Raw genomic sequence first — 230,686 nt, forward strand, 5'->3', positions numbered from 1 at the left:
CGTAGCGGAGGTGGTAGGAGCCTCACATTTTAATTTCGACAGGGTGAAGGAATTGGTGTCCCAAAGGCCGGAACTGGCGAGGGCTACCTGGGACTGGGCCTTTGGCGACTGGGAAACAGCACTGGGGGCTGCCTCTCATGTCGGAAGAAGGGACATTGCAAATTTTTTAATGGCAAATGGTGCTAGGCCGGATATTTTTACTTTCGCCATGTTCGGAAAATATGAAGTCGTTAAGTCAATGATCGAATCCACCCCGGGGATCGAATCCATTGCCGGACCCCACGGGATCTCCCTGCTCAGCCATGCCAAAGCCGGACTGAGATCGAATTACGGAATCACTCTCACTGACCAAGAAATACAGGCATCTGAACAATTGATCGCCTATCTGGAAGAGCTGGGGACGGCCAACAGAAAGGAGAAGGACATCCCCATGAGTGCGAATGACAAGGAAAAATATCTCGGAGATTACCGCTATGGGGATGGGGAAAACGAAGGTTTCACCGTTAGACTCAACATGAGGGAAAACCTCTCTTTGGGTAAACTGGGCAAATCTGGAGGAGCCCTCTTCCAGAAAGAGCCGAACGTCTTTACCTATAATGGGATCACCTCAGTGGAGGTACATTTTGAGGTGGAGGGCGACAAGGTCATTTCACTGACCGTTTATGAACCCGATCTGATTTTGAAAGCTGCAAAAACGTGAGCCATTTCTCAATGGTATATCATTAAAATCAGTCCTTAATACTTCATTATTAGGAGCATTTAGTCTAACAGACAACTATTTATTTCAGAAGATCAGATCTTTATAAGGACGTAAGAGTACACTTACCTAAGAGTTCCAAAATAAGGATCATGACCTTTACTTGTAAAGGTTTATTTTGAATGTATGCGGAGGGCATCTCCTGGCAAAAAAATTTATTTTTAAAACCGGTCAGGCTCTTTTGTAGTGATAATAAACTTGCGTGGGTCCCCATAGGGAGTTCGGAAATGCCCAGTCGTATTTAAGGATCAACTCCGTTGCGGAAAGGTTGACCAGGAATATGTTGTCGTATACATAGATCTTTAAGCGATCAGAATCAATAAACTCGTATGTGTCGATCTCAGAGTAAAGGATACAGTCTTCGGTATTATTGTAATAACTGTTTTCAAAGACTACACCATCGCTATTGAATTGAAGAAAACTCTCACCGCAATCTTTATGATCATAGTCCTCATATCGGTAGTAGACTATATTTCCATCGTTCGCCTCATCTATTCCCAGTTTCGTGATTTGCCATTTACCAATCAGCAAATTCGCTGAAGAACTCTCCACAGGCATTTCCATGTAAGTGTTGGAACTTCCCTCCCCATCCAGAAACCCAAAATAAGGTATTGTGCCCGAACTTATTTTACCCGGATCGACCAGCATATCAGGATTCAATGGGGTTTGAGAATCAGTGGATGAGTCTTTTGAACAGGATTCCATAGCGATAAAAAACAATAACGCTACAGGCATTGCAACTTTGTTTTTCATACGTGTATTCGATTAGATTTCCTTTACTAAATGTAGTTCAAATTCCAATCCAATTTTGGATTTCTAAAGAAATATTTTATTGATTTAAATAGGTCCAAAAATTCCTTTCAGGGCTTCGATTTCCACATTGAAAATATTTTACATGTAATCATTACATCTTATCCTTTTTTACAAGATATTTATCTTGGTATCAGTAATTCAATTAATGGAACAACCCAGATTCAACGAATTAAAAGTGCTTTACCAAACAGCCTTTGGCCTCGCCATCTTCACTATTATCTATAACATAGCCGAAGGCCTGATCTCCACCTACCTGGGCTTTGAGGACGAGAGCCTGGCACTCTTTGGATTTGGGACCGACAGTTTCATCGAAGTGATCTCAGGCCTCGGGATTGCCCATATGGTCGTCCGGATCAGAAAAAACCCTGACAGCAGTCGGGACCCATTTGAAAGGACCGCACTGAAGATCACAGGAGTTGCCTTTTACCTTTTAACAGCAGGTCTGGTAGTCACCTCTATCTTCAATATCTGGACGGGACATAATCCCATTACAACCTTTTGGGGCGTGGTGATCTCCCTGATCTCCATCCTGGTGATGTGGATTTTGGTGGCCTGGAAAAGGAAGGTTGGAAACCGGCTGGATTCAGCTCCCATCCTGGCGGATGCCAACTGTACCATGGTTTGTATCTACATGTCCGTCATCCTGCTGATCAGCAGTGGGATCTATGAACTTTTCGAAATAGGGTATGTTGACAGCATTGGTACCCTTGGTCTCGCCTATTTTTCTTTTAAGGAAGGAAGGGAATGTTTTGAGAAAGCGCATTCAGACATCCACTGCAGTTGTGACTAAAACCACTGCCCCCCTTTAATTACTGTTAGGCCCAATCCTCTGATAGCCTGGTTCCCTGAAGGCTATTTCTACTTCCCCCGTGCACATAAATCTGTTAACAAAACTTTAACACTTCAAACTGAACCTCCCTACTATCACTGCGTAGGTAAGGTGAAACTTTTTCAAACTAAAAACATATTCAACATGAAAAAAACAAGAAAATTACTAGTGGGGCTTGGGGTATTGGCTGTTGCCGGCCTGGTACTGATAGCTGCCGACCACATTGACGCCCCTTCCTCGGCGGGCACCTCGGCTGATATAGCCGACTTCTTTGCCTTTGAACCTTCGGAGGGTTCAGACAACACCGTGTTTGTCGTAGACGTTCAATCAAACGTCCTTCCGGATCTCGCATATGGCACCTTTGACGAGGACGTACTAACCGAGATCAATGTCGATCTCGATGGAGACCTTGTCGAGGATGTGGTCATACAGGCCATCCCCAGAAATGGCAGGATGTACTTCTTCGGACCTGCTGCACCCAGCCAAACAGGCTTAACCGGAACAGTCCTGGTCGATGCTCCCCTGGGAGATGTAGAGATCTCTGGTACAACTGCTATTGTCGAGACAACATCTGAAGGAGTTTCCCTCTTTGCAGGACCCCGTCAGGATCCTTTCTTTTTCGACTTTTTTCAATTCAATGCGGTCATCAATCCGGATGTGAATTCGGCCCCCAGAGGTTTTTCAACCCCGGAAGAAGCAGAAGATACCTTTGACGGCGCCAATACGATGTCTATCGTAGTGGAGATACCCAATAGTCTTCTGGGCAGTCCGACAGCAACCAATGCCTTAGGACTTACGGTTTATAAAACATGGGTAACCACTAACAGAAAACAATAATCAAACTGAAAAAGAAAGTAAAGATGAAAACAAGTAAAATAGTATTAAATGTAATATCAGTTGTTACCCTGGCCTTTCTGGTCTCATGTAGCAACGATGATGCCGATATTGTGATGGAGCCAATGGCCACATGCAGTGACGGGATCATGAATGGAGACGAAACAGGAACGGATTGCGGCGGTTCCTGCAACCCCTGCGACACCATGTCCATGGACCCCGACTTCAGTGGCACATATGCCCAGGTTGATTTTATGGGCCGTCCCGGGATCAATACCGTTCTCAGCTTTGATATGGATGGCGAGCCCAGTGTAAAAGATGTTCACAACAATTCCATCCCATCGGAGATGACAGCGACTTTCCAGGCAGGTTTTCAGGCGAGGCTGGAGCAATATCACGATGTCTATGCGATGAAATTGGGCCTGGACCCGGCTGATGTGAACTATGAGCCCAATATCCTCGGACTTGATGCGGCCACCCTTACAACCGTTCTGGCAACTGATGTGCTGGAAGTGGCTCCGGATCTCCCAACTACGTATTTTGATCCGGGAACCGACGCTGACAATGACGGAAGGATCCTTGTTCCAGACGGGGATGAAGTGGCCCTGACCGGAAGAAGACTTACCGATGATATTATCGATGTTTCCCTGATCCTTCTCTTTGGAGGAGCAGAGGGAGACCGGTTCAGCGGACAGGACCTGGACAATGATGGAATGGCAGATCTGCCACGCCTCACTTCTGATGGTGTAAGCCTAACCGCTGACATCTCGGCCCAGTTCCCCTACGTGGGCAATCCTGAATAAAAAGGAGCTATGAAATGAAATAGGAGAGGGTTATCCCTCTCCTACTTCTAAAATCTCATTAATCCACTAATCCACAACCATGAAACCTTATATCTTACTCATTATTCTTCTGGCGGTGATCTCATGCCAGACAGAGACTGAATTTTCCAGTAAATCTTCAGACTACGAGAAGTTCTTGTCATCGGAAAGTCCAAAGGTTACTTCCAAATATTTTGAGCTTTGGAACTCGAAAATTAAAGCCGACAGTCTTCAACTCCTTAGCCTGGGGAACGTAGCCAGTGAATACGCGCGATTCTTTTCAGAAAACGGAAATATCAATTACCTGAAGAAGGCCGAAAAAGCACTGACAAAGGCCGTGGAGATCGCAGCGGTCAACCGATCGGGATACATGAGAGCCTTGTCCAGAAACTACATCTCTCAGCACCGTTTTAAAGAGGCCCTGACTCTTGCAGAATCTGCCAGAGATCTGGGAAGCGGGATCAGAGAATCACAGAGTCTGCTCTTCGATATTCACATGGAATTGGGAAACTACCGGTTGGCAGAAAGATACCTGGACAGCATCAGGAACATCTCGGACTTCGGATACCTGATCCGTGCGGCTAAATGGAATGACCATAAAGGCGATCTCGATACCACCATCATGCTGATGGAAAAGGCCATGCAAAAGGCAGAATCTGCAAACAACAGAACCTTGAAGATATGGTCCTACTCCAACATTGCAGATTACTATGGGCACGCAGGTCGAATAGCCGACTCCTACCGGTATTATCTGAAAACCCTGGAATTGGATCCCGGCAACGCCTATGCAAAAAAAGGCATTGCATGGATCGTTTTTTCTCATGAAAAAAACGGGATGGAAGCGCTGAGGATCCTCAATGCCATAGAACGTACTTACGCCTCACCGGATCACTATCTGCTGAAATATGAGATTGCTCAATACTCAGGATTGGAAGAAGAGGCTGCACTGTACCTGGACCAGTACTACAACCTCGTACAGAACAAGGCTTACGGAAGTATGTATACCAGCCATCAGGTTCAATTCTATATCGATGAGACCACAAACTATCAAAAGGCACTAGAGCTTGCCATGCAAGAGGTAAACAACAGGGCTACTCCTGAAACGTACAGCCTCCTGGCCTACGCCTACTTCAATAAAGGAGAGCTGCAAAAGGCCATGGAGATCGTCCGAGAGCACGTGGATGGTAAAACGTATGAACCGGCAGTTCAATTGCGTCTCTATGAGATGTACAGGACCATTGGCGAGAAGGATCGATCTGTTGAACTGGAAAAGGCGATTGTGGAAGCCCGGTATGAACTGGGTCCCTCAGCGATAACCAAAATAGAATCCCTCGCGAGGCTATAAGCAGACTACTCCAACTCCAGTCTATTTTATAAAACCTTTCATCATGAGAACCATTCTCATCACCTTTTGTCTTTCACTGCTTGCGACAAATGTCGCCGGGCAACAGATATCAGGTACACTGGTCAGTAGCGAGAATACTCCTCTGGAAGGAGCTTATGTGTTAAATCAGAATTCGAACACTCACGCACACACCAATGAGAATGGTTACTTTACTATAAGGGATACACGGGCAGGAGACACTCTGAAATTAGGAGCTTTGGGATACCAAAAACTCGTGTTGCCCTTGAGTGAGGAGCAGATCTCGGAGGGTCTCACCGTTGTCCTGGAAGAGGCTGCACTTCAATTGAGCGAGGTGGTCATCCAACCCGAGATCAATGCTCTGTCAGTCCTGGCTGAGGTCGACCTGAAGGTACAACCCGTGAGTTCCTCCCAGGAAATTCTGCAAAAGGTGCCCGGTCTGTTTATAGGTCAGCATGCCGGAGGCGGCAAGGCAGAACAACTTTTCTTGAGGGGTTTCGATATAGATCACGGAACCGATATTGCCCTCAGTGTAGACAACATGCCGGTGAACATGGTTTCCCATGCGCATGGTCAGGGGTATTCCGATCTTCACTTCGTCATCCCGGAAACACTGGAAAACATAGATTTCGACAAAGGTCCGTACCATGCAGACAAAGGCAATTTTGCCACTGCGGGCTATGTGGATTTCAGGACCAGGGATCGACTTACCAAGAATTCGTTGCAGGTAGAATACGGGGACTTTGGATGGAACAGGAACCTGGGTCTGTTCAACATTTTAGATGAGGGACAACAGAGCGCTTATGTTGCTACTGAATTTCTTCAGTTTGACGGTCCATTCGAGAGCAGCCAGGATTTCTCCAGGATCAATTTATTTGGTAAATACACCCTTTCTTCAGACCGGGATTCCCGTTTCTCGGCTACTATCTCTTACTTCACCAGCAGCTGGGACGCTTCGGGGCAGATCCCTCAAAGAGCTGTTGATCGAGGGCTCATCAGCAGGTTCGGCGCCATAGACGATACAGAAGGGGGTACTACCTCGAGAGCCAACCTCAACCTGGAATATGTCAAGGCAGCCGAAGATGGAAGTATTTTCAAGGCTAATGCTTTTTGGAGCCGATACGACTTCGAACTTTATTCGAATTTCACCTTCTTCCTCGAAGATCCGGAAAATGGCGATCAGATCGCTCAGCGGGAGTCACGGGACGTATTTGGCTTGAATTCGTCCTGGAATAAGGACTTCAATCTTGGCAATACTGATATTGAATTGAGAATAGGTTCAGGCTTCAGGAAAGACCTCATCCAAAACAATGAGCTTTCCAGAACCGCTAACCGGAGGGAGATCCTCGAACGTTTGCAATTGGGGGATGTGAAGGAATCGAACCTGTATGGTTATGCAGATGCACGAGTAAGGTGGCAACGTTTTACACTGCTCTCGGGACTTCGCCTCGATCACTTCGAATTCGGCTATGTAGATGCATTGAGCAATGTGTATGAGAACCAGCGCGAGGTCAAAACTATTGTTTCTCCCAAATTGAGTTTACTCTATAACCCTAGTAATAACTGGCAGCTGTTTTTAAAATCGGGTATCGGATTCCATTCCAATGATTCACGGGTCGTACTTCGGGAAAATACGGATGAAATACTGCCAAAAGCATATGGTATAGACGCCGGGACGATTTTTCGCTCGGGATCCCAATGGGTGTTCAATGCAGCCCTCTGGTATCTCTATCTGGAACAGGAATTTGTCTATGTTGGGGATGCCGGAATCGTAGAACCCAGCGGGCGTTCTGAACGCCGGGGAATAGATCTCGGGCTGAGGTATCAGATCAGCGACTGGTTGTATTTTAATTCGGACCTTACCTATTCAGACGCCCGAAGCCTGGATGATGAAGATGGAAATGATCACATTCCCCTGGCACCAAAAATTACTCTTGCAGGAGGATTATCTGCCAGCGGTCTTCGCAAATGGTCAGGAGGCATCAGATATCGCTTTCTCAGTGACCGGCCTGCTAATGAAGATAATTCCATCGTAGCAGAAGGGTATTTGGTCTTCGATGCCAATTTAAATTACGAACTTCTACCTGATCTCACTCTGGGGATCTCCGTTCAAAACCTGTTCAACACTGATTGGAATGAGACCCAATTCGCAACTACTTCGCGCCTGCGGGAAGAAGCCCAGCCTGTTGAAGAGATCCATTTTACGCCCGGGGCTCCTTTCTATTTACAGGGAAGGATCCGATACACCTTCTAGGAAATCGGTACGAAAATCTCTTATTCTTTATAGGACTGTGACTAGGAGGATACCTTCCCGAGGACATAGAGTTGTTCCAAAGTCGGGAATTCACTACCTCCTTCAGGCTCCAGAGTGATCCCAAAGGCCTGGGAGTCATTTGGATTGCTCAGAGCAAAAATTCCGTTGTCATCATTGGCAAAATCTTCCAGGAGTCCCACGCTGGTAGGGCTAAGTGGATCCAGTTTTAGCGACCACACCTGGTAGGTCATGCCTTCCGGTGGTTCAGGCAGCCCTTTGGCATCGATAAACAATTGGGATTCTTCCTTATTCCAATACGCCTTTGCGTAAGATTCCGGCGAGACTGTTTGCCCCCCGAGGGCCACGACTACCACATTTTTATCCCGAATGGTGTTGAGGAGTCTTTCTGAGTTTTCCAGAGAGTTTTCTGCTTCCGCAATCTGCTCTTCCATCATGAGGATCTCAGTTTCAGCCCCTTTTACTCGATCACTTAGTTCGCGGTTTTGAAAGTACAGATAAGTGGTCCCGATAGCCAGGAGGAAGGAGGCTGCCCATCCCAGATACTCCCTTCTTAAAATTCGGGAACCGCCTATGGACCTGACATTGTTGTCATCCCCTTCAGACAAGGATTGGGATATCTTGTCGAAAGAAGGTTTGAATCCCGGTGCCGCTTCCCTGCTCAAAGCGAGGATGGCCTTTTCGATCTCGATGATCTCGGCCTTTATCTCCGGATATTCTTGAGCATACCTGGCAACTTCCAGATTTTGCTCTTCTGAAAGTTGTCCTGCAACGTAGAGTTCCAGAATACCAGATTCTATGTAAGCCTTAACGTCTATCATGATGCCGACATATTTTTCCTCAATTGGGAAATACAGTTTCGATTCCTTGTTTTAACTGTACCCACGGGAATTTGGAGAACTTCAGAGGCGTCTTGTTGGGTATATCCCCGGAAATACAACATTTCAATAAGCTCTATGCATTTCTTTTTGAGCTTACCGAGCATTTTTTTCAATCGGGTGCTATCGAAATCCCTTTTATCATCCTCCTCCGGACGTTCCAAGATACCTACGAAGAAATCTGTTGAAAGGTTCAGTTTTTCCCGTTTATGCGATTTTGAGCGCAGTTCGTCTATGGCCGCATTCCTGGCGATATTCAGGATCCACGTGAAAAACCTCCCCTTGGAAGGATCATACCGGTCTGCATTGTCCCAAACCTTGATAAAAACATCATGACAGATCTCCTCAGCCCTGGCCTCATTCCTGACAATGGTATTGATCACCCCGCAAATGTTGACCGCATACATCTCGTAAAGCTTTCCAAAGGCCTTTTTGTCCTTTTTTTGGAATTGTGAGATCAGTTCTTCAAGTCGCATTCACAGATTTTGTTTAAAATTAGGTGTTGGGATTTATTCAGACAAAAGGAGAAACCTCTGCAAGGTAGTTAAATTACCCGTTCGTAATGGATAATTTGACAGGAAAGAGTACAAAAAAACCCCTGAAAATTCAGAGGTTTTACTTTGTACAGGCGGAGAGACTCGAACTCTCACACCTTTCGGCACTAGATCCTAAGTCTAGCGTGTCTACCAATTCCACCACGCCTGCATCAATAAATAAAAAAAGGCACTAGTCTTCTTAAGTCTAGCTGGCTACCTCCCGATAGCTATCGGGACCACCAAGCCTGCATTTCCCGTTTGATCGGGCCTGCAAATATAACCCAATTTTTCAACTTTAAAATCCCCGGACTTCAAATTTAATACCCGCGGTTTTCGTAATTTTAGCCCCAATCAACGAACACACCATGCAAGGACCTAAAGCCTATATCGAACAGAACAAAGACCGATTCCTCAATGAACTTATGGATCTGCTTAAGATCCCTTCCATCAGCGCCGACTCTGCCTTTAGCCACGATGTACTCCACATGGCCGAGACCGTGGAAGAGGCCCTGAAAGCCGCCGGGTGTACCCATACAGAGATCTGTGAAACCGATGGATATCCCATCGTATACGGAGAAAGGACCATAGATCCATCCCTACCCACCGTACTCGTCTACGGACATTATGACGTACAACCCCCGGATCCGCTCAACCTGTGGACGTCCCCTCCCTTTGAACCCGTTGTCAAAAAAACAAACCTCCATCCCAATGGGGCCATTTATGCCAGGGGCGCCTCTGACGATAAGGGTCAAATGTACATGCACGTAAAAGCACTTGAATATATGGTGCAGAATGACAAACTGCCCTGTAATGTTAAATTCATGATCGAGGGGGAAGAAGAAGTGGGCAGCAACAGCCTTGTCACCTTTGTAAAAGAAAATCAGGAGAGGCTGGCCAACGACATCATCCTCATCTCAGATACCGGGATGATCGCCAAGGATGTACCTTCGATCACAACCGGACTCCGGGGATTGAGTTACGTAGAAGTGGAGGTCACCGGACCCAACCGCGACCTGCATTCGGGCCTTTACGGTGGCGCCGTGGCCAATCCCATCAACATCCTCGCCAAGATGATCGCCTCCCTTCACGACGAGAACAACCACATCACCATACCGGGATTCTACGACAAGGTGCAGGAGCTTTCCAAAGAAGAAAGGGAAGCAATGGCCAAGGCGCCATTCGATCTAAAAGCGTACCAGGATGAGATTGGGATCGAGGCTGTATACGGAGAAAAGGGATATACTACCAACGAGCGAAATTCCATCAGACCCACACTCGATGTGAATGGGATCTGGGGCGGATATACGGGGGAAGGCGCCAAGACCGTGATCCCGAGCAAGGCCTACGCCAAGATCTCCATGAGGCTGGTCCCCAACCAGGACTGGCACGAGATCACCGAACTCTTTTCAAACCACTTCAAAAGTATAGCGCCTAAAGGGGTGACCGTAAAAGTGACCCCGCACCATGGCGGACAGGGGTATGTCACCCCAATCGATTTTGTGGGATACAGGGCAGCCGAAAAGGCGTACGAAAAGACCTTTGGCAAAACACCCATCCCTCAACGAGGTGGAGGAAGTATTCCTATTGTAGCCCTCTTTGAAAAGGAACTGCAAAGCAAGACTATCCTGATGGGCTTTGGCCTGGACAGTGATTCCATCCACTCCCCCAATGAACATTTTGGCGTGGAGAACTATTTAAAGGGGATAGAGACGATACCGTATTTCTACCAGTATTTTACGGAAATGTCTAAATAAGGAAGCTTTAACACATTTACTTCCCTTTTTATGTAACAATTTTACCGGGGTTGCGTTCTAATAGTCTATCAATCACTTGAGAACACTATTATGATACAACGCTTTTTTATCCTCTGCTCAGGGGCAGACGCCTCTATTCTCGAAACTTGTTCCCCCGGAGAACGCAACAAATACGCCGGTATTGGTGCGACCGTTTTCTTTACAGCGGTCATGGCGTTTCTCGCTGCGGGTTATGCGCTTTACACCGTTTTTGACAACGTCTACACCGCCCTGGGCTTCGGGCTTATCTGGGGTCTTCTCATTTTCAACCTCGACCGTTTCATCGTGTCCACTATCAAGAAGCGAAACAGTTTTAGAAGTGAGTTCCTCCAGGCCACCCCGCGGATCCTGCTGGCGGTCATCATCGCCGTGGTGATCTCCAAACCCCTGGAGATGAAAATATTTGAGAAGGAGATCGACCGTGTACTGCTCGAACAAAAAAACGAGTTTACCCTGGCCAACAAGAACCAGATCGCTCAGCAATATACCCCGGTGGTGGAGGATCTGGAACAGGACATCGCTAACTTGAAGGCAGAAGTGGCCACCAAGGAAGCTGAGACCAATGCCCTGTACGATATCTATATCTCCGAGGCAGAAGGTACCGCCGGCACCATGCTGCTCGGAAAAGGTCCGGTCTACAAAGAGAAGAGGGAAAAGCACGATGCAGCCCTCCTGGAACTGAGGGAACTCAAAGCAGACAATGCCGAACGCATCGCCGCTATCGAATCCCAGATCCAGCAACTCAACACCGATTACGAAACCGCGGTAACAGACTCCCAACCCATCATCGACGGGTTCGATGGCCTGATGGCCCGGATCAGCGCCTTAGGTGAACTCCCCTGGTTCCCCTCCTTTTTTATCTTCCTCCTCTTCCTCGCCATAGAGACCGCGCCTATTGTCGTCAAATTACTGGCTCCTAAAGGACCCTATGATTTTAAACTGGAAGAAGAAGAGAGTACCGTAGAGGCCTGGGTGACCCAAAAAGTGGAACAGCGGCAACACATTATGGCTACGGATGCTGCCTTGAATGAAAAGATATACGGGGAGATACGGGAAGAGGAAAGAGTGTACGCCCACAAGAAACAAAAGGCCGAAGAACTCCTCAGGCTACAGGCCGATGCCTTCCACGAATTGCAGGTGAAGAGTCTATAGCTCAGAGCGCGTCCAGGGCAGCCTTAAGTTTTTTTGTGAATCCGGCCACCACCAGGTCATAGCTGAGATCAGTGAGTTCCCTGATCAGAGTTGCAGGTAGCTGCTCCAGATAAATTGTATTCCAGTGGGTCTTGCTCATGTGATAAGCGGGCATGACCACCCCGTCGTATTCCTCCCTGAGTTGTACTGCCCTTTCGGGTTCACATTTCAGGTTGGCCTGGGAAGGTATCCGCTCAAGGGGGACCAGGGCAAACATCTTGCCCATCACCTTGAAGACCAGGGTGACCTCATCAAAGGGAAATTCTTCAGTGACCCCTTTTTTAGCAAGGCAATATTGCCTGAACTCTTCCACATTCATCTAATGCAGTTTTCTTTATTCTGAGGGCAGTCCCAGGGCATCATAGATGACGATCTTATCCCAAAGGTGGTTAGACTCCTCTATAAAGTCGAGGTGTGCCTTTTCTGTTTGATATCGATCCTGATCTTCCGCGGAGGCAAAGGTGACAATGAGGTTGTAGGTATAAGAGTCGTCCACGATCTCCCGGGTGGCCTTGGGCGGTGTTCCCAGGAATTTGGTCTTGGCGTAAAGGGAATGCTCCATAAACCGATCCATGGATGCCTCAAAGGCTGCCCTGTCTTCCGCACTATCCGGATTCTTCAACCAGATGTAGACCGAATGCACAAAGGCAGGATCGAAATCAGAAGCGGCCTTCTCTTCCCTGCAGGAAAAGGAAGCCGTTAGTAAGACTACAATGAGGATGATCTTTTTCATATGGTGAGGTAATTAAATAGTTCCGCTTTCCAGGGACTGCCGTTCGCTTTCCCGAAGTTCCAGGGCGGAATAGTCGAGTTTCCAGCCGATGGTCTCTACCAGTTTGCTCATCAGCAGCACTGCTTCCAGGGCCTCCCTCCGGGCGGTATCCATGAGTCCGCTTTTCGGTATCTTTTCCCTTATGTGCTGTATGGCTTCCTGGTTCAGGGCCGTAAGGTCGTTGGGTTTAAAGGCGTTGAACAGGCCGTTCTGTATATCGTAGAATTCGAGGTTAGGCTCTATGGAGAGGACCTGAGGTTGCGGGAAATTTGCCAGGATGATCTTCTTGTTCGCGGCATCTGCCCGGAGTTCGATCTGTTGCAGGTCGTAGCCGATATGGGCCTTGGCATTAATCACGATCAGGGCTTTTTTGGTACTGCTCACCAGGCTCAGGAACCGTTCCCTCCTGTTTTCGTATTTGTAGATCTCGGCAAAATCCCCTTCCACGGAGATCAGTTTGCAGACGCTTTTGATGCGTTCCAGCAGGACGGTAGACTGCCTTTCGGTGGTCTCCCTATTCTGTCTTTTCCTGAAAAAGGAATACACCCAATACATGGTAATTGCCCCCAGTATCAGGCCTAATACCGCTTCTATAAAGCCATCCATAATGCCGACTATTCTGTGTTGTCCTTAAAGGTAAGGAAAGGTGCAGACATAGGACTTCCTTACCGAATTTTATAGAGTACGGGCCGACTTGGGCTGGCATCGTTCTCGATAGGGGCGAATTGTATCTCCAGCAAATACTCCCCGTCTTCGATCATGTGGGGTACGTAGATAAATTCGGTGATAGTAGATCCTGGCCGCATTTTGGCATTGAGCCCCCAGAAGGCCTTGTGGGCGAGTAATTTACCCTCATCCTTTTCCCTGTCTACCGAAGGCAGGTCTACCAGGAGGTGCTCAACCCCTCTCTCCACCAGGAGTTCCATTGCCTCTTCCGTGAAATAGGGCGGATTGGTATGGGAGTACTGTCTGTTCAACTTTCCCCGGGTATTGGGAAGTGTCCTGATCACGAGTGCCTCGTACCGGTCCTCTTTAAGGGTTCTCTCCAATTGTTTTCGGGATATGATGTGATCATCCCCCTTTTTTTCCGGAGCAAGGGTGATCAGCCAGGCGTGGAAAAAGAAGTGTTTCAGGGTCTGGTTTACAGACTGATTCTCCGGGGTGATATGGCCCAGGCATTCCGTATGCGTTACATGGGCGTGGGGGTTAAAGGAGATGTCATTGAAATTCGTGCTGGCCCCTTCCCGAATGCTGCCCGTAAAATCCCCTTCCCGGTGAGGTTCGATCCTCGGTGGATCCACATACCAGGCATTCACGTTCTCCGGGCCGCTGCGCAAGGGGATAGAGATGTCCATGGGTTGGTTCAGGTCTGCCTCTACGCTACGCTCCCCGATCTTAAAGGAAATGATCATCTCTGATTATGTATCAGGGTTTATTTTTTCTTTTCTAAAGGTAGCATAAATAAATCGGCCGCCAGTCCGTCACTCAGGAACTTCCCTTTTTGGGAGACCCTCAGGACATCCCCATCGAGATAAAGATACCGGTCTGCAATATGCCTTTCAGCCTGCTCCAGGAGGTACTGCCGGAAGTGGTCTCCAAACTCATTTTCAACCCTATGAAGAGAGACCCCCCACATCGTCCTGAGGCCGGTCATCACGTATTCATTATACCGGTCTCTCTGACTCAAACTTTCTACCTCTAAAGGCAGCTCGCCGGTTTGTATACTTTTGATATAAAGGGAATTGTTTGAAATATTCCAGGCGCGTTCCCGTCCGTTGAAGGAGTGGGCTGAAGGTCCGATCCCCAGGTAGGTTTTCCCCTGCCAGTATGCTGTATTGTTCCGGGAGAAATACCCGGGCTTCCCGAAGTTCGACAATTCATAATGTACGAACCCTTTTACCTCTAGTCTGCGAACCAGATGTTGGAACTGGGCTTCGGCCTGTTCATCATCGACCCCGGGGACAACCCCTTTCTCGATAAATTTCTTAAGGGCTGTGCCCGGTTCTACCGTCAGGGCGTAACTCGAAATGTGAGGCACCTCATAGCTGAGGGCAATAGAGATGTTCTCCTCCCATCTCTTGTCATCAGAGATGGGGATACCGTAGATCAGGTCGATGCTGATATTGTCGAATTTTTCTCTGGCATTGTGAAGGGCAATCCTGGCCTGCTCTGCATTATGAGCCCGGTTCATGAACTTGAGGTCCTCTTCAAAAAAGGACTGAATCCCAATGCTCAATCGGTTGACTTTTGATGCCGCGAGTCCCTGAATTTTTCCCTCTGTCAGGTCGTCGGGATTGGCTTCCAGGGTTATCTCCGGGTTTGACCCTACTGCATAGTGTTGCAATACGGTTTCTATGAGTCGGTCCGTCTCATCTATGTCCAAAACCGAAGGGGTTCCGCCTCCGAAGTAGATCGTTTCCACAACCTGGTCCTTTAGCTCATCCCTTCGCATCACTAATTCCTTTTCGAGAGCCTGCAACATCTCTTCCTTCTTCTTCAGACTCGTGGAGAAGTGGAAGTCGCAGTAATGACAGGCCTGTTTGCAGAAGGGGATATGGATGTAGATACCTGCCATCAGCCTTGTCTTGACAAAACGATGAGATAGGACAGACCAAAGGATGTCATCCCATAGGTTATAAAGGCGAGGAGAAAGACAAAGATGGATTTCAGACCCACCCAAAATGCCGGTCGCTGGAGAAAAGTAACCATCGCGAAGATAAAGTACAGCCACATGATGGTGATACCCAATGGCTGCAAATAATCTCCCACATACTGGACCATAAACATATTGCCGGTCACGAGTATCGTATAGATCCCCAGCAGGTAGAAGGAAACTGCGATATATTCCGCGAGGGAATACCTCTTAAAGAAAAACAACTTCATAAATAAGGCCAGCGTCATCACGAAGACAAACAGAAAATTGTTGATGTTGATCAGCATAAAATTCCTGGCCTCAGTCAGGAGGCTGGCAGTCACCTGATCTCCTTCTACCACCACCGTGCTGTCCCTGAACGGATCGAAACCTATAAGGGATCTTATCACGATATATAGAAAAGTCATCAGCAGAAAGAAGGCCACCGGCCGGTAGTACCTTCTACGCTTGCCATCCAGATAATTTCTAAGGAGGTTCCCCGGCCTTAGGATCATGTCCCGGACAGTACGGAACAAGGGTGCATTTACCGAGAAAAAGGCGTCGGCCAGATCTTCCAGGGTCTCCCGGAATGTTACCTTGTGCACACTCAGGCGCTGCCCGCACTGCGTGCAATACCATCCTTCGGAGACCGTACCGCAATTTTTACAGGATCTTGCTTCCTCTGCCATTACTAATCGATTCTGTCTCCGTTCTGTTTCACAAAAGCGGCCCACCCTGTATAGGACTTACCCTGGCTTATCTTCCCCTGGTTGTAGAAATGGCAGACAGCAGCCGCAAGGCCGTCCGTGCTATCTAGATTTTTAGGAAGTGTCTTCAGTTTGAGTAACTGCTGCAGCATCTTAGCCACTTGTTCCTTGCTGGCGTTTCCATTTCCTGTGATGGACATCTTGATCTTCTTGGGGAAGTACTCCGTGATGGGGATCTGCCTGCTGAGGCCGGCAGCCATAGCCACCCCCTGGGCCCGACCTAATTTCAACATGGATTGTACATTCTTGCCGTAAAAAGGAGCTTCAATGGCTATCTCATCCGGGTGATAGGTCTCTATAAGGGAGATCGTCCGGTCGTAGATCATCTTGAGCTTGGTGAATGGGTCATCGTATTTTTTTAGGATGAGTTCATTCATCTGAATAAAGGTCATTTGCGATCCCACCACCCTGATGATCCCGAATCCCATGATCGTGGTCCCCGGGTCTATTCCCATGATGATCTTCTCCTTCTTCACCCGTTTCTGTTTGTGGTTATTTCCATAGGCAACCTGAATCTACTTCTCACCGGAATCCCTCTTTTTAAGGCCGGTTCAGGCCTTGGCATGCTCCTCAGGCTTTTTATGATGACCTCCCGGAACTGGGGGATCTGTCCCTGCAGCACACTGTCATTCTGCATCTCGACTACCTGTAATTCACCCGTGGTCTCCACCATAAAGTCGATATAAACCGTACTCTGAAGATCAGAATCAGAAGTGAACCTGAAATCCTGCAGGCTCATCGACAGGTTTTCCATGAGGTTCCTTTCAAAGCACAGTCGCTGGTCGGTCTTTGATGCGGTTTCATCACATGCCTCGAACAGGGGATACTGATCCACATCATTCCAGTCGATCCCCCTCAATTCATCCTCAACCAGCTTTTGGGTCCTGGTTTCAGTATTGGTCAGCCAGTCACAAGAAAGCAGGAGGAAAAAACTGCAGCATAATATGAGGGTCCTCATAGAAGTCTGTATTCAGGAGTGAAAATTACGCTTTTTTAGTCAAACCGAATTCACAGCCCCGGTGTAACAAATCTGCATTACCTTAGTCTTATCGGAAAAACAGGGATATGGACATCTTCTTGCTGCTCTTGGGATTTATCCTCATGCTCACAGGTATTCTGGGTAGTTTTTTGCCAGTTCTGCCGGGTACGCCGGTGAGCTGGGTGGGCCTGCTGCTGCTCTATCTGACAAGTGCAGTGCCAAACGATTGGTGGTTCCTCGGGATCACTTTGGTAGTGGCCCTGGTCGTCTTTGCCATGGACTATATCATCCCGGCTGTAGGGACCCGGAAATTCGGGGGTACCAGATCGGGGATGATCGGCACCACCCTGGGACTCGTGGTTGCGATCATTTTTCCCGTACTCGGGATATTCGGTATTGTCTTTTGGCCCTTTCTGGGTGCTTTCCTGGGAGAATTGCTCAATAAGGCCGACCAGAAATCAGCTCTGAAAGCCGCCTTCGGATCCTTTATTGGATTCCTGACCGGGACCTTCCTGAAATTTGTAGTCACCGTCATCTTTTTTGGTCTTTTTATCGCAAAAGCCTGGGAATTCAGGACTGAGCTCTTTCCCTGGTTCAATTGATCCGTTTTTTTTACCCTAGTTAAGCCAGACCGTTTTGTCCTCAATGGGTGTTCTGACCCCGGGTTCAGGATCTTCCTCATAATACCCCATATAGAAAAATCCCAGACATCGTTCTCCTTTTGCGAGGGGAAAGAACTCGTCCATAAATTGGATGAGGGAAGGCGAACTCCAGTAGGCCCCGATCTTCATGGCCGTACAACAAAGCCACATGTTCTGAACGGCCATGGCCGTTGCTGCGATCTCCTCCCATTCAGGGACGCTCTCAGCAGGGTCTCGCTGCATGCAAATAGCGATCATAGCAGCCGCTTGTTGAGTCTTCTCGATCATTTTCCTGGCCTTGAGTTCCTTGGGTTTGGGGTCTGTTTCCCTGTACTTTTGTGAGAGAAAGTACCCCAGGCTTTCCTTGGAAGCACCCGTAAGCACTTTAAAGCGCCAGGGTTCGGTCTTTCTGTGGGTGGGCGCCCAGTTGGCCGCCTCGAGTATTTTTTCCAGGTCTTTCCGATCTATGGTTTTGTCGTTGTACTGGGCCGGGAATACTGCCCGGCGGTCTTTGATAAGGTCAAATATCATAGCGATTTTTCAGGTCTTCATTTAGTGATGGCCCTTCTTAGAGGGCACAATGCATTTTCTGGCTCATCTCAAACTTAATGAATACATTTAGGGTATTCAAATAATCAGCCGAGGTGGAAAAAAATTCAGTGTTTTATTACGGGGAAGACCGACTGACAGCAGGGTTGGCTCTCTCTCTAGCCAGGCGTGAAAGGAAGGGCGAAATCAGGGAGGAGACTTGGAAAAGGATAGGGGAAAGCCATGAGGTCGTCCAGCAGATCGTAGATGCAGGAGAACCTGTATACGGAATCAATACGGGGTTTGGACCCCTCTGTACTACAAGTATATCCAGAGAAGAAACACGGATCCTGCAGAAAAACATCCTGCAAAGCCACAGTGTAGGTGTTGGAGACCCCGTAGACCCTGAGATCGCCGGGCTTATGCTGGTGCTCAAGATCCATTCCCTGGCCAAAGGATATTCAGGGATCTCTGAAGCAACTTTGAAGAGGTTACTCTGGCACCTCGAGAACGATGCCATCCCTGTGGTACCCTCCAAAGGATCCGTCGGGGCATCGGGAGACCTCGCTCCCCTGTCACACCTCTTCCTCCCTTTGCTCGGTCTCGGTAAAGTACAGTACAAAGGAGAAGTGATCACCGGAGAAAGGCTGCTGGAAAGAACAGGAATGAAACCGGTAGAACTGGGGCCAAAAGAAGGCCTGGCCCTGATCAATGGCACTCAGTTCATCGCCTCTCATGCCGTTAAAGTACTTGACGGATTCCACAATTGCCTGACCCACGCAGACATCATAGGGGCCATGATGATAGAAGGGTTGCAGGGCTCCATCAAACCATTCTACAGGGAGCTGCACGACCTGAGGCCTTTCAAAGGCACTCAGCATGTGGCCAAACGCATCAAATCCCTCCTTGAAGGATCAGAGATCATGGAGGACCATATCGATTGTGAGCGGGTACAAGACCCTTATTCATTGCGCTGTATTCCCCAGGTGCACGGAGCCTCCCGAAATGCATGGCTTCACCTCAAAGAACTGCTCGAAGTAGAACTGAATTCGGTAACCGACAATCCCATTATTATAGACAGGGATCTGACCATCAGTGGGGGAAATTTTCACGGACAGCCCCTGGCCATGGCCCTGGATTATGCTTGCCTGGCGGCCGCGGAACTGGGCAACATATCAGACAGGAGGGTGTATCTGGCCCTGGAAGGCAACAGTCCGGGTATACCCAAACTCCTGATGAAAGAGACCGGAATCAATTCGGGTTATATGATCCTCCAATACACCTCAGCGGCACTGGCCAGTGAAAATAAAACACTTTGTTTCCCCGCGAGTGCAGACAGCATTCCCACCTCCCTGGGGCAGGAAGACCATGTGAGTATGGGCTCCATTTCAGGAAGAAAGGCACTGCAGGTCATAGAGAACGTTGAGAAGATCCTGGCTATAGAATTGCTGACTGCAGCCCAGGCTTTCGAATTCAGGAAACCTCTGAGGTCGGGGGCTATCCTCGAAAAGGTCCACATGGAAGTGCGGAAACGGGTCTCTTTCGCCTCTCATGACCGTGTCTTTGCAGACGACATAGAGGCAGGGATTCAGTTGATCCGGGAACGCTCAGCCATTGAGGCCGTAAAAGCAATCAGCAATAAGAAGGGGTATTCACTGAAAACGCCTTTTTCTAAAGAATTTGAAGTATACTGACCTATGGCTGCGTATTCCTATTTTGGTCCGATCACCGAACTCGTTTCAATGGATGCCCTCCCGCTCAAAGGGGCCATACCGGAGGATCACCTGCGCATTTTAAAACAACAGGGTATCCTGACCCGTGATGGGATGATACAAGAGATCGGAGGGCACGAAAAACTACTTCCCCTTGCAAAGGAGAACGGAGCAGAGGTCACGATTTTTGATACACCGGTAGTAGCCCTTCCGGGGCTCATCGACTGCCATACCCATATCTGTTTCAGCGGCTCACGGGCCAGGGACTATGCCCTCAGGAATGCCGGCAGTACCTACCTGGAGATCGCCAAAGCCGGGGGAGGGATCTGGGACACGGTGACCAGGACCAGGCTAGCCTCAGAGCAAGAACTCATAGAAGGTATAGCTGCACGAGCCGGGAAGCACATCACTCAGGGCGTGACCACAATCGAGGTCAAAAGCGGATATGGCCTCACCGTTGAAGAGGAACTCAAAATGCTCAGGGCTATCAGGAAGGCAGATCATTTGGTTTCTGCAGACCTGATCAGCACCTGCCTTGCGGCTCATATGCTGCCGAGGGATTACCCAGGTTCATCCAGAGAATATCTGGAGATGCTGGGGAATGAACTCCTTCCCCGGATCACTAAAGAAGGCCTCTCCAAAAGAGTAGATGCCTTTGTTGAAGAGGGCGCTTTTTCTCCTGCTGACATCCTTCCCTATTTTGAAAAAGCAAGGGATCTGGGTTTTGAGATTACCGTCCACGCCGACCAGTTTACGACCGGAGGAAGCCAGGTGGCCATCGACTGCGGGGCACTCAGTGCGGATCACCTGGAGGCCAGCACGCCAAAGGAGGTTTCTGCCCTGGCTCAAAGCGACGTAATCGCCGTGGCCCTTCCGGGTGCAAGCCTAGGCCTGGGTTGCGATTTCACCCCGGCCCGTGCTCTCCTGGATGCCGGTGCCGGCCTGGCCATAGCCAGTGACCATAATCCCGGTTCTGCCCCAATGGGTCAGCTCCTGACCCAGGCAGCCATACTCGGGGCTAAGGAAAAACTGACCACCCCTGAGGTCATCGCAGGGATCACTTGCAGGGCTGCCGCAGCCCTTAACATTTCAGACAGGGGCATCCTCAGAAAAGGGATGCTTGCAGATCTCGTCCTGTTTCCTACCCATGACCATCGAGAGATACTCTATCACCAGGGGAGTCTCCAGCCCGCTTACACCGTTAAAAAGGGAAAAATCATCCATTCCAAACCAGAAGCATGAGAACTACCACAGATAGATCGTTCAGAGAGCAACTGCTCGAGGGAATACCGGCCAGCCTTCCTCCCAGGCCCAAAGGCAGGAGTGCTCTGAGCCATGCTCCCGCTCGAAAACAGATCCTTTCCAGGGAGGAAAAACGCCTGGCAGTGCGGAATGCACTTCGCTATTTCCCAAAAGCCTGGCATGAAGAACTGGCACCTGAATTTGCAAAGGAATTAGAAGAGTACGGAAGGATCTACATGTACCGGTTCAAGCCCGCTTACGCCATGTACGCCAGACCTATTGCAGATTATCCTGCCAAGACACCGGAAGCCGCCGCCATCATGCTGATGATCCAGAACAACCTGGACCCCGCAGTGGCCCAGCATCCGGATGAACTCATCACTTATGGGGGAAACGGAGCCGTATTCCAGAACTGGGCCCAGTACTTACTTACCATGCAATACCTGGCGACCATGACAGATACCCAGACCCTGCATATGTATTCAGGCCATCCCATGGGCCTATTCCCTTCCTCCAAAGATGCTCCCAGGGTTGTGGTCACCAATGGGATGATGATCCCGAATTATTCCAAACCAGACGACTGGGAACGCTACAACGCCCTGGGTGTTACCCAGTACGGACAGATGACCGCTGGATCTTACATGTATATCGGCCCTCAGGGTATCGTTCACGGAACGACGATCACGGTGATGAATGCTTTCAGAAAGGTTCTCAAAACCGGGGAAAGCCCCAGGGGCAAACTCTTCCTTACCTCCGGTTTAGGAGGTATGAGCGGGGCCCAACCCAAGGCCGGGAACATTGCCGGATGTATTACCATTTGCGCCGAAGTAAATCCTGCGGCAGCCAGGAAAAGGCATGAGCAGGGATGGGTGGACGAGCTTCACGATTCCCTCGATGAGCTTGCCCTGCGAACACACCGTGCCATGGAAACTGAAGAAGTGGTTTCCCTGGCCTATGTGGGCAATGTGGTGGATGTATGGGATCGCTTCCTGGAAGATAACATCTACATCAGCCTGGGATCAGACCAGACCTCCCTCCACAATCCCTGGGCCGGGGGATACTATCCCGCCGGTTTGAGTTTTGAGGATGCCAATGTACTGATGGTGGAAAATCCCGAAGCCTTTAAGATCAAGGTGCAGGAATCACTGAGAAAACAGGTCGACCTGATCAACGCCCATACCGCAAGGGGCACCTATTTCTTTGATTACGGCAATGCCTTTCTGCTGGAAGCGGGTAAGGCAGGTGCAGATGTGATGGCAAATAATAAGATCGATTTCAGGTACCCTTCCTATGTTCAGGATATCCTCGGGCCTTTGTGTTTCGACTACGGCTTTGGTCCATTCCGATGGGTCTGTACCTCCGGTGATCCCGAAGATCTGAAGAAGACAGACCGGATCGCCCTGGAAGTCATGAAGGGGATTCAGGATAAAGCCCCTGAGGAGATCAGGCAGCAGATGCAGGACAATATCCTGTGGATAGAGCAGGCTGAAGAGAACAGACTTGTAGTGGGGTCCCAGGCCAGGATCCTCTATGCCGATGCCGAAGGGAGGACAGCCATTGCGCTGGCCTTCAACGAGGCGATCAAAAAAGGAGATCTGAAAGCACCCGTGGTCCTTGGGAGGGACCACCACGACGTAAGCGGAACGGATTCCCCTTTCAGGGAGACCAGCAATATCTACGACGGCAGTAAATTCACGGCAGACATGGCCATCCACAACGTGATAGGCGACAGTTTCCGGGGTGCCACCTGGGTATCTATCCACAATGGGGGAGGTGTTGGCTGGGGAGAAGTGATCAACGGGGGCTTTGGAATGGTCCTCGACGGGAGTGAAAGTGCCGACCGGAGGATCCGCAGCATGTTGTTTTACGATGTAAACAACGGAATTGCCCGCAGAAGCTGGGCCCGGAATCCCGAAGCTCTGTTTGCAATCCGGCGGGAAATGGCAAGGACTCCGGAGCTGAAGATCACCCTGCCATCCCTGGTAGATGATGGGATCATAGATAAGGCCATTGAAAAATAATCTTTCGAGAGAAACCTAGTAGGATGAATGAGCTCCATAGTAAAACGAACCCCGCCCTTTGGTCGGGTCGCACCTCAGACAGGCAGGAGTACCTGCACGAAAAGGTCCGCCTAGCCGGCCCCGGCTTGAATACAAAAGTCAGGACTGATGCCCATTCCTTTGTCCTCCTGGGTTATGCCTGCGATGAAGGGGTCAGGCGGAACGGGGGACGTGTCGGCGCTGCAGAAGGGCCGGATGCCATCCGCAGAGAATTGGGGAAAATGGCCAACCACCTCCCATCGCGGGTCGAGTTGATCGATATGGGAAATGTAGTCTGTCCTGAAGGTGATCTGGAAAAGACCCAGGAGGTCCTTTCGCGCCTTGTTGCAAAGACGGTTGGACAGGGAGGTATCCCCCTGCTCCTGGGAGGCGGACATGATATTTCCTACGCCCATTACAGTGGCCTACGATCGGCCCTGCCGCGATCACAAAGCCTGGGCATCATAAATTTCGATGCACACTTCGACCTCAGGACTAACCAAAATGGCAACCATTCTGGCAGTCCGTTTTATCAGATCGCCATGGATTGCCAGAAGGATGATCTCGACTTTCATTATCTCTGCCTGGGGATACGCAGGGAGGCAAACCCACCGGAGTTATTCCAACGGGCAGAGGAACTTGGGGTAGACTATATGGAATTGCAAGAATTCAGTATGCTCCGATGGGATGAAGTCTCAAAAAGGCTTGGCAACTTTCTAAGTACAACAGATAAGGTGTATGTCACCGTAGATATGGACGGCTTCTCCTCAGCGTTTTCGCCAGGGGTGAGCGCCGCCTCTCCAGTAGGCTTTAGCCCGGAGATCGCATTGGCCTGCCTGCATCAAATTGTTATATCAGGAAAATTGCTGGGGATGGACGTGGCTGAGACCAACCCTAAATACGACAGGGACCAGCAGACCGCTAAACTCGCGGCCGGGATCATTCATCGCGTCATGCATGAGACAAGTCTACTCTAGCCAGGACTTGTAGTACTTCCCGTCATCCAGATTGAGGGCAGTCTGTGTGAGCTGTAGAGGTTTGAAGGTGTCGATCATCACCGCCAGCTCCTCCGTGCCCTTCTTACCAATACTCGCCTCATAGGTGCCCGGATGTGGCCCGTGAGGTATCCCCGCCGGATGCAGGGAGATATACCCCTTGTCTATCCCTTTCCTGCTCATAAAGTCCCCGTCCACGTAATACAGTACCTCATCCGAATCGATATTCGAGTGGTTGTAAGGGGCTGGAATCGCCTCAGGATGATAATCGTACAGCCTGGGGCAGAATGAGCACACCACAAAGGCACCTGTCTCAAAGGTCTGGTGTACCGGTGGTGGCTGGTGAACTCTACCGGTGATAGGCTCAAAATCGTGTATGGAAAAGGCGTAGGGATAATTATATCCGTCCCAGCCTACAATGTCGAAAGGATGGGTGGCATAAACCAGGTGGTGCAGATGGCCCTGTTTTTTGACCTTGATTACAAAATCTCCTTTTTCGTCATGGGTCTCCAGGTTTTGTGGCAATCTGAAATCCCTTTCGCAAAACGGCGAATGCTCCAGGTGCTGCCCAAACCAGTTGCGGTATCTCTTCGGGGTATAGATCGGGTGGTAGGACTCTGTGATCAACAGGCGGTTGTCCTCCGAATCGAATTGGATCTGATAGATCATGCCTCTGGGGATCAGGATGTAGTCACCATATCCAAAGGGGATCTCTCCCAGCATGGTCTTCAGGGTACCCGAACCCTGGTGGATAAAAAGCAACTCATCCGCGTCTGCGTTCTTGTAAAAGTAATCCTTCATGGACTTTCTCGGAGCCGCCAAACCTACGTGCACATCCCCGTTGAAGAGGATCACTTTCCTGCTCTGCAGGTAATCATCCTCAGGGGGGAGTTCCAGGCCCTTCAATAAACGCGATTTCACGTGGTATTGCACGGCGGCCTTTGGACTGATATCGATCGTCTTTTCTATCTCTTTCACCTGCGTAGGCCGATGGATATGGTACATAAGAGAAGACATCCCATCGAAACCTATTGTTCCGAATAATTGTTCGTAATACAGACTGCCATCAGGCTTTTTGAAGGTGGTGTGTCTCTTGTGCGGAATCTTCCCTAATTTGTGATAAAGCGGCATGGTGCAATGGCTTTTAATTAGGCTATAAAATTACAACAATTACAGGCGACTAAAAAATTGGAGACCTCTCTATAAACCCGGGGAAATTTTGCTGCTTCAAGCGGGAAAAATAGAACCGTATCCCCCTGAAAAGAAAAAAGCCTCCCAACTTGGAAAGCCTTTCATTGGTGGTCACTGATCGCTCAGTGTACAACACCGGTCCCACTCTCGTGGAACCCAACACAACAAGGCAAAGATAGGAAAGGTTTTCTAATCGCACGATATTGCTTCCATTTATTTATGGCCATCTGGCCGATTAAATGACAGAATTCTCAGACAAACTCATTATAACTTATTGATTATTAGCGCTATTTGACTGTCACACATCGACAAAGTACAGCTGTTCACTGAATTTAGAAATTCGGTCTATGTCGATGAAAAACCCTCCTTCAGGTTTAATCGCAGTTTTAGTATTCCTTCACCGAACAACCTGGTCCATTCATCGATAGCTTAAATTTTTTGAGAACACCAAAGTTAATTTTAATGAAGGTTGACCCCAAATCGGCCTGTAAACACCTACAACTATGAACACAAGAAATTTTATAATAGGGATTATCGCATTCTCCATGATTTCCTGTATGGAAGACGTGACCACAGTATACGAGCAGCCCTTGCCTGAAACTGTTGTCCCGGATATACCCGAGGAAGAATCCGCACAACCAGCCCAGGAAGCCAATCCCGAAAAGGCATATGAGTGGCTGATCCACATGCAGGGCACCAATGGACTGGTAGAAAGCTCTGAGTTCACAAACTTTGTTTCACTCTACGACAACGCATTAGCGGCCCTGGTCTTTATGGCTGAAGGAGATCTTGAGCGTGCAGAACAAATCCTTGATTTCTTTAATGACAGGCTACATTCAGAATTTGAGTCCAATCAGGGAGGGTTCTTTCAGTACCGGGATACCTCTGGCGAACAGGGATCCAGAATCTGGATGGGAGACAACGCCTGGCTCTTGCTGGCTCTGAACCAATATCACGAAATCTCCCAAACCAACCGATATGAAATCCTGGCAAATGAACTGGAGACCTGGTTGCGTTCCCTGCAGGAAGAAGACGGAGGACTTAAAGGTGGTACAAATGAAGACGGGAGTGCCATTCCCAGGGTAACGGAAGGGATCATCACTGCTTTCAACGCAGTAAAGGGTTTTGATGAATTTCACGAAAAGATACTCCTGTTCCTCAGTGAACAGAGATGGGATACCGAATGGCAGGTGCTTACCACAGATTCTGAGAATCCAGCATACGAACATGCCCTGGATCTTTACTCCCTTGGCTATCTCATTCTGGAGGATTTCCCAAAATCAGTCCTGCACAAAGCAGATCGATTCCTCACAGCACATACTCCTGCTTCACGGAGTACGATGATTACCGGTTATTGCTTCGATGAAGACAGGGACGTCGTATGGCTTGAAGGTACTGCCCAGATGGCTCTGGCTTTTCAAACTGCACAGGAGACTGGGAAAATGGAAGAAATTCTGTACGACCTTGAAGGGACATTTTTAGTCAGTGAAATTAATCAGGAGGTCATAGGATTACCCTACACCACCAATCCCGGAACTAACTTTGGTGCCGTTGCCTTATGGGATCACGCGGATAAAGCCGCCACTGTTTCCTCCACGTCCTGGTATTTATTTGTGAAAAACAACTTCGACCCCTTCCGGTTAGAGAAAAACAAACAAATTCCCGAGCATTTGAAATTCTGGTCGGCTACGGAAGCTGATTAATGCGGGCTCGAATTTTGCCATTTCCTTAACAGCAAAGCCCTTTCAAATCCTTTAATTTTACGAAAAAGAGGCTATGAAAGATTCTGCAATGTTCTGGGTAGGGAGTACCACTCTCGTCCTGCTGACCGTCACCATCATGGCAGCTATGGACTTTCCCTTTAACTGGGTATTCTATATCACCGTCTTGGGTCAGGTTATGATCGTCTATATGGTATACCGTGTCCTGACGGATAATTACACCACCTCAAAGACCTTTGAGGATTTCTATGAAGATCACCCGATCAGGGAGTAATTTACTTTGCTAATTGCAATTCCTTATCCTTCTTTGATTTACCGGGGGCATTCATGCCGAGTTCAGGGATCACTAACAACGGCACCTGGGTGTGGAAGGCCATCCTGCGAACCACGGGTTCTCTGGTCATTCGTTCCATATAGCTGTGCTGGTAATTCAGCATGGCCAACAGGTGAATATCCAACTCGTCTGCAAAGACTTCCAGGGTCTTGGAAACGGAATTGAGTTCGGAAACGGTGTGGACATAATGATCGATCTTATCGAAATACTTCCTCAGCATGTTGAGGTTAAACTGCTGTATCTCTGATAGCGCGCGAATTTTGTTCTGAACATAGACGATCCTAATCGAGGCCTTAAAGCTTTTGGCCAGTTCAATAAGAGGCTGAAGTTCCGAACGACTGTAATAACGCTTGAAATCCGTCGCAAAGACCAGTTCCTGTGGTTTTACGTAATCAAAATCCTTAGGGATGGTCAGCACCGGACATTCCTTTACTGCCTTGATGATCCGAACCGTGTTACTACCCAGGAAGACCTCATCTACTCCTGAGGCTCCTTTGGTCCCGGTTACCACCAGGTCGATCCCCTCATTCTCCACCATATTCCTGATCTCTTCCACGAGGATGTTAAAAGACGATCTGAGTTTAAAGGTGTGCTTTTTATTCCTGAAATTCTCTTTGATCTTGGTCAGGATCTCTTCCAGGCCTTTTTGGGAGTTCTCCCTACTACCCTCATCCAGTGGGCTCGACTGGGCATTGGAGGCCATAAACCTGCTGCTGGGAATCACAGGGGTGTAGGTGTTCAACAAATGGAATTCACATTCCTCTTTCTTAGTCAGCTCAAGGATATACCGGATGGCATTCCATGAATTATCCGAAAAATCTGTGGGTAATAAGATGCGTTTCATAGGGATTTCTCTACAGTCACAGGGGTAAAAATAGAGAAGCCGTCCAGCGGAAACAATGACATTTATCAGGTTTGACAGGGGCTCCCGGGAGATGGAGAAATTGTGATATTAAATCGGTAAGGAACTAGGTAGAGAAGATCCTGTCAGAAGCCGTCCACCAGATCGCGGAGTTTCTTTTCATCCTGGACTCCGATCTTTTTCCCGGAAGTCTTGATGTATTTCTTCTTCTTGAATTCAGAAATGATTCTGATACAGGACTCTGTGGCGGTCCCCACGACATTGGCAATATCTTCCCTGGAAAGGGTAATGCTCAGGTAACCCTCTGCGTCTTCCCCAAAATTGTCTCTGAGATATAAGAATGCCTCTGCGATGCGTTGTTTCACTGTTTTTTGCGACATGTTTACAATCACGTCATCAGCTTCACGAAGATCATGCGCCATGTGCCGGAGTACCTCCACCGTAAAATTCGGGTTTTGATGCAAGGCGTCGACGATTCCCTCTTTAGGGATGTAACAGACCTCCATATCGCTCACAGCCACAGCGCTAAGATTGGAAGATTCCTCAGCGATCACAGAGCGTTGTCCCATGACCTCGCCCTTGCTGGCGAGTTTAACGATCTGGTCCTTGCCATTGGCGCTGAGTTTGGAAAGCTTTGATACCCCATCTCGAACACAAAAGACACCATTGAGTTTTTCACCTTCGGAAAATATAGGATCTCCCTTCTTGATGATCTTGGTGGTTTTGGTATCCGAAACCCGTTTTAGCTCTTCTTTGCTCATAGCCCGCAAAGAATTGAATTGCCTGATGATGCAATTCTCGCATCTGCTTTTCATGAGGTACTTATTTCAATATTCTAAGGTACGACAATTTGAAGATTTCCCCATGGAACTCACGGGATTTTTCTGATTGGTAATACCGATTCGCCCGAGGCGAGGTGAAACGCTTTAACCTGACTAATATCATGTTTTAGGGCTTCTCTTAATCGCATCTTTGCACCCAGGTATGAAGCAAATCTATGGATAAAGAGCTCTGTTTTCACTGTGGGCTCCCCTGTGATGATGATACGGTCCTGTTTCAGGACAAGTCTTTTTGTTGCCCGGGTTGCAGAACAGTGTATGAGATATTCGACTCAAATGATCTCAGGTATTATTACGACCTGCAATCGGCTGCGGGAATCACTCCCAATTACACTCCGGGGAAATTCGATTTCCTGGGTGAACCCGAGATCGCAGAGCAACTGCTCGAGTTCAATGACGGAAGGCACGGGATCATCAACCTCTACATCCCCACCATGCATTGCAGTTCATGTATTTGGGTCCTGGAGAACCTGCAAAAACTGGCACCCGGGATTGTTCAGTCCCAGGTCGACTTTCCCAAAAAGACCGTAAGGATAACCTTCAATACAGATGAAGTATCCCTAAAGGATATAGCCATTTTGCTCGCCCGGATCGGGTATGAACCCACTATATCTCTTGCGGATTCAGGGCGAAAGGAAAAAACGGAGGACAAGAAACTTATCTATCAACTCGGGGTAGCGGGTTTTGCGTTCGGGAATATCATGTTCCTTTCCTTCCCTGAATACTTTGAAGTTGAAGAGTTCTGGCTAGAGCAGTATAAAGTTCTTTTCCGATGGCTGATGTTTGCCTTCTCCCTTCCCGTAGTATTCTACGCGGGACAGGACTATCTCATATCAGCCTACAAAGGTCTCAGGAGCAAATTCATGAATATAGACGTGCCTATTGCGCTCGGGATCCTCGTCCTCTTCATCCGCAGCACCCTGGAGATCACATTCGACTGGGGCAGTGGATTTTTTGACAGTTTGAGCGGACTCGTCTTCTTTCTCCTGCTGGGGAAGTATTTTCAAAAACGCACCTATTCCTTCCTCTCTTTTGAAAGGGATTATAAATCCTATTTCCCGGTAGCAGTTACCCGAATCGACCAGCAGGGTAGAGAGGAGATCGTACAGGTGAATCGGGTGATCAAAGGCGACCGACTCCTGATCAGGCACGGGGAGATCATACCTGTGGACGGGGTACTCGAGACCGGAGATGCAGAAATTGACTACAGTTTTGTCACCGGGGAGGCCAGGCCTGTCAACATAACAAAAGGTGAAAAGCTGTTTGCGGGCGGTAAGCAGCTCAGGGGACCCATAGAATTGCTGGCTACAGAAAATGTCTCACAAAGCTATCTCACCCGGCTGTGGAGCCACTCCGTTTTCGGTGAGAAATCTGAAAGCAAGTTCAAGACCCTGACAGACCGCATCGGAAAAAGTTTTACCCTGGCGGTCCTTACTATTGCCCTTGTATCAGGGCTTTATTGGGCATTCACCGATCCTGCAGTGATCTGGAACGTCGTCACCGCCGTCCTGATCATTGCCTGTCCCTGTGCCATTGCCCTGGCTGCACCCTTTACCATGGGCAATATGTTGCGCATTTTCGGCAAGCGCAAATTTTACCTCAAGGATGCTGTCGTGATCGAAAAATTGGCAACAATAGACACAGTGATCTTTGATAAGACCGGGACCCTGTCCACCCGAAGATACGACCAGATAGAGTACGAGGGGAATGAACTTTCACCCCGGGAGAAATCCCTCTTGAAAAGTACCCTGAGAGCTTCCAACCACCCCCTGAGCCGTTCCCTGTACAACATGCTGAAAGAACAGGATATCACTGTTCTCGACTCTTATGAAGAACACATGGGACAGGGGCTTTACGGGAGCAAAGGGGATGCCTCTATCAAAATAGGGTCTTCGGAGTTTGTCGATAACTGCACCTCTGCTACTCCTGACAAATCGGTGGTTCACCTGAGTACAAACGAACAATACAGGGGACATTTTATCCTTCACAGCCAGTACAGGGACGGGGTCTCCCAACTCATGTCAGAACTTGGAGAGCAGATGGAAATAGGGGTACTTTCAGGAGATCACGAGGGGGAGAGAAACCGCCTGGAAGCCTTGTTGCCGAACCTGACACCCATGTACTTCAACCAGAGTCCGGAAGATAAATTGTTCTTTGTCCGATCCCTGCAGGATTCAGGCAAAAAGGTCATGATGGTAGGTGACGGTCTGAACGATGCTGGAGCCCTGGCACAAAGCGACGTGGGCATCGCCCTCTCAGAGGATATCAATGTCTTTTCCCCTGCTTGTGACGGTATCCTCGATGCGTCTAAGTTCAAATTCCTGGGCACCTATGTTGATGCCTCAAAACAGGCCATGCGCATTGTCAAAATTAGTTTTGTGCTGTCTCTGTTCTACAACCTCATCGGTTTGTATTTCGCCGTAACCGGCCAGTTGATGCCCGTTGTGGCAGCCATCCTCATGCCCCTGAGTTCGATCAGTATAGTGGCCTTCACCACCCTGGCGACCAACTGGGCAGGAAGAAAAATTAAATAAGAAAACCTGATTTATGTCATTTTTTAAGGGTTTGAGCCAAAGTAGTTTTACGCCGGAATTCAGGTAGGTATGAGTGTTATTTATGTGTTACTCACCATTAGTATAGTGGTAGCAATCCTTTTTTTTATTGCCTTCATCCACTCTGTAAGGAGCGGCCAATACGAAGATTCCTATACCCCATCGGTAAGGATGCTCTTTGAGGATGAATTGCTCAAAACCGATGATTCCAAAGACCCCACCGCCCTTGAAACCCAAAAGACCAATTCTAAAAGCAAACAATTGTAATTATGGAAGTACAGCAATTTAGTTACGACAACCAGATCGTAAAGAAATTTATCTATGCCACCCTTTTCTGGGGGATCATTGGTATGCTGGTAGGCCTTCTGCTGGCCTTTATGTTTATGTTCCCCAACCTCACGGATGGGATCTCCTGGCTCAGTTTCGGGAGGCTGAGGCCGCTGCACACCAATGCAGTCATCTTTGCCTTTGTCGGTAATGCCATCTTTGCCGGGGTCTATTATTCCACCCAGCGATTGCTCAAAGCTCGCATGTTCAGCGACTTTCTGAGTAATCTGAATTTCTGGGGATGGCAGGCCATCATCGTGGCTGCGGCTGTTACCCTGCCCCTGGGATATACGACTTCAAAGGAATACGCAGAACTGGAATGGCCTATAGATCTGGCCATTGCCGTGATCTGGGTCGCCTTTGGCTTGAACCTCATAGGCACCATGATCAAGCGGCGCCAAAGGCACCTGTATGTAGCCATCTGGTTCTACCTGGCCACCTTTGTGACCGTTGCGGTGCTTCATATTTTCAACAGCCTGGAACTACCCATCAGCGCCCTTAAGAGCTATTCGGTTTACGCTGGTGTACAGGACGCCCTGGTGCAGTGGTGGTACGGGCACAATGCTGTTGCCTTCTTCCTGACCACTCCCTTCCTGGGGCTTATGTATTACTTTGTTCCCAAAGCAGCCAACAGGCCGGTCTATTCCTACCGCCTGTCTATCGTGCACTTCTGGTCCCTGATCTTTATTTATATCTGGGCAGGACCCCACCACCTGCTGTACTCTGCCCTGCCAGACTGGGCACAAAACCTGGGAGTTGCCTTCTCCGTTATGCTGATCGCACCTTCCTGGGGTGGTATGATCAACGGACTGCTGACTCTCAGAGGAGCCTGGGATAAGGTTCGCGTTGATCCTACCCTGAAATTTATGGTGGTCGCTATCACAGGATACGGGATGGCCACTTTTGAAGGCCCCATGCTCTCCCTGAAAAACGTAAATGCAATTGCGCATTTCAGTGACTGGGTCATTGCACACGTGCATGTGGGAGCCCTCGCCTGGAACGGATTCCTGACCTTCGGTATGATCTACTGGTTGGTGCCAAAGATGTTCAAGACCCGCCTCCATTCGCTGCCCATGGCCAATTTCCATTTCTGGATTGGCACTCTTGGGATCATCCTCTACGCCCTGCCCATGTATGTGGCTGGATTCACACAGGCCCTGATGTGGAAGGACTTCAACCCGGATGGCAGCCTGGTGTACGGAAACTTCCTGGAAACTGTAAATGAGATCATGCCCATGTATTGGATGAGAGCCATAGGAGGATCCCTCTACATTATCGGCTTTATCGTAATGCTGTACAACATTGTGGTCACCGTACGCTCGGGCAGTGCCGTGGTCGATGAGCAAGCAGAAGCCCCTGCCCTCACCAGGGTGTCCTCCAGAAGAACGGTTGGAGAGACCTTCCACACCTGGCTGGAGCGCAAACCTATACAGCTGACCATTCTGGCCACTATCGCCATTCTCATTGGAGGGATCATACAGATCGTTCCTACCATCCTGGTGAAATCCAACATCCCGACCATCACCAGCGTAAAACCCTATACGCCTCTTGAATTGGAGGGGCGCGACCTCTATATACGCGAAGGCTGCGTCAGCTGCCACTCCCAAATGGTTCGTCCTTTCAGAAGCGAGGTGGAGCGATACGGGGAATACGCCAAAGCAGGGGAATTTGTCTATGACCATCCCTTCCTCTGGGGCAGTAAGCGCACCGGGCCAGACCTGCTGCGCGTGGGAGGCAAGTACTCCGATAACTGGCACCTGAACCATATGTACGACCCACAGAGTATGTCTGCCGGTTCCATTATGCCTGCCTACCAGTGGCTGGTAAGGGATGAGCACGACCGAAGTGCAATTCAGGACAAGATGCGGGCCATGGTATCCCTCGGTGTTCCTTATACGGAGGAGGACATCAATAATGCCTTCGCCTCCATGGAAGAACAGGCATTGCAGATCGAGATGAACCTGTATACAGATCCCGATTTTGCCAGGACATACGAAGAAGACAAGGCCAGGGCCTTGGAGGAAGGCAGGGAATTCGTGGAAATGAAAAACCGGGAGATCGTAGCCATGATCGCCTATCTCCAACGCCTGGGCACGGATATAAAGGTCAAGGAGACCGATCAACTCTTAACTGAAAACAAATAAGTCATGCTGAAATTCGTCAAAAACCATATGGAGAGTATAGATGGAATAGCCACATATCCCATGATCTCCCTGCTGATCTTTTTTGTCTTCTTTGCCCTGTTGTTCTGGTGGGTCTTTACGGCCTCCAAAGAGCATATCAAAGAAGTAAGTGAAATCCCATTAGATGATAATCAACCAAAATAAAAGGACATGAGAAATTCAACACCCTGGTGGATCAGGATCCCATTAATTTTCTTCTTTATTTTCGGCCTTGTCGAATACTACGTGGATTCGGGCGATAAGCCAGCCTTTATCGAATACCCCATGGTACAGTTGTTCCTGTTCATGGTGCTACTTATCCTGATCGCCATTGAACTCATCGTGAATTCGGTAGAAAATGTGCTCTTTCAGACCCTGCCGGAAGACGCCAAGGAACGATACCTCAACGCAAAGTCCGGTTCCTGGTCCTGGGCTTGGGGCAAGAGGATGTACAAAAAACTCCTGGGATCAAGGCCTATTGAGGAAGAAGGGGAGATCATCCTGGACCACAACTATGACGGCATCAAAGAACTCGACAACAAACTTCCGCCCTGGTGGGTGTATCTCTTTTATGCCACCATCCTGTTCGGGGTGGTCTATATGGCCCGCTTCCACGTGTTCAATGACTACACACAGGATCAGGAATACGAGATGGAGGTAGCCTCGGCCCAGGCCGCTATAGAAGAATACCGAAGGACCGCCAAGGATCTGGTAGACGTCAATACGGTGACCCTCCTGACAGATGCATCCGACCTGAATGCAGGTAAGGTGATCTTCGAGACCAATTGCGTGGTGTGCCATATGGCAGACGGTGGCGGGGGTATCGGACCGAACCTTACAGATGATTACTGGATCCTCGGAGGAGGCATAAAGAATGTCTACCGGACTATCTCAGAAGGGGGACGGGACGGAAAGGGAATGATCGCCTGGAAACAATCGCTTAAACCGGCCGAAATAGCGCAGGTAGCCAGCTACCTGCTCACCTTCCAGGGCACGACCCCTGCCAATCCCAAGGCTCCTGAAGGAGAGATCTGGATAGATGAAAACGCCCCGAAAGAGGTGAGCCCACAGGAAGAGACTCTATCGGATTCTACTGATGTGGTCATGAACGAATAAGAGAGTAAAGGGCTGTACTTGTGGCTGATAATGAACGATTCCGGGATTCCATAGGGACCATCAATGAAGAAGGCAAGCGAGCCTGGGTGTTCCCAAAAAAACCTGCAGGCAGGTTTTACGAGTATCGGAAATACGTCAGTTATGTGCTGCTGGTATTCCTTTTTGCGGCTCCCTTTGTCAAGATCAACGGAAACCAGTTCCTGATGTTCAACGTGCTGGAAAGGCGGTTCAATATCTTTAGCTACCCATTCTGGCCCCAGGATTTTCACTTATTTGTCATCTCCATGATCACAGGGGTGATCTTCGTGGCCCTGTTCACTGTGGCCTATGGCAGGATATTCTGCGGATGGATGTGCCCCCAGACTATTTTTATGGAAATGGTCTTCAGACGGATAGAGTACTGGATAGACGGGGACAGGGGAGCCCAGATGAGACTGGCCAGGCAATCCTGGAATGGGGAAAAGATCCGGAAGCGAGTCTTGAAATGGAGTATTTTTTTCCTTATCTCCTTTCTGATCGCCAATGTGTTCCTCGCCTACCTCATCGGCAGCGATACCCTGATCCGTTATATAACCGAAGGGCCATTGCAACACCTCAGTACCCTGGCCTCCCTCCTGATCTTTACGGGAGTATTCTACTTTGTCTTTGCTTGGTTCAGGGAACAGGTCTGCATCATTGCCTGCCCCTACGGCCGGTTACAGGGGGTTCTGCTCGATAATAAATCCATCGTTGTGGCCTATGACCACAAAAGGGGAGAAGCGGAAAAGGGCAGGAAGAAATTCAGGAAAGGAGAGGACCGCGAAGCCCTTGGATACGGGGATTGTATCGACTGCTTTCAATGCGTACACGTCTGTCCGACAGGGATAGACATCCGCAACGGCACCCAACTGGAATGTGTGAATTGTACGGCCTGTATTGATGCCTGCGATGAAATCATGGAAAAGGTAAATCTTCCCAAAGGGCTGATCCGCTACGCCAGCGAGGATAATATAGAAAAGAAAGCAAAGTTCTCCTTTACGCCGAGGATGATGGGATACTCCGCAGTGCTTGTTGTCCTAACCGGGATTTTGGTCGGGATGCTCTTCCTCAGGAACGATCTGGAAGCTGCTATTTTGCGCCTACCGGGTCAGTTGTACGAACGAAAGGAGGGGAATATCATCAGCAATGTGTACACCTTCAAACTCATCAATAAGACCACCCGGGATGTGGAGGATGTCAGCTTTAAACTGCTCTCCCACCCCGGTAAGATCGAGGTGGTCACGCACAGGAATTTCAAGGTTCCAGCAGAGCAGTTAACGGAAGGCACATTATTTATAGAAATCAACACCGGAGACCTGGATACAGATAAGGATAAACTGAGTATTGGAGTGTTCAGCGGGGAAACACTGCTGGAAACTGCTACGACGCGTTTTCTAGGGCCGAGGAATTATTATTGAAATCAAAATTGAACTGGTAAAACAAAGATTATGAAACTGAATTGGGGAACGGGTATCGTACTGGCCTTCGTAGGATTTATAGGGTTTATACTGTTTTTTGTAGTCAGGATGAGCCTGGATGACAGGTCGAATCACGACCTGGTGACGGAAGACTACTACAAAAAAGAACTGGTATTCCAGCAGGATATCGATGCGATGAAAAAGGCGAAGGCTCTGTCCTATCCACCCCGAGTGGAAAAGACCGAAGCCGGCATGCTCATCCATTTCCCGGAAAATATGTCTCCTGAAAAAATAGAAGGTAAAGTGTCCCTGTACAGACCGTCCAATAAACACTTGGATTTCGACTTACCCATAAGTGTATCCAAACCAAATTTGCTCATACCTGACAAACGTTTATTGGATGGTCGCTGGGACATGGATGTAAGGTGGACCTATGAAGGAGAAACCTATCTATTAAGGGAGCATTTTACCTATTGATTAAACGTAATGATCTACACTGCATTTCTATTAGGGTTACTTGGAAGCCTCCACTGTGTGGGAATGTGCGGCCCTATTGCCTTTATGCTTCCTCTTGATCGGGGCAGCAAGCCCAGGATGTTCGGGCAGCTATTCCTGTACCACGCTGGCAGGATCTTCTCCTACAGCCTGATGGGGCTCATTTTCGGTTACTTTGGCAAGGGACTTTACCTCTTTGGTATACAGCAAAACCTGTCCATAGCAATTGGTATCCTGATCCTTCTGGTCCTGGTGATCCCCAAGAAGTTTGTCCGGCGTTTTGAGATATCCCGACCTGTCTACCGGTGGGTCGGCAAACTCAAATCCGGTCTTGGAGATGCGTTGAAAAAAAGAACAGCTGATACCTTTCTCACAATCGGAGTATTGAATGGCTTTTTGCCCTGTGGACTCGTCTATATGGCAGTCTTTGCTTCCATCGCAATGAGTTCTCCTGTACTCGGAGCTTCATATATGGCCTTGTTCGGTCTCGGAACCATTCCGCTCATGAGTTCTGCCGCCTATATTGGCGGAATCCTTCAGCCTGCGGTCCGGGCCAGGATCCGAAGACTAATTCCTATCTTCGTGGCAGTATTGGGGCTTCTGTTTATCTTAAGAGGCATGGGTCTTGGCATACCCTATGTTTCACCCAAACCGGCATCGCCCCAGGTCACAGCTCAAATGGAATGTCATCAACCCTAATGTACCCGTGTGATACAAACCGTATTCTGTAATAAAATTAAACTTACCCTATGAAAATAGTTTCCAAGACCGAGGCTGCTGCCATGGTCAAATCAGGAGACAGGGTGTTCCTTCAGGGAGCAGCCATGACCCCAAACACCCTGATGAATGCTGTCTGTGAACGGTATCAGGAATTGTCGGATGTAGAGATTATTTCCATCCATACCGAAGGAGATGTCCTCTATGCCACTCCACCCTATAACAAGGCTTTCAGGATCAATAGTTGCTTTGTCGGCGGGAATGTGAGGAAGGCTGTGAATACCAATAAAGGAGATTATATTCCCATTTTCCTCAGCGAGATTCACCTCCTATTCAGAAGGAATATACTTCCACTGGATGTTGCTCTTATTCAGGTATCGCCTCCGGACCGGCACGGGTATTGTTCCCTGGGTGTTTCTGTAGACGTGACCCTGCCGGCCATTCAGACCGCCAAACTCGTCATCGCCCAGATAAATCCCAGGGTACCGAGGACTCATGGAGATGGGATCATCCACCAGAGTGCGATTGATGCTGCCATAGAGATAGATAAACCCCTTCACGTGCATCCCATGGGATCCATTTCGGAGATAGAACACAAAATTGGTAAACATGTGGCCGAGCTGATCGATGACGGAGCCACCTTGCAGTTGGGAATAGGCAATATCCCCAATGCGGTACTGACGAACCTGGATAATCACAAGAGGCTGGGAATTCATACCGAGATGTTCTCTGATGGTCTCTTGCCCCTTGTGGAGAAAGGGGTGATCACAGGGGAGGAAAAAACCTTGAAATCAGGTCGAATCGTTACTTGTTTTGCGGCAGGTTCCCAAAAACTATATGATTTTGTAGATGACAACCCCATTGTTAATTTCAAGGAAGCAGCCTATACCAATGACACTAATGTCATCCTCCAAAACCCGAAAGTAACAGCTATCAACAGTGCCGTGGAAATTGATCTCACCGGACAGATCTGTGCTGACAGTGTGGGAACCAAACAGATCTCAGGGGTTGGAGGGCAAATGGATTTTATCCGGGCAGCCTCCCTCTCCAATGGGGGTAAACCCATCTTTGCCTTCACCTCCCAGACCAAGAACGGAGCTTCCAAGATCGTTCCCCTCCTCAAGAATGGAGCGGGAGTCACCACCACCCGTGCCCACGTGCATTATGTGGCTACGGAATACGGGGTGGTGAATTTATTCGGCAAGAACCTCCATCAAAGAGCCAAGGCCCTGATCTCAATTGCACATCCTAATCATCAGGAAGAGTTATCCAGGGCTGCATATGACAGGTTTGAACGCGACTAAAAATACAGAGATGGGACCTTTGAATACTTACATTGACCACACCCTGTTAAAACCGACTGCCACTGCAAAAGAGATCATCGATCTCTGCGAGGAAGCCAAAACGAACAGGTTTTTCGCTGTCTGCGTCAATAGCGGTTACCTGTCGCTGGCAGACAAAAACCTCCGTAATTCCGGAGTGAAACTCGCTGCGGTCATAGGGTTTCCCCTGGGTGCAATGGCGACTCAGGTCAAACTGAGTGAAGTACGCTATTGCCTGGACCAGGGTGCAGAGGAGATCGATATGGTCATAAATTTAGGCTGGCTGAGGTCCGGGATGCATGAAGAGATCGTTGAAGAGATCCGGCAGATCAAGGAACTCATGGGATCACACACCCTCAAGGTCATCCTTGAAATATGTTACCTTTCGGAAGAAGAAATCCGGAAGGCCTGCGACCTTGCCCTGAGGGGAGGGGCCGACTTTGTCAAAACCTCCACGGGGTTTGGACCGGGCGGCGCAACCCTGGAAGCAGTTCGCATTATGAAAGAAGTAGTTGGTAATCGGGCAGAGATCAAGGCCTCCGGAGGTATCAGGGACAGGGAGACCGCCCTCGAATACATCAAGGCCGGGGCGACCAGGATAGGTACATCATCGGGAATAGAGATTGTAAAGGAACAATAAGAGAAATTATGGGTACGCATATCAATGCCCGCAAAGGGGATGTAGCCGAAACAGTATTATTACCAGGCGACCCTCTTCGGGCAAAATGGATAGCAGAAACCTTCCTGGAAGATGCCATATGTTACAACCAGGTAAGGGGCATGCTGGGTTTTACAGGGCATTATAAGGGGAAGCGCATTTCCGTGCAGGGAAGCGGCATGGGCGTTCCGTCTGCCTTGATCTATTACCACGAACTGATCACAAATTACAACGCCAAAACCCTGATAAGAGTGGGTACAGCAGGGAGTTTCCAGAAAGACATCGGTCTCAGGGATGTGATCCTCGCTATGTCTGCTTCTACTACCTCATCTATCAATGACGAGCGTTTCCCTTCTGCCCACTTCGCACCCACAGCCGATTTCGAACTCTTTCAGAAGGCCGTGGAATTCGCCAGATCGCAAAAAATACCCATCAAAGCCGGGAATATACTCACACACGACATGTATTATGAAGATGATATGGAGGATTACAAACGATGGGCTGCCTATGGAGTATTGTGCGTGGAGATGGAGACAGCCGGGTTGTACACGATTGCTGCCAGGCAGGGAGTAAAGGCACTTTCTGTCCTCACAATTTCAGACTCCCTGGTAACCGGCAAGGTTACCTCCCCTGAAGACAGAGAGCAGAGTTTTAGCGATATGGTAAACATCGCTTTGAATATTGCCTGAAATACATCTCATGCATTTATGAAATGAAAGAAAACCGAGATAAGTACCGCCTTCAAGCCCCTGAATCAGCATTCCTGGAAGGTCCCTTATCCCGAATCCGGGAGCTTTTGTTCACCTTCAGGGTGCAGTGGAGTTTTATTAAAGGTTTTCGCAAGATGCACTTTATCGGGCCCTGTGTGACTATTTTCGGGTCTGCGAGGTTTGATGAGGAGAACCCCTATTACAAGAAAGCTGAAGAGATCGGAGCGGAAATGGCAAAGCTGGGATTTACGGTCATGACGGGCGGAGGACCCGGGATCATGGAAGCGGCCAACAAGGGGGCCTACGAGGCCGGAGGGTATTCGGTAGGGTGCAATATAATCCTCCCTTTTGAACAAAAACCCAACAGATTCCTGCATCGCTGGATCGATATCCGCTATTTCTTTGTCCGCAAGTTCCTGCTGTTGAAATATTCTTACGCCTTTGTGGTCATGCCCGGAGGGATGGGGACCCTGGACGAGCTGTTCGAATCCCTCACTCTGATACAGACCAAAATGATCCAGAATTTCCCGGTGGTCATCTTCGGATCTGAATACCACAAAGAACTTTGCCAGCACATTGAAGTGATGGCAGAAAATGAAAGTATCAGCCCGGAAGACATGAAGCTCCTCTTTGTTACAGATTCCGTGCCCGATCTAGTGGAACACATCAGGCTCTACGCCATTAAACGTTTTCACCTCGTGAAAAAACCTGTATCCCCAAGCTGGTGGTTGGGGGAAAAGAAAAAGAAAGGGACTTTGCATTCCCTCCCAGTGGAATAATGATATACCGCCACCTCCCAAATATTGGTGTGAAAGCTGTATTCTCTGAGTGCAGGAGATTCAGATACCTCCTGAACCTCACCGATACCACTCGTCATCCTTCTAAAACGGTTTGTGTGGTCATGCAGAACCCGAGTATAGCGGATGAAGAAGTGGCCGATAAATCTGTACAATTCCTTGAACAACTGATCTTTAAAAAGGACTTGCCTGAATTCAAGGGGGTCCATAGTTGCAGCATCGTCAACCAATTTGGGAAGGTACAGACCACAAACTTCCGGGGCGGAACGGGGGATATCGGCGTGGAAAACGACCGGCATTTGGAGGAGGCCATTGAAGAAGCAGACATCGTTCTTATCGCCTGGGGAAAGAAAAATGCCTATGAGTCACGGAAGGAGTTCATAATGGAACTCCTCAGGAGATCGGGTAAAAAGACTGTTCTGGAAACAAGGAAGCATCCCTCCAGGGGCCATTACCGGGACTTTATCGTTCCCCTGGCTCTTTAAAAATCTTTTCTTTTAGCAACAAATACAATCCGCCATACAGGAAGGACCGTCCACATCAGTAGCATTAGGGCAGAAATGACCAGGCCGGCATTCGTCCCGAAGAATTGTTTGAATACCGCACCTGTGTATCCCAGCAAGGCAGAGATATCGAGCTTTAGGAGAATGAGTGTCCTGGACAGGTCGACGGGATTCAGCAAAGTAGCTACCAGCGAAAAGTTGTCGAGGGGATATTCTTCAAATAGGATGAGAGAGATCAGGAACAGGCCGTCATAGATCACTGCCATAAACAGCCAGAGAAGCACCGCATAGCCAAAGCCTTTAATCCTGTTCTCATTGGAGATGGCAATATTGAAAGCCAGGGCCGTAAAGATCATGGTCAGGAACGCCCCGGTAACCAGAAGAAGGGTAAAGTCGAATATAGCATTACTCTTAAACAAGCCATAGATCACAAAGGGTATCCCCAGGCCAAAAACCAGACTAAACGTAAGGGAGCCGGCCACTCCTAAATACTGTCCTAGAAAAATGGATCGGCGGGGAATTGGCTGGGCGAGCAGGAGTTCTGTGAATTCCTTGGAATTGTAGCAGTACATGATCCCAAAAATGGTCCCGATCAGAGGGACCAATACAATGATAATATTCATCAGCGTAATCACGGCCTTGGAAACATCGTTATTCAAAAAGAGAAGCACGAATCCCAGCAAGAGGTAAAACAAAAAATAGACGTAGCTCCACCGGCTTCGCATCAGATCGTAAAAACTGTATTTCAGTATTTTAAGCATCAGCAGTGGTGGTTGTTAAAGCCGCTATGGCGTGTTCCAGATTCTTCTGTTTGGTCATCTTTTTCAATTCCTCCACGCTGCCCTGAAAGTAGATTCGACCCTCCAGAAGGTAGATGACCTCATCCGCTATCTCCGCGACGAATTCCATGATATGCGAGGTGATCAGGATGGTCTTCCCCCGGGAGTGTTCTTCCCGGATCAATCTCTTCAGCCGGATCAGCGCAGCAGGGTCGAGTCCGGTCGTAGGTTCATCGAGGATCAGCAGGGGGCAGTCGAACATAAAGGTAAGGACGATATTCACCTTTTGTTTCGTCCCTCCTGAAAGGGTGGAAAGCCGTTTCTGCATATGGGGCTCAAGGCCAAAAAGCTCCACGAGTTCCTCCTGCCTGTCGGGCCTTTGCCTTAGGTCCCTGATCATGTCGAAGAGTTCCCTGACCCTCACATTTCCGGGAAAGTCAGCGATCTGAGGCATATAGTTGATCTCCGACCTGTATTTCCAGGTACGCCTGATCGGGGTATCCATGACCTCTATAGAACCCTTATCGGGGATGACCATGCCGAGTATACACTTGATCAATGTGGTTTTACCCGATCCGTTTGGCCCCAGGACAGCAATGATGCCACCCTTCCCGATTTGAAGGTCCAGTCCGTCGAGGACCTGATTCTTACCAAATTTTTTATAGAGGTTTTCTACTTTGATCATTGCTGTTTCTTCATCATTGGGTTCGCATCTACCAGGTTATCCGGGGTAAAGACAGGAGATACTTTTTCTGAAAAGTCGATGATATCCATAAAAAGGCTGCGCAGTAAAATAATGGTCTCCGGTGTTCGATTCACAATATAGGAAAACAGTTTTACCGGGCGATAGGGCACATCCCCTACCCCGTCCTTATCCAGGTCATAGCCTGTGTATTCACTCCAGTAATTCCCGTCGAATATATTGTCGTTCATCTTGCTATTGTATGAAATATCAAAGGAGTTGTAGAGGAAGTTGTTCCTGCTGAAGGTATTCGTGTAACAGGCCCCCAGGACTTTCACGGCCCAGCCGTTCTTGATAAAGTCATTGTCTGAATAGACCACCCTGTTGGATCCGTCTATATTGATGCCAATCGTATTTTCCTCAAAGGTATTCCCGCTGATCTCCGCATCGTTGATCTCCTTGAGTAACAAGCCGAAGGACGCACTGCCCCAGTTCTTGCGAAAGGTATTCCCGACCATCCGGATATTCCTCGAGAACATGACGGCTACCCCAGCCCCGTTATCCTCGAAGGTATTCCCTGTATAAATGTCGTTGTTTGAAAACATAAAGTGCAGGCCGTACCTGAGGTTTTTGGTGCTGACATTATCAGCGATCCTGACCTCATCGGCAAACTCTAGGTAGATCCCATCCCTCACACCCTGTACGTGATTACCTTCTACATCCACATGTTTGGAATACCAGAGCTGAATCCCATTGCCCGAATTGTATTCATCAGTAGCATCTCCAAGGATCCTGTTGTTCACGACCACGCCGTGGTCGGATCTTTCCAGGTAGATTCCGAAAAAGAGGTTCTCGAGGGTCACGTTCTGGATGCGGTAATGCCGACTTTTAACCACACGAATGGCTGCCCAGTCGGTCATATAGCTGGTGCCTACATTCCTGATCGTCAGCCCGTCAACGGTTACACTGTCGGAAACGATCCTGAGGATCTCCCCCCTGTCTTCCCCATCTATTACAGATCCGGGTTCACCCTGGAGGATTAGGGGTTTGTTTACCACGATATTGAATTCTTTATAAATTCCCTCACGGATCAGCAGGGTATCCCCCTTCATCCCAGCCTCTATTCCGTCTTTCAATGTTTTCACCTCACAAGTGGGACAGATTTCAATACGCCCGGGATTTTGAGCGAACACAGAAGTCGCAAATGAGAAAATCAGAAAGTAGAAGGTGGCCTTCATCCGTTCTTTATCAATTATTCAAGGTATTTCTTTTGAAGTTCGGCCCAGCTTAACAGGATCCCGGTATTGGCTTCCCGCACCCTTTCTGCATCCACCTGATTCTCAAACGCCGAGAGGAAGGCTCCCATCGGACTCGGAATGTCCTCACTGATCAGGTAGGTGGCTTCCTGAGCGCTGACTAGCTTCCCGGGGGTCACATAATCATTTACCAGAAACAGGGCGATCTCAGAAATATCCTCTTTGTTTAACTGATTCATCATGCACTCTACTGCATCAAATTTGAACACCTTGCCCTTGGAGGTTACAAATTCTGCGGCGTGCTGCCTGTCTACAATGGTCATGCTGCAAAAATGGCAACCGTCCATCCCGTACTGAATGGGTTCAGGCTTGATCTCACAGGAGGTCAATAAGATCAGAAAACTTAGGAATAGGTATCTGAGTATTTTCATTTCTTCTCAAGTTCAGGTGAACAATCGTTTCGATCTCTGGTGTTTCCGCCCGAGGAAAAAGGCAACAACCGTCAGCATCATCCCTGTGAACATGAACCAGGCTCCTGTTGCAGGCAGGGAGGTGACATCGAAATTCAGCATCTTCGTATGCCCAAACAGGGGTGGCTTATAAGTCATGGGCGTACCGTCCGGATTGGCGAGCTTCATAATGGCATTGGGATCCAGATTGGTTCCATAATCTACCATCCAGGCGTTGAAGTCATACATCCCCAGTACCCCCAGGACAGACATGATGAGGAACCAGCCCAGGAACCATGGGTATTTCAGCTTACCGATTAATGCCAGCAAGCCGATCAGGGATCCCAAAAATACCATGACACCTATGATGATCGGAAAGGTACTGAATTCCCACATGTCTTCAGGTTTGGGAAGTGTCTTCATCCCTATATAGTGGTTCAGGCCATCGATATTCTGGATATCGAATTCATTGACGTCCCTGATCCCGTCTATGTGGATATGGATCCCCAGAGGATCGGGATATTGGGGCGCCCCGAGCATGATTGTCCACAATGGAAAGACATACAATCCGACCAGGAACAAAGGACCCAGGATCATCAGTATACTCGCTTTTTTCATGATCTTATTGCATTTGAAAGATTCTTTTACCCAGCAAAAAAGCGGGCAGGCTTACGCTTCTACCCGCTTTTCAACTCATGGGAAATCAATATTATTCACCCAGTGACCAGGACAATTCCACATTGGAATTAGCCGGAGATACGCGAACATATCCCTGCATTTCCTGGTGCAGAGCCGAACAGAAGTCGGTGCAATAGAATGGCCATACCCCTACTTGTTTGGGTTCCCAAAGCGTGGTCTTGGTCTGGCCCGGCATCACCAGGATCTCAGAGGTATTTTGCCCGATGATCGAAAAACCATGGGGGACATCAAAGTCCTGTTCGTGGTTGGTAATATGGAAATACACCTTATCCCCTACCTTGATACCCTCTATATTATCAGGAGTGAAGTGGCTTCGGATGGTCGACATATAGACATGTACCTCGTTTCCACTGCGCTCTACTCTTGCCTGATCCGGACTCGGGGTGACGTATGCGTGCTTGTTCTCGTCTAACCGGTAAATTTTCTTGGATCTTGGCTCCAGCAACTCAGCAGGACAACCCGCAGCATAGTGGGGTTCCCCGTGGGTTGGGAAGTCGTACAGCAACTCCATCTTTTCACCGGAAATATCATAGATCTGGGCAGAGTGCTCCATTTCCGGACCTGTTGGCAGGTAGCGGTCCTTGGTGATCTTATTCATGGCCACCAGATACTTGGCAAAAGGTTTCCTTGAATTTCCTCCCGGGATCATCAGGTGTCCCACGGAGTAATAAGTGGGTTTCCTGTCGAGTACTTCCCAGGTACCCACATTCCATTTCACAACTTCGGAAGAGATGAAGAAGGTGGTATAAGCGTTACCTCTGTCGTCAAATTCGGTGTGTAATGGGCCTAATCCTCCACTTTTTACGGTTCCTGCAAGTACCTCTTCGAACTTGAGAATAGGAATTCCATAGGCCTCTCCGTCAAATTTTTCACCTTCTATCGCTGCCATCATCTTATCAAAGGAATGTACAGTTATATCGGCAGACAACTTACCGCTACCAATGATATACTGACCTGTGGGATCCACGTCACATCCGTGAGGGGATTTTGGAGTGGGAAGCAGGTAAATCGCTCCGGGTACTTCTGTTGGATCAACGGTAATGACCTCTTTTTTCATCGTAGAGGTACCTGTATGGGTGTGTTCATCGTAGACGTTATGGGCGTAATTGGCAGCCATCTTTGTACCGCCGCCGTTCTTCACATACTCTTCTATCTTCATCCAGTTCACAGCGGCAATAAAATCCTTGTCATTCTGTGAAGCCATAACTTCCAGGAGGGAATTGGCCTCTTCGGTATTATAGGTGGAGAAGAAGAACCAACCGTGAGATTTAGCTCTTCCCGGACGAGAAAGGTCATAATTGAATCCGGGCATCAGAACCTGAAATTCAAGGTTGAGACGGCCATTATCAGGAGCCACACTCACAAAGGAAAGGGCTCCCTTGAAGTTGCCTTTGTACTCATTGATCGGCATATCTCGTTGTGGAACTGGTACTGAAAAACGGGTTCCCGCCACGACATACTCTGTATTCTCAGTGATAAAGGAAGAACTGTGGTTCCCTGCACTATTGGGGATCTCGATGATCTCCTCGGTCTCAAAAGTGCTCAGGCTCACCCGGGCCAGACGGGGCGTATTGTTTCCGTTTACAAAGATCCAGCGACCATCGAGTTCTCCATTGGTCTGGGAGATATCAGGGTGGTGCAGGTCATCCCAGGGCACAAAACCAAAGGAGGTGTTGAGCATGGGCTTGGTCTCTTCAGAATAGCCATATCCGGAAGTTGGGAACTGCGAGAAAACGGGGATTTCTTTGAACATACGTCCGGAAGGTAATCCGTATACTGTTAGGTTACCACTATAACCCCCGGACAGGAAGGCGTAATAGGTATCCCTTTCACCGGGCGCGACGTACACCTTTTCGGCCGCACTGGAGGATAAGGCCCCATTTGATTTGCCCGAGTCGTTACAGCCGATGAAGACCATCGCCAGTCCGAGCAATCCAAGTATTGAATATCTGACTTTTTTCATTGTATTTGATTTAATTGATTCATGGTTTCTTTATTATTCTGAAGGAGGCAACATTACCTTGTCTACGACATGGACAATTCCGTTCCCAGCTTCAATACTGGCAACGATCTTTGCACCGCCTACATAGACTTCACCGTCTTTCACTTCGATACCTACACTTTGGTCGTTGGCCTGCCCCAGCTTTTTGAATTTCATCAGGAAATCCTTGCTATAGTTACCAGGTGTAACATGGAATTTGAGGATGTTGGCCAGGGCATCTTTGTTTTCCGGTTTCAAAAGGTCTTCAACGGTTCCGGCAGGCAGGGCGTCAAAAGCTGCGTTGGTTGGTGCGAATACCATTAATGGTCCCGCGTTTACCAGCGCATTTTCCAGGTCAGCTGCCTGAACCGCGGCTACCAGAGTGGTGTGGTCCGGCGAACCGATAGCAATCTGAAGCACGTTGGGAACAGATTCATCATCTTCGATAAAGGCCTGTCCCTGTTCTTTGGCTTCAGAGGTGGTCGCCGAGGGAGAAGCGGTGTCTCCCGAGGTCTTTCCTTCATTCTTGCAAGCCGTAAAAGCTACCAGAACCAGGAAGGATACCAGTATCAGTTTTAAAATGTTGGAAGTTTTCATAGGAATGTATCTTAAAGGGTTCTGAAATATTCTAGGATAGCACGGGCCTGTTCCTCGGTCAGATTCTGATTGGCCATGGCCGCTCCGTTAAACTCAACCAGGAGGTCTTTAGCGCAGCGGTCCTGCTCTACCATCAATTGTGGGTCCAGTATCATATTCATGATCCATTCAGGGCTGCGCCTTTCCATGATGCCTTTTGGGCTTGGGCCGATAAACCGCTTGTCTATCTTGTGACAGGCCGTGCAATTGGTCTTGAAGATAGCTTCGCCTTGGGCGACCATCTCGGTATTGATCTCAGGGTCCAGGGTAAGCTCTTTGATAGGCCCCACCCCTTTTTCATCCAGGGTGATTCGCTGGGAAGCAGGTACCTCATTGGTGGTCGCAGGTGTTTCTGTATTGACCTCAGAGGATTTGCTCCTTTCGACGCTGAATCCTTCTTTTTTTTCTTCTTTGTCCCCACAAGCGAACAGTAGCAGGGAGCATAATAAAACAATAGATCTTACAATGATTTTCATGGATTTACGGATTAATTTTCGGGGCTAAATTAGGGGTGGAGGAAGGGATAAAGTATGATAAATATCATATTTCGGATAATAATATCCTTTTATATTTTTCCTGAATTTTTAAGTAATACCCTTACCTTTATCACATGCTGAGTAACTCCTCAAAATACGCCCTCACAGCCGTCCTTTACCTCGCAGCGCATACGGATGACCGTCAAAAAAAAATGGTGAAGGACCTGAGTGCCTCCACCAATATCCCAAAAGCCTATCTGGCTAAACTGTTGCAACAACTTTCGAGACATAACATAATTTCAGCCACCAAAGGACCAAAGGGAGGGTATTACCTCACGGAAGAGAACAGAAACCTGCCGGTCTACAGCCTTATAGAGGTGATCGACGGCACGCAGCGGATGGAATCCTGTGTACTGGGAATTGAAGAATGTAATGCAGAACGGCCCTGTCCCCTTCACGACCATGTGTATCCGGCTCGAGATGCATTTCTGGGGACATTGAAGAAAATGACGATCGGAGACCTGTCACGGGACCTGAAGAACGGGAGTTCTTTTTTAACCGCGCAGCAATAGAATCACATCCGACATATAACTAATTATGCCGGAATCAAATACTGGGTTCAACCCCCATGATCTTATTTACAGAAAATCCTAGATCTTAAAAGTGATCACAGGCACCTTGGAATGGTTAGTGATGTCTTCCCCTATACTGCCCATAAAGAAATGTGACAATCCCTTTCTGCCATGGGTGGGAATACCGATCAGGTCGGCATTGATACTCTCACTGAAATTCAGTACGCCCTTCTCCACACTGTAGTCATTGTAAATAGTCACTTCCTGTCCGGCACCTGCCATTTCCAGGTATTTGTTGATCTTTTCATAGGCATCATTGGTGCTGAGAAAATCATCTCCCGGGGTATTGATATAGACCATGTGCAGTTTAGCCCCGAGCTTGGAGGCGAAGTCCCTTGCCTTTTGGAAAGCGCTCAGGCTTTCGCTCTTGAAGTTACAGGCAAAGACGAAGTTGTCTATCTTGAAACCCGGTAGTTCACTCTTTACGACCAGGACGGGTATCTCGGAATGCCTGACCACCTTCTCGGCGTTAGATCCCACAAAAATCTCCCTAAGACCGTCTGATCCGTGAGACCCCATGATGATCATATCGGCATTGTGTTTCTCCGCAATCTCATTCACCTCTCCAAAAACTTTAAAGTGCTTGATCACCGGAGTGAGCTTGATCCCTTTCAAATAGTCCTTATCCAGAAATTCGCTCAGCCTTTTCTCTGCGAGCTTCAGCAGGAAAACAGTTTGTTCCGGATGGAAGCCTTCTGAGGAGGTAATCATGGCCTCGTTCAATTCGAGCATGTGCAGTACCAGGATCTCAGACTGTTGTTTTTTAGCAAGGGAGGCTGCTACTTTAAGGGCGTATTCTGATTGTTCTGAGAAATCGACAGGAACGATAATAGTTTTCATGGATTAGGATTAAAGGGTTAAATCGTCATTGAAAATACTCTTTTTTCCGGAGCTTTTCTATGCAGTAACAGGTCAAATGCCATACAGACATTCCGGATAAATGGACGCCCCGCTTCAGTAACGCGAAGAGTGGCATCATTAGTATCCACCAGTACGTCTAATTTCATCTCTTCCAGATGATCCAGGACGAGGTCGAGTTCGTCAAATTTCATGTAATCCTCTTCCCAGGATGTCTCCAGCCTGCACATCAAGTTAAGGATGTGGCGGCGGATTACCAAATCTTCCCTGTTGAGAATGTGCCCCCTGTAAATGGGGATGATCCCATTCTCAATCAGGTGCTGGTATTCCTCTATACTCTTGACATTCTGGGCAAATCCATACCAGCTGTCGCTGATACTTGAAGCTCCAAGCCCTATCATCAACTGGGTCTTTGAAGCCGTATAACCCATGAAATTACGATGCATTCTCTTCTCGGTGAAAGATTTGTACAGGCCATCCGACTGCAGTGCAAAATGATCCATACCAATCTCAAAGTAACCCGCCTCCGTCAGTCGTTTTTTTCCATATTCATATTGCATCCTCTTCGCTTCGGGAGAGGGCAGGTCCTCGTCTCTGAATCCTCTCTGTCCATTCCCTTTCATCCAGGGCACATGGGCATAACTGTAGAAGGCCAGCCTGTCTGGAAGCAATTCCAGGGTACGGGCCATGGTCTCCTCAATATCTTCAATCCTCTGGTGAGGCAGGCCAAAGATCAGGTCGTGCCCTACGGATGTATACCCTATTTCCCTTGACCATTCAGTTACCTTTTTTACATTTTCAAAGGGCTGGACCCTCGAAATAGCTTTCTGTACCTTTAAACTGTAATCCTGTACCCCGTAACTCACCCTGCGGAAACCGAGGTCGTACAAGGTCTGCAAGTGTTCCCGGGTCGTATTGTTGGGGTGTCCTTCAAAGCTGAATTCACAATTTTTGTCGATCTCCGCGTTGCGAAAGAGGCCTTTTATCAGCACCCCCAGGTGTTCGGGTGAAAAGAAGGTGGGAGTTCCTCCCCCCAGGTGCAACTCCTTTATTTTGGGCTTGGAAGAGAATAGATCGCAGTACAGTTGCCATTCCCTGAGAACAGATTTTATATAGGGGATCTCTACTTCATGCCTCTTGGTGATGCGTTTGTGACACCCGCAAAAAGTACACATGCTCTCACAATAGGGCAAGTGGATGTAAAGGCTTATACCCTCTTTGTCATTGCTCTCCTCAAAGCTCCTTTTCACGGATTCTTTCCAGGCCTTACCGGAAAATGTGTTGACATCCCAGTAAGGTACGGTGGGGTAACTGGTGTACCTCGGACCCTGAACATTGTACTTCTGGATCAGATTGCTCATAGAAATCGATTTCTTTCAAAATTACACAGAGGCCGGCAGGTAAAACATGACAAAAATCATCTGAGGTCGACGCTCGTCGAATTGTGTTCAGGACAGTTCCCAGGGAAAAGGCTAATACGCATCCTTCATCCAGGAATAGGGCTCCCGCTTTATCCACGACCCACGCGTAAAATCAGGAAAATCCTGGGGTTCCCCTTTCCTGTTGATAGATGCTTCTGATAGAGGGGTTACCGCACTCCAGGCTGCCGCATCATAGGCATCCATCGGTGGAGCCACATTGGCCTTGGCCGATTCCACAAATGCGTTGAGCACAAAGAAGTCCATCCCACTATGGCCCGCGCCGGCCGCGTATTCCCCGTACTTCTTCCATAGAGGGTGATCGTATTTCTCCAGCCAGGCGGTCGCCTCATCCCACTTGTGGGGTTCAGACATGCCTTCGATATAGATGCGGTTCCCATCGACCTCCCATAAACCATTAGCTCCCTGAACCCTGAATCCCAGGGAATAAGGCCTGGGCAGGTTACAGTCGTGCGTAATGATAATGGTCTCTCCCCTGGCTGTATCTACAGTCGTGGTGATCACATCACCCTGTTTAAACTTTACTCTGGCGTTGGGATGGTCTTCTCCCCCCTGCTTTACAATATGATTGTGCAGACCTATGGCCTTACTCGCATGGGAAGTGAGAGATACCAAGCGGTTCCCCCTGTTGATATCCGCCATCACGGCCACCGGACCCAGTCCGTGGGTAGGATAGACATCGGCATTCCTCTTTACAGAATGCAGGGTACGCCAGCGTGCTTCTGAAACGGCCTTTTCTCCGAATTCAACCCCACCCCCGTAGGGTTGTTTCCCATTGTTGAATTTCACTTCCCGCAAATCGTGCTGATATCCGCAACGGAAATGAACCAGTTCACCAAAGATCCCCTGTTTCACCATGTTGAGTACCGCCATGACATCCCTTCTGTAGTTGACGTTCTCCAGGATCATCATATGGGTGCCGGTGGCCTCATGGGTATTGACCAGGTCCCAGCACTCCTCCAGGGTATTGGCCGCAGAAACCTCGACCCCAGCATACTTTCCGGCCTTCATGGCATCGACGGTCATTCGGGTATGCCAGAGCCAGGGGGTGGAGATAATTACCGCATCCACCTTATCTGAGGCCAGGAGGTTTAGGTAATCATGATCATTTTTGCCAAATACCAGTGCTTTTGACTTTCCCATTTCCCTGATAAGGGCTTCACAAAGGGTGATCCGATCTGGGTCGATATCACAGATGGCGGTCACCCTGACATCTTTCCGCTGCAGGAGGTTCCGCAGATGGTTGGTTCCCCTGAGCCCGACCCCGATAAGTCCGACCCTTAGTTCTTCCCTGGCGGATTGCTCGTGCATGGCTGCCACGTACTGCGGCAGGATACTCATCCCCGCCCCCGCAATCGCGGTATTTCGGATAAAATCCCTTCTGCTTGTCATATTCCTATTTGATTTGATGGGTTGCTCATCGATGAAAATATGAAATTCTCCCTGTCCCCCTTCGTTTTCTTTTCTAAAAACTTATTTTTGGGCCCAAAGAAAAATAGATGACCTTATTACTGATGGCTGCCGGCAGAGGCAGTCGATACGGAGCCCTCAAACAGTTCGATGGGCTTGGCCCAAAGGAAGAATTCCTGATGGAGTTCAGCATATACGATGCCCTGGAGAATGGCTTCGACCATATCGTGGTGATCACCCAGAAAGACAATGTCAGTTTCCTGCAGGAATATCTGTCGGCCAGGATCCCGGCCGGAATAAAACTCGATGTGGTCTCCCAGGACCTCAATGATCTCCCGGAAGGAGTGTCCTATTCGGGAGAAAGGGCAAAACCCTGGGGTACCGCCCATGCCGTTTGGTCTGCCAGAAAGGTTATTGACGGTCCTTTTTCCGTTATCAACGCCGACGATTACTACGGAAAGAAGGCCTTCGAAAATGCAGCGGCCTTCGTGGAGAGGGATGAGGATAACAACTCCTTCGGCCTTGTTGCCTACACCCTGAAGGATACACTGTCCCCCTACGGTTCTGTCTCCAGAGGCGTCTGTAAACAGGAAGGGAAGTACCTGAGTTCGGTACAGGAGCGGACGGAGATCGCAGAAGGTGAAAACGGGATCGTGGATGCCGATTCGGGAATTGAATTTAAGGGAGATGAGCTGGTCAGTATGAACTTCTGGGTGTGCAGACCCTCTGTTTTCGACCGGATCGAGCAGGACCTCAGAAGCTTTATCAAAAAAGGTGAGAACCTCGAAAAAGGGGAAGTCTACCTGCCCTTTGTGATCCAGGCTATGCTGGAGGAAGGTGCCACCCGCGTGGAAGTCATTCCCTCTAAAAGTATGTGGTTTGGGGTCACCTATGCCAATGACAAGGAAACGGCCATGGACCACCTCAGGAAGATGACGGAGGCAGGACAGTACAGGTCGCCCCTCTGGAACTAACCGGTTAGTCTTTATAGCGATGGGAGGTATCACCCCGAAAATGGCCCTGGATCATTTTGTGATCGAAAGAAAAACCTACGGTGTAAAACCCCTGTCTACGGGCTATATCAACGATACCTACACCATCTTTGACGGACATGTCCCGGTTTTTCTCCTTCAGCGTGTAAACGAAAAAGTTTTCCATGACATTCCCGGACTCATGGAGAATTTGGAGGCTGTTTTACCCGCTCTCAAAGGTATGGGCTATCACCCCGTATCCTTTTACTACACCAAGGCACGTCATCCTTATTATTGCGATAAAAATGGGCAGTACTGGCGCCTGATGTCCTTTGTGCCAAACGGAGTTTCTTACGATTTCACTACCGATCCGGATATTGCCTTTGAATCAGGCAGGATCCTGGGAATATTTCATCGACTTACCGAAAAAATCGCTACGAAATCGATCAAAGAAATACTGGTGGGTTTCCACCACCTCAGTAAAAGAGAAGGAGAATTCAAAATGGCAGTTGAGAATGCTTCAGAGGAAAGGAAACAAAAAGCCCGGGAAGAGATCTCATTTGCAAACGATTTGCTCGAGAAATTACATGGGAATAGACCCATTGACCTTCCCCTCCGCATTTGCCACAATGACACCAAGCTCAATAATTTCTTATTCGATTCCAAAACAGGGAAAGGGCTGTGCCTGGTCGATTTGGATACCGTCATGCCGGGTTACCTGCACTATGACCTGGGGGATGCGATCCGGATCCTGGCCAACCCAAACCCGGAGGATGAGCGGGATTTAGAAAAGATCACCTTCGATCTGCACATGGTCAAAACCTTCCTGGAAGGGATAAGGGAAAGCGGACTGGAACTCAGCGAGAGCGAAAGACTCGCAATACCCTATGGTGCAATCCTCATGCCTTTTTTGCACGGGATCAGGGCACTTACGGATTATCTGCAGCACGACCGCTATTATCGGGTGACCTACCCGCAGGAAAACCTCAACCGAGCCAGAAGCCTCTTCGCAGTGGCTCTCAAAGCCTCAGAGAACAGCGCAGCGCTCGCTGGGATCGTAAAAGAAGTATTTTGAGAAACAGATATTTTATTTGAATGCCTGGTGACCGGTAATGTCTGCTCCTGTGATCAACAGGTGAATGTCATGGGTCCCTTCATAGGTGATCACCGATTCCAGGTTCATCATATGCCTCATGATGGAGTATTCTCCGGTGATGCCCATTCCGCCCAGTACCTGCCTTGCTTCCCTGGCGATCTTGATCGCCATCTCCACGTTGTTCCTTTTGGCCATGGAGATCTGCGCCGTGGTGGCCCTGCCCTCGTTCTTCAGTTGTCCCAGCCGGAAGGCGAGCAACTGGGCCTTTGTGATCTCGGTGATCATCTCTGCCAGTTTCTTTTGTTGCAACTGGGTAGCCGCAATAGGCTTGCCGAATTGTACCCTCTCCTTGGCGTACCTCAGGGCGGTATCATAGCAATCCATTGCCGCTCCTATCGCTCCCCAGGCAATTCCGTATCGGGCAGAGTCCAGGCACCCCAGTGGAGCCCCCAGGCCATTTTTACCGGGAAGGAGGTTTTCTTTTGGTACTTTGACATTGTCGAAGATCAATTCCCCGGTCGCTGAAGCCCGCAACGACCATTTGTTGTGCGTCTCGGGGGTTGAGAAGCCTTCCATCCCTCTCTCGACGATCAGGCCGTGGATCCTGCCTTCCTCGTTCTTGGCCCATACAATAGCGATATCGGCAAAGGGAGAATTGGAGATCCAGAGTTTTGCCCCGTTGAGAAGATAATGATCCCCTTTATCCTTGAAGTTCGTGGTCATCCCACCGGGATTGGAACCGTGGTCTGGCTCCGTGAGCCCGAAGCATCCCATCAGTTCTCCCGTTGCCAGTTTAGGCAGGTATTTCTTTCGCTGCTCCTCTGTACCGTATGTGTATATGGGATACATCACCAGGGAGGATTGTACGGAAGCTGTGGACCGTACCCCGCTGTCTCCCCTTTCGATCTCCTGCATGATCAGACCATAGCTGATCTGGTCCAAGCCTGCACCTCCGTACTCTTCCGGGATATAAGGGCCAAATGCCCCGATTTCAGCCAGGCCTTTAAGGATCTGGGTGGGGAATTCTGCCTTTTGTGCATACTCCTCGATAATGGGCGAAATATCGCGTTTCACCCATTGGCGGGCAGCATCCCTAACCAGCAGGTGCTCCTCGCTCAACAGATCGTCCAAATTGTAATAATCAGGTGCTTCAAAAAGGTCGGGCCTCATAATAGAAAATTTTGTCAAAGGTACTCAAAGAAACCCATGGATAAAACAGATTATCGGGGGAAAAAGATAACCTCAATACTCCCCTTCACGATTGAGGTAATGCGCCAGAAGGGAATGGAAATGGTGCACTCCTCTCTCCCGTGTAGGGGAAAAACGCCCGGCCTGATAGAAGCGGGAACGTATCCCCTTATGTACTCCTTCCACCACCGCCTCGTCTTCCATCTCCACCTTGTCCAGACCGGTACCCGCACCCTTATCGAGCTTAGAGGCATCGTATACATAGGTGAGGAATGACACTTTAGTCTTGGAAAGGTCGATGGGGTTGACGATGTTGACCGAGAGTCCCCAGGGATAAAAATTGAACATCATGTTAGGAAAGACCCAAAAGTAGTAGGCAGCCACTTTTTTACCGTGATCTACATGGCCTTCAGGCAAGTCGAATATATCGTCTGTCCCTTCGGCGTAGCCGATCTGCAGATTACAGTGGTCAAAGAGAACTGTCTCGTAATTGCCGTAATCCAGTACCTCATTGAGATCCTCGTGAACAAAGGGAATGTGAAATCCCTCGAGGTAATTATCGCAATACAGGGCCCAATGGGCGTGGATCGCATATTCTTTGTCCCTGGATGCATCCCTTTTAAATTTATCCAGGGGCATGAATCCTATACGCTCTTCCATACGGTCGATGACCGATTGAAAGTCGAATGCCGGCGTGAGTCCGGCAAAAATGAAGGGACCCCATTGGCGCACTGGAAAGGCATGGAGATCGTCGCAGGTCCTGGGAAAATCAAGGGTTTCCGCGAATTCCGGCATAAATTCGAATTTGCCGTCAAGGCCGAATCGTCTGCCGTGGTATCCGCAGACCAGTTTTCTGTATTTGCCTGCATTCTCAACGACCAGGTTCCCCCGGTGGGTACAGACGTTGCTCAGGCAATGGACCCTCCCTTCCCCGTCTTTTGAAAGCAACAAAGGTTCATCCAGAAAGCCCGGAAGGAGGGTTGAAGGAGTCGCATAGCCCTTTTCTTTCAGGCTGGATGTGTCACCCATCCAATGCCAGGATCGATAGAATACCTTTTCCCTCAAGGCTTCAAATACTTCAGGATGGCGATAAAAACTGGTAGGCAGGGTACTGGCTTTCCGAATATCCGGATCGATAGAGAATTTTGGGATCACAACCCTATTAATTTGTACTTTTAAAAGTATGGAATTCTTTTCGATTAACTGCCCGTCTGATGTCATCGAAACCTAAGAAGGGCAAATTAGGAATCTGGATGGCCACCTCTCTGGTCATCGGGAATATGATCGGAGCGGGGGTCTTTATGATGCCGGCCGCACTCGCAGAATTTGGCGGGATAAGCATCTTGGGCTGGCTGGCCTCCTCCATAGGAGCTATCCTCCTCGCCCTGGTTTTCAGCAGACTTAGCAACATGGTCCGTGACAATAATGGCGGACCTTACGCCTTTGCAAGACAAGGGTTCGGAGACTATGTGGGTTTTATGGTCGCTTGGGGATACTGGATCGCCGTCTGGACCGCAGTCGCAGCCCTCTCCATCGCCTTTGTCAGTGCTATGAGTATTTTTTTTCCGGTTTTAAATCAGGAACCTGTGGCGGCCCTGATGACCGGCCTTTCTGCCATATGGTTCCTCAGCTGGGTCAATTCCAGAGGAGTTCGGTCTTCCGGAAAGATGCAGGTTCTGACCACCATTCTTAAGCTTTCTCCAATACTGATTATCATACTTGGAGGATTTTTCTTTTTTAATGCGGATAACTTTATCCCGTTCAATGCCAGTGATACATCCTCCTTCAATGCCATTGCCATCACTGGAACAATGACTCTTTACGCCTTCCTCGGACTCGAATGTGCAACAATCCCGGCAGATAATGTCAAGGACCCGGAAAAGACCATCCCCAGGGCTACCCTTCTCGGAACATTGATCACTACCGCGGTATATATCCTCGGTACTGTGGTGGTCATGGGTCTCGTTCCACTCGATAAATTGACGAATTCTCCGGCTCCCTTTGCCGATGCGATGAAGGTCATGACCGGAGAAACAGGAAGTTATATTGTGGCCGGAGGTGCTGCCATTGCTGCCTTTGGCGCACTCAACGGTTGGATCCTGATACAGAGTCAGCTGGCCAGGGCCATCTCCAATGATGGACTTTTCCCTAAGGTATTTCAGAAAGAAAATTCTAACGGGGTCCCGGTCTGGGGAATTGTCATTGGCAGTGCCCTCAGTTCCCTGGTCATGCTGATGAATTATACGGAAGGACTGGTGGAACAGTTTAAGTTCATTATTCTTCTCTCTACCCTTTGTACCCTGGTACCCTATCTGTTCTCGGCCGCTGCCTATGTAGCTATTTCCCTGGACAGGACCGGAACCAACAGGCCGGGGTTGCGGATCTTTATCCTGGGCGGACTCACATTTTTGTATGCGATGTGGGCCGTTTTCGGTGCCGGGGAAGAGGCTGTTTTCTGGGGCTTTATCCTGTTGCTGGCAGGCACACCGTTCTACGTCTGGCTGAAATGGAAAAACGACCTATCAAACAGGTAAAGATGCCCGAGAAATATACAAGTCAATCCGAATACTTACCCCTGGACCAGGTGTTGGTCATGCCGGTCGCTGAGGCGTTTCAGGATAGGAGTAAAATAGAAGCAGAATGGGAAAAGCTGAATTACCTGGAGCTTCCGGACCTGCCACTCGCGCTGGCAGAATATCAGGATTTCATGAGCCTTTTGCGTAAGAGCGGAGCGGAGATATTCTCTTTTGCCAAAGGGGATTCCCTTACCCTGGATGCCGTTTATTGCCGGGATGCCAGTATTGTGACCGACCAGGGAGTGATCCTTTGCCGGATGGGAAAGGAACAGAGGCAGGGTGAGCCTTTGATCCAGGAAAAAGTCTTCGAAACATTGGATATTCCCATTCTGGGGAGGATCGAGGCGCCGGGTACCCTGGAGGGGGGTGATGTGGCCTGGCTCGACAGACAAACCCTGGCCGTGGGCCGTAGTTACCGTACAAATTCTAACGGGATTGAACAACTGACCGGTATGATGAGGGCGATAGGCGTTGATGTGATTACGGTCGCCCTGCCCCATTTCAGGGGTCCTTCGGACGTATTTCACCTTATGTCTATCCTGAGTCCCCTGGACCGGGATCTAGCCGCGGTGTATTCTCCCCTCATGCCGATAGCCTTCCGGAATATTCTGCTGGAACGCGGGTATCAGCTGGTTGAAGTGCCGGAATCCGAGTTTGACAGCCTGGGATGCAACATCCTGGCTACCGGACCCAGACAGTGTGTGATGGCCGAAGGAAATCCCATTACGGAAGCGGCCCTTCGCAAGGAAGGATGTACGGTATCCACCTATACGGGAAATGAGGTCAGTGTTAAGGGAGGGGGCGGACCTACCTGCCTGACAAGGCCCTTGAGAAGAAGAATATAGGCTACATTTTCAGATAGAAATCCCTGCACAGGGCCTTGTAATCCTTCGTATACTCGTGCCGCCGTTTTTCTATGGTCAATTGGTCTTCCTGAACCTCCTGTTCTCTTCTTGAAAACGCGAGCAAACTGCGTTTGATGGGGGATTTGGGAGTACCTTTTACCCTTGTAGCCTTGAAAAGGTTAAGTCCGGCTTCACGGGCCATCTGCCGAAATGAAGTTTCTGTATGGAAAGGGATAATAGTTGCAAAGACCCCCTCGTCTGCTAAAAGCATCTCCACCCCATGGATGAGTTCACTGAAAGGCAGGGCGATGTTTTGTCGTGCCCTGTCCCGGGACTCGGAACCACTGGTCACGGTCTCGGAATGGAAAGGAGGGTTGGAGACGATCAGATCATAGGACGCATCGCATTCTTCAACCATCTCATCCAACCCTGCGTGGTAACAAAAGAGTCGGTCTGACCAGGGTGATGCCTCAAAATTTTCCACACATTGCTCAAAAGCATCTCCATCGATCTCCACCGCATCGATGGTATCAGCCATAGTGCGTTGTGCGAGCATAAGAGCAATGAGGCCGGTACCTGTGCCTATATCCAATATAGATGCCGGTTCAGTATCCACCGGTGTCCATGCACCGAGAAGGACTCCGTCCGTGCCAACCTTCATGGCACATCGGTCCTGACAGATCTCGAATTGCTTAAAACGAAACGGACTTTCCATTCCCTGCATTAATCCTCCAGATATAAGGAGACCAGTCCTTCAGGAGTTTTGACAAAGATGGTCTTTTCTGTGCGATCGATCTCGGTAATGATCTCGTCGTTTATGGGGATGAGGAGCTGTTTACCGTCCTTGTCCGCAACGAACAGTGCCTGTGCAGCTGAATCATTGATGGAAACGATAGTCCCAATATCTCCATATTCACTGTCGACAAGACTGAAGCCGATGACTTCATGGTAGTAAAACTTCTTCCCGCTTAAGGGGGGTAATCGATCCAGCGGCAGGTAGACCTCTGAGCCAATGATCTTGTCTGCTTCTGCCTCATTGCTGATCTCCTCAAAATCTACTCGCAGGAGATTCGACCTGTGGAGTCGGCTTTGCGCAATAAAAAAAGGAACCAGGCTATTTCCGAGGGAAATGAACACTGATTCCAGATTTTCGTATGTTTCGGGTTCGTCTGTATCTAATTTGATAAGAACTTCCCCTTTAAAGCTGTATTTGGAAACGATCTTGCCCAGGTAGAAACACTCTTCCTTTCGCATAGACCGGGTTGCCATTACTCCTTCTCCTCAGCCGGCTTGGTTTCCTCAGCGGCAGGGGCTTCTTCTACAGCGGCTTCAGGAGTTTCCTCAGCGGCTTCGGCAGCTTCCTCTGCAGGAGCCTCAGCTTCCTGTGCTACAGAGTCTTCTGGAGTCGGAGCGGCTTCAACAGCAGCCACTTCTTCTTCAGCAGAAACGGCTTCAGGTGTCTCCGGAAGTTCAGCTTCTGCGGCAGCCTGGGCCCTCTTCTCAGCTACTTCTTTTTCGGCTTCCAGGGCTTTTTTCTTAGCCTCCTCCTGAGCTTTGCTCAAATTCTTTTCTTTATCGGCTACTTTTTTCGCCTTCTCATCCAACCAGGCCTGGAATTTCTTTTCAGCCTCTTCTTCCGTCAGTGCTCCTTTGCGGACACCTCCCATGAGGTGATGCTTTAAAAGGACACCTTTATATGAGAGGATCCTGCGAGCGGTATCGGAAGGCTGAGCCCCGTTGTTCAACCACTGTACGGATTGATCTACATTGATGTCGATAGTAGCAGGATTGGTATTGGGGTTGTAGATCCCTAATTTCTCAAGGAATTTCCCATCCCTTTTTGCACGGCTGTCGGCGGCTACGATCCAATAAAAAGGCTTTCCTTTTTTACCGTGTCTTTGAAGTCTGATTCTAACTGGCATATCACATTAATTTTGCAGGGTACCCGACCCTCGGTTATTAATTCTTTCACTCGCTTTGTCCTAAAGCGGGTGCAAATATACATTTTCTTATCCAAATTACACCAAAGAGTTCCCAAGAAAAATCAGGGCTTATAAATAACTCTAAATGTCCTTGGTAATCCTATTTTTTGGCGCGTTTCTTTTTTTCCCTTTTGGACATTTCCTGGGTAATTAACTCCTCACTGATCGCAGCTGTTGCAAAATCTCCTTTTTTAAGTTTACTCAGGCCTTCTGCGGTAAGAAAGACGGGGTTCACATAAGAATAAAAGACATTGCCATCAGCCACAGTTCGGGGGTTATTTAATACAACCTTGTCTACCTTGTTGAGATAATACACATAAAAACGAAGCTGTTTATTTTCCAGCTTGTCATAGGTTCCGGCCATGGCAAGGAAATCTCCGGGGAACACTTCATCTCCTACTTCAGGAACCACACTGTTCTTTTCCAGCACTCCATACCTGGCCAGGGTGCCATCCCTGTGCTCTATGATCACGTAGTTCGCCTCTTGTTTAAAGGAGTACTCCTGATTGTAATCCCTGTTCATGTCTTCTACCACTTCAACAACAAGGCCTTTTCTGGCCACGAAAACGCTGTCTGTTCTGGACGAAGTGGTGAACTGAAAGGCCTTCCAGTTTCCCTTTTTAGCAGCACCTGCACTTTCCCGAATGTTGGATAACTCATCAACCTTTATCTCCTTCCCGTTCCGAAAAGGCAGGGCGTAGACAAAATCGAAATCGGGTTTTGGATTGTATTCTCCCCTGAGGTATCCATAGCTGAACCTGAAATTTATTCCCATCTTTTCATTGATCGGTTTCAAGGTAAAGAGGTTGCCACTCCGCCCGGATACAGTCATGAATTCTCTGGGGGCTATCGCGTTGCCGATCTGTTGGATATCCAGGTATATAAAATGACTTCCAGGAGTATTTTTCTGATAGGAATACGTGATGGAATTATCATCATTACGCTTGGAAGTGATTGTGATCTTATCCTGAAATGAACCTTCAAAAGGCAACAGGGCTATCAGGATAAGTAGTGGTCTTGAGAAAAATTTGATCGGCTTCATAAAAATGATTTAAGTAACGGAAATTCAATTGAGACGGCACTAATGCACGAAAGCTCAAAATAGAAAGATTTCCGTACCCGGTCCTGTATGAAAACCATAAAATAATTAAGGGATTTATTTATTGTAATGATCTCTTTCACAAGAGCGAAGAAGTGCTTTAACATTCATTAAGAGAATCCGTTAAATCCCTTTTAAAGTCCCGTAATTCCTTGGTTTTCTGAGGATTTCTTATATCTTATTAACAGTTGTCGAGAGTCGATAACACTTGAATTTTAAAATGACGATTGATTAATGAAGTATTCTGAAAAAATTTCAAACAAATTAAATGATTTACTAACTCTCACCTATGATGCTAAAAGGGGCTATTCTCTGGCAGCTGAAAAGGTAGAGAACCCATCCATTAAAAAATTCCTTGAAGACAAAGCGAATCAGCGATACAATTTCGGACAGGAACTTAAATCCGAAATCCTGACCTATGGAAACCTGCCCGAAGACAGTGGAAGTATAAAAGGAGATTTTCACAGGCTGTGGATGAAATTCATTTCAGGAATAAGTTCCAATGAGAGTGAAAAGATCCTGGATGAAGTAGAGCGAGGAGAAAAGAAAATCCTCAACGCCTATAAAGATATCCTCGAGAACAAGGAATGGATCCTACCAAATTCGACCCGCGATCTGCTGAGCAAACAGCGAAACGCGATCGAGAAGGCACTGCAGACTTCCAGAATGTATGAGGAAGCAGTCTCCTAGTTTAAGGTAACACCCAAATCGAAAGATCCGGCTTCGGCCGGATTTTTTTGTGGTTGATAACTCCTGAAAAGAAGGTTTTCCCGGGCCTCCTTAAATATGTATTTTTAACCCTTCGATCATCCCACGAAACACGCCTTATGTACCTTATTTTTGATACAGAGACTACCGGATTACCCAAACGCTGGAACGCCCCTGTCACCGATGTGGACAACTGGCCGCGATGCGTGCAGCTCGCCTGGCAGCTGCACGACGAGATGGGAGAGCTCATCGAGCAGCAGGATTTTCTGATCCAGCCGGAAGGGTTCGACATCCCCTTTGATGCAGAACAGATCCACGGCATCTCTACAGAACTCGCGGCAAAGGACGGGATACCACTGCTTGAAGCCCTGGAACTATTCAACGGTGCACTGGAAAAGGCCAGCTTTGTCGTGGGCCAGAACGTGGGCTTTGATATCAACATCACAGGAGCCGAATTCCACAGGGCTGGAATAGACACCAAACTGCTGGAATTGCCGGTACTGGATACCTGTACTGAAGAGACCGCAGCCCTGTGCCAGATCCCGGGCGGACGCGGCGGGAAGTTTAAACTCCCCACCCTGACCGAACTGCACGAACACCTTTTTCACGATTCCTTTGCCGAGGCGCACAACGCAGCAGCGGATGTGGAGGCAACCAGTCGCTGTTTCTTCGAATTGATACGGAAACAAGTATTCACTATTCAGGAGCTGAATACCCAGCCCGACTACTTTGTAAGATTCAAAAAGGAAAATCCTGATACCATTCCTTCTTTGGGCCTGAGTCACAGAAACCTGAAAGAAGCTTCTGATAAGATCAAATCGAAACAGGAGAGCGATCAGCCTGAAATATCCAGGGAAGACATCAGGGCAAACCTCAAAAGCCTTGAAGAGACTCCCTTTGTCCACCTTCATAACCACTCCCAGTTTTCCGTCCTTCAGTCTACAATCAGGATTAGGGACCTTGTGGCGGTTACTGCAGAACAGGGGATGCCCGCCGTGGCCCTTACAGACCACGCCAATATGATGGGTGCCTTCCATTTTGTCAAGGAGGTCAAGGCTCATAATGCTTCACTCGAAAACCGTAGGGCAAAAGCTGAAGAATCAGGTGAAGAATTTCAGGAGAAGCCGATCCTGCCGATTCTGGGTTGCGAATTCTTTGTATGTGAGGACCATCAGAATAAGAATCAAAAAGACTACGGCTACCAGGTGGTTTTCCTGGCCAAGAATAAAAATGGATACCACAACCTGGCAAAAATGGCCTCCCTGGCGTACACGGATGGGTTCTATTATGTCCCCAGAATAGACCGGGAGATCATTACCCAATTCAAGGATGATCTCATCGTCCTGAGCGGAAACCTATACGGGGAGATAGCCTCCAAGATCCTGAACACGGGAGAAAAACAGGCCGAGGAAGCCCTGGAATGGTGGCATGGCATGTTTGGGGAGGATTTCTATATCGAACTCATGAGGCACAACCAGGAGGATGAAGACCGGGCCAACCCGGTTTTGCTCTCCCTTGCCCGAAAGCATGGCATCAAGGTTGTAGCCACCAACAATACCTATTACTGCAAGAAGGAAGAAGCGGAAGCACATGACATCCTCCTATGTGTAAAGGACGGGGAAAAACAGGCCACGCCTATCGGAAGAGGTCGCGGGTACCGCTATGGCCTGCCCAACCAGGAATACTATTTTAAGTCGGCCGACGAGATGAAAGTCCTCTTCAAGGACATACCCGAGGCCATATCCAACATCCAGGAGATCGTAGATAAGATTGAACCCTATGACCTGGCAAGGGAGGTACTGCTACCCAAATTTGAGATCCCTGCTGAATTCAGGGTGGCTGAAGATGAGGAGGACGGAGGCAAGCGGGGAGAAAATGCCTATTTGAGGCATATCACCTATGAGGGTGCCAGAGAGCGCTATGGGGAGATCTCTTCAGAAATAGAGGAGCGAATCGACTTTGAGTTGGCTACCATAGAGAATTCCGGCTACCCGGGATATTTCCTCATCGTGGAGGATTTTATTCGGGAGGCGAGAAACATGGGTGTATCCGTAGGTCCCGGGAGGGGTTCTGCCGCCGGATCCGTTGTGGCCTATTGCCTGAAGATCACCAACATCGACCCCTTGAAATACAACCTCCTGTTCGAGCGGTTTCTCAATCCGGACCGGGTATCCATGCCCGATATCGATATCGACTTTGATGACGAGGGCCGGGGCAAGGTTATGGACTACGTGATCCGCAAATACGGGGCGAACCAGGTGGCACAAATCATCACCTATGGCACCATGGCCGCCAAATCCTCCATCCGGGATACGGCCAGGGTATTGGATCTGCCGTTGCCTGATGCCGATCGCATTGCCAAACTCATCCCGAACATGTCAAAACTCGGCAAGATCTTCGGCGTACCTGAAGAAGACCTGAGAAAGAAATTCAGGGCGGATGATATGGAAAAGATCAATCAGCTTCTGAATATCTCAGAGGGAGACGACCTGGAAGCTCAGACCGTCAATATGGCCAGGGTACTGGAAGGATCTCTGCGAAACACCGGGATCCATGCCTGCGGGGTCATCATCACCCCTGATGATATCACCAATTTTGTCCCTGTGGCCACTGCCAAGGACTCCGACCTCTACGTCACCCAATTCGACAACTCCGTGGTGGAAAGTGCAGGTCTGCTCAAGATGGATTTTCTCGGGCTGAAAACGCTGACACTCATCAAGGACACTGTAAAGATCGTCAAGGCCAAGCACGGGGTAGAACTGGTCCCTGATGATTTTCCGCTGGATGACCAAAAAACTTATGAACTCTTCCAGAGGGGGGATACGGTCGGGATATTCCAGTATGAATCCCCCGGGATGCAAAAACACCTGAAGGAACTCAAACCTACGGTATTTGACGACCTGATTGCCATGAATGCCCTGTACCGTCCCGGGCCCATGGAGTACATACCGAGCTTTATCGCCCGAAAACACGGAAAGGAAGAGATCACTTACGACCTCCCGGAGATGGAGGAATACCTGCAGGACACCTACGGGATCACTGTATACCAGGAACAGGTGATGTTGCTTTCCCAGAAGCTGGCCGGATTTTCCAAAGGCGAGGCAGACATTCTCAGGAAAGCCATGGGTAAGAAGATCTTTTCCCTCCTGCAAAAACTTAAACCTCAGTTCCTCGATGGAGGGGAAAAGAACGGTCATCCAAGAGATGTTCTGGAGAAGATCTGGAAAGACTGGGAGGCCTTTGCGTCCTATGCGTTCAACAAGAGTCACTCTACCTGTTATGCTTACATCGCTTACCAGACGGCTTACCTGAAAGCCCATTATCCTGCGGAATACATGGCAGCCGTACTGTCCAACAACATGAATGACATCAAACAGGTTACCTTCTTTATGGAGGAATGCAAGCGCATGGGGCTGGAGGTACTGGGCCCGGATGTCAATGAATCCTATTACAAGTTTGCCGTGAACCAGGAAGGAGCTATCCGCTTTGGAATGGGAGCCGTCAAGGGAGTCGGGCGTTCTGCGGTAAGGACCATCGTTGAGGAACGAAAAGCCAACGGAGCGTACAAATCGGTTTTTGATCTGGCTAAGCGCATCGATCTCAGGGCAGCCAATAAAAAGGCCTTCGAAAACCTGGCCCTGGCCGGCGGGTTCGACTCGTTCGGTGATACGCACAGGGCACAATACTTTCACATGGAAGGAGAGGGAATCACCTTCCTGGAAAAAGTGATCCGGTACGGGGCCAAATACCAGGAGAATGAGAACTCTGCCCAGGTCAGTTTGTTTGGTGAGGCCAGCGAAGTACAGATCCCGGAACCTGTGGTACCCCCCTGTACGGAATGGGGGACCATGGAAAAACTCCGCCGCGAAAAGGAGGTAGTGGGAATCTATATTTCTGGCCATCCTCTGGACGATTTTAAAGCAGAGATCAAGGCTTTCGCCAATGCCAACATTTCCTTTTTCCACCATTTGGATGACCAGATCAACCGGGAATTGAGCTTTGCAGGCGTGATCACCGATGTCCAGCACCGGGTTAGCCGTAACGGGAAAGGATGGGCCCTGTTCACCCTGGAAGATTATACAGATTCTATTGAATTCAGGATCTTCGGGGAGGAATACCTCAAATTCCGGCATTTCCTGATGATCAACTCCTTTGTCTTTATCAAGGTCTTCGTCAGGGAAGGATGGGTGAACCGGGAAACCGGGAAAAAGGGAGATCCCAGGCTGCAGTTCAACCAGTTCTTATTGCTGCAGGATGTGATGGAAAATTTTGCCAAGAAACTCACTATCAAACTCGATATAGATCAACTAAGAGAAGAGCGTATACTGGACCTGAAAGACACGCTGAGGTCCCATAAAGGAAAACAACCCCTGCATTTTACGGTTTACGAAATGCAGGAAGAGATCAAGGTTACTCTTTCAAGCAGGAAGCAGAAGGTAGAGATCAGCAGTGAACTGCTGGCCACCCTCGAAGAGAAGGAGGTACATTACAAACTCAACTGATAGCCTCGGGTAATGGTGTTATAGGGAAAACGAATATATCTCATGTAAGGAATTAGGTAATTAATTGTCTAAATTTGCGTAATCTAAATCAAAAAAACATGGCATTAGAAATAACAGATGCAACCTTTGACGAAGTGGTTTTGAAGAGTGATAAACCGGTGGTAGTCGACTTTTGGGCGGCCTGGTGTGGTCCATGCCGAATGGTTGGACCCATCATTGACGAGGTGAGCAGTGAATACGAAGGCAAGGCTGTAGTCGGTAAAGTGGATGTAGACAGCAATCAGGAGTACGCGGCCAAATACGGCGTAAGGAACATTCCTACCGTACTCGTCTTCAAGGATGGCGAGATCGTGAGCCGGCAGGTTGGGGTCTCTCCCAAAAAAGTATACACAGACGCTATTGACGCGGCGCTCTGATTATAATTTTCAAATTTTTAAAAGCCCGGATTCTCCGGGCTTTTTTTGTTTCCGAACGGTATGCCGAAATGATGGGTAAGAATTGGGACCCTCTCCGTATCTTTGAAATATGGACCTGCAGCAACAGATAGAACAAAGCGGTTTATTTCAAAACCTGGAACTCCTGGCTAGGCAGGTAGTGGAGGGCTTTATCAGTGGGATCCACAAAAGCCCCTTCCACGGGTTCTCGGCAGAATTCGCCGAGCACAAGATCTACAACACAGGGGAAAGTACCAAGCATATCGACTGGAAGCTCTACGGCAAAACAGACAAACTCTACACCAAGCGATATGAGGAAGAGACCAATCTGAGGTGCCATATGATCCTGGACAACTCGGCCTCCATGTATTATCCAGAGGTGAAAGAACTCCGTTTAGATTCCCTGAATAAGATCGGTTTTGGGGTACTGGCCATCGCAGCCCTGATGAATATATTAAAAAGGCAGAGGGATGCCGTGGGGTTGAGTATCTATTCGGATAAGTATTCGCACTATTCCCCCGAAAAAGGGAGCGAACGTCACTACCAGATGTTGTTGGCCAGATTGAACGAAGTGGGTAAAATCAAGGGAAGCGGAAGTGGAACAAAAACGTATACCTACCTCCACCAGATCGCGGAAAAATTAAAGCGTCGCAGCCTGGTCTTTTTATTTACGGACATGTTTCAAACGGAAACCGAGGACGAACAGTTATTCGATGCCCTGCGCCATATGAAATTCAACAAGCACGAGGTCGTACTTTTCCATTTACTCGACAGGGAGACGGAACTCTCTTTTAATTTTGAAAATACTCCTAAGCGATTCAAAGATGTAGAAACAGGCGTGCATGTAGACCTCTTTGCAGATACCATCAAGGACGCATATGAGGAAGAGGTAAAGACATTCATGGCCGAATTAAAACTGACATGCGCCAAGTATAAGATCAAGTATGTACCTGTGGATATCAGGGAGTCCTTTGCCAAGGTGCTCAACACCTTTATGATTGAAAGGCAGGCATTTGGATAGGGGGTTTATTTTGAAGAAATTGTTTGTGTAATTCGAGAAGCGACGTATATTTGCAACCTCTTAAACACCTAAGCAGGTGTGGCGGTACATGAACTGGCTTTTTCGGAAGCAGTTGCAGCAAGATTTGAACCTGACTGTCGTCAGGATTCCGATAAAAAGGAGTAAAATCATTGGTCTGGTAGTTCAGTTGGTTAGAATACCTGCCTGTCACGCAGGGGGTCGCGGGTTCGAGTCCCGTCCAGACCGCATAGAAGTAGAGCCCTTCGCACTATGTGCGAGGGGCTTTTTCATTTCGCAGCGCGCAAGCTCGCTTGCGAAAGCGGAGAAATGGAAAAGTCTCTAAGGCTGCGCAGCAGCCGGAGGGGCTCGGGCACACTTCTCTGCAGGACCACCTCCTTGGGCCGTTTCCGAGCTGGAAGCGAGGAAACAATCCCAACCTTTTATTCCCTTGAATCGCGGAGAAATGGAATAGACTACTGCCTGCGCAGCAGGCAGAAGGGCTTTGATTCTCTGCAAGGCCCCTTATTGGGAGGCTTCCGAAGTGAAACGAAGGAAGCAATCCCGTGCTCAAAATCGGTTGGATAGACAAAAAGAAAAAAACTACCGGCTGCGAAAGCAGTCGGAAGGGCTCGGGCACACTTCTCTGCAGGACCACCTCCTTGGGCCGTTTTCCGAATATAGTGAGGGAAACAATCCCATCAAAGGGGCATTGGCAACGATCAATATGCCGGATTTAAGTATCTTTCTCGTAATTAATCAGAGATCATGAAGAAGTTAGCCTGTTTGCTCTCCCTATTATTTTTGGTTGTCAGTTCCATCAGGGCTCAGGACCAGGTATATGAACTCAGGATGTATGAGCTGGAATTCTTTCGGCCTGCGGAGGTGCTGCACTCGTATTTTGAAGATGCACTCATCCCCGCCTTAAACAGACAGGGAGTAAGCAATGTGGGAGCCTTTGAAGAGATCGGCGAGTCACTTCCCAAAAAGATTTACTTGCTTATCCCCTATAAGGATATCACTTCCTTTCAGAATAGCAGTAGTGAGCTGTCCACAGATGAGGCCTACCAACAGGCCGCGAGCCCCTATCTGACCTCAGGCCAGGACATGATTCCTTACAAGAGGATTAATGTGAGTCTCATTCATAGTACAGAAAGCTTTCCGGAACTTCAGGTCCCCGCAGATCCAGGATTATTTGAGCTCAGGATCTATGAAAGCCATAATGAAGATGCCTTGAGGCGAAAGTTGAAGATGTTTGAAAGCGAATTTAACATCTTCGAGGATGCCGGATTATCCATGGTATTCTTTGGCAAGAATATTACCGGAGACCAGATGCCTTGTCTGACCTATATGCTGGCTACTGCTGATATGGAAGAAAATAAAAAGGGCTGGGCTAATTTTGTTGAACATCCTCAATGGAAAAAACTTCTTGCTATGGAAGAGTTTAAAAATTCCATGAGTGACATCACACGTGTATTTTTAAAACCATTGAATTATTCCCAATTGTAATATGTAGTTCCGTTTTTGTCTTTTTGTTTCTAACACGGTCCATTTTAGCCGATTAGGTTCTGCTTTGTGATTCCACGACGATCACCTTTCTTCCTGCTCCTCACCTTTATCGATTACTTCTTCCCTCCTGTCATTCAGCAGCCTGCTTTGAGTAGCCGTCTTCATTTCCGCATATCTCGGATCCTGTATATAATCCTCCTTCTGCATCTTCATCACCTCAATGCTCAGAAACCCGAATTCACTCACCACCTTTCCGTAAAAACGATAAATACCCCGCCCCCGGAACCGGTATTTGGCGGCCACAGGCGGGAAGAGGACCGTGTCGAACACCTCCCCCTGCTGGTCGACCAGGGTGGCGAAATTCATCCGCTTGCCGGTATGGGTCTTGGTATTCTTGACCGTGACCAGGTAGCCATAGATGTCTATATAACGCCCCTCGTACCGGGGGAGGTCCTTGCTGCCATGGTCGTTCTTCGGAGGCTCCTTCAGCAAACGAAAGGGACTGCACAGGCAGAACCCCAGAAGTTCCCACTGGGTAAAGGCTGTCTCCAGCTCCGTAGAGTGGAGATGGGGAATACTGAAATCCTGGTGGACGGGCGGGAACAGCTTGGGGTGGTCTATGGCATTGCCTTTGTTCAGAAACAGATGAGCCTCCCACAGGAGTTCGTGCTTATTAATGCCCGTAAAGCGGAAGGCATCGATACGGATCAGGATGCTCACCTGCTCGATAGAGATCATCACCCGGTCCAGGAAATCTTCCAGGGACAGGAAAAGGCCGCGGGCCTTCCGCTCCTTCAGGATGCGGTCCATCACCCGGGCCTCCAGTTCCTTAAGGTATGCAAAGCCCAGGTAAATCTCTTTTCCGTAGATGCAGTTCACCGCTATACTCCTGTTGATACAGGGAGCATGGATCACCGCGCCCAGCATCCGCGCTTCATGCACGTAGAATTCCGGCCGGTAAAAACCACCCCCGTTGTTAAGTACGGCTACCAGGTACTCTAACGGGTAATACGTCCTCAAAAAGAGGCTCTGGTAGCTTTCCACAGCATAGGAGGCCGAGTGGCCCTTGGCAAAGGCATAGCCCGCAAAACTGGCCACCTGGTGCCAGACCTCGTCGATCAGGGAGTCTTCGTACCCCTTCCGACGACAGTTCTCCACAAACTTGTCTTTGATCTTCTGGAACTCCTCCCGGGACCTGTATTTCCCGCTCATCCCCCTGCGAAGGACATCGGCTTCCCCCAGGGTAAGGCCCGCAAAATAGTGGGCCACCTTGATCACGTCTTCCTGGTAGACCATCACCCCATAGGTCTCGGGCATAATGTCTAGCATCACGGGATGCCCCTTCTCCTCTGCCCTTCCGGGATTGCGGTGCCTCATGATGTACTCCCGCATCATCCCGCTCTGGGCCACCCCCGGCCTGATGATGGAACTGGCCGCCACCAGCCCCAGATAGGTGTCTACCTCCAGTTTCCTGAGCAGCATGCGCATGGCGGGCGATTCCACATAGAAGCAGCCCATACACTGGGCAGACCGGATCATGCTGTTGACCTTCGGGTCCTGTTTAAAGGCCTTGATGTCGTGTATGTCGACAGAGGCGTATTCCTCCGGGCGGTTCAGGGCCAGGATCTCTATGGTCTCCTTGATCTTGGCCAGGCCCCGTTGCCCCAGGATGTCGAACTTATACAGGCCTACGTCCTCCGCGATCACCATGTCGAACTGGGTGGTGGGAAAGCCCTTGGGCGGAAGGTGAGTAGCTGAGAATGCGTGCAGGGGTTTCTCGCTGATCAGGATGCCCCCGGCATGAATACTGAGATAATTGGGCATGTCCTTGATCAGGTTGCCGTATTTGAGGACCAGGAGGGAGACCCCGTCCAGTTCCGATGGGTTGTAATGCCCCTCGCACAGGAAGTCGATCTCCGCCTTGGGCAGGCCAAAGACCTTCCCGAGTTCCCGGATCACACCCCTTGATTTAAAAGTGACATAGGTCCCCAGCAGGGCGACATGCGGGAAGCGATCGAAGATGTACTGGGTGATCTCCTCCCGGTCCTTCCAGGAAAAATCGATGTCGAAGTCGGGCGGGTTGGTCCGGTAGAGGTTGATAAATCGCTCGAAGTAAAGATCGAGTTCGATGGGGTCCACATCGGTGATACGCAGCAGGTAGGCCACAATGCTGTTGGCGCCACTCCCCCGACCCACATAATAAAAACCCCGTTTTCGGGCCTCGGAGACGATGTCCCAGTTGATCAGGAAATAGGAGACAAACCCCTTGTCCCTGATGAGCTCCAGCTCCTTGGCCAGGCGGTTGCGGATACGGTCGTCTACTTCCGGATACCGATAGGGCAGCCCCTTTTGGCAGAGCTCTTCGAGGAGGGCCTCATCTTCCTCCCGGCTCCCGAGGTAGGTCCTCAGGTTCTGCGACTCTCGCTCCGGGGAAAAATCGAAGTGGATGCTGCAGGCCTGCATGAGTTTTTCAGTATTCTTCAGGATAAAGGAGTGTTCGGAAAAGACCTCCGCCAGGTTGCGGACGGGGAACATCTTCTCTTCGGGGGAGGCCTGTTCCTCTTGGGGCAGTTTGCTCAGCAGGACGTTGTTGTCTATGGCCCGCAGGAGGCGGTGGGCATTAAAATCCCGCTTGTTCCTGAAGGTAACAGGCTGCAGGACCACCAGCTTGTCTTTGTATTCGATAAGCCTGGAGAAGGGCAACCGCCTCAGGTCTGCCACCGAGATCCCGATATACTCGTGGTCCGAAAAGTGATACTGGTCATTGAGGAGGACCTTCTCGAAGGGATAGATCACAAAAGCGTGTTGAAAAACCGGGGCCTTTGAAGGGATCTTTTTCTCCCGGTGCAGGTGGTGAGACAGGAAATCATTGAGCTCCCGATACCCTTCATTGTTTTTAGCGATCCCCACAAAGCAGGAGTCCACCCCGTTCCGGAAATCGATGCCCAGGATGGGCTGTATCCCAAAGTCGGCTGCCCGGCGGACAAAGTTGAGGCAGGCCGAGGTGTTGTTGATGTCGGTAAGGGCCAGACGGGCGACCTCGTTCTCCCGGGCGAGTTCCAGGAGGGCCACCTCGGAGAAGGTGCCGTAGCGGAGACTGTAGTATGTATGGCAATTTAAATACACAATAATCTTTTTTTCTTTTCATTTCTTTTGCTTGCCCAAAAGAAATGAAACAAAGAAAAGGGCACTTTCTCGTAGGCGATTTTAATGCAAGCATTAAAACCAGAGCCAATCTCCTAGATCGCCTCCAAGGCTTCGGCGATCCTTAACGGAGTTTGCCTCTTTCGCTGACGAGAAAGGATCTTTTTTTCAAAATTTTGGATCAACATTTATACTCAGCAGAGTTTGTTTATCTCCCTTATCTGCAGAATAGGCTGAGAAACTTCGGTGGTACTCGTCCTGCCGAAGGCGGGATGGCGAAGTTTCGATGCCGGTTTTAGCTACCCTGTGTAGCTAAAAATTCCTCAGATAAGGCGTCTTTTCTTTTCTCCCTTTTCTTTGGACGAGCAAAGAAAAGGGATGACAATAATTATTGTTTTCGATGTGCCAGTACAATGGGAGGTTGTCCATTAAACGGATTCACCATCCTCCCTATGGTCTTCGCCCCCATGCCCGAGGCGCGGATGACGCTCTTGTCTCCGAAGCGCTCCCGGATGCGGTCCATGGCCGCATAAAGGTTCAGGGCCTCTTCCGTATCCTCAAACAGGTTGATCTGGTAATTCCCCGGTACCAGGTGACTGAACCTGATCCCGACCAGGCGGACCAGCATCCGCCTGTTATAGAGGGCATTGAACAGCTCCAGTATCCTCGGGATGAGGATGTGGTCTGCACTGGTATACGGGATGCGCATCTGTTTGGAATAGGTGTTGAAATCCGAATAGCGCACTTTTACCGCGATGCAGGCGGTGAGCTTTTCCCCCCGCCTGAGCTGGTAGGCCAGGTTCTCCGTCATGGCGATGAGGATCCCCCTGAGCCTGGCCACATCTATGGTATCCCTGTCGAAGGTGCGTTCCGTAGAGATGGACTTGCGGTCCGAAAAGGGGATGACGGGGGTATTATCTACCCCGTTAGCCCGCTTCCAGATCACCTTCCCGTTGGCTCCCAGCACACGCTGCATCACATCCACAGGCATTTCCTGTATGGTCCTTACCTGCCTCAGCCCGAGGTTGCGAAGAGTCTGGTAGGTCTTGTCGCCCACCATGGGAATCTTCTTGATAGAAAGGGGGGCCAGAAAGGGCTTTTCATAACCAAAATCTACCTTGAGCTGGTTGTTGGGCTTGGCCTCATTGGTCGCCACCTTGGAGACCACCTTGTTTACGGAAAGGCCGAAGGAAATGGGCAGGCCCGTTTCCTTCATGATGGTCCGCCTCAATTCCGTGGCATAGCGGTAACAGCCAAAAAAGCGGTCCATGCCCGAGAGGTCTGCGTAAAATTCATCTATGCTTGATTTTTCGAAGACAGGCACCTTCTCCTTGATGATCTCGGTCACCAGGTCTGAATGCTTGCTGTAGGTGCCTGCATTACCGCGGATCACCACGGCCTCAGGGCAGAGTTCCCGGGCCATCTTCATGGGCATGCCGGAATGCACCCCGAAACCCCGGGTCTCGTAACTGCAGGCAGCCACCACCCCCCGGTCGCTGGTACCCCCCACCAGGATGGGTTTGTTCTTCAGCTCGCTGTTGATGAGCCGCTCCACGGACACAAAAAAAGTGTCGAGATCCAGATGTAAGATCGTCTTTTGCATACCATGAGAAAAGGATAGCTAAATTATGGAATATTTCCATTTATTTGGATTTTTTCCATGTTAAAATTTGTATGCAAAAATGAGAAAGGCCGTGCACTGGGTACACGGCCTGTAGGAATATTGAAACGTTTGGTCGTTATCGCCTAGAGCGACTGAAAAGCCTGGATGATCATGAACACCATAAAGGAGATGAACACGCATCCCACCAGGATAAACAGGTCGATCAGGTCAAATTTCTTTCGCACGGAGCAAACGCGAATCAAATTCAGTTTTTAGTCGAAGGGATATCCCGTCACAAGGCGAAACACAAAAGCGTACACCACCACCAGGAACATGATAAAGCTAAACCAGGCAAAGATTTTAAAGAATTTCCTGAGGAAGAAATTCTCCAGAGCCTTGAACGCTTCCATGTAAATCTCCTTCATGAGTAAAAGTGTCTTCATACCTAACATTTAAATGGTTAAATTCATAATTGTTTGTACCTCCAAAGCTATAATAGAGCCCAAAGTGAAGGGGGAAAATTGGCTGATCGTACCTGAAATGCAGATTAACGACCTATGCACAGACCTTTATCCCCGGGATAACGCTGTTCATCGACAGGCCCCGATTTCTCCTCATCCGTTGTATAGCTGAAGATGATCGATGAACTGCATCAGTGCGAAAATCGTTCTGGAAGGATTTTAAATAATAAGATTGACTGCCACTACAGGTGTGGACTTGTAAATCCAAGAGCAGTTAGCCCTGTCTTTACCTCGGGACAGGACATAAAGAGCTCCCACAACAACCCGGTCCGGTGGTTTTCGATCATGACCACGATGGGTCCCTGATCAATGGCCAGGTAATTGTCCGCATACCAGTCCTCGGTAAGGTTAAAGGCATCGTAAAATCCGTAGGGGCCCCACAACCGCTCCCTGTGGTTCTCATAAAAATTTCGAAGGGCCTCCATGGAGTATTCAGGGGTATAGGGCAGTGATGAAATAGCGGCAGTCGGACTAATCACTCCCAAGTCGTTGGTGGGGCTGTGGGCCGAATATCCCTGGTGGTTGTCGCTGGCCGTCAGCCCCCAGTTTAACCTTCCGTATCCGACATAGCCCCTGGGATTCTCCACACAGTACGCCCGGTTGATCAAACTGTGGTTCACGTTCTGAAGCCAGTAATCGGCGTAGGCGTCCTCAAGCCCCCTGGGATCGAGCCCAAGAAATGAATAATGCGCAAAGAACAGAGGTCCCCCGTAATCCGGTCCAAGCGGCAAGGTCCACTGGCTGTAGTATTCCTGCCCGTTGGTAAAGTCGGCTCCCGAGGTCCACCCATTGTGATACACAGAAGGCGATATGGGATGGGTAGGTGATGATGCAGCGAGGACATAGGTGATCAGGGCTTCGTTATACCCTTTTATCTGGTGGTTGATGGTCCATTCGTATTCCGGCGACCAGTGCCAGGTAAGCACTTCCTGCCCCTGGGTGTACCAGTCCCATTCCACCTCCTGCCAAAGCCGGTTGATCTTTTCCCTGAGGAGAATTTCCTCTTCCGTATCCCCGTCAAAATACTGGCGGGCGGTGAGTAATCCCTGTATCATAAAGGAGGTCTCCACGATATCTCCCCCGTTGTCCTCGGTAAAAAAAGGCCGTACTCTTCCGGTACTGCCATAGTACCAGTGAGGGAAGGCCCCGTGAAATCGATCGCCCGTAAGCAGGAAATCGACTATCGTATGCAGGCGTTCTACGGCTTCGGTTCGACCTATATAGTTGCGCTCCACTCCTACGACCAGTGCCATCACCCCGAAACCGGACCCTCCTGAGGTCACGATCTCATATCCTTCAACCCCGTATGCATCCTTGTTAGACCGCTCAAGTGCCATCCCGCTTACAGGGTGGGCAAAATCCCAGAAGTACTTGAAGGTTTGGGACTGGACCAGGTCCAGCAGTTCTTCGTCAGTCAGTACTTCGGGCGTATTTGATTGTTCCTCTTTAGTCTCCGGGCTTTTCTCTGAACACATCAGGAACAGGGCAGACAACAGCCCTATGGTAAACAAACGAAGCCCCGATACGTATTGTTTCACTTGATCTAGCATTTAGTGCCCCTAAAGTTAGGCCATTATCTGATCAATGTCATATTTCTGTTCCTCAGAAGGACTTAGATTTAGAAGTTACGCCCGTGTCATGAAAAGAAAGGAATATTTTCTGTACTGGTCGCCCCGCGTCCTGGGGATCCTGGCCATCCTGTTTATCAGCATGTTCGCTTTGGACGCCTTTGAACCAGGGCTGACGATCTGGCAACAGCTCGGAGGTTTTCTGATGCACCTCATTCCATCTTTTGTTCTGCTGCTGGTGCTTCTCATCGCATGGAAACGCGAAATGCTGGGTGGCATCATCTTCCTCGTCCTGGGGCTTGGCCTGAGTCCGATTGTCTTTACCCTGAACTACAACATGAATCACTCGGTCCTGATAAGCCTGGGGATCATTGCGCTCATTACCCTTCCCTTTGCCATTGTGGGCATCTTGTTTATTTGGAGCGCCAGATATCAAAGAAGACAATAGAATTAAGGTGCCAGCAACCTGTAATCCGAGGATGCTCTGCAAAGGATGTCAATTCACAGGCAGTCAAGAAAGGATTCAAATGACAGAAATGAGAAGTTGCAAATTCAACAAAGCATGTTGGCTAACCCACAAACAGAGAAGCCGTTCAAGCTATGATAAGCTCAAACGGTATGGGTGTACCTCCGGCGACAATCAGAAGTGGAACCTTTAATTCTTGGTATCTACTTCTTCGTGATTTTGGTTCTTCTTTTTCCTGCACGCGGCGATCTCTGCCGGAGTACAAGGTCTGTTGGGACAAATCAAACATTTATCAACGATGTTGTCATCACTAATCTCATCGTATACAACTTCGTCATTGTTTGTACATGCCAGGGCCAACAGGAGGAACAAGCCATAAACATAACGAATAGGAGAGTATCTTAGCTTCATAGGCAAGTTTTCTAATTAAGATTTGGATCTCTAAGAACTTGTAATCTACCTAAAAAAGCGCCAAAAAGCACAAAAGCCCCGCCCAAAGGTCCAAATTCAGGACAAAATGCACGATATCCTGTGAGGATCAAGGGTTTATAATACCTGCCGAGTCTTCACACCCTCTTTGCGGGACATGAGGTTTTGAAAGCTTATTCCCCGCCCATCTGCCTTTCAAGTTGGCCTGCATCCCGGGTTCGGAATAGAAAAATGAATATGAAATTAGAGTAGCGGCCAATGGCGACCCTGAGGTACTCTGCAAAATTTAGTTTTCCGTCAAAACTCCAAGGTGGGAGCAAAATCATCACTACCAGGGGCTTTCAACCCCAACCCCTTCACTTTCTATGATTATGAGCCCAACTATAAGGAACAGAACAGGTGCACTAATAAGTCCAACCGTTAGCCATGTAGAGGCTTTTTTGTTTTTGGTAAGGACCTCAGTAATATATTCCTCATCCAAAGGGGTTTTAATAAATTTCCCCGATTCCTCATTAACACCATAATAAACCCCATCCTCATAGGAGACGTATTGATACTTGAAACGTTCCCCGTTGGTGTTGGTGATTTTGGTTTTTAATTGTTCCTGAGAGGCCCTTTGCAGTGTTGTGGGCGTCTTGTGATAAACCACACAGCTTTGGAGTAGGATTAATCCAGAGAGAAAAAGCGCAATGACCTTTAGTCTTTTCTTTATCTTTTTCATGACCCCAGTATTTCTATAAAGGTAATGTTGAGATCAAATTTTTCCTATGATATTTGTCATAACGACCTAAAAATCAATGGTCAAAAAGAGACGCTAAGTTCAATAAACGAGGGATCCGTGCTAGAAGAAACAGCAAAACTGGCCGGGATTGCTCGCCTGGCGGCAAGCTTCCCTTCAAGCTCGTTTTGAAAACCGCAAAAAGAAACGCTTTGATTGCTTCAAAAAAAGAAGGAGATCAAACGGCCAAAAGAAGCTGTCAAAACTCGCAGGGATTGCTTGCCTGGCGGCAAGCTTCCCTTCAAGCTCGTTTTGAAAACCGCAAAAAGTTACGCTTCGCTTGCTTCAAAAAAAGAAGTGATCGATTGACCAAAAGTATATGTCAAAACTCGCCGGGATTGCTTGCCTGACGGCAAGCTTCCCTTCAAGCTCGTTTTGAAAACCGCAAAAAGAAGTACTGTATTAAATCGAGGAAAATCTCACTGCCAGAAGTCCGCATCAAAACTCGCCGGGATTGCTTGCCTCTCGGCAAGCTTCCCTTCGAGCTCGTTTTGAGAATCACAAAAAGAAACGCTTCGCTTGCTTTAAAAAAAACCCACTGCACAACTCTTGCATCAAAACTCGCCGGGATTGCTTTCCTCAAGGAAAGCTTCCCTTCAAGCTCGTTTTGAAAACCACAAAAAGTTACGCTTCGCTTGCTTCAAAAAAAGAAGTGATCGATTGACCAAAAGTATATGTCAAAACTCGCCGGGATTGCTTGCCTGACGGCAAGCTTCCCTTCAAGCTCGTTTTGAAAACCGCAAAAAGAAGTACTGTATTAAATCGAGGAAAATCTCACTGCCAGAAGTCCGCATCAAAACTCGCCGGGATTGCTTGCCTCTCGGCAAGCTTCCCTTCGAGCTCGTTTTGAGAATCACAAAAAGAAACGCTTCGCTTGCTTTAAAAAAAACCCACTGCACAACTCTTGCATCAAAACTCGCCGGGATTGCTTTCCTCAAGGAAAGCTTCCCTTCAAGCTCGTTTTGAAAACCACAAAAAGAAGCATTTCGTTCGCTCCAAAAAAAGAAGCGAGCTTCTTTTTTGAAGCTCGCTCATACTTCCACCTTTTTGTGGTTTATCCGTACCTCGGGTGGGAATCGAACCCACACGATATTGCTATCACTGGATTTTGAATCCAGCGCGTCTACCAATTCCGCCACCGAGGCTATTCAGTCCCTATAAAGGAACTAAAGTATTTTTAATTTTTCTTTACCAGAACCAGACTTCCAGTACTTCTCTCTTTGTCTGGCCAACTTTCTACTTGCACATTCCTCTTTATAGATCAGGTTAAAAGGTGCATAAGGCCTGGTTGTCTTTTCCCAACCTCTATTATGCCTTCTCAACCGATCCTCCAGATTGGAAGTCATTCCCACATAAATATATTCATATGAGATACTCCTAATGGCATATACCCAAATCATACATCATCATCTCCAGCGCGCCTGCCTGCCGGCAGGCAGGTCTACCAATTCCGCCACCGAGGCAAATGGGTGTGCAAAGCTAAAAAATAATTTGGTTTGCACCCTGAAAATTCTGCCCATTAATCAGCGGTAACACAAATAATTGTTTAAATTTGCACCTCCTTTGAAAAAAGGCGCTGTAAAAAACTAGCGAACAAGCATTTAACCATGCCGTATCAAGTACCAGAACCGAAGATCTTTGCCTGTACCCAGAGTATGGAACTGGGGCAGAAAATTGCCAAGTCCTATGGAACGGACCTGGGGAAGGTTCTGTTCTCTCGCTACAGCGACGGTGAGTTCCAGCCCTCTTTTGAGGAATCCATCCGCGGGACCCGCATCTTTATCATCGGCTCAACTCACCCGGGCCCCGAAAACCTGATGGAGATGCTGTTGATGATCGATGCTGCCAAAAGGGCTTCGGCCAGGCACATCACCGCGGTAATGCCATACTTTGGATGGGCCCGCCAGGACCGCAAGGACAAACCCAGGGTACCCATCGCTGCCAAGCTGGTAGCCAAAATGCTGGAGACAGCCGGTGCTACCCGCATCATCACCATGGACCTGCACGCAGACCAGATACAAGGGTTTTTTGAAAAGCCGGTAGACCACCTGTTTGCCTCTACCCTTTTCCTGCCCTACCTGAAAAAATTAAAATTGAAGAACCTGACCATAGCCTCTCCGGACATGGGCGGTTCTAAAAGGGCATACGCCTATTCCAAAGCCCTTTCAAGCGATGTAGTGATCTGTTACAAGCAGAGGGCGAAGGCCAACAAGATCTCCCATATGGAACTCATAGGGGAGGTGACTGACAGGAACGTGGTCCTGGTAGACGATATGGTGGACACGGCAGGTACGCTGACCAAGGCCGCAGACCTGATGATGGAAAGAGGAGCGCTGAGTGTTAGGGCTATCACCACCCACGGCCTGCTCTCCGGAAACGCCTATGAAAGGATAGAGAAGTCGAAATTACAGGAACTGATCATTACAGATTCCATTCCGACAGATGCTAAAAGCGACAAAATAAAGGTATTGAGCTGTGCAGACCTGTTTGCAGATGTGATGCACCGGGTACATCACAACACCTCAATCGCCTCAAAATTTATTATGTAAATTTTTATCTAAATCAATATAATGAAGTCAATTACAATCAAAGGATCAGAAAGAGAAAGCGTGGGCAAGAAGGCAACGAAGGCCCTACGTAATGCTGGAAAGGTCCCTTGCGTGGTATACGGAGGGGAAAAGCCATTGCACTTTGCAGCAGATGAACTATCGTTCAGAGATTTGGTGTACACCCCAAACGCCCACACTGTTGTGGTTGAACTGGAAGACGGGAAAAAAGTGAATGCCATCATGCAGGACATTCAGTTTCACCCTGTGACGGATAACATCCTTCACATCGATTTCTACCAGCTGTTCGAAGACAAGGAGCTCACCATGAAAATCCCCGTACGCCTGCACGGAAACTCCCCGGGGGTACGGAATGGAGGCCGACTCTTGTTCAGGAAACGAAAGCTGGCTATCAGGGCCCTCCCCGGGAACCTGCCGGATTTCTTCGACGTAGACATCTCTACGCTCAAGATTGGGGACAACATCACTGTGGAGTCCCTGCTGAGTGATAAATTCACCATCCTTCACCCAGACACTACCGTTGTGGTACAGGTGAAAATGGCCCGTGCTGCTGTGGTGGTCGAAGAAGAAGGTGAAGACGAAGAACTCGAAGGAGCAGAAGCTGCTGCTGAAGGAGAAGCCGCTCCTGCAGAAGCTGCCGAAGCCGCTGCTGAAGAGAAGGAATAAATTTTCCAGCGAACATTCACAAAGCATCCCCGGATTTTTTCTTGGGATGCTTTTGTATTTTAGCAGAGTGAGATCCATTTTATGCGCTCCTTACTCTCTTTCCTGTTCGGTACATCTTCATCCCTCCTTAAAGAAGAAGACCCCATGAAAAAATATCTGATCGCAGGCCTGGGCAACATAGGGCCTGATTACGTGAATACCCGTCACAACATTGGCTTCCAGGTGCTCGATGCGCTTGCAGAAAAAAAAGAGATCCCCTTTGCACCCAACAGGCTCGGAGAAACAGCCACCTACAAAATCAAAGGCCGCAGCGTTCTACTGCTCAAACCTTCGACCTTTATGAACCGGAGCGGGAAGGCCGTGCATTACTGGCTGGAAAAAGAAAAGATCCCCCGGGAACATTTATTGATCATCACTGATGATATCAACCTGCCTTTCGGGACGCTCCGACTCAAGACCAAAGGCAGCGATGGGGGGCACAACGGCCTGGCCGATGTACAGCAAACCCTCCAAACAGCTAACTACAACAGGCTGAGGTTCGGGCTCGGCTCCGATTTTCCGAAAGGGAGACAGGTAGAATACGTCCTTGGGAGCTGGAATGAGGAGGAAATTAAAGCCATGCCTGAACGCCTGAACAGATGCGTAGATCTTGTGGAATCATTTGTATTGCAAGGGGTGAATATCACCATGAATACCTTCAACAATACCTGATCAGCGGATCACCCTGAAGGAATACACTCCGGAATCGGAAGTGTTTCCTTCCCTGTCGATGGTTACGACCCTCCAGTAATAGACCGCGTCTATCGCTACGCTCGTATTCACCTGGGTGATGCTTACCGATGGTGAAGCCACCAGTTGCTGGGGATCCGGATCTGTGTCCAGATAAACCTCGTAAGACTGTATATCGTTATCTGCGTCGGCCCCTGTCCACCTCAGTGTAACCTCATTGTTGATATCCCTCACGACCGAGGCTCCTGAGGCCGGTTCCAGCAACCTTGCCGGAAACGGCGGGTAGGTGGTCTGTGTCCCCGCATTGTAGAAGTACCATTCCTCACTTACCGCGATCTCCTGCGTCTCCGCATTTCTGGTAGTAACCCTCCATTTGTAAGGTGTACCTTTCAGGATCGGAACGCGAGCACTTAAGGCAGTAGTAGGTGCATTGGTAATGGAAATCCCCGTGAGAATATTGGTCACCCTCAGCTCATAAGTGTCGGCATACCTGGCTTCCTGCCAGCGGAATTCCACCTGGCTCGTCGTAGTGTTCAGGCTAACGCCTGTTGTACATTCCGAATTCTGCAAAGGAAAACTGAGCAAAGTAGCCTCCGGCGGTTTGGGCGAATCCTTCCCGCAAGCCATCGACAATAACAACACGAATAGATTAAGCTCTTTTCTCATCGCTTTATGACCTTAGTTGTGTAGTTGATTTGCTCCCCGCTTACTCTCAGAAGATAAACCCCTGCTGGCAAATTGCTGAGTTCCATCCTGACGACCTCTTGGGTCGAAGAAAATATATCGGTGTATACCTCCTGCCCCAGAAGATTGTACAATCTGACTTCAACCGGGGTATTTGCCGGTGGTACAAAAACCTCGAGTTCTCCCTGGAACGGGTTTGGATAAACCACGGGGTTATCACCTACGAAGACCGACTCTTCAAATACCCCCTGGCACGGAAGGGCACCCGTGACCTTAATGGTATTCAATCCCTGTCTGAGGGTTAGTGTATACTCGCTCTGGGTGGTCTGGGTGAGGATTCCATTCAGCTCCACGTTGTAGAGCTCGGAACCGCTTAGGCTCAATGTAGCCAGCGATGCATCCTGGTCAAGGGATATCAGGACCGAAAGGGGATCCGGTTCTGAGATCACAAAGTCAAAACAGTATTCCTCATAGGTGATGCTTCCATTCGTAGCCCCGATGCAGGCCGAATAGGTACCTGCGGAAAGTCCGGTCAACCCATAGGTTCCGGTAAAGCCAGCAGATTCATTCACCCCGTTTCCAATTACAGATATCGTATAATTCAGCGAGGCATTGGCCGTAATATCAATGCCCCCATCATTGCTGCTGATACAGGACTCACTGGTGAGCATCACATTGAAATTGTCCTGCTCAAAACGGTAGACCGGGCATCCGTCTGCATTGACCTCCGTATTCGGAGGGGTACCAAGGCAGAGGTCATCTCCGTCATCGAAGACGTTATCCCCATCCGCGTCTGGCCTGAAAACACCTTCAACACAGAGCTCTAAGGTAAAGTCCTGAATAAAGCCGCCATCGGCAGGGGCAGTATCCCTTACCAGCAGGATCCATTCCCCGAAGGAGGATTCCCCATTAAATGAAGCCAGGGACCCCAGGGGTTTTACCGTACCGCTGATGGCTGGGTCTCCACCACATACGAAAGGCGAAGCCGAATCGTCAAAAACAGCATTGATATTTTCGAGCTGAGAACAGGAATTGGAGGTTAGGATCACCTCTGTACCAGCAGGAGAGATCAGGCTGATGATCAGGTCTGAAAGATAGGTGTGTTCTATATCCAGTGAGACATTGATATCTGCCACCGGGAGATCGTCCACCACCATGATACTGGCCTGAACCGTAGGAGTACCTGTTGATGAAATGGATATGGGAAGACCCTGGGCACTCTTAAATTTACAGTTAACCGGCAGGGTGGTAAAACTAAAGGCGCTTCCGAACACCCCTTCCCCGCAATTGGTCACAGGCTTGACCCTCCAGTAATAAGTGGTCTCCGGCAAAAGGGTTTCAGGGATATAGCTCTTGGATATAACGCGTGCACTCTGTACGACCGAGGTAAATGCCGCATCAGTAGCGATCTCCACGTCATAGGCGTTATTGATGGCCGGAGTATCCCAACTGAGGATAGGCCTCAGGGGAATATCTGCGGAGGCATTGGTTGGACTGATCAAAGTAACTTCAGGAAAGTCCGTATCGAAAACATTCAGGACAATGGTAACCTCCTGGGTGAAGGAGGGGGCAGTAGCCCGTACTTGAATGGGATATGAACCTTCTGCCACCGAGGTTGCGTTAGAGATGGTCATATCTACAGGGGTACCGTTTGCAGTGGCCGTACCCGGAGCAAAGGAAGCCGTAAGCGCACCGGGAAGCCCGAGAGCACTGAAGGTCACTTCCTCGTTAAAACCGCCATACGTTTGGTAAACAAATGGAATAATCTCATCTGTAGGCTGACATACATCAAAGTCCAGGTCGTCAAATTGAAGGACGATGGGTGACTCCTCTATCGTAAAATTACCGCTGTTGACCCCAAAGAATATATTGTTCCTGCCCTTGACCATGATCCGGGCAGTAGTGGTCGCATTTCCCGGTAAGAGTACTTCGTGAGAGCCGTCATTGGCTGCCTTTTCCGACAATTCGAAAGGAAAGGTAACTCCGCCGTCTATCGACAGAAAGATCTGCACGAATTGGGCATTTATAGGGGGTGAGTCGGTATTTGCCACATCCCAGGTCACAGTCTGTATGGATCCCGCGCTATAGGTCTCAGCAGCTGCCTGGGAGGTCACGACAAAAGGGCCGGCTGCATTACTGACGCGTACATTCACGACATCAGAGGCCACCTGGCCTCCTTCCGGCGAATTGTCCCGTACAGTAAGGGCAAAATTCATCTCCCTCTCTATATTGGAAACGGTTTCCCAGGCCGAATTCACAGGAGGGTTGGTCTGGGTCAACTGTCCCTGCACCACTCTTGAGAGTCGCGGGAAATACCGCACTGTATCCGTGGTAGGAGGTAAAGACCTGAAATTGGCCCCACTGGCATTCTGGGGGCCGAAAGTGCTGGTTGTAACCACCCCGTTGTCTACCTGTTCCCAGGCAAAGGTGAGCACGTCTGTGGGATCGGGATCTGTAGCTGTCCCTGAAAGCAGAAAGGCGGTCCCTTTCGGGATCACATAATCTACGGAGGGGGTGATTACCGGTGGTGAATTGGCGATGGCAGTCTCAACGGCACAAGTGGTGCTGAGTACGTATTCCGAGATCTGGAAAATACTGATGTAATGAAAGTAATCATCCCCATTACTCTGTACATTTTCCCCCTGTACGATCCCTGCATAACCCATGATGGTAGATCCGCTTGCAGGCTCTACCTGTACTCCTGTCCCTTCCGAATCGAAGGACCAGGTATGATTGGCCCCGAACTGGTGTCCCAGCTCATGAGAAACATAGTCGAGGTCAAACAGATCGCCCTGGGGATTCAGTGCAGCCGAGAAGGCACTTCCTTTCTGGTTGGTACGGCACACGGATCCAATAAAGCCCGCATTCCCTCCATTTGTATCTTCATGGAAAAGGTGTCCTACATCATAGTTGAGATCTCCGATAAGATTGTTCAAAGTGGTCTGGACCTCCGAGTTCAAATTGGCCTGGTAAGGGTCGGTTTCCGGGTCGGTATAGATCACCAGGTCATTGTTGGCAACCAGTTCAAGGGTGATCCCCAGGTCCCTGTGAAAAACTTCGTTCACCCGGGTCAGGGTGGCGTTGATGGCAGCCAGGGCATCGGGGACGGTACCCCCGTGGTACTGGGTGTATTCGCCTGTGGCGGAAACGGCGATCCTGTATGTCCTGAGGCGCTGGTCATCAACGAGTTTGGCAGTGCTTTCACGGCCTGCCTGCATCCGTTTGTCTTCCGTGGCACAAATGAATGATTCTGCTTCCCCCGTGTCCCCTTCCCGGTTGTAAAGCACATAATCCTTTGACTTACGGGAAACTTTCTGCAAGAACCATTTGTTTTCTGTTCCCGGGTTAACAAACATGGCTTCCAATCCGTTCTGGGAAACGCTAAAACGTACTCGTTTAGTTCTGTCATTGACAGCTGTACCGGTATAAGACCGGATTTGCGGATATCGCGCGGTGAGTTCTGGTGCAAAAACAGGCGTTTCTCGCACAGTATAGGCCACAGGTACACCTTCCGGGGTAGGAAAATAAATTAGCGTCCTGTCTGTAATTTTGGAAGTGATACGGGTCAGCTCCCGGCTAAGCGATTCATCCTCCAGCGAATAGAATTGGACTTTTTGATTCTCCAGTCGTTCTATATCAGGAGGCAGGAGCTGGGTTTGTACCTCGGCAGGTTGCCAGTATCCTGATTGTGCTGCAGTATAAAAGCAGGCAAACAACATGGTTATTGGCAAAACAAGACGTAGTTTTGTCGTCATTCGGGGACTTTAAAAAATTAAAAGTAAGTCTTTTTATTGATCCAAGGGGGTGATTACAGTCCAAAGCATTTCTAAATACGATAAAAACCAGGCAGCCGTCATAACCATCGGGACCTTTGACGGGGTCCACATTGGCCACAGGCTTATCCTGGAACGCCTCATAAATGATGCCAGGGTGAACAACAGGGTGGCTGTAGTTCTCACTTTCTTTCCCCATCCCCGTATGGTTTTGCAGAAGGATACTGACCTGAAACTCCTCAATACCATTGAAGAAAAAAAGCAGATTCTCGATGAACTCGGACTAGACTACCTCATCATCCAGCCCTTTACCAAGACCTTTTCCAGGATGAGCGCCACGGCCTTTGTAAGGGATGTTCTGGTAAATTCCCTGCATACCAAGAAGGTTATCATAGGGTACGATCACCGTTTCGGGCGTAATCGAAACGCCAATATCAACGACCTGATCGCCTTTGGGAATGCCCTCGATTTTGAGGTAGAAGAGATCCCCGCCCAGGAGATCGAGGCTGTTGCTGTAAGTTCGACGAAAATCAGGAATGCCTTGCTGCAGGGGGATATTGCCACTGCAAATTCCTATCTGGGATATGACTATATGCTCAGCGGGAAGGTCGTCAAAGGAAAGGGACTGGGCAAGCAACTCGGCTTCCCAACAGCCAACCTGCTCATAGAGGAGTCCTATAAACTGATCCCCAAGAACGGGGTTTACGTGGTTCACAGCCATTTCCAGGGCCGAAATGTTTACGGGATGATGAATATAGGATTCAACCCTACGGTAGACGGGCAGGAACACAGCATAGAGATTCATTTCTTCGACCTCGAGGAAGACCTCTACCACAAATCCATTCAGGTGGGGATCATGGATTGGATACGGGAGGAACAGAAATTCAATTCACTGGATGAACTCAAGGAGCAGCTTTCCAGGGACAGAGCAACAGCACGGAAAGTAATTTCGGGTTAGATGTGGCATCAGCTTCTCTTTAAAAGGGTAGACAATTCTTCCCTGGCCGTCTTCAGGATCTTCTTTGGCTTGTTGATCAGCTTCGAATGCTTTGGGGCGATCCTGACCGGTTGGGTGAGGCGAACCCTCATCGACCCCTCCTTCACCTTTACCTTTATTGGATTTGAATGGTTACAGCCCCTGCCCGGATACGGGATGTACTTTTATTTTGGGATGATGGGCATGCTGGGGATTTGCATCGCCCTGGGGTACAAATACCGGTGGAGCATTGTCCTCTTCACCCTGCTGTGGACAGCAGTCTACCTCATGCAAAAAACCGCCTACAACAATCATTACTACCTGCTCATCCTCATCTCTTTCCTGATGTGTTTTACTCCGGCGGAACGCTATGCTTCCATCGACAGTAAACTGAATCCATCCCTGCAGGCCAACCATATGCCGGCGTGGGTCAGATGGACGGTGATCCTGCAACTCTTTATTGTCTACACCTACGCCTCCATCGCGAAACTTTACGGCGACTGGCTGGATTTTTCCATCATCGCCATCCTGCTGAAAGGGAAGGCCTCCTACCCCCTGATCGGGGAGTGGCTTCAACATCCCTGGGTGCATTACGCCGTGGGTATTGTCGGCATCGCTTTCGACATGCTGATCGTCCCGGCCCTGCTCTGGAAGCCTACTAGAAAATGGGCCTTTGGGTTTTCGATCTTCTTCCACCTGTTCAATTCCATCGTGTTTCAGATAGGTATTTTCCCATACCTGGCCCTGGCCTTTACGGTCTTTTTCTTTCCCCCTGAAACGATCAGGAGGATCTTCCTGCCAGGGAAAACTTTGTACACAGAGGAGGAGATCAGCGTACCATCATACAGAAAACCCCTCCTTTGGGGGTTGGGTGTCTATTTTATACTCCAGGTGGGACTCCCGTTGCGGCATTACTTTATAGCAGATGATGTCCTATGGACGGAGGAAGGCCACAGGATGAGCTGGAGGATGATGCTCAGAACAAGGGCCGGACTGGCCCAGTACAGGGTAGTGGATAAAAAGACAGGAGAATCTACAGTAGTTCCCGCCGGTCTGTATCTCAGTTCCCAGCAGCTGGAAAAAGTTACCTGCTACCCCGATTATATCTGGCAGTTTGCCCAATTTCTGAAAAAGGAATACGCCAGGGAAGGAAAAGATGTATCTGTGTTTGTGAAGTCACGGGTGAGCATCAATGGCCGGCCCCTGGAGGCATTTACGGACCCTTCAATCGATTTGGCAGCCGAGAAGTGGGACCCCTTTAAACACCACACCTGGATTCTGCCCTCCCCCTTAAAATCGGATTGAAAATCCCTTGACGACGCCCCTTTTAAACTCCGTCAATTAAGCGTAAATTTGTGGCTTAATCTGAGGAAAATGCTAGTACTTCAAGCTGTACGGGAAAACAGGGAAGACCTTATCAAAGCGCTGAAAAAAAGGAATATCGATCCAGAGCCCCTGCTCAACAAGGTGTCCGAGCTGGATGAAAAACGCAGGGCCATACAAACACAAATGGATGCCACCCTGGCCCAGTTGAATGCCACCTCGAAAGAGATCGGGATCCTTTTTAAATCAGGTAAAGCTGAAGAGGCTAAGGAACTCAAGGAAAAATCCGTTCAGTTCAAGGAAGAATCCAAAAAATTGGGGGAGGAATTAAATGCCGTGACCTCTGCTCTGGACGAGACCCTGTACCTGATTCCCAACGTGCCTCACCACCTGGTCCCCGATGGCAAGTCTACTGAAGACAATGAGGAGGTGATGCGGGAAGGAGACATCCCTGTTCTAAAAGAGGGAGCCCTGCCCCACTGGGAACTGGCCAAGAAATACGACATCATAGATTTTGAACTGGGCGTGAAGATCACAGGGGCCGGCTTCCCTGTCTACAAAGGGAAGGGCGCCAAGCTTCAGCGAGCCCTTATCACCTACTTCCTGGACAAAAACACGGCAGCAGGCTACCGGGAAATACAGGTACCACACCTGGTCAATGCGGCTTCCGGCTTCGGTACAGGCCAGCTTCCCGACAAGGAAGGCCAGATGTACCACGTGACCGCAGACGACCTCTACCTTATCCCGACTGCAGAGGTGCCCGTTACCAACGTGCTCCGTGATACCATCCTGCAGGCAAAGGATCTGCCGGTTTGTTATACGGGATATACTCCCTGTTTCAGACGGGAAGCAGGCAGCTATGGGGCTCATGTACGCGGACTCAACCGCCTGCACCAGTTTGACAAGGTGGAGATCGTGAGGGTCGAAGAGCCGGCTAATTCCTATAAAGCCCTCGATGCCATGGTTGAACATGTAAAGGGGATTCTGAGGGAATTGAAACTCCCTTTCCGTGTACTGCGCCTTTGCGGTGGCGATCTTGGATTCACCTCTGCCCTTACCTATGATTTCGAGGTCTTCTCAACGGCACAGGACAAATGGCTGGAGATCAGTTCCGTGTCTAATTTTGAAACCTATCAGGCAAACCGACTTAAGCTCCGATACAGGGATGAAAATGGCAAGACCCAGCTAGCCCATACCCTGAATGGAAGTTCCCTTGCACTCCCGAGGGTGCTGGCCGGGATCCTGGAAAATTACCAGACAGAAAAGGGTATCAGAGTGCCTGAAGTTCTCATCCCATACACAGGTTTCGAGATCATAGATTAAGATTTCCTAAATAGTATTTCTTCTCTTATTGGATTACCTTTGAGGAAGACCATGAAGAAGATATTCATATTGTTGTTGTGTTCTCTGCTCTCCGTTACCCTTTGGGGGCAGGACGATTTCCTTGCCAAACAGTATCTGAATAACGGGGAATACGAGAAAGCCAAAGCCTTTTATGAACGCCTCGTCGCCCAGAATCCCAGGAGGATGGACTTTGCCGAGAACCTGGTGAATTGCTATCAGCAGCTGGAGGAATTCGAAAAGGCGGAGACCTTTTTACAGGACCGAATCGCAACAGGCAGCGCCTACCCAACTATCTATATCGACCTCGGTTACAATTACCGCTTACAGGACAGGATCGAGGAGGCCGGGGAGAATTATGATAAAGCCCTGCAGGCCATCGAAAAAAACCCCAACTACGGTTATGGCATTGGCGTGGGATTCCAGCGTTATGCCTTGCTCGACTATTCCCTGAAAGCCTACGAAAGGGCCATGGAACTCAATCCGGACCTGGACTACAACTTCCAGATAGCCTTGATCTACGGGGAGCAGGGAAACATCGAAAAAATGTTCCGTGCCTATGCAGACCTTTTGGGCAACGGAAGGGCCAGCATTGACAATGTACTCGGTAAGGTCGGGGATTTCATAAGTGAAGACCCGAAAGACGAGAATAACCAGCTGCTGAAAAAAGTGGTGCTGGAAAAAGCACAAAAAGAGCCGGCCGTCTTGTGGAATGAAATTCTTAGCTGGCTCTTTGTACAGCAAAAACAATTCAATTACGCCTTTCTGCAGGAAAAGGCCATTTATAAAAGGACAGGGGAAGCTAGCATGGAGCGGCTGATCGCCCTGGGAAATAACGCCCTGGAAGAAGGAAGTGAAACAGTTGCCACCGATATTTTCGAATACATTGAGAAGAATACCAATGATCCCGTGACACGCCTCAATGCGCAACTCAACCTTTTGGACATCAAACTCCTTGCGGCAACTGCTAAAGACTATGCGGGGATCGACCAGCAGTACCAGCAGCTGGTAAATACCTACGGCTACCAATCCAATACCCTGCAATTGCAGGTGGCCTATGCCAATTTCCTGACTTTCAAGCGGGGCGAATCTGCCAGGGCCATTCCCATCCTGAAAAAATCACTCGAAATTCCCATTCCAAAATACGGGGAGGCCTTTATCAAGATGGCCCTTGGTGACATCCTGGTCTTCGACCAGCGATTTAATGAGGCCCTTATCTACTTTTCCCAGGTCCAGAAAAACCTCAAGAACGATGTGCTCGGGCAGGAAGCCCGGTTCAAGGTAGCCCAGACCAGTTTCTACAAGGGGGATTTTGAATGGGCACTTACCCAGCTGAAAGTACTCAGGGGATCCACCTCCCAGCTAACTGCCAATGATGCCATGCAGCTCAGCCTGCTGATCTCGGATAATTCCCTGGAGGATTCTACCCAGACCGCCCTGAAAAAGTACGCCCGGGCAGACTTGCTCGCCTATCAGAACAAAAAAACAGAGGCTATTGCCGTGCTGGAAGAGATCCTGCAACAACACAAGGGGGAAAGCATCGAAGACGAAGCCCTTTTGAAGCAGGCTGAACTCCTGGCCGGAGAAGGCGACCATGAAGCCGCATTATTCAATTACACAAAGATCATCGAGTTCTATGGGGATGACATACTCGCAGACGATGCGCACTTCGCCATGGCAGAATTGTTCAGAACCGTACTCGATCAGCCGGAAAAGGCCAAGTACCATTACGAACAGATCCTCTATAAATACCAGGACAGTTATTTCTTCCCCCAGGCCCGGAAGTATTTCAGGATCCTCAGGGGGGATGTGATCAATTAGCAATTTTATGCTCATATACAATGTTACCCTGCACGTGGAAGATGCCATCCTCCCTCAATGGCTCGATTGGATGAAATCGATCCATATCCCGGAAGTACTCGCGACCGGGAAATTCCTTGAAGCCACCATGACGAGGATTCTCTCAGAAGAGGATTCAGGAGGCAGTTCTTACTCCGTGCAGTACAAGGTCAGGGACAGAACTGCCCTCGAGAGTTACTACAGGGAAGATGCGGCACGCCTGAGGAAGGAGACCGAGAAACTGTTCGGGAATTCAGTGATCGCCTTCAGGACAGAACTGGAAGTACTGTCAATCGACAAACCTCCCATAAAAAGTGCAACCGCCTATCTGTTTACATACGGCACCTTGCAGGAGAAAGATGTACAGAAGATGATCTTTTCCCGAACCTTAAACGGGAAGAGGGACAGTTTGAGTGCCCACAGGATTTCGGAGGAAATGGTGGGCGGACTCTACCCCACCATCAGACGGTCCGAAAACCCCAATGACAAGGTCGAAGGCTTAGTTTATGTAATCAGTGAAGAAGAGCTGACCCTTGTAGACGCTTACGAAGGGGAGGCCTATGAAAGGATGAACATAACGCTGGAATCAGGGGTAAAGGCCTGGGTCTATCTGGGCAAGACCGGAATTTAAAACAGTCCTCCATGAACAAACGCAACAGGAAATTTTCAGACGGATCGAAGAGGAAATACAAATCCCGGGGCACAGAGGAAGGACAGGTCAGAGCCAAGAAACACCTGGGGCAGCATTTTCTGAAAAATGAGGAGATCGCAAAGAGGATCGCCTCAACACTTTCCATGGAAGGATACCGGGATGTCCTTGAGATCGGGCCTGGAACCGGAGTGCTGACGAAGTATTTGCTCTTGAGGGATGCCGATCTCGTGGCCATGGACCTCGATTCGGAGTCCATTGTCTACCTCAACCACAGCTTCCCCCTGGAACACCCTAAGGTGATGGAACGGAATGGTTCGTTTCGTGTAATTGAGGCCGATTTCCTGCAGGCCGACCTGAGCGATTACTTCTCAGATCGTCCTTTTGCCATCATTGGAAATTTCCCGTATAACATTTCTACCCAGATCATTTTTAAATTGCTTGAATACCGGAGACAGATCCCGGAATTTTCAGGAATGTTCCAGAAGGAGGTTGCAAAAAGGATATGCGAGACGGAAGGCAGTAAAACCTATGGTATTTTATCTGTGCTGGTGCAGGCATTTTACCATGCCGAATATCTTTTTACAGTTCATCCCGAGAATTTCGATCCTCCTCCAAAAGTACAGTCGGGTGTATTGAGACTCACCCGGAAGGAACAACAGGAGATAGGGTGTGACGAGGCCTTGTTTTTCAAGGTGGTAAAGACCGCTTTCAACCAGAGGAGAAAGACCCTGAGGAACAGTTTAAAAACCATGAACCTCTCCGATAATCTCAAAGAAGATGCTATCTTTGACCGACGCCCGGAACAACTGGGAGTTGCGGAATTTATTTCGCTGACGAAGAAGATAGGCCATGACACCGTTTAAGCTCACAGAGGAATTACTGGTTGAGATCGCTGAGCTCATTGATGCCCGCAGTGATGATACCCTTCGTGAGCTGATGAAAGAGGTGCACTTCGCCGATGTGGCCGAGATCGCAAATGAACTCGAAGAAGAGCAGGCCACTTACCTCATCAAACTTCTCGACAGTGACAAAACCTCAGACGTCCTAACAGAACTGGATGATGACGTCAGGGAAGCTATCCTGAACAACCTTTCCTCCAAAGAGATCGCAGAAGAGCTGGCGGAACTCGACACGGACGACGCGGCCGACATCATTGCAGAGCTCCCCAAGGAGATCGTGCAGGAGGTCATTTCCGAGATTGAGGACAAGGAACACGCCAAACATATCGTCGATCTCCTGCGCTACGATGAGAATTCGGCCGGGGGGCTTATGGCGAAGGAATTGGTGAAGGTCAATGAGAACTGGACCGTCCTGAGATGCGTGAAGGAAATGAGGGCCCAGGCAGAGAATGTCACCCGTGTACATTCCATCTATGTAGTTGACGACGAAGAAAAATTGAAGGGTCGGCTATCCCTGAAGGATCTCCTTACCACTTCCACGACCAACCCGATCAAGAATGTATATATCCCGCAGGTCGACTCGGTGAATGTGAACGAAAAACCGGAGGAGGTCGCCAAGATCATGTCTAAATACGACCTGGAAGCCATTCCCGTTGTGGACGAGATCGGTCGGCTGGTGGGCAGGATCACTATCGATGATATCGTGGACGTGATACGGGAAGAAGCGGAAAAGGATTACCAGCTCGCCGCCGGTATCTCCCAGGACGTGGAGGCCGATGACAACATCTGGATCCTCACCCGTGCCAGGCTGCCCTGGTTGTTCCTCGGCCTTTTGGGTGGACTCGGGGCGGCAGCCATCATGGGTGGGTTTGAAGAAATGATCAGCAAGCACGCCATCCTGTTTTTCTTTACCCCTCTGATCGCGGCTATGGCGGGCAACGTGGGCGTGCAATCCAGTGCAATCATCGTACAGGGTCTGGCCAATGACGACCTCAAAGGAAGTATGGGCAACAGGCTCGTCAAAGAGATGTTCCTCGCCCTGCTTAACGGCTTCCTGCTGGCTGTGGTACTCCTATTCTTTACCTGGGTCTGGAAAGGGGCCTTTATTACGGCTCTGGCCATCTCCATCTCCCTCATCGTCGTGATCGTCGTGGCCGGCATCATAGGTACATTTACCCCTCTCTTCCTGCACAAAAGAGGTGTAGACCCGGCAATAGCCACAGGGCCTTTTATCACTACCAGCAACGACATCTTCGGGATCCTGATCTACTTTACCATTGCCAGGCTGTTGCTGGGGATCTGAATGTGATCGAAATATCATACCTTACCCTTTCATAAGGCAATCCTTCAATTATTTACGCTATGGCTATAAAAGTAGGAGTGATCCAGGACAGTCCTGTCTTCTTCGACAAGGAAAAAACACTTAAAAAGGTGGAGGAGTTGCTCGACAAGCATGCCGGTCTGAAATGTGACCTCCTCGTGTTCCCGGAATCCTTCATCCCGGGGTACCCCCGGGGTTTCTCCTTTGGTGCCAGGGTCGGAGACCGGACTGACGAGGGCCGCAAGTTCTATGCAGAATACCATAGGAACAGTATTGAGGTGGGTTCTGAGGAGATCCGGAAACTGGAAGAATTGTCCAAAAAGCACAAAGCTTACCTCGTCATGGGCGTGACTGAGAAAAAACAAGAGAACGGAAGTTTGTACTGTTCCATGCTCTATATTTCGCCTGCCAGAGGGTTGATGGGCGTACATCGGAAAATAAAACCGACAGGTACGGAAAGGGTTATCTGGGATGAGGCCGGGGGTGAGGACCTGGTGACGTTCCGGACGGAGATCGGCAGGATAGGCGGACTCATTTGCTGGGAGAATTATATGCCCCTGGCCAGGATGGCCATATACAGGCAGGGTGTGGAGATCTACATCGCACCTACGGCGGATGCACGAGAATCCTGGATCCCTACCATGAGGCATATTGCCATGGAAGGCCGATGCTTTGTGCTGGGATGCAATGAATACTATTCTGAAGAAATGCTGCCGGCAAAATATAAAGACCGGCTGGAGGATGCGTCTTCTGTGAACTGCCCCGGGGGCAGTGTGATCGTTTCCCCCAGGGGAGAGATCCTTGCCGGACCTCTCTGGGGGGAAGCGGGGATCCTGACGGCTACTCTCGACCTGAATGAGGTAACGGCCGCCAAACTGGATTTTGATGTAAACGGACATTACAACAGAACCGATATTTTTAACCTGAAAGTGAATGGGCAACCTCCAATCCAGGATGAAATAAATCCCAAAAATTAAATATGAAGCCAATCAACCTCAAAGAGAAACAAGCCTTGGTCAAGGAAACATGGCATCCTCACCAGATAGCTCAGGTAGATGATATGCACGTTTTGCTTGCCCGCCTGAAGGGTGAATTCGTATGGCATGCCCACGAGGAAGAGGACGAGCTTTTCCAGGTCCTGAAAGGCACCTTGTACATGCAGTACAGGGACCGCACTGAGATTGTAAAAGAGGGGGAGATCATCGTTGTGCCCAAAGGGGTGGAACACTGCCCTGCTACTAAGGATGAAGAGGAGGTGCTGGTAATGCTCTTCGAGAAACAATCTACCGCCCACACCGGGAATGTGATGGATGCCCGGACCAAAACCCAATACCCAAAGATCTGAGCCGTGAAAGTACTGCACCTCGACACCAATCACCCCTTACTGCTGGAACAACTGGCAGCGTTGGGCTGTGATAATACAGAAGAATACAAGGCCTCGAAGAGTGAGGTCGAGCAGATCATCCATGAATACGACGGGCTTATTATACGGAGTCGATTTAAGATAGACAGGGAATTCCTGGATAAAGCCAGTAATTTGAAATTTATCGGCAGGGTTGGGGCCGGACTCGAAAATATCGATGTGGACTTTGCAAGGGAAAAAGGAATCTTCCTGGCTGCCGCTCCCGAAGGAAATCGCAATGCCGTCGGGGAACAGGCCCTGGGGATGCTGCTTTCCCTGATGAACAACCTGAACAAGGCAGACCGGGAGGTCCGCCAGGGTATTTGGGACCGTGAAGGTAACCGTGGATGGGAATTGGAAGGCAAAACAGTGGGGATCATAGGTTACGGAAATACGGGTCGTGCTTTCGCTAAAAAACTCTCCGGTTTTGATGTGGAGGTGCTGTGCCATGACATCTTGGATGAAGTGGGTGATTCCTTTGCCAGGCAGGTATCCCTTGAGGAAATTCAAAAACAAGCAGATGTTCTCAGTCTTCACGTACCCCAGACAGAACTCACCTTGGGGATGGTGAACACACCATTTATCAACCGGTTTGCAAAACCCTTTTGGTTCCTGAATACTGCCCGGGGCAAGTGCGTGAGAACAGCAGACCTGATGGAAGCTCTCAAGTCAGGTAAAGTGCTGGGTGCTGGCCTGGACGTCCTGGAATACGAGAAAACCTCTTTCGAAGACCTCTTTGAGGAAGGGGCTATGCCAGAGGAATTCAAATACCTGGTAAGTTCAGACCGTGTCCTGCTGAGCCCCCACATAGCGGGATGGACGCAGGAAAGTAAGGTAAAGCTGGCCCAGACCCTGGTGAACAAGATCAAGGCCAGATTTTTCGTATCTTAGAGAGATTAACCGGTGACCTGAAGGTCACGAAAACCAATCGAAGATCATGACCTCAGATGCCAAAACCCCTGATGAGTATATCTCCCAGCTACCGGAAGATCGCAAGGGACCAATGAGCGAATTGAGAAGTACCATCCGTTCCCATCTTCCCGAAGGATTTGAAGAAACCATGAGTTACGGAATGATAGGTTACGTGGTTCCTCATAAAATCTATCCTGACGGGTATCACTGTTCCCCCGAACTCCCCCTGCCTTTCATGAACATCGCCTCCCAGAAAAACTTCGTCGCCCTCTATCACATGGGGGTGTACGCCAATAAAGACCTTCTGAACTGGTTCACGGGGGAATACCCCAAACACTCCTCCCGTAAGCTGGATATGGGGAAGAGCTGTATCCGATTTAAGAAGATGGATGATATCCCTATGGATCTGATCGGACAACTGTGTGAGAAAATGACTGTGCAGGATTGGATCGAACTCTATGAGAAAAATATAAAAAAGATGTCATGAAGAACAGGGTGACCGGCTTGGGCGGATTTTTCTTTAAGACAAAAGATCCCGAGAAGATCAGGGACTGGTACAGGGAACACCTGGGACTGAAAACAGACCAGTACGGCTGTACGTTCTGGTGGAAGGACAAAGAGGGGAAGGACTGTTCTACCCAGTGGAGCCCGTTTAAAGAGGACACTAAGTATTTCTCTCCCAGTGAGAAACCCTTCATGATGAATTTCCGGGTGGAAAACCTGGTAGAATTACTCACGGCTCTTAAAAGAGAAGGGGTAACCATTGTAGGAGAGGTGGAGGAATACGATTACGGGAAATTTGGATGGATCCTGGACCTGGAAGGGAACAAGATCGAGTTGTGGGAACCTGTTGATTCCGCATTTCTCTGAAATCAAAAAAAAGCCTACATTTATTCTCATTCTAACCAACACAGAAAACATTATGTCTGACGATAAGAAAGATCTGGGCGACAAAGCCAAGGAGGCTTTTGACGACGCCAAGGAATCTGCAAAAAAAGCGGCAAAAGAGGCTAAAGAATCAGCCGGTGAGTTTAAGGAGGAAGCCAAAAAGACAGCGGAGGAATTCAAGGAAGGCCTTCAGTCCGCTGGTGGGGACAACAAGAAGATACTGGCCGGGATCCTGGCCATACTCTTTGGTTCTCTCGGGGTTCACAAATTCATCCTGGGTTATAATAAAGAAGGGGTCATCCTCCTGGCAATTACCCTCCTGGGCTATGCCACCACCTGCATTGTCATCGGGGCCTTCTTCTTCTGGATCCCCGGCGTGATCGGGTTGATAGAAGGAATCATTTACCTCACCAAGTCTGATGAGGAGTTCTACAACACCTATCAGGTAGGAAAAAAACCCTGGTTCTAACATTGTCAAAGTCGGATTTTTAGGATCCGACTTTTTTATTTCAATGCTTTATCGTAATATTGCGATATATAAATATGATATGGGAGTTACCAAAACACAGATCTTCGATACTTCCCAAAATGAACTGGCGGTTCTCTTTAAGGTCCTCGGGCATCCGGCCCGTATCGCCATACTGCAGTATATCGGGAACCAGAATGCCTGTATCTGCAATGATATCGTAGAAGAGATAGGGCTGGCTCAGCCCACCATCTCCCAGCATCTCAAGGAATTGAAGCGCATCGGTATCATAGAAGGTGAGATCGAGGGGAACAAGGTTTGCTATTGCATCGCTCAGGAAAGATGGAAGGAGATCCAGTCTGTCCTGAATAATTTCTTTAACGAAACAGGAATTCACTGTTGCTAAATCCAATCCTATGAAAACATCCGACTTTCTGCAACTGCTCAAAGAACAATCATCTAAAGAACTGATTTTTGAATATGCCCCCGGACAAAAGGTAGGGGCCAACTACCACATCACAGAGGTAAAGAATGTAATTATCGAGTCCGTCGACTGCGGAGGCAGAATGGATTCATGGCGGGAAACGGTCATCCAGCTATGGGAAAGTCCTGCAGAAATAAACAAGACCTCCTATATGTCTTCATTTAAGGCAAAGTCCATACTGGATAGGGTCCATTCCCTTAAACCTATGGACCAGGATGCCGTTCTCAGGTTTGAATATGGCAATCCCTCCTTCCATACGGCACAGCTCTACGCAAACGACATCAGAGTGGGCTCCAGGGACATCACAATTGTTCTGGACAGTTCCCCAACCCGTTGCAAGGCAGAGGATATCTGTGGAGTTGGGGCGGTGCCCGAACCCGTTGAGAGCGGTTGTTGTGAACCAGGAAGTGGTTGCTGTTAATCTCCTGAGACATGAAAATCAGGACTATGACCCCTGTTGATTGGCCTGAGGTGGCACGGATCTACGCCGAAGGGATCGCTACGGGATTTGCGACCTTTGAAAAGGAGGTTCCGCCTTACGAAATTTGGGATAAAGCGCATACTTCTTCTTGCAGGCTCGTTGCAGTTGAGCAGGACACTATTACCGGTTGGGCAGCCCTTTCCCCGGTATCAGGTCGTTGCGTATACGGAGGGGTGGCTGAAGTGAGTGTGTATGTCGGTAAAACCGGTCGGGGAAAAGGCATAGGAAAATTACTCCTCTCTGCCCTAGTGGACGAGAGCGAAAAGGCAGGTTTCTGGACCCTGCAGTCGGGTATATTCCCAGAAAATGAAGGCAGCGTGAGAATCCACCTGCAATGCGGTTTCAGGCAGATAGGCTACCGGGAGCGTATCGGGCAATTGGATGGAGTCTGGAAGGACAACCTCATCTTTGAGCGCAGAAGTAAAAAAGTAGGTGCATCATAAATCATAGTAAATAAATGAATAAGAAGAACATACTGGTCCTCTGTACCGGAAACTCTTGCCGGAGCCAGATGGCCCATGGATATCTTAATTACTTATTGGGAGATCGGGCGAAGATTTACAGTGCTGGCATAGAGACCCATGGTTTGAATCCCGGGGCGGTGGCTATTATGAAAGAAGATGGTATAGATATTACCGGCCATACCTCCAACCATGTCGATGAATACAAGGGGGTGGAATGGGATTACATCATTACCGTCTGCGACCACGCCTACGAGAATTGTCCCTTTATCGCGGCTCCAAAAGCCATACGGTTACATCACAATTTCTTTGATCCCTCCAAGGTAGAAGGAAGCGAGGAGGAACGCCATCAGGCATTTGAGAAGGCCCGAAATGAGATCAGGACCTATTGCGAAGAATTTGTAAAAAAGGAATTCTCCTAATCCGCTCCGTTGTTTTCGGCCAGTTTTCGCTCCAGTTCGGCCTGGAATTCTTCCATTACCGGTTTTACAGTGCTTTCGGGAAGATCGGCGATACGGATATACATCAGTCCGTCTACTGCATTGTTGAATAAGGGGTCTACGTTGAAGGCCACTACCTTGGCGTTCTGTTTGATATACTTTTTGATCAGTACAGGAAGGCGCAAACTACCAGGTTCCACTTCTTCTATCAGCTTGTCGAACTTATTGAGATCTGCCTCGGTCTCGTCAAAGATAAATTCCTTGTCCGCATCCTTGAGCTTTACCTTAAATTCCTTTTTTGGGTGGATGTACTGGGCCACATAGGGGTCCCAGTAATTCGATTTCATGAATTCTATCATGAGGGACTTCGAGAAGTTGGAGAACTGGTTGCTGATACTCACACCCCCGATGAGGTATTTGTGTTCAGGATATCGCAGGGTCGTATGCACAATACCCTTCCACAAGAGGAAGAGGGGCATAGGCTTTTGCTGGTATTCTTTCACGATATAGGCCCTGCCCATCTCGATAGACTGAGACATCATGGTATAGAGTTCCGGCTCAAAACCGAACAGGTCCTGCAGATAGAATCCGTCTATCCCGTACTCCGGGAAAATATGTGACCCCAATCCCATACGATACGCCCCCACGATGCATTTGTCATCATCGTCCCAGAGGAAGAGATGGTGGTAGTAGTCATCAAAGCGATCGAGGTCAATAGATTTATTGGTGCCCTCCCCAATGGCCCGGAATGTCAGCTCCCTCTGCCTTCCTATCTCATTCAGGATAAAAGGCATATCCTTCTTCTGGGCGAGGAATACCTCATAGTTCTTGCTCTGCAGCAACCTGCAGTCCTTTTCCCTCAGCTTCTCGATCTCTCCCTGTATCACTTCGGTCCGGACCGCCGAGGCGATCTTCCTCGGAGGTTTTGGGATCTTGAGGCTGCCTGGGATCTGGTCAATCAGGCGTTCCTTTTCATAGGCATTGGACAGGATATAAGTTTTCCTCCTGAGAAGGTCCGTAAACTCTTCGAGGTCTTCCTGTTCCTTCTGCACAGCGACGGAAATAGGCTGTCCTATCCTTACCTTGATGGCCCTGTTCCTCTGGGTGGTCAGCTCCGAAGGCAATTTTGCCGTCCTGAAGATGTCATTGATCCGGGAGAGGCGATAAAACAATTTGCTGTTTCGCGCGTGGAAGTAGATGGGTACCACCGGCACCTCAGCCTTCCGGATGAGTTTTAGCGCCGCTTCCTCCCAGGGACGATCCACGATAAGTCGGCCATCTTTGTAAGTAGACACCTCCCCGGCAGGAAATATGCCCATGGGATGACCCTCCTGAATATGCTGAAGGGCGCTTTTGAACCCGGCTATACTACTTTTGACATCCTTGCGGGTCTCAAAGGGATTTACCGGCAGGATATAGGGGGCCAAGGGCTCTACCCTATGCAGGAGAAAGTTGGCGATGATCTTGAAATCCGAGCGGTGCTGCAGGAGCAGCTTAAGCAATAGAATACCATCCACGCCACCCAGGGGGTGGTTGCTGATTGTGATAAAGGCTCCTTCTTTGGGAAGCCTTTTGATATCCTCTTCCGGGATCTCGAATTTGATCTCGTAATGTTCCAGGATGGAGTCTATAAAGGAGACCGCATCCAAATGCCTGTGCTTGTCGTAAAAGGCATTCATGGAGGAAAGCTTGGTGATCTTCATCAGGAACCAGCCCATGAAGGTTCCGAAAAAACCATAGCGCTCAAGATTGATGGCTTTCGCCACTTCTTTGGCGGTCACTAGACCCATATACAGAAATGTGTTTAAAGGGTAAAGATAGGAAAATAGCCTTTCTGCATGGGAGGGGCAGGTACAATTCCCACAATCCAATTATTGCTTCACAACCAGCTGGACGGTCTCCTTACCCCTCTGTTCGAGTAATACCTCTTTCCCATTCTGAAGGGACTCAATGGATTGCGTATCAAAATGACGGATGGTGTACAGGGAAACCCCTTCGTGGCAAACCACATTGAATTTTCCCTTTAGGTGATTGAGGAGTTCTTCAAGCCGACCAAATTTATTGTCGACACAAACCGAGAAGCTGATCGCGGAGTTCTGTATCATGTCTACCTTCATCCTGTAGTCGTGCAACAGTTTAAACAGATCACTGATGTTGTCCTCCACGATAAAGGAGAAGTCGAGGGAAGATAGCTTCATCAGCACCTGGTTCTTTTTGACGATAAAACAGGGCACCAGAGGGTCTATTCCTTCCCCTTTTCCAACGGTGGTCCCGGGATCCAGGGGTTTCAGGAACGATTTCACATGCAGGGGTATCTCCTTTCTCTGCAGGGGTTGCAGAGTTTTAGGGTGGATCACGGAAGCCCCGTAAAAAGCGAGTTCTATGGCTTCCCGGTAGGAGATCTTATTGAGCAACTGAGACTTGTCAAAATACCTGGGGTCTGCGTTCAGTACCCCCGGGACATCCTTCCAGATGGTCACCGAATTAGCGTCCAGACAATACGCCAGGATGGCTGCGGTATAATCAGATCCCTCCCTTCCAAGGGTGGTCGTAAAGTTGTTCTCGTCACTGCCGATAAAACCCTGACTGACGTATAGTTTGCCGCGATCCAGGCCTTTGGTGACCTTTTCCTGCGTTTTTTTCCAATCGATCCCGGCATCCCTGTATTTATTATCTGTCTTGAGGAAGTCCCGTACATCCAGCCAGGTATTCTTTACGCCCACCTCATTGAGGTAGGCGCTCACGATGGTGGTGGAGATCAATTCGCCGTAGCAGACCACCTGGTCGTAAACGAAGTTGTATTTAGGCGATTTGTTCCAGGCCAGGAAACCCCTGATCTCATCAAAAAGGATCTGCACGTCCCTGTAGACCTGGTGAGATTCCGAATTGAAGAGTCCGCCCAGGATCTGCTGATGGTAGTCATACACCTCCTGAATGGCTCCGGGCAATGCCGCCTTCTCCTTAAAGTAGGCATCGACCACCCCTTCCATGGCATTGGTGGTCTTTCCCATGGCTGAGATCACCAGGAAAGTATCTGTCGTTCCTGTCTCACCCAGTACCCTGACCAGATTTTTAACCCCGTCCGCATCTTTTACCGATGCTCCTCCAAATTTGAATATCCTCATCTGTTCTTTAAAAATTGTTCAATTCCTTGTTCATCGAGCTGTACGACATCCCAGTCGCGCATGACCCTGGCTCCTTTGCGTTCATAAAAGGATATGGCAGGCTCATTCCAGTCGAGCACTTCCCAACTGATCCGTTTTACCCCCAGGTCGTGTCCGTATTGGACCACCCTTTCTAGGAGTGCATTCCCCAGGCCTTGCCCCCTGTACTTTTCTTTTACGATAAGATCCTCCAGGTGGATCACTTTCCCTTTCCAGGTGGAGTAGCGGGGATAGACCAGGGCCATCCCGCCTATGGAACCATCCACCTCCCCGATAAAACAGGTAAAACAGGGATCTTTCCCAAACCCATCCTCCACCAGCTCTTCCGAGCTGATCTCAACGGCATCAGGTTCCCGTTCAAAATGGGCAAGTTCTTTGATCAGGTCGAGAACCGCTGTCATATCTGACGGTCTCGCCTCCCGGATGTCTATTTTCATAATTGTTACAAATAAAACACTAAGTTATAATTTTAAAAAACGAATGCCCTACGAAATCGTTTTAGTTTCACAAAATATGCGATATTTGTGCGCAAATAACACAGCCCCGGAATGGATAGAAAAAATACAACCCTTGGAGAGTTTATCATTGAAAACCAGTCGTCTTTCCAGTACTCTTCAGGTGAATTATCCAAGCTTATCAATGCCATTCGGCTTGCGGCAAAGGTCGTAAATCACGAGGTGAACAAAGCCGGACTAATAGACATCCTGGGGGCAGCCGGAGACACCAACATACAAGGGGAAGACCAGCAAAAACTGGACGTACTGGCCAATGAAAAGTTCATACAAACCCTTAAAAACAGGGAAATCGTCTGTGGGATCGCCTCTGAGGAAGAAGATGATTTTATCTCCGTCAACAGCAACGATGAAAAACACCAGAACAAATATGTGGTTCTGATTGATCCCCTGGATGGGTCTTCCAATATCGATGTGAATGTATCGGTGGGTACTATCTTTTCGATCTACCGCAGGGTCACCCCGATCGGGACACCGGTAACTCTGGAGGACTTCCTGCAACCAGGAGTAAATCAGGTGGCGGCAGGTTATATCGTTTACGGCACCTCCACCATGCTGGTATATACTACGGGAGACGGGGTGAATGGATTCACCTTGAATCCGGCCATTGGCACATTCTATCTCTCCCACCCGCGCATGCAGTTTCCTGAAACCGGTAAGATCTACTCTGTGAACGAAGGGAATTACATCCATTTCCCACAGGGAGTAAAGAATTATATTAAATACTGCCAGTTAGAAGAAGGTGACAGGCCATATACTTCCCGCTACATTGGTTCCCTGGTTTCTGACTTTCACCGGAATATGATCAAGGGAGGCATTTATATCTATCCCAAGAGCAGTGTAGCAATGGAAGGTAAACTCAGATTGCTGTACGAATGTAATCCCATGGCTTTCCTGGCCGAGCAGGCACAGGGTAAGGCCAGTGACGGGTTCAAACGCATCATGGAGATTCAGCCCACAGAACTGCACCAGCGGGTACCTTTCTTCTGTGGCAGCAGGAAGATGGTAGAAAAGGCCGAAGAATTCATGGCCGCACAAAAAGCCTAGAGGAGGGAGTTAATCCCTTTCGCGCTCCATCATGTATTTGTAATCCTCAAAGTCGAATTTACCCCTGAACAGGATAATAGACTTGCGTATCACCTTTTCAGCCTTTTCGGGAGAATATCCGAGTGCCAAAGCGTATTTTTTGATGAGCCGAACTTCGTCCTCATCTATCTGAGCGTCGGCAAAGATGATCTTGAACAGGTCAAAGAGGCGTTCCAGTCTTTGGTCAGATTCGTAAGGGGCTTCGATAGGATACTTGTTCTCCTTCTTCATAACCTCCTTGATCTCCTCTCCGGTGATATCGAGTTTCACTGCAAATTTATCGATTACCTTTTGTTCCCGCGGGTTGATCTCCCCGTCAACGGCAGCCAGTGAAGCAATGGCAGCAAAGTGGGCCAGATTATTCCTCTTTTCGCTATGGTCGTATAAATCTTTAATGGGCATAATACATGATATTCTAGACTACAAAGATACTCCATTTCACGGTGAAAAGTCCAATTTTGAGATTCGAAATTTGAACCAGCACGCCAAATCTCATCCTGCTTTTAAACCTGAATTCTCCAGTCATTTTTCTGAGCACCAGGGGTCTTTGACACAGGGCTTCCCCATCTGATTGGCCGGATATTTTCGTAACTTGCCGCTGCTATGGAAAAACCGCTATTGGCCTTCACCAAAAAGGGAATCTATTGTGAGAAAGCCGGTGTCTATCTCGATCCATGGAAGCCGGTTGACAAGGCCATCATTTCACACGGACACGCCGATCACAGCCGCTGGGGTCACAAGCAATATATCACCCACAAGAGGAACATCCCAATCATCGAGCACCGCCTGGGAAATATCAACAGCTCAGGGGTCTCCTGGGGGGAATCATTTGTGGTCAATGGTGTAAAATTCAGCCTGCACCCTGCCGGGCACATTCCGGGCTCCTCCCAAATACGAGTAGAACACAAAGGGGAGGTGTGGGTGTTTTCCGGGGACTACAAAACAGAAGATGACGGCCTGTCTACCCCGTATGAATCTATCCGCTGCCATTCCTTTATTACCGAATGCACCTTTGGCCTGCCGGCCTTTTCGTGGAGACCCCAAAAGGAGGTCTTCCGGGACATCAATGAATGGTGGGCCGAGAACAGATCGGAGGGGAAAACCTCCGTGCTTTTTGGTTACAGCCTGGGCAAGGCCCAGCGCCTACTGAAACACCTCGACACCTCAATTGGTAGGATCTACACCCACGCAGCCGTCGAAAATTTAAACGAGGTTCTCAGGACCTACCTCGATTTACCGGACACCATCCGAATTACAAAGGAGACCAAAAAAGAAGATCTGAAAGGGAACCTGGTCCTGGCTCCTCCCAGCGCACACGGCAGTCCCTGGCTTCGCAAAATGGTGCCTTACGAGACGGCCACAGCCAGCGGCTGGATGGCGTTCAGGGGTGCCCGCAGGAGGAGGGCAGTTGACAAGGGCTTTGTCCTTAGTGATCACTGCGACTGGGAGGGTCTCCTGGGAAGTATAGAGGCCACAGGGGCTACCCGCGTGATTTGCACCCATGGGTATTCCGATATATTCTCCCGTTTCCTCCGGGAAAAAGGATTAGATGCACGTACCGAGGAGACCCAGTATGAAGGTGAACTGGCCGAAATAAATTCCTCCGGAAATGACGAAAAGGACTAGTTGAGAATGAAGGATTTTGCCCAGCTAATTAGAAAATTGGACAGCACCAACAAGACCTCCGCAAAAGTAAGGGCTCTGGCTTCCTATTTTGACAGGGCCTCCGATCCGGACAAGGTCTGGACCATCGCCATCCTTTCTCACCGGCGCCCTTCAAGACCTGTCAACACCACCTTATTGAGGGAATGGGCGGCCGAAGCAGCCGGAATCCCACACTGGCTTTTCGAGGAAAGCTACCACATCGTGGGCGATCTTGCAGAAACTATCGCCCTGGTGGTGCAGGGTGGGCGAGAAAATGTCGACAAATCGCTGGCGCAGGTTCTCGACGAACTCATCACCCTAAAAGGCCGTGCTGAGGAAGAGAAAAAAGCCTATGTTACCAAACAATGGCAGGGTTTCACCTTTTACGAGCGCTTTGTATTCACCAAATTCATCACAGGAGGATTCAGGATAGGGATCAGTCAGAAACTCATGACCCGTGCCCTGTCTCAGTCGACCGGGATCGATGAGGACATCCTCGCCTATAAACTGATGGGTAACTGGGATCCGAAGTCCATCAGCTTTCACGATCTGGTCCTGGAAAAGAACAAATCCGACCTCCTCTCCAAACCCTATCCTTTTTACCTGGCCTACGCCCTGGAAGGGGAACCCGAAAGCCTGGGGGACACCTCCCAATGGCTCGCCGAGCACAAATGGGACGGTATCCGCTCTCAGGTAATCTTCCGCAACGATGAGATCTTTGTCTGGAGCAGGGGCGAAGAACTCGTGACGGATAAGTATCCGGAATTCTCTGGCTTGGTAGATAAAATTCCGAACGGCACCGTGATAGACGGGGAGATCCTGCCCTACCCCGGGAACACGATCGGCACTTTTAATGACCTGCAAAAGCGCATAGGCCGGAAGACCGTTTCTAAGTCCCTGCTCACCAAAACACCTGTGATCCTGATGGCCTATGACCTGTTGGAATGGGAAGGGAAGGACCTCAGGGAGCGGCCTTTTTCAGAGAGAAGACAGTTTCTTGAAGACTTCTCAAAACCTTTTGTTTCAGACCGTTCACTTCCCCTTTATCTCTCTGAGACGATGAGCTTTGAGAGGTGGTCAGATTTTGCAGCCGAGCGGGGCAGGGCCAGGGAGAAAAAAAGTGAAGGCCTTATGCTCAAACGCAAGGATTCGCCGTACAGGGTAGGACGGAAAAAGGGTGACTGGTGGAAATGGAAGGTGGATCCGCTGACCATCGATGCCGTCCTGACCTACGCTATGCGCGGTCATGGAAGGCGCAGCAACCTCTTTACGGATTACACTTTCGGACTCTGGAATACAAATGAGGAAGGCGAAAGGGAACTGGTGACCTTTGCCAAGGCGTATTCCGGACTCACCGATGCAGAATTCCGAAAGGTCGACGCGTGGATAAAAAAGAATACGCTCGAGCGATTCGGGCCCGTCAGAAGCGTTACGCCTTTCCACGTCTTTGAGATCGCTTTTGAAGGCATCGCACCTTCTGGGAGGCACAAGAGCGGGGTGGCGACCCGTTTTCCCAGGATACTCCGTTGGAGGACAGACAAAAGCATTGATGAGGCCAATACCCTGGAAGATCTGAAAAAACTCATTCCCTGAAGTGGTCCTATGAACAGTGAAACTCCATTTTCCATTGCAGAGGATTGGTTCCAGAAACAGGGGTGGACCCCTTTTCCCTTCCAAAAAAAGACCTGGCAGGCTTATCTCGACGGAAAGAATGGATTGTTGAACGCCCCCACCGGTAGCGGTAAGACCTATGCTCTTTGGTTCCCCATCGTCCTGGATTATATCAGGGAGAACCCCAATTACAAGAAGAAGCACCCCAAAGGCCTGAAAGCTGTCTGGATCACCCCCCTGAGGGCCCTGTCGCAAGAGATCAGGCAGTCCGCCGAACGCATCATCGAAGACCTCGACCTGCCCCTTACGGTGGGAATACGGACCGGGGACACCTCTACAAAAGAGAGAAATGCCCAGCGCAAGTCGATGCCCAACCTGCTGATCACCACTCCCGAAAGCATGCAACTCCTGCTGGCGAGCAAAGGATACCACAAAACGTTTCGAGACTGCAGGGCTATCGTTGTGGATGAATGGCACGAACTGCTGGGCACAAAAAGAGGCGTGCAGATGGAACTCGCCCTGTCGAGACTTAAATCCCTTTCTCCCCATATGCGCATATGGGGGATCTCAGCCACCATCGGGAACCTGGAACAGGCCCGGCAAGTGTTGCTGGGTCCTGAAAGTGCAGCCTACCGGAATTCCGTCATGATAAGGGCCAGCCTTAACAAAAAAATACGGGTGATCAGCATTATCCCCGAAGAGATCGAAACGTTCCCCTGGAGGGGTCACCTGGGCCTGCGTCTCCTGGATAGGGTCATCCCCATTATTCAAAATAGCAAGACCACTCTGATCTTTACCAATACCCGCAGCCAGTGTGAGATATGGTACCAGAAAATCCTGGAGCGTTATCCGGAACTCGCAGGGGAGATGGCTATGCACCATGGCAGTATCAATAAAGATACCCGTATCTGGGTTGAGGAAGCTATCCGTAACGAGGAGCTCAAAGCCGTGGTTTGCACTTCAAGCCTGGATCTGGGAGTAGATTTTGCCCCGGTAGAGACAGTCATCCAGATCGGGGGGCCCAAAGGAGTAGCCCGGTTTATGCAACGGGCGGGCCGGAGCGGCCACCGGCCCGAGAAGGAGAGTGTGATCTATTTCCTGCCTACCCACGCCATAGAATTGGTGGAAGCTTCAGCCCTGGAACAGGCAGTGGCCAAAAATGCTGTTGAGGACAGAATTCCTTATCTCAGTAGTTTTGACGTACTGGTGCAATACCTGACTACCCTGGCCGTGTCTGAAGGTTTCTATCCCTCAGAGATCTTTGGGGAGGTGAAAAGCACTTTCTGCTTTCAGGGAATCACGGAAGACCAATGGAGATGGCTGCTGAATTTTATCGTGATGGGAAGCCAGAGCCTCCAGAGTTACGATGAGTACAAAAAAGTGGAGGTAGAAGCCGATGGACGGCTGGTGGTCAACAACAGGGGGGTGGCGATGCGTCACAGGTTCCAGATCGGGACTATCGTTGGGGACGCCCACCTTACTGTCCGTTACCAGAAAGGGGGGTACATCGGCTCTATAGAGGAGTACTTTATCTCCAAACTCACACCGGGTGATGTATTCACCTTCGCCGGCAGGAATCTGGAATTCATCAGGATCAAGGAGATGCAGGCCCTGGTCAGGAATTCCAGTAAAAAGACGAACAAGGTGCCCAGCTGGATGGGTGGGCGGCTCACTCTCTCAGCGCAAATGTCCCAGTTGCTGCGAGAAGAACTGTACTCTGCCAACCTGCCCACCGCGAAGCAGTCGGACGCGATTCAATGCCTCGCCCCTATTTTCCGCAGACAGGAAGAGGAGAGCCTGGTCCCGGGTCCCGACACTTTACTCATTGAAACCTTCAAGACAAGAGACGGGTTCCACCATATTTTTTACCCCTTTGAAGGACGTTTCGTACACGAAGCCATGGGCAGCCTGCTGGGATTCAGGGTAAGCCTGCTCTCCCCCATCACCTTCTCCCTGGCCTTCAACGACTACGGCTTTGAATTGCTGTCAGACCAGGAGATCGATATTCAGGCGATTATTGACAATGACCTATTTACTACTTCCTATTTGCTGGAAGATCTGCAGAAAAGTCTGAATTCCACAGAAATGGCCAGGCGTAAATTCAGGGATATCGCAGTGATCAGTGGCATGGTCTTTACAGGCTATCCTGAAAAAGGTGTCAAAATGAAGCACCTGCAGAGCAGTTCCCAGCTCCTGTTCGAGGTATTCAAGGACTACGAACCGGACAACCTGCTCTACCTGCAGGCATACAGGGAGACCTTTGAACACCAGCTGGAAGAGGGGAGATTGCGCATGGCCCTGGAACGTATAAGTCGGCAGGAGATTGTTTGGAAGGCCTGCAACAAACCCACTCCCTTTTCCTTTCCCATCATTACAGACAGGCTGCGGGAAAAAATGTCGAGCGAGAAGCTGGCAGACAGGATCAAAAAAATGACGGCCCTGTTGATGAAATAGACCTCCAGAAAAGACCTTTCTTCTTACCTTTGAGAGCATGACAACCCAGACCCTTATAATTGCAGGTCAACACCTTGAGCTTCATCCCTCAGGCGCTGTGTTCTGGAAGGAAGAATCTGCGCTGCTCATCAGTGATTTGCACCTGGGAAAGATCACCCATTTCAGAAAATTTGGATCTCCTGTGCCTCAAAAAGCCATCGATCAGAATTTTGAAGTACTGGAACAGAACCTGAACTACTTTATGCCCGAGAAAGTCTGTTTTCTGGGCGACCTGTTCCATTCCAGCATGAACAGTGAATGGCATCGGTTCGAGTCCTGGGTAAAAAAATCTCAAGTTGAATTCATTCTGGTAGCAGGCAACCACGATATTATCTCTCCCCTGAAGTATGAAGCGCTGGGTATCGACCTGGTACCTGAACTCACCTGGGGGCCTTTCCTCCTGACCCATTATCCGGAAGAAAGGCAAGGGTATTTCAACTTGTCAGGTCATATCCACCCCGCCGTCAGGCTCAGGGGACATGGGCGACAGTCACTGAGGCTCCCCTGCTTCTTCAAGAACAAACACCAACTGATCCTTCCCGCCTTCGGTACGTTCACAGGATCCCACATCCTCGAAAAATGCGAGGGAGACGAGGTCTATGCCATTGCCGAAGCTTCAGTTATAAAAATATAACCCCACTTTGCAAGGGCACAGTCTGGACCGTATCTTTGCACAAAAATTGCCGGTGGCGAACCACACCATCCCGTCAGTCTACGATCAGTCTCCCCAACTCGGGAAACTGGGAAAAGCTATTGCCCAATCTCAAAAGAAGACAACCCTTACCGGACTGGTAGGATCTGCCAGGTCTTTTGTTGTGGCAGATGCATTTAAGACATCAGACCACCCCTTTCTCTGGGTGCTTCGGGACAAGGAGGAAGCCGCTTATTGCCTGAATGACCTGGAACAGCTCATAGGTAAGGAAGAGGTCCTTTTCTACCCGGGAAGCTATAGAAGACCTTATCAGATAGAAGAAACGGACAATGCCAACGTCCTTCTCAGAGCGGAAGTCCTGAACCGCATCAATTCGCGAAAGAAACCGGCTGTCATTGTCACTTATCCCGATGCCCTTTTCGAAAAGGTAGTCACCCGTAAGGAACTCGAGCGCAACACCCAAAAATTAAAGGTGGGGGATTCACTTTCCCTTGACTTTCTTAACGAGGTGCTCTTTGAATACCAGTTCCACCGGGTGGATTTTGTCACTGAACCAGGAGAGTTTGCCGTTAGGGGCGGTATCCTGGACGTCTTCTCTTTCTCTCATGACCAGCCCTATCGAATTGAGTTTTTTGGCAATGAAATAGATAGCATCCGAACCTTTGACGTGGAAACCCAGCTTTCTGTAGACCCAGTAAAGAAGATCACGATCATTCCCAATGTGGAAAACAAATTCACAGCGGAAACCAGGGAAAGCTTCCTTAAATACATAAATCGAAATACTACGGTATTTGTGAGCGATGTAGAGGTACTGCACGAGCGGATCACTTCCTTTTTCGAAAAAGCCAAGATCGCTTTTGCATCCCTCTCGGAGGAGATCAAGCACCAGCATCCCGAGGAATTATTCATCAGTGCCGATACCCTGGAATCTGAGCTGGGGCTGTTTCCCCTGGTCACTTTCCGCAGCGGATCGGAGGACGATGTCACAGAGGAAATCATTTTTAATACAAGACCCCAACCCGTCTTCAATAAGAAATTCGACCTTCTCCTGGAAAACCTGAACGAGAATGAAAGTCGGGGGTACACCAACTATATCTTTTGTTCTTCGGAACAACAAGCAAAACGCTTCCACGATATCTTCGACCAGATCGGGAAAACCGTTCATTACCAGACCCTGGTAACTCCCATCCACGATGGGTTTGTAGATGACGACCTGAAGGTTGCCTGCTATACGGACCACCAGATCTTTGAGCGATACCACAAATTCCAGATCAGGAACGGATACGCCAAGAAACAGGCCATCACCCTGAAGGAGCTCAACAAACTGAGCGTTGGCGATTACGTGACCCATATCGACCATGGGATCGGGAAATTCGGGGGACTGAAGAAGATCGATGTGGAAGGAAAGACCCAGGAAGCCATCAAACTGATGTACGGAGAAAGGGATATCCTCTATGTGAGTATCCATTCCCTTCACAAGATCTCAAAATACAACGGGAAGGACGGGGCGGCGCCGAAGATCTACAAACTGGGCTCGGCTGCGTGGAAAAAGCTCAAGCAAAAGACCAAATCCAGGGTTAAAAAGATCGCCTTCGATCTGATAAGTGTTTATGCCAAGAGGAGGCTGGACAAGGGTTTTGCCTACGCTCCGGACAGTTACCTACAGCACGAGCTGGAAGCCTCCTTCCTGTATGAGGATACCCCGGACCAGGTGACCGCCACGGAGGATATCAAAAAGGATATGGAACGTGAACGGCCTATGGACCGCCTAATTTGCGGGGATGTTGGTTTTGGCAAGACTGAGGTAGCGATCCGTGCCGCCTTTAAAGCCGTCGACAACGGAAAACAAGTAGCGGTACTGGTTCCCACTACCATTCTGGCCTTCCAGCATTACCGGACCTTTACGGAACGCCTCAGCGATATGCCGGTACGGGTGGAGTATTTAAACCGTTTCCGGACCGCCAAAGAAAAGAAAGAGACCCTCGCCGCCCTGGCTGAAGGGAAGGTCGACATTATCATAGGTACGCATCAGCTGGTCAACAAGAACGTGGTCTTCAAGGACCTGGGCCTACTCATTGTAGACGAGGAACAGAAATTTGGGGTTGCCGTGAAGGACAAGCTAAAGGCAATGAAAGAGAACGTGGATGTCCTCACCCTGACCGCAACTCCTATCCCCCGAACCCTACAGTTCAGCCTGATGGCCGCCCGAGACCTCTCAGTCATCACAACACCGCCGCCCAACCGATACCCCATCGAAAGCCATGTGATCCGGTTGAACGAGGCGGCGATCAGGGATGCTATCTCCTATGAACTCCAGAGAGGCGGGCAGGTATTCTTTATCCACAACCGGATCCAGAATATCAAAGAGGTTGCCGGGATGTTGCAACGACTGGTCCCGGATGCTAAGATCCGGGTGGGCCATGGGCAGATGGAAGGTAAAAAACTGGAAAACCTCATGCTCAGTTTTATGAATGGGGAATTCGATGTGCTGGTCTCAACTACCATTGTGGAGAGTGGCCTGGACGTGACCAATGCCAATACTATCTTTATCAACAACGCCAATAATTTTGGGTTGAGCGACCTCCACCAGATGAGAGGCCGGGTTGGGAGGAGCAATAAAAAAGCATTTTGCTATTTCATCACCCCGCCCTATGACGCTATGACCCCGGAAGCCCGCAAGCGCATACAGGCCCTGGAAGAGTTTACAGAACTGGGCAGTGGATTCAACATCGCGATGAAAGACCTGGAGATCCGGGGGGCTGGTGACCTTTTGGGTGGGGAGCAAAGCGGATTTATAAACGAGATCGGTTTCGAGACCTACCAGAAGATCCTGGCCGAGGCTATTGAAGAACTCAAGGAAAACGAATTCCGGGACCTTTATGAAGAGGAAGGTACTGAGAAGCAATATGTTAAGGATACCCAGATCGATTCAGATTTTGAACTCCTTTTCCCGGACGACTACGTAAACAACGTTACCGAGCGACTTACCCTGTATACGGAGCTCAACGAGATCACTGAAGAGAAGAATCTACTGGAATACGAAGTGCATCTCCGAGACAGGTTCGGTCCCCTGCCGGAGCAGGTATCGGATCTGCTGAACTCGGTCCGTATCAAGTGGCTGGCGAGTCGGATTGGGCTTGAAAAAGTAGTAATGAAAAAAGGAAAGTTCCTGGGTTATTTTGTAGGCGATCAGGAGTCGTCTTTTTACCAGAGCAAGACTTTTACAGACCTGCTCAAATACGTGCAGAAACATCCCGGGGTTTGTCGGATCAAGGAAAAACAAACGCGAAATGGCCTGAGGCTATTGCTGATCTTCGAAAAGATCCATTCTACGACCGAAGCACTGGAAGCCCTTCGCTCCCTGGTCGGGGAGACTGCCCTGGCAATTCCGAATCTCTCCTGAAAATACCTTTTAAGCACATCACAGATTTTTGAGATCCTTTATGGTCTTAAAAGCCATATCGACCTGCTCGTCATTGACGATGATAGTAAATTCATTGGTGGTGGAGATCACCTCGTACAAAACGATGCCCTCCCACGCCAGCCTTTGGAAGATAAAGTAATAGATCCCGGGAACGGACACATTCTCAGCCGGTAACTTCACGGTGATGGAGGAAAGATTTGTAGCCTTTTGGGTGCATTTCTCGGCCTTGAAGAGTGTCTCCACAACACTGTCCAGGCTGTTGCTGACCACGATATTCAGTTCATTCACGCCCCGGGAAGAAGTATAAAATACCTCTTTGTTCTTGCTGACCTCTTTCAGGAGCTGGGTCTGGTTATCGAGTATGGTCTCAGAGACGAGGAAGGTGAAATCGGTAAGGGACGACCTGACGGTGATCTCCCCTATATTCTTGAGTACTTTAAGGATCCTGTGTGTCGCCCTGAATTCGAGATCGTCCGAGAGTCTTTTCAAGGCCATGACGATAGCTCCGTTCCGGACCTCTTTCCCGAGTTCTTCCTGGATCTCAGGTTTTATGATGCGGGAAAGGGAGGTAAGGTTTATGATCCCTTGCGAAAGGGCACTTTGAAGAAAGGGCTTCTTCCGGATATACTGCTCCACCACTGAAGAAATGGTCTTCATGTTTTATTTCAAATATAACAATTTGTTATAAATAGAACGATTCTTCAATAGGGAGAAAAGGCCCCTTCCAGGTGTTCCAGGGAATGCCTTGTATCGTGATGCAGAATGTAGACAATATCGAATCGGACCTCGACCTCCAGTGTATTTGCCAGCACGTAATGGTCGGCGGCCTGAATAAGAAGGCTTTTTTTCTTGTACCCTATCGTATCATTCAAGGATTGCAGGTGCCCGGCACGCCTCATCTTAACTTCCACAACAGCCAGAGTGTTGCCTTTCCTTGCAATAAGGTCTATTTCTGCTTTACCAAAGCGGTAATTCCTCTCCAGGATGGTATATCCCTTCATCTCCAGACATCCGGCAGCCAAATCCTCCCCCTTTCTCCCCAACTCATTTTGCAGCCTCATACTCCCCTGAAAATTAACAAAATAGGGTATTTCATCGAAAAAAGGATGCATTAGACCCTGATTTCGACCCTGAGATTGTACATTAGAATTCCGGATATCGAATATCCGCCCGTTTCCATACTAAGGAATTGTATTAAGCGTTAAGAATTTGCCCCTACACACATGAACGTTCTTAAAGCCTAAAAAACAACTATGGAATTTTTCGTTAATTGTAACATCTCTACATTAGCGCCCTACACTACACCCCTGGACAAAGTCCGGGCGGCGCATTTGTACAGAAGACTGGGATTTAGTGCCTCCGTTCAGACCGTGGATCAGGCTGTGGGCCAGAATGCAGGAACCCTGGTAGACTCCCTGATCAATGAAGCCGTCAACATGCCACCCCTTGCCCCTCCGGCATGGGCCGACTGGAATAATAGCAATTATCCTGACGACGATGACCTGGCCAGGCAGCTCAGGCGTACCCAGGCCGAAGAATGGGCCGTCACCTACACCAATGCCCTGTTGAACAACAACCTCCGAGACAGGCTGAGCTTTTTCTGGAGCAACCATTTCGTCACCGAACTGGATGTATATGACTGTACCAGCTTCCTGTATTATTACACAGACTGCCTGCAGCGAAATGCTATTGGGAACTTTAAAACCTTCGTCAGTGAGATCGGCCTCACAAGTGCCATGCTCTATTACCTTGATGGGGCTTACAACAATGGGAACAACCCCAATGAGAACTACGCCAGGGAATTATACGAGCTCTTTACCCTCGGAGAAGGGAACGGATACACAGAACAGGATATCATTGAAACTGCAAGAGCCCTGTCCGGTTATACGGAAAGAGGAGATATCGGTTGTACTCAACCGCTGTTCGACCCTACTAGTTTCGACGCAGGCTCCAAGACCATTTTGGGACAGACCGGGAACTGGAATTACGATGACGTAATCGACATCCTGTTCCAGGAGCGCCCGAATGAAATCGCAACCTTCATTTGCGGAAAACTATACGAATTCTTTGTTCACCCGGATGCTGACGATGACGCAGGCAACGCTCAGGCCATCATCAGCGGAATGGCAGCGACCATGGTAGCCAACAACTTTGAGATCGCCCCGGTTCTGTCGCAACTTTTCAGGAGTGAGCACTTTTTTGACGATGAGGCAATCGGAGTCATTATCAAGAGCCCATTCGACCTCTACCTCAACCTTATCAATGAAACCAGCTTTGCATATAATGACAATACGTTACTCAACGTAGTAGACACCACAAGACTGCTCGGACAGGAGTTGTTCGATCCAGTGGATGTGGCCGGGTGGCAAAGAGACCGCACCTGGATCAACACCAACTTTATCATCGGAAGGTGGCTGACCCTGGAAGTATACCTGGAACTCTTTTTCCAGGCAAACCAGGAGCAGTTCAGGACCCTGGCTATGGATGCCGTTGGGCCTGCAGACAGCAATACCAGCAATCCTGAAACCGTGGTCCGCGCCCTGGTGAACAAATTCACCCCCCTGGGACTGCTTACAGAACAGGATTTCCAGAATGCTCTGGATGTCTTTAAGATAGACGATGTTCCGGAAGAATACTACGGGCCGGACTACACCCCCGGAGGCCTTGGTCTCTGGATGCTCTCCGTGAGCCCTGAAGTTCCCCAGCAGGTCTTCTTGCTGCTGATGCATCTGTCAAGACAACCCGAGTTTCAACTAAAATAAACCTACTGTTATGTGCAACAATCATATACCCATCGATATAAAGAACAACAACGGCCACGACGAAGAACACAAGTTCTGGAGTCGGCGCTCCTTCCTGCAGGCCCTGGGAATTGCAGGATCGGGTTCCATGATGCTGGGCAGCCATATGCTCACCGCCTCGGCTCCGTCTCCTCTGACCGCCGCCATTGCCAACGCAGATTCTGACAACATTCTGATCCTGATCCGTCTTTCAGGAGGTAATGATGGTCTCAGCACCGTGATCCCCATCCAACAATACGACGTCTACGCAAATGCCCGTCCCAATATCTACATCCCGGAAAGCAAGGTTTTGAAGCTTACCGATGATTTTGGAATCCCTTCCTATATGGGTTCCCTCGAAGCTATGTGGGGTGAAGGCCAATTCAAGGCCGTACATGGGGTAGGATACGAGAATCAGAGCCTGTCTCACTTTACCGGATCTGACATCTACGCCAATACAGACCTGACGACCACAGGATTTTCCGGTCTCAACACGGGATGGATGGGCCGATACTTTGAAAATATATACCCGGATTATCTGATCAATCCGCCTGCCTCTCCGGCAGCCATACAAATCGGGCAATTTGGAAACCTGGTCTTCCAGGGTGAAGAGACCAATTACGCCTTTGTAACCTCCAACATAGACCAGTTAGAGGAGATCGCGGAAACAGGTGTACAGTACAGCCTGGACCCCGCCCTGTTCAATGAATGTATGTACGGAGATCAGCTCCGCTTCCTCCGGGGGGTAGCCAATACCACCTATGAATACGCCGGACTGATCCACGAGGCTTACATGAGGGGGCAGAATCAGGTAGAATACCAGGACAACGGATTTGCCCGGCAGCTGGCCCTGTTGGCGAGACTCATCAAGGGAAATCTGGGAACAAAAGTATACATGATCTCTATGGGAGGTTTTGACACCCATGGAAATCAGCCCCTTGCTCACGAACGCCTCATGACCAACCTGTCTATCGCAGTCAATAATTTCTATGACGACCTGGCGTTCACCCAGCAGGATGATAAGGTCCTGAGTATGACCTTCTCCGAGTTTGGAAGGAGGATCTTTGAAAATGGCTCCAATGGTACCGACCACGGTAAGGCGGCTCCTACTCTTTTCTTCGGTTCAGGGTTGAACGGAAGCGCCTTTGTCGGGGATCATCCATCCCTGGAAAATCCCAACGGCAGGGGTAACCTAGAATACACTATGGATTTCAGGGATCTTTATGCCACCGTACTGGCAGAATGGATGTGCGTCCCCATCCCTCTGGTGGAACAGCACCTGCTGGACCATCCGTATAACCCGGTCAACCTCGGATTTAATTGTAGCGGAGTGGAATTCCCTGACATCGCCTACAGCGATGAACCATTCACCCCGCCTACCCCGGACGACCCGAATTCGGAAGATCCCAGTGATGAATTGCTCAATGCCATCGTACATAAGCCTTTTTATCCTACCCAGCAGACGCCTCATATCTATCTGGAGATGCCGTTCAGTGCTCATGTGGATATTCAGTTGTACAATATCCTCGGACAGAATGTGGGGACGATTTACAACGAGATGATGTTCGAAGGGTCTGTGGAGATCAACATACGCGAAAGGATGCCTAAGCATCTCTCTACCGGTAAGTACATCTACCGCATCCAGGTGCAGGACCGAAAGATGTCTAAATCCGTTATGGTAGCATAAGCTGCCCCTACGTCGCTATAGCGGCCCTTGTATTCCCGGTTCATAAAAACAAAACGAGCTGATGAATACAAGGGCTTTCTTTTTTCTCCACGGGGGAAGGGAGCGTGAAAAAATACTTATTTTTGTGCCTTAATCCACGAGCTTGATGGCGTCAAAACCCAAGGAATTCTCTCGATATACGATCACTGCTGCCCTGCCATATACCAATGGCCCGATCCATATCGGCCATTTGGCCGGGGTCTATATCCCTGCCGACATTTATGCCCGTTTCCTGAGGCTTACCGGAAGGGAGGTCGCCTTTGTCTGTGGCAGCGATGAACACGGCTTTGCCATCCCCATGAAGGCAAAAAAAGAGGGTGTCACTCCTAAAGAACTCATCGACAAATACCATGGGATGATCAAAAGATCCTTTGAGGATTTTGGGATTACCTTCGATAATTATTCGCGCACTTCGGCACCTGTTCATCATAAGACCGCAAGTGATTTCTTCCACAGGATGTACGAGCAGGGTGATTTTGTGGAAGAGACCACCGCACAATTGTACGATGAGAAAGAGCAGCAGTTCCTGGCAGACCGGTTTGTCACAGGAACATGCCCTAAATGCGGTTTCGAAGAAGCATATGGAGATCAGTGTGAGAATTGCGGGTCTTCCCTCAACGCCACCGACCTCATTAACCCGAAATCGACCCTGTCCGGGGCAAAGCCCACTTTAAAGGAGACAAAACACTGGTTCTTACCCCTGGAACGATACGAGGACTTTTTGAAGAATTGGATCCTGGAAGACCATAAAACCGACTGGAAACCGAACGTTTACGGTCAGTGTAAATCCTGGATAGACGACGGACTTAAACCCAGAGCGGTTACCCGTGATCTGGACTGGGGTATCCCCGTTCCGGTGAAAGGAGGGGAAGGCAAGGTACTATACGTATGGTTCGATGCTCCTATAGGATACATCTCCTCCACCAAGGAATGGGCAGAACGAGAGGGCAAGGACTGGAGGCCATACTGGCAGGACAAAAACACCAAGCTCGTTCATTTTATCGGGAAGGATAACATCGTTTTCCATTGCATCATCTTCCCTAGCATGCTGAAGGCGCATGGCGATTACATTCTGCCCGAGAACGTACCGGCCAACGAATTCCTTAACCTGGAAGGCCAAAAACTCTCGACATCCAAGAACTGGGCCGTCTGGTTGCACGAATACCTCGAAGACTTCCCTGCATCCCAGGACGTGCTCAGGTACACGCTCACGGCCAATGCCCCTGAGACCAAGGACAATGATTTCACCTGGGCAGATTTCCAGGCCCGTAACAACAACGAGCTTGTGGCCATTTTTGGAAACTTTGTGAACCGGGTTGTCGTACTCTCAGGAAAATATTTTGACGGCACGGTCCCCTCACCTGCTGCCCTGAATGAAGAGGACAGGGAAACGCTTGATAGTATGCGGAAGTTCCCGCACAGCATAACGGATTCCCTCGAGCGCTACCGCTTCAGGGAAGCCGGACAGGAGCTGATGAACCTGGCCCGGCTCGGCAATAAATACCTGGCCGACCAGGAGCCATGGAAGGTGATCAAATCAGATCCCTCTAGGGTTGGGACCATCATGCATACAGCCCTGCAGATCGCAGCGGCCCTGGCGGTCCTCAGCGAACCCTTTTTGCCTTTCTCATCTGAAAAATTGAAAAAGATGCTCAACTTTGGCAGGTTAAAACCAGGGCTTAACTGGGACAGCATCTCTGCCATGGAAGTCCTTTTACCGGAAAACCACAAGCTGGGAGAACCGGAGTTGCTCTTCCGCAAAATTGAGGACAAGGAGATAGAAGCACAGCTTGAGAAACTCCGGGCTACCCGGGATGCAAACGAATCCAATAATAAGAACATCATGCCTCAAAAAGAAACGATCACGTACGAAGATTTCTCCAAGATGGACATGAGGGTAGGTACTATCCTCGAAGCTGAAAAAATGCCGAAAACGAAAAAACTCATGGTCCTCAAAGTGGATACCGGACTCGACCAGCGTACCATTGTTTCGGGTATAGCCGAGCATTTTACCCCTGATGAGATCCTTGGGAAAAAGGTGACGGTACTGGTAAACCTGGCTCCCAGGCCCCTGCGAGGGGTGGAGAGTCAGGGCATGATTCTGATGGCAGAGGATTCGGAAGGCAAACTGACCTTTCTGAATCCCGATCAGACTGAAGTTCCAAACGGGACTACTATCTCCTGATCCGGTTTATGACGGTTTTAACAAGCCCAGGCCTTTTATAATTTGTAAGAATCACCTTTCTTTAGGCAACCTTACGTTTTATATCCGCTCTGAATGAAGTATTTCTTCTGTACACTTGCCGTGTTGACCACCCTTTTTACCCATGCCCAAAATCCCGGATCCTTTGAAGATGTTCTGCCTGCTTTCGAGGCCTATTCAGAATTGCCCCGTGAAGTAGCCTTCGTCCATCTGAACAAATCCGTTTACATTAAAGGGGAAGGGATTGGTTTTAAAGCCTATGTCCTGGACAAGGACACCAAGAAAAGATCCCTGGAGACGAAAAATTTCTACTGTACGGTCACTGACAGCCTGGGTAAGGTTGTAAAACAACAATTGATCCGGATTGAGAATGGGGTAGGCAGTGGGGTCATCCGGCTGGATAGCACCTTCACCACCGGAACCTATCACTTCAGAGGGTTTACAAATTGGATGCGGAATTTCTCTGAACCCAACTATTTTGAACAGGTTTTGACGGTGCTCGACCCGGAGAAAACCGAGGAGATCGCGCCTGTTGAAACGGAACTGTCAGTAGATGCCCAGTTCCTTCCGGAGAGCGGCCATGCCCTGGTGGGAGTAAACACCAATTTCGGAGCGATCATCAAAGACGACAAGGGCTTTGGGTTCCCTTTTTTGGAAGGGGAGATAGTCAGCGATGACGGCGATGTAGTCACAGGTTTTAAGCTCAATGCCTTCGGAATCGGACGATTTTTGCTGATTCCCGAACAGGGCAAAGATTATTATGCCGTATTTCGGATCGCGAACAAGGATTTCAGGATTCCCATAGGGTATATCGAGCCCCAGGGGGTTACCTGTACACTAAAGGATCTGAGAGATAAGTTAGGCCTGATCCTCAATGCCAGGTTCAACAACAAATGGCAAAAAGACCAGGATTTTATGCTGAGCATCCACAACGGGGACAGCATCAAGGCCATCGACATATCATTCCGGGACAACCCCAAGGTGGTCAAGGTTTTTCCCAAAAGCGACCTCTATCCGGGCGTGAATGTTATTACCCTCTTTGACGCTTCCGGAACTCCCGTCCTGGAACGATTGTATTTTAATCATGAAGGCATAGTCATTCACGAAGCAACTGCCCCGGAGATAAATTTTGCAGCGGATTCAGTCAGGGTTTCTTTTTCAGTTGAAGGGCTGGATCCAAAGTACTGGAACAGCCTAAGCGTCTCCGTCCTGCCCGAAAGGACGGAAGCCCAGGAAAGTCATCACAATCTGCCGTCCTACACCCTGCTCAATCCTTATGTCCGCGGACCGGTGGAGAAGGCCTCCTATTACTTCAGCAACATCACCCCCAGGAAGATCTACGAACTGGACAACCTGCTAATCACCCAGGGGTGGAGCAGCTATCAGTGGAATACGGTGCGAAATAAACCTCCGAAATATCTGTTCGACTTTGAAAAAGGACTTACCTATAAAGTGACCTTCAATGAGAAGCGAACGAACGAATACTTTATATCCCCAACCTTATACAATGATTCGGAATTTGTGACTGTCGGGGAAGAGCAAAAATTCTTTTCCAGAGATAATTTTTTCCCCATCAACGATGAGAAACTGGGTGTTGCTGCTATTGATAAAAACGGAACTTGGTACCCACCCAGGGTCTTCGTCCAATTTAAACCCTCTTTCGTACCTAACCTGGGGCTGAATGAAGTGTCCCTCCTTGGAAACAGGGAAAACCGGATCTTGAAAGAAGCTGAAGAAACGACAGCCTTTGAAGGGTTTTATGAAGTACAGATGCTTGACGAGGTATTACTTCTGGAAGAAAGCAAAAAGAAACGGATTGAGAAGATCAGGAATAAAGCAATAGGCAGGGTGGAGTTTTTCGAAGATAATGACTGGAGGCGCAATATGTGGTTGAGTACTTATTTGAGTTCCAGGGGGTACATCGTGAACGATAATTCCGGTACCTTTTCCATTGTCGCCAGGACCCCTAATTCACTAAACAATGCAAGACCTGCTATTTTTCTCGATGGGGTGTTGCTGACAGACTTCAGTGTACTGTACCGCTTTAGCATGGACATTGTCGATTATATCGAAATCAATCCTTCCGGGGTAGGAGAAGGTATCAGGGGCGGAGGTGGCGTTATCCGGATCGTTACTGACCCTTCTAAGTTGCAGAGAAATGGCCTGGGAGGGGAAAGTCTGGTCGATTATGATATCCCCCTTACCTTTTCGTACGACAAGCGATTCTACAACCCTATTTACAACAATCCCTCCGGGGAATTCTTCAACTCTTTTGGGGCGATCGACTGGCATCCCAATGTAGTGCTGGACACTGAAGGAAAAGGGGAGTTCAGTTTTCTGAATTACGGATTGCCGGCTGTAAAACTGTTTATCGAGGGGATCGTCAACGACCGCGAATTCGTAACGGACGTAGTGGAGGTAAAGATTCAGTAATCTGTGCTTAAGATCGCTTTCCATCCCATCTATAAACACCCCTTGCCGGAGGGGCACAGGTTTCCCATGATCAAATACGAGTTGCTCCCCCAACAACTCATATACGAAGGCACCTGTACCCCTGAAAACTTCTTTGAACCGGAATTCCCTGACGACAGATATATCCTGGCCGTACATGATCAGGATTACTATACCGACCTGGTCAATATCAGGATCCCTCCCAAAGAGGCTCGTAAGATCGGTTTCCCGCTTAGCAAGGAACTAGTGGAACGCGAGCGTATCATCGCCGACGGCACTATCAAAGGATGTGATTACGCCCTCGAAAACGGCATCGCGATGAATATTGCCGGTGGAACACACCACGCCTACACGGATCGGGGGGAAGCATTTTGCCTCCTCAACGACCAGGCCATTGGTGCGAGATATCTCCTCAAGGAAAAAAAGGCCAAAAAGATTCTGATCGCAGACCTGGATGTTCACCAGGGTAACGGTACGGCTCAGATCTTCAGGGAAGACCCTTCTGTCTTTACCTTTTCCATGCACGGCAGTTCCAATTACCCCTTCAAGAAGGAAACTTCAGACCTGGACATAGAGCTGAAAAAAGGGACTACAGACGAAGAGTATCTGTCCATACTAAAGGACGTCTTCCCGAAGCTTATAGACGAGGAAAAACCAGATTTTATTTTCTACCTCTGTGGGGTAGATGTACTGTCGACCGATAAATTGGGGACCCTGTCCATGACCTCTCAGGGCTGTAAGGAACGGGATGCGTTTGTGCTGGATACCTGCAGGAAATTGGGGATTCCCCTGCAATGCAGTATGGGAGGTGGGTATTCGAAAGAGATCAGGGTGATCGTGGAGGCACATGCCAATACCTTTCGCCTGGCAAGGCAACTCTTCTTCTGATCGATCGATATTCCTGAATTCTTTTTTAAACAACTGAAGAATGTCATAAACTCATTGACAGAGTTTCTTTATTTTTATGGAAAATATATTGTATGCTCAGTAAAAAAATGGAAAAGGCCCTGAACGGACAGATCCGAGTAGAGGCCGAATCGTCACAGGTATATCTCTCAATGGCCTCATGGGCCGAAGTAAAAGGACTGGAAGGGATTTCTCTGTTTATGTACCGTCACTCCGATGAGGAGAGGATGCACATGCTCAAGCTTATAAAGTATGTGAATGAAAGGGGTGGTCACGCCCATATCACAGACCTCAAAGCCCCTAAAAAAGATTTTGGCAGCTTCCAAAAGATGTTCCAGGAACTCTACGAACACGAGATTTTTGTCTCCAAAAGTATCAACGAATTGGTACAGGTATCCCTTGATGAGAAAGACTACGCCACCCATAATTTCCTGCAATGGTATGTAGCTGAGCAAATTGAAGAAGAAGCGCTGGCACGAAATATACTGGATAAGATCAACCTGATCGGGAATGACAAAGGCGGACTCTACCTCTTTGACAGGGATGTGCAACAGATCACTGCGGATAGCGCTGCTTCGGATATGGCCCAATAATTTAACACGTTATCTTTATTGATTCTAAATAAAAATAATTATTTTTGACTCGTTCAGCATAGCCGAATGGGCAAGAAGAAAAAGGAAATCAAGAAGAAGCTAAAAAAACAGGTCAAGGCCTACGAGGCCACAATGCGAGCCCTCTCCTGTGATAACTGCAAATCAAAATGCTGTAAGAAATACAAGAAGTGCGAGACCAAGCGCTGTAAACGCTGTCCTTGCTTCGACCTTCTGAAAAAAGTTGCCTGATATTCAATGCCACCGGGTTACCAGGGATACGGGTTTGAGATCACCCGAAGCATTCATCTTCTCCTCTTCCTCTGTACTCCCATGCTTATGGTAAAAACGGGCCTGTAAGTTATAACCCTTCCCGTGGTTGGCCTTTATATCGCATCCCTCCTGATGCATTCTATACGCCTTTCTCTTGTAGAAAATATAAGTTTTGTAAGCGGTGTATTCTTTCTCCTTTAATTGCTTTTCAAAAAAGAGCTGATCCTTCCAGTAATCGGCTTCATCCTCTGGGGAAGAAAACCTGAGAGATGCCTCCATCTGCGCATCGTTTAGTGCCATTTCCTGGTAAAAATCCAATATGCTCACAGGCGTTCCATCTCCTTGCGCATACCCCCAAACCACAGAGAGGACGCAAATAAAGATCAATATAGATTTAAGAGTAGTCATTCGCCTAATCTCTTGTTTTTCAGTATTATAAATTTTCTGCAAGAGAATATAAAAGGTAGCTATATTCCATGATTCCTAAAAGAAAAGGGGGTAAAATACCCCCTTTATCGACCATGTGACGGATCACTGTTTCCCGAGCATCAGCAGTTCGTTGCATTTGACCTCAGAAACGTACCGCTTCTCTCCTTCCTTAGTCTCATACGTCCTGTGGATCAACTTACCCTCAACGGCCACTTCACTGCCTTTTAACAGGAATTTTTCCACCACATCGGCCAGCTTCCCCCAGACCACAACATTATGCCATTGGGTCTCGGTGATCTTTTCTCCCTTCGTGTTCTTATAGGTTTCATTGGTGGCGATGGAGAATTTGGCCACCTTGTTGCCACTTTCCAGGTTTACCACTTCAGGGTCCTGCCCGAGGTTTCCAATCAACTGCACTTTGTTTCGGATTGCATTCATCATTTCTTCATTTTACGGTTAAACAGTTAATACAATCGGTTCTTATCCCGACCCTGCAAACTTATCCTCACCGGGCAGATATACTTGGTTGTTACATGCTTATTTTCGTTTGTAAACGATTGTAAACACTTGCGATAGGCTGATGGGTTTTACCCTCTCTCAAGCGGGCGGCATACATCATAATTATTTATATATTGGAGCTTCTAAACAAATTCCTGTTCTTACATGAAAAATATACACTTCCTTCTGTTTCTTTTCTCCGGCTTCCTGCTGATCAATGCACAAACTCCGGCCGAAATGGCCTCTGCTATTGAAAAAGAGGCTACAGAGAATTCTCAGCTTCCTGCACTCGCTCATGAACTCATGGACGTGGTCGGACCCCGACTGGTAGGGACGCCTCAAATGGAAAATGCACACGAATGGGCGGTCTTCACTTTTTCTAAATGGGGGATTTCCGCGGAGAATGAAGCCTGGGGCACCTGGAGGGGATGGGAAAGAGGGATCACCCACATCGATATGCTCTCTCCCAGGGTGGTTTCCCTGAGCGGGCGTCAACTCGCATGGAGTCCGGGTACCTCCTCGAAAGGTATTACTGCTAATTTGATCACGATTCCGACCATGGCCGACTCTGCAGCCTTTGCCAAATGGGTGCCGGCTGTAAAAGGCAAATTCGTTTTGGTATCTATGCCTCAGCCCACGGGACGCCCAGACTACAATTGGGAAGAATTTGCCACCCCTGAGTCCTTCGAGAAAATGAAAGCCGAACGGGATGCCATGGAAGATGCATGGAACCAAAAAATAAGGAATACGGGCTACAACAGCCGGACTTTCAACGAAGCCCTCGAGAAAGCCGGTGCCGTGGGTATCGTCCAATCGCGCTGGTCTTCTGGATTTGGAGCTAACAAGATCTTTAGTGCAGGCACAAAAAAGATCCCTGTAGTAGACCTGTCCCTGGAAGATTATGGTATGCTCTATCGCCTGGTGGAGAACGGTCGTGATCCCCTTATCAGGATCGTCGCAGAATCCAAAGAACTGGGCAGGGTACCTACCTTCAATACCATAGCCACTATACCGGGAACGGAATTTCCCGATGAATACATCGTGCTTTCAGCCCATTTCGATTCCTGGGACGGAGGCACGGGGGCTACAGACAACGGTACCGGAACCATCACTATGATGGAGACAGCCCGCATCCTTAAAAAACTATACCCTAACCCAAAAAGAACCATTATTGTCGGTCTTTGGGGCAGTGAAGAGCAGGGACTCAATGGCTCCCGTGCCTTTGTGGAAGACCGTCCTGAGGTGGTCGAAGGCCTGCAGGCCCTCTTCAACCAGGATAATGGAACAGGTCGGGTTGTCAATCTTTCCGGACAGGGTTTTCTTCATTCCTATGAATACCTCGGAAGGTGGCTGGAGGCCGTACCCGAAAGCATTACCCGCCATATCGAGACCACATTCCCGGGGAATCCCGGGAGAGGAGGATCTGATTACGCTTCCTTTGTAGCTATGGGCGCACCTGCATTTTCCCTGAGTTCCCTCAGCTGGAGCTACTGGAATTACACCTGGCATACCAACCTGGATACCTATGACAAGATCGTTTTTGACGATGTGCGCAATAACGTGATCCTGACAGCCATCCTGACCTATATGGCCAGCGAAGACCCCGAAAAGACCTCCAGGGAAAAGGCCGTCCTCTCAATAAACCCCAGGACCGGGGAACAAAGAGAGTGGCCAACTCCTCGATCCCCTAACCGTGAAGGCGGGATAGATTAACCTGAAAATCGAGCATACCATGAGAATTATTCAGTTCCTTTTGATCGTCATCCTGATCATCCCTGCTTCTGCAGAAGCACAAAGGCGAAGGTCACGCCAGGCTCCTGCCCCTCCTGCTGTAGAAGATTCTTTGTTTCAAGGCCTGAAATGGCGTAACATCGGACCCTTCAGAGGCGGACGTAGTGTGGCCTCCTCAGGGGTGGTCAAAGAACCTATGACCTATTATATGGGAAGTACAGGGGGAGGTGTATGGAAAACAACGGATGACGGCATTACCTGGACAAATATCTCGGATGGTCACTTCAAGACAGGTACTGTCGGCGCCATCGCCGTTTCTGAAAGCAACCCCAATCTGGTCGTGGTCGGGATGGGAGAACACGCCGCCAGGGGGGTCATGACCTCTATGGGTGATGGAGTCTATAAATCGACAGACGCCGGGAAGACCTGGAAACACATAGGTCTGGAATTCACCAGGCATATTTCTGATGTGGTCATTCATCCCACTAACCCCGACATTATTTTCGTAGCCGCCCAGGGTGCACAGTACGGTCCTTCGGAAGAACGCGGCATCTACAGGTCCTCAGACGGAGGACAAAACTGGGAAAAGGTCCTCTACCTGGATGAAACCACGGGCGCCTCTTCCCTTTCCATGGACATAAAGAATCCCCTTATCCTGTATGCCTCCATGTGGCAGCACAGGCGCTATCCCTGGACCATGGAATCAGGCGGGCCCATGTCGGGGCTCTTTAAATCCACTGACGGGGGACTTACCTGGGACAAGATGAAGGCAGGGTTGCCCAAAGAATTCGGAAAGGCAGGCATTTCGGTCTCAAGGGCCAATCCGGAGCGTGTATTTGCAGTGATAGAAGCGGAGGGTGAAAAGGGAGGTGTATACCGCTCAGACGATGCAGGGAAAAAATGGACACAGATCAACAAGGACCGGATCAACATAGCCCGATCCTGGTACTATATGGAGATCCTGGCAGATCCTCAGGATGAGAATACGGTTTATGTATTAAATGCCCCTGTCACCAAATCCATAGATGGGGGGAAAACCTTCTCCAACCTCCCAACTCCACACGGGGACAACCATCATTTGTGGATCCACCCTTTTGACAACCAGAAAATGATCAACTCTAACGACGGGGGCGCCAATATCTCAAACAATGGGGGCCGGAGCTGGAGTTCCCAGGCCATTCAGCCAACCGCTCAATTCTATCGCGTGATCACAGACAACCAGGTACCCTACCGGGTTTATGGCGGGCAACAGGACAATTCTGCCATTTCTATCGCCAGCAGGACCAACGATATGGGCATCGACTGGAAGGACTGGTATTCCGTGGCCGGGTGTGAAAGTGCTTTCCTCGCCTTCGACCCCGACAATCCCGAGATCGTATACGGAGGGTGTTACCAAGGCATCATCGAAAAATGGGTAAAGGCCTCCCGCGAAGGGAAGGCTATCAAAGAATACCCGGAACTGGCCCTGGGGAACGTCCCTTCGGATTTTAAATACCGCTATAACTGGAACGCTCCTATCATCACATCCCCTCACGACAGAAATACGATTTACCACGCCGGCAACGTCGTATTCAAATCGACAGATGAAGGACAGAGCTGGACCGTCGTCAGTCCGGATCTCACCCGTGACGACAGGAGCAAACAGGGCCCCGGTGGAGGTCCCTACACCAATGAGGCTGCCGGAGGGGAGAACTACAACACCCTGATGGCCCTGGTGGAATCCCCCCACGAACAAGGCGTCCTGTGGGCGGGTTCCGATGATGGGCTGGTCCATATCACCAGGGACGGAGGGAAGACCTGGAAGAATGCTACCCCTAAGGAACTGGGGGAGAGCATCATCAACAGCATAGAAATTTCACCCCATGACCCGGCGACGGCCTATGTGGTGGCCATGCGTTACAAATTCATGGACCTGAACCCTTATATTTTCAAAACCTCAGACTACGGACAGACATGGACCAGGATCACCAATGGGATCTCCGGCCCTCATACCTTTGTAAGGGTTGTACGGGAAGATCCCAAAAGACGTGGGTTGCTCTATGCAGGAACAGAGACCGGACTTTTCATCTCGTTTAATGACGGACAAAACTGGCAGCCCTTCCAGCTCAACCTGCCCGTGGTTCCCATCAACGATATGATCATTCAGGACAATGACCTCGTGGTGGCCACTGCAGGTAGATCCTTCTGGATTCTGGACGACCTGGGTGCGATACAGTCAGCTCCCCTCAGCGGTCAGTCCCTGACGATCATCAAACCCAAAGACACCTACATGATCTTCGGGGGTAGTACAGACCGGCCAATTCCGGGACTAGGTCAGAATCCTAAACAAGGGGTGACCATCGACTATTACCTGGATGAGAAAGCAGACAGCATCCCCCTTACCCTGGAGATTATGAAAAACGGGGAGACCCTTCGAATTTACTCCAGCAAGCCCGACAAGGAATTTAAGTCGTGGCCGGGAGGCCCTTCAAAACCTGAGGTCATACCGGCCAAGCAAGGATACAATCGGTTTACCTGGGATTTCAGGCGGGATCCTTTGCCGGCGGTGGATAAAGTGTTTGTTTACGGAAATTATGCCGGTTCAAGGGTAGCCCCCGGCGTCTACCAACTCAGGCTTTCACTCGGGGATAAGACTGCTGAGACAGAAGTAAATGTGCTGAAAAACCCGCATGTAGAAGCCACTTCAGCAGATTATGCAGAACAGCAGAAATTGCTCACGGATATCGAAACCATGATCTCGAACATCCACAGGGCCGTCAATGAAATGCGGTCGGTCCGCAAGCAGGTCAAGGCATACAAAGCCCTGCTTAAGGACAACGGTCGCGCCAAGGATCTCCTTGCCATGGGCGACAGTCTGGTTACACGCATAGATCGATGGGAGGAAAACCTTATCCAGCCTAAGCAAAAGACCTTCCAGGATGTGATCAATTTCCATAACCAGCTCAATGCCGAGCTGATGAACCTGAAGGATTACGTGGATGCCGCGGAACCCAAAGTAACAGCAGGAGCAAAGGAACGGTACGCAGACCTGTTGAATGAGTGGGTACAATTCGAAATGGAATGGCAGATGATTATGAAGACAGAAATGCTGTTGTTTAACACCATGTATAAAGGTCTGGAATTACCGGCCCTGATCATGAAAGAATGAGGCTCCGAGATGGATTACAAAAAGGATATCATAGAACAGATCGAACTTCACGATGTGGATGGTATCCGAAATTGTTTTGAACACGGCGTAAAGCCAAATGATACCTTCAGGGGTGAACCCCTTATCTACGAACTGACCAGTGAGTATCTGAGAAGCCCGAGGTTTAAGGAGTGTGTTCGTCTCTTCGTGGACTACGGCCTGGAGTTTGAGGATAAAGCGCTTTTGGCTGTTCTTCTGGATGATCAATCATCCCTGGAGGAAATCATTGCAAAGGACCCCGAGACTCTCCATCGATCCTTCGACCTTCGATGTGCTTATACGCCTCTGACTGGGGTCAACCTGCTGCACATTTGCGCAGAATTCAATCATGTACAATGTGCGGAGGCCCTCGTAGAACACGGAGCAGATGTAAATGCTACCGCAGGTTTGGATTCCCATGGCTTCGGAGGACAATCCCCTATTTTTCATACGGTCAACCAAAACGGCGATCAGTCGGCCGAGATGCTCGATTTCCTCCTGTCAAAGGGTGCCCGTTTAGACTTGACTGTCAAAGGTCTTATCTGGGGAAAAGGGTACGACTGGGAGACCTTTATACCTTCTGTAAATCCGATAAGCTATGCGATGATGGGTTTGTTACCGCAGATGCATCGCAGCGAAATAACAATCAGCAAAACGATCTCCAAATTGCTGAAACACGGTTATGGGATAGCGTATACTCCCCGGAATGTTCCCAATACATATCTCAACTCCTGATCAGGACTGCTTCACCTTGTAATTCTCTGCTTGTTCTTTTCGGTCCCGGGGAGCATCTTTGACACTTCTTTTGCTGAGAGATCCAATGGACAGGAGGTGTTTGGAATGCGGGGAGCCGATTAGGGGACGAACAGACAAAAAATTCTGTGCGGATTACTGCCGTAATGCCTTCAATAACAAACTCAACAAGGACAGCAGAAACCTCGTTCGGAACATCAACAACAGGCTGAGAAAAAACTACCGAATCCTGGAGAGTGTTTTTCTGGAGGGCGGAAAGGCCAGAATACCGAAGAACAGACTGCTGGACAAGGGATTCCATTTTGAACATATCACCAATCTCTACACCACGAAAAAAGGTAATACCTATTTCTTTGTGTACGACCTGGGGTACCTCCCCCTGGGGAATGACTACTACATGATCGTAAAAAGAGAATAGCCCCTGAAAGATCAGAGGCTATTCAATTTACTTGAACAGGGTCTATTATTTATAGTTGTGACTGCTGAGTTTCAGAGCAGCAACAACAATATCTTTTCTGCTGATTTGCCCAACCAGGAGTCCGTCTTTCATCACGGGTAATCTTCTCCTTTTATTCTTGTGGAAAACTCCTGCCGCATCAAATATACTCATGTCGTGGGGGATGGTCTCCACGTCCTTGGTCATAAAGCGCTCCACACTTTTATCCAGGATAGGCTGATTGAAATACCGGCTTTCAGAGATCTCCTTCATACAGTCGGCCTCAGAGATGATCCCGACCAGAAAACCATTGTCATCCAGCACAGGGCCCCCTGAAATTCGGTTCTTGGCAAAGGATTCCATGACCTCCAGAACGGATTGCTCCGGATTGAAGGTGATCAGTTTTTTGGACATATAATCCTCCACCAAAATAGGGGCATTGTACTCTTTTTTGGACACTTCCTTGGCTCTACGGCCCATAAAACTTTTAATCCCCATACCTGTTTGTTTTTAAAATGGTTAGCCTTAAATATAGGAATTTTGGGCATACCTTTTAAAATTAGTCGACAAACGGCAGCGGGCCCGCAGTTTTTTTTACTTTTAAGGAAGATTAAAATCCGATGAAAAACACCCGGCTCTGGATCACCCTGCCACTGCTTGTTCTCGCCGTTTACTGGAGTTTTCACTCCCTCACGCCCTCCGGATCGAACAAGGATATTGAAAAGACCTATGGCTTTTCCACGGACCGCGCCCTGGAACACGTAAAGGAGATCTCCAGGAAACCCCATGCGGTTGGCTTTCCTGCGCATGCCGAAGTGAGGGACTACCTGGTGCAGGCCTTGGAAGAAATGGGCCTGGAGGTGAGCCTGCAAGAGGGATATACCGCTGGCGACTGGGGTAACTTCAGCAAAGCGACCAATATTGTCAGCCGGATTAAAGGCAGTGGAGAGGGCAAGGCATTGCTCCTTCTTTCTCATTATGACAGCAACCCGCATTCCTCCCTGGGAGCCAGTGACGCAGGAAGCGGGGTGGCCACTATCCTCGAAGGGGTCCGCGCATTCCTTTCTGAGAACAAAAATCCGAAGAACGACATTATCATCCTGATCTCAGACGCAGAAGAACTGGGCCTCAACGGAGCCGATCTCTTTGCCAATCGCCATCCCTGGACCTCAGACGTCGGACTCATCCTGAACTTCGAGGCAAGGGGAAGCGGAGGCCCCAGTTATATGTTCATGGAGACCAACAGGGGGAATGAAAAACTCATTGAATCCTTCATCTCAGCTGACCCGAAATACCCCGTTTCGAATTCCCTGGCCTACAGCATCTATAAATTGCTCCCCAATGATACGGACCTAACCGTCTTCAGGGAGGACCGGGATATTGAAGGCTTTAATTTTGCCTTCATCGATGATCACTTCGACTATCATTCAGTCCGGGATTCCTATGAACGCCTTGACCGCAATTCCCTCACCCACCAGGGAAGTTATCTCATGCCCCTGCTCCACTATTTCAGCGAAGCAGATCTAGGGCAAATGAAAAGCCTCAACGATCATGTCTATTTCAATATCCCGGTGTTTAAGATGGTCTCTTATCCCTTCGACTGGATATGGCCTATGTGGTATCTCGCCCTGGCTATTCTGGGAGGTCTACTGGTTTTTGGTTTCAGAAATCAGGTCCTGAAGATCAAAGGGGTACTCCTGGGATTTGTCCCCTTGTTGATCACTCTGCTGATCAATGGGGTCATAGGGTATTTTGCGTGGACGGTCATCACAGCCGTCTATCCGCAATATACAGACATCCTGCATGGATTCCCTTATAACGGACACATCTATATACTGGCTCTCGTATTCCTGTCACTCGCGGTAAGTTTCTGGGCATACCGCCCCTTTACCACGATCAGCCTTCCGGAACTTCTCATAGGTCCCCTTTTCATTTGGCTGGCCATCTGCTGGGGCGTGGCCGAATACCTCCCGGGTGCCAGCTTTTTTATCATTCCTGTATTCGCACTACTGGCATCTCTCCTGCTCCTCCTCTACCAAAAGGAACCGGATCCCTTGCTACTATTGTTCCTGGGCCTGCCGGCTGTGTTCATCTACGCCCCTTTTGCCTCCATGTTCCCCGTAGCCCTGGGCATGAAGATGGTCATCACCACCACCTTGATCACTACCTTGTGTTTTGTCTTGCTCCTGCCACTGGCAGCCCGATATAAGTACAAAAAAACCCTGGGCATCATTGCTTTTGAAGGGTTTGTCATTTGCCTCATTGTGGCACATTTTCATTCGGATTTTACACGTGAAAGAGCGAAACCAACCAGTCTTGTATACCTGCTCAACACCGACGAAAAGCAATCCATGTGGGCAACCTATGAGAATAAGTTATCTGAGTGGACGCGAGGGATCATGGGTAACGATATCAGGGAACAGGGCTCAGCGGAGAACAATGTTCCGGGGAGCAAATACAATACCCGCTATTCCTACTGGGCACGAACGGGTGCCAGGGATATTCCCGGGCCTGTGGTGACCATTGAGAAAGATACGACCCTGGGAAATACCCGCTTTCTGGAGGTAGGGATATTTCCCCAGCGCCCTGTAAACCGATTGGAAGTATTCTCGGGTGATACTCCCATTTTATCGGCATCAGTGAACGGGGTGGAGCTATCTCCCTATTATCTTAAGGAACGCAGAAATTACAGGCTGCTCACTCATTACATCAGTGACAACGATTCCACCTATCTGGAATTGAGTCTTCCCAAAGGGAAAGAATTAAACCTGACCCTCTATGAGGCCTCGAATGACCTCCTGAAGAATCCGTCATTTGCTATCCCTCCCAGGCCGGAAGAAAATATTCCCATGCCCTTTGTGCTGAATGATGCCGTGATCACCGTTAAATCCATCAGGCATTGAAACCGCGTATTGGAATACTGGGTTGCGGATGGCTGGGGTTTCCCCTGGGAAGGAAATTGATCTCCCTGGGATACCCGGTATCCGGAACTACCACCACCAAGGCCAACCTTGAGGTGCTGAAAGAGGAAGGGATCAATCCCTTCTATATAGAACTCTTCCGGGATGGGGTGAAGGGACACCTCATCGAATTCCTGAACGAGATCGATATCCTTGTGGTCAATGTACCCCCGGGCCGGAAAAATGGTACATCGGATTATGCCGCCAAGATGGAACAGTTATTCGAGGCTTGCAGGATCACCCATCTTGAAAAAATCCTTTTTGTCAGCAGTACTTCGGTCTATGGGAATATTCAGGGAGAAGTACACGAAAAGACGGAAGTACAACCTTCATCCGATTCGGCCAAAGCCCTTGTCTCTGCGGAGGCTCTCTTCACAAAAGACCCTTCAATGGAATGTACAGTAGTTCGGTTTGGAGGCCTCATCGGCCCGGACCGCCACCCGGTGACCTATTTGTCGGGCCAGCAAAACCTCTCCAATGGAGATGATGCGGTAAACCTCATACATCTGGATGACTGCCTGTCCCTCTTATCGACCATCATCACTGAAAATTGGTGGGGTAAACTGTTCAATGCCGCATATCCGGACCATCCTCCAAAAAGAGAATATTACACAAGGGAAGCGCACCTCAGGGGCCTGCCTGTCCCGGTCTACAAAAAGGAGTACGCGGGCAGGTCGGGGAAGGTCATCACGTCAAAAACTCTGAAATCACTGGAATTCGAATTTAAGACCCCCATAGACCATCCTGTCGAATAATTCATCTTCTGGCTTAATTCAATGATTTATAAGGATATGCTATCTGATGCGAAAAATTAATAGTAATTTTGCGCACTAAATTCTTAGATATGAAAGTGAGGTTGACCATCCTTTTGTCCATGACCGTGTTATTAGGCTTTAGCCAGAGTAACACTGATATGAAGTCGCATTATGAAGCCTATTACAAGGCGATGAAATCACAGGGAGACGTCAATGGGGTGATCAGCGCCCTCACCCATCTGAATGTGATCGCTCCCTCCAAACAGCGAACAGATACACTTGCCTTCGTCTATGCCAATAACAACCAGCATATTCAGGCTCTCAATACTATTGGGATAGAAAAGAATGAAGCGGATTCTGACCTGGCCATACAGGTAAAGGCTATCAGCCTTAAAGCTATCAATCAGCCCAAAAGAGCCCTTGAACAGTTCGAGATCCTCAACAAACGGTCACCCAATGCCTATCTGGCCTATGAACTGGCTGATCTGAAGATTCAGACCGGGGATAACGAAGGGGCCATGACCGATATAGAAGCCGGTCTTGCAGAGGTGCAGGAAGGAATGACCTATGCTTTCTACGAGCGCCAACAGCCCTATGAGGTTTCCCTCAAAGCAGCCTTGTTACATCTCAAAGGCCTTGCTCAGTACAACACGGACCGCAGTAACATCGACGCCGCCATTGCCACGATCGATGAAGCCCTGGCCCTTGAGCCGAATTTCAACCTGGCGAGCCTGAGCAAACAAGCCCTTGAATCCAGGAAGGGCAGCGGAGAGAAAAAAGAAGAGTAAACCATTTCGCCCCCGGAGTAGTTAAAATGGGATCTATTCTCCGGGATCCATAGCATCGAGCAATGACCTGAAGACAAGGGCCACTCCATTGCTCCAGCCAAATCCATCCTGGGTCTCGTATTCCCCTCCCCCGGAAAGGAGGCTGATATCCTCCACATTGTATTTTTCCATCATCTTGCCTGTATCCCTGTACACCCTTTCATTAAGGGCCAGCCATCGCTCCATGATGGTTCGTGCCTCGTCTACATAACCGTAGTTCAACAAGCCCTCTACAGCGATGTACTGTAATGGTGCCCATCCATTGGGCGCATCCCATTGCTGGCCGGAATGTTCAAGGGTGGTGACAAGTCCGCCGTCCTTTAAAAAGTCCGACATGAGTTTGTTCTTTACAGCTTCGGCCTGTTCCGGAGTGGCCAGTTCAAAGAAGAGAGGAAATGCCCCGGCCAGTGTAGCAGTCCTTCCGAAATTCCCGGAAGCGAAGTTGTAATCGTAATAATAACTCTCAGCAGGATTCCAGAAGACTTCCTGTATCAGGGATCTCCGTTCTTCGGCCAGGTTGAGAAAGAGGGCCTCATTTTCCCCGTCACCCGCTTGGGCATATCCCCTGGCAATGCTTTTCTCCATAAAATACATAAGGCAGTTCAAGTCTACCGGAAGAATATCTGCCGTCCTTGTAGAGCCAAAATCCCCTTCCTTCAGATACCACCTGCTGCTGAAATCCCAGCCAGAAGCGGCCCCTGATCTCAGATGGGTATAGAGCGCTCTTTTGTCAGCCTCAGATTTCAGGTCAGAGGCGAGGTGATGGTCTTCCTTGTATGCTTCAGGCCTCGGAGTGGTTCCGCTGTCCCAGTATCGGTTCAGGGTTTGATCCCCTTCTAATCTGACCACATATTTACTGGCAGAATTGACTCCTTTGATTTCTTTTTTCCCTTCCATCCAGAAACTGTACTCCTTCAAAATATACGGGAAGTAGTCAGGAAACAGACCCTTTTCTTCCCTGCTGATCGCATCCACCATAAGGGCATAAAAAGGGGGCTGGGATCGGGTCAGGTAATAGGCACGCGTGCCGTTGGGTATAAATCCAATGGAATCGATCAGGAAACTGAAATTGTCGACCATGCTCCTGGCCAGGTCATCCTGTTCATCTACCAGCAGACCTTCCAGGGTAAAATAACTGTCCCAGTAATAGATCTCCCGAAATCGGCCTCCCGGCACCACATACTTGTGAGGAAGTGCTATACGGGAAGAGTAGTCAATCGCCTGGTCGGGGCCTCTGGTGAGTTTTCCCCACATACTACTGATGTGCTCATACATGTTCTTGGTAGTATCGGTCTCAATGGCCTGGCCGGAGACAAATGCATCCCTGAAGTGGTTCTGTACGAATTCGCGCAGTTCAAAACCGGGATTTCCCTTTTCTTCCCGGTAGAGGTTTACAAGCTCTTCGTAGGGCCTGTCCGGAACGAGGTCCACAAAGGTTTTGGAATCCTTGTAGATCCCTTCCAGCTGAATATCCCTGAACAATTCCGTATCGTAAAACTCCGTGACCGAAATTGATTTTATTTCCTCCCTGCAGGAAGTGAGGATGAGAAAGAACACGAGCATTGCGGAAAGGAATCTTTTCATGGAATTCGAATTTACATTTGAACATTCTACAAAGCTGATCAAGGCCACAGAGCAATTGATTATTGCTTCCTCAGTTCCTGGATAAGCGTACTGTCTTTTTCTTTTTTCAAGGCGATGACCGAGTCGATATCTTCATTAGGCACGGTCAGGGAGAGCACGTAGTGGGCGATCTTCCATTCCCCATCTACCTTCCGCACCACTCCAGATCCCCTGCAGATTTGCATCCAGGTATCGAGCAGTTCATCAAACCACGCAAGATCTCCTGAGGCATCTATATAAATATGGCGGTCTACAGAGGTAAATGCCCAAGCTTTCCCCTGGTCGAAATAAGGTTTGGAGAACTGCATGAACTCATTTTTTTCCCAAACCTCAGAAGCATCAGTCCCAATGAATACGGCATCTTCAGACATCAAACCAAAATATTTCTCAAAATCCGCATTTGCCGCTGCCAGATGCCACTGGTCAATGACCTCCCCTATCTTATTTATTTCCGCTGTCTGGCCTAGCAGACCGGAACTAAAGGCCAGAAACACGAATATGGTTATCAGTCTATTCATCCGTGATCAATAAGGTGTCTAATTGATTATTTACAATCACATTCAGCTGCGTCCTCAGGGCATTGTAGGCCTTCATCATTTCTATAGCTGGGGGTGTGGCATCAATCCTGTATTCTGCCGCAGCCCTTGTCTTGAGGAGGAAGGTCTTCACTACCTTTTGCCTGCTCTTTACCTGAGGCAGGTCAAATGCTTCCGGATACTCTCCTTCTTCTACCTTTTTCTGCCGCTCCACCAGGTCTTCCAGGACAAGGACAAGGTCTTCGTAATTCTCTATGATCGAGAGTGAATTGAAGCCCGCGTCCAGGTCGTTGAAGGTAGTCCAGTCTCTGGTGATCTCCACAGCTTTGGGATTTAAAGATACCCTCCCAGGCAGGGAATCCATAGAAAAGAAAGGTGTTTCCTCAGAACTTGTCTCAGCCCCGGTCGCCGGGTCTTTGCAAGCCTTAAGCAGCAAAACAACTAGGAGGAGGGGCATTAATTTTCTCATAGGACGAATGTACAAATTTTAATAAAAGCTATCTTTGGGTCGAACTTCAATAATTCATCAGTTTTTGCAGAAATCCATACTCATTTTAGGGGCTTGCGGGCAGATAGGAACAGAACTTACCCTGGAACTTCGAAAGAAGTTCGGGAATGAGAACGTGATAGCCAGCGATATCAGGGAAGGTTCCGAAAGCCTCATGGAATCCGGACCCTTTGAGATCCTGGATGCTACCAGTTACGATGCCGTGGAGGATACGGTAATGCACTATGAGGTGGAGGAGGTATACCTCATGGCTGCCATGCTGAGTGCCACTGCTGAAAAATTCCCGGAACGGGCCTGGAACCTCAATATGAATTCCCTCTTCAACGTACTGAACCTGGCCAAGGAAAAGAAGATCGATAAGATCTTTTGGCCTTCCAGTATAGCGGTCTTCGGGAAAAATACCCCTAAGGAGAACACTCCCCAGCATACGCTGATGGAACCCAGTACGGTGTACGGGATCAGTAAGCAGACAGGGGAAAGATGGTGTGCCTATTACCACGCAAAATACGGGGTTGACGTGCGCAGTGTACGCTTCCCTGGACTGATCAGCTGGAAGACACAGCCCGGTGGGGGCACCACGGATTACGCAGTGGACATCTACATAAAAGCGCTGGAAGAAGGAAAGTATACCTGCTTCCTGAAAGAGGATACCACCTTACCCATGATGTATATGGAAGATGCCATCCGGGCCTCCATAGAATTGATGGAAAGCGATGGCGACAAACTGAGTATCCGGTCTTCCTACAACCTGGGTGCCATGAGTTTTACCCCCGGGGAGATCGCTCGCAGCATTCAGGCTGTAGTCCCGGGATTCAAGATCGATTACGAACCGGATTTCAGGCAGGCCATCGCCGATTCATGGCCGGGCAGTATAGACGACTCCCAGGCCAGGAAGGACTGGGGTTGGAAACCCGAGTTTAACCTGGAGCGCACCACAGAGGAAATGATCCGGGAACTCCGTGCCCTAAAGGGCAGATAAACTCAATGATGAAATTTGAGCTTCTTTTCGATGGCGACGATCATGGCGTTGGCTATATCTTTCCCCGTTGCATTTTCTATCCCTTCGAGTCCGGGAGAGGAATTCACCTCCAGTAAGAGGGGGCCTTTATTCGACCTGATAATGTCTACCCCCGCCACGTGCAGATTGAAGATCTTGGCAGCCTTGATGGCCAGTTTTCGTTCTTCGGCCGTGATCTTGATCCTCGAGGCCCTGCCTCCCTGGTGAAGGTTGGCCCTGAATTCTCCTTTTTCGGCCTGCCTTTGCATGGACGCCACCACCTTGCCATTCACGACAAAACACCTTATGTCCTGCCCGTGGGCCTCCTTGATGAATTCCTGCACCAGGATGTTGGTCTGTACACTCTTAAAAGCATTGATCACGCTTTCTGCTGCTTTGTTCGTCTCGGCCAGTACAACGCCTTTCCCCTGGGTGCTTTCCAATAGCTTGATGATCAACGGGGCCCCATTCACCATTTTGATGAGGTCCTTGGTATCCATGGGCGACTTGGCAAAGCCGGTGATGGGGATATGCAGGTCGTGCTTGGCAAATAGCTGGGAGGCGAAGAGTTTATCCCTCGACTGGCTGATGGCCTCCGCAGAATTCTGACAATACACCCCCAGAAAGTCGAACTGCCGGATCAGGGCGCAGCCGTAAAAGGTAACGGATGGTTTTATCCTGGGGATAACGGCATCGAACTCCTTCAGGATATCCCCTCCCCTGTAGCGGATCTCGGGCGAATGAGCGTCGAGTTTCATATAGGCCAACTCCACATTGAGGAAGACGATCTCATGGCCCCGGGCCTCAGCCGCCTCCATGAGCCGTTTATTGCTGTACAGCTCGGGATTGCTCGCCAGCAGGGCGATCTTCAAACCCGTTTTTTCCTTCATATAAGGGGCGTAGGAGATCGATATGCTCTCATCGGAAAAGGTTTGCAAAAGGCAGGACTTGGCGGGATTTACCATATATCGGCCATTGAGGGCCTCCCTGCCCAGCAGCATCCTGAATTCCATGGTATCCCTGTTGGCCAGGGTGAGTTCAATGTCGAATGAATCCTCTCCAAGGGTGACCGCCGTGCGGATCACAAATCGTTCCTCCGAAATACCGCTAGAACTCTTTACGATACGCCTGTCTACGAGTTTCGCCTCGCATTCAAGGGTGATACTGCGATTGTCCTGTACCGGGTTTACCTCGAATTTCACCCAGTCCTGGTTCCTCTTTCTGATCACAGTGATATTGCTGGCCTGGATGGAGGAGGTCTTCGCCCCTGAATCAACCCTAGCCTTTATGGCCGGTATACCCAGGTCCTTGAAGACACACCATTCCTCACTGCCTATGATCTTTAACATGGAAGTACATTTTGAAAAGGCACGAAATAAAAGGGATCAATACGATTTAGATTGCTCATGAAGATCAGGAAACAAAAACTTGTTTTGCTTCTTTGAAACACTTGAACTCCACCACGTAGCCATTGGGATCCTCCACGAAGAAAGACCTATGTTCCCCTGCTTTGTCTTTCAGGAAAGTGATAGCCTCCGTCATGCCCTCTACTTCTACCGAAAGTCTCTGGTGGATAGATTTCCAGGATTTCTCGTCAAGGATCACCCCAAAATGAAATGAAGGCAAGACCTGGTCACCAAATTTGTAGGACTTATAGACAAAATTGAACTCTCCTGATTTGGTGAAAGTGATCTGGTTCCCGTAAAGGTCGATATCTGCCCACTGGGTAGAATGCCTTCCCAGTTTGGCTCCCACGACATCCACGTAAAAGGCTTTTGTCTTGGTCACACTGTAACAGGGCAGGGCGAGGTGAAAGGCGCTGTGTTTCATAAAAAAAGGCTGTTGGATAGTCGTTGATTAATCGTCCTGATCCTCCTCATCGTCCTCGATCTCCACGTCAGGTATGGCATCCGGATCATCGTCATCAAAATCCTCGTAATCGTCCTCATCGTAATTCGCCATGGTGACTTCGAGTTTCGCACTGATCTTGACCAGGTATTTGGTGTCATCTGTAGTTACCTCTACAGCCTCTATCCGCTCTCCATTGGCGTTCTTGAAGGTGATAATATGAGCATCGTCATACCCGTCGGGATACTTCTCCACAAGGAGTTTGAGCACCTCCGGTGTCAGCTTCTTAAAATCTACTATGACTCTCTTTAAATTATCCATAATTACATGTCTAAAAGATAAGCAAAAATAAGTGGTGCAACAATAGTGGCATCACTCTCTATGATAAATTTTGGAGTGTCTATTCCCAGCTTTCCCCAGGTGATCTTCTCATTGGGCACGGCACCTGAATAACTGCCGTAACTGGTGGTGCTGTCGCTGATCTGACAGAAGTAGCTCCAGAATGGCGTATCTGTGCGTTCCATATCCTGGTATAACATAGGCACCACGCAAATGGGAAAATCTCCGGCAATACCACCCCCAATCTGGAAGAATCCGATACCCTTCCCGGAATTAGCCGTATACCAGTCGGCCAGGAAGGTCATATACTCTATCCCTGACTTTACGGTGGAGGCCTTAAGGTCTCCTTTCAGGACATAGGAGGCAAAGATATTGCCCATGGTGCTGTCTTCCCAGCCCGGGCAAACGATGGGCAGGTTCTTTTCCGCAGCCGCATACATCCATGAGTCTTTGACGTCTATTTCGTAATACTCTTCCAGTACACCGGACAATAACATCTGGTACATGTACTCATGAGGGAAATAGCGCTTTCCTTCCTTTTCGGCCTTTTTCCACAGGTCGTATATGTGTGTTTGCAATCTGCGGAAGGCCTCTTCCTCAGGGATACAGGTATCGGTCACCCTGTTGAGCCCTTTTTCCAGCAGGTCCCATTCTTCCTGGGGGGTGAGGTCCCGGTAATTTGGCACCCTTTTGTAATGGGAATGGGCGACCAGGTTCATTAGGTCTTCCTCCAGGTTGGCTCCCGTACAGGAGATAATGTGCACCTTGTCCTGCCGGATCATCTCGGCAAATATTTTCCCCAATTCGGCTGTACTCATCGCCCCGGCAAGGGAAACCAGCATTTTTGCCCCATTCTGAAGTTGCAATTCGTATCCCTTTGCCGCATCCACAAGGGCCGCCGCATTGAAATGCAGATAGTACTTCGAAATAAATTCTGAAATAGGTCCTTTACTCATCGTCATCGTCAAATTTTTGAGCGGGAGCGCTGTTCCCGCCGATTGTGTTATCATAGGTATTGTCATATTCATCCTCCACGGCCTCATCGATGAATTTATAGCTCAGCATTTTATAGTACAGTTTTGCCGCCAGGAAGTCTGAGGATCTGTCCAGGTCGTTGGGGCAAAGCTCAACGATGTCAAAACCGACCACATTTTTCTCCTCAAAAACCTGCTTGAGGAAGTCCAGGGTCTCGTACCAGAGAAGTCCACCCGGTTCGGGAGTCCCCGTGGAAGGCATAATGGAAGGGTCGAGGGCGTCGAGATCAAAAGTAATAAAGACATTATCTGTAAGCAATTCTATGACCTTGTCCGTCCAGTATTCGTCCTCGACCATCTCATGGGCAAAAAAGGTCTTTTCCGTATCCATGACGGTCATTTCGATGGCGTCCATACTGCGAATGCCGACCTGCACCAGGTTGGTTTGCTGACTGGCCTCGTATACCGCACATGCGTGGTTGTATGGGGTGCCGTCGTAGGATTCCCTCAGGTCTGCGTGGGCATCGATATGCAGCACGGTGAGGTTTTCAAAGCACTCGTTAAAAGCCCGGATAGAACCTATTGAAATGGAGTGTTCCCCTCCGATAAGGGTAACAAATTTGTTTCTCTTGATGTACTCCTTGGTGATCTTATGTACACTGTTGACCATGGTCTCCGGGGAGGAGAGCTCGCTAACAGGCTCTGTTACGTACACCCCTTGTTGGTACACCTCAGTACCCGTCTCAATATCGTACAGTTCCATATTTTCTGAAGCCTCGAGCAAGGCATCGGGACCTTTGTCCGCACCTTTGCCCCAAGTACTGGTACCGTCATAAGGTACGGGGATCAACACGACTTTCGATTTCTCGAGCTGTGCAAATTCGTCCGGAATTCCAGCGTAATTCCTAGATTTCTTCATATCCTAAAATTTTAAGCATGTCCGATGCTTTTTGTTGTTCGCTAAACAGTTTGGTGGTCAGTTCACCCTTCTTATTCCGGTCAATCAGGACGTGTTTTGGGGTGGGGATCAGGCAGTGCTGTAACCCTCCAAACCCGCCGATTGATTCCTGGTAGGCGCCGGTGTTAAAGAAGCCTATATACAGGGGTTGATCCCTTTTATACTTGGGCAGATAGATGGCGTTCATGTCCTGAATACTGTTGTAGTAATCATCGCTGTCACAGGTGAGTCCGCCCAGCAGTACGCGTTCATACTGGTCGTGCCAGCGATTGATGGGCAGCATGATAAACCGCTTGTTGATCGCCCAGGAGTCGGGTAAGGTGGTGATGAAACTGGAGTCGATCATATTCCATTTCTCCCGGTCGTTCTGCTGTTTCTGGTAGAGCACCTCATAGATCGCCCCTCCGCTTTCCCCCACGGTAAAACTTCCGAATTCCGTAAAGATATTGGGTACAGGCACGTCTGCCTCCTTGCAGGCGGTATTGATTTGGTTAATGATCTCATCCACCATGTATTCATAATCGTATTCAAAGGCCAGGGAGTTCTTTGTAGGGAACCCACCTCCAATATTCAGGCTGTCCAGGGAAGGGCAGATCTTCTTCAGCCTTGTGTAGACCTTCATACATTTCAGCAGCTCGTTCCAGTAATAGGCATTGTCTCTGATCCCGGTGTTGATAAAGAAGTGCAGCATCTTAAGTTCTACCTTTTCATTGTCCCTTATCTGGTTTTCGTAGAAGGGGACTATATTTCGGTACCCGATCCCAAGACGAGAGGTATAGAACTCGAATTTAGGCTCTTCTTCCGATGCGATCCGTATCCCGATATTAAAGGGCTTATCGATCGCTTCGCTCAGCAGTTCGATCTCCTCGTAATTATCGATAACCGGGATACAGTTATGATGGCCTCCGTTGATCAGATCAGCAATGTTCTGAATATAGAGGTCGCGTTTAAACCCATTGCAGATCACGTAGGTATTATCCTTGATCTTGCCTTCCTTTTTCAGCTGGTTGACGATGTTGATGTCAAAGGCTGAGGAGGTCTCTATATGTATGTCATTTTTGAGGGCCTCGTGGAGCACGTACTCGAAATGAGAGCTTTTGGTACAGTAACAATAGATGTATTTGCCTTTGTACTTATGTCTTTCAATGGCCTTCGCGAACCATTCCTTGGCCCTGTTGATATTCCTGGAGATCTTTGGGAGATAGGTAAATTTAAGGGGGGTACCATACTGCTCCACCAGTGACATCAGAGGGATACCATGAAACTGCAGGTTGTCCTCGTCAAGTGTGAATTCCTCCTGGGGAAAATAATAGGTTTGATCGATCAGATCAATGTATTTGATGTTCATTAAATGAATTGTGGATTTATAGGGTTCTTATACGCATTTCTTTAAATCAGCCCTCTGTACAAGCGCCGGTCAGATACCTTGAGTACACGGTGTAAATGAAATCAAAAAAAAATAAAATTCAGGGATTTTAAGACAATTTTCTAAGTTGTAATATAGATATAATATATAGCGGTATAATATAGAGAATACACCATAAGAATCCAATGCCACATTAGAGATAATTCGTATCTTGAAAGACCAATCCCGATCCCATGAAACGTATATTTCTGCGCTTGCTCTCAGGTGGACTTATCTGCCTGTTTTCAGCAACCCTGTATGCCCAGCCTGAAGCAGGGGTTTATTCAGGGACAGACCCTGAGGATCCCGCTAAGGTGCATGAAGTCAAAATCAATGACAAGTATCTGGTATATACGGAATACACGAAGGCTCCTGATTTCATTCGTACCAGGGGTGGATTTTTTGAAGCAGATGGAACTTCACTCAAGGTGGATCTCGAATTCAATTCGGCTTATGAGCGGGATTCGGTGAAAACGCTCAGCCTGGCCTATGAAATGGATGGGGATAACCTAGTACTTGATGAGGGCAGGCCCATAACCCTGACCAGAGTTCCCGGCCTAAATCAAGACCTGGATGGCACCTGGCTTTTCGCTACCCGGGGTCCGGATACCGGGCAGGAACGCAGAGGAGATTCAAATCCGCGCAAGACCTTAAAATTTCTAATAGACGGACATTTTCAATGGATAGCCTACCACACGGAAACCATGAGGTTCTCAGGCACCGGAGGAGGAGCTTATACGGCCAGGGACGGTAAGTATACCGAAAACATAGAGTACTTCTCAAGAGATAACAGCAGGGTGGGCGCCGTTTTGGAATTTAATTACGAACGAAAAGGGGACGACTGGCATCATACCGGCAACAACAGCAGGGGTGAACCCATGTACGAGATCTGGTCGATCCGGTAATGGCGTTATAGGTTGTCTATATCTGATTTTCCTCCTGTCTTTTTCAGGAGTTTGATATTTCTGATCTCCACGCCTTTATCGATGGGTTTAAGCATGTCGTACATATTCAGTGCAACGATGCTGGCGCCATGCATAGCCTCCACCTCCACCCCTGTCTTGTAGTGGGTCTTTACCGTAATGAGGATACGGATCTGGAGTCTGTCGATTTCGTAATGGATATCCGTGTATTCGATCGGTAACGGGTGGCAGTCCGGGAGGAGATCTGCAGTTTTCTTGACCCCAAGAAGGCCTGCGGCGCGACTCATCTCAAAGACATCTCCTTTGGGAACTTTCCCTTCCTGGATGGCCTTGATGGTTTCCTGCTTGCTGACTTCAACAACTGCCTGGGCAATGGCCGTCCTCAATGTGCTTGATTTATGTGTAATATCTACCATAGCTCAGGTGTTGACCTTCCATTGATAGGATTCATCATCAAAGACCTCTTTACCGAAAACCGGGACCTCTGCTTTGATCGCTTCCACCACATAGTGCAGGGCTTCAAAGACCACCTTCCTGTGCGGACTGGAGACAAAGACAAAGAGGCAGATCTCCCCGGCCTCTACCCTGCCCAGACTGTGATAAATGTGCATGCAGCTGAGGTCGAATTTCTCGAAAGTAGCCTCCCTGATCTCATGGAATTTCTGGTTAGCCATGGCTTCATAGGCCGAATAGTCGATAGCCTTCACTTCTTTTCCGTCAATCACGTCGGCCCTCACCTGCCCCAGGAAGATATCGTGGGCCCCAATCCCGGTCTTCGACTGGTGTTTGGCGATGGAATTAGCGATGAATTCCGGCGTTACAGGACCTTCAACAAAGACGTTCTTTATCTTTGGATTAGCCATTTTAATTGGGTTTCTCACGAAGGTAAAGAGAATTTTACGATTACAATGCCGGCTGATCGCCAAAAGATATTCAGGCCGGAATCCCCCATCCAAAATTCAGACCGACCCAACCAAACCCGGGAAAACTTACATTTGTAACAAACACCTGTTGTCATATATGAAAAAAGGGCTAAAGACTACTCTCAAAGTACTTGGTATCATCGTTGTCGTTCTATTGCTTGCAGCCCTCGGGGGTTGGCTGTATCTCAAATCGACCTTCCTCGATTTTGAAAACGATTATGCCGAGAATAACCAGATCAATGAGATTAGCGTATCCGGGTACACTTTCAGGGACCTCAACGGCAACGGGGAATTGGATATTTACGAAGACGAGAGGAGACCTGCTGAGGAGCGCATAGACGATCTGCTGTCACAGATGACCATGGAGGAGAAGATACACCTGCTTAAAGGATCCGGGATTTCTTCTGCTATGGGCAGGGTTGAACCCGGAGAAGGGATCCCCGGAGCGGTTGGGACCATAGTCCCTACCCCAAGACTGGGTATCCCGACAATATATCTTTCAGACGGACCTGCCGGGTTGCGGATAGAACCCGTGCGCGAGGGTGAAGATCGTACCTACTACGCCACTGCCTTCCCTATTGGAACTCTCCTGGCTTCTACCTGGAACACAGAGTTGGTCTATCAGGTTGGAAATGCCATGGGAAATGAAGCAAAGGAATACGGACTGGATGTTATCCTGGGCCCAGGGGCGAATATCCACAGGCATCCCTTCTGCGGCAGAAATTTTGAATATTATTCCGAAGACCCTGTCCTTACCGGGTATATTGGGGCGGCTATGGTCAACGGTATTGAATCCAATGGCATCGGTACTTCTGTAAAGCACTATGTCGCCAACAACCAGGAGACCAACAGGAACTTCAACGATGCTATCATCTCAGAAAGGGCCCTGAGGGAGATCTACCTGAAGGGTTTCGAGATCATCGTGAAACAATCCCAACCATGGACCATTATGTCTTCCTACAACAAGATCAATGGCACCTACGTGGCGGAGAGCCGTGAATTGCTTACCGATATTCTGAGAAATGACTGGGGATTCCAGGGACTGGTGATGTCCGACTGGTTTGGGGGCAATGACGCCGTGGCCATGATCAAGGCAGGTAATGACCTGCTAGAACCCGGCACAAAAAAGCAATGGAACGCCCTGCTCGAAGGACAGGAAAACGGCAGACTTACAGAGGAAGAGATCAATACCTCCGTTCGGCGGATCCTGGAACTGGTATTTAAATCAGGTAATATGAAAGGATCGGCCTACACTAATGATCCCGACCTGAGTGCCCATGCGGAGATCACGAGAAACTCCGCTGCTGAGGGCATGGTCTTGCTAAAGAATAACGGTGTTCTTCCATTGAAGGACATCAGCAACATTGCCCTGCTCGGGGTAACCTCCTATGACTTTATCGCGGGGGGAACCGGATCCGGAGATGTAAATGAAGCTTATTCGGTATCCCTGGAAGAAGGGCTCCGAAATACAGGAGCGAACCGGGAAGAAGGGTTTAGCAGTTCTTCCTTTAAGATCACCCCCATCGCCAAGGAAGCCTACGATTTACATAAAAAAGCAAATGCGGAAGAATTCGTAAAACCAGAGGGCATCAACGCCATGTTCGAACCCTACAACCCTCCGGAGCTCACCTATACGGAAGAACAAATGGAGAAGATCGCCGCTGAAAGTGATGCTGCGATCATTACGATCGGCCGTAACAGCGGTGAAGGTGGAGACCGTCGGGAAAAAGACGATTTCCTACTCAAAGCAAAAGAAATAGCCATGCTAGAATTAGCAAATAAGGCATTTCACAAAGCCGGAAAACCCGTTGTCGTGGTGCTCAATATTGGTGGGGTAATTGAAACAGCCAGCTGGAAAGACCTGGCAGATGGGATCCTCCTGGCCTGGCAGGGCGGACAGGATGGCGGGAATTCTGTGGCCGACATCCTGAGCGGGAAAGTAAATCCCAGCGGAAAACTCCCCATGACCTTTCCCGTAAAACTGAGCGACCATGCTTCCCATGCGAATTTCCCTTTAGACGGCCGACCCATGAGTATGACGGACCTTATTTTCCCTCCTGCTGAAAAAGAGGATTCAGAAAAGGAACCCAATGTCGATTTTACTGTATATGAAGAAGGGATCTATGTAGGCTATCGCCACTTCGATAAAGCAGGACTGGAGGTTTCATACCCCTTTGGTTATGGCCTTTCTTACACAACTTTTGAACTCGACTCTCTGAGCCATACAGTTGAAAATGGTGCTTTGATCGTAAAGCTGGCTGTTCGCAATACCGGTGAGGTCTCGGGCAAGGAAGTCGTCCAGCTCTATGTTGGAAAATCAGATTCGAATATAGACAGGCCTGAGAAGGAACTGAAAGCCTTTACCAAAACCAGGGTACTGGCCCCGGGGGAGGCCACAGAGATCACCATGAATGTCCCGCTTTCGGATTTGAGTTATTGGGATGGGGACAACTCTGCCTGGAAATTGGAAGAAGGTACCTATGGGATACAGGTGGGGACATCTTCACGGGATATCCGGCTGAAAGGGGAGATCCAGATTCGGGAATAGTGAAAAGATAAGAACATCATGGGCTAAATAACTTCAGGACAGAGAGGGGTTCAACTATGCCAAAACCTCATAGACTGTAATACTCTTTTTCTTGTTCTTGAGCTGTACCTCGCCCACTTTTTTGCATTCAAAGGCTTCCTTGATCTTTAGGTAGCACTCCTCAGGGATCAGGATCTGGTTATCCTCAGCTGCAAACTCCAGTCGGGCTGCCGTGTTCACCGCATCTCCGATCACTGTAAAATCGAGTCTTTTCAGGCTGGAGGACCCGATATTTCCCGAGACCATCTCCCCGCTGTTGATCCCTATGGAGACACTAGGCCGGTATCCGCCCATCTCCTTGATCTCGGGAAGTTTCCCGATCTGTAGCCTTACTGCAAGGGCCGCATCTAGGGCACGGTCCAGGTGGTAATCCCCCCTGAAAACCGCCATGACCGCATCTCCCATGAATTTATCGATATACCCTTCCTGGGCTATGATCTCCTTTACCATGGCGTCAAAATAAGAGTTGAGCATATTGACCACGGAATCCGCACTGTTGGTCTCGCTCAAGGCTGTGAATCCGCACACATCGATGAACATGACCGTAGCCTGGATATTCTCGTTGGCCATGACCGCCGACTCAAATTCCTTTCGCCCCATAAAATTCAGTACATTTTCATCCACATACATCTTCAGGATATTGTTCTCCCGAACAGCCTTTAATGTTTCCTGCAATTCCCGTACATGTTTCAGGGTCTTTTCCATGGTGATGGTCAGGTCCTCGAAATTGATGGGCTTGGTAATAAAATCAAAGGCACCCCGGTTCATGGCCGTACGGATATTGTCCATGTCCCCATAGGCAGAAACGATGACCGATTTCAGGAGGGGATTCAGTTCCTGGAGTTTTGTCAACAGGGTAAGGCCGTCCATTTCCGGCATATTGATGTCACTGAGGACAATATCCACATCCGGCTCTTCCTTGAGCTTCTCCAGGGCATCTACCCCGTTGATGGCAAACCTGAATTCATACTCATTTTGCCTGATCTGTTTCCTGAATTTCTGTTTGATGAGGACCTCAAGATCCGCCTCGTCATCAACGACCAAAATCTTAGACATCACAGTATCGCTTTTAATTTTTCCTTTAACACTCCAAATTCTACCGGTTTAGTCAGAAAATCGTCCGCTCCTAAACGCATGGCTGTTTCATAGTTCTCCCGATCCCCATAGGCAGTGATCATCATAACTACGGGTGGTGGCTTCTGAAAATTCTTTTTGATCTGTTCAAGCAGTTCAAGCCCACTCATTCCGGGCATGTTGATATCAGACAGGATGAGGACGGCTTCATGGTTGTGTGCTTCCAGGTATTGGAGTGCCTCTTCTCCGGAGAACGCGAAGGCAAATTTCAGTTCCCCATTTCTGATCTCTCGTCTGAATCGCTGGCGGAATAACAATTGAACATCTTGCTCGTCATCAACTACTAAAATTTTCATCGGTACTGGTGGTTTGGTGGTTATTCTATTTTTTAGGTCGCTCTTCTATGGGCAGGATGATCTTAAAAGTGGATCCTTCTCCCTCCTTGGAAGATACTTTCAATTTCCCCTTGTGCTCTTTGGTCACAATTTCATAGCTCATACTCAGTCCTAACCCGGTGCCTCTTCCTGAAGGTTTTGTGGTAAAGAAGGGTTCAAAGATTTTCTGGATGATCTTTTTAGGGATCCCATTTCCATTGTCCATAACCTGGATCTCTACTGTATTAGCCACCTTTTTCGTGATAATTTGCACTTTGGGATCATAGTCGCCCCCAACCTGTTTCTTTTTCTCCTGTACGGCGTGGAAGGCATTGGTAATAAGATTTAAAATGACCCGCCCTATATCCTGAGGCACGACATTTATTTTTCCGACCGACTTGTCGAAATCAGTTTCCATGCTGGCGTTAAATGACTTATCCTTGGCGCGCAGGCCGTGATAGGCCAGTCGCAGGTATTCGTCTGCCAGTGCATTGATGTCTGTAGGCTCCTTTTGCCCGCTACTTCCCCGGCTGTGCAGGAGCATACCCTTCACAATTGAGTCAGCCCTCTTGCCGTGATGGGAAATCTTTTCCAGATTTTGATCAATATCTAATATGAGTTCTTCTTCAAGTTTTTCATCGCGTTCCTTTTTACTTTTGGCCCTTTCTTCTTTCAGCTCTTCGATCAATTCCTGGCTCACTTCTGAAAAATTATTGACAAAGTTCAGCGGGTTTTGTATCTCATGGGCAATTCCGGCAGTGAGTTCTCCAAGACTGGCCATTTTTTCGGACTGTATCAGCTGGCTTTGGGTGGCCTTTAGTTCCGCATAGGCCTTCTTGATCTCCTTAGCCTGTTTCAATTCTTTTTCACGCGCCTTTTCGCGCTCCCGCCGGATCGTCTTTTCTTTTTGGAAGAGATGTACGCGGTACCCAATAAACAAAAGAATCAAGAAGTAAATACCATAGGCCCACCAGGTTCGCCACCAGGGCGGTGCAATGGTGATCCTGATACTGGCCCTTTCCTCGTTCCAGATCCCATCGGCATTGGAGCCTTTTACCCTGAAGGTGTATTCGCCCGGCGAAAGGTTGGTATAGGAAGCTTTCCGTTCTTTGGAAGGTTCGGACCAGTCTGTATCGTAATTTTCCAACTTCCAGGAATAGAGGTTATCCTGAGGATTTAAATAATGTAAAGCCACGAATTCAAAGCTCAGATCACGCTGTCGGTGATTTAGTTTTATGTTCCTGGTAAAAGCAACCGATTTTGTAAACAGATCTCCATCAGGGCCACTATAAACGGTATCGTTTACTCCCAATCGGGTGATCACCATATTGGGACGGATAGAATCTTTCTTAAAAATTACTTCAGGGTCAATTTTATTGAGTCCTTTAAAACCTCCAATCCAGATCATCCCATCACTGGTTTTGATCATTCTGGACCAACCCGGTAAACTTTGCATACCTTCCCGCGAACCGTAATTATGAAAGGTGAGGGAACCGGTATCGAATACGGAAAGACCTCTTTGGTTGGGAAGCCATAGTCGCCCCCTTTCATCCTCCAATAATTGATCACTATACTGTGAGACATCGTTGTGCAGCAACCCTTGTTCCTCTCCGTAAAAAACTACCTCTTCAGGATTAGGTCCTACCAAGGCCAATCCTCCTCCGCTGTATGTCGATATCCAGATTTTCCCTTCGCCTGCCGGAGCAAAGGAAGTAACACTGGGCATTTTTAACGGTTCATTAATTCTAATAAAGGTGCCCTTTTCCCTGTCGAATTGGCACAAGCCGCCATCTGTACCTATCCAAAGCCGATCCTGGTCATCTTCTTCAATGAATCTTATCTCATTACTGATCAGGGATAAGCTGTCCTTAGGGTCATGGGTAAAATGTTTAAAGGCATTGTCTTCAGGGGAATAGGCATAAAGTCCAAACTCATTGTCTCCGCTATCACCTAACCAAAGAACACCCTCTGAATCCTGGTAGATGCTATTAACAAGAAGGCCGTTCATACCGTGTTTTTCACTATTGTCAACTTCAAACTTTTGAATGACCTCTTGAGTACCTTTCCCCAGTATGTAAATTCCTTGTCTCCAAACTGAGATCCACAAATTCCCTGATGTATCTTCCTCAATGAATTCAATATCGTATGAGAATTCCAGTTTGTTTTCCCCGGAAAAGAGATTTACCGGAGTCAGTTTTTTTTGCCTTTCCAGCAGCTTAAATAATCCTCTGCCATAAGTTCCCACCCAAATGCTGCCTTCCGAATCCTCGTAGATTGAACGTATCTGACGCAATTTTTTTTGATTACGTCCCCGCTCGAAGTTGATTTTTGTAAAATGATCGCCTTCCTTCAGGGACAATCCATTTGAAGTTCCTACCCATAATCGATCTTTACTATCCTCAAATAGGCTAAAAATAGTATCCGAAGGTATGCTGGTTTTATCCTCCGGGTTATGTCGGAAGGTCTCTATCTGTCTGATTTTTGGAGATTGCTTGTAAATATTCGGTCTGGTGGCATGCCACATCAAACCAGAATTATCAAGGATGGTTCTAAACTGAAAAATATGTTTTCCCTCAGGAAATGGATTAGAGTCATCGTTAAATTTTTCAGTATATATCGTAAACCTTTCCTTCGCAAAATCGTAATAGAGATAGGTTAAGGGTTCCCCTTCAGAAAACGGGCTTAGGTTGGTTGTTGCGAACCATATTCCACCATCGTGTTGGGCAAATACCGACAACTGATCTGTCCTTTTGGCCCCTTTGCTAAATTTTAAACTTCCTTCTCCATATTTTATTTGCTTTGATGTTCCACTTTTGAGATCGACCCGGGTAACGTTTCCCTCCTCCTGGAATACCCACAATTTGCCCTTGATATCTATGAATGCATACTGCAGATTATGAGGCGTTAGGGTATTGTCCCGGTCTGCCAATTTTGTAAATGATTCTACGCAGGATCGTTTTACGGGATCCCAGAGATAAACTCCTTTATCCCCCCGGAGTACATCGAAACTTTCCGTGCCACGAACGATCATTCGAATGGTATCTTTGATATCCGTACCCGGAATAGTGGAACCGGAAGCGATGACTTGTTCCATAGAGTCTTTCTCAGCATTGTAAATGTTGAGATTCCCGGGATGTAACAATTGCCAAAGACTACTGTCTTTTCCGGCTTCCATCAACTCCCAATTCAGCACGATATGATTAAACCTGGGATAGTTTCGCTTATGAAGATACTTGCTCATTTTTCCCGAACTGGAATTGATCTTAGCCAGGACGAGTGTATCCAGAACCCTGGAGTAATTCAAAAACCAAATGTTCTCTTTAGAGTCCTCAAAAAGCAATTCTGTATAAAAATCGTATGGAAGTTCTTCGGGATTATCGGGGTTGGGCAGGTAATTCTGAAATCGTTCCGTAATGGGATCATAAGAAGTTATCCCATCTCCAAAATTGGAGGTCCAAATTTTACCATCCCTGGCCTTGACGAATTTGAATCCGCCACGTAATTGCAGGTTTCCTTTTTTATCCGATTTGTCACCTCGAAATACTTTGAATTCGTATCCGTCGTACTTTACAATCCCGTTTTGGGTGGTAATCCATATAAAACCCTGGTCATCCTGAATGACATCTCGTGCAAACTCTTCCGGAAGTCCCTCAGCCACCCCATACTTTTCAAAGGCGATCTTCTCTCTTTGGGATAAAGTGATTGCATGAAGAAATAATGCTAAAGCCAGGAGGAAAATCCGGACGGTACGAAAAGATTCAGCTACAGGCATGGTTGGTTGCTTTGGTTGGTTAGGCAAAACTGATTCTCACATAATTACAGCTACATAAACTCTATTTTATACAGGTAAGGTAATGATAAATTCTGAGCCTTTCCCCTGCTCAGAAATGGCTTTGAGATCACCCCCATGCCCCTTGGTCACAATATCATAGCTCATACTCAGGCCCAAACCCGTCCCCTGCCCGGTAGGTTTTGTCGTAAAAAAGGGCTGGAAGATCTTTTCCCGTATGGCCTCGGGGATGCCGTTGCCGTTGTCCTTCACAGAAATTTCAACTCCATTTGCGTTCCTGCGGGTAGTCACCGTCACCGTAGGCGTATATCCACCTCCTGTCTTTTCCTTCTTCTCCTTCACCACGTGGAATGCGTTGGTGATCAGGTTGAGGATCACCCTGCCAATATCCTGGGGAACCACATGCACCTTGCCGAGGGATTCATCAAAATGAGTCTCCAGCGTGGCGTTAAAACTTTTGTCCTTTGCCCTTAGCCCGTGATAGGCCAGCCTGAGGTATTCATCGGCGAGAACGTTGATGTCCGTAGACTCTTTCTCCCCGCTGCTCCCCCTGCTGTGTTGCAACATTCCCTTGACAATTCCGTCGGCCCGCTGGCCGTGATGGTGGATCTTTTCCAGGTTCTGGACGATGTCTCCGGCCAGGGCTTTGGCCTCCTCTACATCGCCCTTTTGTATCTCCTCAAGCATCTCTTCTATGAGCTCCTTGCTCACTTCGGAGAAGTTGTTTACAAAGTTCAGGGGGTTCTGGATCTCGTGGGCGATCCCGGCGGTGAGTTCCCCCAGGGAAGCCATTTTCTCGGAATGCACCAGCTGCTTCTGGGTCTCTCTAAGCTCGCCCAGGGTGCGTTCAATACGCTCTTTGGCCATTTCGAGCTTTACGAAATCCTCATATCGGGCATAAGCGATCGAGAAGGCATCGGCCAGGGAACCTACTGCTTCCATCTGATCCTCGTCCAGGGATTTGGTATTCCCCACATAGAGCATCCCCTGTTTGAAAGGGAGAAAATGAAGGAAAAGGGATTCCGGAGGTTCTTCAGCTCCCTGGTATTCTTTTTTATTGCTCACCTGGCCCAGGTGCATCATGGTCTGCATAAATTCGAGGAATTGCTTTTTGTCCCAGTGGGTTCTGTACACTTCTCCTTTTTTCCAATGGGCGACAGTGGCAGCGGTATCCTTGTCGGCATCAAAAGGTATGCGCATGGCACCAAGCGATTTCCCATCCGGAGCAGATAAAAAAGCCTGTACCGTGCTGTCCGATTCATGCACTATAAATACCCCACAACGAATAAATGGGACTCCAAGGACGGTGAGTTCATTCCAGATGAGAGGAGTGATGCGTTCGAGGTCCTTTGTAGTACGCATGCTGGCGATCTGCCCCCGTATGCGGTCAATAGAGGCCTGTTTGACCGCCTCTTTGGCCTGGGCTTCCGCTTTTTGAAGATCCAGAAATCGGGTGTAGGTCTGCTCGAATACAGAAGCAAAACGCTTGAAAATATCATGAGCTTCTGGGACAGCCTCACGGGTGATAAACAGGAGATACCCGTATTTGAAGTAAACCACATGATCGATTTGGTAGGTGGGGAAGGCCCCGTTTGTTTCCTTGAGCTGTCTGAGTACATCCCCCACAACCGGAAGCGTGCTCATATACTCGTAATGGGCAACGCATTCTTCCCCTGCTATCTCCTTTACAAACAGGGATTCACCCCCTTGTCCCATTTCATAATACTGCTTAAAGATCCCTTTCCTGGGAACCGTATAGGTGGGAAGTAAGCCGGCTTCATTTCCAAACCATTCAATAGAGTCGTTCTCACGGAAAATATTAAATGCACAACCCCAGGTTTCAATTCCAAGGGCTCGGACCTCTTTGTCGAGCAAGTGGGACGCCTCAGCCAATTCGTCAGAATGCTGCATGGCCATGGTGCGGGCCCGCACCCGTTCCAGGGCCAATTCGATCTCTGCCTCTCTTTTCTGACGTTCGGATTCCTTCAGGTCCTCAAACCTGCGATAGGCCAGATCGAAAACCCCTGCAAACCGTACCAGGGTATTGATGTCTTCGGCCGGAGGGTTAGGAACTACCCCGGGAAGGCTGTATCCAATTTCTCCGTGGGTGGTACGGGCCATCACAAAGGTGAGTCCGCCTATTTTCCGGATGTCATCGGCCGAAGGAGCCTGTGGGTCTACCTGCTGGAAATCCCCCAGGGATACCATTATATCAACGTAGTCCACGGCCGCATCTGCATCCATTGCGTAAACTACTGTCGGCTCTTTACTCTTCTCCCATTTTGCCAGCAAAGGAACCTCGCCATGGATATGGCGTGGAAGCTTCATCACCATCCCGATTCGGGTACCGTCTCCCGAGGTCATGGCCTTCTGGTAGGTATCCGGCAACCAGCGCATATGCCAGAAGTAGTGTGCTTCATGACCAAGCCGGATAAATTCAGACCGCATGGTCACCACAATGTCCAGTAACTCGGAGGATTCCTGCATCCCTGTGACTTGTGAACGGATCCGTTCCAGCGCTGCTTCGATCTGGGCCTCCCGGGCCTGGGCTTCTGCTTTTTGCAGGTCTAAATACCGTGTATAGGTCTGGCCGAAAACGGAGGAGAAGCGTTCCAGGACCGAGCGGATATCATCCTGTAAGGGGGCCTCTGTAAATGCGAAAAGCATCCCGTCCTTAAATGCAAAACTATTGTGGTGCACAGTTTCGGGAATCTTATTGAGGTCGAATTTCACCGGGTAATCCGGCGCTTTGTTCAGGATACCAAAATATGTCTTCAGGTCTTCACCCTTTAGCACATACGAGAAGGTTTTATGGCGGTTGCTCCAGGCTTTTTTAACACCACTCAACAGGGGATGGAGCGACATATCGAGGGTTCCAGAATGCAGGACGGTCTGTGAATTTTTTTTGACCGAGGCTGTCCACAATTCCATATGCTTAGCCTTGCTTAAAATACCGATCCCACACCGTAAGGAACTGTCCGGATGCAACCCAAGGAGCTCGTTAAAAAATGTGGTGACCGTAACGCCGATGTCCTCAGTATTATGCATGGCCATTGCCTTGGTGCGGACGCGTTCGAGGGCGGCTTCTATCTGGGCTTCCCGGGCCTGGGCTTCTGCTTTCTGCAGGTCATTGAATCTGCGGTAGGTTAGATCAAACACCCGGGCAAAGCGTAGCAACAGTTGCACGTGTGGTTCTGACAAAGGTTCCAGGCTGGCCACTGAAAGGCAGCCAAAGGCGTTGAAGGAAGCAGACAGATACACCCGTTCAGGGGCTTTCATCCCCTTGATAACTGCTCCAGGCAACTGGCTCAAATCGGTCTCCCCGAAAATAAATTGATCCCATTTCTCCTTTTCCTTCCCTTCAAGTGTATAGGCGAACTGGCGTTCCTGCTCTTTCCAGGCCTTTTTATAGGCCCGGTAGGGCTTATGCTCATGGTTCTGAACCCAGAAATTCATAGGAGCTTCCGGAGTTTCCGAATTGGCCATCCACCACATCGACCCGGAGGTGGCCTCGTCAAATATCATGATGATGCATCGGGTGAGCGCCAAATCGAGTTGGGTAAGCTCTTTAAAGACAGTCCCTATGAGCTGGTTCAGCTCATCAGAGGTGTGCATGGCCATGGCCCTCGCACGTACTCTTTCCAGGGAAGCCTCAATTTCCAATTCACGGGTTCGTTCCCTGATCTTTTCTTCAAGCTCCTCATTTTTTTTGCGAAGACCTTCCATGGGAAGGGCTTCTTCCTCATCAATATTTGCATCGGGGGTTGAGCCGTGAAAATGCGTGACCATCCATTTACCGGATATTTTTTCAAGGATGGTGGATAACCTGAGCGGGACTACTTGATCGTTGTCTTCCATGTAGAGCTCAAAATCCTCCAGGATCAGGTAAACAGATCCGTTCGACAAAAATTTTTCATCGACAGGTTTCCGGGTCAGGGTGAATTTTGTCTCCCTGAGTTGTTCAGCCTGTAATTTGGCCATTTGCTTTACGGCCTCCCTGTCCTTAAAAAATTCATGTGCCGCAGTACCGTATCCAAGGAAATCCGGATAAACGAGCTCATCGAACCCTTCGATGGGAGCGAAAAAGAAAAAGACCTCGATCATTTTATCGTAAACAGCTCGAGCCTCAGCGGTACTTTTTCCCAGGGAGGTTGGTTTCATTGTTGGTGGTTATTGAGGTCTTACGATCGATTCGATCATACCCCTCGCTCTAAGATAAGTAAGATTTCGGAATAATCAGGGGGTACAACAAGGCCTCCTAATTTCACCAGGATTAGCCAGCCCCTGAAGCGTGCTGCGCTCTGCTTCAGGAATACTGTTTCATTTGGTTACAGGCTGCACTATTCATTCACCAGGATTAGCGGCCCCCTGTAGCGAGCTACGCTCTGCTTCAGGAATACTGTTTCATTTGGTTACAGGCTGCACTATTCATTCACCAGGATTAGCCAGCCCCCTGTAGCGAGCTACGCTCTGCTTCAGGAATACTGTTTCATTTGGTTACAGGCTGCACTATTCATTCACCAGGATTAGCCAGCCCCTGAAGCGTGCTGCGTTCTGCTTCAGGGGCGCTGTTCCTGAATGAGCCTCAGGCTGAAAATACAAAAGACCAACTGCTTCCGCAGTTGGGTTTATTTTTGGCCCGGGCCACTGGAAAACAAGTTTTCCGCGGCCCGTTCGCAAAAATAAAGGCCTTTGCTCATCGCAAAGGCCTTTTGTGCTTATCTGTAGCCTCACCAGGAATCGAACCTGGATCTAAAGTTTAGGAAACTTCTATTCTATCCGTTGAACTATGAGGCCAAATACTAGGCAAATCTACAACCTAATATCTAATTCCCAATTCTGACCAGGTTCTCGATTCGTTGAACCTGCCTGCCGGCAGGCAGGCTATGAGGCCATTATGGGGATGCAAATTTATGAATACTTTTTTAATGGAAAAGCATCATTTTTAAAGAAGGCAATAAACAGTCTGGGACCTACTCCTGAATTCCCAATTTTATCGTATTTTAAATTCCTTGAATTTTCAACTCAAAACCACTATCCATGAAAAAAGGAATACTCTTTTCCATTGTTTTTTTGCTTATCGCCTCCCTGGGATTCTCCCAAAGGAACCGGGGGAGTTCTGCCACTGCAGCCTCTGCAAATGAAAAACTTTCCCTTGACGGACTTAAACTCCGCAATGTGGGCCCTGCCTTTCTCTCAGGAAGGATCGCCGATATCGCTTTACATCCCGAGGACTCCAATGTCTGGTATGTCGCCGTGGGCTCCGGGGGTGTCTGGAAAACAGAGAATGCCGGGACCACCTGGACGCCCATTTTTGATAAAGAGTCCACCTATTCAATAGGCTGCCTTACCATTGATCCGAACAATCCCTCCACGATCTGGGTAGGGACCGGAGAAAACGTTGGTGGCCGCCACGTGGCCTGGGGTGACGGCGTCTATAAAAGTGAAGACGGAGGCAGTAGCTGGAAAAATATGGGCCTGAAAGCTTCCGAGCACATTTCAGAGATCATAGTACACCCAGAAAACCCTGATGTGATCTGGGTGGCCGCCCAGGGACCACTCTGGAACAAAGGCGGAGAAAGAGGCCTTTACAAATCCAAAGACGGAGGAGCTACCTGGAATAAGGTACTCGGTGGTAATGAATGGACCGGGGTTACGGACATCATGCTCGATCCCAGGAATCCCGACCGCATCTATGCCGCTACCTGGCAAAGACACAGAACCGTAGCCGCTTTAATGGGCGGTGGCCCCGATTCCGGACTGCACCGTTCTGAGGACGGGGGTGAGACCTGGGAAAAATTGAGTTCCGGACTGCCCAATTCCAACATGGGGAAGATCGGTATCGCTATCTCCCCTCAGCAGCCTGATGTGGTCTATGCCGCCATCGAACTCGACCGAACCCAGGGGGCCGTGTATCGCTCCGAAGACAGGGGCGCTTCCTGGAAGAAAATGTCAAATACCGTCTCTGGCGGAACCGGGCCGCACTACTATCAGGAGCTCTATGCGAGTCCTCATGCCTTTGACCGTCTCTACCTGATGAACGTTCGAATACTGACCTCCGATGACGGGGGAAAAACCTTTGTACAGCTCAGGGAAGAAGATAAACACTCCGATAACCACGCGATCGCCTTCCGTGCCGATAATCCGGATTACCTGCTGGTAGGTACGGATGCAGGGATCTATGAGAGCTTCGACCTGGCACAGACCTGGCGCTATATCAAAAACCTACCGCTCACTCAATTCTACAAGGTGGCAGTGAACAACCAAAAGCCATTCTATCATATTTTTGGCGGAACACAGGATAATGGTTCTGCAGGCGGACCCTCCCGTACTGATGAGCAGCAGGGCATCCGAAATGCACACTGGTATAAAACCCTGGGCGCAGACGGCCACCAGTCGGCCACCGATCCAGAATACAACCACATCATCTACGCAGAGACCCAGCAAGGGGGCCTGCACCGGGTAGATCTGATCACTGGAGACAGGGTTTTTATACAACCTCAACCCCGCGCAGGTGAACCTCATGAGCGTTATAACTGGGATGCACCCATCCTGGTGAGTCCGCATAAGCCGTCACGCCTTTACTTCGCCTCCTACAGGGTGTGGAAATCAGAGGACAGGGGAGACAGTTGGACGCCCATCTCAGGAGACCTCACGAGAAACGAGGAGAGGATCACCCTGCCGATCATGGGCAAACAGCAAAGCTGGGACAACGCCTGGGATGTGGGCGCCATGTCTAATTACAATACCATCACCTCCCTTTCAGAATCCCCGGTGCGGGAAGGCCTGATCTATGCAGGAACGGACGATGGGTTTATACAGGTTACCTCTGATGGAGGAGGCAACTGGAATAGCATTCCTGTAACCCGCCTCGGGCTGCCCTCCCGCTCTTTTGTCAATGACATCAAAGCCGACCTGTTCGATGAGAACACGGTATATGTAGCCCTGGATAACCACAAAGAAGGTGATTTTGCTACGTATCTGTACAAAAGCACGGACAAGGGTGCCACCTGGAGATCCATCAAAGGCGACCTGCCAGACAATACGCTTATCTGGCGCCTGGTTCAGGACCATGTCAAAAAAGAGCTCTTGTTCCTGGGTACTGAAAAGGGCATCTATGTCTCCATGAATGGGGGGACTAACTGGCATAAAGTTCCGGGTGCCCCTATGATTTCCTTCCGCGACCTGGTGATACAGAAAGAGATGAACGACCTGGTGGGAGCCTCTTTTGGTCGTGGCTTTTTTGTGCTGGACGATTACAGTGCCCTTCGCGAGATCACCGATGCCTCCCTGAAAAAAGAGGGAGCCTTGTACAGCACGAGGACAGCCCCCTGGTATGTCCCCAAGAACGTGGTCGGCAATACGGGAGCAGATTACTATTTTGCCGAAAATCCTGATTTCGGTGCCTGGTTCACTTATACCCTGGCAGAGGGTTTCACCTCCAAGACCAAGGCTCGAAAAGACCGCGAAAAAGATCTGGAAAAAAGGAACGCCTCTATCCCCTTCCCCGGCTGGGACGCCCTGGAAGAAGAAAGACGGGAGGCCGATGCCAAGATCTGGATCACCATCCGCGATGAAAGGAATAACGTGATCCGCAATGTGCAAGGTACTGCCAAAAAAGGCCTGAACAGGGTAGCCTGGGACCTCAGGCATCCGAGTTCAAGGGCAATAAGACCCGGAAGGGAATCAGGCGGTGGAAGTTCCTGGTGGAATTCCGGTCCCCTGGCCATGCCCGGTACCTACACGGCTACCCTTTCCAAAGAAGTGGACGGCGTGGTCACCCAACTCGACGGACCTGTTACCTTTAAAGTGGAGCCGTTGTTCGAGAGTACGCTGAAAGGTGTCTCCTATGAGGACTTCAATGCTTATATCGCTGCCTACAATGAGGTAGCCACCCAGGAGAACAAGATTTCCGATGTACTCGAAAGCAGCATGGACAAGGTTAAGGCCATGCAAGTTGCCCTGGAGAGGGCGCCTGCAGCTCCCGGCAAAATGGCGGGAAAACTGCACGACCTCCAGCAGCAATTATACGCCTTTGAGGAAAAGCTGGAAGGGAACAAGTCGAGAGATGAAATCGGGGAAAGAAATCCCCCTAACCCGGGAGATCATCTGAGCGTTGCAAGACGAGGCCTGTCTACCACTTATGGCCCTACTCCGCTGCACAAGCAGAGCCTGGGGATCGCCAAGACTATGATGGCCTCCCTTTATACAGAGATCAGTAATATCGCCAACACTACCATTCCCCAGCTTGAAAAGGAGTTGAAAGCTATGGGAGCCCCTTATATCCTGGGGCAGGGTATAGACTGAATGAAAGAAAGGTAATAAACGAAAAAGCGCTGCCCAAGGCAGCGCTTTTTATCGTTCTGTATGTCAGTTCAAAAAATTGCCCCGGTATGATAATGCGTCATCCAGGCGATCCAGGCGATCCCGACGCAGATCAGGAAACGCGCTACTTCAATAGGGTTAAGTTTAATATTCATAAGATAGGATTTGAGAAGGACAAAATAGATCGAATCCTTTATTAGATTACCGAATTTGGATAAACCTCTCTTTTTTCCGGATATGGTACCCTTTTGGCCCCGATCATGGAAGAATTTTGCATTATATCGACTTTTCAGCAGGTATTAGATACCGATAAGGGGCGAGAGATTATCGACAACCGGCGGGTGGAATGAAGTGTTTTCAATCTCTTTAGAGCTTTTTATATTTATCGTATCTTCGCCAGAGAATTACGCTTCATGGGCCTGTTACTGTTCTACGCTTTCCTCGCGATCTTCTTCTCCTTCCTTTGTTCCATCCTGGAAGCAGTATTGCTCAGTGTAACACCTACTTACATCAATCTGAAGAAAAAAGCCAAAAAGGGATATGCCCTGGCCCTGGAAGAACTCAAAAAGGATATCGACAAGCCCCTGATCGCCATCCTTACCCTCAATACCATTGCTCATACTGTAGGCGCTATTCTGGTGGGTGTACAGGCGAAAGTGGCCTACGCCGATCTATATGGGGAACGCTCTCATACCGTTTTCGGATTCCAATTCACCGAAGATCTCATGGTGGGAATCGTATCTACTATCATGACCATCCTGGTACTTGTTGCATCTGAGATCATCCCCAAAACTATTGGAGCTAATTACTGGAGGGAACTCACCGGGATCTCTACTCAAATACTTAGGGCCATGGTCTGGACCCTGCAGGTAACCGGGATTATGTGGACATTGCAGCTCTTCACAAGACTGCTGGGCAAAGGTCATGAGGGGAGTGTACTGAGCAGGGAAGATTTTACCGTGATGGCCGACATGGCCGAAGAGGAAGGCGTCTTTGAAAAATCAGAATCCAAGGTGATCAAGAACCTGCTGCAGTTCGACGAGATCCTGGCGAAGGACATTATGACGCCAAGGGCGGTGATGAAGATCGCACCTGATACTCAGACCATAGAGGAATTCTTTGAACAGAATCCTCACCTGCGCTTCTCCAGGATCCCTATCTACGGGGAAACCGTCGATACCATTACCGGCTTTGTCCTGAAAGACAATGTCATGGAGGAGATCATCAACGAGAACGGAAAGCTGACCCTCGCCGATATCAAAAGAGACATCCTGGTCACCCGAAGAGACACCCCCATCCCTCAATTATTCGAAAATTTTATCAGGAAAAGGGAACACATTGCCCTTGTTGTGGACGAATACGGGTCGGTAAGCGGCCTGGTTACCATGGAAGACGTCATAGAGACCCTGCTGGGGCTCGAGATCATGGACGAGAGCGACAATGTGGAAGACCTACAGGTCCTTGCCAGGCGCAACTGGGAAGAGCGCGCCAAGAAAACTGGGATCATCGAATAACCCAAGGCATTACAATTCTCTTATCGTTGAGGAAATAAAAAAGAGTCGGCCAGGCCGACTCTTACGCTGTATTTTACTTGAAGTTGTTCCTTTTCAGAAGTCCGAATCCTCGCTACCCTCACCAATAGGTTCTTTCCCTGTACGCACGTAGCCAAGTTTTAATTCGACATTGTAGCTGAAATAGATCGGTTTTTCATGTCTCAAAAGGTCGATTACATTGGGATACATAGAAATAGGGTACCGCAGATACACCAACTTATTCCTTTTATCGTAGTGATTTTCAGGCACCTTCCCATCGGGATAAAAATTGACCTGCACTACAAAATCCTCATCGTGATAACACTTGACGAGGGCCCGGGGATAGACTTTGTTCTTATCCTTGCCTCCGGACTGAAAGTGTACCCAGTATTGGTTTATTTCGCTAGTAATCGTTTTCATGTTCAATTGGTTTAAATTATTCAGAAAGATAACAAGTTAAAGAATAATTCCCAAGATTTAAATAGGAATCGAAAAAACAACGGATTTAGCTCCCGGCAGTTAGCCCGCCTGAGCTTATTCTCCCACGTGATCCTTATAGAATTCGAATGCGTGCCGGGCAACTTTCCTCCCCAGGGCCAGACCCTCTAAATTGTCGGCCTGGATATGGTATCCTCCCAAAACCCTTGAGATACCGGCCATGTTGGCTGTTTCAGTCAAGGTCGGGAAGTACAATTCAACCTCCACCCATTCAGATTCGGGTTCCGTATAGGATCCGGCTATAAAGGGAACCCTGACCTCAAAGCTGTCCGAATCCTTATAAAGCCTCAATGCCTCTGCGCAGGCCCCGCTGACCGTACTATGCCCGGAAACATAACTCGGAAACGGAGGGCAGAGGAAAGAGTCTGGCGAATAAGGCCGCCATTGTTCCCCTTTCATTTTGGTCCATCCCTTGTCAAATCCGGCCCAACCCTCTATTTCCTGCCCTTTGTAATACTCATGAACCAAAGCGTAGGGCCTTGCGTAGTCATAGAACATCTTGGCATCCCAGGAGGCGATAAAAGCATCCATGGCGGTGATCTGGTTGAGGAAATACATCTTCACGTCCTGATCCAGGTCGTATTGGTCCTTTTTGGATAATTCCTGGGCAAAGACCAGCCAGTGACCAGCCTGCTGCACAGACTTGGGGCCGTCCCTCATAAATTCGACGAGAGCTTTTTGTTCGGCGGTCAGCTCAGCCTGCATCTGAACCACTTCCTCTACTTCCTTTTGCAATTGTTCTGAGCCATACAGGGGCGGAGGGGGCGACCTGAACTGGTCTGCTGATTCCAGGGTGATAGGTTCCACTTTCTGCCAGTAAGGCGTCAGGCAACCCGGAGCATAACGCTCCCCTTCCAGGCTTATAAAGTATTTGGGCTGCCACCGGTTTATGTCGCTGTTGTCATCTACAGAATTCACGGGCTGGTATCCTGTGTAATCGAAATAAGGAGGATTGCCCTCCGACTCTTCTCCGTACTGGTTGGCACCATCACCCTTTCGGTTTTTGATGACCGACATGGCGGCGAGATAGCCTATACCGGCAGGGGTATCCTCTTCCATGTCTCTGGTCTCAGGATCGAGTCCAAGATGAGCCATCCGCTCCTTAAAATAAAGGGAATCGCTGTAATAATACTCCTTCAAGGCATAATAAGAGGCATAGGAGATGGCGATCTCTTTGTCCCTCAAGCTACCTTCTCGCTTCGACACTCCTTCCAGATATATCGGCCTGGCCTTATCATCATAGACTGACCAGGCATCAAAGGCAGCCGTAAAAATCAGGCCCAGGTAACGAGAAGTGATTGTCGGCCTCGGCAGAAATCGTTCCGTATCACGGGCTGTTGCTTCCAGGGCGACCTGCCCCCAGTAATAGGCTATATTGTCTTCTCCCTTTGGATCCTGCAACCCAGTGAGAGAGCCTTTCTCAGATGGATTATTGCATGAAAATAATAGCAGAGTGAGGAAAAAAATGGTTAGGTTGGTCAATCTCATTCTATCAAATCATTTATTAAATCTACAAATTTTCCCATATCCGATCAGAAAAAACTACTTTAGGGATGACCAACCACCGATATGAAAAAATTACCCAATGCTTTTACCCTGATGCTAGGGCTCCTTTGCATGACCTGGGCTGCCACCTTTATCATTCCCAAAGGCAGTTATACGCGCATCACGGATTCTGAAAGCGGACTTACCACTGTAGTGAATGGTTCCTATAAAGAGATCGAAGCGGAAAGCCTGGATATTTTTGATCTTTTGCTGATCGTACCCGAAGGATTGATCAGCAGGGCTGATCTCATCGTGCTCATCTTTCTGCTGGGCGGCTGTTTCTTTATTGTAGAAAAAACAGGGGTCCTGGGTCACGGCCTCCAATGGGTGGTAGACAGGCTTAAAGGAAGAGATTGGATAGCTCTCATGCTGGTATCGGTGATCTTTGCGACAGGAGGAGCCACCATTGGTATGCAGGAAGAGTTTATTGCCTTGACACCCCTCCTCATAGCCTTCAGCCGTTCGATGGGATATAACGCCTTTGTGGCTATCGGCATGAGTTTCGGGGCCGCCGTCATCGGCTCTGCATTCAGTCCGATGAATCCTTTTGCTGTAGTTCTCGCACAAAAAGAAGCGGAATTACCCCTGCTTTCCGGTCTAAATTTTCGACTTGCCTTTCTGATTCTGGTACTGGCCTTATACCTCCTGTTCCTTTGGAGATACGCTAGATTGAACCGAATGGAAAAGATTCCCATGTCGGATTCCGGAACTCCCATATCAATGCGTAGTGGTATCATCCTGGGCCTCATCGCCCTCACTTTCGGAGTGGTCACCTATGGGCTTCTGTTTTTGGGCTGGGGTTTTAACGAGATCTCTGCCTTTTTCTTTCTGCTCGGTCTGTTGACAGGCCTTATAGCCGGACTGGGCTTAGACCGTACGTGTCTGATGTACGTCGATGGTATGAAAGAAATGACCTATGCAGCTGTGATCCTGGGGCTGGCCAGCGGTATTCCTATCCTCCTGGAAAAAGGACAGATCCTGGATACAGTGATCCATACGGCTTTTACGCCCATGGAGAGCCTACCTCCTTCCATGTCGGCTCTCGGAATGATGGGTAGCCAGGCCTTGTTGCATTTCCCAATCATGAGCTATTCTGCCCAGGCATTGATGACGATGCCTGTTCTGATCCCTCTTTCGGATCTCGTTGGCGTATCCAGACAAGTCTGTGTTCTGGCATATCAATACGGAGCGGTGAACATGGACATGTTCGTCCCCACCAACGGAGCTTTGATGGCCATCCTTGCGGTGGCCGGTATCTCATATGACAAATGGGTGCGCTTTGTATGGAAACCCCTGTTACTCTGTTTTGCTGTAGCTACCCTGGGTGTGCTCACAGCTGTCTATACCGGGTTTTAATGCACCTTAGGATATAAGTAAACAAAAAGCCACCTGCATGAGCAGGTGGCGGGTGGTTCCCAACGGGTTTATTAATGGCTAATTCCCAGAGCCCACGGTTGGATTGTGGGCCGTAAAAATCCCTTCGGGGTTGTCTTTGTAGATCCACACATGCAACTGCCATTGCTGCAGGTTCGGGTTGATTTCCCATACATCCTCCTCCCCCGTAAAGCCTTCCGGGGCCGGTCCGGGATTATCCATATCTGCAATCGGCACGGCGTACTCTACCGCCACGATCTCCATGGCCCCACTGGCGTTTGGTGCATAGAGCAGGATCTCGGGTTTATCCAGTTCAATGGTCCCATCAATTCTGGGTGGCAGGATGTAATGATGCCCCATATTGGGTACAAATCCCGAAGCATCGAAAAATCCTTCTGCCGTTGCCACCTCAACATCCTGGTATTTTAGGGTGGCTGCCTTTACTTCATTCACTTCCACCTGCCAGGCTTCAAGTTCGTCATTGTCGTCGCTGCAACCCACGGTTATGACCAAAACGGCCAGTGTCAAAAGCTTAAATAATCTGAATGTGTCCTTTTTTTTCATGATTTCTAATTTTAAAGTTCTTTGGTTATTGATTTATACAAATGTGATCCCGTATCGGGTACAGATCGATGCCACCTTTTCAAAATCCGGTTTGCCTTCAGGCAATTGGCTCAGTTCGTGAAACATATGTTCCATACCGGAAGGGAATGCACTGACCCACATCTGAGCTTTTTCATTCCCAACCACCGTCCAGGAATGCACCAGGTTCTTCGGGGCATACGCCATATCCCCTGCTTCCAGGACGGTCGACTTATTGTCTACCATGATCTCTACCTTTCCCTTAAGTACACGAAAGATCTCGTCCTCCCGTGTATGGATATGAGGTGGTATCCCGAATCCGGGTTCCGCATTGTCTATCCATTCGAAGATCTGGTTGTCTGTGTCCACGCCCACGACCTTGTGCGTCTGAGGATTTCCCAATACGCGGAGCTCGATGCCTCCATCCGCCGGAACGATTTTTTCCTTGGCCTTCTTTTCTACTGGTTTTTCGAGGGCGGCCATCAGGGCATTAGCTGGTAATAGTGCCACGGCTCCCGTCCCCCCTAACCGCGCTAAAAATGTTTTCCGATCCATAATTCACAGTTTTTAGTTATTGATTCTTTCTTAATTGAATACTGAGTCAAATCTAAAGCGGCATGAATCTCCTTATTGGCAATGAGGTTGCAATTTTTGATTATTTTGTTTCAGAATTCGGCAGATGAAACATCTGTGTTATTTGATGAGACAGGGGTGTTAGAACCCTATTGGATTTCGAAGGATCTTAGCACAATCGAAATCAATCAGTTCTAAGCCCTGCACAACGCATGATCATGAGATACTCCTTTTTACTGCTGCTTTGTTGTGTATTGAACCTGTACGAAAGCACAGGACAGGAAGTCTATGATCTCGATCCTGCGTATCCCGTGCACGATCTCGACAAGTATCTTCGGGTGTATGAAGATCGTATGGAAAATCTGTCTCCTGATATTCTGTTGCAGGATGAGAACGATCTGGAATTTACAGAGGGGGATAAGCTTCCGCGATTTCTTGAAACCAATGTGCCCTACTGGGGTAAACTACGGATAAGGGCGCTGGATTCACTGAAAGGGTGGACCTTGCATTTTGAGGACAAAATGATCGGGCCGCCTGTTTGGACCAAAAGTAACGGGCGGGTAGATGTGTATGCCTACTCGGGCCGAACGCTGTTGTTCCACCAGAAAACAGGCGTTGGAGTTCCTAGAGCGGAACGGGCAACCCGCAATAATTGGATGCTAAACAGCATCCGCCTTGAAGAACTGCCGACAGATGAACCGATTACACTGATCATAAGGGCAGAAGGCAACGATTTTGGTTATCCGGCCTATTTTAATCTGAGCGCCCGTAGCCCCGATCAGCCCTATTACCATCAGATCAACCAATTTCATCATAGCTTTAATACGTTTATGTTCGGGGTGACCTTCATCATCTTCCTTTTCTTCCTACTGCAATATCTCTATCTCAAAGACCCGGTGTATTTCTGGTTTTCCCTTTGGTTGTTCTTCTGTACGCTTACCCAGGCCATGACCATTGGGTTGATCATTGACAGCCTCCCCACATGGAGATACCCATTTTGGTTTATCACTGCCAACGGTATCTTTTTCACCTTTTGGTTTTTCGGCAGGGCATTTGTCGAGTCTAAACAAAAATTCCCAAAACTCGATAAATTTATTCTGGGCCTGGCCCTGTTCGTCCTTGCCGAAATTGTGCTCACAGGCCTGTATGTGATCTTTTTCAACCCCGACATTCATTTCATCGAACCGGGGTTCCATTTCCAACTGTTAAACATCTATACCCTGGGTAGTCTGATCATTTCGGTGATCTTGTGTTTTAAAAAAGACCTCTTTGCTAGATACTTCGGGATAGGGTCACTGATTGCGAGTATATTCCTTGTAATTGGCACCCTGTGGTCTATGGGATGGATCATGCCCCCCTTTATGATCGATCCTTATGGCACCGGATTGTTCTTCCAGATCGTACTGTATTCCTTTGGTATGGCTTACCGAAGTCAGAAGATCAATGAAAGTATCCAACAGGAACGCCTGAACGCCACAAGATCCCTGGCCGAAATCCAGCGAATGAAGGACCTCGATGAGGTCAAGACCCGCTTTTTTGCCAACATCAGCCATGAGTTCAGAACGCCTTTATCCCTGATCCAGGGGCCTCTGCAGCAGGCCAGAAAGTCCTCTGCCAATGCGGGCGGACCTATCTTGATCGGACAGCGAACCTACGAGGTCATCAAACAAAATATAGTTCGGCTCCAAACCCTCGTTAACCAACTCCTCGACCTTTCCAAATTAGAGAGCGGTACGGTCCATTTAAAATTACAGCAGGGCGGACTAATCCAGTATTTGCGCTCCCTGGTGTATTCCTTCGAAAGTGTTGCCGAGCAGCGGAATATCAGTTTTACGACCCACTTCCCCCGGGAAATGGATAAAGCGTATTACGACAAGGACAAGCTGGAAAAGATCCTGAGCAACCTGCTCTCAAACAGTTTTAAGTTTACCCCTCCGGGAGGATCTGTTCGCGTAGATGTGAGCAGCTCTCAAAAGGCCCTGGTCATTGAGATCAGTGATTCCGGGAGTGGGATGAGCAAAAAAGATGTGGACAGGATCTTTGACAGGTTCTACAGGGTTGAAGGCACTGAGGTTGAAGGCTCCGGGATTGGCCTGGCCCTGACCAAGGAACTGGTGGATCTCCATCAAGGGCAGATCAGCGTACACAGCGAGAAAGGGAGGGGCACCACCTTCAGGGTCAGGATCCCGATCGAGTTGGAAGAGCTCCCCAAGGCGGTAATGATCGAACATTCGTCACCCGAAAAAGAAGCCGATTCATTATCAGATACCGGGGAAACCATCGCAAAAACAGAAGTTCAGGAATCTTTACATGACAAAGACCGAGAAGTGGTCTTACTGGTTGAGGACAATAATGACCTGTCTGTGTTTATAAGGGAAGTATTATCCCCCAGGTTTGAGGTGATCAGCGCCAGGGACGGCCTTCAGGGAGAACGCATGGCTTTTGAACATATTCCTGATCTGATAGTTTCGGATGTGATGATGCCGAAGAAAGACGGATACGAACTTTGCAATTCCTTGAAAACAAATATCAAGACCAGTCATATCCCGATCATCATGCTCACTGCCAAGGCGGGGCAGGCAAATAAGTTGGCCGGACTTACACAGGGGGCTGATGCCTATCTCACCAAACCCTTTGATCCGGATGAATTGCTGTTGAGAACAGAAAACCTCATTCAGGCCCGGAAAAAGATATGGGAACACTTTAAGACCCTTGAATTTGTGGAAGTGACAGACCTGAAACTCAATGCTGTGGATGATCAGTTCCTTCAAAAAGTGATTCAGGTGATCAAAGATAATCTGGACAATGAATCGCTTTCCGTAGAGGATATCGCATCCAAAGTGGGATTTAGCAGGGCACAGCTCCACAGGAAACTCAAGGCTCTTACCGATAAATCCGCAGGGCAACTTTTAGGCGAGATGCGGATGAACAAGGCCAAGGTCATGCTGCAGAACAAGGCCGGGTCCGTGTCAGAGGTAGCCTATTCCGTCGGGTACTCCAATCTGTCTTATTTTACCAAGAGCTTTAAGGAGAAATTTGGTGTATTGCCCAGTAAGGTCTAAGACTTAATAAGGAGTGTATTCAGACTCACTTCCCATCCTGAATGGGTTCAGAATCAGGCATCATCTTATTCAAAATAAAATAGACCGGACAGAACTTAGTGGCCGGACTTATCAGCTGCAATCCGCCGACAGCCACCGCTATCCACAAAAAATTAAGATTTTGAGTGTAGAGTGTCAGCCCGACACTGATCAGATAAAGCACGCCTACGATGGCATCATGTGCTCTTACTTTAGCCTTTACGTCCTTCATGTCGTCAGTTTTTTTGGTTGGTTGAATTTACGAATTAAAGTTCTGATATTCTATGGGTTAGGTGTCGACTTTATTCCCGGAGTTTTTCTGCGACGCTGTCGTAATACTCCTGGGTCAGCACCTCGGTCCAGATGGTAGGCTGGGCACCACCGTATATGGCCAAATACGTTACAGAACTGTTCTTCGTTGAACTGTGCCAGTGTTCCGTATCCTTGTCGCATTTTATTACGTCCCCTTTTTTTAGGATGACTGCTTCCTTTCCTCTTTCCTGGTAATAGCCTTCCCCATCCACGTAAATCAGGATCTGAGGTGAAGTGTGCTTATGCCAGTCGAGGGTAGAATTGGCCCTGAAAGTAGCTTTGGTGATGTTGTAATCGAGATCCTCATCTGCTGTGAGTAGAGAATTCAGCCAAGCTTCCCCTATATAATGGGTGTTGGGAGCTTTTACACCCTCTTCCAGATAGGAAGAAACGCTATAATCAGTAGTCTGGGAGCTTAGTAAAAACGAAGTAAAAATGAACAGGCCTGTGATCAGATTTTTCATGGGTAATTGATTTTATATAAAGATATAACAAATGTGAGTTTCACTGCTCAGCCGGTTCTAGGCAGTCCAAAAATATCTGCAAATATTTGGAGCAGTTGATGGAGCAATTCGCTTAGTGTTCTGAGCAATAGAAAAAGCCACCCACATTTGTGGATGGTTTCACTCTGCTTCTTGGCTCACCCTAAAATTCTATTCTCGAACCAATTCTATAAGGACGCCCATAAACTCTAATATGTAACGGAATCCCCTATCTGCCATAATCCAGACCTTTACAGATTTCGTCCACGATTACATCCAACTTTGTAATTGAACTTAATAGAATTCGAGCAATGGATTTTTCTGCTCACTCTATTTTTTTAAGTATCTCCCTTTTACCATCCACCTCTCTCATGTTTTGAATACCAATTAGCCCTATAACCTGCCCGTTCCCCCCATATACAGTCCTGAACATCCAATTTTCATCCTTATCTTTTGAATCCTGCCTAAATCCTATGAAATAAGACTTGGAATAGGGATGAATATCAAATCCTCTTATTATAGAATCATTTCTGAAAACTTTATATTTCAATTCATTAACTCCACTAATCTCCCTCTTTACCTCACCACGTCCATAAACACCCCTGACATGCTCAAAATCTGCAATGTCCTTTACCAGGGAGGTGTCTTTTTTTATGTTTAGCATCTCCGAAATCCTCTTATAGAGATTCAGTGCTTTGGTCCTAAAAAAAAGCATTCCATGATAATGCCCACCTTCAATATGTCTTATCTCACCCATTTGATTTAAGTAGTAAGGATTAGTCAAGGCATAGCGGGTTACTTCATCGAAGTTTTCATCGTTGATACTCCATACAATCGTAAAGCTGGAGTACCATGGTTGCTCATTCACTAATTTGTCTCTATAATTCATATGAGCATCGACCATTAATTGGTTATTTCGATCCACGATTACTTTTCTTTTGCCATATAAGTCTTTCAGTTCTGAGAATATAGAATCCTGTTGTTCAGTAAGATTTTCTTTTCCTGCTAGCAGCGCTTTAAAGTCGTCATCCACCAGGGTCGTTCTCTCCCATTCCATCAAAAGAGTAAATAAATTATCATTTTCTCTATAATCTTCGGGTTCAACCTTCTTATTGAGTACTTTGAAGTAAATTGGATCTTTTTCAAGATAATATTTCAATACTCGGTCTATATTATCAATATTCAGCACTAATTCGTCACTTACCTCTTTAAAAAGAAGCTTGGTGTTCTCAGCCCCGATCCTTTTATTATTCCAGTTGTTAATGTAAAGAGCTATCAGGATCCCCAACACAACCAGGAAGATTTCCCCAATGGCATATTTTAAATATTTAAATATTTGATTATTGTCTAATAAGTCTCGGCGAATTTTACGGAAGAAATGAAACATTGGAATCGGCTTGACCTTTAAAGGTAAGGGCTGACCAAATCAAATTTTATGATAATTATCAATATGGAGTCATAACCACAGAAGGCTCGGATTTGAAATTCAGGCCTTTTCGAAGTAAAAAAGCCACCTAAAATTAGGTGGCTTATCTTTTTTTTGGCCATGAAGTAGAACTGGCGTTCACTTCACAGCCAAGTAGTGAGCTCTGCTCTACTACTTGGCTCCCCCTCTTGGGCTCGAACCAAGGACCCTCTGATTAACAGTCAGATGCTCTAACCAACTGAGCTAAGGAGGAATAAAATCTCTTTTTAGAGGGGCCAAAGATAGCAGTTTCTTTCAAATCCCCCAATAGAAGACCTTAATATTTTTATTTGACTATTGCTTTGTAAATGTCATTCCCGTTGGCGAATAACAACAGGGCGATCAACAGGAAAAAGCCCGTCATCTGGGCGTATTCCATGAATTTATCACTGGGCTTCCTGCCGGAGACCATCTCGTAGAGCAGGAACATCACGTGCCCTCCGTCAAGTGCCGGGATCGGCAAAATATTCATAAAGGCCAAGATGATGGAGATCAAAGCTGTGGTATTCCAGAAGGCCGCCCAGTTCCAGGTATCCGGGAACATGCTGCCTATGGCAGCAAATCCTCCTACCCCTTTGTATGCCCCGGTTTCGGGGTTAAAGATCTTCTTGAGCTGTTTCACATAGCCGGTAAGCGTAGACACTCCCTTATCAATACCAGCCGGAATCGACTGGGCCAGGCTATATTTTTTTGTTTCCAACCTCAGGTACCCCCCTTTTTCAAGTTCATCAAAGGTCAACGCTCCAAGGTTTACTCCTATGGTTGCCGTGTCACTGATAACTACCGGTATTTGTTCCCTTCTCCCATCCCGGTCTACCGTAAGAACAGTTTCCTGTCCCTTGTATTTCTCCAATATGGGCTTGGCTTCATCAAAATACTTAACCTTGTCATCCCCGACCGCAAGGATCATATCTTCGACCTGCAATCCGGAATCCTTGTTTGAAGAATTCTCCGGAATTGCCCCGACCACAAAGGGCATACGCGGGCTCAGGAATCTCACCTTGTCTTCATCCTCTAAAAGCGTCGCTATGAAATCGACGGGAATCTCCTTTTCGATGATCTCCCCATCCCGCTCAATAGTAATGGAGTTACCATTCACGATCTCCAGGAACAGGCTGTTAAAATTTTCGACGTATTCTCCATCTACAGCGACGATCTTATCGCCTGTCTGTATCCCGAGCTTGTCTCCAATATTTTCCTCCGTCACCCAGACTCCGCCTTCCAGACTGTCGGTGGGAATAAATTGATCTCCATAGGCATACGCCATGCCGATATAAATGATCACTGCCAGGATAAAGTTTACGGTAACCCCGCCCAACATAATGATCAACCGCTGCCAGGATGGCTTGCTCCTGAATTCCCAGGGTTTCGGAGGCTGTTGCATTTGCTCCTTGTCCATGCTCTCGTCTATCATCCCGGAGATCTTTACATATCCTCCCAGGGGCAACCACCCGATCCCGTACACCGTCTCCCCTATTTTCTTTTTAAAGAGGGAATATTTGATGTCAAAAAAGAGATAGAATTTCTCGACCCGTGTCTTAAAGATCTTGGCCGGTATGAAATGGCCGAGCTCGTGCAGGATGATGAGCAGGGAAAGGCTCATAAAAAATTGTATGGTCTGTATGACGATGGGATTCATTAAAATCGGTTTGGACGCACAAAAATACGTTTTCCCATAGTCTTATAAAAAGAATCTCGGAACGCTCACCGGATTTTTAAGAAAGTTTTAGGAGCGCTCCCTCCCCCAAGTTTTGACTGGCTTGTTCCCCTGCAGTACCTTTGTGAAAAAAGAAGGATGAGGCGTTTCTTCAGAAAATTCAGATTCCTGGGCCTGGTCATGCTGGGCCTTTCGGCTGTTATCGTCCTCCTATTCTACAATGCCCTTCAGCCCAAAAAAACCCTCCCGGTATACCAACCGGCTGATTTTAACCCTGAACTGGTAGACGATTCTGTGCGCTATGTTAGGAAGTACCACACCATAGCCGACTTTTCCCTTGTGAACCAGAATGGAGATACTATCACCCAGGAAGACTACAGGGACAAGATCTATATAGCCGATTTCTTTTTCACCACCTGCCCCTCCATCTGTCCGATCATGACTGATAACATGGTCACCATACAGGAGAAGATCATAAATGACGATGAGGTCCTCCTCCTGAGTCACTCCGTGACCCCGGAGATCGACTCGGTTGCCCAGTTAAAAAAATACGCCCTTGAAAAGGGAGTCAAGGACAACAAATGGAACCTGGTCACCGGGGATAAGAAACAGATCTATGAACTGGCCCGCAAATCCTACCTGGCAGTGAAGACCGATGGGGATGGGGGACCTTTTGATATGATCCACACTGAGAATTTTATCCTGGTCGACAAGGAGAAGAGGATCCGTGGCACCTATGACGGAACGGACCCGAAGGACATGGAAAACCTGCTCAACGACCTTAAGATCCTCAAGGCATCATATCGAAACTTCTGAGCACTCATATGGATCAGGGGCAGGGCGACTAAAACCATTTATCCTTCTGTTATTCTATTTTTTTCACTTACTTTTGTCCTTACTTAAAATCAATCTAAATAAGAATTGAGCGCTACAGTAGTCGATCTTAAAATGGGGCAGCGCGGCATTATCAAGACCTGTGCTGATGATATCCTCCCCATCAAGCTTCTCGAATTGGGTTGCCTTCCGGGTAACGAGATTGAAATGGTTCAGATCGCCCCCTTCAAGGATCCCATTTACGTCAATGTAAATGGCTCGCACATTGCCATCAGAAGGGCTACTGCGCAACTTATTTTTATCGATATCCTCGAAGACGCCTAGCACCTTATGAGCAAGAGTATCAATGTCGCACTCATAGGAAATCCCAATACAGGGAAAACTTCGGTCTTTAACCAACTCACAGGCCTCAAACAGAAGGTGGGTAACTATCCCGGGATCACCGTTGAGAAGAAAGAAGGGATCTGTAAACTGCCCAGGGGCGTCAAGGCCCACATCCTCGATCTTCCCGGAACTTACAGCCTCAACACCACTTCCCTGGATGAAAGTGTGGTCGTGGAGCTTCTTCTCAACCGAAACGACAAGGATTTTCCGGATGTGGTGGTGGTGATCAGCGACGTTGAGAACCTCAAACGAAACCTTTTACTATTTACGCAGATCAAGGATCTGAGGATCCCGGCCATCCTGGTGATCAATATGGCCGACCGGATGCGAAGGAAAGGGATCACCCTCGATCTGGCTCTGCTGGAAAAGAAACTCGATACCCGGATCGCCCTGGTAAGTACCCGTAAGAATACCGGGATCGAGAAGATCAAGGAACTGATCGCCGACTATAAGAACCTTTCCAACAAGCCCAATGTAGATACAACGGTGATCGACCCGGAGTATTTCGAGAAATTAAAAAAGACCTTCCCCAACGAGGACCTGTATAAACTCTGGCTGGTCATCACCCAGGATGTGAACTTTATGCCAATCGAGAAAAAGACCATCCCGGATACTGCTTCCTTCAGCACCAAATCGAAGTCGGAGCTCAAAAGGCTTCAGCAAAAAGAAACGATCCTCAGGTACCAGTTCATCAATGGGATACTGAAAGAGGCCTATAAAGTAGACCTACAGGCGGCCAGAGGATTCAGGGCGACCCTGGATAAAATTCTCACCCACAAAGTGTTCGGTTACCTCATCTTCTTTTTCATCCTGCTGACCATTTTCCAGGCTATTTACGACTGGAGTAGTTATCCAATGGATTTCATAGATGAGCAATTTGCAGCAGCGAGTGAGTGGGTAAAGGATACCCTGCCCCCCGGGGTCTTTACGAATTTGATTGCCGAAGGCATTCTCGCAGGAATAGGAGGAATCGTCATTTTTATCCCACAGATCGCCTTTCTCTTTCTCTTTATAGCCCTCCTGGAAGAATCAGGGTACATGAGCAGGGTGGTATTCCTGATGGACCGGGTGATGCGACCTTTCGGCCTCAGCGGAAAAAGCGTGGTTCCCCTGATCTCGGGAACGGCCTGTGCTATTCCGGCGGTAATGGCCACGAGGAACATCGAGAACTGGAAAGAACGACTCATCACCATCCTGGTGACCCCTTTTACCACATGTTCCGCGAGGCTTCCTGTTTACCTGATCATCATCGCTCTCGTCATCCCCGAAGGACGGTTCTTCGGCCTGAGCTATCAGGCCCTCACCTTGATGCTTCTCTATATAATCGGCTTTATGGCGGCTCTTTTTTCTGCCATGATCCTGCACAGGGTACTGGAGATCAGGAGTCGGACTTTCTTTGTGATAGAAATGCCCAATTACAAGCTTCCGCTCTTGAAAAATGTGGCGTATACGGTCATAGAAAAGACCAAGAGCTTTGTCTATGGAGCCGGGAAGATCATCCTCGCTATCTCCATTGTACTTTGGTTCCTTGGTTCAAATGGATATTCCGATCGATTTGCCCAGGCAGAAAACCTGGTGAAGCAAAGGATCTCCGAAAATGGATTTACGACCTACAACCGGGAGGATATTGCTGAGAAATTCGAATCTTACAGGACAGAACTACAAACCGGACCTGCTCTCAGTGAAGCCCAGCTCAACGATTCCCTGACTTTAAAAATGGAGTCCCTCGAATTCAGGGCCCAAAGACAGGAGATCGCCAGTTTTAAACTGGAGAATTCCTATATCGGGAATATTGGAAAGGCTATAGAACCTCTTGTAAAACCCCTTGGCTATGACTGGAAGATCGGTATTGCTGTATTGACATCCTTTGCCGCCCGTGAAGTGTTTGTCGGTACCCTGGCCACCATTTACAGTGTGGGCAATGATGAAGAAGAGACAATTAAAAACCGCATGGCAGCTGAAGTCCGGGATGAATCAGACAAACCCCTTTTCAACCTGGCATCGGGAATTTCCCTCCTCTTGTTTTACGCCTTCGCCATGCAGTGTATGAGTACCCTGGCCGTGGTAAAAAGGGAGACAAACAGCTGGAAATGGCCGCTGGCACAATTAGCTATCATGAGTACTTTTGCGTATCTTATAGCATTGATCGCCTATCAAATTTTGAAATAAAACAATGAACCTGCAATCTGTACTGGTATACCTAACCCTCCTCGTAGCCCTCGTCTACCTGGTCAACAAGTTTTTATTGCCTAAAAAATACAGGATAGGTCGAAAGGGAACTTCATCCGGCTGCGGCCAGGACGACTGTGGATGCAGTTGATCTCAGACGATATGGGCGATGAAAGAGTAGAACAATAGCGCCCAGCCTGCCAGGAGTAGCAGGCCTCCCAGCGGAGTAACCGGCCCCAGGAACCTCCATTTTCTCCCCCGGGCTTCACTCAGGCACAGCCCGTAAATACTAAAGGAAAACAGTAATGTACCCAGCATAAAACTATAGGCCATATAGGTTTCAAGGCCTGTGTTGAAGCCGAGGTTAAACCCAAGTATCAAAAGCAGGATCCCGTGATACATCTGATACTTCACCCCTGTCTCAAAACTTCTCAGCTGGTCCTGACTCAACGTTTTTTTCAATGCATGCGCCCCCATCGCGCCAAATAAAACGGCAAGGAATCCAAAAAGAGCACCTACTACCTGTACTAATAAGATCATCGCTAAATTTTAGGTAAAGATATTCAATAAGTAAATCCATCTACTGATGTCAAATAAGGTTCGCAAGCCCTATCTTTAATTCTTAAATCTATAGTACGATGAAAATACGGGTTCTTATTTTACTCCTGATAACCCTTTCCTGTGGCACTTCAAAAAATTCATCCGCCGAGAATGGCCAAGAACTGGAAGAGTCCCTGCAGCAAAAGAACAGTGTCACCATTTCCCTCCTGAACAGGATCAGGCAAAAGCCGGGGGTCATTATCAGGAACGGAGTGCCTATTATCAACAAGACGAGCAATTCCCTCTCGAATCAATCAGATGACCCTTCTGGTATGATGTTAGGCAGCCCTGAACCCCTCTATGTCCTGAACGGCTACCCTGTGGGCAACTCCTTCCGGGATATAGACCGCCTGGTGGACAGCATAAACGTTACGGAAATTGTGGTCCTGACCGGTGCTGACGCATCGTCATACGGTGCCAGGGGAGCCAAAGGGGTGATCCTGATCACCACACAGTAAAGGCCACCTGACTGCTTATCATTAATTCCTATACCGGAATCCCCCATTTATCCGAAGTCGAGCGAATTGATTCTTTCGGCTTTTTTCTTTACTTTCCAAGGATAAATTAATTTCTATGAACACATTCCGGCACCTCCTGATCTTCCTCCTCTGCAGCACACTCAGCGGGCAGGGTACACAACTCCTCCGCCAGCCAACCCTATCCGGCGAACACATCGTTTTCGTCTATGCCAACGACCTGTGGAAAGTCTCCGCAAACGGTGGGCAGGCAGAACGTCTTACTAGCAACGAAGGATACGAGTTCTCACCCCATTTTTCGAATGACGGCACCTGGATCGCCTTTACGGCAGAATACGATGGCAACAGCGATGTCTATATCATCCCTGTAGAAGGAGGTGAACCCCGACGTCTCACCTGGCATCCCGGAAATGATGTGGTGCAGGGCTGGACCCCGGATGGCAAGGTACTGTTTCGTTCCGCAAGGGAGGCGCGTCCTACCCAGATGAATAAACTTTATACCGTATCTCCTGAAGGAGGCCTCCCTCAGGCCATCGCTGTTCCCCGAGCAGCCTATGGAGAGATCTCCTCAGATGGCAAATATGCAGCCTATACCCCCATCACCTCATGGGATCCGGAGTGGAGGAACTACAGGGGTGGTCAGGCTATGCCCATTTGGATTGTAGAGCTGGCTACAGGGAAATTGCAAAGAACCCCTCAGCCTACCTCAGAAAGACACCTCGACCCGGTCTGGTACAAAGGCAGGGTATTTTATCTCTCCGAAAGGGACCTGGCCAGCAATATCTGGTCTTATGATCCCGCTACAGGACAGGAGCAGCAACACACCTTCCACAAAAAATTTGATGTCAAAAGCCTGGATGCCGGCCCTCAAAGCATTGTGTATGAACAGGGTGGTTATCTGCATATCCTGGATCCGGAGACCAATGCCACAAGCCGGCTGGTAGTGGAGGTGAAAGGAGACATGAATTTTGCAAGGCCCCGATGGGAAGAGGCCAACGGAAATAACCTCAGCAATGCGGGGATATCCCCTACTGGGAAAAGGGCCCTTTTTGAATACAGGGGCGAGATCATCAGCGTCCCTAAAGAAAAGGGTACCTACAGGAACCTCTCGAGTTCTCCCGGAGTGGCCGACCGCTATCCGGTCTGGTCTCCTCAGGGCGACAAGATCGCCTGGTTCTCAGACGCCAGCGGGGAATATCAATTGGTAGTGGGGGATCAGGAAGGACAGAACACAAAAAGCTATTCCCTACCCAATCCCACTTTCTACTTTCAGCCCGACTGGTCGCCGGATGGAAATTATATCGCTTATACAGACACCGATTACAATGTGTGGATCATTGCCCTCAACTCAGGTGATGTCCACAAAGCTGCCACAGACAGGTATGCTCACCCCAACAGGACCATGAATCCCGTTTGGTCGCCGGACAGCAGGTGGATCGCTTATTCGAAGCAACTCGACAGTCATTTTAAAGCGATATTCGCATACAATATCCAGACCCGGAAGGAACTGCAACTCACTGATGGCATGGCCGATGCGATCAGTCCTGTTTGGGATGAGGGAGGAGAATACCTCTACTTCCTTGCCAGCACTAATTACGGCCTTCAATCGGGATGGCTCGATATGAGTTCCTATGATCCTCAGGTAACCCGGAGCTTGTACGCCCTGGTTCTGTCTGCCAAAGGCAAGGCACCAAATCTCCCTGAGTCGGACGAGGAAGAAGCAACCAGTCCAACAGAAACGGTAGAAAAGAAAGGCAAGAAGAAAGGAGAAGAGGCAGAGACTGACAAGAAGTTAGTTGTCACCATCGACTCAGAGGGAATCTACTCGCGAATCATTCCCCTGAAACTGGAGGACAGGAATTATGTAGCCCTTGCCAAGGGACCCAAACATCAGGTCTTTATTGGTGAGAACGTCCCCAACGAACGCAATTTTACCATTCATTCATACGATGTAAAAAAAGAGAAAGCAGAGGAATTCGGTTCTAATATTTCAGAGTTTATCCCGTCCTCAGATCGAAAAAATGTCTTGATAAAACAGAATGGGTCATGGTTCATCTCAGAGACTAAGGGCAGTTTTAAAAGCAGTGAGGGGAAGCTCGATACCGGCATTAAGATCAAAGTCGACCCCCGGGCCGAATACAAGCAGATCTTCCGGGAAGGCTGGCGGTTTATGCGGGACTTTCTCTATGTAGACAACGTTCACGGAGCTCCCTGGAACCTCATCTACGAATGGTACTCCCCCTGGATAGACCACGTGCGCCACCGCACGGATCTCAACTACGTGGTGGATATCATGAGCGGTGAAGTGGCCATAGGGCATTCTTATGTTTCCGGCGGAGACTTTCCGGATATCGAAGATGTGCCTGTGGGTCTTTTGGGATGTGACCTTGAAGTCGCAAACGGACTGTACAGGATCTCCAGGATCTACACCGGAGAACAATGGAATCCCGACCTCAGTGCGCCCTTTCACCTGCCCGGGATCGAGGTGAAAACAGGGGACTACATAATGGCGATCAATGGAAAGCACCTCAACTCTGGAATAAATCCCTACAGCTTGCTGGAACAGACGGCCGGCAGAGAGATCAAACTCAGCGTATCTTCCACCCCCGATGGAAGTGGCGCCCGGGAGGTCCTGGTAAAACCGGTGCGAAACGAATATATGTTGAGGACGATGGACTGGATCGAGGGCAACCGCCAAAAGGTTGATGCCCTGTCCGGCGGTAAGCTCGCCTACGTCTACGTCCCGAATACGGGGGGAAGAGGCTTTGAGTATTTCAACAGGTATTACTTCTCACAACAGAACAAGAAAGGGGTGATCATTGATGAGCGGAACAACGGCGGGGGCTCTGCGGCAGATTATATGATCGATATCATGGACCGGACCCTGTTGGGGTATTTCAACAGCAAGGCCAATGACAACCGTCCCTGGACTACTCCCATGGCTGGGATTTGGGGGCCAAAGGTCATGATCATTAATGAAAGAGCCGGTTCGGGAGGAGATCTATTACCCTATATGTTCAAGGCAAAGAATCTGGGGCCACTGATAGGCACGCGCACCTGGGGCGGACTGGTTGGTACCTGGGACACCCCAAGGTTTATAGATGGAGGCCGAATGGTCGCCCCTCGCGGAGGATTTTTCGATGTTGACGGGAAATGGGCCGTGGAAGCAGAAGGAGTGGCCCCGGATATAGAGGTGATTCAAGATCCTAAAAAAGTCCTCGAAGGCGGGGATCCACAGTTGGAAAGAAGTGTGCAGGAAGCTATGAGACTTTTGGAAACTCAAGAATTCATAATGAAACCGGAGCCCGAAGCACCCGTAAGATGGATGAGGCCTCCGGGATATAAGGATAGTAAGGATTAAGGGCTACAAACTGACCTCAACTGCCCGGTTGGAGGAGAGTGAGAAAGAACACTCATGAAAACTGGGCGGACCGAAGGTCTTCATTCTGGAATTGGAGAACCCTACAGGTTCTTTTGGGATGCCTAGCCAGTTGGTGTCCAGGATATTGTTCCCATTCTCATCGTGAAAGACGGCCAGGGCATATTCCCCGCTGGGAAGGTTCTCTATCCTGATCTTTGTTTTCCCGGCCACAGCCTTAGTGCTGTCTGATTTATAAACCCCTTCAAATTTCAGGAAGCCGTCTGCCTTGTTGTACACTGCCACATTGATATTTCCCATGGAGGACTGCACCCCCTGCACCTCTACAATAAGTTCGTTTTGAGCGAGAAGGCTCAATGGCAACAGGAAAGAAAGTAAAAAAATGTATTTCCTCATAAACTTTGAGTGCATTGGGTGCTTAACGCAGTTATGCCGTGCAAAAGTATTTGATGGAGTAGAAATTTCATGTCAGAAAACTGCTAAAAATTTCGGTCGATAGGAGAAATCTTGATCTGGCAAGGTTAATCCTCAGATGACTCGTCCATTTTTCCCTTAAGTCTCTCGAAAAAAACTGCCGTTCGCAGGGAATCTTTGAAATTGAGATAGATCGGAGGGTACTCCTTTTGCTCAATGAGTATCTTGGGATATTTGAGCTCGTCGACATACACCCTGATCCCTTCCACGCCTGACAGGGTATCGCGGAAAATCCCTTTCTCGACACCCCAGACAGAAAATCCCGATTTCCTTTCCATCTCCGGAATCCTGGGCACCATCTGCAAAGATTCTAGTGCCCCATAACGTATCTCAGAAACATAGAACCCTGAAAAAAGTACTACTCCTCCTTCTTCTTCTTTGATCCAGTTCTTATAATGTAGCACAAAAGCTCCCAGGCACACCAATACAGTGAAGCCTATGACCAAATTCCAAAGCCAGTGTCTTTTCTTTACTGCAATCATGAGGTTTGCGGATTGTATCTTTTGGTGCCAATATTGGCAACTTGGAAATAAACATAATCAATAGGCCTCAATCCTACAAGGGATCACCCGGGGATTGGAGTTCTCGTTTTTAATGCCTCAGGATTCCCAAAAGTAGTATCTTTAGGCATCCGGGTTCTTTTTCCACAAGGATATCCGGAAGACTAATAGATAATACTCTTCACATTTTATGTTTACCCTGGAAGACCTTTCAAGTGCCAAAAAGAGGAAAGACCTCATCGAAATTGCCGAAGAAAAAAAGATTCCTATAACCAAAGCCCTGAGAAACCTCAGATATGAAGAGGAACTACGCCTTCTGCAAACGGAGATGGTAAACTTCCAGCGATGGGTTAAGAAAAAAAATCTGAGGGTAGCGATCATTTTTGAGGGCAGGGACGCTTCGGGAAAAGGTGGTACCATCAAGCGGTTCAAGCAGCACCTGAATCCCCGATCCACAAGGGTCGTCGCCCTTTCCCGGCCTACCGAGGTAGAGCGAGGCCAGTGGTACTTCAGAAGATACATCAAGGAGCTTCCCAATCCCGGAGAGATCGTGCTTTTTGACAGGAGCTGGTATAACCGGGCTGTTGTGGAACCCGTGATGGGATTCTGCTCCCAGCAGGAATACAACCAGTTCATGGTTCAGGTCCCGGGTTTTGAGCATATGTTGTATGAAGACGGGGTTAAGATCATTAAATTTTGGTTTTCCATCTCTAAAAAGGAGCAGAAGAGAAGAATGGATTCCCGACTCCTGAACCCCTTGAAAAAGTGGAAATTTAGTCCGGTTGACCAGAAGGGGCAAGAACTCTGGGACAAATACACCTATTACAAAGAACACATGTTCTCCAAAACCCACTCAACTTTTAGCCCCTGGATCATTGTCAAGGCGAACAGCAAGAAAACAGCAAGGCTGGAGAGCATGCGTTATGTTTTGTCACAATTTGATTATACCAGGGCGCTTAAGGCCAAGACTACCATTCTCCCCGATCCCAATGTAGTACTGAGATATTACCGGCAGATAGAACAGATCGATATTTAAACTATGGCCAAAGAAAAAACCGACGAATTGAACATTTCGGAAGAGGACCTTGAGCTCCTGAACACCCCACTGGGAATCCAGTTCCTTATGGCCGACAAAAAGACTAACGTCCCCAAGGCTCTGAGGCTGCTGAAGGATGAACTTACATTCCATAATTTGCAGGCCGAGATGATCAAATTACAGCATTGGGTCATCGAGAAAAACCAAAAGGTTGTCGTGATCTTCGAAGGCAGGGACGCAGCGGGCAAGGGCGGAGCTATCAGGCGGATCACGGAACATATCAATCCCCGTCACTACAGGATCGTCGCCCTGCCAAAACCCACCGTTGAAGAGCAGGGGCAGTGGTATTTCCAACGCTATGTAAATCAGTTACCCAAACCAGGGGAAATGGTATTTTTTGACAGGAGCTGGTACAACCGGGCCGTAGTGGAACCGGTGAACGGATTCTGCACAAAACCACAATACCGCAGCTTTATGGAGCAGGTAAACAGTTTTGAAAGCATGATCATGGACTCCGGCATCTACCTGATCAAATTTTACTTTTCCATCACCAAGGAACAGCAGGCTCTTCGTTTTAAAGATATTCAGTCCAGTCCTCTCAAAAAGTGGAAAATGACGGATGTAGATCGAAAAGCCCAGGAGCTCTGGGACTTATACACCGAATTCAAACTGCGGATGTTTGAGCACACCAACCTCAAGAAATCCCCCTGGATCATCATTGAGGCCGACCGCAAGACGGAAGCTCGCATTAAAGCCCTGCAGTATCTCATAGACAATATTCCCTACGAAAAGGATGAAGAAGGTGAGGATCAGGAACGTGGTTAAGGCTGGTTGTCCTTAAAAATGGTATATTTGAATAGACAGAATACATCATGAAACTGCTGTCGGTGCTTTCAGCTTTTCTCATCCTGTTCCAGAGCGTGAACATCAGCCTCGGGGACCTTTCCGGTATGGATGAATTCCTGGAGCACGCCTCATTTCACAAAGAGCAATACGGGGACAACCTGCTGGTCTTTATCTCCAAGCACTACGGAGAGCTTAAAGCAGAACATGAAAAGAACCACCAGGAGGAACAGCATGAGCACGAGAAGCTGCCATTCCAGCATCAGTCCTGTACACATCACCTTGCCAACGTTTGTGTTTTGTTTTCTTCAGGTCCGGATAAGGTGAAAGTCGATGGCGAATCCGAGGAAAGTGCCAATTACTATTATTTGCAAAGTGATTCCGCAGGATTCAGATCCGGCATCTTCCAGCCGCCAAGAAAGGCCTGATCGTTGAGCCTTACGGGTGTGGTCTATCCGATCAGCCCGATTACCCATGGAAATTTAATTGCCAGTCGTCCCCTTAGCGGGGATCGGCCCTTTATCAATAGTTCAGCTTATCATGCTATCATCCATCATACATTTCAGTATCAGGAACAAATTCCTCGTCTTCCTGCTCGTAGCCCTGATCATTGGGTATGGTCTGTTTTCCCTCACCCAGCTTCCCGTCGGGGCCGTTCCGGACGTTACCAATAATCAGGTACAGGTGATCACCACCTCCAGAAGCCTCTCCACCCGTGAAATGGAAAAGTTTATCACTTATCCGGTGGAGCTTGAAATGGTCAACCTGCCAGGGGTAACAGAAATCAGGTCTGTATCCAAGTTTGGCTTATCATTAGTGACCATCGTTTTCGAAGACGAGATGGGGACCTACCTTCCCAGACAGCTTATAGCAGAAAAAATCAAATCGGCATCGGAAAAGATCCCGGAAGGGTTTGGGAGCCCGGAAATGGGCCCGATATCTACAGGTCTGGGGGAGATCTACCAGTATACCCTGGAAATAGAACCCGAATTCAAAGGGAAATATTCGCCTACGGAACTGCGAACTGTCCAGGACTGGATCGTAAAAAGACAACTGTCCGGAATACCCGGTGTGGTGGAAGTAAATACCTGGGGAGGTAAGCTGAAGCAATACGAAATAGCGATCGATACCCGAAAGCTCCATGCGATGGATATTTCGGCAGGAGATGTGTTTACAGCCCTGGAAAAAAACAACAGCGTCGCCGGAGGCGGGTATATAGAAAAAGAGAACCAGGCATATTTTATCAGAGGGGAAGGTCTGGTCGGATCCTTAGAGGATATCAGGTCTATCGTCGTAGATAACAAAGATGGAATTCCCATCCTGATCTCAGATATAGCTGAAGTAGGCTTTGGAAGCGCCGTTCGTTTTGGGGCGATTACAGGAAACGGGGAAGGTGAGAAGGTCCTTGGACAGGTGATGATGCTGAAGAATGCCAATTCCAAACAGGTCATTGAGGCAGTTAAAAAAAGAGTGGCCGAGATCTCCCGTACCCTGCCGGAAGGGATCTATATCAACCCCTTCCTGGACAGGAGTGAACTCATCGGGAGGACTACCACCACCGTTGTAGAAAACCTGATTTTCGGCTGTCTAATCGTAGTCTTTGTGGTTGTTTTATTACTGGGCAATTTCAGGTCGGGCCTGGTTGTTGCTTCCATCATTCCCTTAAGTCTGCTCTTCGCCCTTTCGATGATGTACCTGTTCGGGATCGATGCCAACCTGATGAGCCTGGGAGCCATTGACTTTGGGATAATCATAGATGGGGCGGTCATCATCGTGGAGTATATCGCTTACCAAATTACCAAAAACAGGTCGGAGTTCCTGAACCTCGAGGGAAGGGAACGGAGCCAGTTTCAGGACGAAATTGCCCGAACGGGGGCTTCCAAAATGATGAATTCTGCCATCTTTGGCCAGCTTATCATCCTCATAGTCTTTATTCCCATCCTTTCGCTTAGTGGGGTTGAAGGAAAAATGTTCAGGCCGATGGCCCTTACATTCAGTTTTGCACTGATCGGAGCTATCATCCTATGCCTGACCTATGTCCCGGTGGTGTCATCCCTCTTGCTCAAACCGGGCAAGGCAGGAGACAGGAATATCTCCATCCGCCTCATGCAAAGATTGACAGCCTGGTATGAACCAGTTCTCCACTGGGCGTTACAAAAGAAAAAATGGGTCCTGGGCGCAGCCGGGAGTCTACTTGTCCTGGCAGTTTTAGTGTTCACTACACTGGGAGGAGAATTCGTCCCTACACTGGACGAGGGTGATTTTGTCATTCAACCTGTTTTGAAAACGGGTACTTCTCTTAGTGAGACGATACATACTACCACACAGATCGAAAGGATCCTTCTGGAGAATTTTCCGGAAGTCAAACAGGTAGTGACTCGAATTGGAGCAGCTGAAGTCCCCACAGATCCCATGTCGATGGAAGAGAGCGATGTGATCATCATTCTCCATCCTAAAAGGACCTGGACTTCTGCACGAACCAAGGACGAACTGGCAGAGAAATTCAAAGAAGCCCTGCAGGTGATCGCCGGAATTCAGATAGAATTCACCCAGCCTATTGAAATGCGGTTCAACGAATTGATAACAGGGGTACGTGCCGATATAGCCGTCAAGATATTTGGCGAGGACCTCGACATTCTCGCGCGAAAAGGAGAAGAGATCAGGGCACTTGTTCAAGGTGTTGAGGGTGCCGCTGATATCACTGTAGAAAAGATCGCCGGACTGCCTCAGATGAATGTGGCCTATGACCGGTCACGGATAGCCCGTTTCGGCCTCAATATTGAAGACCTCAACAAAATGGTCGCGGCTGGATTCTCTGGCAGTACTGTGGGAAGCGTGTTCGAAGGGGAAAAGAAATTCGACCTGGTAGTCCGACTCGGTGAGGGTCAGAGACGTGGTATCGATGACCTGAAAAATCTGTATGTCGATACCCCTTCCGGAGATAAGATCCCTCTTTCCCAGGTTGCCGAGATCACCTACCAGAAAGAGGTTGCCAAGATCTCAAGAGACAATGGCCGAAGGCGGATTGTCGTAGGTATCAACGTCCGCAACAGGGACCTGCAGTCGGTTGTGGATGATGTGAAAGAGCTTGTCGACAACCAAATTTCACTCCCGGTAGGATATTCGATCAGTTACGGGGGTCAGTTCGAGAATCTTCAAAGCGCCAAGGCCCGGCTGAACATAGCTGTACCCATAGCTCTGATCCTCATTTTTGTTCTGCTATATTTCACTTTCAGTTCCATCAGGGAAGCACTCCTGATCTACTCTGCCATTCCCCTGGCCGCCATAGGAGGTGTATTCCTGCTATGGCTCAGGGATATGCCTTTCAGTATCTCGGCCGGGATAGGCTTTATCGCCCTGTTCGGGATTGCAGTGCTCAACGGGATCGTCCTCATAGAACATTTTAAAGAATTAAAAACCAAAGAATTCAAGGATATGGAAACGCTCATCAAGCAGGGTACAAAAGACAGACTCAGGCCGGTTCTACTGACGGCTTCCGCTGCTGCCCTGGGGTTCCTTCCCATGGCGATCTCGACCAATGCCGGGGCTGAAGTGCAAAGGCCACTGGCAACGGTGGTCATAGGCGGACTCGTATCGGCTACTTTGCTCACCCTGGTGGTGCTTCCTGTACTGTACTGTATGTTCGAGAAGATCAGCTCAGGTGGGCACGGTAGACGAAATCGCCTCAGAAAATCATTGGGAATACTAACGTTGCTGTTCTCCTTAGGGATACAAGGACAGACGGGGCCGAAGGACCTGGCCGGTCTCATCCCAGTTGCCCTTGAAAACAATGCCGGCCTCAACGCCTCCCGCCTCAGATACGAAAAATCCGAAGCACTGATGGGCACCGCATATGATTTTGACAAAACTGAGCTCTTTTATTCCTATGACGAGAACAACCTGGCGGTAAACGGGCTTCCCATAGATGTTTTTGGGATTCGGCAGGACTTTTTATTCCCCTCTGTTTACGGGGCAAAGAGAAAAGTGCAGAAAACAATGGCTGCCATGGAAAGGGATGCCTTTGAGATCAGGAAAAAAGGAGTCATTCGGGAACTGACCAGGGCCTATTTCGAATATCAGACCCGCCTTGAAAAAGAAAGAATCTACAGCAGTCTGGACAGTCTGTACCGCAAATTCGACTACGCGGCAAAACGGAGATTTGAACTTGGGGAAACCAACTATTTGGAAAAAATTACGGCCTCCTCGAAACAGCGGCAGATAGGAATACAGAAAGACAGAGCTGCAGAGGAGGTGCGTATTGCCAAAAGGGCGTTGTTGCAGATCTTGCAAATCGAAGATACACTCTCTATTCTGAAAGAGCCATTCAAAAAAATGGAATTAGAGGAGCCCAGCCTGGATGAAATGCCCGAAATACTGCTGTACAGAGATAAGGCGTACATGCTGAAAGCCGAGAATCAACTGGAAAAACAAAAGCTGTTGCCAGACATTGCGGTAGAGTATTTCCAGGGTACCAATGAGACTTTTGACGGAAACCTCAAAGGTTATTCGTTCGGACTTAAAATTCCCGTTTTTCTGGGCGGACAGGCCTCTAGAATAAAAGCCACCTCCCTGGAGAGGCAGGCCTTCGATTCCGAGACCGCAGAATACGAAAGCGTCTTGCTCAACAGGCTGGAAGCCCTTAAGGCGAACCTTTCGCAGAACCGGAAAGCACTCCTTTACTACGAGGAAGAAGGCCGTATCCTGGCGAATGAGATCCTCAGAACAGCCAACAGCAGTTTTAAAAGCGGGGAGATCGATTTTTTCCAGTACATACAGAGTGTGGAAAACGGTTATGGGATCCTGCTCGACTACCTCGACAGTCTCAACGAATACAACCAAACGGTCATCGATATTAATTACCTAACCCTTCAATGAATAGTACTATGAGTCGAAATGTCCTATTTACCTGTCTTATCCTGGCGGCAATCCTCCCGTTAGGATGCAAGAACAAAGTACAGGAAACTGAGCCCGGGAACGGGAGATCTGAGGAAATGATCACCCTGTCAACAGTACAATTTGATGAGGGCCAAATGCAACTCGGCTCCCCGGAGGAGCGCGATTTTCCCAACATTGTTCAGGCTACCGGCATGATCGATGTGCCTCCCCAGAACAAAGCTGTGGTAAGTGCCATTCTGGGCGGATATATCAAAGAAACTCCACTTCTTATAGGAGATGAGGTCAAAAAAGGACAGACGCTGCTGGTCCTGGAGAATCCGGAATTCATCAGCTTGCAGCAGGAATATCTAAAGGCCGGGCAAGATCTCAAATTCCTGGAATCAGACTATGAGAGACAAAAACAACTGCTGGCAGAAAATATCTCCTCTCAAAAGAGTTTTCTCAAGGCAGAAAGTGAGTACAAAGGAAATTTGGCACGTTACAGTGCCCTGAAGGAGAAACTGCTCATGCTGAATTTTTCGCTTCCCGAAATAGAAAGTGGAACCATCAGGTCTACATCGAGGATCTTTTCACCCATTTCAGGCAGCGTCACCAAAATAAATGTCTCAAAAGGGATGTACGTCTCTCCGGCAGACGAGATCATGGAGATCACGGATAATGACCACATCCACCTCGAATTGAATGTGTTTGAAAAAGACATCATGAAACTGAGCAAAGAGCAACCTATACACTTTACGATCCCCGAGGCTTCTGATGAAGTCTTTGAGGCCCAAGTCTACCTGATAGGTACGCATATTGAGGCGAATCGCACGGTGAAGGTACACGCCCATCTGAAGGAAGAGGACCACCACAGATTCTTAACCGGGATGTTCGTTGAGGCCGGTATCATTACTTCCCAGGACAAAAAACTTTCCCTACCGGATGCCGCTATTGCCGGGATTGATGACACCAATTACGTACTCAGGCTTGTTGAAAAAAAGGATGACGGCTATGTGTTTGAAAAAGTAAGGATAGAAACCGGGCAAAGTTATGGGGGATTTACGAGCGTAGAATTTGAAGCTGCGGGAGATGAGGATGAGACCTACCTTGTACAGGGAGCCTTCTCACTCTTGTCAAACGCTATGTGAAAACGACTTAGCCCAGACCCACATCAAGGGCCATCATAATGATAAATCCGCCGATAAAGCCCATGGTGGCGATGTCTGTATACTTATCCTGCTGAGTCTCCGGGATCACCTCTTCAACCACCACAAAGATCATAGCACCTGCTGCAAAGCTCAGGGCGTATGGCAAAATAGGTTGAAAAGTGAGTACGGCCCAGGCCCCTAACACGGCGGCAATAGGCTCGACTATGGCCGAAGACTGACCGTAAGTGAAACTCTTTAGCCTGCTGAGCCCCTGCCTGCGCAAAGGCATGGCAACGGCAAAACCTTCCGGGAAATTCTGCAGCCCTATTCCCAGGGCTAAGGCTACGGCTCCCCCTATATTGGCACCTTCGAACCCTGCGGCAACACCGCCGAATAAGACCCCTACCGCGAGGCCCTCCGGAATGTTGTGCATTGTGATGGCCAGGGTCAGGAGGGTGGTCCTGTGCCAGGGAGTTTTGATCCCTTCGGTTTCCTTGAAGTTGATATGTACGTGAGGCAATATCTTATCCAGCCCGTAAATAAATGCAGCCCCCAGGAGAAATCCTACCGCAGCCGGTATCACTTTTACGAACCCTTCACCCTCACTCATCTCTATCCCCGGAGCCAGCAGACTCCAGAAGCTGGCGGCCACCATCACCCCTCCGGTAAATCCCAGCATCCCATCGAGTACCGCCCGGTTCATGGTCTTAAAAAGGAAGACCAGGGAAGCACCGGCAGCGGTCAGGCCCCATGTAAAAAGGGTTGCATACAGTGCCCCCAGTACCGGGTTGATCGATTCGAAATACGCAATTACCTGTTCCATCATTCCGATTCTTGAGTTACGATAAGGTTTGAGGCGATGGTATGGGACAACTGGAGTTTCCTCCCGCCGATCTGTACCCGGATAGAATCGTCAAAATCCTCTTTCTCCGTTACCTGGATACGGTCTCCGAGAGCGATCTGGTTTTTATCCAGGTATCTTAAAAAAGAGGCAGATGAATCCCTTACGCCAATACAAACCCCGGAGGTGTTGATCTCCAGATTACTGAGCAGTTTAGATTTGCGCGACTGCACTTCCCCGTTCTTGTCAGGAATAGGGTCCCCATGGGGATCTACTTTTGGGTAGGCCAGGAACCTGTCGAGTTCATCGATGAGTTTTTCGCTTTGGATATGTTCAAGCTGTTCTGCGATCTCGTGTACCTCGTCCCAGGAAAAATTCATTTTCTCTACCAGGAAGGTCTCCCATAACCGGTGTTTCCTGATGACCATCAACGCTTTACGGACGCCGGATTCGCTGAGGTTTACTCCCTGGTACTTCTTGTACTTTAAAAACCCTTTTTCTGAAAGGCGCTTTACCATATCCGTAACAGAAGAAGGTTTGGTCTGCATCTCCTCGGCAATCGCGTTGGTGGAGATCACGCCGGGATTTTTCCTGCCCAGGTGGTAAATGGCTTTCAGGTAATTTTCTTCAGACTGCGTCATATACTTTTCAATAGAACAAAAATACATTTTTATTTGTAAAAACATATTTTTAGCTTTGTCTAAATATTTATTTTTAGTCATGGGTACTTCCATCATGGGAAAATGGGTTGGGGTGATGCTGCTGTTCTTGTGTTGTGGCTTACCGGTACACGCCCAAAAGGCGAGTATCTCCGGTCGGGTCACCTCAGAATCCAAGCCCGTTTCCGATGTAAATATCAGGATCAGGGGTACAGGAATGGGTACATCCAGTGATGCCGATGGTCTGTACCGCATCGAAAAACTAGAAATTGGACGCTATGTCCTCCTGGCCTCTGCCATAGGGTTTGAACCCTTTTCGACGGAGATCGACTTGACTTCCGATAAGGACCTGGTACTTGATATTTCTCTTTCCCCTTCTGTTGAAACCCTGGATGATATTGTTGTCAGCGGGACACTAAAACCGGTAAGGCGCCTTGAAAGTCCTGTCCCTGTGGAAGTCTATTCCCCGGCCTTCCTTCAAAAGAACCCAACCCCCAACGTGTTTGAGGCCCTGGCAAACGTCAATGGGGTCAGACCGCAGGTGAACTGCAACGTCTGCAATACGGGCGACATTCACATCAACGGGCTGGAAGGTCCTTACACCCTAGTGCTGATCGACGGTATGCCCATCATCAGCGGACTCGGCACCGTTTACGGCCTTTCGGGTATTCCCAATTCCCTGATATCCCAGGTAGAGATCGTCAAAGGGCCGGCTTCCTCCCTCTATGGGAGTGAGGCCGTTGGAGGCCTCATTAACATCATTACCAAACACCCCCCTGAAGCCCCGGAGCTTGTGGCAGATGCCTATGTTACGGGCTGGGGGGAGTACAACCTCGATGTCGGCTCCAAACTGGCGCTGGGAGACAAGACCTCCCTGCTTTTGGGATTGAACTATTTCAACTATGATATCCCCATAGACAACAACGGGGATAATTTTACGGACGTCACCCTCCAGGACAGGATCTCCCTTTTTCAAAAGTGGAATTTTCTGAGGCCTAATCGACGTATCTTTTCCCTGGCAGGGCGCTTTCTCTATGAGGACCGATGGGGAGGTGAGATGCAATGGACACCGGAATTCAGGGGGGGAGATCAGATTTACGGAGAGAGTATTTACACCAGTCGATGGGAGTTTCTGGGGAAATATCAGCTTCCGGTTGATGCCCCGCTTATGCTTTCCTTCTCCTATACCAGCCACAACCAGAATTCTGTCTATGGTAATACCACCTACCTGGCCGACCAGCGAATCGGATTCGGGCAGCTGACCTGGGGTCCCGTCCTGGATTCTCACGACCTGCTTCTGGGTCTGGCCATGCGATACAACTACTACGATGACAACACTCCGGCCACCGCAACGGTTCAGGAAAATAATCCGGACGAGGTATGGATCCCCAGCCTTTTTGTCCAGGATGAGATGAGCCTGGGTGAAAAACATTCCCTCTTACTCGGCTCGAGGCTGGATCTGGACCGAAGGCACGGTACCATCTTCACCCCCAGGCTGGCCTACAAGTGGAAGGTTACGGAATCAGATCTCTTCCGGCTGAACGCGGGGACCGGATTCAGGGTAGTAAACCTCTTTACCGAAGATCACGCTGCCCTGACCGGGGCACGGGAAGTGGTGATCAGGGAAGAACTCGATCCCGAGCAGTCGTATAATGTCAACCTGAATTACTCCAAAAAAATATACAGCTCCGGAGGTACTTATCTCAACTTCGATACTTCCTTATTCTATACCTACTTTACCAATCGTATCATTCCGGATTACGAGACCAATACAGATCAGATCATCTATGACAACCTCGACGGGAACTCCATCTCGAAAGGGATCAGTGCCAATGTGGACCTGGCCCTGCCAAGCGGACTAAAATTCCTTGTGGGGGCTACCCTCATGGACGTTTCGAGCACTGAAGATGGGGTTAGGACCCGGCAGATCCTGACTGAGCAGTTCACCGGGACCTGGAGTGTTTCCTATGAGATCCGTCCCCTGCGTCTTGCCCTGGACTACACCGGAAATTTATATGGCCCCATGCGTCTTCCCCTCCTTGGTGACCTCGATCCACGGAGCGAATACTCCCCCACCTGGAGCATTCAAAATATACAGTTCACCTATTCCGGTTTGGATAATTTTGAGATCTACGGAGGTGTCAAGAATCTGCTGGACTGGACTCCCAACAGGAGTGCCCCTTTTATCATTGCCAGGGCGAATGATCCCTTCGACCGGAACGTGACCTATGACGCTGACGGACAAGTGGTCGCCACCCAGGATAATCCCTATGCCCTCACCTTTGACCCCACTTATGTCTACGGTCCAAACCAGGGCATTAGGGCTTTTGTGGGTCTGCGGTACCGCATGTAGAGTACCGGCAAATTCGTACCTTAGCGCTTCTCAAGTGGTCCATGAAAGAATTCGACTTCATCATAATTGGTGCCGGGGCAGCAGGGCTCATGCTCGCCGATGGATTGGGAAAAGATCCGGCTTTTAGGGACAAACAGATCCTTCTTCTCGATAAGGACTCTAAAAACAAGAATGACCGCACCTGGTGCTTCTGGGAAAAGGGAAAAGGCTCCTTTGACGAGATCGTCAGTAAACGATGGGATCATATTTATTTTGGAGGAAAAGAACACAAAAAGTCCTATGCCATCGCACCTTATTCGTACAAGATGGTGAAAGGCCTGGACTTTTATCGCCATTTCCTGCCGAGAATTTCGTCCTATCAAAATGTGCATTTCCGTCAGGAGGCAGTAACCTCCATCACTGAAGAATCAAACGGAACCGCAACGGTAGAGACCCCCACTGCCAGCTATCGCGCCAAACAGGTGTTCAACAGCTCGTTTTCTTATAAAAGCCTGGGCGAGAATCCCAAGTATCCCATCCTACAACAGCATTTTATCGGTTGGTTCGTCAGGACCAAAGAACCAGTATTCAATGCCGGACAGGCCACGTTTATGGATTTCTCAGTGGATCAGAAAGGGAATACACGATTTATGTATGTCTTGCCCTTTTCAGAAAAGGAAGCCCTGGTGGAATATACCCTTTTCTCCACTTCCCTGTTAAAGGACGAGGAATACGAGCAGGCGATCAGGGATTATATGATGACAGAATTCAACAGTCCGGAGTACGAGATTACTGAGAGGGAAAAAGGGAGTATCCCCATGACCTGCTACGACTTTTCACAGCACAATACGGACCATATCTTCTATATCGGGACCGCCGGGGGATGGAGCAAACCCAGTACAGGGTATACTTTTATGAATACGGCCAAGAGAACGAAGGCTTTGATACAGCATCTGAAGGAGGGAAAAAACCTGTCTTACTTTCAACAAAAAAGCAGGTTCTGGTATTACGACCTGTTACTGCTCAACATACTTTACAGGAGAAACGATTTGGGTCGATCTATTTTCGAGTCCCTGTTCCGGAAGAGAAAACCTCAACTCATTTTAAAGTTTTTGGATGAGGAAACCACATGGTACGAGGATATCTACATCATGATGGCACCAAACCCAATCCCCTTTATCAAATCTCTTGGTCGGCATTTACTCTGGGCCTTTTCGGGCAAGAAAAAACAGTGGTAGCTTTTCCCTCTAAACCTTCCTCCCCATCAGGTCCTTTCCAAAATCCATAAGGATCTCCTTCTTTTCCTCAGGGAGGTCAAGGGCTTTGAGACAGGAGAATGCCCGGGCCGTGTAATCGGAAATGGCTTTTTTAGTGTCTGCCGTAGCACCGGTCTGAGAGTAAATCTCCTTCACCCGATCGATCTTTTTATCAGCTTTCTTCGGTTGGATAGAAAACAGGTCTTTTAATTCCCTCCCCTGGGAATCATCCCCGAGTTCCAAAGCTTTGAGGTAGAGGTAGGTCTTTTTATTCTCAATGATATCTCCCCCTACCTGTTTGCCGAACTTCTTCGGGTCTCCGAAGGCGTCCAGGTAATCGTCCTGTAGCTGGAAGGCGATACCCAGGTTCAGGCCAAAATCATAGATCTTTTGCTGGTCCCCTTCTGAGGCTCCTGCAGTGATCGCACCCATTTTCACGGCTGCTCCAACCAGTACAGCCGTCTTGTATTCGATCATCCTGAGATATTCCGGGACTGTGACATCATCCCTAGTCTCAAAATCCATATCGTATTGCTGACCTTCACAAACCTGCACAGCCGTCTCACTGAAAACCCTAGTAAGCTCTCTGAATACTTCAGGAGGATAAACTTCCAGGAACCGGTATGACTCAATAAGCATGGCATCCCCGGAAAGGATCCCCGTGTTGAGGTCCCACTTCTTGTGCACCGTGGTCTTTCCTCTTCGCAAAGGCGCTTCATCCATAATATCATCGTGGATCAGGGAGAAATTGTGGAAGTATTCTACAGCCATGGCAGCATCCATGGCACGGCTGTAGGTCCCTCCGAAAAGCTCGGATGAAAGCAGGGTCAGGGCCGGCCTGAGACGTTTTCCTCCCAGTTTGAGTATGTAAAACATCGGGTCGTACAGTGACCGGGGCTCACGGGTACCCATCCCTGAGTAGAGATGTTCTTCAAATCTATCCCTGTAAAATGAAACGGATTGCATGGGCAATTTTTTTTCAAAAATAGAAGAAAACTAAAGAAAGGGATTTTTCCTTCCCCTTAAAAAATCAGAAAAATTTTCCCGGAGCAGGGGAATGTTAATTAAACGTAAAACTTTGGAAACTTTTTTTGTTTTTAAAGTTTCCGAAATATATTTGCCTCCTTATGAGAGAAAAGATTCTGGATAAAGCGACCGATATGTTCCTGTCTCTGGGCTTTAAAAGCGTGACCATGGACGACCTGGCGCACGAGATGGGAATGTCTAAAAAGACTATCTACTCCCATTTCGACAATAAGACCAAATTAGTAGAGGCCTGCGCCAACAGCCTGTTCGACCAGATATCCCAGGGGATAGATGCGATCTGCAGCATGCAAAAGAACCCGATCGAAGAGCTTTATGAGATCAAGAAATTTGCCATGAAGCACCTGAAGGACGAAAAGGCGTCTCCCCAGTTTCAATTGCAGAAATACTATCCCCGTATCCACAGCGCCATGCGCATGAAGCAATTCGACCTTATGCAGACCTGCGTAGTAGACAATATTAAAAGGGGAGTCGAGCTGGAGATCTATCGCTCTAACCTCAATGTGAATTTCATTGCAAGGATCTATTTTACCGGGGTTACCAGCATCAAGGACCACACCCTATTCCCTGAGGACGAGTTTCCAAAGACCAAGCTAATGGATGATTATCTCGAATACCACCTCCGTGGGATCGTTACGCCTGAGGGGCGTAAAATTCTAAATCAAATTATTCAATCTAATCAGGAATAAATGAAACGGACCTGTTTATTTATCGCCTTATTTCTCATGTATTCCCTGCAATACGCCCAGGAAGAATCGGCATCTTTCACCCTGGATGAGGCCATTGCTTTTGCCCTGGAAAATAATTACAGCGCTGTAAACGCCGATAGGGATATCATTGATGCGCGTAAGCAAAAATGGGAGACCATAGCCTCCGGACTACCACAGATCACAGGAGACGTAAGCTACCAGAACTTCCTGAAACAACCCGTATCACTGATCCCTGCAGAGTTTTTTGGAGGTGAACCCGGTGAGTTTCAGCCTATCGTCTTTGGCCAACCCCAACAGGCCACCGCAACGGCTACTGTCCGGCAGCAGATCTTTGACGGGTCCTATATTGTGGGTGTTCAGGCTACCAGGGCCTTTCTGAGCTACAGCCAGAACAACAAGGAGAAAACCCAGCAGGAAGTGCGAAAGGCTGTGGTTGAAGCCTACGGAAATGTATTGCTGGCAAGGGAGTCTGTGAATATCCTCAACAACAATCTGGAAGCCCTTAGAGATAACCTTTATGAAACCCGCAAGCTATACGAAAATGGCCTGGCTGAAGAAGAAAGCGTAGAACAACTTCAGATCACCTTTTCGACTGTTGAGAGCCAGTTGAGCAATGCGCGACGGCTGGAGGGTATAACCCTGCAAATGCTGAACCTCGTCCTGGGCCTTCCCCTAGATACTGCAACCCAGCTGAAGGAAAACCTGGATGATCTGGCACAGTCCTACGTAGACCCAACCCTGATTGACTCTCCATTCGTCATGGAAAATAATGTCGATTACAAACTCGTCAACAACCTGAACGAACAGCGGTATTTTGAACTGAAATTGGCCAAGAGCAGAGCCCTGCCTACCCTGAATGCTTTCCTAAACTACGGGTCGACAGCCTTCAGCGATTCCTTTACCTTTTTTGACAGCGATCAGCAGTGGTTTGATTCCTCCATCCTGGGATTCGATCTCAGCATTCCCATCTTCAGCTCTTTAAGGCGGAGCGCAAGTACGCAAAGGGCAAAGATAGCCCTGGAAAAAGCCCGGACTCAGTTAAATGAGACCCAGGAGAAGATCAGGTTGCAACTGGAAAAAGCCAAAAGCGATTATCAGCTCGCAATAGAACAATACGAGACCACTCAGGAGAACCTCGACCTCGCTGAACGGATCGAAAGAAAAAATCAGATCAAATACAAGGAAGGAATCGCCTCAAGTTTTGAACTCAGGCAAGCACAGACACAATTGTACAGCGCCCAGCAGGAGTACCTCCAGTCCATGGTAGACGTGATCAATGCTAAAACTGAACTGGAAGTAATCGCCAACAACAAATAAGAACAATACAAATCCACAGACCAAAATGAAAACGAATATTCCAATCCTGGCCCTTTTGACCGTATTGATGTCCTGCGGAGGGAACCAGAATGAATCCATTGACAGCCTCATTGCCGGTGGGGATCTCGAAGCCATCAGGAGTAAAAAGGCCACTCTCACTGAAGAGATGAAAGCGATCAATGATCAGGTTCAGGCCCTGGATTCTGTTATCTCCATCCTCGATGCAGACACGAAACTGCCTCTTGTCAATACCTTCGAGGTAAGACCTCAGCAATTCGAGCATTTCCTTGAATTGCAGGGGGATGTTGCAACCCGCCAAAATGTATTGATCTATCCCGAAATGGCAGGAACTCTGGAATCCGTCTATGTCACGGAAGGAGACAGGGTGGTCAAAGGACAATTGCTCGGCAGGATAGATGACGGCGGAATGGCCAGTCAGCTGGAACAACTCAGGGCCCAGGCAGCATTGGCAGAAACCACCTATGAGCGTCAGAAGAGACTTTGGGAACAAAATATAGGGTCAGAGATCCAGTACTTGCAGGCAAAGACCTCCTATGAAGCAACCAAGAACAGTGTTGAACAGGTAGAACGGCAATTGAGCAAATCTGCTCTCAGAGCCCCGTTCAGTGGCATCATCGATGATGTGATCAAGGATCAGGGGACCGTGGTTTCTCCCGGGCCCGGGTCAGAGATCTTCAGGATCGTCAACCTGAGCAATATGTACATCACCGTAGATGTTCCCGAAACCTATGTCGGAAGTATAGACAACGGCACCAAAGCCAGGGTGTACTTCCCGGTTTTGGGGGATTCTATCCAAACCCAGGTAAGGCAAGCAGGAAATTACATCAACCCCAATAACCGTTCCTTCAGCGTAGAGATTCCGGTACCCAATAAGGAGGGACGGGTAAAACCCAACCTGACCGCCAGGGTGATGATCAACGATTACACCAATCCCGAAGCTCTTTTGGTTCCACAAAGTGTGATCTCTGAAAATGCTGAAGGAGAACAATATGTTTTTATTGCCGAAGATCCCACCGAAGATATGAAAGGGACCGCGCGAAAACGCGTTGTGACCACCGGTAAGACCCAGGGCAGGTTTGTTGAGATCCTCGGAGGCCTGAAGGCAGGAGAGCTCATCATACAGGAAGGGGCCAGAAGCGTCAAAGACAACCAGGACGTTCAAATCTTAAAGTAATTCAGGTATGAGCAGACAGAAAAAAAACGTCGATAAGGAGTTCAGACCTTCTTCCTGGGCAATTGACAACCCTTCGGTGGTCTATGTGATGATCGCCATCTTTCTCTTCATGGGATACGGAGCCTACATGGCCCTGCCCAGGGAAGACTTTCCGGAAGTAGTGGAGACCAAGGTCTATATCAGTACCCCTTATCCGGGGAATACGGCCGAGGATGTGGAGAGACTGATCACGGACCCCCTGGAGGACCGTATCAAGAATGTGAGCAACCTGGTAGAACTCACCTCCACTTCTCAGGAGGATTACAGCATCATCACAGCTGAATTCGACGAGGATATCACAGTTGAAGAGGCCAAGCAAAAGGTGAAGGACGAGGTAGATGCCGAGAAAGCCGGGGAGGACTGGCCGCTTTTTAACGGAGCAAAGGTAGAGCCCAACGTATTCGACCTTAACCTGGCCGAACAGATCCCCATCATCAACATCAATTTTACGGGCGACTATCCCGTAGAAAAACTGAAGGAATACGCCGAGTATCTGGAAGATCGGATCGAGGACCTGCCCCAGGTTAAAGAAGTGGATATACGAGGTGCCCAGGAGAAAGAGGTGGAAGTAGCCGTTGACGTCTACAAGATGATGGCAGCCAAGGTGAGTTTTCAGGACGTGCTCCAGGCCATTTCCAACGGCAACATGACCATGTCTGCCGGAAATCTCAAGACCATCAATCAGAGACGAACCATCAGGATCTTGGGCGAGATTCAGGATCCACAGGAACTCAATGATTTCGTGGTCAAATCTGAGAACGGGGCTATTTACCTCAAGGACATAGCCAAGGTGACCTTTGATGAAAAGGACAAAACCACCTTTGCTCGTGAATTTGGCGACAACGTAGTGATGCTCGATGTAAAGAAGCGTTCAGGAAGAAATACTATAGAAGCCATCAACGAGATCAAGGCGATCGTGAAGGATGCAGAGGATAATTATTATCCCAAAGACCTTACCCTGACCATCGCCAACGATTCATCGAGCAGGACTTTAGGGCAGGTAGACGACCTGGTGAATAACATCATCTTCGGGATCATCCTGGTGGTGACTGTCCTCATGTTCTTTTTGGGATTCAGGAATGCCCTTTTTGTGGGGTTCGCCATCCCCATGTCTATGTTCCTTTCTTTTGTGATTTTGTCATGGCTGGGGTATACCCTGAATACCATGATCCTCTTCGGACTGATCATGGGGCTCGGGATGTTGGTCGACAACGGGGTTGTGGTGGTCGAGAACGTATACCGCCTTATGGAACAGGAAGGGATGTCTCGAATCGCTGCAGCTAAAAAAGGGATAGGTGAGATCGCATTTCCGATCATCGTCTCTACCCTGACCACCGTGGCTGCTTTTGTGCCCCTGGGACTTTGGCCGGGAATATTCGGGCAGTTCATGATCTACTTCCCGATAACACTTTCCGTTGTACTGGGTTCTTCCCTTTTTGTGGCCATTTTTATGAACTCTATGCTCGTTTCGAGGTTTATGGAAGTGGGAGACAAGGAACTCACCCGCAGACAGCTGATCCGGGTGAGTATCATCCTGGGTGGGCTTGGGCTTCTCATCCTGATCTTCGGAGGAAGTTTGCGCGGGCTGGGCAGTCTGATGATCCTCAATGCCATTCTTTTCTGGGCTTACAAATACGGTATCAAGAAATGGGCAAAACGGTTTCAGAATACAGCTTTGGTCCGTTTTGAGAATTTTTATGAGCGACAGATCAAATATTCACTCAGAGGGAAAAACGTGTACTGGTTTGCAGGGATCACCGGATTGCTGCTGGTAACTACCATCATGCTCTTTGGTATTTCACTGGGAAGCGGCAGGACAAAGGTCGAATTCTTCCCGGACAACACCCCCAACGAGATCAATGTCTATATCGAATACCCGCAGGGTACTGCCATTGAGAAGACCAACGAACTCACCAAGGCGATAGAGGATCGGGTCTATGCCGTGGCGAATCAGCCCAAATACAAACAGGGCAACTACAACTTCCTGCTTTCCTCAGGGGTGTCCCAGGTGGGAGAAGGTGCAGGTAATCCCTATACCGATGGGGGCTCTTCTGCTGAAATGCCGCACAAAGGAAGGATCGCGCTTTCCATGCGGGAATTCAAATACCGCAATGGGTTGGATACCGAGCAGTTGAGAAAAGAGATACAGGACGATCTTATTGGTATTTATCCCGGCGTATCCATTTCCGTGGAAAAGGATGCCGTCGGGCCACCATCAGGATATCCTATCAATATAGAACTGGAAGGCAAGGACTACGACGTATTGATCAATACAGCGGAGAATATCCGAAACTTTATCAACCGGAAGAACATCGCGGGGATCGAAGAGCTGAAAATCGATGTCAATAAGGGCAAACCTTCTATGAACGTGCAAGTAGACCGGGAGAAAGCCGGAGAATTGGGCGTGAGCGTAGGGCAGGTAGGCCAGCAGTTAAGAAGATCCCTCTTCGGAGAGAAGGCAGGGGTTTACAAGGTCGATGGAGAGGACTACGACATCAACGTTCGTTTTAAGGAGGATCTCAGATATGACAAAAGTGCCCTGTTCAACCAGAATATTATTTTCAGGGACCAGGCCACAGGACAGATCAAGGAGATACCGGTATCAGCTGTTGCCAGTCAGAAAAACACCTCCTCCTTCAGCGCGATCAAACACCGGGACAGCAAAAGAGTCGTCACGGTCTATTCCGGACTTAAACCCGGGTTTTCGGATGCAGGAGCTGTGGTCGCCGAGATCCAGAAGGAGATGGAGAACTTCCAGGACCTGCCGGAGGACGTTAATCTCGACTTTACGGGGCAGATAGAAGAGCAAAACAAGCAAATGCAATTCCTGGTCGGCGCATTCTTTTCAGGACTCGGACTCATTATGCTCATCCTGATCTTCCAGTTTGGGGGGATCTCCAAACCTGCCATCATCATGACAGCGATTTTCCTGAGTTTTATCGGGGTCTTCGGGGGCCTGATGCTCACCGGATGGCCTTTTGTGATCATGATGACCATGATGGGGATCATTGCTCTGGCAGGTATCGTGGTGAACAACGGGGTGGTTCTCCTCGATTATACCCAAATCCTGATCGATCGGAAAAAGGTAGCACTCGGACTGGATGATTATGACCTCCTACCCATGAAATATGTGACCGAGGCTATTGTTAAAGGTGGAAAGGCGAGGCTGCGTCCTGTGATCCTGACAGCAATAACTACTGTCCTGGGACTCATCCCCCTTGCCGTAGGACTGAATATCGACTTCTTCTCCCTCTTCTCAACAGGGGATCCAAAAGTCTATGTGGGAGGGGATAATGTGATCTTCTGGGGGCCTCTGGCCTGGACAGTGATCTTTGGTCTGATCATCGCCACCTTTCTTACCCTGATCATCGTACCCGTATTATTCAATATCACGTACCGGATCAAACTGTATTTCCGGCCGAGCAGACTGGAAACCACAAAAGAAAAAGAGATCGAGCTCGCAGCATAAAAAAAGGCCGCCCAAAAAGGCGGCCTTTACATTTCATTCTATTCGTTTTCCGATAACGGGATCGGCATCACGTTAAAGATCTGGTCTCCGGCCCTGTCGATTGGCAGGGTGTTAGACAGGTTGTACCTCCTGAGATCGAACATCCGATGGTTCTCACACCAGAGTGAATATCTCCTCTGCCTCAACAATTCAGTAGTCAATTCCTCCGCCGTATATGGCACAATAGTCGTTGGCATATCCGGAAGGTTTGCTGAATTCCTGATTACGTTGAGCGCATTCTCTGCTTCATCGAGGTCATTCGTCAGGATATTGGCTTCCGCATACACCAGGATAAGTTCCTCGTTACGACACATGTCGATAGGCGATATATTAGAAGCGTAGAGGGCGGTTTGGTATGCCCCTGAGAGATCGTCCTGAGTGGTGGGATTGGCCCTGATCAGGGTCTTGGTGTCTACCCGGGTATCTCCCGCTTCTGCATCGGCAATAAAGGAATCATGGACGATGATCTGATCCCCGTTATTGTCAGGGATCTTAAAGAGTCCGTTGGTCTGATCCCCACTGTCAAGGCTAAACACGTGCTTGGGCCCGATGGTAAGGTCTCCTGCCAGGTCAAAATAAGATGCATTAAGCGCCGTCAGAGCGGCACCCCCGTCACCGGCATATATGGCCGCAACCGCAGCCGTAGCCCTGTTAAACTGGGCAAAGGTGCTGGGAGTATTAAAGCCGTCAAAGCCTGCCAGTGGAAACGAGAACTCGGATCCGGCACTATTCAGGTCGGACAGAGCCTCATCGAGCAAAGCCCTTACAGCTGTGAGGGCAGCATCAAACTCCAGGATGGGACCCAGGTTGTCAGGGTCGGCCACATCTATCCGGGCCCGGTTATACATCTTCAAAACCTCGATCAGCTCAAAAGCGATGATCGTTTTGGCAAATCCCCGATATCCGGCCTTCTGTGTATCGGTTACAGAAGTGGTGTTGTCCAGGGATTGCAAAAGGATATTCGCATTCTTGATCGCAACATATCTTCCTCCCCAGGGAGCAGTGGAATAAAAGGAGTTGTTGTCGAGGTTACTGCCGTTTGCCCCCAGCAGGTCTCCCGTATTTCGGGGATCCGCATCAAAGAGGTATAGCTCCCTCGCCATGGTTCCGGAGGCTGTGGTCTGGATCGGAAGTGAATTTCTCATGGCCGCTTCTACCCCTACAACCAGGTTGTTGAGCTGATTCTCAGAGGCATCGGTCAGAACCCCGGCCAGACTGGGCCTGTTAGGGTCTACCTGTTCATCGAAGGAACAGGCGGAGATAAAAGCACCAAAGAATACCAAGAGCGCCAAACCTCCTATTGATTTATATTTCTGAATGATTTTCATCGCTATTTTTTTAGAAATTAACATTTAAGTGAAAATAGAACTGCTTGGTACTTGGGAAAGGAGTTACCTCTATCCCTGAAGACAGACCGGCTCCACCATTCGTGGACGTTTCCGGATCGTAGCTGGTGTAATCGGTGATGGTGAATATATTCCTTCCGGACACCCCGAGTTTGATCCCGGTCACCGTATCTCCGAAAAATTCCAGAGCACTTGAAGGCAATCTGTAATAGATCGCAGCTTCCCTCAGCCTGAGATATCCCGCAGGTTCCACAAATCGCTCAGCGACAAACCCAAGACTTGTCCGCTCCTGGGCTTCAGGGGTATCGAGATCCGGGGTAGTTCCACCTAAATCCGTCAACAACTTCGAGAGGTTGATGTTATTTCCACCTTTCTTCCATTGAAGAAGGAAGGAAACATCAAACTGCTTCATGATGGTGAAATTGTTGAAGAAACCCATCTGGAAATCAGGTTCTACATTTCCTATCTGGGTAGGTACCCCATTGACGTTACCGGCCAATTGGGTCACCGGCTTGCCCTCTTCTATATAGAAAGTTCCCAGTCCGAGACCGAATCCGGCTCCGGGTTGAGGGAATGGTGGTACATCGAGCCTTGTGATCTCAGATCGGTTGAACCACCAGTTGATATTGGAACTCCAGAAGAAATTGTCCTCCTGCACCGGGTTCACTGTGATCCCTACTTCAACCCCGTAGTTCTTGAGGTCGGCCAGGTTGGTGGTTTCAGACCCGAATCCAGAAGAGGTCGGCAGCACCCTGCTCAGCAGCAGATCGCTCACATTTCTGTTATAGTAGGTTACCTCCAGATTTACTTTGTTGAAGAGTCCGGCATCAAACCCGACCTCAAATTCTGAAGAGGTCTCAGGCTCTACATTCGGGTCCCCTTTAAGGGCCGAAATCGATGATCCTCCGACCCCTCCTATCGACACCTGATTAAGTCCTGTAAAGGCAGAACCAAAGGCTGCGGAAGAACCGGTTTCACCGTAGGCTGCCCTCAACTTGAGTCGCTGCAGGGCTCCTTCGCTCCAGAAGTCGAAATTGTGAAGGTTGACCGCCAGGGATGCCTTGGGAAAACCGTAGTATTTGTTGGGGTCTCCGTTGAGGGTCGATTTGTCTAAACGATATCCAACGGTACCGATCAACTGATCCATGTAGTTACCTTCAACCTGGGCAAAATAACCGAATTCCTTCACCACGGAAGTATTCTGGGTGATGGCCTGGGCTGAACCCTGACTCAGATTGGTCTGATTTGGGATCAGCTGGGTCGATTGGTTAAAGATCAGGTCTGCCTGCTGTTCCAGATAGGAAATACCGGCCTGGGACGTAAGACCCAGATCTCCTCCCATGGCATTGTGGTTCCAAACCGCAATACCCTGGTAGTTGAAGTTGGTAAAGTTGTTCTTACCAACACCAATGAATCCGTTCTGGTTACCTCGCTGTGCCTGATGGGTCTCAGGAACATAGACAAAGGTTTCGTTAGCAAGGAAATCAGCTCCTCCGTTAAAGATAAGCTTCACTGCGTCGTCTCCTGTATTCAGTACGTTGGCCTCCAGTTTGATCCCCTGGATAAATCGATTGTTCTTATCCTCATTCCTCGCGAGGTCCCTTACAAAAATCGGGTTCCCTGAGTAGTTCGGGTTATCCGGATAGGCCCCGGTCTCATCGGGGAAGAGGTTGATCCACGGCCTGGTAAAGGCCAGGGTGTACCCGTAACTCAATCCACCTTCGTTCTCATTACCTGTAAAACTCCTGCTGGAGCTGCTCCTCACGTAGTTGGAGGAAGCCGAGAAATTGAAGGTGTTGGAAATCTTGTGATCGATATTGGCTCTTAATGAGAATCGATCGAAACCGGTATTCTTGATAATACCTTCCTCATCCCTGTAGGAAGCCCCTACATAGAATTTGGTCTTTTCATCTCCCCCGCTGGCACTGATGCGGGTATCTGTGATCAATCCGGTTTCACCATAGATGATGTCTTCGTAATCAAAAAGACCGCCGGCAGCGATGGCCTGGTTGTAGAGGGTAACCTCTGCAGCACCAAAAGTGTCTTCCACACTCTGGGCTGTCCAGGGTCTCAGCCCCAATTTCTTGATGATGGTGTTAAACCCGGTATCCTGGCTGAACTTTACTTCCGTCTTTCCCTGGCTACCGCGCTTGGTGGTGATGATCACAACCCCGGCATTTGCACGCGTACCGTAAATGGCCGCTGCAGAAGCTCCTTTGAGTACCTCAATATTCTGGATATCGTTGGGATCGAGGTCGGCAATCCTGTTGGCCGAGTTCTCCTCATTCCCTCTGTTGGCTCCTGAGGCAAAACGAAGCCCGGATGGGATCTCTGAGTTGTTCACATAAACCCCGTCGACAATGTACAGGGGTTGGTTGTTACCATTGATGGAGGAAATACCCCGCAAGCGCAAGGCAAATCCACCACCGGGTGCCCCTGAGGACGAAGTGATATTAACCCCGGTCAGTTTACCGTAGAGTGCTCCGTCTAAAGTCGACTGTGCAGTGGTCCCTACCAGTTCATCATTTGAGACGGTCGCCACCGCATTGGCGAGGTTACTTCGCTTGATCGATGTACCCAGCCCGGTAACGATAACCTCGTCCAGACCTGTGGCAGATTCAGCCATGGCCACGTTCAGGGTTGTAGGTCCCTCCACAGTCAACTCCCTGGTCTCATACCCAAGGGATGAGAAGACCAGAGTGGCTGGAAAACTGTCCACATTGATAGAATAATTTCCGTCGAAGTCGGATACAGCCCCTCTGGAGGTGCCTTTAACCACGACGTTCACCCCCGCCAGGGGGCCTCCGTAACTGGAATCCGTTATGTTCCCGCTCACTGTTCCCTGCGAAAAACCCAGAATGGGTAACGCCAGAAACAACCACAGGAACGTCTTTCCAAGTAGTTTTTGTTTCATGTTGATTAGTTTTGAGTTAGATTCTTGACTTTCCAAGGTAGTGAAGATTTTTTAACCTCAAAATCTATTTGCCGATTTCTTTGCTTTCCACCAAAGGAATAAATCCCCAAAAATCACTTGTAAATTGGGGGTTGATCGCATTACTTCTTACATTTGCCGCATCTAAAATTCGGATTATCAATGTATAGAAGTCACACCTGTGGTGAGTTGAGAAAAACGCATATTTGCACCGATGTAGTGCTGAGCGGATGGGTACAGAAAGTACGGGATAAAGGATTTGTGGTGTGGGTGGACCTCAGGGACCGTTACGGGATCACCCAGCTGGTGTTTGACGAAGAACGCACATCAGCCGTTCTGCTGACCGAAGCCAGAAAACTGGGACGGGAATTCGTCATTCAGGTCCATGGGTCTGTGATCGAGCGGGCTTCCAAAAACCCTCAACTGCCAACGGGTGAGATCGAGATTTTGGTGGCAGAAATGAAAGTGCTTAATCCCGCGCTCCTACCCCCGTTTACCATTGAGGATGAGACAGACGGTGGTGCGGACCTGAGAATGAAATACCGCTACCTGGATATTCGAAGGAATCCCGTAAAGGAGAATCTTATCTTCAGGAGCAAGGTGGCCATGGAAGTGAGGAATTACCTCTCTTCCCAGGGTTTTATTGAAGTGGAAACCCCTTATCTCATAAAATCCACCCCGGAGGGTGCACGGGATTTCGTGGTACCAAGCCGGATGAATCCGGGTCAGTTTTACGCCCTGCCCCAGTCACCACAAACCTTTAAACAACTCCTGATGGTAGGAGGGCTGGACAAATACTTTCAGATCGTGAAGTGTTTCCGGGATGAGGACCTCAGGGCCGACAGGCAGCCGGAATTTACTCAGATCGACTGTGAAATGGCCTTTGTGGAACAGGAAGATGTACTGAACGCCTTTGAAGGTCTGACCCGTCATTTGCTCAAGGCGATCCGCAACGTGGAGGTCGACACCTTCCCAAGAATGACCTATGACGAGGCAATGCGTACCTACGGCAATGACAAGCCGGATATCCGTTTCGATATGAAGTTCGCCGAACTCAATAAAATAGCTCAGCACAGGGATTTCCAGGTCTTCAACTCAGCCGAATTGGTGGTCGGGATCGCCGTTCCCGGTGGAGCTGCCTTTACCCGGAAGGAGATCGATGGAATCATCGACTGGCTGAAAAGGCCACAGATCGGTGCCAAGGGTATGGTGTACGTACGCTGCCAGGAAGACGGAAGTTTTAAATCGTCTGTAGATAAATTCTACGAACAGGAAGACCTGAAGCAATGGGCAGAAGCAGCCGGCGCCAAGGCGGGCGATCTGGTCTGTGTACTTTCCGGAGAGGCCGATGTGACCAGGACACAGCTGAGTGCACTGCGCATGGAAATGGCAGAACGTCTGGGACTGCGTAATCCCAATGTATTTGCCCCCCTGTGGGTTGTCGATTTCCCTCTTCTCGAAAAAGACGAGGAAACAGGGGATTACCACGCTATGCACCACCCCTTTACTTCTCCAAAGCCGGGTCAGCTCGAATTGCTCGATACCGATCCGGACGCCGTGAGGGCTAACGCTTATGACCTGGTGCTGAACGGAAATGAAATCGGGGGCGGGTCTATCAGGATTCACGATAAAAAAGTGCAGAGCATCATGTTCAGGCACCTCGGATTTTCAGAAGAAGAGGCCAAAGCCCAGTTTGGATTTCTCATGGATGCCTTTCAATACGGCGCTCCTCCCCACGGCGGAATCGCCTTTGGCCTGGACCGGCTGGTAGCCATCCTCGGAGGGCAGGAGACCATCCGGGATTTTATCGCCTTCCCAAAAAACAACAGTGGGCGTGACGTGATGATCGATGCTCCTTCACCTATTGATGAGGACCAGCTCGAGGAATTGAACTTGAGGCTCAGACAGGAGTAATCTTTTCAAATCCGTAGGGCAGGCTTAAGGGTGGTCTGCCTGTAATTTATGTAAAATCGACATGCAGAGACAGATCAAAATTCTGTTTTCCCGATTTTTCAAATGGCGGTATAAACATATCTCCAACAAGACCTTTATCCATATCATGAGTGTGGCAGTGGGGTTTCTCGCCGGTCTCGCCGCGGTTACCCTGAAGAATACCACTTATTTTATCGAGGCCCTGGTCGACCGGGGGATCCATTTTTTCAGTACCCAGCTCTATTTTATAACTCCGATCGTAGGCCTCACCCTGGTGTATCTCTATGTTAAATACGTCCACAGGGAAAAGCTGGAACACGCCATCTCTTCCATTCTCCTTGCCATGTCCAAGAAGAAGGGGATCATCAGTGTAAAGAAGATCTACACCCCTCTGATCACAGCCCCGCTTACTGTTGGATTCGGGGGTTCCGTGGGACTTTTGGGGCCCGCCGTGGCATCAGGGGCCGCAATTAGTTCTAATTTGTCTCGCTTTCTGCACATAAATGCCAAGACCCGTTCCCTGCTGATCGCCTGTGCATCTGCGGGAGCCATCGCATCCGTCTTTCAATCGCCCATTGCCGCCATCATCTTTGCCGTGGAGGTGTTCAGCCTGGACCTGACCATGATCTCCTTGCTCCCCCTGCTCTTTGCTTCTATCTCCGGGGTACTTACCTCATATTTTTTCCTGGGCGATGAGACCCTGTTCTTTTTTAGCATCACTGAAAAGTTCCAGATAAGGGATACGGCTTTTTATATCCTGCTGGGGGTGGGAACCGCCTTTGCTTCCATCTATTTTACCAAGATGTATTTCGGTATCCTGCAGTTCTTCAAAAGGTTCAGGAGCCCCAAATACAAGCTCCTGGTTGGCGGGATCGCCATCGGGGTCATGCTGTACTTTATCCCGCCTCTCTATGGGGAGGGATTTGGTTTTATCAATCACCTCTTAGAGGGAAATTCCCTGGAGGCCCTGGGAAAAACCCCTTTTGACGATTATACGTCCAATATCTGGGTGGTCATCGCCCTCCTTTTCGGGATTACCATCTTTAAGGCAGTAGCCATGACAACCACCTTTGCCGCAGGGGGTGCCGGTGGGATCTTTATCCCTACCATGGTCATGGGCAGCACCCTGGGGAATGTGGTCGCCAAGGTGATCAACAACCTCGGAATGGGCTTTGAGGTCAATGAGAGCAATTTTACCCTGATCGGGATGGCCGGGCTTATAGCGGGGGTATTACACGCGCCTTTGACAGCAATATTCCTGATCGCCGAGATCACAGGGGGCTATGAACTTTTCGTCCCGCTGATGATCACCTCGGCCATCTCCTTTCTGATCACCAAGAATGCCATGGATCACACCATTTATACCCGGGAACTAGCCAAGGCGGGCGCCCTGATCACCCACGACAAGGATCAGACGGTCCTGACCCTTATGCAACTGGACGACGTCATTGAAAAGGATTTTAAGACCGTGAACCTGGAGATGACCCTGGGGGAGATGTTACATCAGTCGGTGGCAAAATCGACCCGGAACATTTTCCCGGTGGTCAACAAAGAAGGGGTTCTTATGGGAATTGTCCTGTTGGATGATGTCAGGGATTTTATGTTCGATACGACTTTGTACGACAAGATCCTGGTGGAAACACTGATGCACAATGCCCCGGAACACATATTTTACGAATCGGATTCCATGCAGGCCGTCATGCAAAAATTTCAGGACAGCAGCGCCTGGAATCTCCCTGTGATCCGGGAGGGGAAATACTACGGCTTTGTCTCCAAATCTAAATTGCTCACTGCCTACAGGCGTAAGCTGATCAATTTTACAAAGTAAGAACATGTTTAAAAGCAAATATCTCATCACGGCCATTGTTTTACTTTCCCTTGGAGCCATCGTATATGGCTTTATCGTCATTGGTGAAGATCCTGCCTTGGGCAACAAATGCATCGGTTTCGGGACCGTAGGCCTGTTCCTTCTGGCCATGCCGCTATTCCTGCTAAAGGAGAGCAAAGGAAAGAAGGTGAAGGACTATATGCTGACAGAAGACAACATCCGAAAAATGCGGGAGGTCGAGGATAAAAAGTCCCGAAAAGACTCAACCTCAGACAAATAATGATAATTCCTCTGCTTCATCTGCCTAAAATTCCATATTTTAGTAGTACACATATTATTTATTAATCTTTTATTGGATGACTGGAACAGTAAAATTCTTTAATGAATCCAAAGGTTACGGATTCATTACCAACGACGAGACCGGAAAAGACATCTTTGTTCACGCCACTGCCCTGAATGGGATAGAGTTGAACGAGGGAGACAAAGTAGAATACGAAGAAGCAGAGGGGAGAAAAGGAATGGTTGCCGCCAAAGTACAGGTGGTAAGCTGATATATTTTATTTTGATTGAAGGCTAAGCACCCGTTCTATACGGGTGCTTTTTTTTTGTCCTTAGTTCAGGTTTCGCCTCTGGATAAAGAACCGTTTCAGCAATTCACTTGCTTCCTTTTCCATCACCCCGGCAGTGATATGGGTCTTGGGATGCAACTTGCCCCCCGATGCAGAAAAGCCACGCTGAGGATCAGGGGCGGCATAGACGATCCTGGGGATCTGGCTCCAGTACAGGGCTCCGGCACACATCAGGCAGGGCTCTAGCGTTACGTAAAGGGTACAATCGTACAGGTATTTCCCCCCGAGAAAATTGGAAGCGGCCGTGATAGCGAGCATCTCCGCATGGGCCGTGACGTCATTAAGCCTTTCGGTCTGGTTGTGGGCCCTGGCGATGATCCTGCCTTGCACGGAAATGACAGCCCCAATAGGCACTTCCCCCTCCTGAAAGGCTATTTCTGCTTCCTGCAGGGCCTTCCTCATGAAATACGCATCGTCCAGTATGAGATCCATGGGGTCAAAAATACAATTTTCATCGATGGTGCAACCTCCTTCAAATCCGAATTAATGTACCTTTGTCCCCTGTATGAAACTCCTGGATTCCATACACAGTCCCGAGGATCTCCGCAAACTGCCAGAGGAGAAGCTGATCGCCCTTTCCGGGGAACTCAGGGAATTCATCATCGACATCGTTTCGGCTAAAGAGGGGCACCTCGGTGCTAGCCTGGGAGTGGTAGAGCTCACCATTGCCCTCCATTACATCTTCAATACCCCCCATGACCGACTCATCTGGGATGTGGGTCACCAAGCCTACGGCCATAAAATACTGACCGGCAGGCGGACGCGTTTTAACACGAACCGGCAGTTCGGCGGGATCAGTGGTTTCCCTAAGCGGGAGGAAAGTGAGTACGATGCCTTCGGTACCGGCCACAGTTCCACCTCCATCTCGGCTATGATTGGGATGGCCCTGGCAGCCAGGCTGAAAGGGGATAACGAAAGGGAGCACATTGCCGTGATCGGTGATGCCTCCATTGCCAGTGGCATGGCTTTCGAAGGGCTGAACCACGGGGGCGTCCTCGATGCCAACCTCCTCATCATTCTGAATGATAATGCCATTGGGATAGACCCTAGCGTGGGAGCCCTTAAGCGATACCTGACCAATGTTAAAAAAGGGACCGCCAAGGAAGAAAATATCTTCGAATGTCTGAATTTCAACTATTCAGGGCCTGTTGACGGGCATGACCTCCCGGCCGTAATGGAAGCCTTGCGCAGGATGAAACAGATAAAAGGCCCCCGGTTACTGCACCTGATCACTACTAAAGGAAAAGGACTCAAACAGGCCGAGGAGAACCAGATTGTCTATCACGCTCCGGGAAGATTCGACAGAAAGACGGGGGAACTCACTCCCTCCCCTTCTTCCGACCAGCCCCCCAAGTACCAGGACGTTTTTGGACTCACCCTGGTGGAACTGGCAGAAATAAATGACCGCATCGTGGGCATCACCCCTGCCATGCCCACAGGCAGCTCCCTGAAATACATGATGGAAGCATTCCCAAACCGGGCATTCGATGTGGGGATCGCAGAGCAGCATGCGGTAACCATGTCTGCAGGCATGGCGGCCGAAGGCCTGATCCCTTTTTGTGCAATCTATTCCACCTTCCTGCAAAGGGCCTATGACCAGGTCATCCACGACGTGGCACTTCAGGATCTCCCCGTGATCTTTTGCATAGACCGGGCCGGACTTGTCGGGCAGGATGGGGCTACACATCACGGGGCTTATGATCTTGCCTATTTGCGTTGCATCCCGAATATGATCATTTTTACGCCCATGAATGAAACAGAGTTGCGCAATATGCTCTTTACCGTGCAACAAGGAGTCGATCACCCTGTAGCTATCCGATATCCCAGGGGAAGAGGAGTGATCTCCGGGTGGCGCACCCCTTTTGAGACCATCCCGGTGGCCAGTTCCCGGGAACTGGTAAAAGGAACCTCTATTGCCTTACTATCCCTGGGACACATTGGGAACCAGGCGACAAAAGCAATAAGAGCATTAGGGAATCCCAAAGAGATCGGGCATTACGATATGCGGTTTGCCAAACCCCTGGATGAGATCCGACTTCACGAGGTCTTTTCCCGATACGACCTGATCGTAACCCTGGAGGATGGTTCTATTTCTGGAGGTTTTGGGAGTGCGGTGCTCGAATTCGCCAATTCGAACGGATATCGGCAAAAGGTTACATGCCTCGGGATCCCCGACAGGTTTATCGAGCAGGGCACCATTGAAGAATTGCAGGATGACGCTGGCATCAGCGAAGAGGCGATCACCCGTTGTTTAATCCAGTTGTTACATGAGGTTCGATAGGTTATTAACATGCTTATTCCTTCTCTGCCTGCCGTTTTGGGGAATAGCGCAGGATACCATCCCTCCCACGGAAGAGCCCGATACCACAGTGGTTGACACCATCGTGATCCGTGCCTTCCAGGAAAAGATAAAATATATCCCCAGGGGGGTAAACCTCACCAATCCGGTCATTTCCTTCAAGACAAGGCCCAGGACCCGAAGGTTCAATCGCTTTAAAATACCCTCATTCTGGGATGTGGAGAACAACCTGGGGCTCAACCTGAGTGAAGTGGCCTTTGTGAACTGGAATGCCGGGGGTGATAACGCATTCTCCGCCCTGGCCAATGCCAAATTTGTCCGCAATTACAAGTTCAGATATGTTCAATGGAACAATGACCTAGTGTTGAGATACGGAGTCAATGTACAGGAAGGGCAAAAACTCAGGAAAACAGAAGATGCTATCCGGTTCTCCTCCAGCTTTGGATACAGGAGGGATACCTTAACCAGTTGGTACTATTCGGCCAAAGTGAAATTCAACACCCAATTCTCCAATGGGTACAAATATCCGGACCGAACCACGCCCATTTCCCGTTTCATGTCTCCGGGTTACCTCTTTCTCGGGGGTGGTATTTCCTATATTCCCGAGGGTAAGAACTTCAATCTTTATATGTCTCCTCTCACCCAGAAAGCCACCTTTGTACTGGACCAGAACCTGGCTGATGACGGGGCCTTCGGAGTGCAAAAAGCGGTGCGGGATTCCACGGGGGCTGTTATCAGGGAAGGGGAGAACAAATTCATAGAGCTCGGTATCTCGGTCACAAACGAATGGAAGACCCCGGTCTGGGAAAATGTAACCATGGATCACCGACTAAGTCTGTACACGGATTATCTCAGGTCTTTCGGGAATGTGGACATCGACTGGGAGCTCAACTTCGTCTTCACGGTGAATTCGTTCCTGAAGGCAAATTTCGGTACTCAGATCATCTACGATGACGATATCCGTTTTAATCCGGTGATCGCTGACGATGGCTCGGTGATATCCCCCGGTGTTCCGCGAATTCAGTTCCGACAGTTGCTCGCAATCGGTTTCAGCTACGATTTTTAAAGCTGCTTTCCTGTGATCTTGTTGTGAATGTGAACGGCACGGCTGTCTGAGAGGCTGGCGACAAAACAGCAACACTGCAGAAGGATCGCATAAAGAGAGCCCTTGGTCTCCCTGAATATCTCAGGCAGGGTAGTAAGCAGGAGTTTATCGTAATTGGTCGCGGCCCCCTCCCGGGTCCTTACCATGGCCCCGGAGTACGCCTCCAGTATGTCAGAGATGATGCGGTAGCCGGCAATCTCCTTTTCGATCACCTCTTGGGATCGGTATACGCGTTCTGCACTGATGTCCAAAATATCTCGGATCTGTGCCTTGTACTGGCTCTTTTCCAGCAGGGCCGTGCTAAATTCCCCATTGAGAATTTCCTTTTCGTTCTCCATAAATACACGGGTCGCATCCGCGATCAATGTACTGATGGACAAGGCCCTCAAATAGCTTAGCCGGTCTTCCTTGTGTGCCAGGCTGTGGTACTTCCTGGTGTCTATCCGGTCCTTCACCAGTTTGATCAGGTACTCCAGGGCATAGTCCTCGGGGATCAGCCCCAGGTTGATCCCGTCCTCAAAATCGATGATGGTATAGCAGATATCGTCAGCGGCCTCCACCAGAAAGGTAAGGGGGTGGCGGGAATAACTACCTGGATGCTTCCTGCTGATCAGACCCAGTTCTCCCACTACCTCGGTGAAAAAAGGGATATCATTCTGAAAACAGGCATATTTCTTGTCGGCTATGTGCCCGGTGGGTTTCTTGGGCAGGGATTCCTTCGGGTATTTCAGGAAAGCTCCCAGGGTGGCATAACTGAGCCTCAATCCCCCTTCTACCCCCTCCCTTGACTCGGTCAGGATCTTGAATCCGTTGGCATTCCCTTCAAAATCCAGCAGATCCTGATACTCCTTATCACTCAGTTCCTCACGATAACAGGCTCCGGGACCGGAACGGAAGAATTCTCCTATGGCCTTCTCTCCGCTGTGGCCAAATGGGGGATTGCCAATATCGTGGGCAAGGGCTGCGGCAGCCACGATAGCCCCAAAGTCGTTGAACCGGTACCCGTGTACCTCCTGTAGATGAGGATAGACTTTCAGAATTTCCTTTCCGGCACTTCGGCCCAGACTTCTCCCTACCACCGAAACCTCCAGGCTGTGGGTAAGTCGGGTATGCACAAAATCCGTTTGAGACAGAGGGATCACCTGCGTCTTGTCCTGCAGGCTGCGAAAAGCAGCAGAAAAGATGATCCGGTCATAATCCACCTCAAACCCGAGTCGGGTTTCATCCTGTTCTTTTCTCAGGCGTTTGTTTGTGTCGCCATAGCGGCGTAAGGAAAGGAGTTGTTCCCAGTTCATTTTTGAAATTTGGACGCAAGATAACCCTTTTGCCACCTATGATTTCAACTGTGATTCTATAAAATATCAGGGCCACCATCGCGTAACCTTGAGGTAACAATAAAACAATAAAGGTTTAACACGTGGCTAACAAAGCCTTTACAAAGCATGGCGTTCTTTGCAGCGTGAAATTGAAATCTTCTTTGATGAGAAATCTTTATATAGTTTTAATTTTTCTTTTTAGCCAGTCATTGCTTTCACAGACCAACGGAAGTATTGTCGGAAAACTGACTGATAAGGAAGTAAATAATGAGCCCCTTGCTTTTGCCAACGTGCTTCTCAAAGGCACCACCAAGGGCACGACCTCAGATTTCGATGGTTTATACGAGATCTCGAATGTCGCCCCGGGTTCTTACACCGTTGTCTTCACCTTCCTGGGCTACGAAACCCTGGAAATCCCGGATGTTATTGTCGAAGCCGGCAAGGTGACCGAAGTGAACGCAGCCCTGGGGGCCGGAAGCGTTTCCCTTGATGAAGTGGTCATTACCACTACTGTTGCCAAAGAATCCGAAGCAGCTTTGTTGCTCGATCAGAAAAAGGCGGTACAGATCAAAGAATCTATCGGTGCTGAAGCCCTTACGAAAAAAGGTATTGACGACGCTGCAGCGGCTGTTGCCCAAATCTCAGGGATATCGAAACAGCAAGGTTCCAGTGATGTATATGTTCGCGGACTCGGAGACCGGTACCAGAATACAACCATGAACGGCCTTTCACTGCCTTCCAATGATGTCAATAAAAAGAACATCAATCTCGATCTGTTCTCTTCCAGCATCATAGAGAATATTGCAGTAAGCAAGGCCTACACTCCCTTGTTTTACGGTGATTTCTCCGCAGGGAACGTCAATATTGATTCCAAGGAATACACGGGTAATGGTTATGTAGACATCGCCCTGGGAAGCGGGTTGAATTCTAACGCCGCAGGGACTGATTTTGTCACCAGCGAGGGAACAAGTTTCTTCGGTTTTTACAACCGTTATGACAACGACCCATTTGCGGTGATCCTGTCTCATGGGGTCGATCCTGACCAGGCTCCTGATCCTGTGAATATTTCCGGCTCCATTGAAGGCGGGTATTCTGTGAACCTGAGCGATGAATCCAGATTGAGCTTTTTCGGAATGGCCAGTTTCAGTAACGGGTATCAGTTCCTGGAAGGTCCTGCCCTGGATTTTACCAACGATATCAAGGTGCGGTTCCCCCTGGTGAATGAGTATGCTTACAACACTACCACAACAGCAATGGGGGCCATTTCCTACAGGATCAACAGTGACCACAAGCTGAAATACACCTCCCTGTTCATCAACAGTGCACGGGATGCGGTTGGTTATTACGGGATTGGCGGGAACGGATTCAACCGGGACGGTTTTAGTAATAACGGAGATGGTGGATACTTCCAGCTGAACGTGCAATTCAACCAGGACATGATCTTCGTAAATCAACTGAATGGAGAGCATACCTTTGATGAGGATTGGAAGTTAGATTGGGGAATTGGGTTTAACAAGGTCTTATCCGATGAGCCAGACAGAAAAAGGATTTCCCTGGAAGATTACCAGTTTGCCCTGGATGATGATCCTAACACCAATCCGATCTTTTACGACAACATTGCCTTTGACAACCAGCGTTACTTCCAAAGCATTGAAGATGATGAGCTGAATAGTTTTATCAACCTGTCCAGGAAAGTTTCAGATAAGGTGACCTTGAATTTTGGATATAACGGCAGGCGTAAGGAAAGGCGTTTCAACAACTGGCGATACGGGTACCTGATCGCCGATAAAAATGCGAATCCCGTAACCGATGTCAACAATTTCAATGACTTCTTTGATGTATCTAACATCAACCTACCCGCCGGGTCAGGGCTTTGGGATCTGTTTATTGTCAGGAATCCCGGGAATGAAAACATCGGCCTGATCAACAGACCCCAGGCTTATGAGAACATATATCAGGGGAACCTCGACATTCACGGGGTGTATGCTACAGCAGAACTGAACCTGAGTGACAAGTGGCTGTTGATCCCAGGCTTCCGGGTAGAGTCCTACAACCAGCGGATCGCTTACGACGTGATCAACCCCGTTCCTACCGATCCCGGATTCAGGAACGCCTACGAGAATATTTATCTCCCCAGCTTAAATGTTCGCTATGCTTTGAATGAAGATGCCAACCTTCGGTTTTCTTTCAGCAAAACGGCCTCTTTCCCAGAATTTAAAGAAGCAGCGAATTTCGTGTACGAAGGGGTGGTGCAGCGTGTAGGAGGTAACCCCGACCTGCTGGGGAAACCAGACGGGACCGGACCTATCTATTCTGAGATCTTTAACTATGACCTGAAATACGAATGGTTCCCCAACAGGGGTGAACTGATCTCCGTTGCCGCCTTCGCTAAAGCGATCAACGATCCCGTGAACCGGGTAGTGGCAACCGATGCTACAGGAAACCAGCGTTATTTCAGGACCGGAGACCAGGCTAAAGTTTACGGTGTTGAAATAGAAGTGAGGAAGAATATCCTCACTGACGAGAATGATAATGGGATCCTGTCCTTCGGCGCCAATGCGGCATACACCCACACGGAACAGGACCTTAAAACCGTGTCTACAGCCGACGGTTTCACCTTTGGCACCTCTTTCGCAAACAGGACTTCCGAAGAGCTTGAAGGGGCGTCCCCAATCATTATAAATGCCGATATCAACTACAGCCCGGAGTTTGAGAATTACAAACCTGCAGCCTCCCTGGCTTTCTCTTATTTCTCTGATCGTATCTATGCGATCGGGAGTGGGAACCTTGGAAACATGGTCGAAAAAGCCGTGCCCACGATGAACTTTGTATGGCGAAACGCATTTGGGGAGCACTTTGAAGCGAATCTGAGTGTACAAAATATCCTGAATCCAAATATCTCCCTTGTACGTGAAAATACCGGGGTGGAAGAAAACAATCCCCTGGTCCGGGGCTTCGTAAGAGATGGCGACGTCATCTTGCGGGAGTTCAAGAGGGGAATCAATGCGGGCCTGACTCTGAAATATAAATTTTAAAGCTAAATAAACTTACATCGATGAAAAACAAGTTCTTGCTTCTTGGAATTATGGCTGCCTTCTTCGTTTCCTGTGAAAAGGATGACACGGCAACCATCATTATCAATGACTATGGAAATTCAAACAACAATGGGGGTAACTCCGCTACCATTAATCTCAGTGGCGTATATACGGAAGACCTCACCCTGGACCCGGCCAGCGAATACCTGATCACCGGGCCTGTGCTTATGGCATCGGGCACCACGCTGACCATTCCAGCCGGGATGACCATTAAAGCACAACCGGTAGGGGTGAATGCTTATATCGCTATCCAGCAGGGGGCACAGATCAACGCTGTAGGGACTGCTTCTAACCCTATTGTCTTCACTTCCAATGCAGGCAGCCCATCTTCAGGGGACTGGGGTGGACTTGTGATCTGTGGGAGAGCACCGATCAACTCCACACCTGATGGATCCGCAGATACTTCTACTTCAGAAGTAGGGGGACTTTCTTACGGTGGAAATATTACTGCAGACAATTCAGGCTCCCTGCAGTACGTCAGGATTGAATACGCCGGAGGAGCTATCGATGGGAATGCCGAACTCAACGGCCTTTCCCTTTATGCGGTGGGCAACGCTACTGTGATCGACTACGTTCAGATCTTTGAAGGTTCGGATGACGGAGTGGAATTCTTCGGAGGTACAGTAAACGTGAGCCATCTGGTGGTTGTGAACTCTGAAGATGATTCAGTTGACTGGACAGAGGGTTATATCGGCAATTTGACGGATGTATATGTCCAGCACGGGGCATCACATGATAAAGCCTTTGAATGTGATGGCTACAATACGGATTTCAGCAATGAAGGCGGATATTTCTCTGCTCCTAACGTGACCAATGTGACTATCGCAGGTGCTAATGACGGAGGTGAGGCTGTGAGGCTTAGGGCCGGTACGCAAGGTATTTTCACCAACGTTCTGATTGCAGATTTTGACGAGGCGTTCGACCTGGATGGAGATACCGGATCAAACCCCACCGGACAGGGTGTCATTGATGACCTGCTACAGGTGATCGATGTTACTTTCAACAGCGTGACCACCAAACTTAATAACGGAACCGGATATACCTTTACTGAAGCCGACTTCATCAGCGGCGATGGTAATGGTACGGGTACAGACGTCGCCACATGGGGTGCTGGTTGGACTGTAGGCATCAACTAAGGGTACAGTTTAGATATAAGAACCCTGCTTTAGGCAGGGTTTTTTTTGTTTGTCTCATTACTCAATGATAATCTGCAGCTAACCTTTTTTTTACATAGCAGGACGTTCTTTGCAGTGAAATAAAATGTATGAAAAATTTTATTTGGATATTCGCTCTTCTGATTTCTACCGGAATCTATGCCCAGGAAGCGGGTAAGTTGGCCGGTACGATCAAAGACCAGGAAGTATTTGACGAAGGGGTGGTCTTTGCAGACGTCCGTCTTAAAGATACCGAGTTCAAGACCCAGACTAATTTCAGGGGAAATTTCGAATTGAAGGATGTGACCCCTGGCAGCTATACCCTGGAGGTTACCTACGCAGGTTACGAGACCCTTGAGATCCCGGTGGAGATAAAAAAAGGCGAACTCACACGTGTTTCAAGTGCGATGTCGGCCAAAAGTCTGAGCCTGGAGGATCTCTCCGCAGTGATGAGCGAAACAAGTGAACGTAACAATCCAACTTCCGGACCGAAACGAACAGACAAAAAATAGGATCTTAATCCAAATAAAAAATCCCGCTACTTAGGCGGGATTTTTTTATCGGTTCATTTTGCTAGTCGTTCTTTACCAGGCCTTCGGATGACTTTTTCTTGCCATCGACACTGGCGACCATATTGTTATTATAAACTACTTCTTTGACGGTGTCTCCCTGCCAGAAATACCATTTTCCGGATCTCATGCCGTTTTCATAGGTGCCCTGGCTTATCTTCACTCCTTCTTCGTTGAAGCTGATCCATTCCCCATGCAATTGGCGGTCCAGGTTAAAGGTCCCTTTCTGGCTTACCACACCATTGTCATGATAGTAGGTGGCCTCAATCAAACCCGTTTCCTCGTTGAGTACCAAATCCTTTTCCTTCTGTCCATATGCGATGATAGTCATCAAAAATACCATCATCACGCTTATATACTTTTTCATTGCTCTGTACTTTCTTAAATTCTTTTATGCCATTCAAAGATAAAACAAATTAACGTTTAAAACACTTTTAGTTTACATTAAATTTACATTAAAAACGTAATAATTTGATTTTTAGTATGTTACTTTAGCCTCGTATTTTACATGCTCATTTCACTTTTCTTTGTGCAAATTGAATAGTTCCAGGTATAAGTAATTCATTTATAAGCATTTGATTATGAATTAAAAAGGAAATATTCCCTTGCTGAAATTGAGTATTCCTCGTCCTGAATAAACGACCTATTTCCCAATTATTCATAACTTTTAATTAACACAGAATCCCCTTTATAATATGATTTTTGTGGTGATTAACTCCTATGGCTGAAAACTTCTATCTTTTTATGATCATTGCCCTGGCCGCCCTGGCCATCACTGATCTCGTGGTAGGTGTCAGCAACGATGCCGTTAACTTCCTCAATTCGGCCATAGGGTCAAAGGCCATCTCCTTTCGCACCATCATGATCGTGGCTAGTATAGGGATCGCCATGGGGGCCATCTCCTCCAGCGGGATGATGGAAGTGGCGCGTAAGGGCATCTTCAACCCTGGAGAATTTGTTTTTGATGAGATCATGATCATCTTTATGGCCGTCATGATCACGGATATCCTCCTGCTCGACTTTTTCAACACCCTGGGAATGCCTACCTCCACAACGGTGTCTATTGTTTTCGAATTATTAGGAGCCTCCGTGGCTATTTCTACAGTGAAGATACTCAACCTGGACGGGGAGTTTACAGACCTGTGGACCTATATCAACACGGAAAAGGCCACTGAGATCATTCTCGGAATCATTCTTTCAGTCATCATCGCCTTTACCATAGGTGCGATCATACAATTCCTTACCAGGATTTTCCTGACCTTCAGTTTTGACAAGAAACCCGTGTGGGTTGGATCCGCCTTTGGCTCTGTTGGAATTACCAGTATCATTTATTTTATTATCGTTAAGGGGCTGAAAAGCACTGCTCTTCTCAGTGATACCGTCAATGAATTTATCGCCCTTAATACCGGACTTTTTATCCTGATCAACCTCATTGTCTGGTTTGCAGTATCCTGGATGACCATGCAGGTTTTCAGACAGAATATCTACAGGCTCATCATTATATTAGGAACATTTGCCCTGGCGATGGCCTTTGCAGGCAACGACCTCGTGAACTTTATCGGAGTTCCGATCGCGGCTTACCAGGCCTTCCTGGATTGGAATAGTTCGGGCGTGTCTGCCTTAGAATACAACATGGCCAACCTTTCTGCTGCCGTACAAACGCCAACCCTGCTCCTGTTTCTCTCGGGTGTGGTCATGATCATTACGCTTTGGTTCTCGACCAAAGCCAGAAATGTGGTGAAGACTAGCGTTGACCTCTCAAGACAGGATGAAGGGGAAGAAAGATTTCAGCCTAATTACCTCTCCCGGGTGGTGGTAAAATACTCTATAAAATCCTTTGAGAATGTCAGCGGTATTCTGCCCAGAAGTCTCAAAAGGAGTATTGATGCACAGTTCCAGAAAGAACCTGTCTTCCTGCCCAAGAGCAAGGTCAAGGATCTCCCGGCCTTTGATATGGTAAGGGCTTCAGTAAACCTCATGGTTGCCAGTGTGCTCATCTCTCTGGCTACTTCCATGAAATTGCCTCTTTCCACCACCTACGTCACCTTTATGGTGGCTATGGGAACCTCCCTCGCAGATAAGGCATGGGGAAGTGAAAGCGCTGTATACAGGGTGGCAGGGGTACTGAATGTCATCGGAGGTTGGTTCCTGACGGCTATTACCGCATTTGTGGCCTCAGGTATTGTGGCCTACCTGATCTACCTGGGAGGGTTCACCGCCGTTGTGATCCTGTTGCTCCTTTCCGGTATCATCCTGGTGAGGAACTATCTCAATCACAGGAAGAAATCACTGGAAGAGAAGATGGAATACGGACTTCGCAGGGCAGAAAGCAGTTCCATTCAGGGAGTAATCCTGGAAAGTGCCGGGAATATTTCCAATGTGGTTAAGCGCTGCAATAAGATCTATACCAACTCAATCAACGGACTGTCCAGGCAGGACCTCGATGTCTTAAAAAAGAACCGCAAACAAGTGAATAAGCTCTCGGCCGAGATAGACGACCTGAGAGACAATATTTTTTACTTTATCAAAAATCTGGATGAGGGCAGTGAAGGAGCTACAAAATTCTACCTGGATACCCTGGACTACCTTCAGGACATGGCCCAGTCATTGGAGTACATTATTAAGATCAGCTACAAGCACGTCAACAACAACCACAAAAAACTGAAATACTCCCAGATCCGGGAACTCCAGGAGATCGATGAAGAACTCGAGACCCTGCTGGAGAAGACCCGTAATGCCTTTGACAAAAAGAATTTTGAAGAGATAGGTGCTGTCCTCGCCCATAAGGATGAACTCCTTGAGATGGTCTCAGAGAAGATCAGCAGGCAGATCGCACGAACACGGACTGAAGAATCGAGTCCTAAGAACACCACACTCTATTTTAATCTTCTTACAGAGACTAAGGATCTCATTACCGCTACCATGAATCTGCTGGAAATGTATTACAGCGATTACGACAGCAATGTAGAACCGGCTGCGGTTGAAGAAAATTGACATCTTTTACACCTACCCCAATTCTCATGCGACATGAAGCGTTTCTTCGCTCTCCGGAAATCCCGGCATCAATAAGATGTCAGACCTGCAGTATAATAACTCAGCTACCGTGACCAGATTCTCGATGAGATCGTGCAAATGATCAAAATCATTGACCAGGGAGGAGGCCATCATGGTCGTGATCAGGTCCTCCCGGATCAATCGGTCTATCTCATCATTTTGTTTGGTAAGTTTTTCCAGGGACTTCGTCCTGAGCTTTTTCAGATCCTTATTGTAGGAAGAATCATCATCAGGTGGAATGGGCAGGAATATTCCTCTCAGGTGCGTTAACATGAGTCTC

The 230,686-nt window shown here is 48.8% G+C and carries 197 protein-coding genes and 5 tRNA genes (2 of these 202 cut by a window edge); 113 read left to right on the plus strand and 89 right to left on the minus strand.

Annotated features, from left to right (window positions below; genetic code table 11):
• A protein-coding gene (locus IEV19_RS13840) for a hypothetical protein (protein WP_229732500.1) crosses the window boundary here: on the plus strand, positions 1–700 show its 3' portion. It extends 173 nt beyond the left edge of the window; the window shows 700 of its 873 coding nt (coding positions 174–873); the start codon falls outside the window, past its left edge; its stop codon occupies positions 698–700.
• 228 nt (positions 701–928) lie between these two features.
• Here IEV19_RS13840 and IEV19_RS06220 read toward each other — a convergent pair whose 3' ends face one another.
• On the minus strand, positions 929–1,510 hold the full coding sequence (locus tag IEV19_RS06220; RefSeq protein ID WP_188369798.1) for a lipocalin family protein: 582 nt from the start codon (positions 1,508–1,510) through the stop codon (positions 929–931).
• A 205-nt stretch (positions 1,511–1,715) separates the two neighbouring features.
• On the opposite strand from IEV19_RS06220, the gene IEV19_RS06225 reads away from it, so the two are divergent.
• The 5 genes from IEV19_RS06225 to IEV19_RS06245 all read left to right on the plus strand — a co-directional run bounded on the left by IEV19_RS06225 (position 1,716) and on the right by IEV19_RS06245 (position 7,671).
• The gene (locus tag IEV19_RS06225; RefSeq protein ID WP_188369799.1) at positions 1,716–2,360 is read left to right on the plus strand and encodes a cation efflux transmembrane domain-containing protein; all 645 of its coding nucleotides are present in this window, start codon (positions 1,716–1,718) and stop codon (positions 2,358–2,360) included.
• A gap of 183 nt (positions 2,361–2,543) precedes the next feature.
• On the plus strand, positions 2,544–3,236 hold the full coding sequence (locus IEV19_RS06230; RefSeq protein ID WP_188369800.1) for a DUF4331 family protein: 693 nt from the start codon (positions 2,544–2,546) through the stop codon (positions 3,234–3,236).
• Between the two features lie 23 nt (positions 3,237–3,259).
• Entirely contained in the window at positions 3,260–4,036 is a 777-nt protein-coding gene (locus tag IEV19_RS06235; protein ID WP_188369801.1) for a DUF4331 family protein, read from the plus strand.
• Between the two features lie 79 nt (positions 4,037–4,115).
• Positions 4,116–5,399 carry a tetratricopeptide repeat protein gene (locus tag IEV19_RS06240; protein ID WP_188369802.1) on the plus strand — a complete coding sequence of 428 codons (1,284 nt, stop codon included), beginning with the start codon at positions 4,116–4,118 and terminating at the stop codon, positions 5,397–5,399.
• A gap of 43 nt (positions 5,400–5,442) precedes the next feature.
• Positions 5,443–7,671, plus strand: a complete 2,229-nt coding sequence (locus IEV19_RS06245; protein WP_188369803.1) for a TonB-dependent receptor — start codon at positions 5,443–5,445, stop codon at positions 7,669–7,671.
• 41 nt (positions 7,672–7,712) lie between these two features.
• Here IEV19_RS06245 and IEV19_RS06250 read toward each other — a convergent pair whose 3' ends face one another.
• The 3 genes from IEV19_RS06250 to IEV19_RS06260 all read right to left on the minus strand — a co-directional run bounded on the left by IEV19_RS06250 (position 7,713) and on the right by IEV19_RS06260 (position 9,272).
• Positions 7,713–8,507, minus strand: coding sequence for an anti-sigma factor (locus IEV19_RS06250; RefSeq protein ID WP_188370744.1), 795 nt, complete (start codon positions 8,505–8,507; stop codon positions 7,713–7,715).
• Complete coding sequence (locus IEV19_RS06255) at positions 8,507–9,043, minus strand: RNA polymerase sigma factor (protein ID WP_188369804.1); 537 nt, start codon at positions 9,041–9,043, stop codon at positions 8,507–8,509. The genes IEV19_RS06250 and IEV19_RS06255 overlap by 1 nt, the downstream gene beginning before the upstream one ends.
• Before the next feature lie 147 nt (positions 9,044–9,190).
• Positions 9,191–9,272, minus strand: a tRNA-Leu gene (locus IEV19_RS06260).
• 196 nt (positions 9,273–9,468) lie between these two features.
• Here IEV19_RS06260 and IEV19_RS06265 point away from each other — a divergent pair.
• Both IEV19_RS06265 and IEV19_RS06270 read left to right on the plus strand, forming a co-directional pair.
• On the plus strand, positions 9,469–10,857 hold the full coding sequence (locus IEV19_RS06265) for a dipeptidase (protein ID WP_188369805.1): 1,389 nt from the start codon (positions 9,469–9,471) through the stop codon (positions 10,855–10,857).
• A gap of 90 nt (positions 10,858–10,947) precedes the next feature.
• Positions 10,948–12,048: a DUF4407 domain-containing protein gene (locus IEV19_RS06270; RefSeq protein WP_188369806.1), complete on the plus strand. Its 1,101-nt coding sequence runs from the start codon at positions 10,948–10,950 to the stop codon at positions 12,046–12,048.
• Between the two features lies 1 nt (position 12,049).
• Here the strand turns inward: IEV19_RS06270 and IEV19_RS06275 are convergent, their stop codons facing one another.
• From IEV19_RS06275 to IEV19_RS06310, 8 genes are read right to left on the minus strand one after another with little or no spacing between them, the layout of a single operon-like run.
• Positions 12,050–12,406 carry an MmcQ/YjbR family DNA-binding protein gene (locus tag IEV19_RS06275; RefSeq protein WP_188369807.1) on the minus strand — a complete coding sequence of 119 codons (357 nt, stop codon included), beginning with the start codon at positions 12,404–12,406 and terminating at the stop codon, positions 12,050–12,052.
• A gap of 15 nt (positions 12,407–12,421) precedes the next feature.
• The gene (locus IEV19_RS06280) at positions 12,422–12,820 is read right to left on the minus strand and encodes a Dabb family protein (RefSeq protein ID WP_188369808.1); all 399 of its coding nucleotides are present in this window, start codon (positions 12,818–12,820) and stop codon (positions 12,422–12,424) included.
• 12 nt (positions 12,821–12,832) lie between these two features.
• The gene (locus IEV19_RS06285) at positions 12,833–13,465 is read right to left on the minus strand and encodes a DUF4230 domain-containing protein (RefSeq protein WP_188369809.1); all 633 of its coding nucleotides are present in this window, start codon (positions 13,463–13,465) and stop codon (positions 12,833–12,835) included.
• A gap of 59 nt (positions 13,466–13,524) precedes the next feature.
• Positions 13,525–14,271 carry a cyclase family protein gene (locus IEV19_RS06290; RefSeq protein ID WP_188369810.1) on the minus strand — a complete coding sequence of 249 codons (747 nt, stop codon included), beginning with the start codon at positions 14,269–14,271 and terminating at the stop codon, positions 13,525–13,527.
• A 20-nt stretch (positions 14,272–14,291) separates the two neighbouring features.
• Positions 14,292–15,434, minus strand: coding sequence for a radical SAM family heme chaperone HemW (gene hemW, locus IEV19_RS06295; protein ID WP_188369811.1), 1,143 nt, complete (start codon positions 15,432–15,434; stop codon positions 14,292–14,294).
• A complete protein-coding gene (locus IEV19_RS06300; protein WP_188369812.1) occupies positions 15,434–16,180 on the minus strand; it encodes a DUF3667 domain-containing protein in 747 nt (248 codons plus the stop codon). Before IEV19_RS06300 ends, hemW begins: the two co-directional genes overlap by 1 nt.
• 2 nt (positions 16,181–16,182) lie before the next feature.
• Positions 16,183–16,734, minus strand: coding sequence for a crossover junction endodeoxyribonuclease RuvC (ruvC, locus tag IEV19_RS06305; RefSeq protein WP_188369813.1), 552 nt, complete (start codon positions 16,732–16,734; stop codon positions 16,183–16,185).
• Positions 16,731–17,216: a hypothetical protein gene (locus IEV19_RS06310; protein ID WP_188369814.1), complete on the minus strand. Its 486-nt coding sequence runs from the start codon at positions 17,214–17,216 to the stop codon at positions 16,731–16,733. Before IEV19_RS06310 ends, ruvC begins: the two co-directional genes overlap by 4 nt.
• A 107-nt stretch (positions 17,217–17,323) precedes the next feature.
• Between IEV19_RS06310 and IEV19_RS06315 the strand changes: the two genes are divergently transcribed.
• Positions 17,324–17,839, plus strand: coding sequence for a DUF456 domain-containing protein (locus tag IEV19_RS06315; protein ID WP_188369815.1), 516 nt, complete (start codon positions 17,324–17,326; stop codon positions 17,837–17,839).
• 15 nt (positions 17,840–17,854) lie between these two features.
• Here IEV19_RS06315 and IEV19_RS06320 read toward each other — a convergent pair whose 3' ends face one another.
• Entirely contained in the window at positions 17,855–18,409 is a 555-nt protein-coding gene (locus IEV19_RS06320; RefSeq protein ID WP_188369816.1) for a nitroreductase family protein, read from the minus strand.
• A 113-nt stretch (positions 18,410–18,522) separates the two neighbouring features.
• Here IEV19_RS06320 and hutH point away from each other — a divergent pair, with 113 nt between their 5' ends.
• Genes hutH through hutG form a run of 4 tightly spaced genes read left to right on the plus strand, consistent with a single transcriptional unit; the run spans position 18,523 to position 24,376 of the window.
• Complete coding sequence (gene hutH, locus IEV19_RS06325) at positions 18,523–20,100, plus strand: histidine ammonia-lyase (RefSeq protein WP_188369817.1); 1,578 nt, start codon at positions 18,523–18,525, stop codon at positions 20,098–20,100.
• Between the two features lie 3 nt (positions 20,101–20,103).
• On the plus strand, positions 20,104–21,360 hold the full coding sequence (gene hutI, locus IEV19_RS06330) for an imidazolonepropionase (protein WP_188369818.1): 1,257 nt from the start codon (positions 20,104–20,106) through the stop codon (positions 21,358–21,360).
• Positions 21,357–23,381, plus strand: coding sequence for a urocanate hydratase (gene hutU / locus IEV19_RS06335; RefSeq protein WP_188369819.1), 2,025 nt, complete (start codon positions 21,357–21,359; stop codon positions 23,379–23,381). The genes hutI and hutU overlap by 4 nt, the downstream gene beginning before the upstream one ends.
• 23 nt (positions 23,382–23,404) lie before the next feature.
• Positions 23,405–24,376 carry a formimidoylglutamase gene (hutG, locus tag IEV19_RS06340; protein ID WP_188369820.1) on the plus strand — a complete coding sequence of 324 codons (972 nt, stop codon included), beginning with the start codon at positions 23,405–23,407 and terminating at the stop codon, positions 24,374–24,376.
• On the opposite strand, the gene IEV19_RS06345 is transcribed toward hutG, so the two are convergent.
• A complete protein-coding gene (locus tag IEV19_RS06345; protein ID WP_188369821.1) occupies positions 24,368–25,525 on the minus strand; it encodes a homogentisate 1,2-dioxygenase in 1,158 nt (385 codons plus the stop codon). The two genes, hutG and IEV19_RS06345, sit on opposite strands and share 9 nt — an antisense overlap.
• A gap of 563 nt (positions 25,526–26,088) precedes the next feature.
• On the opposite strand from IEV19_RS06345, the gene IEV19_RS06350 reads away from it, so the two are divergent.
• Both IEV19_RS06350 and IEV19_RS06355 read left to right on the plus strand, forming a co-directional pair.
• A complete protein-coding gene (locus tag IEV19_RS06350) occupies positions 26,089–27,288 on the plus strand; it encodes a hypothetical protein (RefSeq protein ID WP_188369822.1) in 1,200 nt (399 codons plus the stop codon).
• Between the two features lie 73 nt (positions 27,289–27,361).
• Positions 27,362–27,580: a hypothetical protein gene (locus IEV19_RS06355; RefSeq protein WP_188369823.1), complete on the plus strand. Its 219-nt coding sequence runs from the start codon at positions 27,362–27,364 to the stop codon at positions 27,578–27,580.
• A 1-nt stretch (position 27,581) separates the two neighbouring features.
• Here the strand turns inward: IEV19_RS06355 and IEV19_RS06360 are convergent, their stop codons facing one another.
• Both IEV19_RS06360 and IEV19_RS06365 read right to left on the minus strand, forming a co-directional pair.
• Positions 27,582–28,484: a universal stress protein gene (locus IEV19_RS06360; RefSeq protein ID WP_188369824.1), complete on the minus strand. Its 903-nt coding sequence runs from the start codon at positions 28,482–28,484 to the stop codon at positions 27,582–27,584.
• A gap of 143 nt (positions 28,485–28,627) precedes the next feature.
• Positions 28,628–29,317: a Crp/Fnr family transcriptional regulator gene (locus IEV19_RS06365; RefSeq protein WP_188369825.1), complete on the minus strand. Its 690-nt coding sequence runs from the start codon at positions 29,315–29,317 to the stop codon at positions 28,628–28,630.
• A gap of 182 nt (positions 29,318–29,499) precedes the next feature.
• On the opposite strand from IEV19_RS06365, the gene IEV19_RS06370 reads away from it, so the two are divergent.
• The 13 genes from IEV19_RS06370 (at position 29,500) to IEV19_RS06430 (ending at position 42,118) form a co-directional block, all read left to right on the plus strand.
• Positions 29,500–31,875 (plus strand): heavy metal translocating P-type ATPase, encoded by a 2,376-nt coding sequence (locus IEV19_RS06370; RefSeq protein ID WP_188369826.1) that lies wholly within the window; start codon positions 29,500–29,502, stop codon positions 31,873–31,875.
• 69 nt (positions 31,876–31,944) lie between these two features.
• Positions 31,945–32,160: a cbb3-type cytochrome oxidase assembly protein CcoS gene (ccoS, locus tag IEV19_RS06375; protein ID WP_188369827.1), complete on the plus strand. Its 216-nt coding sequence runs from the start codon at positions 31,945–31,947 to the stop codon at positions 32,158–32,160.
• Between the two features lie 2 nt (positions 32,161–32,162).
• A complete protein-coding gene (gene ccoN, locus IEV19_RS06380) occupies positions 32,163–34,364 on the plus strand; it encodes a cytochrome-c oxidase, cbb3-type subunit I (RefSeq protein ID WP_188369828.1) in 2,202 nt (733 codons plus the stop codon).
• 3 nt (positions 34,365–34,367) lie between these two features.
• Positions 34,368–34,547, plus strand: coding sequence for a CcoQ/FixQ family Cbb3-type cytochrome c oxidase assembly chaperone (locus IEV19_RS06385; protein ID WP_188369829.1), 180 nt, complete (start codon positions 34,368–34,370; stop codon positions 34,545–34,547).
• 6 nt (positions 34,548–34,553) lie between these two features.
• Positions 34,554–35,498, plus strand: a complete 945-nt coding sequence (locus IEV19_RS06390; protein ID WP_188369830.1) for a cbb3-type cytochrome c oxidase N-terminal domain-containing protein — start codon at positions 34,554–34,556, stop codon at positions 35,496–35,498.
• A gap of 20 nt (positions 35,499–35,518) precedes the next feature.
• Positions 35,519–36,934: a cytochrome c oxidase accessory protein CcoG gene (ccoG, locus tag IEV19_RS06395; protein ID WP_188369831.1), complete on the plus strand. Its 1,416-nt coding sequence runs from the start codon at positions 35,519–35,521 to the stop codon at positions 36,932–36,934.
• A 30-nt stretch (positions 36,935–36,964) separates the two neighbouring features.
• Positions 36,965–37,411: a FixH family protein gene (locus IEV19_RS06400; RefSeq protein WP_188369832.1), complete on the plus strand. Its 447-nt coding sequence runs from the start codon at positions 36,965–36,967 to the stop codon at positions 37,409–37,411.
• Between the two features lie 9 nt (positions 37,412–37,420).
• Positions 37,421–38,128 (plus strand): sulfite exporter TauE/SafE family protein, encoded by a 708-nt coding sequence (locus IEV19_RS06405; RefSeq protein ID WP_188369833.1) that lies wholly within the window; start codon positions 37,421–37,423, stop codon positions 38,126–38,128.
• A gap of 50 nt (positions 38,129–38,178) precedes the next feature.
• Positions 38,179–39,450 (plus strand): acetyl-CoA hydrolase/transferase family protein, encoded by a 1,272-nt coding sequence (locus IEV19_RS06410; RefSeq protein WP_188369834.1) that lies wholly within the window; start codon positions 38,179–38,181, stop codon positions 39,448–39,450.
• Between the two features lie 10 nt (positions 39,451–39,460).
• Positions 39,461–40,108 carry a deoxyribose-phosphate aldolase gene (deoC, locus tag IEV19_RS06415; RefSeq protein ID WP_188369835.1) on the plus strand — a complete coding sequence of 216 codons (648 nt, stop codon included), beginning with the start codon at positions 39,461–39,463 and terminating at the stop codon, positions 40,106–40,108.
• Positions 40,109–40,116: 8 nt separating this feature from the next.
• Positions 40,117–40,815 (plus strand): purine-nucleoside phosphorylase, encoded by a 699-nt coding sequence (deoD, locus tag IEV19_RS06420; RefSeq protein WP_188369836.1) that lies wholly within the window; start codon positions 40,117–40,119, stop codon positions 40,813–40,815.
• 23 nt (positions 40,816–40,838) lie between these two features.
• Positions 40,839–41,615, plus strand: coding sequence for an LOG family protein (locus tag IEV19_RS06425; RefSeq protein WP_188369837.1), 777 nt, complete (start codon positions 40,839–40,841; stop codon positions 41,613–41,615).
• A 29-nt stretch (positions 41,616–41,644) separates the two neighbouring features.
• Complete coding sequence (locus IEV19_RS06430; protein ID WP_188369838.1) at positions 41,645–42,118, plus strand: DUF1643 domain-containing protein; 474 nt, start codon at positions 41,645–41,647, stop codon at positions 42,116–42,118.
• On the opposite strand, the gene IEV19_RS06435 is transcribed toward IEV19_RS06430, so the two are convergent.
• From IEV19_RS06435 to IEV19_RS06470, 8 genes are all read right to left on the minus strand, one after another.
• Positions 42,115–42,897, minus strand: coding sequence for an ABC transporter permease (locus tag IEV19_RS06435; protein WP_188369839.1), 783 nt, complete (start codon positions 42,895–42,897; stop codon positions 42,115–42,117). The two genes, IEV19_RS06430 and IEV19_RS06435, sit on opposite strands and share 4 nt — an antisense overlap.
• Positions 42,890–43,600 carry an ABC transporter ATP-binding protein gene (locus IEV19_RS06440; RefSeq protein WP_188369840.1) on the minus strand — a complete coding sequence of 237 codons (711 nt, stop codon included), beginning with the start codon at positions 43,598–43,600 and terminating at the stop codon, positions 42,890–42,892. The genes IEV19_RS06435 and IEV19_RS06440 overlap by 8 nt, the downstream gene beginning before the upstream one ends.
• On the minus strand, positions 43,597–44,835 hold the full coding sequence (locus IEV19_RS06445; RefSeq protein ID WP_188369841.1) for a nitrous oxide reductase family maturation protein NosD: 1,239 nt from the start codon (positions 44,833–44,835) through the stop codon (positions 43,597–43,599). Before IEV19_RS06445 ends, IEV19_RS06440 begins: the two co-directional genes overlap by 4 nt.
• A gap of 14 nt (positions 44,836–44,849) precedes the next feature.
• Entirely contained in the window at positions 44,850–45,284 is a 435-nt protein-coding gene (locus IEV19_RS06450; protein ID WP_188369842.1) for a nitrous oxide reductase accessory protein NosL, read from the minus strand.
• Positions 45,285–45,296: 12 nt separating this feature from the next.
• On the minus strand, positions 45,297–45,920 hold the full coding sequence (locus IEV19_RS06455) for a hypothetical protein (protein WP_188369843.1): 624 nt from the start codon (positions 45,918–45,920) through the stop codon (positions 45,297–45,299).
• Positions 45,921–46,011: 91 nt separating this feature from the next.
• The gene (gene nosZ, locus IEV19_RS06460) at positions 46,012–47,964 is read right to left on the minus strand and encodes a Sec-dependent nitrous-oxide reductase (protein WP_188369844.1); all 1,953 of its coding nucleotides are present in this window, start codon (positions 47,962–47,964) and stop codon (positions 46,012–46,014) included.
• A gap of 33 nt (positions 47,965–47,997) precedes the next feature.
• A complete protein-coding gene (locus tag IEV19_RS06465) occupies positions 47,998–48,579 on the minus strand; it encodes a fasciclin domain-containing protein (protein ID WP_188369845.1) in 582 nt (193 codons plus the stop codon).
• Between the two features lie 11 nt (positions 48,580–48,590).
• Positions 48,591–49,094: a c-type cytochrome gene (locus IEV19_RS06470; RefSeq protein WP_188369846.1), complete on the minus strand. Its 504-nt coding sequence runs from the start codon at positions 49,092–49,094 to the stop codon at positions 48,591–48,593.
• Positions 49,095–49,228: 134 nt separating this feature from the next.
• Between IEV19_RS06470 and IEV19_RS06475 the strand changes: the two genes are divergently transcribed.
• On the plus strand, positions 49,229–49,666 hold the full coding sequence (locus IEV19_RS06475; RefSeq protein WP_188369847.1) for an RrF2 family transcriptional regulator: 438 nt from the start codon (positions 49,229–49,231) through the stop codon (positions 49,664–49,666).
• 78 nt (positions 49,667–49,744) lie between these two features.
• On the opposite strand, the gene IEV19_RS06480 is transcribed toward IEV19_RS06475, so the two are convergent.
• The 3 genes from IEV19_RS06480 to IEV19_RS06490 form a co-directional block, all read right to left on the minus strand.
• Entirely contained in the window at positions 49,745–50,566 is an 822-nt protein-coding gene (locus IEV19_RS06480) for a universal stress protein (protein WP_188369848.1), read from the minus strand.
• A 17-nt stretch (positions 50,567–50,583) separates the two neighbouring features.
• Positions 50,584–51,945 (minus strand): oxygen-independent coproporphyrinogen III oxidase, encoded by a 1,362-nt coding sequence (hemN, locus tag IEV19_RS06485; RefSeq protein WP_188369849.1) that lies wholly within the window; start codon positions 51,943–51,945, stop codon positions 50,584–50,586.
• 111 nt (positions 51,946–52,056) lie between these two features.
• Positions 52,057–53,415, minus strand: a complete 1,359-nt coding sequence (locus IEV19_RS06490) for a Gfo/Idh/MocA family protein (protein ID WP_188369850.1) — start codon at positions 53,413–53,415, stop codon at positions 52,057–52,059.
• A 107-nt stretch (positions 53,416–53,522) separates the two neighbouring features.
• Between IEV19_RS06490 and IEV19_RS06495 the strand changes: the two genes are divergently transcribed.
• Both IEV19_RS06495 and IEV19_RS06500 read left to right on the plus strand, forming a co-directional pair.
• Positions 53,523–54,407, plus strand: coding sequence for a nucleotidyltransferase family protein (locus IEV19_RS06495; protein ID WP_229732501.1), 885 nt, complete (start codon positions 53,523–53,525; stop codon positions 54,405–54,407).
• A gap of 19 nt (positions 54,408–54,426) precedes the next feature.
• Positions 54,427–55,479 (plus strand): phosphotransferase enzyme family protein, encoded by a 1,053-nt coding sequence (locus tag IEV19_RS06500; protein WP_188369851.1) that lies wholly within the window; start codon positions 54,427–54,429, stop codon positions 55,477–55,479.
• A gap of 12 nt (positions 55,480–55,491) precedes the next feature.
• Here IEV19_RS06500 and IEV19_RS06505 read toward each other — a convergent pair whose 3' ends face one another.
• Both IEV19_RS06505 and IEV19_RS06510 read right to left on the minus strand, forming a co-directional pair.
• Complete coding sequence (locus tag IEV19_RS06505; RefSeq protein WP_188369852.1) at positions 55,492–56,670, minus strand: acyl-CoA dehydrogenase family protein; 1,179 nt, start codon at positions 56,668–56,670, stop codon at positions 55,492–55,494.
• Between the two features lie 72 nt (positions 56,671–56,742).
• On the minus strand, positions 56,743–57,843 hold the full coding sequence (locus IEV19_RS06510) for an aromatic ring-hydroxylating oxygenase subunit alpha (RefSeq protein WP_229732502.1): 1,101 nt from the start codon (positions 57,841–57,843) through the stop codon (positions 56,743–56,745).
• Between the two features lie 59 nt (positions 57,844–57,902).
• Here IEV19_RS06510 and IEV19_RS06515 point away from each other — a divergent pair, with 59 nt between their 5' ends.
• Both IEV19_RS06515 and IEV19_RS06520 read left to right on the plus strand, forming a co-directional pair.
• A complete protein-coding gene (locus IEV19_RS06515) occupies positions 57,903–59,222 on the plus strand; it encodes an amino acid permease (RefSeq protein WP_188369854.1) in 1,320 nt (439 codons plus the stop codon).
• Between the two features lie 2 nt (positions 59,223–59,224).
• Entirely contained in the window at positions 59,225–60,109 is an 885-nt protein-coding gene (locus IEV19_RS06520; RefSeq protein WP_229732503.1) for a dimethylarginine dimethylaminohydrolase family protein, read from the plus strand.
• 1 nt (position 60,110) lies between these two features.
• On the opposite strand, the gene IEV19_RS06525 is transcribed toward IEV19_RS06520, so the two are convergent.
• From IEV19_RS06525 to IEV19_RS06540, 4 genes are all read right to left on the minus strand, one after another.
• The gene (locus IEV19_RS06525; protein WP_188369856.1) at positions 60,111–60,824 is read right to left on the minus strand and encodes a tRNA1(Val) (adenine(37)-N6)-methyltransferase; all 714 of its coding nucleotides are present in this window, start codon (positions 60,822–60,824) and stop codon (positions 60,111–60,113) included.
• A gap of 8 nt (positions 60,825–60,832) precedes the next feature.
• Complete coding sequence (gene rimM / locus IEV19_RS06530; RefSeq protein WP_188369857.1) at positions 60,833–61,363, minus strand: ribosome maturation factor RimM; 531 nt, start codon at positions 61,361–61,363, stop codon at positions 60,833–60,835.
• A gap of 14 nt (positions 61,364–61,377) precedes the next feature.
• Complete coding sequence (locus IEV19_RS06535; protein ID WP_188369858.1) at positions 61,378–62,031, minus strand: 30S ribosomal protein S16; 654 nt, start codon at positions 62,029–62,031, stop codon at positions 61,378–61,380.
• A 160-nt stretch (positions 62,032–62,191) separates the two neighbouring features.
• On the minus strand, positions 62,192–63,133 hold the full coding sequence (locus IEV19_RS06540; protein WP_188369859.1) for a M23 family metallopeptidase: 942 nt from the start codon (positions 63,131–63,133) through the stop codon (positions 62,192–62,194).
• A 291-nt stretch (positions 63,134–63,424) separates the two neighbouring features.
• Between IEV19_RS06540 and IEV19_RS06545 the strand changes: the two genes are divergently transcribed.
• From IEV19_RS06545 to IEV19_RS06570, 6 genes are all read left to right on the plus strand, one after another.
• On the plus strand, positions 63,425–63,880 hold the full coding sequence (locus IEV19_RS06545; RefSeq protein ID WP_188369860.1) for a ferritin-like domain-containing protein: 456 nt from the start codon (positions 63,425–63,427) through the stop codon (positions 63,878–63,880).
• A gap of 137 nt (positions 63,881–64,017) precedes the next feature.
• Positions 64,018–68,400 (plus strand): DNA polymerase III subunit alpha, encoded by a 4,383-nt coding sequence (gene dnaE / locus IEV19_RS06550; RefSeq protein WP_188369861.1) that lies wholly within the window; start codon positions 64,018–64,020, stop codon positions 68,398–68,400.
• Positions 68,401–68,474: 74 nt separating this feature from the next.
• A complete protein-coding gene (trxA, locus tag IEV19_RS06555) occupies positions 68,475–68,816 on the plus strand; it encodes a thioredoxin (protein ID WP_373284811.1) in 342 nt (113 codons plus the stop codon).
• Positions 68,817–68,925: 109 nt separating this feature from the next.
• On the plus strand, positions 68,926–69,855 hold the full coding sequence (locus IEV19_RS06560) for a DUF58 domain-containing protein (protein ID WP_188369862.1): 930 nt from the start codon (positions 68,926–68,928) through the stop codon (positions 69,853–69,855).
• Positions 69,856–70,027: 172 nt separating this feature from the next.
• Positions 70,028–70,101 (plus strand) — tRNA-Asp (locus IEV19_RS06565).
• A gap of 519 nt (positions 70,102–70,620) precedes the next feature.
• Positions 70,621–71,361, plus strand: coding sequence for an NIPSNAP family protein (locus tag IEV19_RS06570; RefSeq protein ID WP_188369863.1), 741 nt, complete (start codon positions 70,621–70,623; stop codon positions 71,359–71,361).
• A gap of 81 nt (positions 71,362–71,442) precedes the next feature.
• On the opposite strand, the gene IEV19_RS06575 is transcribed toward IEV19_RS06570, so the two are convergent.
• The 4 genes from IEV19_RS06575 to IEV19_RS06590 form a co-directional block, all read right to left on the minus strand.
• Positions 71,443–74,487 carry a DNA polymerase III subunit alpha gene (locus IEV19_RS06575; protein ID WP_188369864.1) on the minus strand — a complete coding sequence of 1,015 codons (3,045 nt, stop codon included), beginning with the start codon at positions 74,485–74,487 and terminating at the stop codon, positions 71,443–71,445.
• Positions 74,488–74,893: 406 nt separating this feature from the next.
• Entirely contained in the window at positions 74,894–76,108 is a 1,215-nt protein-coding gene (locus IEV19_RS06580; RefSeq protein ID WP_188369865.1) for a DNA polymerase Y family protein, read from the minus strand.
• A gap of 272 nt (positions 76,109–76,380) precedes the next feature.
• Positions 76,381–76,551 carry a DUF6747 family protein gene (locus IEV19_RS06585; protein WP_188369866.1) on the minus strand — a complete coding sequence of 57 codons (171 nt, stop codon included), beginning with the start codon at positions 76,549–76,551 and terminating at the stop codon, positions 76,381–76,383.
• A gap of 260 nt (positions 76,552–76,811) precedes the next feature.
• Positions 76,812–78,167, minus strand: coding sequence for a glucoamylase family protein (locus IEV19_RS06590; protein WP_308418527.1), 1,356 nt, complete (start codon positions 78,165–78,167; stop codon positions 76,812–76,814).
• 100 nt (positions 78,168–78,267) lie between these two features.
• On the opposite strand from IEV19_RS06590, the gene IEV19_RS06595 reads away from it, so the two are divergent.
• Entirely contained in the window at positions 78,268–78,645 is a 378-nt protein-coding gene (locus IEV19_RS06595; RefSeq protein ID WP_188369868.1) for a DUF7670 domain-containing protein, read from the plus strand.
• Positions 78,646–78,852: 207 nt separating this feature from the next.
• Here the strand turns inward: IEV19_RS06595 and IEV19_RS06600 are convergent, their stop codons facing one another.
• The 4 genes from IEV19_RS06600 to IEV19_RS06615 form a co-directional block, all read right to left on the minus strand.
• Complete coding sequence (locus IEV19_RS06600) at positions 78,853–79,074, minus strand: hypothetical protein (protein ID WP_188369869.1); 222 nt, start codon at positions 79,072–79,074, stop codon at positions 78,853–78,855.
• 346 nt (positions 79,075–79,420) lie between these two features.
• Positions 79,421–79,813 (minus strand): hypothetical protein, encoded by a 393-nt coding sequence (locus tag IEV19_RS06605; RefSeq protein WP_188369870.1) that lies wholly within the window; start codon positions 79,811–79,813, stop codon positions 79,421–79,423.
• Positions 79,814–80,931: 1,118 nt separating this feature from the next.
• A tRNA-Leu gene (locus tag IEV19_RS06610) sits at positions 80,932–81,015 on the minus strand.
• 21 nt (positions 81,016–81,036) lie between these two features.
• Positions 81,037–81,270 carry a GIY-YIG nuclease family protein gene (locus IEV19_RS06615; RefSeq protein ID WP_188369871.1) on the minus strand — a complete coding sequence of 78 codons (234 nt, stop codon included), beginning with the start codon at positions 81,268–81,270 and terminating at the stop codon, positions 81,037–81,039.
• Between the two features lie 207 nt (positions 81,271–81,477).
• Between IEV19_RS06615 and IEV19_RS06620 the strand changes: the two genes are divergently transcribed.
• From IEV19_RS06620 to pth, 3 genes are all read left to right on the plus strand, one after another.
• On the plus strand, positions 81,478–82,419 hold the full coding sequence (locus tag IEV19_RS06620) for a ribose-phosphate pyrophosphokinase (protein WP_188369872.1): 942 nt from the start codon (positions 81,478–81,480) through the stop codon (positions 82,417–82,419).
• A gap of 21 nt (positions 82,420–82,440) precedes the next feature.
• On the plus strand, positions 82,441–83,103 hold the full coding sequence (locus IEV19_RS06625) for a 50S ribosomal protein L25/general stress protein Ctc (protein WP_188369873.1): 663 nt from the start codon (positions 82,441–82,443) through the stop codon (positions 83,101–83,103).
• 81 nt (positions 83,104–83,184) lie between these two features.
• Positions 83,185–83,814 (plus strand): aminoacyl-tRNA hydrolase, encoded by a 630-nt coding sequence (gene pth / locus IEV19_RS06630; protein WP_188369874.1) that lies wholly within the window; start codon positions 83,185–83,187, stop codon positions 83,812–83,814.
• Here the strand turns inward: pth and IEV19_RS06635 are convergent, their stop codons facing one another.
• Complete coding sequence (locus IEV19_RS06635) at positions 83,815–84,498, minus strand: hypothetical protein (protein WP_188369875.1); 684 nt, start codon at positions 84,496–84,498, stop codon at positions 83,815–83,817.
• Positions 84,495–88,271 carry a reprolysin-like metallopeptidase gene (locus IEV19_RS06640; RefSeq protein WP_188369876.1) on the minus strand — a complete coding sequence of 1,259 codons (3,777 nt, stop codon included), beginning with the start codon at positions 88,269–88,271 and terminating at the stop codon, positions 84,495–84,497. The genes IEV19_RS06635 and IEV19_RS06640 overlap by 4 nt, the downstream gene beginning before the upstream one ends.
• Positions 88,272–88,320: 49 nt before the next feature.
• Here IEV19_RS06640 and IEV19_RS06645 point away from each other — a divergent pair, with 49 nt between their 5' ends.
• The 17 genes from IEV19_RS06645 (at position 88,321) to IEV19_RS06725 (ending at position 102,156) form a co-directional block, all read left to right on the plus strand.
• Positions 88,321–89,247: a bifunctional riboflavin kinase/FAD synthetase gene (locus IEV19_RS06645; protein ID WP_188369877.1), complete on the plus strand. Its 927-nt coding sequence runs from the start codon at positions 88,321–88,323 to the stop codon at positions 89,245–89,247.
• Positions 89,248–90,570, plus strand: coding sequence for an HTTM domain-containing protein (locus IEV19_RS06650; protein ID WP_188369878.1), 1,323 nt, complete (start codon positions 89,248–89,250; stop codon positions 90,568–90,570).
• Between the two features lie 69 nt (positions 90,571–90,639).
• Positions 90,640–91,911 (plus strand): serine--tRNA ligase, encoded by a 1,272-nt coding sequence (gene serS / locus IEV19_RS06655; protein ID WP_188369879.1) that lies wholly within the window; start codon positions 90,640–90,642, stop codon positions 91,909–91,911.
• A 51-nt stretch (positions 91,912–91,962) separates the two neighbouring features.
• Positions 91,963–93,750 (plus strand): tetratricopeptide repeat protein, encoded by a 1,788-nt coding sequence (locus IEV19_RS06660; protein ID WP_188369880.1) that lies wholly within the window; start codon positions 91,963–91,965, stop codon positions 93,748–93,750.
• Between the two features lie 7 nt (positions 93,751–93,757).
• Positions 93,758–94,399, plus strand: coding sequence for a DUF4286 family protein (locus tag IEV19_RS13900; RefSeq protein ID WP_188369881.1), 642 nt, complete (start codon positions 93,758–93,760; stop codon positions 94,397–94,399).
• Positions 94,400–94,410: 11 nt separating this feature from the next.
• On the plus strand, positions 94,411–95,283 hold the full coding sequence (rsmA, locus tag IEV19_RS06670; protein ID WP_188369882.1) for a 16S rRNA (adenine(1518)-N(6)/adenine(1519)-N(6))-dimethyltransferase RsmA: 873 nt from the start codon (positions 94,411–94,413) through the stop codon (positions 95,281–95,283).
• Positions 95,270–96,622: a magnesium transporter gene (mgtE, locus tag IEV19_RS06675; RefSeq protein WP_188369883.1), complete on the plus strand. Its 1,353-nt coding sequence runs from the start codon at positions 95,270–95,272 to the stop codon at positions 96,620–96,622. Before rsmA ends, mgtE begins: the two co-directional genes overlap by 14 nt.
• Positions 96,623–96,681: 59 nt before the next feature.
• On the plus strand, positions 96,682–97,617 hold the full coding sequence (locus IEV19_RS06680; RefSeq protein WP_188369884.1) for a carbon-nitrogen hydrolase family protein: 936 nt from the start codon (positions 96,682–96,684) through the stop codon (positions 97,615–97,617).
• 2 nt (positions 97,618–97,619) lie between these two features.
• On the plus strand, positions 97,620–97,985 hold the full coding sequence (locus IEV19_RS06685) for a cupin domain-containing protein (protein ID WP_188369885.1): 366 nt from the start codon (positions 97,620–97,622) through the stop codon (positions 97,983–97,985).
• Between the two features lie 3 nt (positions 97,986–97,988).
• Positions 97,989–98,933 (plus strand): 2-hydroxyacid dehydrogenase, encoded by a 945-nt coding sequence (locus IEV19_RS06690; RefSeq protein WP_188369886.1) that lies wholly within the window; start codon positions 97,989–97,991, stop codon positions 98,931–98,933.
• A 46-nt stretch (positions 98,934–98,979) separates the two neighbouring features.
• Positions 98,980–99,441 (plus strand): DUF1801 domain-containing protein, encoded by a 462-nt coding sequence (locus IEV19_RS06695; RefSeq protein ID WP_188369887.1) that lies wholly within the window; start codon positions 98,980–98,982, stop codon positions 99,439–99,441.
• A complete protein-coding gene (locus IEV19_RS06700; RefSeq protein WP_188369888.1) occupies positions 99,438–99,824 on the plus strand; it encodes a VOC family protein in 387 nt (128 codons plus the stop codon). Before IEV19_RS06695 ends, IEV19_RS06700 begins: the two co-directional genes overlap by 4 nt.
• A 52-nt stretch (positions 99,825–99,876) precedes the next feature.
• Positions 99,877–100,311 (plus strand): TM2 domain-containing protein, encoded by a 435-nt coding sequence (locus IEV19_RS06705; RefSeq protein WP_188369889.1) that lies wholly within the window; start codon positions 99,877–99,879, stop codon positions 100,309–100,311.
• 79 nt (positions 100,312–100,390) lie between these two features.
• A complete protein-coding gene (locus IEV19_RS06710; protein ID WP_188369890.1) occupies positions 100,391–100,714 on the plus strand; it encodes an ArsR/SmtB family transcription factor in 324 nt (107 codons plus the stop codon).
• 10 nt (positions 100,715–100,724) lie between these two features.
• Entirely contained in the window at positions 100,725–101,213 is a 489-nt protein-coding gene (locus tag IEV19_RS06715; protein ID WP_188369891.1) for a DUF6428 family protein, read from the plus strand.
• Between the two features lie 11 nt (positions 101,214–101,224).
• Complete coding sequence (locus IEV19_RS06720; RefSeq protein ID WP_188369892.1) at positions 101,225–101,716, plus strand: GNAT family N-acetyltransferase; 492 nt, start codon at positions 101,225–101,227, stop codon at positions 101,714–101,716.
• A gap of 14 nt (positions 101,717–101,730) precedes the next feature.
• A complete protein-coding gene (locus tag IEV19_RS06725) occupies positions 101,731–102,156 on the plus strand; it encodes an arsenate reductase ArsC (RefSeq protein WP_188369893.1) in 426 nt (141 codons plus the stop codon).
• Here the strand turns inward: IEV19_RS06725 and IEV19_RS06730 are convergent.
• The 3 genes from IEV19_RS06730 to IEV19_RS06740 form a co-directional block, all read right to left on the minus strand.
• Entirely contained in the window at positions 102,153–103,964 is a 1,812-nt protein-coding gene (locus tag IEV19_RS06730; RefSeq protein ID WP_188369894.1) for a GNAT family N-acyltransferase, read from the minus strand. The genes IEV19_RS06725 and IEV19_RS06730 overlap by 4 nt on opposite strands.
• An 81-nt stretch (positions 103,965–104,045) precedes the next feature.
• Entirely contained in the window at positions 104,046–105,299 is a 1,254-nt protein-coding gene (locus tag IEV19_RS06735; RefSeq protein ID WP_188369895.1) for an aspartate kinase, read from the minus strand.
• Positions 105,296–105,775, minus strand: a complete 480-nt coding sequence (locus IEV19_RS06740; protein ID WP_188369896.1) for a GNAT family N-acetyltransferase — start codon at positions 105,773–105,775, stop codon at positions 105,296–105,298. The genes IEV19_RS06735 and IEV19_RS06740 overlap by 4 nt, the downstream gene beginning before the upstream one ends.
• A gap of 111 nt (positions 105,776–105,886) precedes the next feature.
• Here IEV19_RS06740 and fbp point away from each other — a divergent pair, with 111 nt between their 5' ends.
• Positions 105,887–106,897 carry a class 1 fructose-bisphosphatase gene (gene fbp, locus IEV19_RS06745; protein WP_188369897.1) on the plus strand — a complete coding sequence of 337 codons (1,011 nt, stop codon included), beginning with the start codon at positions 105,887–105,889 and terminating at the stop codon, positions 106,895–106,897.
• Positions 106,898–106,906: 9 nt separating this feature from the next.
• On the opposite strand, the gene IEV19_RS06750 is transcribed toward fbp, so the two are convergent.
• Positions 106,907–107,338 (minus strand): tellurite resistance TerB family protein, encoded by a 432-nt coding sequence (locus IEV19_RS06750; protein WP_188369898.1) that lies wholly within the window; start codon positions 107,336–107,338, stop codon positions 106,907–106,909.
• A gap of 201 nt (positions 107,339–107,539) precedes the next feature.
• Here IEV19_RS06750 and IEV19_RS06755 point away from each other — a divergent pair, with 201 nt between their 5' ends.
• From IEV19_RS06755 to mfd, 5 genes are read left to right on the plus strand one after another with little or no spacing between them, the layout of a single operon-like run.
• Positions 107,540–108,562: a ligase-associated DNA damage response exonuclease gene (locus tag IEV19_RS06755; RefSeq protein WP_188369899.1), complete on the plus strand. Its 1,023-nt coding sequence runs from the start codon at positions 107,540–107,542 to the stop codon at positions 108,560–108,562.
• A gap of 6 nt (positions 108,563–108,568) precedes the next feature.
• Positions 108,569–110,173 (plus strand): ATP-dependent DNA ligase, encoded by a 1,605-nt coding sequence (locus IEV19_RS06760; protein ID WP_188370746.1) that lies wholly within the window; start codon positions 108,569–108,571, stop codon positions 110,171–110,173.
• Between the two features lie 9 nt (positions 110,174–110,182).
• Positions 110,183–112,645: a ligase-associated DNA damage response DEXH box helicase gene (locus IEV19_RS06765; RefSeq protein ID WP_188369900.1), complete on the plus strand. Its 2,463-nt coding sequence runs from the start codon at positions 110,183–110,185 to the stop codon at positions 112,643–112,645.
• 37 nt (positions 112,646–112,682) lie between these two features.
• Complete coding sequence (pdeM, locus tag IEV19_RS06770) at positions 112,683–113,318, plus strand: ligase-associated DNA damage response endonuclease PdeM (RefSeq protein ID WP_188369901.1); 636 nt, start codon at positions 112,683–112,685, stop codon at positions 113,316–113,318.
• A gap of 52 nt (positions 113,319–113,370) precedes the next feature.
• Positions 113,371–116,739, plus strand: a complete 3,369-nt coding sequence (mfd, locus tag IEV19_RS06775) for a transcription-repair coupling factor (protein ID WP_188370747.1) — start codon at positions 113,371–113,373, stop codon at positions 116,737–116,739.
• Between the two features lie 18 nt (positions 116,740–116,757).
• On the opposite strand, the gene IEV19_RS06780 is transcribed toward mfd, so the two are convergent.
• A complete protein-coding gene (locus IEV19_RS06780) occupies positions 116,758–117,417 on the minus strand; it encodes an aspartate kinase (RefSeq protein WP_188369902.1) in 660 nt (219 codons plus the stop codon).
• 44 nt (positions 117,418–117,461) lie between these two features.
• On the minus strand, positions 117,462–117,821 hold the full coding sequence (locus IEV19_RS06785; protein WP_188369903.1) for a YraN family protein: 360 nt from the start codon (positions 117,819–117,821) through the stop codon (positions 117,462–117,464).
• 192 nt (positions 117,822–118,013) lie between these two features.
• Here IEV19_RS06785 and IEV19_RS06790 point away from each other — a divergent pair, with 192 nt between their 5' ends.
• The 6 genes from IEV19_RS06790 (at position 118,014) to IEV19_RS06815 (ending at position 127,419) form a co-directional block, all read left to right on the plus strand.
• Entirely contained in the window at positions 118,014–119,522 is a 1,509-nt protein-coding gene (locus IEV19_RS06790; protein WP_188369904.1) for a DUF1800 domain-containing protein, read from the plus strand.
• 10 nt (positions 119,523–119,532) lie between these two features.
• Complete coding sequence (locus IEV19_RS06795; protein WP_188369905.1) at positions 119,533–121,227, plus strand: DUF1501 domain-containing protein; 1,695 nt, start codon at positions 119,533–119,535, stop codon at positions 121,225–121,227.
• Between the two features lie 145 nt (positions 121,228–121,372).
• The gene (gene metG / locus IEV19_RS06800; RefSeq protein WP_188369906.1) at positions 121,373–123,451 is read left to right on the plus strand and encodes a methionine--tRNA ligase; all 2,079 of its coding nucleotides are present in this window, start codon (positions 121,373–121,375) and stop codon (positions 123,449–123,451) included.
• Between the two features lie 93 nt (positions 123,452–123,544).
• Positions 123,545–125,902, plus strand: a complete 2,358-nt coding sequence (locus tag IEV19_RS06805; RefSeq protein WP_188369907.1) for a hypothetical protein — start codon at positions 123,545–123,547, stop codon at positions 125,900–125,902.
• Positions 125,903–125,905: 3 nt separating this feature from the next.
• The gene (locus tag IEV19_RS06810; RefSeq protein ID WP_188369908.1) at positions 125,906–126,808 is read left to right on the plus strand and encodes a histone deacetylase family protein; all 903 of its coding nucleotides are present in this window, start codon (positions 125,906–125,908) and stop codon (positions 126,806–126,808) included.
• A gap of 92 nt (positions 126,809–126,900) precedes the next feature.
• Positions 126,901–127,419 (plus strand): ferritin, encoded by a 519-nt coding sequence (locus IEV19_RS06815; RefSeq protein WP_188369909.1) that lies wholly within the window; start codon positions 126,901–126,903, stop codon positions 127,417–127,419.
• A 252-nt stretch (positions 127,420–127,671) separates the two neighbouring features.
• On the opposite strand, the gene IEV19_RS06820 is transcribed toward IEV19_RS06815, so the two are convergent.
• Positions 127,672–128,097, minus strand: coding sequence for a hypothetical protein (locus tag IEV19_RS06820; protein WP_188369910.1), 426 nt, complete (start codon positions 128,095–128,097; stop codon positions 127,672–127,674).
• Positions 128,098–128,220: 123 nt separating this feature from the next.
• Complete coding sequence (locus IEV19_RS06825) at positions 128,221–128,556, minus strand: single-stranded DNA-binding protein (protein ID WP_188370748.1); 336 nt, start codon at positions 128,554–128,556, stop codon at positions 128,221–128,223.
• 225 nt (positions 128,557–128,781) lie between these two features.
• Between IEV19_RS06825 and IEV19_RS06830 the strand changes: the two genes are divergently transcribed.
• The 4 genes from IEV19_RS06830 to IEV19_RS06845 all read left to right on the plus strand — a co-directional run bounded on the left by IEV19_RS06830 (position 128,782) and on the right by IEV19_RS06845 (position 134,684).
• On the plus strand, positions 128,782–130,329 hold the full coding sequence (locus IEV19_RS06830) for a M20/M25/M40 family metallo-hydrolase (protein ID WP_188369911.1): 1,548 nt from the start codon (positions 128,782–128,784) through the stop codon (positions 130,327–130,329).
• Positions 130,330–130,348: 19 nt separating this feature from the next.
• Positions 130,349–133,495 (plus strand): VPS10 domain-containing protein, encoded by a 3,147-nt coding sequence (locus tag IEV19_RS06835; protein WP_188369912.1) that lies wholly within the window; start codon positions 130,349–130,351, stop codon positions 133,493–133,495.
• Positions 133,496–133,504: 9 nt separating this feature from the next.
• Complete coding sequence (locus IEV19_RS06840; protein WP_188369913.1) at positions 133,505–134,248, plus strand: ankyrin repeat domain-containing protein; 744 nt, start codon at positions 133,505–133,507, stop codon at positions 134,246–134,248.
• Between the two features lie 85 nt (positions 134,249–134,333).
• Positions 134,334–134,684, plus strand: a complete 351-nt coding sequence (locus IEV19_RS06845; RefSeq protein ID WP_188369914.1) for a hypothetical protein — start codon at positions 134,334–134,336, stop codon at positions 134,682–134,684.
• A 45-nt stretch (positions 134,685–134,729) separates the two neighbouring features.
• On the opposite strand, the gene IEV19_RS06850 is transcribed toward IEV19_RS06845, so the two are convergent.
• Complete coding sequence (locus IEV19_RS06850) at positions 134,730–135,200, minus strand: CBS domain-containing protein (protein ID WP_188369915.1); 471 nt, start codon at positions 135,198–135,200, stop codon at positions 134,730–134,732.
• A gap of 122 nt (positions 135,201–135,322) precedes the next feature.
• Between IEV19_RS06850 and IEV19_RS06855 the strand changes: the two genes are divergently transcribed.
• From IEV19_RS06855 to IEV19_RS06865, 3 genes are all read left to right on the plus strand, one after another.
• Positions 135,323–137,605: a M28 family peptidase gene (locus IEV19_RS06855; protein WP_188369916.1), complete on the plus strand. Its 2,283-nt coding sequence runs from the start codon at positions 135,323–135,325 to the stop codon at positions 137,603–137,605.
• Positions 137,602–138,417 (plus strand): SDR family oxidoreductase, encoded by an 816-nt coding sequence (locus tag IEV19_RS06860; protein WP_188369917.1) that lies wholly within the window; start codon positions 137,602–137,604, stop codon positions 138,415–138,417. The genes IEV19_RS06855 and IEV19_RS06860 overlap by 4 nt, the downstream gene beginning before the upstream one ends.
• Before the next feature lie 89 nt (positions 138,418–138,506).
• Positions 138,507–139,205, plus strand: a complete 699-nt coding sequence (locus tag IEV19_RS06865; protein ID WP_188369918.1) for a hypothetical protein — start codon at positions 138,507–138,509, stop codon at positions 139,203–139,205.
• Positions 139,206–139,238: 33 nt separating this feature from the next.
• Here the strand turns inward: IEV19_RS06865 and IEV19_RS06870 are convergent, their stop codons facing one another.
• From IEV19_RS06870 to IEV19_RS06880, 3 genes are read right to left on the minus strand one after another with little or no spacing between them, the layout of a single operon-like run.
• Positions 139,239–140,828 (minus strand): trehalase family glycosidase, encoded by a 1,590-nt coding sequence (locus tag IEV19_RS06870; protein ID WP_229732506.1) that lies wholly within the window; start codon positions 140,826–140,828, stop codon positions 139,239–139,241.
• 59 nt (positions 140,829–140,887) lie between these two features.
• Positions 140,888–141,385 carry a nuclear transport factor 2 family protein gene (locus IEV19_RS06875; protein WP_188369919.1) on the minus strand — a complete coding sequence of 166 codons (498 nt, stop codon included), beginning with the start codon at positions 141,383–141,385 and terminating at the stop codon, positions 140,888–140,890.
• Complete coding sequence (locus IEV19_RS06880) at positions 141,378–141,872, minus strand: hypothetical protein (RefSeq protein WP_188369920.1); 495 nt, start codon at positions 141,870–141,872, stop codon at positions 141,378–141,380. Before IEV19_RS06880 ends, IEV19_RS06875 begins: the two co-directional genes overlap by 8 nt.
• 64 nt (positions 141,873–141,936) lie before the next feature.
• On the opposite strand from IEV19_RS06880, the gene IEV19_RS06885 reads away from it, so the two are divergent.
• A complete protein-coding gene (locus IEV19_RS06885) occupies positions 141,937–142,890 on the plus strand; it encodes an NAD-dependent epimerase/dehydratase family protein (protein WP_188369921.1) in 954 nt (317 codons plus the stop codon).
• Between the two features lie 2 nt (positions 142,891–142,892).
• Here IEV19_RS06885 and rimK read toward each other — a convergent pair whose 3' ends face one another.
• The 6 genes from rimK to IEV19_RS06915 all read right to left on the minus strand — a co-directional run bounded on the left by rimK (position 142,893) and on the right by IEV19_RS06915 (position 148,375).
• The gene (rimK, locus tag IEV19_RS06890) at positions 142,893–144,257 is read right to left on the minus strand and encodes a 30S ribosomal protein S6--L-glutamate ligase (protein WP_188369922.1); all 1,365 of its coding nucleotides are present in this window, start codon (positions 144,255–144,257) and stop codon (positions 142,893–142,895) included.
• Between the two features lie 64 nt (positions 144,258–144,321).
• On the minus strand, positions 144,322–144,738 hold the full coding sequence (locus IEV19_RS06895) for a VOC family protein (RefSeq protein ID WP_188369923.1): 417 nt from the start codon (positions 144,736–144,738) through the stop codon (positions 144,322–144,324).
• Between the two features lie 27 nt (positions 144,739–144,765).
• The gene (locus IEV19_RS06900) at positions 144,766–145,077 is read right to left on the minus strand and encodes a hypothetical protein (RefSeq protein ID WP_188369924.1); all 312 of its coding nucleotides are present in this window, start codon (positions 145,075–145,077) and stop codon (positions 144,766–144,768) included.
• Between the two features lie 2 nt (positions 145,078–145,079).
• Positions 145,080–146,051, minus strand: coding sequence for a deoxyhypusine synthase family protein (locus IEV19_RS06905; protein ID WP_188370750.1), 972 nt, complete (start codon positions 146,049–146,051; stop codon positions 145,080–145,082).
• Positions 146,044–146,988: an agmatinase gene (speB, locus tag IEV19_RS06910; protein ID WP_188369925.1), complete on the minus strand. Its 945-nt coding sequence runs from the start codon at positions 146,986–146,988 to the stop codon at positions 146,044–146,046. Before speB ends, IEV19_RS06905 begins: the two co-directional genes overlap by 8 nt.
• Positions 146,975–148,375, minus strand: a complete 1,401-nt coding sequence (locus tag IEV19_RS06915) for an arginine decarboxylase (protein WP_188369926.1) — start codon at positions 148,373–148,375, stop codon at positions 146,975–146,977. The genes speB and IEV19_RS06915 overlap by 14 nt, the downstream gene beginning before the upstream one ends.
• Positions 148,376–148,626: 251 nt before the next feature.
• On the opposite strand from IEV19_RS06915, the gene IEV19_RS06920 reads away from it, so the two are divergent.
• The gene (locus tag IEV19_RS06920; RefSeq protein WP_229732507.1) at positions 148,627–149,337 is read left to right on the plus strand and encodes a hypothetical protein; all 711 of its coding nucleotides are present in this window, start codon (positions 148,627–148,629) and stop codon (positions 149,335–149,337) included.
• A gap of 5 nt (positions 149,338–149,342) precedes the next feature.
• Here IEV19_RS06920 and moaC read toward each other — a convergent pair whose 3' ends face one another.
• Positions 149,343–149,771, minus strand: a complete 429-nt coding sequence (gene moaC, locus IEV19_RS06925) for a cyclic pyranopterin monophosphate synthase MoaC (RefSeq protein ID WP_188369927.1) — start codon at positions 149,769–149,771, stop codon at positions 149,343–149,345.
• A 3-nt stretch (positions 149,772–149,774) separates the two neighbouring features.
• Entirely contained in the window at positions 149,775–150,218 is a 444-nt protein-coding gene (locus tag IEV19_RS06930) for a molybdenum cofactor biosynthesis protein MoaE (RefSeq protein ID WP_188369928.1), read from the minus strand.
• Between the two features lie 157 nt (positions 150,219–150,375).
• Here IEV19_RS06930 and IEV19_RS06935 point away from each other — a divergent pair, with 157 nt between their 5' ends.
• Positions 150,376–152,826: a glycoside hydrolase family 3 C-terminal domain-containing protein gene (locus IEV19_RS06935; RefSeq protein WP_188369929.1), complete on the plus strand. Its 2,451-nt coding sequence runs from the start codon at positions 150,376–150,378 to the stop codon at positions 152,824–152,826.
• A gap of 54 nt (positions 152,827–152,880) precedes the next feature.
• Here IEV19_RS06935 and IEV19_RS06940 read toward each other — a convergent pair whose 3' ends face one another.
• From IEV19_RS06940 to IEV19_RS06960, 5 genes are all read right to left on the minus strand, one after another.
• Positions 152,881–153,921 carry an adenylate/guanylate cyclase domain-containing protein gene (locus IEV19_RS06940; RefSeq protein ID WP_188369930.1) on the minus strand — a complete coding sequence of 347 codons (1,041 nt, stop codon included), beginning with the start codon at positions 153,919–153,921 and terminating at the stop codon, positions 152,881–152,883.
• Positions 153,921–154,295 carry a response regulator gene (locus IEV19_RS06945; protein ID WP_188369931.1) on the minus strand — a complete coding sequence of 125 codons (375 nt, stop codon included), beginning with the start codon at positions 154,293–154,295 and terminating at the stop codon, positions 153,921–153,923. The genes IEV19_RS06940 and IEV19_RS06945 overlap by 1 nt, the downstream gene beginning before the upstream one ends.
• A 25-nt stretch (positions 154,296–154,320) precedes the next feature.
• Positions 154,321–158,085: a sensor histidine kinase gene (locus IEV19_RS06950; protein WP_188369932.1), complete on the minus strand. Its 3,765-nt coding sequence runs from the start codon at positions 158,083–158,085 to the stop codon at positions 154,321–154,323.
• Positions 158,086–158,151: 66 nt separating this feature from the next.
• Positions 158,152–162,264 (minus strand): ATP-binding protein, encoded by a 4,113-nt coding sequence (locus IEV19_RS06955; RefSeq protein WP_188369933.1) that lies wholly within the window; start codon positions 162,262–162,264, stop codon positions 158,152–158,154.
• Between the two features lie 564 nt (positions 162,265–162,828).
• Positions 162,829–162,900: transfer RNA gene (locus tag IEV19_RS06960), tRNA-Arg, on the minus strand.
• A gap of 243 nt (positions 162,901–163,143) precedes the next feature.
• Between IEV19_RS06960 and IEV19_RS06965 the strand changes: the two genes are divergently transcribed.
• Positions 163,144–166,410, plus strand: coding sequence for a WD40/YVTN/BNR-like repeat-containing protein (locus IEV19_RS06965; protein ID WP_188369934.1), 3,267 nt, complete (start codon positions 163,144–163,146; stop codon positions 166,408–166,410).
• A 431-nt stretch (positions 166,411–166,841) separates the two neighbouring features.
• Positions 166,842–167,942 carry a CNNM domain-containing protein gene (locus tag IEV19_RS06970; RefSeq protein ID WP_188369935.1) on the plus strand — a complete coding sequence of 367 codons (1,101 nt, stop codon included), beginning with the start codon at positions 166,842–166,844 and terminating at the stop codon, positions 167,940–167,942.
• A gap of 93 nt (positions 167,943–168,035) precedes the next feature.
• Here the strand turns inward: IEV19_RS06970 and IEV19_RS06975 are convergent, their stop codons facing one another.
• Both IEV19_RS06975 and IEV19_RS06980 read right to left on the minus strand, forming a co-directional pair.
• A complete protein-coding gene (locus IEV19_RS06975) occupies positions 168,036–168,380 on the minus strand; it encodes a hypothetical protein (RefSeq protein ID WP_188369936.1) in 345 nt (114 codons plus the stop codon).
• 114 nt (positions 168,381–168,494) lie between these two features.
• Positions 168,495–169,946, minus strand: coding sequence for a vanadium-dependent haloperoxidase (locus IEV19_RS06980; RefSeq protein ID WP_188369937.1), 1,452 nt, complete (start codon positions 169,944–169,946; stop codon positions 168,495–168,497).
• Between the two features lie 81 nt (positions 169,947–170,027).
• On the opposite strand from IEV19_RS06980, the gene IEV19_RS06985 reads away from it, so the two are divergent.
• A complete protein-coding gene (locus IEV19_RS06985) occupies positions 170,028–171,359 on the plus strand; it encodes a YfcC family protein (RefSeq protein WP_188369938.1) in 1,332 nt (443 codons plus the stop codon).
• A 78-nt stretch (positions 171,360–171,437) separates the two neighbouring features.
• Here the strand turns inward: IEV19_RS06985 and IEV19_RS06990 are convergent, their stop codons facing one another.
• Together IEV19_RS06990 and IEV19_RS06995 are read right to left on the minus strand one after the other, a co-directional pair.
• Positions 171,438–171,941, minus strand: a complete 504-nt coding sequence (locus IEV19_RS06990; RefSeq protein WP_188369939.1) for a hypothetical protein — start codon at positions 171,939–171,941, stop codon at positions 171,438–171,440.
• A gap of 33 nt (positions 171,942–171,974) precedes the next feature.
• Positions 171,975–172,514, minus strand: a complete 540-nt coding sequence (locus tag IEV19_RS06995) for a cupin domain-containing protein (RefSeq protein ID WP_188369940.1) — start codon at positions 172,512–172,514, stop codon at positions 171,975–171,977.
• Between the two features lie 236 nt (positions 172,515–172,750).
• Here IEV19_RS06995 and IEV19_RS07000 point away from each other — a divergent pair, with 236 nt between their 5' ends.
• Positions 172,751–175,594: an ATP-binding protein gene (locus tag IEV19_RS07000; RefSeq protein WP_188369941.1), complete on the plus strand. Its 2,844-nt coding sequence runs from the start codon at positions 172,751–172,753 to the stop codon at positions 175,592–175,594.
• Between the two features lie 25 nt (positions 175,595–175,619).
• Here the strand turns inward: IEV19_RS07000 and IEV19_RS07005 are convergent, their stop codons facing one another.
• The 5 genes from IEV19_RS07005 to rseP form a co-directional block, all read right to left on the minus strand.
• Complete coding sequence (locus IEV19_RS07005; RefSeq protein WP_188369942.1) at positions 175,620–175,844, minus strand: YgaP family membrane protein; 225 nt, start codon at positions 175,842–175,844, stop codon at positions 175,620–175,622.
• A 70-nt stretch (positions 175,845–175,914) separates the two neighbouring features.
• Positions 175,915–176,388 (minus strand): cupin domain-containing protein, encoded by a 474-nt coding sequence (locus IEV19_RS07010; protein WP_188369943.1) that lies wholly within the window; start codon positions 176,386–176,388, stop codon positions 175,915–175,917.
• 343 nt (positions 176,389–176,731) lie between these two features.
• Positions 176,732–177,697, minus strand: coding sequence for a hypothetical protein (locus IEV19_RS07015; protein WP_194419543.1), 966 nt, complete (start codon positions 177,695–177,697; stop codon positions 176,732–176,734).
• Between the two features lie 311 nt (positions 177,698–178,008).
• Positions 178,009–178,085 (minus strand) — tRNA-Asn (locus IEV19_RS07020).
• A gap of 72 nt (positions 178,086–178,157) precedes the next feature.
• A complete protein-coding gene (gene rseP / locus IEV19_RS07025; protein WP_188369945.1) occupies positions 178,158–179,510 on the minus strand; it encodes an RIP metalloprotease RseP in 1,353 nt (450 codons plus the stop codon).
• Positions 179,511–179,666: 156 nt separating this feature from the next.
• Here rseP and IEV19_RS07030 point away from each other — a divergent pair, with 156 nt between their 5' ends.
• The 4 genes from IEV19_RS07030 (at position 179,667) to IEV19_RS07045 (ending at position 183,066) form a co-directional block, all read left to right on the plus strand.
• Entirely contained in the window at positions 179,667–180,344 is a 678-nt protein-coding gene (locus IEV19_RS07030) for an SCO family protein (protein WP_188369946.1), read from the plus strand.
• Between the two features lie 105 nt (positions 180,345–180,449).
• The gene (locus tag IEV19_RS07035; RefSeq protein ID WP_229732508.1) at positions 180,450–180,686 is read left to right on the plus strand and encodes a FeoA family protein; all 237 of its coding nucleotides are present in this window, start codon (positions 180,450–180,452) and stop codon (positions 180,684–180,686) included.
• A gap of 6 nt (positions 180,687–180,692) precedes the next feature.
• Positions 180,693–182,915 carry a ferrous iron transport protein B gene (feoB, locus tag IEV19_RS07040; protein ID WP_188369947.1) on the plus strand — a complete coding sequence of 741 codons (2,223 nt, stop codon included), beginning with the start codon at positions 180,693–180,695 and terminating at the stop codon, positions 182,913–182,915.
• Positions 182,916–182,919: 4 nt separating this feature from the next.
• Positions 182,920–183,066: a hypothetical protein gene (locus IEV19_RS07045; protein ID WP_188369948.1), complete on the plus strand. Its 147-nt coding sequence runs from the start codon at positions 182,920–182,922 to the stop codon at positions 183,064–183,066.
• Between the two features lie 2 nt (positions 183,067–183,068).
• Here IEV19_RS07045 and IEV19_RS07050 read toward each other — a convergent pair whose 3' ends face one another.
• The gene (locus IEV19_RS07050) at positions 183,069–183,455 is read right to left on the minus strand and encodes a DUF423 domain-containing protein (RefSeq protein WP_188369949.1); all 387 of its coding nucleotides are present in this window, start codon (positions 183,453–183,455) and stop codon (positions 183,069–183,071) included.
• A 98-nt stretch (positions 183,456–183,553) separates the two neighbouring features.
• On the opposite strand from IEV19_RS07050, the gene IEV19_RS07055 reads away from it, so the two are divergent.
• Together IEV19_RS07055 and IEV19_RS07060 are read left to right on the plus strand one after the other, a co-directional pair.
• A complete protein-coding gene (locus IEV19_RS07055; RefSeq protein ID WP_188369950.1) occupies positions 183,554–183,973 on the plus strand; it encodes a TonB-dependent receptor plug domain-containing protein in 420 nt (139 codons plus the stop codon).
• Positions 183,974–184,088: 115 nt separating this feature from the next.
• The gene (locus tag IEV19_RS07060) at positions 184,089–187,352 is read left to right on the plus strand and encodes a S41 family peptidase (RefSeq protein ID WP_188369951.1); all 3,264 of its coding nucleotides are present in this window, start codon (positions 184,089–184,091) and stop codon (positions 187,350–187,352) included.
• Between the two features lie 3 nt (positions 187,353–187,355).
• On the opposite strand, the gene IEV19_RS07065 is transcribed toward IEV19_RS07060, so the two are convergent.
• Positions 187,356–187,766 carry a DUF2141 domain-containing protein gene (locus tag IEV19_RS07065; RefSeq protein ID WP_188369952.1) on the minus strand — a complete coding sequence of 137 codons (411 nt, stop codon included), beginning with the start codon at positions 187,764–187,766 and terminating at the stop codon, positions 187,356–187,358.
• 125 nt (positions 187,767–187,891) lie between these two features.
• On the minus strand, positions 187,892–188,326 hold the full coding sequence (locus IEV19_RS07070) for a hypothetical protein (RefSeq protein ID WP_188369953.1): 435 nt from the start codon (positions 188,324–188,326) through the stop codon (positions 187,892–187,894).
• A gap of 208 nt (positions 188,327–188,534) precedes the next feature.
• Here IEV19_RS07070 and ppk2 (IEV19_RS07075) point away from each other — a divergent pair, with 208 nt between their 5' ends.
• The 5 genes from ppk2 (IEV19_RS07075) (at position 188,535) to IEV19_RS07095 (ending at position 196,246) form a co-directional block, all read left to right on the plus strand.
• Entirely contained in the window at positions 188,535–189,380 is an 846-nt protein-coding gene (ppk2, locus tag IEV19_RS07075) for a polyphosphate kinase 2 (RefSeq protein ID WP_188369954.1), read from the plus strand.
• Between the two features lie 3 nt (positions 189,381–189,383).
• Entirely contained in the window at positions 189,384–190,205 is an 822-nt protein-coding gene (gene ppk2, locus IEV19_RS07080; protein ID WP_188369955.1) for a polyphosphate kinase 2, read from the plus strand.
• 47 nt (positions 190,206–190,252) lie between these two features.
• Entirely contained in the window at positions 190,253–190,651 is a 399-nt protein-coding gene (locus IEV19_RS07085) for a hypothetical protein (RefSeq protein WP_188369956.1), read from the plus strand.
• Between the two features lie 112 nt (positions 190,652–190,763).
• Positions 190,764–195,098: a CusA/CzcA family heavy metal efflux RND transporter gene (locus IEV19_RS07090; protein WP_188369957.1), complete on the plus strand. Its 4,335-nt coding sequence runs from the start codon at positions 190,764–190,766 to the stop codon at positions 195,096–195,098.
• A gap of 8 nt (positions 195,099–195,106) precedes the next feature.
• Positions 195,107–196,246, plus strand: coding sequence for an efflux RND transporter periplasmic adaptor subunit (locus IEV19_RS07095; protein WP_188369958.1), 1,140 nt, complete (start codon positions 195,107–195,109; stop codon positions 196,244–196,246).
• Between the two features lie 7 nt (positions 196,247–196,253).
• Here the strand turns inward: IEV19_RS07095 and IEV19_RS07100 are convergent, their stop codons facing one another.
• Both IEV19_RS07100 and IEV19_RS07105 read right to left on the minus strand, forming a co-directional pair.
• The gene (locus tag IEV19_RS07100) at positions 196,254–197,069 is read right to left on the minus strand and encodes a ZIP family metal transporter (RefSeq protein WP_188370753.1); all 816 of its coding nucleotides are present in this window, start codon (positions 197,067–197,069) and stop codon (positions 196,254–196,256) included.
• Positions 197,069–197,728: a metal-dependent transcriptional regulator gene (locus tag IEV19_RS07105; protein WP_188369959.1), complete on the minus strand. Its 660-nt coding sequence runs from the start codon at positions 197,726–197,728 to the stop codon at positions 197,069–197,071. Before IEV19_RS07105 ends, IEV19_RS07100 begins: the two co-directional genes overlap by 1 nt.
• A gap of 79 nt (positions 197,729–197,807) precedes the next feature.
• On the opposite strand from IEV19_RS07105, the gene IEV19_RS07110 reads away from it, so the two are divergent.
• Both IEV19_RS07110 and IEV19_RS07115 read left to right on the plus strand, forming a co-directional pair.
• Entirely contained in the window at positions 197,808–200,099 is a 2,292-nt protein-coding gene (locus IEV19_RS07110; protein WP_373284812.1) for a TonB-dependent receptor, read from the plus strand.
• Between the two features lie 41 nt (positions 200,100–200,140).
• Positions 200,141–201,316: a lycopene cyclase family protein gene (locus tag IEV19_RS07115; RefSeq protein WP_188369960.1), complete on the plus strand. Its 1,176-nt coding sequence runs from the start codon at positions 200,141–200,143 to the stop codon at positions 201,314–201,316.
• 9 nt (positions 201,317–201,325) lie between these two features.
• Here IEV19_RS07115 and IEV19_RS07120 read toward each other — a convergent pair whose 3' ends face one another.
• Entirely contained in the window at positions 201,326–202,300 is a 975-nt protein-coding gene (locus IEV19_RS07120; protein WP_188369961.1) for a polyprenyl synthetase family protein, read from the minus strand.
• Positions 202,301–202,461: 161 nt separating this feature from the next.
• Here IEV19_RS07120 and IEV19_RS07125 point away from each other — a divergent pair, with 161 nt between their 5' ends.
• From IEV19_RS07125 to IEV19_RS07140, 4 genes are read left to right on the plus strand one after another with little or no spacing between them, the layout of a single operon-like run.
• On the plus strand, positions 202,462–203,067 hold the full coding sequence (locus tag IEV19_RS07125) for a TetR/AcrR family transcriptional regulator (RefSeq protein WP_188369962.1): 606 nt from the start codon (positions 202,462–202,464) through the stop codon (positions 203,065–203,067).
• Complete coding sequence (locus IEV19_RS07130; protein ID WP_188369963.1) at positions 203,068–204,405, plus strand: TolC family protein; 1,338 nt, start codon at positions 203,068–203,070, stop codon at positions 204,403–204,405.
• Between the two features lie 25 nt (positions 204,406–204,430).
• Positions 204,431–205,600: an efflux RND transporter periplasmic adaptor subunit gene (locus IEV19_RS07135; protein WP_188369964.1), complete on the plus strand. Its 1,170-nt coding sequence runs from the start codon at positions 204,431–204,433 to the stop codon at positions 205,598–205,600.
• A gap of 7 nt (positions 205,601–205,607) precedes the next feature.
• Positions 205,608–209,108, plus strand: coding sequence for an efflux RND transporter permease subunit (locus tag IEV19_RS07140; RefSeq protein ID WP_188369965.1), 3,501 nt, complete (start codon positions 205,608–205,610; stop codon positions 209,106–209,108).
• Between the two features lie 38 nt (positions 209,109–209,146).
• On the opposite strand, the gene IEV19_RS07145 is transcribed toward IEV19_RS07140, so the two are convergent.
• Together IEV19_RS07145 and IEV19_RS07150 are read right to left on the minus strand one after the other, a co-directional pair.
• Positions 209,147–210,475, minus strand: coding sequence for a RagB/SusD family nutrient uptake outer membrane protein (locus tag IEV19_RS07145; RefSeq protein WP_188369966.1), 1,329 nt, complete (start codon positions 210,473–210,475; stop codon positions 209,147–209,149).
• A gap of 10 nt (positions 210,476–210,485) precedes the next feature.
• A complete protein-coding gene (locus IEV19_RS07150) occupies positions 210,486–213,407 on the minus strand; it encodes a SusC/RagA family TonB-linked outer membrane protein (protein WP_188369967.1) in 2,922 nt (973 codons plus the stop codon).
• Between the two features lie 180 nt (positions 213,408–213,587).
• Between IEV19_RS07150 and aspS the strand changes: the two genes are divergently transcribed.
• The 4 genes from aspS (at position 213,588) to IEV19_RS07170 (ending at position 217,736) form a co-directional block, all read left to right on the plus strand.
• Entirely contained in the window at positions 213,588–215,339 is a 1,752-nt protein-coding gene (gene aspS / locus IEV19_RS07155; RefSeq protein WP_188369968.1) for an aspartate--tRNA ligase, read from the plus strand.
• Positions 215,340–215,400: 61 nt separating this feature from the next.
• Entirely contained in the window at positions 215,401–217,185 is a 1,785-nt protein-coding gene (locus IEV19_RS07160) for a chloride channel protein (protein ID WP_188369969.1), read from the plus strand.
• 4 nt (positions 217,186–217,189) lie between these two features.
• Positions 217,190–217,465 (plus strand): hypothetical protein, encoded by a 276-nt coding sequence (locus IEV19_RS07165; protein WP_188369970.1) that lies wholly within the window; start codon positions 217,190–217,192, stop codon positions 217,463–217,465.
• 76 nt (positions 217,466–217,541) lie between these two features.
• On the plus strand, positions 217,542–217,736 hold the full coding sequence (locus IEV19_RS07170) for a cold-shock protein (RefSeq protein WP_188369971.1): 195 nt from the start codon (positions 217,542–217,544) through the stop codon (positions 217,734–217,736).
• A gap of 60 nt (positions 217,737–217,796) precedes the next feature.
• Here the strand turns inward: IEV19_RS07170 and IEV19_RS07175 are convergent, their stop codons facing one another.
• Entirely contained in the window at positions 217,797–218,246 is a 450-nt protein-coding gene (locus IEV19_RS07175; protein ID WP_188369972.1) for a nucleoside deaminase, read from the minus strand.
• A gap of 73 nt (positions 218,247–218,319) precedes the next feature.
• Between IEV19_RS07175 and IEV19_RS07180 the strand changes: the two genes are divergently transcribed.
• Positions 218,320–220,095, plus strand: a complete 1,776-nt coding sequence (locus tag IEV19_RS07180; protein WP_188369973.1) for a 1-deoxy-D-xylulose-5-phosphate synthase — start codon at positions 218,320–218,322, stop codon at positions 220,093–220,095.
• The gene (locus tag IEV19_RS07185) at positions 220,082–221,179 is read left to right on the plus strand and encodes a DUF3078 domain-containing protein (protein ID WP_188369974.1); all 1,098 of its coding nucleotides are present in this window, start codon (positions 220,082–220,084) and stop codon (positions 221,177–221,179) included. The genes IEV19_RS07180 and IEV19_RS07185 overlap by 14 nt, the downstream gene beginning before the upstream one ends.
• On the opposite strand, the gene dgt is transcribed toward IEV19_RS07185, so the two are convergent.
• Entirely contained in the window at positions 221,176–222,513 is a 1,338-nt protein-coding gene (gene dgt / locus IEV19_RS07190; protein WP_188369975.1) for a dGTP triphosphohydrolase, read from the minus strand. The genes IEV19_RS07185 and dgt overlap by 4 nt on opposite strands.
• 185 nt (positions 222,514–222,698) lie before the next feature.
• On the opposite strand from dgt, the gene IEV19_RS07195 reads away from it, so the two are divergent.
• The 3 genes from IEV19_RS07195 to IEV19_RS07205 all read left to right on the plus strand — a co-directional run bounded on the left by IEV19_RS07195 (position 222,699) and on the right by IEV19_RS07205 (position 227,295).
• Complete coding sequence (locus IEV19_RS07195; protein ID WP_188369976.1) at positions 222,699–225,569, plus strand: TonB-dependent receptor; 2,871 nt, start codon at positions 222,699–222,701, stop codon at positions 225,567–225,569.
• 20 nt (positions 225,570–225,589) lie between these two features.
• Positions 225,590–226,765 carry a beta-helix domain-containing protein gene (locus tag IEV19_RS07200; protein ID WP_188369977.1) on the plus strand — a complete coding sequence of 392 codons (1,176 nt, stop codon included), beginning with the start codon at positions 225,590–225,592 and terminating at the stop codon, positions 226,763–226,765.
• Between the two features lie 128 nt (positions 226,766–226,893).
• Entirely contained in the window at positions 226,894–227,295 is a 402-nt protein-coding gene (locus IEV19_RS07205; protein WP_188369978.1) for a carboxypeptidase-like regulatory domain-containing protein, read from the plus strand.
• Between the two features lie 61 nt (positions 227,296–227,356).
• On the opposite strand, the gene IEV19_RS07210 is transcribed toward IEV19_RS07205, so the two are convergent.
• Positions 227,357–227,719 (minus strand): toxin-antitoxin system YwqK family antitoxin, encoded by a 363-nt coding sequence (locus IEV19_RS07210; RefSeq protein ID WP_188369979.1) that lies wholly within the window; start codon positions 227,717–227,719, stop codon positions 227,357–227,359.
• Between the two features lie 353 nt (positions 227,720–228,072).
• On the opposite strand from IEV19_RS07210, the gene IEV19_RS07215 reads away from it, so the two are divergent.
• A complete protein-coding gene (locus tag IEV19_RS07215) occupies positions 228,073–230,346 on the plus strand; it encodes an inorganic phosphate transporter (RefSeq protein ID WP_188369980.1) in 2,274 nt (757 codons plus the stop codon).
• 24 nt (positions 230,347–230,370) lie between these two features.
• Here the strand turns inward: IEV19_RS07215 and IEV19_RS07220 are convergent, their stop codons facing one another.
• Positions 230,371–230,686, minus strand: the final stretch of a protein-coding gene (locus IEV19_RS07220; RefSeq protein WP_188369981.1) for a Na/Pi cotransporter family protein. It continues 1,460 nt past the right edge of the window; the window shows 316 of its 1,776 coding nt (coding positions 1,461–1,776); its start codon lies beyond the right edge, outside the window; the stop codon is at positions 230,371–230,373.

It is taken from the genome of Muriicola marianensis (assembly GCF_014638095.1).
GTDB classification, from domain to species: Bacteria; Bacteroidota; Bacteroidia; order Flavobacteriales; family Flavobacteriaceae; genus Muriicola; species Muriicola marianensis.

Coding starts and splice junctions, on each gene's coding strand:
- IEV19_RS06220 (WP_188369798.1), bottom strand. CDS start 1,510: ATGAAAAACAAAGTTGCAATGCCTGTAGCGTTATTGTTTTTTATCGCT.
- IEV19_RS06225 (WP_188369799.1), top strand. CDS start 1,716: ATGGAACAACCCAGATTCAACGAATTAAAAGTGCTTTACCAAACAGCC.
- IEV19_RS06230 (WP_188369800.1), top strand. CDS start 2,544: ATGAAAAAAACAAGAAAATTACTAGTGGGGCTTGGGGTATTGGCTGTT.
- IEV19_RS06235 (WP_188369801.1), top strand. CDS start 3,260: ATGAAAACAAGTAAAATAGTATTAAATGTAATATCAGTTGTTACCCTG.
- IEV19_RS06240 (WP_188369802.1), top strand. CDS start 4,116: ATGAAACCTTATATCTTACTCATTATTCTTCTGGCGGTGATCTCATGC.
- IEV19_RS06245 (WP_188369803.1), top strand. CDS start 5,443: ATGAGAACCATTCTCATCACCTTTTGTCTTTCACTGCTTGCGACAAAT.
- IEV19_RS06255 (WP_188369804.1), bottom strand. CDS start 9,043: ATGCGACTTGAAGAACTGATCTCACAATTCCAAAAAAAGGACAAAAAG.
- IEV19_RS06265 (WP_188369805.1), top strand. CDS start 9,469: ATGCAAGGACCTAAAGCCTATATCGAACAGAACAAAGACCGATTCCTC.
- IEV19_RS06270 (WP_188369806.1), top strand. CDS start 10,948: ATGATACAACGCTTTTTTATCCTCTGCTCAGGGGCAGACGCCTCTATT.
- IEV19_RS06275 (WP_188369807.1), bottom strand. CDS start 12,406: ATGAATGTGGAAGAGTTCAGGCAATATTGCCTTGCTAAAAAAGGGGTC.
- IEV19_RS06280 (WP_188369808.1), bottom strand. CDS start 12,820: ATGAAAAAGATCATCCTCATTGTAGTCTTACTAACGGCTTCCTTTTCC.
- IEV19_RS06285 (WP_188369809.1), bottom strand. CDS start 13,465: ATGGATGGCTTTATAGAAGCGGTATTAGGCCTGATACTGGGGGCAATT.
- IEV19_RS06290 (WP_188369810.1), bottom strand. CDS start 14,271: ATGATCATTTCCTTTAAGATCGGGGAGCGTAGCGTAGAGGCAGACCTG.
- hemW (WP_188369811.1), bottom strand. CDS start 15,434: ATGGCAGGTATCTACATCCATATCCCCTTCTGCAAACAGGCCTGTCAT.
- IEV19_RS06300 (WP_188369812.1), bottom strand. CDS start 16,180: ATGGCAGAGGAAGCAAGATCCTGTAAAAATTGCGGTACGGTCTCCGAA.
- IEV19_RS06310 (WP_188369814.1), bottom strand. CDS start 17,216: ATGAGGACCCTCATATTATGCTGCAGTTTTTTCCTCCTGCTTTCTTGT.
- IEV19_RS06315 (WP_188369815.1), top strand. CDS start 17,324: ATGGACATCTTCTTGCTGCTCTTGGGATTTATCCTCATGCTCACAGGT.
- IEV19_RS06320 (WP_188369816.1), bottom strand. CDS start 18,409: ATGATATTTGACCTTATCAAAGACCGCCGGGCAGTATTCCCGGCCCAG.
- hutI (WP_188369818.1), top strand. CDS start 20,104: ATGGCTGCGTATTCCTATTTTGGTCCGATCACCGAACTCGTTTCAATG.
- hutU (WP_188369819.1), top strand. CDS start 21,357: ATGAGAACTACCACAGATAGATCGTTCAGAGAGCAACTGCTCGAGGGA.
- hutG (WP_188369820.1), top strand. CDS start 23,405: ATGAATGAGCTCCATAGTAAAACGAACCCCGCCCTTTGGTCGGGTCGC.
- IEV19_RS06345 (WP_188369821.1), bottom strand. CDS start 25,525: ATGCCGCTTTATCACAAATTAGGGAAGATTCCGCACAAGAGACACACC.
- IEV19_RS06350 (WP_188369822.1), top strand. CDS start 26,089: ATGAACACAAGAAATTTTATAATAGGGATTATCGCATTCTCCATGATT.
- IEV19_RS06355 (WP_188369823.1), top strand. CDS start 27,362: ATGAAAGATTCTGCAATGTTCTGGGTAGGGAGTACCACTCTCGTCCTG.
- IEV19_RS06360 (WP_188369824.1), bottom strand. CDS start 28,484: ATGAAACGCATCTTATTACCCACAGATTTTTCGGATAATTCATGGAAT.
- IEV19_RS06365 (WP_188369825.1), bottom strand. CDS start 29,317: ATGAAAAGCAGATGCGAGAATTGCATCATCAGGCAATTCAATTCTTTG.
- IEV19_RS06370 (WP_188369826.1), top strand. CDS start 29,500: ATGGATAAAGAGCTCTGTTTTCACTGTGGGCTCCCCTGTGATGATGAT.
- ccoS (WP_188369827.1), top strand. CDS start 31,945: ATGAGTGTTATTTATGTGTTACTCACCATTAGTATAGTGGTAGCAATC.
- ccoN (WP_188369828.1), top strand. CDS start 32,163: ATGGAAGTACAGCAATTTAGTTACGACAACCAGATCGTAAAGAAATTT.
- IEV19_RS06385 (WP_188369829.1), top strand. CDS start 34,368: ATGCTGAAATTCGTCAAAAACCATATGGAGAGTATAGATGGAATAGCC.
- IEV19_RS06390 (WP_188369830.1), top strand. CDS start 34,554: ATGAGAAATTCAACACCCTGGTGGATCAGGATCCCATTAATTTTCTTC.
- IEV19_RS06400 (WP_188369832.1), top strand. CDS start 36,965: ATGAAACTGAATTGGGGAACGGGTATCGTACTGGCCTTCGTAGGATTT.
- IEV19_RS06405 (WP_188369833.1), top strand. CDS start 37,421: ATGATCTACACTGCATTTCTATTAGGGTTACTTGGAAGCCTCCACTGT.
- IEV19_RS06410 (WP_188369834.1), top strand. CDS start 38,179: ATGAAAATAGTTTCCAAGACCGAGGCTGCTGCCATGGTCAAATCAGGA.
- deoC (WP_188369835.1), top strand. CDS start 39,461: ATGGGACCTTTGAATACTTACATTGACCACACCCTGTTAAAACCGACT.
- deoD (WP_188369836.1), top strand. CDS start 40,117: ATGGGTACGCATATCAATGCCCGCAAAGGGGATGTAGCCGAAACAGTA.
- IEV19_RS06425 (WP_188369837.1), top strand. CDS start 40,839: ATGAAAGAAAACCGAGATAAGTACCGCCTTCAAGCCCCTGAATCAGCA.
- IEV19_RS06435 (WP_188369839.1), bottom strand. CDS start 42,897: ATGCTTAAAATACTGAAATACAGTTTTTACGATCTGATGCGAAGCCGG.
- IEV19_RS06440 (WP_188369840.1), bottom strand. CDS start 43,600: ATGATCAAAGTAGAAAACCTCTATAAAAAATTTGGTAAGAATCAGGTC.
- IEV19_RS06445 (WP_188369841.1), bottom strand. CDS start 44,835: ATGAAGGCCACCTTCTACTTTCTGATTTTCTCATTTGCGACTTCTGTG.
- IEV19_RS06450 (WP_188369842.1), bottom strand. CDS start 45,284: ATGAAAATACTCAGATACCTATTCCTAAGTTTTCTGATCTTATTGACC.
- IEV19_RS06455 (WP_188369843.1), bottom strand. CDS start 45,920: ATGAAAAAAGCGAGTATACTGATGATCCTGGGTCCTTTGTTCCTGGTC.
- nosZ (WP_188369844.1), bottom strand. CDS start 47,964: ATGAAAAAAGTCAGATATTCAATACTTGGATTGCTCGGACTGGCGATG.
- IEV19_RS06465 (WP_188369845.1), bottom strand. CDS start 48,579: ATGAAAACTTCCAACATTTTAAAACTGATACTGGTATCCTTCCTGGTT.
- IEV19_RS06470 (WP_188369846.1), bottom strand. CDS start 49,094: ATGAAAATCATTGTAAGATCTATTGTTTTATTATGCTCCCTGCTACTG.
- IEV19_RS06475 (WP_188369847.1), top strand. CDS start 49,229: ATGCTGAGTAACTCCTCAAAATACGCCCTCACAGCCGTCCTTTACCTC.
- IEV19_RS06480 (WP_188369848.1), bottom strand. CDS start 50,566: ATGAAAACTATTATCGTTCCTGTCGATTTCTCAGAACAATCAGAATAC.
- hemN (WP_188369849.1), bottom strand. CDS start 51,945: ATGAGCAATCTGATCCAGAAGTACAATGTTCAGGGTCCGAGGTACACC.
- IEV19_RS06490 (WP_188369850.1), bottom strand. CDS start 53,415: ATGACAAGCAGAAGGGATTTTATCCGAAATACCGCGATTGCGGGGGCG.
- IEV19_RS06495 (WP_229732501.1), top strand. CDS start 53,523: ATGACCTTATTACTGATGGCTGCCGGCAGAGGCAGTCGATACGGAGCC.
- IEV19_RS06500 (WP_188369851.1), top strand. CDS start 54,427: ATGGGAGGTATCACCCCGAAAATGGCCCTGGATCATTTTGTGATCGAA.
- IEV19_RS06505 (WP_188369852.1), bottom strand. CDS start 56,670: ATGAGGCCCGACCTTTTTGAAGCACCTGATTATTACAATTTGGACGAT.
- IEV19_RS06515 (WP_188369854.1), top strand. CDS start 57,903: ATGTCATCGAAACCTAAGAAGGGCAAATTAGGAATCTGGATGGCCACC.
- IEV19_RS06520 (WP_229732503.1), top strand. CDS start 59,225: ATGCCCGAGAAATATACAAGTCAATCCGAATACTTACCCCTGGACCAG.
- IEV19_RS06525 (WP_188369856.1), bottom strand. CDS start 60,824: ATGGAAAGTCCGTTTCGTTTTAAGCAATTCGAGATCTGTCAGGACCGA.
- rimM (WP_188369857.1), bottom strand. CDS start 61,363: ATGCGAAAGGAAGAGTGTTTCTACCTGGGCAAGATCGTTTCCAAATAC.
- IEV19_RS06535 (WP_188369858.1), bottom strand. CDS start 62,031: ATGCCAGTTAGAATCAGACTTCAAAGACACGGTAAAAAAGGAAAGCCT.
- IEV19_RS06540 (WP_188369859.1), bottom strand. CDS start 63,133: ATGAAGCCGATCAAATTTTTCTCAAGACCACTACTTATCCTGATAGCC.
- IEV19_RS06545 (WP_188369860.1), top strand. CDS start 63,425: ATGAAGTATTCTGAAAAAATTTCAAACAAATTAAATGATTTACTAACT.
- dnaE (WP_188369861.1), top strand. CDS start 64,018: ATGTACCTTATTTTTGATACAGAGACTACCGGATTACCCAAACGCTGG.
- IEV19_RS06560 (WP_188369862.1), top strand. CDS start 68,926: ATGGACCTGCAGCAACAGATAGAACAAAGCGGTTTATTTCAAAACCTG.
- IEV19_RS06570 (WP_188369863.1), top strand. CDS start 70,621: ATGAAGAAGTTAGCCTGTTTGCTCTCCCTATTATTTTTGGTTGTCAGT.
- IEV19_RS06580 (WP_188369865.1), bottom strand. CDS start 76,108: ATGCAAAAGACGATCTTACATCTGGATCTCGACACTTTTTTTGTGTCC.
- IEV19_RS06585 (WP_188369866.1), bottom strand. CDS start 76,551: ATGAAGACACTTTTACTCATGAAGGAGATTTACATGGAAGCGTTCAAG.
- IEV19_RS06595 (WP_188369868.1), top strand. CDS start 78,268: ATGAAAAGAAAGGAATATTTTCTGTACTGGTCGCCCCGCGTCCTGGGG.
- IEV19_RS06600 (WP_188369869.1), bottom strand. CDS start 79,074: ATGAAGCTAAGATACTCTCCTATTCGTTATGTTTATGGCTTGTTCCTC.
- IEV19_RS06605 (WP_188369870.1), bottom strand. CDS start 79,813: ATGAAAAAGATAAAGAAAAGACTAAAGGTCATTGCGCTTTTTCTCTCT.
- IEV19_RS06615 (WP_188369871.1), bottom strand. CDS start 81,270: ATGATTTGGGTATATGCCATTAGGAGTATCTCATATGAATATATTTAT.
- IEV19_RS06620 (WP_188369872.1), top strand. CDS start 81,478: ATGCCGTATCAAGTACCAGAACCGAAGATCTTTGCCTGTACCCAGAGT.
- IEV19_RS06625 (WP_188369873.1), top strand. CDS start 82,441: ATGAAGTCAATTACAATCAAAGGATCAGAAAGAGAAAGCGTGGGCAAG.
- pth (WP_188369874.1), top strand. CDS start 83,185: ATGCGCTCCTTACTCTCTTTCCTGTTCGGTACATCTTCATCCCTCCTT.
- IEV19_RS06635 (WP_188369875.1), bottom strand. CDS start 84,498: ATGAGAAAAGAGCTTAATCTATTCGTGTTGTTATTGTCGATGGCTTGC.
- IEV19_RS06640 (WP_188369876.1), bottom strand. CDS start 88,271: ATGACGACAAAACTACGTCTTGTTTTGCCAATAACCATGTTGTTTGCC.
- IEV19_RS06650 (WP_188369878.1), top strand. CDS start 89,248: ATGTGGCATCAGCTTCTCTTTAAAAGGGTAGACAATTCTTCCCTGGCC.
- serS (WP_188369879.1), top strand. CDS start 90,640: ATGCTAGTACTTCAAGCTGTACGGGAAAACAGGGAAGACCTTATCAAA.
- IEV19_RS06660 (WP_188369880.1), top strand. CDS start 91,963: ATGAAGAAGATATTCATATTGTTGTTGTGTTCTCTGCTCTCCGTTACC.
- IEV19_RS13900 (WP_188369881.1), top strand. CDS start 93,758: ATGCTCATATACAATGTTACCCTGCACGTGGAAGATGCCATCCTCCCT.
- rsmA (WP_188369882.1), top strand. CDS start 94,411: ATGAACAAACGCAACAGGAAATTTTCAGACGGATCGAAGAGGAAATAC.
- mgtE (WP_188369883.1), top strand. CDS start 95,270: ATGACACCGTTTAAGCTCACAGAGGAATTACTGGTTGAGATCGCTGAG.
- IEV19_RS06680 (WP_188369884.1), top strand. CDS start 96,682: ATGGCTATAAAAGTAGGAGTGATCCAGGACAGTCCTGTCTTCTTCGAC.
- IEV19_RS06685 (WP_188369885.1), top strand. CDS start 97,620: ATGAAGCCAATCAACCTCAAAGAGAAACAAGCCTTGGTCAAGGAAACA.
- IEV19_RS06695 (WP_188369887.1), top strand. CDS start 98,980: ATGACCTCAGATGCCAAAACCCCTGATGAGTATATCTCCCAGCTACCG.
- IEV19_RS06700 (WP_188369888.1), top strand. CDS start 99,438: ATGAAGAACAGGGTGACCGGCTTGGGCGGATTTTTCTTTAAGACAAAA.
- IEV19_RS06705 (WP_188369889.1), top strand. CDS start 99,877: ATGTCTGACGATAAGAAAGATCTGGGCGACAAAGCCAAGGAGGCTTTT.
- IEV19_RS06710 (WP_188369890.1), top strand. CDS start 100,391: ATGGGAGTTACCAAAACACAGATCTTCGATACTTCCCAAAATGAACTG.
- IEV19_RS06715 (WP_188369891.1), top strand. CDS start 100,725: ATGAAAACATCCGACTTTCTGCAACTGCTCAAAGAACAATCATCTAAA.
- IEV19_RS06720 (WP_188369892.1), top strand. CDS start 101,225: ATGAAAATCAGGACTATGACCCCTGTTGATTGGCCTGAGGTGGCACGG.
- IEV19_RS06725 (WP_188369893.1), top strand. CDS start 101,731: ATGAATAAGAAGAACATACTGGTCCTCTGTACCGGAAACTCTTGCCGG.
- IEV19_RS06730 (WP_188369894.1), bottom strand. CDS start 103,964: ATGGGTCTAGTGACCGCCAAAGAAGTGGCGAAAGCCATCAATCTTGAG.
- IEV19_RS06735 (WP_188369895.1), bottom strand. CDS start 105,299: ATGAGGATATTCAAATTTGGAGGAGCATCGGTAAAAGATGCGGACGGG.
- IEV19_RS06740 (WP_188369896.1), bottom strand. CDS start 105,775: ATGAAAATAGACATCCGGGAGGCGAGACCGTCAGATATGACAGCGGTT.
- fbp (WP_188369897.1), top strand. CDS start 105,887: ATGGATAGAAAAAATACAACCCTTGGAGAGTTTATCATTGAAAACCAG.
- IEV19_RS06750 (WP_188369898.1), bottom strand. CDS start 107,338: ATGCCCATTAAAGATTTATACGACCATAGCGAAAAGAGGAATAATCTG.
- IEV19_RS06755 (WP_188369899.1), top strand. CDS start 107,540: ATGGAAAAACCGCTATTGGCCTTCACCAAAAAGGGAATCTATTGTGAG.
- IEV19_RS06760 (WP_188370746.1), top strand. CDS start 108,569: ATGAAGGATTTTGCCCAGCTAATTAGAAAATTGGACAGCACCAACAAG.
- IEV19_RS06765 (WP_188369900.1), top strand. CDS start 110,183: ATGAACAGTGAAACTCCATTTTCCATTGCAGAGGATTGGTTCCAGAAA.
- pdeM (WP_188369901.1), top strand. CDS start 112,683: ATGACAACCCAGACCCTTATAATTGCAGGTCAACACCTTGAGCTTCAT.
- IEV19_RS06780 (WP_188369902.1), bottom strand. CDS start 117,417: ATGAAGACCATTTCTTCAGTGGTGGAGCAGTATATCCGGAAGAAGCCC.
- IEV19_RS06785 (WP_188369903.1), bottom strand. CDS start 117,821: ATGAGGCTGCAAAATGAGTTGGGGAGAAAGGGGGAGGATTTGGCTGCC.
- IEV19_RS06790 (WP_188369904.1), top strand. CDS start 118,014: ATGGAATTTTTCGTTAATTGTAACATCTCTACATTAGCGCCCTACACT.
- IEV19_RS06795 (WP_188369905.1), top strand. CDS start 119,533: ATGTGCAACAATCATATACCCATCGATATAAAGAACAACAACGGCCAC.
- metG (WP_188369906.1), top strand. CDS start 121,373: ATGGCGTCAAAACCCAAGGAATTCTCTCGATATACGATCACTGCTGCC.
- IEV19_RS06805 (WP_188369907.1), top strand. CDS start 123,545: ATGAAGTATTTCTTCTGTACACTTGCCGTGTTGACCACCCTTTTTACC.
- IEV19_RS06815 (WP_188369909.1), top strand. CDS start 126,901: ATGCTCAGTAAAAAAATGGAAAAGGCCCTGAACGGACAGATCCGAGTA.
- IEV19_RS06820 (WP_188369910.1), bottom strand. CDS start 128,097: ATGACTACTCTTAAATCTATATTGATCTTTATTTGCGTCCTCTCTGTG.
- IEV19_RS06825 (WP_188370748.1), bottom strand. CDS start 128,556: ATGAATGCAATCCGAAACAAAGTGCAGTTGATTGGAAACCTCGGGCAG.
- IEV19_RS06830 (WP_188369911.1), top strand. CDS start 128,782: ATGAAAAATATACACTTCCTTCTGTTTCTTTTCTCCGGCTTCCTGCTG.
- IEV19_RS06835 (WP_188369912.1), top strand. CDS start 130,349: ATGAGAATTATTCAGTTCCTTTTGATCGTCATCCTGATCATCCCTGCT.
- IEV19_RS06840 (WP_188369913.1), top strand. CDS start 133,505: ATGGATTACAAAAAGGATATCATAGAACAGATCGAACTTCACGATGTG.
- IEV19_RS06845 (WP_188369914.1), top strand. CDS start 134,334: ATGGACAGGAGGTGTTTGGAATGCGGGGAGCCGATTAGGGGACGAACA.
- IEV19_RS06850 (WP_188369915.1), bottom strand. CDS start 135,200: ATGGGGATTAAAAGTTTTATGGGCCGTAGAGCCAAGGAAGTGTCCAAA.
- IEV19_RS06855 (WP_188369916.1), top strand. CDS start 135,323: ATGAAAAACACCCGGCTCTGGATCACCCTGCCACTGCTTGTTCTCGCC.
- IEV19_RS06865 (WP_188369918.1), top strand. CDS start 138,507: ATGAAAGTGAGGTTGACCATCCTTTTGTCCATGACCGTGTTATTAGGC.
- IEV19_RS06870 (WP_229732506.1), bottom strand. CDS start 140,828: ATGAAAAGATTCCTTTCCGCAATGCTCGTGTTCTTTCTCATCCTCACT.
- IEV19_RS06875 (WP_188369919.1), bottom strand. CDS start 141,385: ATGAATAGACTGATAACCATATTCGTGTTTCTGGCCTTTAGTTCCGGT.
- IEV19_RS06880 (WP_188369920.1), bottom strand. CDS start 141,872: ATGAGAAAATTAATGCCCCTCCTCCTAGTTGTTTTGCTGCTTAAGGCT.
- rimK (WP_188369922.1), bottom strand. CDS start 144,257: ATGTTAAAGATCATAGGCAGTGAGGAATGGTGTGTCTTCAAGGACCTG.
- IEV19_RS06895 (WP_188369923.1), bottom strand. CDS start 144,738: ATGAAACACAGCGCCTTTCACCTCGCCCTGCCCTGTTACAGTGTGACC.
- IEV19_RS06900 (WP_188369924.1), bottom strand. CDS start 145,077: ATGGATAATTTAAAGAGAGTCATAGTAGATTTTAAGAAGCTGACACCG.
- IEV19_RS06905 (WP_188370750.1), bottom strand. CDS start 146,051: ATGAGTAAAGGACCTATTTCAGAATTTATTTCGAAGTACTATCTGCAT.
- speB (WP_188369925.1), bottom strand. CDS start 146,988: ATGAAGAAATCTAGGAATTACGCTGGAATTCCGGACGAATTTGCACAG.
- IEV19_RS06915 (WP_188369926.1), bottom strand. CDS start 148,375: ATGAACATCAAATACATTGATCTGATCGATCAAACCTATTATTTTCCC.
- IEV19_RS06920 (WP_229732507.1), top strand. CDS start 148,627: ATGAAACGTATATTTCTGCGCTTGCTCTCAGGTGGACTTATCTGCCTG.
- moaC (WP_188369927.1), bottom strand. CDS start 149,771: ATGGTAGATATTACACATAAATCAAGCACATTGAGGACGGCCATTGCC.
- IEV19_RS06930 (WP_188369928.1), bottom strand. CDS start 150,218: ATGGCTAATCCAAAGATAAAGAACGTCTTTGTTGAAGGTCCTGTAACG.
- IEV19_RS06935 (WP_188369929.1), top strand. CDS start 150,376: ATGAAAAAAGGGCTAAAGACTACTCTCAAAGTACTTGGTATCATCGTT.
- IEV19_RS06940 (WP_188369930.1), bottom strand. CDS start 153,921: ATGTCTAAGATTTTGGTCGTTGATGACGAGGCGGATCTTGAGGTCCTC.
- IEV19_RS06945 (WP_188369931.1), bottom strand. CDS start 154,295: ATGAAAATTTTAGTAGTTGATGACGAGCAAGATGTTCAATTGTTATTC.
- IEV19_RS06950 (WP_188369932.1), bottom strand. CDS start 158,085: ATGCCTGTAGCTGAATCTTTTCGTACCGTCCGGATTTTCCTCCTGGCT.
- IEV19_RS06955 (WP_188369933.1), bottom strand. CDS start 162,264: ATGAAACCAACCTCCCTGGGAAAAAGTACCGCTGAGGCTCGAGCTGTT.
- IEV19_RS06965 (WP_188369934.1), top strand. CDS start 163,144: ATGAAAAAAGGAATACTCTTTTCCATTGTTTTTTTGCTTATCGCCTCC.
- IEV19_RS06970 (WP_188369935.1), top strand. CDS start 166,842: ATGGGCCTGTTACTGTTCTACGCTTTCCTCGCGATCTTCTTCTCCTTC.
- IEV19_RS06975 (WP_188369936.1), bottom strand. CDS start 168,380: ATGAAAACGATTACTAGCGAAATAAACCAATACTGGGTACACTTTCAG.
- IEV19_RS06980 (WP_188369937.1), bottom strand. CDS start 169,946: ATGAGATTGACCAACCTAACCATTTTTTTCCTCACTCTGCTATTATTT.
- IEV19_RS06985 (WP_188369938.1), top strand. CDS start 170,028: ATGAAAAAATTACCCAATGCTTTTACCCTGATGCTAGGGCTCCTTTGC.
- IEV19_RS06990 (WP_188369939.1), bottom strand. CDS start 171,941: ATGAAAAAAAAGGACACATTCAGATTATTTAAGCTTTTGACACTGGCC.
- IEV19_RS06995 (WP_188369940.1), bottom strand. CDS start 172,514: ATGGATCGGAAAACATTTTTAGCGCGGTTAGGGGGGACGGGAGCCGTG.
- IEV19_RS07000 (WP_188369941.1), top strand. CDS start 172,751: ATGAGATACTCCTTTTTACTGCTGCTTTGTTGTGTATTGAACCTGTAC.
- IEV19_RS07005 (WP_188369942.1), bottom strand. CDS start 175,844: ATGAAGGACGTAAAGGCTAAAGTAAGAGCACATGATGCCATCGTAGGC.
- IEV19_RS07010 (WP_188369943.1), bottom strand. CDS start 176,388: ATGAAAAATCTGATCACAGGCCTGTTCATTTTTACTTCGTTTTTACTA.
- rseP (WP_188369945.1), bottom strand. CDS start 179,510: ATGAATCCCATCGTCATACAGACCATACAATTTTTTATGAGCCTTTCC.
- IEV19_RS07030 (WP_188369946.1), top strand. CDS start 179,667: ATGAGGCGTTTCTTCAGAAAATTCAGATTCCTGGGCCTGGTCATGCTG.
- feoB (WP_188369947.1), top strand. CDS start 180,693: ATGAGCAAGAGTATCAATGTCGCACTCATAGGAAATCCCAATACAGGG.
- IEV19_RS07045 (WP_188369948.1), top strand. CDS start 182,920: ATGAACCTGCAATCTGTACTGGTATACCTAACCCTCCTCGTAGCCCTC.
- IEV19_RS07050 (WP_188369949.1), bottom strand. CDS start 183,455: ATGATCTTATTAGTACAGGTAGTAGGTGCTCTTTTTGGATTCCTTGCC.
- IEV19_RS07055 (WP_188369950.1), top strand. CDS start 183,554: ATGAAAATACGGGTTCTTATTTTACTCCTGATAACCCTTTCCTGTGGC.
- IEV19_RS07060 (WP_188369951.1), top strand. CDS start 184,089: ATGAACACATTCCGGCACCTCCTGATCTTCCTCCTCTGCAGCACACTC.
- IEV19_RS07065 (WP_188369952.1), bottom strand. CDS start 187,766: ATGAGGAAATACATTTTTTTACTTTCTTTCCTGTTGCCATTGAGCCTT.
- IEV19_RS07070 (WP_188369953.1), bottom strand. CDS start 188,326: ATGATTGCAGTAAAGAAAAGACACTGGCTTTGGAATTTGGTCATAGGC.
- ppk2 (WP_188369954.1), top strand. CDS start 188,535: ATGTTTACCCTGGAAGACCTTTCAAGTGCCAAAAAGAGGAAAGACCTC.
- ppk2 (WP_188369955.1), top strand. CDS start 189,384: ATGGCCAAAGAAAAAACCGACGAATTGAACATTTCGGAAGAGGACCTT.
- IEV19_RS07085 (WP_188369956.1), top strand. CDS start 190,253: ATGAAACTGCTGTCGGTGCTTTCAGCTTTTCTCATCCTGTTCCAGAGC.
- IEV19_RS07090 (WP_188369957.1), top strand. CDS start 190,764: ATGCTATCATCCATCATACATTTCAGTATCAGGAACAAATTCCTCGTC.
- IEV19_RS07095 (WP_188369958.1), top strand. CDS start 195,107: ATGAGTCGAAATGTCCTATTTACCTGTCTTATCCTGGCGGCAATCCTC.
- IEV19_RS07100 (WP_188370753.1), bottom strand. CDS start 197,069: ATGGAACAGGTAATTGCGTATTTCGAATCGATCAACCCGGTACTGGGG.
- IEV19_RS07105 (WP_188369959.1), bottom strand. CDS start 197,728: ATGACGCAGTCTGAAGAAAATTACCTGAAAGCCATTTACCACCTGGGC.
- IEV19_RS07110 (WP_373284812.1), top strand. CDS start 197,808: ATGGGTACTTCCATCATGGGAAAATGGGTTGGGGTGATGCTGCTGTTC.
- IEV19_RS07115 (WP_188369960.1), top strand. CDS start 200,141: ATGAAAGAATTCGACTTCATCATAATTGGTGCCGGGGCAGCAGGGCTC.
- IEV19_RS07120 (WP_188369961.1), bottom strand. CDS start 202,300: ATGCAATCCGTTTCATTTTACAGGGATAGATTTGAAGAACATCTCTAC.
- IEV19_RS07125 (WP_188369962.1), top strand. CDS start 202,462: ATGAGAGAAAAGATTCTGGATAAAGCGACCGATATGTTCCTGTCTCTG.
- IEV19_RS07130 (WP_188369963.1), top strand. CDS start 203,068: ATGAAACGGACCTGTTTATTTATCGCCTTATTTCTCATGTATTCCCTG.
- IEV19_RS07135 (WP_188369964.1), top strand. CDS start 204,431: ATGAAAACGAATATTCCAATCCTGGCCCTTTTGACCGTATTGATGTCC.
- IEV19_RS07140 (WP_188369965.1), top strand. CDS start 205,608: ATGAGCAGACAGAAAAAAAACGTCGATAAGGAGTTCAGACCTTCTTCC.
- IEV19_RS07145 (WP_188369966.1), bottom strand. CDS start 210,475: ATGAAAATCATTCAGAAATATAAATCAATAGGAGGTTTGGCGCTCTTG.
- IEV19_RS07150 (WP_188369967.1), bottom strand. CDS start 213,407: ATGAAACAAAAACTACTTGGAAAGACGTTCCTGTGGTTGTTTCTGGCG.
- aspS (WP_188369968.1), top strand. CDS start 213,588: ATGTATAGAAGTCACACCTGTGGTGAGTTGAGAAAAACGCATATTTGC.
- IEV19_RS07160 (WP_188369969.1), top strand. CDS start 215,401: ATGCAGAGACAGATCAAAATTCTGTTTTCCCGATTTTTCAAATGGCGG.
- IEV19_RS07165 (WP_188369970.1), top strand. CDS start 217,190: ATGTTTAAAAGCAAATATCTCATCACGGCCATTGTTTTACTTTCCCTT.
- IEV19_RS07170 (WP_188369971.1), top strand. CDS start 217,542: ATGACTGGAACAGTAAAATTCTTTAATGAATCCAAAGGTTACGGATTC.
- IEV19_RS07175 (WP_188369972.1), bottom strand. CDS start 218,246: ATGGATCTCATACTGGACGATGCGTATTTCATGAGGAAGGCCCTGCAG.
- IEV19_RS07180 (WP_188369973.1), top strand. CDS start 218,320: ATGAAACTCCTGGATTCCATACACAGTCCCGAGGATCTCCGCAAACTG.
- IEV19_RS07185 (WP_188369974.1), top strand. CDS start 220,082: ATGAGGTTCGATAGGTTATTAACATGCTTATTCCTTCTCTGCCTGCCG.
- dgt (WP_188369975.1), bottom strand. CDS start 222,513: ATGAACTGGGAACAACTCCTTTCCTTACGCCGCTATGGCGACACAAAC.
- IEV19_RS07195 (WP_188369976.1), top strand. CDS start 222,699: ATGAGAAATCTTTATATAGTTTTAATTTTTCTTTTTAGCCAGTCATTG.
- IEV19_RS07200 (WP_188369977.1), top strand. CDS start 225,590: ATGAAAAACAAGTTCTTGCTTCTTGGAATTATGGCTGCCTTCTTCGTT.
- IEV19_RS07205 (WP_188369978.1), top strand. CDS start 226,894: ATGAAAAATTTTATTTGGATATTCGCTCTTCTGATTTCTACCGGAATC.
- IEV19_RS07210 (WP_188369979.1), bottom strand. CDS start 227,719: ATGAAAAAGTATATAAGCGTGATGATGGTATTTTTGATGACTATCATC.
- IEV19_RS07215 (WP_188369980.1), top strand. CDS start 228,073: ATGGCTGAAAACTTCTATCTTTTTATGATCATTGCCCTGGCCGCCCTG.